At 66.8% G+C, this 229,201-nt stretch carries 193 protein-coding genes, 2 tRNA genes and 5 pseudogenes (2 of these 200 only partly in view); 93 read left to right on the top strand and 107 right to left on the bottom strand.

Translation table 11 applies throughout. The annotated features are described in order from the left end of the window. From V5B60_RS17530 to pglW, 7 genes are all read right to left on the bottom strand, one after another. Positions 1-3,104, bottom strand: partial view of a phage resistance protein gene (locus V5B60_RS17530; protein WP_332348677.1) — the 5' portion only. 577 nt of this gene lie to the left of the window's left edge; the window shows 3,104 of its 3,681 coding nt (coding positions 1-3,104); it begins with the start codon at positions 3,102-3,104; its stop codon lies beyond the left edge, outside the window. Then, positions 3,101-3,229 (bottom strand): hypothetical protein, encoded by a 129-nt coding sequence (locus V5B60_RS17525; RefSeq protein WP_332348675.1) that lies wholly within the window; start codon positions 3,227-3,229, stop codon positions 3,101-3,103. Before V5B60_RS17525 ends, V5B60_RS17530 begins: the two co-directional genes overlap by 4 nt. After that, the gene (locus V5B60_RS17520) at positions 3,226-3,465 is read right to left on the bottom strand and encodes a hypothetical protein (protein WP_332348673.1); all 240 of its coding nucleotides are present in this window, start codon (positions 3,463-3,465) and stop codon (positions 3,226-3,228) included. The genes V5B60_RS17525 and V5B60_RS17520 overlap by 4 nt, the downstream gene beginning before the upstream one ends. Before the next feature lie 205 nt (positions 3,466-3,670). Beyond that, the gene (locus V5B60_RS17515; protein WP_332348671.1) at positions 3,671-4,444 is read right to left on the bottom strand and encodes a retron system putative HNH endonuclease; all 774 of its coding nucleotides are present in this window, start codon (positions 4,442-4,444) and stop codon (positions 3,671-3,673) included. Beyond that, positions 4,441-5,910 (bottom strand): AAA family ATPase, encoded by a 1,470-nt coding sequence (locus tag V5B60_RS17510; protein ID WP_332348669.1) that lies wholly within the window; start codon positions 5,908-5,910, stop codon positions 4,441-4,443. Before V5B60_RS17510 ends, V5B60_RS17515 begins: the two co-directional genes overlap by 4 nt. 15 nt (positions 5,911-5,925) lie before the next feature. Beyond that, the gene (gene pglX, locus V5B60_RS17505) at positions 5,926-9,519 is read right to left on the bottom strand and encodes a BREX-2 system adenine-specific DNA-methyltransferase PglX (RefSeq protein ID WP_332348667.1); all 3,594 of its coding nucleotides are present in this window, start codon (positions 9,517-9,519) and stop codon (positions 5,926-5,928) included. An 89-nt stretch (positions 9,520-9,608) separates the two neighbouring features. After that, a complete protein-coding gene (gene pglW, locus V5B60_RS17500) occupies positions 9,609-13,850 on the bottom strand; it encodes a BREX system serine/threonine kinase PglW (protein WP_332348665.1) in 4,242 nt (1,413 codons plus the stop codon). A 735-nt stretch (positions 13,851-14,585) separates the two neighbouring features. Between pglW and nifH the strand changes: the two genes are divergently transcribed. From nifH to V5B60_RS17465, 7 genes are all read left to right on the top strand, one after another. After that, a complete protein-coding gene (nifH, locus tag V5B60_RS17495; protein ID WP_332348663.1) occupies positions 14,586-15,494 on the top strand; it encodes a nitrogenase iron protein in 909 nt (302 codons plus the stop codon). A gap of 82 nt (positions 15,495-15,576) precedes the next feature. Then, positions 15,577-17,079 (top strand): nitrogenase molybdenum-iron protein alpha chain, encoded by a 1,503-nt coding sequence (gene nifD, locus V5B60_RS17490; RefSeq protein ID WP_332348661.1) that lies wholly within the window; start codon positions 15,577-15,579, stop codon positions 17,077-17,079. 63 nt (positions 17,080-17,142) lie between these two features. Continuing rightward, positions 17,143-18,711, top strand: coding sequence for a nitrogenase molybdenum-iron protein subunit beta (nifK, locus tag V5B60_RS17485; protein WP_332348659.1), 1,569 nt, complete (start codon positions 17,143-17,145; stop codon positions 18,709-18,711). Positions 18,712-18,774: 63 nt separating this feature from the next. Then, positions 18,775-18,999: a putative nitrogen fixation protein NifT gene (gene nifT, locus V5B60_RS17480; protein WP_332348657.1), complete on the top strand. Its 225-nt coding sequence runs from the start codon at positions 18,775-18,777 to the stop codon at positions 18,997-18,999. Between the two features lie 23 nt (positions 19,000-19,022). Continuing rightward, positions 19,023-19,220 carry a 4Fe-4S dicluster domain-containing protein gene (locus tag V5B60_RS17475; protein WP_332348655.1) on the top strand — a complete coding sequence of 66 codons (198 nt, stop codon included), beginning with the start codon at positions 19,023-19,025 and terminating at the stop codon, positions 19,218-19,220. 17 nt (positions 19,221-19,237) lie between these two features. Then, positions 19,238-19,948: a dinitrogenase iron-molybdenum cofactor N-terminal domain-containing protein gene (locus V5B60_RS17470; RefSeq protein WP_332348653.1), complete on the top strand. Its 711-nt coding sequence runs from the start codon at positions 19,238-19,240 to the stop codon at positions 19,946-19,948. Positions 19,949-19,960: 12 nt separating this feature from the next. Next, positions 19,961-20,935, top strand: coding sequence for a hypothetical protein (locus V5B60_RS17465; protein ID WP_332348652.1), 975 nt, complete (start codon positions 19,961-19,963; stop codon positions 20,933-20,935). Between the two features lie 81 nt (positions 20,936-21,016). Here the strand turns inward: V5B60_RS17465 and V5B60_RS17460 are convergent, their stop codons facing one another. The 4 genes from V5B60_RS17460 to V5B60_RS17445 form a co-directional block, all read right to left on the bottom strand. Next, positions 21,017-21,445: an ExbD/TolR family protein gene (locus tag V5B60_RS17460; protein ID WP_332348650.1), complete on the bottom strand. Its 429-nt coding sequence runs from the start codon at positions 21,443-21,445 to the stop codon at positions 21,017-21,019. Next, complete coding sequence (locus tag V5B60_RS17455) at positions 21,442-22,161, bottom strand: MotA/TolQ/ExbB proton channel family protein (protein ID WP_332348648.1); 720 nt, start codon at positions 22,159-22,161, stop codon at positions 21,442-21,444. Before V5B60_RS17455 ends, V5B60_RS17460 begins: the two co-directional genes overlap by 4 nt. Positions 22,162-22,312: 151 nt before the next feature. Continuing rightward, positions 22,313-23,020 carry an energy transducer TonB gene (locus V5B60_RS17450; RefSeq protein ID WP_332348646.1) on the bottom strand — a complete coding sequence of 236 codons (708 nt, stop codon included), beginning with the start codon at positions 23,018-23,020 and terminating at the stop codon, positions 22,313-22,315. Positions 23,021-23,052: 32 nt separating this feature from the next. Further along, the gene (locus V5B60_RS17445; protein WP_332348645.1) at positions 23,053-25,401 is read right to left on the bottom strand and encodes a TonB-dependent receptor; all 2,349 of its coding nucleotides are present in this window, start codon (positions 25,399-25,401) and stop codon (positions 23,053-23,055) included. 395 nt (positions 25,402-25,796) lie between these two features. Here V5B60_RS17445 and adh point away from each other — a divergent pair, with 395 nt between their 5' ends. Together adh and V5B60_RS17435 are read left to right on the top strand one after the other, a co-directional pair. Then, positions 25,797-27,317, top strand: a complete 1,521-nt coding sequence (gene adh, locus V5B60_RS17440; RefSeq protein WP_332348643.1) for an aldehyde dehydrogenase — start codon at positions 25,797-25,799, stop codon at positions 27,315-27,317. Positions 27,318-27,380: 63 nt separating this feature from the next. After that, positions 27,381-27,746, top strand: a complete 366-nt coding sequence (locus V5B60_RS17435; protein WP_332348641.1) for a DUF779 domain-containing protein — start codon at positions 27,381-27,383, stop codon at positions 27,744-27,746. Between the two features lie 28 nt (positions 27,747-27,774). Here V5B60_RS17435 and V5B60_RS17430 read toward each other — a convergent pair whose 3' ends face one another. Continuing rightward, positions 27,775-28,695: a LysR family transcriptional regulator gene (locus tag V5B60_RS17430; protein ID WP_332348639.1), complete on the bottom strand. Its 921-nt coding sequence runs from the start codon at positions 28,693-28,695 to the stop codon at positions 27,775-27,777. Between the two features lie 162 nt (positions 28,696-28,857). On the opposite strand from V5B60_RS17430, the gene V5B60_RS17425 reads away from it, so the two are divergent. Next, positions 28,858-29,235 carry a cupin domain-containing protein gene (locus V5B60_RS17425; RefSeq protein WP_332348637.1) on the top strand — a complete coding sequence of 126 codons (378 nt, stop codon included), beginning with the start codon at positions 28,858-28,860 and terminating at the stop codon, positions 29,233-29,235. A 147-nt stretch (positions 29,236-29,382) separates the two neighbouring features. Then, positions 29,383-29,991, top strand: coding sequence for a YybH family protein (locus V5B60_RS17420; protein ID WP_332348635.1), 609 nt, complete (start codon positions 29,383-29,385; stop codon positions 29,989-29,991). 215 nt (positions 29,992-30,206) lie between these two features. Here the strand turns inward: V5B60_RS17420 and V5B60_RS17415 are convergent, their stop codons facing one another. The 5 genes and pseudogenes from V5B60_RS17415 to V5B60_RS17395 all read right to left on the bottom strand — a co-directional run bounded on the left by V5B60_RS17415 (position 30,207) and on the right by V5B60_RS17395 (position 36,036). After that, the gene (locus V5B60_RS17415) at positions 30,207-30,455 is read right to left on the bottom strand and encodes a hypothetical protein (RefSeq protein WP_332348633.1); all 249 of its coding nucleotides are present in this window, start codon (positions 30,453-30,455) and stop codon (positions 30,207-30,209) included. 23 nt (positions 30,456-30,478) lie between these two features. Next, positions 30,479-31,297 carry a PEP-CTERM sorting domain-containing protein gene (locus V5B60_RS17410; RefSeq protein WP_332348631.1) on the bottom strand — a complete coding sequence of 273 codons (819 nt, stop codon included), beginning with the start codon at positions 31,295-31,297 and terminating at the stop codon, positions 30,479-30,481. 836 nt (positions 31,298-32,133) lie between these two features. Further along, positions 32,134-33,705, bottom strand: a complete 1,572-nt coding sequence (locus V5B60_RS17405) for a cryptochrome/photolyase family protein (protein WP_332348629.1) — start codon at positions 33,703-33,705, stop codon at positions 32,134-32,136. Between the two features lie 159 nt (positions 33,706-33,864). After that, positions 33,865-34,542, bottom strand: a pseudogene (locus tag V5B60_RS17400) (TIGR03915 family putative DNA repair protein); the annotation flags it as partial. 207 nt (positions 34,543-34,749) lie between these two features. Beyond that, on the bottom strand, positions 34,750-36,036 hold the full coding sequence (locus V5B60_RS17395; protein ID WP_332348627.1) for a putative DNA modification/repair radical SAM protein: 1,287 nt from the start codon (positions 36,034-36,036) through the stop codon (positions 34,750-34,752). 625 nt (positions 36,037-36,661) lie between these two features. On the opposite strand from V5B60_RS17395, the gene V5B60_RS17390 reads away from it, so the two are divergent. Then, positions 36,662-39,238, top strand: a complete 2,577-nt coding sequence (locus V5B60_RS17390; protein WP_332348625.1) for a response regulator — start codon at positions 36,662-36,664, stop codon at positions 39,236-39,238. 135 nt (positions 39,239-39,373) lie between these two features. Here V5B60_RS17390 and V5B60_RS17385 read toward each other — a convergent pair whose 3' ends face one another. The 6 genes from V5B60_RS17385 to V5B60_RS17360 all read right to left on the bottom strand — a co-directional run bounded on the left by V5B60_RS17385 (position 39,374) and on the right by V5B60_RS17360 (position 47,382). Continuing rightward, complete coding sequence (locus V5B60_RS17385; RefSeq protein WP_332348623.1) at positions 39,374-40,339, bottom strand: phosphatidate cytidylyltransferase; 966 nt, start codon at positions 40,337-40,339, stop codon at positions 39,374-39,376. Between the two features lie 19 nt (positions 40,340-40,358). Further along, on the bottom strand, positions 40,359-41,732 hold the full coding sequence (locus tag V5B60_RS17380) for a serine/threonine protein phosphatase (protein ID WP_332348621.1): 1,374 nt from the start codon (positions 41,730-41,732) through the stop codon (positions 40,359-40,361). Further along, positions 41,729-43,477 carry a bifunctional alpha/beta hydrolase/class I SAM-dependent methyltransferase gene (locus V5B60_RS17375; RefSeq protein WP_332348619.1) on the bottom strand — a complete coding sequence of 583 codons (1,749 nt, stop codon included), beginning with the start codon at positions 43,475-43,477 and terminating at the stop codon, positions 41,729-41,731. Before V5B60_RS17375 ends, V5B60_RS17380 begins: the two co-directional genes overlap by 4 nt. A gap of 24 nt (positions 43,478-43,501) precedes the next feature. Beyond that, positions 43,502-44,122: a CDP-alcohol phosphatidyltransferase family protein gene (locus tag V5B60_RS17370; protein ID WP_332348617.1), complete on the bottom strand. Its 621-nt coding sequence runs from the start codon at positions 44,120-44,122 to the stop codon at positions 43,502-43,504. 103 nt (positions 44,123-44,225) lie between these two features. Next, positions 44,226-45,902, bottom strand: coding sequence for an AMP-binding protein (locus V5B60_RS17365; RefSeq protein WP_332348615.1), 1,677 nt, complete (start codon positions 45,900-45,902; stop codon positions 44,226-44,228). Between the two features lie 316 nt (positions 45,903-46,218). Next, positions 46,219-47,382, bottom strand: coding sequence for a patatin-like phospholipase family protein (locus V5B60_RS17360; RefSeq protein WP_332348613.1), 1,164 nt, complete (start codon positions 47,380-47,382; stop codon positions 46,219-46,221). Between the two features lie 341 nt (positions 47,383-47,723). On the opposite strand from V5B60_RS17360, the gene mtnA reads away from it, so the two are divergent. From mtnA to V5B60_RS17340, 4 genes are all read left to right on the top strand, one after another. Beyond that, entirely contained in the window at positions 47,724-48,803 is a 1,080-nt protein-coding gene (gene mtnA, locus V5B60_RS17355; protein WP_332348611.1) for an S-methyl-5-thioribose-1-phosphate isomerase, read from the top strand. After that, positions 48,796-49,440: a class II aldolase/adducin family protein gene (locus V5B60_RS17350; protein ID WP_332348609.1), complete on the top strand. Its 645-nt coding sequence runs from the start codon at positions 48,796-48,798 to the stop codon at positions 49,438-49,440. The genes mtnA and V5B60_RS17350 overlap by 8 nt, the downstream gene beginning before the upstream one ends. 38 nt (positions 49,441-49,478) lie before the next feature. Next, complete coding sequence (locus tag V5B60_RS17345; protein WP_332348607.1) at positions 49,479-51,095, top strand: NAD(P)/FAD-dependent oxidoreductase; 1,617 nt, start codon at positions 49,479-49,481, stop codon at positions 51,093-51,095. A gap of 280 nt (positions 51,096-51,375) precedes the next feature. Continuing rightward, positions 51,376-52,587 carry an MFS transporter gene (locus V5B60_RS17340; RefSeq protein ID WP_332348605.1) on the top strand — a complete coding sequence of 404 codons (1,212 nt, stop codon included), beginning with the start codon at positions 51,376-51,378 and terminating at the stop codon, positions 52,585-52,587. Between the two features lie 50 nt (positions 52,588-52,637). On the opposite strand, the gene V5B60_RS17335 is transcribed toward V5B60_RS17340, so the two are convergent. After that, positions 52,638-53,225 (bottom strand): DUF2062 domain-containing protein, encoded by a 588-nt coding sequence (locus V5B60_RS17335; protein WP_332348603.1) that lies wholly within the window; start codon positions 53,223-53,225, stop codon positions 52,638-52,640. A gap of 347 nt (positions 53,226-53,572) precedes the next feature. On the opposite strand from V5B60_RS17335, the gene V5B60_RS17330 reads away from it, so the two are divergent. The 3 genes from V5B60_RS17330 (at position 53,573) to V5B60_RS17320 (ending at position 59,859) form a co-directional block, all read left to right on the top strand. Further along, positions 53,573-53,824, top strand: a complete 252-nt coding sequence (locus V5B60_RS17330) for a hypothetical protein (RefSeq protein ID WP_332348601.1) — start codon at positions 53,573-53,575, stop codon at positions 53,822-53,824. Positions 53,825-54,038: 214 nt separating this feature from the next. Continuing rightward, positions 54,039-55,745 carry an autotransporter assembly complex protein TamA gene (locus tag V5B60_RS17325; protein WP_332348599.1) on the top strand — a complete coding sequence of 569 codons (1,707 nt, stop codon included), beginning with the start codon at positions 54,039-54,041 and terminating at the stop codon, positions 55,743-55,745. 25 nt (positions 55,746-55,770) lie between these two features. After that, positions 55,771-59,859 carry a translocation/assembly module TamB domain-containing protein gene (locus tag V5B60_RS17320; RefSeq protein WP_332348597.1) on the top strand — a complete coding sequence of 1,363 codons (4,089 nt, stop codon included), beginning with the start codon at positions 55,771-55,773 and terminating at the stop codon, positions 59,857-59,859. A gap of 104 nt (positions 59,860-59,963) precedes the next feature. On the opposite strand, the gene V5B60_RS17315 is transcribed toward V5B60_RS17320, so the two are convergent. Then, positions 59,964-60,170, bottom strand: coding sequence for a hypothetical protein (locus V5B60_RS17315; RefSeq protein ID WP_332348595.1), 207 nt, complete (start codon positions 60,168-60,170; stop codon positions 59,964-59,966). Between the two features lie 440 nt (positions 60,171-60,610). On the opposite strand from V5B60_RS17315, the gene V5B60_RS17310 reads away from it, so the two are divergent. Genes V5B60_RS17310 through V5B60_RS17300 form a run of 3 tightly spaced genes read left to right on the top strand, consistent with a single transcriptional unit; the run spans position 60,611 to position 61,469 of the window. Further along, on the top strand, positions 60,611-60,796 hold the full coding sequence (locus tag V5B60_RS17310; RefSeq protein WP_332348593.1) for a hypothetical protein: 186 nt from the start codon (positions 60,611-60,613) through the stop codon (positions 60,794-60,796). Then, positions 60,793-61,083: a nucleotidyltransferase family protein gene (locus V5B60_RS17305; protein WP_034940175.1), complete on the top strand. Its 291-nt coding sequence runs from the start codon at positions 60,793-60,795 to the stop codon at positions 61,081-61,083. Before V5B60_RS17310 ends, V5B60_RS17305 begins: the two co-directional genes overlap by 4 nt. After that, entirely contained in the window at positions 61,080-61,469 is a 390-nt protein-coding gene (locus V5B60_RS17300; protein WP_332348590.1) for a HepT-like ribonuclease domain-containing protein, read from the top strand. Before V5B60_RS17305 ends, V5B60_RS17300 begins: the two co-directional genes overlap by 4 nt. Positions 61,470-61,622: 153 nt before the next feature. Here V5B60_RS17300 and V5B60_RS17295 read toward each other — a convergent pair whose 3' ends face one another. Both V5B60_RS17295 and V5B60_RS17290 read right to left on the bottom strand, forming a co-directional pair. Beyond that, the gene (locus tag V5B60_RS17295) at positions 61,623-62,855 is read right to left on the bottom strand and encodes a CHAT domain-containing protein (protein WP_332348588.1); all 1,233 of its coding nucleotides are present in this window, start codon (positions 62,853-62,855) and stop codon (positions 61,623-61,625) included. Positions 62,856-62,896: 41 nt separating this feature from the next. Next, positions 62,897-63,670: a tetratricopeptide repeat protein gene (locus V5B60_RS17290; protein ID WP_332348586.1), complete on the bottom strand. Its 774-nt coding sequence runs from the start codon at positions 63,668-63,670 to the stop codon at positions 62,897-62,899. Positions 63,671-64,306: 636 nt separating this feature from the next. Here V5B60_RS17290 and V5B60_RS17285 point away from each other — a divergent pair. The 9 genes and pseudogenes from V5B60_RS17285 to V5B60_RS17245 form a co-directional block, all read left to right on the top strand. Beyond that, positions 64,307-65,053, top strand: coding sequence for a hypothetical protein (locus V5B60_RS17285; RefSeq protein WP_332348584.1), 747 nt, complete (start codon positions 64,307-64,309; stop codon positions 65,051-65,053). A 22-nt stretch (positions 65,054-65,075) separates the two neighbouring features. Then, positions 65,076-65,765: a paraquat-inducible protein A gene (locus V5B60_RS17280; RefSeq protein WP_332348582.1), complete on the top strand. Its 690-nt coding sequence runs from the start codon at positions 65,076-65,078 to the stop codon at positions 65,763-65,765. Continuing rightward, positions 65,762-66,403 (top strand): paraquat-inducible protein A, encoded by a 642-nt coding sequence (locus tag V5B60_RS17275; RefSeq protein WP_332348580.1) that lies wholly within the window; start codon positions 65,762-65,764, stop codon positions 66,401-66,403. Before V5B60_RS17280 ends, V5B60_RS17275 begins: the two co-directional genes overlap by 4 nt. Continuing rightward, entirely contained in the window at positions 66,396-68,081 is a 1,686-nt protein-coding gene (locus V5B60_RS17270) for an intermembrane transport protein PqiB (RefSeq protein WP_332348578.1), read from the top strand. The genes V5B60_RS17275 and V5B60_RS17270 overlap by 8 nt, the downstream gene beginning before the upstream one ends. Further along, positions 68,078-68,683: a PqiC family protein gene (locus V5B60_RS17265; RefSeq protein ID WP_332348576.1), complete on the top strand. Its 606-nt coding sequence runs from the start codon at positions 68,078-68,080 to the stop codon at positions 68,681-68,683. Before V5B60_RS17270 ends, V5B60_RS17265 begins: the two co-directional genes overlap by 4 nt. Positions 68,684-68,749: 66 nt before the next feature. Continuing rightward, positions 68,750-70,945 (top strand): YgiQ family radical SAM protein, encoded by a 2,196-nt coding sequence (locus tag V5B60_RS17260; RefSeq protein ID WP_332348574.1) that lies wholly within the window; start codon positions 68,750-68,752, stop codon positions 70,943-70,945. 24 nt (positions 70,946-70,969) lie between these two features. After that, positions 70,970-71,749, top strand: a complete 780-nt coding sequence (locus V5B60_RS17255; RefSeq protein WP_332348572.1) for a nucleoside 2-deoxyribosyltransferase domain-containing protein — start codon at positions 70,970-70,972, stop codon at positions 71,747-71,749. After that, a complete protein-coding gene (locus tag V5B60_RS17250; RefSeq protein ID WP_332348569.1) occupies positions 71,727-72,713 on the top strand; it encodes a 2-oxoglutarate and iron-dependent oxygenase domain-containing protein in 987 nt (328 codons plus the stop codon). Before V5B60_RS17255 ends, V5B60_RS17250 begins: the two co-directional genes overlap by 23 nt. Before the next feature lie 321 nt (positions 72,714-73,034). Beyond that, positions 73,035-73,298, top strand: a pseudogene (locus V5B60_RS17245) (integrase core domain-containing protein); the annotation flags it as partial. A 253-nt stretch (positions 73,299-73,551) separates the two neighbouring features. Here V5B60_RS17245 and V5B60_RS17240 read toward each other — a convergent pair. Both V5B60_RS17240 and V5B60_RS17235 read right to left on the bottom strand, forming a co-directional pair. After that, positions 73,552-73,851, bottom strand: a complete 300-nt coding sequence (locus tag V5B60_RS17240) for a BrnA antitoxin family protein (protein ID WP_332348567.1) — start codon at positions 73,849-73,851, stop codon at positions 73,552-73,554. Next, on the bottom strand, positions 73,835-74,104 hold the full coding sequence (locus V5B60_RS17235; protein ID WP_332348565.1) for a BrnT family toxin: 270 nt from the start codon (positions 74,102-74,104) through the stop codon (positions 73,835-73,837). Before V5B60_RS17235 ends, V5B60_RS17240 begins: the two co-directional genes overlap by 17 nt. A gap of 988 nt (positions 74,105-75,092) precedes the next feature. On the opposite strand from V5B60_RS17235, the gene V5B60_RS17230 reads away from it, so the two are divergent. Continuing rightward, positions 75,093-76,331, top strand: a complete 1,239-nt coding sequence (locus tag V5B60_RS17230) for a hypothetical protein (protein WP_332348563.1) — start codon at positions 75,093-75,095, stop codon at positions 76,329-76,331. A 507-nt stretch (positions 76,332-76,838) separates the two neighbouring features. Here V5B60_RS17230 and V5B60_RS17225 read toward each other — a convergent pair. From V5B60_RS17225 to V5B60_RS17195, 7 genes are all read right to left on the bottom strand, one after another. Next, positions 76,839-77,279, bottom strand: coding sequence for a hypothetical protein (locus tag V5B60_RS17225; protein WP_332348560.1), 441 nt, complete (start codon positions 77,277-77,279; stop codon positions 76,839-76,841). A 233-nt stretch (positions 77,280-77,512) separates the two neighbouring features. Next, positions 77,513-77,905, bottom strand: a complete 393-nt coding sequence (locus tag V5B60_RS17220) for an NAD-dependent epimerase/dehydratase family protein (RefSeq protein WP_332348558.1) — start codon at positions 77,903-77,905, stop codon at positions 77,513-77,515. A gap of 166 nt (positions 77,906-78,071) precedes the next feature. Then, the gene (locus V5B60_RS17215; RefSeq protein ID WP_332348556.1) at positions 78,072-78,371 is read right to left on the bottom strand and encodes a DUF2442 domain-containing protein; all 300 of its coding nucleotides are present in this window, start codon (positions 78,369-78,371) and stop codon (positions 78,072-78,074) included. Continuing rightward, a complete protein-coding gene (locus V5B60_RS17210) occupies positions 78,343-78,516 on the bottom strand; it encodes a DUF4160 domain-containing protein (protein WP_332348554.1) in 174 nt (57 codons plus the stop codon). The genes V5B60_RS17215 and V5B60_RS17210 overlap by 29 nt, the downstream gene beginning before the upstream one ends. Positions 78,517-78,677: 161 nt before the next feature. Beyond that, complete coding sequence (locus V5B60_RS17205) at positions 78,678-79,022, bottom strand: DUF805 domain-containing protein (RefSeq protein ID WP_332348552.1); 345 nt, start codon at positions 79,020-79,022, stop codon at positions 78,678-78,680. A 73-nt stretch (positions 79,023-79,095) separates the two neighbouring features. Continuing rightward, positions 79,096-79,539, bottom strand: coding sequence for a hypothetical protein (locus tag V5B60_RS17200; protein ID WP_332348550.1), 444 nt, complete (start codon positions 79,537-79,539; stop codon positions 79,096-79,098). Positions 79,540-79,617: 78 nt separating this feature from the next. Then, complete coding sequence (locus tag V5B60_RS17195) at positions 79,618-79,983, bottom strand: cupin domain-containing protein (RefSeq protein ID WP_332348548.1); 366 nt, start codon at positions 79,981-79,983, stop codon at positions 79,618-79,620. A 266-nt stretch (positions 79,984-80,249) separates the two neighbouring features. Between V5B60_RS17195 and V5B60_RS17190 the strand changes: the two are divergent. Further along, a pseudogene (locus tag V5B60_RS17190) lies at positions 80,250-80,453 on the top strand (phage integrase N-terminal SAM-like domain-containing protein); the annotation flags it as partial. Between the two features lie 200 nt (positions 80,454-80,653). Here V5B60_RS17190 and V5B60_RS17185 read toward each other — a convergent pair. From V5B60_RS17185 to ettA, 4 genes are all read right to left on the bottom strand, one after another. Continuing rightward, positions 80,654-81,313, bottom strand: a complete 660-nt coding sequence (locus V5B60_RS17185; RefSeq protein ID WP_332348546.1) for an NAD-dependent epimerase/dehydratase family protein — start codon at positions 81,311-81,313, stop codon at positions 80,654-80,656. A gap of 240 nt (positions 81,314-81,553) precedes the next feature. After that, the gene (locus V5B60_RS17180) at positions 81,554-82,792 is read right to left on the bottom strand and encodes an L-serine ammonia-lyase (RefSeq protein WP_332348544.1); all 1,239 of its coding nucleotides are present in this window, start codon (positions 82,790-82,792) and stop codon (positions 81,554-81,556) included. A 381-nt stretch (positions 82,793-83,173) separates the two neighbouring features. After that, positions 83,174-84,232, bottom strand: coding sequence for a sodium:calcium antiporter (locus V5B60_RS17175; protein WP_332348542.1), 1,059 nt, complete (start codon positions 84,230-84,232; stop codon positions 83,174-83,176). Positions 84,233-84,287: 55 nt separating this feature from the next. Further along, complete coding sequence (ettA, locus tag V5B60_RS17170; RefSeq protein WP_332348541.1) at positions 84,288-85,952, bottom strand: energy-dependent translational throttle protein EttA; 1,665 nt, start codon at positions 85,950-85,952, stop codon at positions 84,288-84,290. Between the two features lie 278 nt (positions 85,953-86,230). Here ettA and V5B60_RS17165 point away from each other — a divergent pair, with 278 nt between their 5' ends. The 9 genes from V5B60_RS17165 to V5B60_RS17125 all read left to right on the top strand — a co-directional run bounded on the left by V5B60_RS17165 (position 86,231) and on the right by V5B60_RS17125 (position 95,011). Next, entirely contained in the window at positions 86,231-87,073 is an 843-nt protein-coding gene (locus tag V5B60_RS17165) for a lytic transglycosylase domain-containing protein (protein ID WP_332348540.1), read from the top strand. Positions 87,074-87,263: 190 nt separating this feature from the next. Beyond that, positions 87,264-88,097 (top strand): DUF3313 domain-containing protein, encoded by an 834-nt coding sequence (locus tag V5B60_RS17160; RefSeq protein WP_332348538.1) that lies wholly within the window; start codon positions 87,264-87,266, stop codon positions 88,095-88,097. 31 nt (positions 88,098-88,128) lie between these two features. Further along, positions 88,129-89,316, top strand: coding sequence for a lipid-transfer protein (locus V5B60_RS17155; protein ID WP_332348536.1), 1,188 nt, complete (start codon positions 88,129-88,131; stop codon positions 89,314-89,316). 74 nt (positions 89,317-89,390) lie between these two features. Further along, the gene (locus V5B60_RS17150) at positions 89,391-90,215 is read left to right on the top strand and encodes an SDR family NAD(P)-dependent oxidoreductase (RefSeq protein ID WP_332348534.1); all 825 of its coding nucleotides are present in this window, start codon (positions 89,391-89,393) and stop codon (positions 90,213-90,215) included. Between the two features lie 16 nt (positions 90,216-90,231). Further along, the gene (locus V5B60_RS17145) at positions 90,232-91,389 is read left to right on the top strand and encodes an acyl-CoA dehydrogenase family protein (RefSeq protein ID WP_332348532.1); all 1,158 of its coding nucleotides are present in this window, start codon (positions 90,232-90,234) and stop codon (positions 91,387-91,389) included. Positions 91,390-91,597: 208 nt separating this feature from the next. After that, a complete protein-coding gene (locus tag V5B60_RS17140; protein WP_332348531.1) occupies positions 91,598-91,819 on the top strand; it encodes a DUF433 domain-containing protein in 222 nt (73 codons plus the stop codon). Next, positions 91,820-92,140 carry a hypothetical protein gene (locus V5B60_RS17135; protein WP_332348529.1) on the top strand — a complete coding sequence of 107 codons (321 nt, stop codon included), beginning with the start codon at positions 91,820-91,822 and terminating at the stop codon, positions 92,138-92,140. A gap of 109 nt (positions 92,141-92,249) precedes the next feature. Next, the gene (locus V5B60_RS17130; protein WP_332348527.1) at positions 92,250-93,404 is read left to right on the top strand and encodes an NACHT domain-containing protein; all 1,155 of its coding nucleotides are present in this window, start codon (positions 92,250-92,252) and stop codon (positions 93,402-93,404) included. Between the two features lie 143 nt (positions 93,405-93,547). Beyond that, complete coding sequence (locus V5B60_RS17125; protein ID WP_332348525.1) at positions 93,548-95,011, top strand: formylglycine-generating enzyme family protein; 1,464 nt, start codon at positions 93,548-93,550, stop codon at positions 95,009-95,011. 129 nt (positions 95,012-95,140) lie between these two features. Here V5B60_RS17125 and V5B60_RS17120 read toward each other — a convergent pair whose 3' ends face one another. From V5B60_RS17120 to V5B60_RS17085, 8 genes are all read right to left on the bottom strand, one after another. Next, complete coding sequence (locus tag V5B60_RS17120; RefSeq protein ID WP_332348523.1) at positions 95,141-95,395, bottom strand: Txe/YoeB family addiction module toxin; 255 nt, start codon at positions 95,393-95,395, stop codon at positions 95,141-95,143. After that, complete coding sequence (locus V5B60_RS17115) at positions 95,395-95,643, bottom strand: type II toxin-antitoxin system Phd/YefM family antitoxin (protein WP_332348521.1); 249 nt, start codon at positions 95,641-95,643, stop codon at positions 95,395-95,397. The genes V5B60_RS17120 and V5B60_RS17115 overlap by 1 nt, the downstream gene beginning before the upstream one ends. 134 nt (positions 95,644-95,777) lie before the next feature. Further along, a complete protein-coding gene (locus V5B60_RS17110; RefSeq protein WP_332350611.1) occupies positions 95,778-96,707 on the bottom strand; it encodes a formylglycine-generating enzyme family protein in 930 nt (309 codons plus the stop codon). A gap of 622 nt (positions 96,708-97,329) precedes the next feature. After that, entirely contained in the window at positions 97,330-98,772 is a 1,443-nt protein-coding gene (locus tag V5B60_RS17105; protein ID WP_332348519.1) for an NACHT domain-containing protein, read from the bottom strand. A gap of 44 nt (positions 98,773-98,816) precedes the next feature. Next, positions 98,817-99,584: a hypothetical protein gene (locus V5B60_RS17100; protein WP_332348515.1), complete on the bottom strand. Its 768-nt coding sequence runs from the start codon at positions 99,582-99,584 to the stop codon at positions 98,817-98,819. Positions 99,585-99,617: 33 nt separating this feature from the next. Next, entirely contained in the window at positions 99,618-99,812 is a 195-nt protein-coding gene (locus V5B60_RS17095; protein WP_332348513.1) for a hypothetical protein, read from the bottom strand. A gap of 111 nt (positions 99,813-99,923) precedes the next feature. Beyond that, positions 99,924-100,895, bottom strand: coding sequence for an amidohydrolase family protein (locus V5B60_RS17090; RefSeq protein WP_332348511.1), 972 nt, complete (start codon positions 100,893-100,895; stop codon positions 99,924-99,926). 367 nt (positions 100,896-101,262) lie between these two features. Continuing rightward, positions 101,263-101,844, bottom strand: coding sequence for a tetratricopeptide repeat protein (locus tag V5B60_RS17085; protein WP_332348509.1), 582 nt, complete (start codon positions 101,842-101,844; stop codon positions 101,263-101,265). Positions 101,845-102,154: 310 nt separating this feature from the next. Between V5B60_RS17085 and V5B60_RS17080 the strand changes: the two genes are divergently transcribed. Further along, positions 102,155-102,988, top strand: a complete 834-nt coding sequence (locus V5B60_RS17080) for a class I SAM-dependent methyltransferase (RefSeq protein WP_332348507.1) — start codon at positions 102,155-102,157, stop codon at positions 102,986-102,988. Between the two features lie 204 nt (positions 102,989-103,192). Here V5B60_RS17080 and V5B60_RS17075 read toward each other — a convergent pair whose 3' ends face one another. The 4 genes from V5B60_RS17075 to V5B60_RS17060 all read right to left on the bottom strand — a co-directional run bounded on the left by V5B60_RS17075 (position 103,193) and on the right by V5B60_RS17060 (position 107,630). Further along, entirely contained in the window at positions 103,193-103,744 is a 552-nt protein-coding gene (locus tag V5B60_RS17075) for a phosphoribosyltransferase family protein (RefSeq protein ID WP_332348505.1), read from the bottom strand. A 300-nt stretch (positions 103,745-104,044) separates the two neighbouring features. Then, complete coding sequence (fabI, locus tag V5B60_RS17070) at positions 104,045-104,845, bottom strand: enoyl-ACP reductase FabI (RefSeq protein WP_332348503.1); 801 nt, start codon at positions 104,843-104,845, stop codon at positions 104,045-104,047. 347 nt (positions 104,846-105,192) lie between these two features. Further along, positions 105,193-106,713 (bottom strand): transposase family protein, encoded by a 1,521-nt coding sequence (locus V5B60_RS17065; RefSeq protein ID WP_332348501.1) that lies wholly within the window; start codon positions 106,711-106,713, stop codon positions 105,193-105,195. Next, on the bottom strand, positions 106,710-107,630 hold the full coding sequence (locus V5B60_RS17060; protein ID WP_332345729.1) for a DUF4338 domain-containing protein: 921 nt from the start codon (positions 107,628-107,630) through the stop codon (positions 106,710-106,712). The genes V5B60_RS17065 and V5B60_RS17060 overlap by 4 nt, the downstream gene beginning before the upstream one ends. Positions 107,631-107,922: 292 nt before the next feature. On the opposite strand from V5B60_RS17060, the gene V5B60_RS17055 reads away from it, so the two are divergent. The 4 genes from V5B60_RS17055 to V5B60_RS17040 all read left to right on the top strand — a co-directional run bounded on the left by V5B60_RS17055 (position 107,923) and on the right by V5B60_RS17040 (position 114,627). Continuing rightward, a complete protein-coding gene (locus V5B60_RS17055) occupies positions 107,923-110,088 on the top strand; it encodes an ABC transporter substrate-binding protein (protein WP_332348500.1) in 2,166 nt (721 codons plus the stop codon). A gap of 74 nt (positions 110,089-110,162) precedes the next feature. Beyond that, positions 110,163-111,140: an ABC transporter permease gene (locus tag V5B60_RS17050; protein WP_332348498.1), complete on the top strand. Its 978-nt coding sequence runs from the start codon at positions 110,163-110,165 to the stop codon at positions 111,138-111,140. Then, positions 111,140-112,579 (top strand): ABC transporter permease, encoded by a 1,440-nt coding sequence (locus V5B60_RS17045; protein ID WP_332348496.1) that lies wholly within the window; start codon positions 111,140-111,142, stop codon positions 112,577-112,579. The genes V5B60_RS17050 and V5B60_RS17045 overlap by 1 nt, the downstream gene beginning before the upstream one ends. Next, the gene (locus tag V5B60_RS17040; protein ID WP_332348494.1) at positions 112,576-114,627 is read left to right on the top strand and encodes an ABC transporter ATP-binding protein; all 2,052 of its coding nucleotides are present in this window, start codon (positions 112,576-112,578) and stop codon (positions 114,625-114,627) included. The genes V5B60_RS17045 and V5B60_RS17040 overlap by 4 nt, the downstream gene beginning before the upstream one ends. A gap of 231 nt (positions 114,628-114,858) precedes the next feature. Here V5B60_RS17040 and V5B60_RS17035 read toward each other — a convergent pair whose 3' ends face one another. The 8 genes from V5B60_RS17035 to V5B60_RS17000 form a co-directional block, all read right to left on the bottom strand. After that, positions 114,859-116,886, bottom strand: coding sequence for a LysM peptidoglycan-binding domain-containing protein (locus V5B60_RS17035; RefSeq protein WP_332348492.1), 2,028 nt, complete (start codon positions 116,884-116,886; stop codon positions 114,859-114,861). A 280-nt stretch (positions 116,887-117,166) separates the two neighbouring features. Then, positions 117,167-117,243: transfer RNA gene (locus V5B60_RS17030), tRNA-Asp, on the bottom strand. Between the two features lie 129 nt (positions 117,244-117,372). Beyond that, positions 117,373-118,329, bottom strand: coding sequence for an adenylate/guanylate cyclase domain-containing protein (locus tag V5B60_RS17025; protein ID WP_332348490.1), 957 nt, complete (start codon positions 118,327-118,329; stop codon positions 117,373-117,375). Between the two features lie 34 nt (positions 118,330-118,363). Continuing rightward, complete coding sequence (gene dksA, locus V5B60_RS17020; protein ID WP_332348488.1) at positions 118,364-118,792, bottom strand: RNA polymerase-binding protein DksA; 429 nt, start codon at positions 118,790-118,792, stop codon at positions 118,364-118,366. Between the two features lie 288 nt (positions 118,793-119,080). Continuing rightward, positions 119,081-119,157 (bottom strand) — tRNA-Val (locus V5B60_RS17015). A gap of 81 nt (positions 119,158-119,238) precedes the next feature. Beyond that, positions 119,239-119,859 (bottom strand): outer membrane lipoprotein chaperone LolA, encoded by a 621-nt coding sequence (gene lolA / locus V5B60_RS17010; protein WP_332348486.1) that lies wholly within the window; start codon positions 119,857-119,859, stop codon positions 119,239-119,241. Continuing rightward, on the bottom strand, positions 119,856-122,390 hold the full coding sequence (locus V5B60_RS17005) for a DNA translocase FtsK 4TM domain-containing protein (RefSeq protein ID WP_332348485.1): 2,535 nt from the start codon (positions 122,388-122,390) through the stop codon (positions 119,856-119,858). The genes lolA and V5B60_RS17005 overlap by 4 nt, the downstream gene beginning before the upstream one ends. A 24-nt stretch (positions 122,391-122,414) precedes the next feature. Next, on the bottom strand, positions 122,415-123,122 hold the full coding sequence (locus V5B60_RS17000; protein WP_332348483.1) for a Crp/Fnr family transcriptional regulator: 708 nt from the start codon (positions 123,120-123,122) through the stop codon (positions 122,415-122,417). A 162-nt stretch (positions 123,123-123,284) separates the two neighbouring features. Here V5B60_RS17000 and trxB point away from each other — a divergent pair, with 162 nt between their 5' ends. Both trxB and V5B60_RS16990 read left to right on the top strand, forming a co-directional pair. Then, positions 123,285-124,250: a thioredoxin-disulfide reductase gene (gene trxB / locus V5B60_RS16995; RefSeq protein ID WP_332348481.1), complete on the top strand. Its 966-nt coding sequence runs from the start codon at positions 123,285-123,287 to the stop codon at positions 124,248-124,250. A 68-nt stretch (positions 124,251-124,318) separates the two neighbouring features. After that, positions 124,319-124,888: a Smr/MutS family protein gene (locus V5B60_RS16990; RefSeq protein WP_332348479.1), complete on the top strand. Its 570-nt coding sequence runs from the start codon at positions 124,319-124,321 to the stop codon at positions 124,886-124,888. A gap of 202 nt (positions 124,889-125,090) precedes the next feature. On the opposite strand, the gene V5B60_RS16985 is transcribed toward V5B60_RS16990, so the two are convergent. From V5B60_RS16985 to V5B60_RS16960, 6 genes are all read right to left on the bottom strand, one after another. Next, positions 125,091-125,429, bottom strand: a complete 339-nt coding sequence (locus V5B60_RS16985) for a P-II family nitrogen regulator (protein ID WP_034940402.1) — start codon at positions 125,427-125,429, stop codon at positions 125,091-125,093. A gap of 61 nt (positions 125,430-125,490) precedes the next feature. Beyond that, positions 125,491-127,101, bottom strand: a complete 1,611-nt coding sequence (locus tag V5B60_RS16980) for an NAD+ synthase (RefSeq protein ID WP_332348476.1) — start codon at positions 127,099-127,101, stop codon at positions 125,491-125,493. A 66-nt stretch (positions 127,102-127,167) separates the two neighbouring features. After that, entirely contained in the window at positions 127,168-127,716 is a 549-nt protein-coding gene (ppa, locus tag V5B60_RS16975; protein WP_332348474.1) for an inorganic diphosphatase, read from the bottom strand. A gap of 35 nt (positions 127,717-127,751) precedes the next feature. After that, on the bottom strand, positions 127,752-128,633 hold the full coding sequence (locus tag V5B60_RS16970; RefSeq protein ID WP_332348473.1) for an alpha/beta hydrolase: 882 nt from the start codon (positions 128,631-128,633) through the stop codon (positions 127,752-127,754). A 91-nt stretch (positions 128,634-128,724) separates the two neighbouring features. Continuing rightward, positions 128,725-129,345 carry a glutathione S-transferase family protein gene (locus tag V5B60_RS16965; protein ID WP_332348471.1) on the bottom strand — a complete coding sequence of 207 codons (621 nt, stop codon included), beginning with the start codon at positions 129,343-129,345 and terminating at the stop codon, positions 128,725-128,727. A gap of 70 nt (positions 129,346-129,415) precedes the next feature. Continuing rightward, positions 129,416-130,123, bottom strand: coding sequence for a glutathione S-transferase family protein (locus V5B60_RS16960; protein ID WP_332348469.1), 708 nt, complete (start codon positions 130,121-130,123; stop codon positions 129,416-129,418). Between the two features lie 266 nt (positions 130,124-130,389). Here V5B60_RS16960 and V5B60_RS16955 point away from each other — a divergent pair, with 266 nt between their 5' ends. Beyond that, entirely contained in the window at positions 130,390-132,981 is a 2,592-nt protein-coding gene (locus V5B60_RS16955; protein ID WP_332348467.1) for an extracellular catalytic domain type 1 short-chain-length polyhydroxyalkanoate depolymerase, read from the top strand. A gap of 104 nt (positions 132,982-133,085) precedes the next feature. Here the strand turns inward: V5B60_RS16955 and V5B60_RS16950 are convergent, their stop codons facing one another. Further along, entirely contained in the window at positions 133,086-133,862 is a 777-nt protein-coding gene (locus V5B60_RS16950) for an enoyl-CoA hydratase (protein ID WP_332348465.1), read from the bottom strand. 139 nt (positions 133,863-134,001) lie between these two features. Next, on the bottom strand, positions 134,002-135,468 hold the full coding sequence (locus V5B60_RS16945; RefSeq protein ID WP_332348463.1) for a metal transporter: 1,467 nt from the start codon (positions 135,466-135,468) through the stop codon (positions 134,002-134,004). A gap of 572 nt (positions 135,469-136,040) precedes the next feature. On the opposite strand from V5B60_RS16945, the gene V5B60_RS16940 reads away from it, so the two are divergent. Next, positions 136,041-137,579 (top strand): class I adenylate-forming enzyme family protein, encoded by a 1,539-nt coding sequence (locus tag V5B60_RS16940; protein WP_332348462.1) that lies wholly within the window; start codon positions 136,041-136,043, stop codon positions 137,577-137,579. A 7-nt stretch (positions 137,580-137,586) separates the two neighbouring features. Here V5B60_RS16940 and V5B60_RS16935 read toward each other — a convergent pair whose 3' ends face one another. Then, positions 137,587-138,279: a DUF2461 domain-containing protein gene (locus V5B60_RS16935; protein WP_332348460.1), complete on the bottom strand. Its 693-nt coding sequence runs from the start codon at positions 138,277-138,279 to the stop codon at positions 137,587-137,589. A 277-nt stretch (positions 138,280-138,556) separates the two neighbouring features. Between V5B60_RS16935 and V5B60_RS16930 the strand changes: the two genes are divergently transcribed. From V5B60_RS16930 to V5B60_RS16900, 7 genes are all read left to right on the top strand, one after another. Continuing rightward, on the top strand, positions 138,557-138,793 hold the full coding sequence (locus V5B60_RS16930; protein WP_332348458.1) for a hypothetical protein: 237 nt from the start codon (positions 138,557-138,559) through the stop codon (positions 138,791-138,793). Further along, a complete protein-coding gene (locus tag V5B60_RS16925) occupies positions 138,793-140,775 on the top strand; it encodes a type I restriction-modification system subunit M (protein ID WP_332348456.1) in 1,983 nt (660 codons plus the stop codon). Before V5B60_RS16930 ends, V5B60_RS16925 begins: the two co-directional genes overlap by 1 nt. Before the next feature lie 17 nt (positions 140,776-140,792). After that, positions 140,793-141,869 (top strand): PDDEXK nuclease domain-containing protein, encoded by a 1,077-nt coding sequence (locus V5B60_RS16920; protein ID WP_332348454.1) that lies wholly within the window; start codon positions 140,793-140,795, stop codon positions 141,867-141,869. Continuing rightward, positions 141,866-143,275 (top strand): restriction endonuclease subunit S, encoded by a 1,410-nt coding sequence (locus V5B60_RS16915; RefSeq protein ID WP_332348452.1) that lies wholly within the window; start codon positions 141,866-141,868, stop codon positions 143,273-143,275. Before V5B60_RS16920 ends, V5B60_RS16915 begins: the two co-directional genes overlap by 4 nt. Beyond that, complete coding sequence (gene darT, locus V5B60_RS16910) at positions 143,272-143,913, top strand: type II toxin-antitoxin system toxin DNA ADP-ribosyl transferase DarT (protein ID WP_332348450.1); 642 nt, start codon at positions 143,272-143,274, stop codon at positions 143,911-143,913. Before V5B60_RS16915 ends, darT begins: the two co-directional genes overlap by 4 nt. 20 nt (positions 143,914-143,933) lie before the next feature. Then, complete coding sequence (gene darG / locus V5B60_RS16905; RefSeq protein WP_332348448.1) at positions 143,934-144,998, top strand: type II toxin-antitoxin system antitoxin DNA ADP-ribosyl glycohydrolase DarG; 1,065 nt, start codon at positions 143,934-143,936, stop codon at positions 144,996-144,998. Positions 144,999-145,090: 92 nt separating this feature from the next. After that, positions 145,091-148,009, top strand: coding sequence for a type I restriction endonuclease subunit R (locus tag V5B60_RS16900; protein WP_434735383.1), 2,919 nt, complete (start codon positions 145,091-145,093; stop codon positions 148,007-148,009). A gap of 35 nt (positions 148,010-148,044) precedes the next feature. Here V5B60_RS16900 and egtB read toward each other — a convergent pair whose 3' ends face one another. Together egtB and egtD are read right to left on the bottom strand one after the other, a co-directional pair. Beyond that, positions 148,045-149,304 (bottom strand): ergothioneine biosynthesis protein EgtB, encoded by a 1,260-nt coding sequence (egtB, locus tag V5B60_RS16895; protein WP_332348443.1) that lies wholly within the window; start codon positions 149,302-149,304, stop codon positions 148,045-148,047. Between the two features lie 22 nt (positions 149,305-149,326). Then, entirely contained in the window at positions 149,327-150,262 is a 936-nt protein-coding gene (egtD, locus tag V5B60_RS16890; protein ID WP_332348441.1) for an L-histidine N(alpha)-methyltransferase, read from the bottom strand. A gap of 318 nt (positions 150,263-150,580) precedes the next feature. Here egtD and V5B60_RS16885 point away from each other — a divergent pair, with 318 nt between their 5' ends. Further along, the gene (locus V5B60_RS16885; RefSeq protein ID WP_332348439.1) at positions 150,581-152,785 is read left to right on the top strand and encodes a thioredoxin domain-containing protein; all 2,205 of its coding nucleotides are present in this window, start codon (positions 150,581-150,583) and stop codon (positions 152,783-152,785) included. Positions 152,786-153,039: 254 nt separating this feature from the next. Here V5B60_RS16885 and V5B60_RS16880 read toward each other — a convergent pair whose 3' ends face one another. Then, positions 153,040-154,770 carry a SulP family inorganic anion transporter gene (locus tag V5B60_RS16880; RefSeq protein WP_332348437.1) on the bottom strand — a complete coding sequence of 577 codons (1,731 nt, stop codon included), beginning with the start codon at positions 154,768-154,770 and terminating at the stop codon, positions 153,040-153,042. Continuing rightward, positions 154,767-156,185 carry a DUF2252 domain-containing protein gene (locus tag V5B60_RS16875; protein ID WP_332348435.1) on the bottom strand — a complete coding sequence of 473 codons (1,419 nt, stop codon included), beginning with the start codon at positions 156,183-156,185 and terminating at the stop codon, positions 154,767-154,769. Before V5B60_RS16875 ends, V5B60_RS16880 begins: the two co-directional genes overlap by 4 nt. Positions 156,186-156,433: 248 nt before the next feature. Here V5B60_RS16875 and V5B60_RS16870 point away from each other — a divergent pair, with 248 nt between their 5' ends. Beyond that, entirely contained in the window at positions 156,434-156,715 is a 282-nt protein-coding gene (locus V5B60_RS16870; RefSeq protein WP_332348433.1) for a hypothetical protein, read from the top strand. A 360-nt stretch (positions 156,716-157,075) separates the two neighbouring features. Here V5B60_RS16870 and V5B60_RS16865 read toward each other — a convergent pair whose 3' ends face one another. The 6 genes from V5B60_RS16865 to V5B60_RS16840 all read right to left on the bottom strand — a co-directional run bounded on the left by V5B60_RS16865 (position 157,076) and on the right by V5B60_RS16840 (position 164,615). Further along, positions 157,076-157,360 carry a YMGG-like glycine zipper-containing protein gene (locus V5B60_RS16865; RefSeq protein ID WP_332348431.1) on the bottom strand — a complete coding sequence of 95 codons (285 nt, stop codon included), beginning with the start codon at positions 157,358-157,360 and terminating at the stop codon, positions 157,076-157,078. A 46-nt stretch (positions 157,361-157,406) separates the two neighbouring features. After that, positions 157,407-157,772 (bottom strand): Rap1a/Tai family immunity protein, encoded by a 366-nt coding sequence (locus tag V5B60_RS16860; RefSeq protein WP_332348429.1) that lies wholly within the window; start codon positions 157,770-157,772, stop codon positions 157,407-157,409. A gap of 57 nt (positions 157,773-157,829) precedes the next feature. After that, positions 157,830-158,720, bottom strand: coding sequence for a polyphosphate kinase 2 (gene ppk2, locus V5B60_RS16855; RefSeq protein WP_434735342.1), 891 nt, complete (start codon positions 158,718-158,720; stop codon positions 157,830-157,832). A 65-nt stretch (positions 158,721-158,785) separates the two neighbouring features. Then, positions 158,786-160,222 (bottom strand): efflux transporter outer membrane subunit, encoded by a 1,437-nt coding sequence (locus tag V5B60_RS16850; RefSeq protein ID WP_332348427.1) that lies wholly within the window; start codon positions 160,220-160,222, stop codon positions 158,786-158,788. Next, complete coding sequence (locus V5B60_RS16845; RefSeq protein WP_332348424.1) at positions 160,215-163,403, bottom strand: efflux RND transporter permease subunit; 3,189 nt, start codon at positions 163,401-163,403, stop codon at positions 160,215-160,217. The genes V5B60_RS16850 and V5B60_RS16845 overlap by 8 nt, the downstream gene beginning before the upstream one ends. A 6-nt stretch (positions 163,404-163,409) precedes the next feature. Continuing rightward, positions 163,410-164,615, bottom strand: coding sequence for an efflux RND transporter periplasmic adaptor subunit (locus tag V5B60_RS16840; protein ID WP_332348422.1), 1,206 nt, complete (start codon positions 164,613-164,615; stop codon positions 163,410-163,412). 229 nt (positions 164,616-164,844) lie between these two features. On the opposite strand from V5B60_RS16840, the gene rpoE reads away from it, so the two are divergent. The 6 genes from rpoE to V5B60_RS16810 all read left to right on the top strand — a co-directional run bounded on the left by rpoE (position 164,845) and on the right by V5B60_RS16810 (position 170,359). Further along, positions 164,845-165,444 (top strand): RNA polymerase sigma factor RpoE, encoded by a 600-nt coding sequence (rpoE, locus tag V5B60_RS16835; protein WP_034940474.1) that lies wholly within the window; start codon positions 164,845-164,847, stop codon positions 165,442-165,444. A gap of 81 nt (positions 165,445-165,525) precedes the next feature. Continuing rightward, complete coding sequence (locus V5B60_RS16830; RefSeq protein WP_332348417.1) at positions 165,526-165,942, top strand: SoxR reducing system RseC family protein; 417 nt, start codon at positions 165,526-165,528, stop codon at positions 165,940-165,942. Between the two features lie 83 nt (positions 165,943-166,025). Further along, positions 166,026-167,471 carry a DegQ family serine endoprotease gene (locus V5B60_RS16825; protein WP_332348415.1) on the top strand — a complete coding sequence of 482 codons (1,446 nt, stop codon included), beginning with the start codon at positions 166,026-166,028 and terminating at the stop codon, positions 167,469-167,471. After that, positions 167,471-167,767 carry a glutaredoxin family protein gene (locus V5B60_RS16820; protein WP_332348413.1) on the top strand — a complete coding sequence of 99 codons (297 nt, stop codon included), beginning with the start codon at positions 167,471-167,473 and terminating at the stop codon, positions 167,765-167,767. The genes V5B60_RS16825 and V5B60_RS16820 overlap by 1 nt, the downstream gene beginning before the upstream one ends. Then, entirely contained in the window at positions 167,764-169,176 is a 1,413-nt protein-coding gene (locus tag V5B60_RS16815; protein WP_332348410.1) for a bifunctional enoyl-CoA hydratase/phosphate acetyltransferase, read from the top strand. Before V5B60_RS16820 ends, V5B60_RS16815 begins: the two co-directional genes overlap by 4 nt. Position 169,177: 1 nt before the next feature. After that, positions 169,178-170,359: an acetate/propionate family kinase gene (locus V5B60_RS16810; RefSeq protein WP_332348407.1), complete on the top strand. Its 1,182-nt coding sequence runs from the start codon at positions 169,178-169,180 to the stop codon at positions 170,357-170,359. A 205-nt stretch (positions 170,360-170,564) separates the two neighbouring features. Here V5B60_RS16810 and V5B60_RS16805 read toward each other — a convergent pair whose 3' ends face one another. Together V5B60_RS16805 and V5B60_RS16800 are read right to left on the bottom strand one after the other, a co-directional pair. Then, positions 170,565-171,620, bottom strand: coding sequence for a Calx-beta domain-containing protein (locus V5B60_RS16805; RefSeq protein WP_332348405.1), 1,056 nt, complete (start codon positions 171,618-171,620; stop codon positions 170,565-170,567). 333 nt (positions 171,621-171,953) lie between these two features. Beyond that, positions 171,954-175,196: a BTAD domain-containing putative transcriptional regulator gene (locus V5B60_RS16800; protein ID WP_332348403.1), complete on the bottom strand. Its 3,243-nt coding sequence runs from the start codon at positions 175,194-175,196 to the stop codon at positions 171,954-171,956. A 783-nt stretch (positions 175,197-175,979) separates the two neighbouring features. Between V5B60_RS16800 and V5B60_RS16795 the strand changes: the two genes are divergently transcribed. Further along, positions 175,980-176,771: a PEP-CTERM sorting domain-containing protein gene (locus V5B60_RS16795; protein WP_332348401.1), complete on the top strand. Its 792-nt coding sequence runs from the start codon at positions 175,980-175,982 to the stop codon at positions 176,769-176,771. An 81-nt stretch (positions 176,772-176,852) separates the two neighbouring features. Here V5B60_RS16795 and V5B60_RS16790 read toward each other — a convergent pair whose 3' ends face one another. The 4 genes from V5B60_RS16790 to V5B60_RS16775 are packed head-to-tail and all read right to left on the bottom strand — an operon-like array spanning position 176,853 to position 179,768. Further along, positions 176,853-178,091, bottom strand: coding sequence for an MFS transporter (locus V5B60_RS16790; RefSeq protein WP_332348399.1), 1,239 nt, complete (start codon positions 178,089-178,091; stop codon positions 176,853-176,855). Positions 178,092-178,136: 45 nt separating this feature from the next. After that, the gene (locus V5B60_RS16785; protein WP_332348397.1) at positions 178,137-178,592 is read right to left on the bottom strand and encodes a copper chaperone PCu(A)C; all 456 of its coding nucleotides are present in this window, start codon (positions 178,590-178,592) and stop codon (positions 178,137-178,139) included. A 56-nt stretch (positions 178,593-178,648) separates the two neighbouring features. Beyond that, positions 178,649-179,284 (bottom strand): SCO family protein, encoded by a 636-nt coding sequence (locus tag V5B60_RS16780; RefSeq protein WP_332348395.1) that lies wholly within the window; start codon positions 179,282-179,284, stop codon positions 178,649-178,651. 16 nt (positions 179,285-179,300) lie between these two features. Then, entirely contained in the window at positions 179,301-179,768 is a 468-nt protein-coding gene (locus V5B60_RS16775; RefSeq protein WP_332348393.1) for a hypothetical protein, read from the bottom strand. A 320-nt stretch (positions 179,769-180,088) separates the two neighbouring features. Here V5B60_RS16775 and V5B60_RS16770 point away from each other — a divergent pair, with 320 nt between their 5' ends. The 6 genes from V5B60_RS16770 (at position 180,089) to nosD (ending at position 187,704) form a co-directional block, all read left to right on the top strand. Beyond that, a complete protein-coding gene (locus tag V5B60_RS16770; protein ID WP_434735341.1) occupies positions 180,089-181,381 on the top strand; it encodes an ISNCY family transposase in 1,293 nt (430 codons plus the stop codon). A gap of 228 nt (positions 181,382-181,609) precedes the next feature. Then, entirely contained in the window at positions 181,610-183,907 is a 2,298-nt protein-coding gene (nosZ, locus tag V5B60_RS16765) for a Sec-dependent nitrous-oxide reductase (RefSeq protein ID WP_434735340.1), read from the top strand. Between the two features lie 84 nt (positions 183,908-183,991). Continuing rightward, entirely contained in the window at positions 183,992-184,297 is a 306-nt protein-coding gene (locus V5B60_RS16760; protein ID WP_332348390.1) for a c-type cytochrome, read from the top strand. A gap of 96 nt (positions 184,298-184,393) precedes the next feature. Next, on the top strand, positions 184,394-185,134 hold the full coding sequence (locus V5B60_RS16755) for a c-type cytochrome (RefSeq protein ID WP_324601205.1): 741 nt from the start codon (positions 184,394-184,396) through the stop codon (positions 185,132-185,134). 160 nt (positions 185,135-185,294) lie between these two features. Further along, a complete protein-coding gene (locus V5B60_RS16750) occupies positions 185,295-186,284 on the top strand; it encodes a hypothetical protein (protein WP_332348387.1) in 990 nt (329 codons plus the stop codon). Between the two features lie 4 nt (positions 186,285-186,288). Beyond that, positions 186,289-187,704 carry a nitrous oxide reductase family maturation protein NosD gene (nosD, locus tag V5B60_RS16745; protein ID WP_332348385.1) on the top strand — a complete coding sequence of 472 codons (1,416 nt, stop codon included), beginning with the start codon at positions 186,289-186,291 and terminating at the stop codon, positions 187,702-187,704. Positions 187,705-187,708: 4 nt separating this feature from the next. Here nosD and V5B60_RS16740 read toward each other — a convergent pair. The 4 genes and pseudogenes from V5B60_RS16740 to V5B60_RS16725 all read right to left on the bottom strand — a co-directional run. Continuing rightward, positions 187,709-187,942: pseudogene (locus V5B60_RS16740) on the bottom strand (CRISPR-associated ring nuclease); the annotation flags it as partial. 85 nt (positions 187,943-188,027) lie between these two features. Then, positions 188,028-188,399 (bottom strand): DUF5615 family PIN-like protein, encoded by a 372-nt coding sequence (locus tag V5B60_RS16735; RefSeq protein WP_332348383.1) that lies wholly within the window; start codon positions 188,397-188,399, stop codon positions 188,028-188,030. Then, positions 188,396-188,626 carry a DUF433 domain-containing protein gene (locus V5B60_RS16730; RefSeq protein ID WP_332348381.1) on the bottom strand — a complete coding sequence of 77 codons (231 nt, stop codon included), beginning with the start codon at positions 188,624-188,626 and terminating at the stop codon, positions 188,396-188,398. Before V5B60_RS16730 ends, V5B60_RS16735 begins: the two co-directional genes overlap by 4 nt. A gap of 451 nt (positions 188,627-189,077) precedes the next feature. After that, complete coding sequence (locus V5B60_RS16725; protein ID WP_332348379.1) at positions 189,078-189,305, bottom strand: addiction module protein; 228 nt, start codon at positions 189,303-189,305, stop codon at positions 189,078-189,080. A gap of 718 nt (positions 189,306-190,023) precedes the next feature. Between V5B60_RS16725 and V5B60_RS16720 the strand changes: the two genes are divergently transcribed. From V5B60_RS16720 to V5B60_RS22290, 3 genes and pseudogenes are all read left to right on the top strand, one after another. Then, a complete protein-coding gene (locus V5B60_RS16720; RefSeq protein WP_332348377.1) occupies positions 190,024-190,746 on the top strand; it encodes a hypothetical protein in 723 nt (240 codons plus the stop codon). After that, on the top strand, positions 190,743-191,306 hold the full coding sequence (locus V5B60_RS16715; protein WP_034934098.1) for a FlgO family outer membrane protein: 564 nt from the start codon (positions 190,743-190,745) through the stop codon (positions 191,304-191,306). The genes V5B60_RS16720 and V5B60_RS16715 overlap by 4 nt, the downstream gene beginning before the upstream one ends. Before the next feature lie 69 nt (positions 191,307-191,375). Further along, positions 191,376-191,861: pseudogene (locus V5B60_RS22290) on the top strand (STAS-like domain-containing protein); the annotation flags it as partial. A 153-nt stretch (positions 191,862-192,014) separates the two neighbouring features. On the opposite strand, the gene V5B60_RS16705 reads toward V5B60_RS22290, so the two are convergent. From V5B60_RS16705 to V5B60_RS16680, 6 genes are all read right to left on the bottom strand, one after another. Then, positions 192,015-194,198 carry a patatin-like phospholipase family protein gene (locus V5B60_RS16705; RefSeq protein ID WP_332348368.1) on the bottom strand — a complete coding sequence of 728 codons (2,184 nt, stop codon included), beginning with the start codon at positions 194,196-194,198 and terminating at the stop codon, positions 192,015-192,017. Between the two features lie 86 nt (positions 194,199-194,284). Beyond that, positions 194,285-194,530: a TIGR02647 family protein gene (locus V5B60_RS16700; protein ID WP_332348366.1), complete on the bottom strand. Its 246-nt coding sequence runs from the start codon at positions 194,528-194,530 to the stop codon at positions 194,285-194,287. A 78-nt stretch (positions 194,531-194,608) separates the two neighbouring features. Next, positions 194,609-196,162 (bottom strand): protein adenylyltransferase SelO, encoded by a 1,554-nt coding sequence (locus V5B60_RS16695; RefSeq protein WP_332348364.1) that lies wholly within the window; start codon positions 196,160-196,162, stop codon positions 194,609-194,611. 56 nt (positions 196,163-196,218) lie between these two features. Continuing rightward, positions 196,219-197,217: a TerB family tellurite resistance protein gene (locus V5B60_RS16690; protein ID WP_332348362.1), complete on the bottom strand. Its 999-nt coding sequence runs from the start codon at positions 197,215-197,217 to the stop codon at positions 196,219-196,221. A gap of 141 nt (positions 197,218-197,358) precedes the next feature. Continuing rightward, a complete protein-coding gene (locus V5B60_RS16685) occupies positions 197,359-198,669 on the bottom strand; it encodes a HAMP domain-containing sensor histidine kinase (protein WP_332348360.1) in 1,311 nt (436 codons plus the stop codon). Beyond that, the gene (locus tag V5B60_RS16680) at positions 198,666-199,382 is read right to left on the bottom strand and encodes a response regulator (RefSeq protein WP_332348358.1); all 717 of its coding nucleotides are present in this window, start codon (positions 199,380-199,382) and stop codon (positions 198,666-198,668) included. The genes V5B60_RS16685 and V5B60_RS16680 overlap by 4 nt, the downstream gene beginning before the upstream one ends. 211 nt (positions 199,383-199,593) lie before the next feature. Between V5B60_RS16680 and V5B60_RS16675 the strand changes: the two genes are divergently transcribed. Both V5B60_RS16675 and V5B60_RS16670 read left to right on the top strand, forming a co-directional pair. Further along, the gene (locus tag V5B60_RS16675; protein WP_332348356.1) at positions 199,594-200,145 is read left to right on the top strand and encodes a periplasmic heavy metal sensor; all 552 of its coding nucleotides are present in this window, start codon (positions 199,594-199,596) and stop codon (positions 200,143-200,145) included. Positions 200,146-200,327: 182 nt separating this feature from the next. Continuing rightward, positions 200,328-202,985 carry a bifunctional acetate--CoA ligase family protein/GNAT family N-acetyltransferase gene (locus V5B60_RS16670; protein WP_332348354.1) on the top strand — a complete coding sequence of 886 codons (2,658 nt, stop codon included), beginning with the start codon at positions 200,328-200,330 and terminating at the stop codon, positions 202,983-202,985. 38 nt (positions 202,986-203,023) lie between these two features. On the opposite strand, the gene dinB is transcribed toward V5B60_RS16670, so the two are convergent. Next, complete coding sequence (dinB, locus tag V5B60_RS16665; RefSeq protein WP_332348352.1) at positions 203,024-204,196, bottom strand: DNA polymerase IV; 1,173 nt, start codon at positions 204,194-204,196, stop codon at positions 203,024-203,026. A 354-nt stretch (positions 204,197-204,550) separates the two neighbouring features. Between dinB and V5B60_RS16660 the strand changes: the two genes are divergently transcribed. Continuing rightward, positions 204,551-204,697: a PEP-CTERM sorting domain-containing protein gene (locus V5B60_RS16660; protein WP_332348350.1), complete on the top strand. Its 147-nt coding sequence runs from the start codon at positions 204,551-204,553 to the stop codon at positions 204,695-204,697. Positions 204,698-204,829: 132 nt separating this feature from the next. Here V5B60_RS16660 and glpK read toward each other — a convergent pair whose 3' ends face one another. Both glpK and V5B60_RS16650 read right to left on the bottom strand, forming a co-directional pair. Next, on the bottom strand, positions 204,830-206,344 hold the full coding sequence (gene glpK, locus V5B60_RS16655) for a glycerol kinase GlpK (protein WP_332348348.1): 1,515 nt from the start codon (positions 206,342-206,344) through the stop codon (positions 204,830-204,832). A gap of 39 nt (positions 206,345-206,383) precedes the next feature. Further along, a complete protein-coding gene (locus V5B60_RS16650; RefSeq protein WP_434735339.1) occupies positions 206,384-206,992 on the bottom strand; it encodes a TetR/AcrR family transcriptional regulator in 609 nt (202 codons plus the stop codon). 215 nt (positions 206,993-207,207) lie between these two features. On the opposite strand from V5B60_RS16650, the gene V5B60_RS16645 reads away from it, so the two are divergent. From V5B60_RS16645 to V5B60_RS16605, 9 genes are all read left to right on the top strand, one after another. Beyond that, on the top strand, positions 207,208-207,957 hold the full coding sequence (locus V5B60_RS16645) for an electron transfer flavoprotein subunit beta/FixA family protein (RefSeq protein WP_332348346.1): 750 nt from the start codon (positions 207,208-207,210) through the stop codon (positions 207,955-207,957). 2 nt (positions 207,958-207,959) lie between these two features. Next, positions 207,960-208,892, top strand: a complete 933-nt coding sequence (locus tag V5B60_RS16640; protein WP_332348344.1) for an electron transfer flavoprotein subunit alpha/FixB family protein — start codon at positions 207,960-207,962, stop codon at positions 208,890-208,892. A gap of 24 nt (positions 208,893-208,916) precedes the next feature. Further along, the gene (locus V5B60_RS16635) at positions 208,917-209,582 is read left to right on the top strand and encodes an energy-coupling factor ABC transporter permease (protein WP_332348342.1); all 666 of its coding nucleotides are present in this window, start codon (positions 208,917-208,919) and stop codon (positions 209,580-209,582) included. Next, positions 209,557-211,401: a type IV pilus assembly protein FimV gene (locus V5B60_RS16630; RefSeq protein WP_332348341.1), complete on the top strand. Its 1,845-nt coding sequence runs from the start codon at positions 209,557-209,559 to the stop codon at positions 211,399-211,401. Before V5B60_RS16635 ends, V5B60_RS16630 begins: the two co-directional genes overlap by 26 nt. Positions 211,402-211,456: 55 nt before the next feature. Beyond that, positions 211,457-213,250 (top strand): acyl-CoA dehydrogenase, encoded by a 1,794-nt coding sequence (locus V5B60_RS16625; protein ID WP_332348339.1) that lies wholly within the window; start codon positions 211,457-211,459, stop codon positions 213,248-213,250. A 112-nt stretch (positions 213,251-213,362) separates the two neighbouring features. Beyond that, positions 213,363-213,770 (top strand): acyl-CoA thioesterase, encoded by a 408-nt coding sequence (locus tag V5B60_RS16620; RefSeq protein WP_332350602.1) that lies wholly within the window; start codon positions 213,363-213,365, stop codon positions 213,768-213,770. Between the two features lie 12 nt (positions 213,771-213,782). Then, on the top strand, positions 213,783-215,762 hold the full coding sequence (locus V5B60_RS16615) for an acetoacetate--CoA ligase (protein WP_332348337.1): 1,980 nt from the start codon (positions 213,783-213,785) through the stop codon (positions 215,760-215,762). A gap of 390 nt (positions 215,763-216,152) precedes the next feature. Continuing rightward, positions 216,153-217,037 carry an alpha/beta fold hydrolase gene (locus tag V5B60_RS16610; protein ID WP_332348335.1) on the top strand — a complete coding sequence of 295 codons (885 nt, stop codon included), beginning with the start codon at positions 216,153-216,155 and terminating at the stop codon, positions 217,035-217,037. A gap of 12 nt (positions 217,038-217,049) precedes the next feature. Further along, a complete protein-coding gene (locus tag V5B60_RS16605) occupies positions 217,050-218,507 on the top strand; it encodes a 3'-5' exonuclease family protein (RefSeq protein WP_332348333.1) in 1,458 nt (485 codons plus the stop codon). Here V5B60_RS16605 and V5B60_RS16600 read toward each other — a convergent pair. The 6 genes from V5B60_RS16600 to mltG form a co-directional block, all read right to left on the bottom strand. Further along, entirely contained in the window at positions 218,499-219,155 is a 657-nt protein-coding gene (locus V5B60_RS16600) for an ankyrin repeat domain-containing protein (protein WP_332348331.1), read from the bottom strand. The two genes, V5B60_RS16605 and V5B60_RS16600, sit on opposite strands and share 9 nt — an antisense overlap. Then, entirely contained in the window at positions 219,152-219,934 is a 783-nt protein-coding gene (locus tag V5B60_RS16595; protein ID WP_332348329.1) for a TatD family hydrolase, read from the bottom strand. Before V5B60_RS16595 ends, V5B60_RS16600 begins: the two co-directional genes overlap by 4 nt. Positions 219,935-219,944: 10 nt before the next feature. Further along, positions 219,945-220,325: a PilZ domain-containing protein gene (locus V5B60_RS16590; RefSeq protein ID WP_332348327.1), complete on the bottom strand. Its 381-nt coding sequence runs from the start codon at positions 220,323-220,325 to the stop codon at positions 219,945-219,947. A gap of 97 nt (positions 220,326-220,422) precedes the next feature. Continuing rightward, entirely contained in the window at positions 220,423-221,430 is a 1,008-nt protein-coding gene (holB, locus tag V5B60_RS16585) for a DNA polymerase III subunit delta' (protein ID WP_332350599.1), read from the bottom strand. A 38-nt stretch (positions 221,431-221,468) separates the two neighbouring features. After that, on the bottom strand, positions 221,469-222,104 hold the full coding sequence (gene tmk, locus V5B60_RS16580) for a dTMP kinase (protein ID WP_332348325.1): 636 nt from the start codon (positions 222,102-222,104) through the stop codon (positions 221,469-221,471). Continuing rightward, on the bottom strand, positions 222,101-223,102 hold the full coding sequence (mltG, locus tag V5B60_RS16575; RefSeq protein ID WP_332348322.1) for an endolytic transglycosylase MltG: 1,002 nt from the start codon (positions 223,100-223,102) through the stop codon (positions 222,101-222,103). Before mltG ends, tmk begins: the two co-directional genes overlap by 4 nt. Positions 223,103-223,293: 191 nt before the next feature. Here mltG and V5B60_RS16570 point away from each other — a divergent pair, with 191 nt between their 5' ends. Both V5B60_RS16570 and V5B60_RS16565 read left to right on the top strand, forming a co-directional pair. Beyond that, complete coding sequence (locus V5B60_RS16570) at positions 223,294-224,352, top strand: YgfZ/GcvT domain-containing protein (RefSeq protein WP_332348320.1); 1,059 nt, start codon at positions 223,294-223,296, stop codon at positions 224,350-224,352. Next, positions 224,343-225,125, top strand: coding sequence for an NRDE family protein (locus tag V5B60_RS16565; protein WP_332348318.1), 783 nt, complete (start codon positions 224,343-224,345; stop codon positions 225,123-225,125). Before V5B60_RS16570 ends, V5B60_RS16565 begins: the two co-directional genes overlap by 10 nt. Here V5B60_RS16565 and V5B60_RS16560 read toward each other — a convergent pair. Beyond that, positions 225,095-225,577, bottom strand: coding sequence for a L,D-transpeptidase (locus tag V5B60_RS16560; RefSeq protein WP_332348316.1), 483 nt, complete (start codon positions 225,575-225,577; stop codon positions 225,095-225,097). The genes V5B60_RS16565 and V5B60_RS16560 overlap by 31 nt on opposite strands. Continuing rightward, positions 225,552-226,052 carry a tRNA adenosine(34) deaminase TadA gene (gene tadA / locus V5B60_RS16555; RefSeq protein ID WP_332348314.1) on the bottom strand — a complete coding sequence of 167 codons (501 nt, stop codon included), beginning with the start codon at positions 226,050-226,052 and terminating at the stop codon, positions 225,552-225,554. Before tadA ends, V5B60_RS16560 begins: the two co-directional genes overlap by 26 nt. A gap of 200 nt (positions 226,053-226,252) precedes the next feature. Between tadA and V5B60_RS16550 the strand changes: the two genes are divergently transcribed. Together V5B60_RS16550 and V5B60_RS16545 are read left to right on the top strand one after the other, a co-directional pair. Further along, complete coding sequence (locus tag V5B60_RS16550) at positions 226,253-227,506, top strand: glycosyltransferase family 4 protein (protein ID WP_332348312.1); 1,254 nt, start codon at positions 226,253-226,255, stop codon at positions 227,504-227,506. Between the two features lie 159 nt (positions 227,507-227,665). Beyond that, complete coding sequence (locus V5B60_RS16545) at positions 227,666-228,136, top strand: cyclic nucleotide-binding domain-containing protein (RefSeq protein ID WP_332348310.1); 471 nt, start codon at positions 227,666-227,668, stop codon at positions 228,134-228,136. Between the two features lie 108 nt (positions 228,137-228,244). Here V5B60_RS16545 and V5B60_RS16540 read toward each other — a convergent pair whose 3' ends face one another. Continuing rightward, positions 228,245-228,628 (bottom strand): CZB domain-containing protein, encoded by a 384-nt coding sequence (locus V5B60_RS16540; RefSeq protein ID WP_332348308.1) that lies wholly within the window; start codon positions 228,626-228,628, stop codon positions 228,245-228,247. Between the two features lie 207 nt (positions 228,629-228,835). On the opposite strand from V5B60_RS16540, the gene V5B60_RS16535 reads away from it, so the two are divergent. After that, positions 228,836-229,201, top strand: the 5' portion of a protein-coding gene (locus V5B60_RS16535) for a hypothetical protein (protein ID WP_332345299.1). 69 nt of this gene lie beyond the right edge of the window; the window shows 366 of its 435 coding nt (coding positions 1-366); its start codon is at positions 228,836-228,838; its stop codon lies off the right edge, out of view.

Here is a 229,201-nt window from a genome sequence, read left to right as displayed (position 1 = left end):
CGCCATTTGAAGGCCAGTGCCTTGGCGTAATCCTGAAGGGGAGCAAGCCTGGAGCTCGCCTCAGTAGCCAGCTGATCCTTCAATCGAGCCACATTGCCGGCGTTCAATGATTCCGCCACCGTCAGTCCGAAAAACAAGCCGGCACGCCGGATCGCCACTTTCCAGTCCTCTTCGCCGGGCAGTGCCTGCTCGCGCAACTCAAGCTCGTTCGGCGTGTTTTCGAGGGTCGGCGGATAGGGCCCGTTGTTCAGGAAGAAAGAACGATTGGTCATCGTCGCAAACGCGTGGATGATCAAATTCTGGACTTCCGGCAACAAGCCCATCGGGCTCGGATCGTCGATCCATTGGCGCATTCGGGCGACCGTGATCGGCGCGCCGGGCTCACCATCCGCAGCCTGCCTTTGCAGGAAATGGGTCCGCCAGTGATTCTCCAGCACCAGGTGGGTCGCACCCATGTTGCCCAGGCGCAGGGGATTGACCACCGCACGCGTCAATTGCCGCAGCGCACGATCGGCCACATGCACGCGCCGGTCCTTGTCCTCGAGCGCCCGAACCAGCTCCGCCTCGACCTTCTTGAGCACGGCGATCCTGATCTCGGTCTCGAACTGCGGGTGTGCCGGATACCTGTGGGTGAACAACTGGTCCAGCAGGTTGCTGAATCCCTCGCGCAGATTGGCGCCCACCGGCGCCTGTGGCTGGAATGTCCGGTCGAGGGTGCGGAACTGGTCGGCCACGCCGAGCTTCTGGTCGACGGCTTCGCGCGGATCCTGGGCGATTCCATAGGCGACCTCGAGGTATTGCTTGAGGCGCTGCTGCAGTTGATCGCGTTGGTTCTTCGCCAGGGAACGTGCCTGTGCCCGGTCCACTTGCGCCAGATGCGCGGCGTAGTCGTTGAAACGCTCGCCCGTCAGAATGTAGTCGAGCACCACCAGGCGCCCCAGATCCTTCAAGGCCTTTTCCGAGAGGAAGGCCGGCAGCCAGACCAGCGTTTGCGAGCCTTCGCCGCTGTAGCGGTCCAGGCGGGCAAGATCATCGGCCGGGGTGCGGTTCGGTTCGTCAAACGGGAAGTCGAGAATGACCGTCCATGCCCCGTCACGCCCGCGTAGCCGATCATCCGCCAGTTCGCGCACGTTCTCGTAAAGCACTTCGACCTCGCGCAGGGTGCCGCGCCACCAGAACGAGAAACAGGTAAACAGCTCGTTGCGATCCGGAATGCCGAGTTCGCCGAAGAGCATCTCGCGAATCTTGCGCCGGCGGTTGCCGGTGTTGTCGTGCCCCTCGGCGCCCTTGACGATCGGCTCGATATCGACCCCGGTGACCTGGATCGAGATCACCGGATTCTGCTCGTCGGTGATCTTGAGTTCGCCGACTTCGCCTGCCCAGTCACGGCACTTCTTCAATACGTCCTGTGCCTCGCGGCCAGGAATCGGCGACTTCACCGAGCCATGATTCAAGGCGGCAAGTCGCTGCGCCGTCAGGGCCTTCAACGACTCGACCTCGGGGACCAGGGCCGCCAACAGCAGCGTTTTCAGGATGCGGGCGTCGTTGCGGAAATTCCGTGCACGCACGGGGTCGACCGCAGCATCGGCCTGCGGCTTGCGCAGATCCTCCCAGACGACCCCATGCGCTCGCTCGAGCAGCGGCACCAGCTTCTGGCGGAAGAGGCGCTTGGCATTGTCGAAGTGCAGGCGCATGGCATCGGAGAAGGGCTCATCCCCATCGACGATCACATCCCACAGGTCACCGACCGGGATGATCTGGCCCAGTTCCAGGTCGTCGCGGCGGTCAACCAGCAGTTGCAGCATCAGCTTCAGGGCTGTGCGCTCACGCTGCAGCACACTCGACACGGCCACCAGGGTCTGCACCAGTGCAGGGCTGAACGGGTAGACCAGCCGGAACATCTCGCGGTCGGCGTTCGATGTCAGCAGCGTGTCGGTCACCGTCCTCGACCTGTTGGCGAAATCCTCGAAAGCCGCGTCCAGCACCTGTCGGGCTGCTTCCGTCGCCGGCTTGAGAACGCGGGCCTGGGCAATGACCGGCAAGTTGCGGTCCTCGAGGATGATCTTGTGAAAGCGCGCCTCCCAGTACTTGAGCACGTCGGCAAACTGCATCTGCATCGCGCCGGCCATGTTGTCGCCGACCAGTTCGCGCAGGTCCCGCTGACGCGCCACAAAGCTGATCAAGGGCACCGGTCGATCGGCATTGGCTGCCTCGACCAGTTTCGAGAGCTTCGACCCTTCGCTGCTGACGAACGCGACGTCGGCTGCCCGACTCGCCAGCCAGAGAATCAGCTCGTCGAGGAAGAGGATCACGCCGTCGTAGCCGAGCTCGCTCGCGTGGCGGGAAAGGATCGAGAGCCCATCATCGAGGCTGACAAAGGCCTCGCCTTGGCCACCGCTGCTGCTGCGGGCGACCGAGGCGTAGGCGCTGAAGAAACACGAAATCAGGTCACCGACCAGACGGGTACGCTCGTCACCCCGAGGTGATTCAAGCATCGCCGCTTCGAAGCTGCCGGCATCCCAACCGCCGGAAAGCTCGCCCCAGCCGTCGGTGCTGCCGGCGTGCTCGTTCAGTTTGCCAAAGAAGGCGTCATCGCCCATGCGCGCCCGCAGTTGCTGGGCATCGCGAAACAGCCCCTCGGCCAGGTAGAAGCCGGGCACTGGCGCATCGGGGTGGATGCTGCGCACATGGTCGGCGTAGCCGCCGAGAATGGCCGACTCCATGTTGCGGGCGCCGATCATGTGGTAGGGCACCAGCAGGAACTTCTTGTCCTCGGTCCAGGCGTTGCTCCTGGTCACGACGCTGGCCAGTTCCTTGATCGAACGCGCCCGCGTATTGCCGGCCAGCAGCAGGTTCAGCACCGCCATGAAATGGCTCTTGCCCGAACCGAAACTGCCATGCAGGTAGGCTGCCTTGCTTTGCCGCGTCGCCAGTGCCGACTGGATGAAGGCCAGGGCATTGTCGAAAGCCTGTGCCAATTGCGGCGTGACCACGTAGTTGCCCAGTGTTTCGTCCGCGGCGCGGACGCCATCGGACAGTTTGAGGACGAAATCCCCTTGATGGACCCGCTCGGGGATCGGTATCAGCTCACGAATCAGCGTCATGACAAATCCAGTCCAGCGGCCAAGGCAAATTCACGCGCGCTGACGATCTTGACCTGCGAAATCAGACGGCGCGCTTCGCTAAAGTCGCTATCGCCGGCAGTCAGGTAATCGACAAGCACCTTCATCGTGCGACCCGGGCCGCATCGATTTCCGCCGCAATATCGGCATCACCGATCGTCGCGGCCTGCGGCAGGCTTTGAACCGTCTGCATCAACCGGCCCCATTCCTGCTCGCGCTCTGCGGAATTCCGCTCCGACCCGACAACCAGCACCTCGACCAGCGAACCGGGAGCAAAGGGCACGTGGCTGAGGGCAAGCTCCCCGCCTGGCTGTACCCGTGCATAGGTTCTATAAGCTTGCATGTGCTACTCCCTTTCTTGTCAAACAGAGGCGCTGCTCAATCCAGTCTCTGGGCATTTCTCCAACAATCTGTTGGCGAATTGGCGCATGCCGATAAATCACAATGAACTGACGCAGCGAACACAGATTCTGCGGCGAAAACCCGGTCATCCCGGGAAATGCCGAGCGCAGGTCCGCCCGATTTCCTTGACGAAGAAACTTTCATTGTCATACAAGTCCTGGTGCGCATTGCCGCAAGGTTTTCTCGGCTACAGGGCCGAAGAACTGGCGCGTCAGACTAAAAAAAGAGTTGAGTGCCGGAAGATAATGGGGAGCTGTATGGCAACCATGAGGAGTCATTTCTCCCTGACACAAGTGCTCAACACTCCACCCCTGATCCAAATGTTGCGCCAAAAGCGCATCCAGCTCGTCCCAAAGATTTCGGCGCAAGGTGACGAGATAGGGGCTATTCAAATTCAACAGCCGAATCGTGTATTCGGCCCTGGCTTGATCTGCCAGGCTGCGATTCAGATTCGGGCCCATTTCGCCATTGGACAGATAAGCGAAATAGGAAGCGCACTGCGGGTCACGGATCGAAACGAACTGCACCGTATCAACTTGATTCTGTTTTTCTCGAGCATGGCCACCAAAATTCACTTCAACCTTGCCTGGGATGGCAGCGCGGTACGAAGCCAGCTTGGGCAAGCCCTCGTCACTGCTCAAGGCACTTGCAGCAAGGTTGGACCAATCAAAGGTTCGTTGCGGATTTTGGCTCTTGTTTTCAATATGTTCGATGTGATAACCCAACCCGTGCAAATCCGCACGCAACTCGCTGTAACAACAGAGCATGTACTGATCTTGCAGTAGGCGATCGATGACCGCTTGCTTGCACGGTGCAAACCCATGCCAGCGACGCGTTGCTTCATCTGATGATGCTGGGGGCGTTTGATGTGCCTGTAAAAGTGCTACGGGCCCGGCGCCCGTCGGTGCAACATGCCTCATCCCTCACCGTCCCTTTGCACCAGGAAAGTCTGGCGGCTGACGCTCCGCTGTAAGCGCAGCAATTGAGGATGTCCGGGCCCAAAGGCTTGCCCAAGGCGGCGAAACAAGTCTTTGGCTTCGTCTGACTCGTAATGCCCCTGATCGACAAGATTCGTCAGGCGATCAAGGTCACTTTTTTCATCAACGGGGGGCTGGGGGTTGACCAGCATCACACTCTGCAGAACATCGCCGCTGGGCTGGCCGTAGGGGTTTGCCAGTGGTTCGGTCGCGACGGTCCTGCCGTCCGTGTCTGTACTGAATGCGCGGATATTTTCTCGCCTGACCGTGCTGATAACCTGCGGGCTGTGGGTCGTCACAATGAATTGCGTCGACGGAAAAGCACGCATCAAATCGTCTAGCACGCGCTGCTGCCACGAGGGATGAAGATGGAGGTCGATTTCATCCACCAGCATGATGGCCGGTGCGATCAGCGGTGCGGAAACGGGGAGACTTTCAGCTACTTTATCGGGTCTGCGCAAGGTATGAAGTTCTTCGAGAGCGATGGCAATCGAATTCTGGTCGCCATAATTCATGTGACCGTTGGCCAAAACCAGCCTGCGCGCGAAATCAACGCCAAGTGCCAACATGCTTTGATAGCCTTGACTCAGTTGAGTCACCAGCAAAGGGGCGCCGCCGTCAGACGGTTCCACGACAAATTTGTGATCCCGATTGAAATAGGGATTCTGGTAAGTCCCATCGAGTAATGTCTTGATGGTTTCTCTAACGGCATCAAGCGCCGGAGAAGGAACGTAATCATCGCTTGCAACACCTTTATTGGCGCGCAACTCGGCGGCTTCTTCTCGGTCGAACCATTTCAGCAGTTCCTTGAAATCACTCATGGAATCGAGCGCGCCGATCAGAGCGGAGGTTGGATACGCATAATTTTCCTTGCTTTCGCGCAAGCGTTCCGGCACCTCAATATAGCCTCGCCGCGCGCCAAAATAGGAAAACACGGGCGTCAGTGCAGGCGCGGAAGATTTGTAGCTTTCCGAGATGGTCAGCAGGCGATTCTTGAGTTCGGTCAGGCCATGTTTGGTTTTCGGTTCCTGTCCTTTGGTACCAGAAGGCCGCCAATAGTCCCATTTCAGACCGTCAACGGTTTCCGCGACAACCTGCGCGAAGTCAGCCAATTTCCAGCGCTCCTTGCCCGCGCGGACTGTCGCCGGTTCAACGCGGAAATCCGCATCCCCAATACCCCGACCGGTAAGCCGCTGGTTTGCCGACGAAAGATAATTCAGTACAGGCGTCAACGCGGTGGCAATGCCATCAAGGACGGCGGTCTTGCCGGCCCCGTTTTCGCCGACGAACACGGTCAGTCTTGGGTGGAGCGTCACTTCGAAGGACTCGAAGCAGCGGAAATTATTCAAGGTGATTTTCTTAAGGCGCATGGCACAAGACTCCTTTGCCGCTGTCTTTTGCAGGATCATTCATCGCCATCCGCCTCAAATCGCCGGCCGTCGACCGCGACGAACGGTAGTCGCCGGCGGCTGCCAGCCCACTACGGCCTCGCGGGTCAAGCCGAGGTCGCGGGCTTCTTCATCGACGAACCCATCCAGATAGTCGCCCATGCGGGTGCCGTGCTCGGCGTCGGGGTTGTTATGCCACTGCTTGATCCAGGGTGCCAGTTCGGCGATGGCGGCCAGCAGGGGCTTCAGGCGCTCGGCATGCCAGCCTTCGTTGTCCTTCATGTCGAGATAGCAGGTGGCGATGGCGGTGCCGAGTTGCAGCGGGTTGAGGCCGGCCCAGGCGATGACCAGGCTGCCATCGGCGTCGCGGCTGCAATGCGGGAAGCTGACGAAACGCTCCTTGGGCACATCGAGTCCGCCGCGCAGACGCCAGTAGTCGGTCTTCTGGAAATCGCTCGACTTGTATTTGGGCGGCACCGGAATGTCGCCGATCTCGGCCGTCTTGCGCCGCCGACGTTCGGATTCGTCGCTTGTCTCGGCGTCGACCGCATCTTCCCGGCGCTGCAAGTCCCAGGTGCGCTCCCATTCGGCGCGCTTGCGCAGGCCGGCTTCGCTGTAGCGCAGGACGGGCAGCACGGGCACCGCTTCGCCGGCCACGAGGTTCGCCACCAGTAGTGCGACGTCAAAATCGGAGCGGCCGGCATACAGTTCGGCAACCTGCATGAAATCGGCGTCGGACCGCAAGCGATCGGCCAGCCTGTTGCTGCTGGTCAGGCTCGGGGTGTCGGCCGCAGCGGCTTTCAGAGACGATTCCAGACAGTCGAGCAGCCAGTCCTTGAGGGCGGTCTGTTCCTGTTCATTCCATGCGGTCGACGCCCAGCGGCGCTTGTATTCGGGGCGTTCGATCAGGCCGATGAATTTGTCGGATTCGATCAGCGCGATGCGGGCTTCGACGATGCAGCGGTAATCGGCCGGCCAGTGCGCCGGCAGTTCGGTGATCGGCGTTGAGCCATGGCGGGCAAACCAGGTGGTTTCGGCCTGGCCGGCGGCGATGCGGCGGGCGAGGCCGATTTCGAAGGCGCGCTCGCCGAGGGCGATTTCCGGCGGCTGTGGGTGGGTCAGTTCGGTCTGCGTCAGGCCGTAAAGTTGATAGCAGCGCCAGTCGAGCTCTTCTTGGTCGGCGATCATTTGTTGGCGCAGGCTGTGGTTGCGGGCGTGGGCAGCATCCAGGCCAGCGCGGGTGGGCACGGCGCTTTCAATCAGTGCGGCCGGGCTCTGAGCAGTGAATTCCTGGGCGAGGCGGTCGAGGGTTTGGGTGAGGCTGTCCGGTTTGTTTTCATTTACGGGGAACTCACCAACGTTTGTTGCGTTAAAGGCAAAGCGTTCATCCCACATTTGGGACTGCCCATCTTTGGGAAAGCAAACCTGCTTCAGCCAAAAACACGCCACCGACGAATTGAGCAGGCCGAGCAGACCCAGATGCTCGTCTTCACTGGCCCCCACCGGCAGCTTGATGACCGGCGCGGTCCGGTTGAACAGCTTGCCGCCCCGGTCGAGGACGAAATGGTTGTGGGTGGCGACTTCGCCGAAGGTGATGGTGAGGGGGGTAGCGTACTTGCTGGGAATCCAGCGATACCACGTCCACCACAAGTCACCGCACTCTTTACGCGTTCTTCCGGCGAAAGAGATTACGCCCTCAAGCGTTGACCGGTAGGACCACATCGCCTTTCCCCATGGAGCATTCGAGTCCAGGGGCATCGGCGTCAAGTCGCTCGCGTAAGGCGCAAACGCGGCGTCATGACGATGCGTTGCCCAATCGCGTACCGCATCGCCAACGACGAACTCACGCACGAAACAAATTGGAAACAGCCTGCGTGCGAATACCGATCTTGGCGCGGCAAACACTTCGTCGGCACCCGTAAAGCTAGCGAATCCAATTGAGGCAGTGATTGACTGCAGCCGATCCCGCCCTTCCTCAATCATCTCCTTCAAATCCGCTGCGCCACCCCCGCCGATACTCCACGGATGCTTGGCAAAGGTCGAACGCGGGGTATCGGCGACCGACACAAACACCGATTCGCTGCCGGCGAAATCGACCTGCTCGACGATCGCCCGCCAGACCAGCCCCTGTGCGGGGTCGGGCGGGGTCGAGGGTTCGCCCTTGATGCCCATCACCGTGCGCACGACGGACGTCAGCGGCGCCCGGTCGCGACCGGAGAGGATGACCGTTGGCGTGCCGTGGCCGGGGATGTAGGCGCCCGAGGTGTCGATGACGTGGCTGAGGTCGATGCGCGGCAGGAAATCCTCGATCAGCTTCTTGCCGAATTCGCGCTTCATGAAGCTGTTCGCGGTGATCAGGCCGACGTAGCCGGCCGGATCGCGCTCGCTACCGGGAATCGCCAACTCGAAGAAGCGTTCGGTGAAGGGCACGCCAAGCGAATACTTCATGTGGCAGGTGACGTAGCGCACCCGGTAAGCCGCGTTCAGCGCCGCGTCCTTGACGGTGATGTAGGGCGGGTTGCCGACCACCGCGTGGTAACGCTGGCCGAGGATGCGGTTGAGGTCGGCCAGGTCTTCGCTGGCGAAGGCGTGGGCGAGCGCGCCACGGCCGAGGTTTTCGGCCTCGCCGCCGAGTGCGAGTTGGCCGTGGCCCAAGCGCGGGCCATGCAGCAGACTGTCGCCGGCGGCGAGGTGGAATTTGAAGTTCGGCGCTTCGACGAGCCTGGTTTCGCCGCAGGCCTTGAGCGCGGCAATCAACAGACGGAAGCGGGAGATGGCGACGGCAAAGGGGTTGAGGTCGACACCGTAAATGCCGTTCAGCGCCTGCTGCACGGCATCGCGCGCGTTGCGGCCGGGTTCGTTCTTCAGCCAGCATTCGAGCAGGCGGGCGAAGCCGCCGAGCAGGAAGTGCCCGGAACCGCAGGTCGGGTCGATGAGCCGCACTTCGCGGTAACCGAACTCGGCGATCGCCGGGTTCAGCGTGCGGTCGAGGATGAATTCCTCGACGAATTCCGGCGTTTGCAGCAGTGCAAACTTCTTCTGCGCCGCTTCGGAAAGTTCCTGGTAGAGGTCGCCGAGAAAGCGCGTGCGCCACTCGGGGTCGCTGAAGTCATGCCGCAGCGTGCCGGTGTCCGGGTCGATCTTCTGCCAGAAGCCGACGATGGCCATCGCGCCGTCGCCGGAGACGGCCAGGCGGAACAGCGGATTGTGGCGTTCGTCGAACAGCGGCCCCAGGCCGGGCAGCCGGCCGACGTCGCGGTAGGCGGCGAGCAGGTATTCGCGGTCGCTGTCGCCCGGGTGGGCGCGGAAGTAGCTTTCGTGCCGGTCCTGGGCCAGCGCCCGGCGGGCCGGGTTGGCGGCGCTCAACCAGGGGCGATCGATCAGGCCGTTGTCTTCGAGGAAACGGATGAACAGGCCCATCAGCAACCAATGCACGGCGGCCTGGGTGATGGCTTCTTCCCTGAAGTCGTGCAGCGTCGCAGCCATTCGCCCGGCGTTGCGGGCGGCCTGCCATTCGTGGTCCAGCGAGGCAGCGAGGTCCGGCGTCGCGGCGAGCTGCTCGCGGAGGTCGGATTCGATCGTCGTGGCCAGGCGCTTGAGGTCGCGCAGGAGGGCGGCGGCGTTGATCACGAGGGGATTCCTTCATGTTTCGGCGATTGCCGCAATTCCCGGTCTTGCCCGGCAGCAGGAAGCTCGATGATGGGTCGTTGATTCGTCATTCAGGCAGTGGCACGAGAAGAGTGGCCTGGCCATCGGTCTGGAATCCTTGCCCACTGCGCCTGCGTGATCACCGGGATCGCTACGCCATCCAGCGTTGGCATGCCCTGGCCAGCCATTGGCGCCAGCAGCCAGACCGACGAAATCCCGTCGGCCCTGCCGGCCATGCTCTGCAGGTCGCTGATCAGGTCCAGCAGGTCCAGCCTTGCCAGCAGGCCGGGATCGAGCAGCAGCAGCGATTTGCCCTGCGCGGTGAGTTTTTCTTTCATGCGCGCCCTGGCGAACGAGGCAAGGCGGATGAGGTTGCTCCAGTCGCGCGATCCCGGTCCGCCGATGTCGGCTTCGAGGACCTTGCTCCAGTCGACCTTGCGCTGCCGTGCTTCTTCCTTGAGTGATTCGAGCACGATGCGGTCGAGGCTGATCGGCAGGAAGTCGGCGCCGGCGATGGTGCGCCGCAGTGCCGCCTCGGCGTGGCGCGCCAGCCGCGGTGCGGCGCTCAACACCAGGAAGCCCCCCGATTTGATGGCGTGCCTGAGCCGGTCGTCGAACTGGCGTGCGGCGAGGACTTCTTCGCTTTGCTCGTCGTCGGCCACCGTGTCGGCACGGTGCAGGAAGGTGGTCGTTCCCGCCGAAGGGCCGAAGCCTCGGTGCGCGGAGTAGTAGCCGGGACCGTCCTCGCCGTCGGTGCGCCAGACGAGATCGGAACCTGCCGCGCCGAGCAGGCTGTCCAGCGACGGTCGGCCGGGCAGGGGCTCCGCATCCGGGTAGCGCCCCATGATGCGTTCGCGTACCTGGCTCTCGGTCAGGACACGCGGACCGATCAGCGAGCCCATGGCAATCCGGATGGCGCGCTGGGCCGGCATCGCCAGGGGATAGAGTTCCAGACGACTGGAAACTGCCGCGCGCTGGCTGCAACCTGCCGCAAGCTTCACCATCCGCTGCGTGGACAGGGTGGCAACGGTGTGCGGGCGATCCACCGCTTCGAGCCTTTCAATCACCTGCCGCGGTGTCGGCAGGCTTTCACCAGCCGATGTTTCTTCATCGGCGACGATGACGCTGTCGGCGGCGGCGCCGAGTCGAAGCGCGTAGTCGGCATGGTCGACACTCGCCGCGAGCAGCGGTACGGCGCCCTTGGCGGCGCCGGGGAATACCTGGTAGCGCGGTTGTGCCAGGTCGGCCTCGGTTTCGCTGGCGGCGCGCAGCACGGCGGCAGCGAGCCGCAGGCGATTGGTGTCGTCCTGCTCGATCGAGCCATGGCTGGCCAGCAGCGAGCTGGCTGCTTCGGTGACGGCCATGACGCCGCCACTGGCGCTGAGCGTGATGGCCAGTTCCTCGCGCACTTCGCTGATGGCAGTTGACTTGATCCAGCGCCCACGCGCGGCGACGATCGCATGGGTCAAGGCCGGCCGGGCAATTCCGGCTGCCTGCGCTGCGTCCCCCAGGGTGGGCCAGAGCGTCGCGTTTCGTTCATTCTCGGCGCCCGTTTCGGCCGTCTCCAGGCCCAGGTAGATCGCGAGTGCATCGTCATCCGGGCGCTCGTCGGCTGCGGCGCGCTTCGGGAAGAGGTGGTTGGCGAGTTCGTCGAGGCTGCGAATGCCACCCGTGCCGGCATCGGTGTCGAGAACGGTCGGCGCGCCGGCGACGAGATCGGGACGAAGCTGGGCGAGGCGCTTGGCGGTGCCGCGAATCTCCTTGCGCACCTTGTCGCCAACGCTCTTGAGGTAACGAAAACGGACGCGGTCGACGGCGAGCAGTTCGCGAACGCTGTGGATCCCCATGCGGTCGAGAACGTTCTGCGCTTCGACACCGTAGCCGAGCTCGCCAATGGCCGTTTCCCGCGTCGCACGACGGGCGATGAGCGCGAAGGGGTCGGCTGCGGTTTGCGTGTCGGCCTGGTCGAAAATCTTTCGCCAGTCACGCAGCATGTCTTCCGCGTTGTCGAAACGCTCGCGGAAGTCGCGACGCAGGGCCTTGCCGAAGAAGGCGGCCGAGGCTTCCCGCAGGTTGGGGTCGAAGAGGGTGACATCGAGCGTGACTTCGGGCTCGATCACGGCCGGGTCGGAGACGCCGTCGCCCCATATCGGCAGTGTGCCGGTGAGCATCTCGTAGAGCGTCATGGCTGCGGCAAAGCGCTCGGCGTAAATGTCCCAGCGTGGCGGCTTGCGCAGGCTGAGGAAGGGATCGAGGTAGGGGCGCGTGCCGGCCTGGATGTTGTCGACGGAAGCTTTCGACAGCGAGAAGTCGAACAGCATCAGTTGCAGGCGACCGCTGTGCGACGTCGGGCAAAGGCCGATGTTGTCGGGCTTGATGTCGCGGTGATAGACGCCTTCGTTTTCCAGGAAGACGACCGTCTGCAGCAGCTCGTCGCCAAAACGCCGGACGAGATCCAGCGACGGGCGGTTGCTGCGCAGGAGATGCGCCAGCGTTTCTTTGCCCGCACTGCTCATCAGCAGCGCCGTGCGGCCGGCAACGGTCAGCGTTTCGCGCCACTCGACGATATGGGCATGGCGCAGCTTGCGCAGGGCCTCCCCTTCGGCAAGCAGGCGCCTGTTGTGGCTGGCGTCCAGGGCAACCTTGAGGACCAGCTCTTCGCCGTTGCGGCTGCGAGTGACCAGCAGCACATCGGATGACGAGCCCTTGCCGAGGCGACGGACGACGGTGAAACCGCCATCGATCCGGTCGCCTGCCCTGGCCGAAGCAGGGTCCACCGTGGCCAACTCGGCAGGTGCCGTCAGTTCGTCCTCGACAAGCTCGAGGTATTCAAGAAAATCCGTCATCGAGCCGAGGCGGGCAGAGACGTCCGGGCAGGTGGCGAACTGGATCAGGTCCTGCAGCGCCCGGCCGGCGCCATCCAGCACGTCGGAGATACGCAATCCGTTGCCGGCCCGCAGTTTCTGTTGCAGCTCGGAGGCGCCGGTTGCCGGCGCCGCGCCGGTGAACACCTGCCAGGCGATGGCGCCGAGCGAGAAGACGTCCAGGTGGGGCCCAGTTGGCGCCCCATCCCAGAGGGCTTCCGGTGCGAGAAATACCTTGGCCGGATCTTCCAGGTAATCTTCAACGTGCCGGGTTCCGACGGTACGTGCCAATGTTCCCGCCGATGCGCCAGGAGCCGTCAGGTTCGACTGCTCCGCCCCTTGCCCACCGCGCGCGGCGAGCTGCCAGTTCATGATCGCGAGCTGGAGTGGGGCGCCAGCCTGGTTCTGGACGAGGATGCTCTGTGGTGATAGCGCCCGGTGTATCAGCTTCTTCTGGTGGGTGTACTTGAGCGTTTCCGCCAGTTGCCGAAGGATGGACAGGCGCTGGTCGGCGTTGAGCTGATTGCCTTGTTCGCGCAGCAGGAAATCGAGTCGCCGGCCCTGCGGGTTGTAGTCGAAAAGCAGCGCCGGGCCGAGTTCGCTTTCCTTGAAATCGCGCACCCTGAGGATGCCGGGATGATCGACGCCTTCGAGAATCTGGAACTCGCGCGTCGCCTGGCGCACCAGCGATTGCCGGGCGTCCACGGTCGCCGCCAGGCCGTAGCCATAAATCCGGACGCGACGGCGGACACCGGCCGAAACGTGCTCGCCCACCCAGTCCTGATAATTCTCGCCCTCCTGAATGAGGGCGCCCAACTGATAGTCAGCGATGCGCCGGTGTTTGTTGGATGGGCGCACGCCGGCTTCGACCACGGCGCGGCAAAGCACACGCCCCAGTTCGTGACCGAGCAGTGGTCCGCTGGGTGGGTAATTCCCGGTGCCCTCGAGGCGGGCAATGATCCCGTCGTCGTTGCGGGTGTCGGGGCGACCCTTGAGAAAGGCTCCAGAGCGCCCGTTGCCTGACAGCCTGAAGGTGTCGGCGTTGATCGCCGAGAGAAAGATCAGGGGCTCGATGAACGGCACCCGGGACCTGGCCTTGATCACCGACGATTGCCGACGCAACAGCGTCGCCAGTCGTTTGGCCTTGCGGTTCGCAAGAATCAAGGGGTTGTCGTAGGCGTAGTCACGCCCGTCGGTGCGCCACGTCCAGGTATGCGCATCACCGGTCAGAACGCCGGGGCGACTCTTGACCTCGACCAGGAAGATGCCCACGGGCGAGAGCACCAGGGCATCCACCTCGTTGACCTTGCCGTCGTCGTCGATGAATTCAAAGTTCGACCAGGCGTGCCAGGGATCGCGATCCGGGAGCCGATCACGCAGCCAGTCGAGCGCCGCCTTTTCCCAGGCAAAGTTTGATTGCGAGATCGCTGTCCAGCGCGGGTCTTTCATGAGCTTCTAGGGTGAGCGTCTTGCCGGGTCATGGCGGGATCGCTGATCCAGTGAATCACTGGTCGTCGTTGTGGAGTCTTCCTTCGCTGTCGACTTCATCATCCATCCAAGAGAATCGGGTGGGTACTCACCGAAAGCCGACGCCGAAGGCGAATCCCTGCCAGTGCGATGCGTGCTGATTCCCGCGACACTCATGGATTATCGCCGAATAACGTCCCCTGTTGGCGCTGAGCGCGAATGGTGTCATCGAGGACAGCTCGTTCCCGCCTCTAGCTTGCCGGCGACCGGCTCGACCGACCGCCAGGGGACGATGCTGCCGCCGGGGAGGCCGGATCGCCAGGAGGCGAGGAGGGCGCTGGAGGGGGTTGTCGGCATGGCGTGTTCTCCGCGTGAATGCGGCCTTGCCATGCGAGAAACGCGCCGGAGCTGCCAGCAAGCTGGACCCTGCGGGCAGCGGTTGTGACTGCCGGAATCCTCCGGATCACTCGGGTGATGACCGTCACCCTCGCCAGAAGACGTCGCCATCCTTGTCGGGAGCGCGACAAAGGCTCACGGGAATGTCCGACATCAACGCTTTCCCGGTCTTCTCCGGAATCGCTGCAAGCCTTGCCACGTCAGGGTTTCAGCGGCCACGGCGGGAACTGGCACGCTCTGTGCACAAGAGTGCTCAGGAGCGCGGGATTCTTCCCTGCTTCAGATGATTTCAACGCAGGACTTCAACAAGGAGATTGCATCATGGGAAAACTTCGTCAGGCCGCCATCTATGGCAAGGGCGGTATCGGCAAGTCCACCACGACCCAGAACCTCGTCGCCGCGCTGGCGGAGATCGGCAAGAAGGTGATGATCGTCGGTTGCGACCCGAAGGCCGATTCGACGCGACTGATCCTGCACAGCAAGTCGCAGAACTCGGTCATGGGCCTTGCTGCCGAGGCCGGTTCGGTCGAGGACCTCGAACTCGAGGATGTGATGTCGGTCGGTTACGGCGGCATCAAGTGCGTCGAGTCCGGTGGTCCGGAACCGGGCGTCGGCTGTGCCGGTCGCGGCGTGATCACGGCGATCAATTTCCTCGAGGAGGAGGGCGCCTACGACGAGGACCTCGAATTCGTCTTCTACGACGTGCTCGGTGACGTCGTCTGCGGTGGCTTCGCGATGCCGATCCGCGAGAACAAGGCGCAGGAAATCTACATCGTCTGCTCGGGCGAGATGATGGCCATGTACGCCGCCAACAACATCGCCAAGGGCATCGTGAAATACGCCAACTCCGGCGGCGTGCGCCTCGCCGGCCTGATCTGCAACAGTCGCAACACCGACCGCGAGGACGAGCTGATCATGGCGCTGGCGGCCAAGCTGGGTACCCAGATGATCCACTTCATCCCCCGTCACAACATCGTCCAGCACGCCGAGATCCGCCGCATGACGGTGATCGAGTACGACCCGACGGCGGCGCAGGCCGACGAGTACCGGACGCTGGCGAAGAAGATCGTCGCCAACAAGAACTTCGTCATTCCGACACCGGTGACCATGGACGAACTCGAGGAGCTGCTGATGGAGTTCGGCATCCTGCAGGAGGACGACGAGTCGATCATCGGCAAGACCGCAGCCCAGCTCGCGGCCGAGCAGGCCGGAGCGCTCGCCGCTGCCTGATCCGTCCACACGGCGCACGACCGTCGCAACCCGTGGCTGCCGCACACCGATGAGTGGCGGCAGCCAAAAAAGGAGAAACAGGATGTCTGAATTGACACGTCAAGAAACCGAGGCCCTGATTCAGGAGGTGCTCGAGGTCTATCCCGACAAGGCCAGGAAGGACCGCGCCAAGCACCTCGCGGTCAACGACCAGTCGATCGAACAAGCGAAGAAATGCATCACTTCCAACCGCAAGTCGCTGCCCGGTGTGATGACCGTTCGCGGCTGCGCCTACGCCGGTTCCAAGGGCGTGGTCTGGGGTCCGATCAAGGACATGATCCACGTCTCGCACGGCCCCATCGGCTGCGGCCAGTATTCGCGTGCCGGCCGCCGCAACTACTACGTCGGTACCACCGGTGTCGACACCTTCGGCACCATGAACTTCACCTCCGACTTCCAGGAGAAGGACATCGTCTTCGGCGGCGACAAGAAGCTGGCCAAGCTGATCGGCGAGATCGAAACGCTGTTTCCGCTGCACAAGGGCATTTCGGTGCAGTCCGAGTGCCCGATCGGGCTGATCGGCGACGACATCGAGGCGGTGTCGAAGAAAGCCGCCAAGGAAATGGACAAGCCGGTCGTTCCGGTGCGCTGTGAAGGCTTTCGCGGCGTCTCGCAGTCGCTCGGGCACCACATCGCCAACGACTCGATCCGCGACTGGGTCCTCGACAAGCGCGACGGCCAGCCCTTCGCAGCAACCCCCTACGATGTTTCCATCATTGGCGACTACAACATCGGCGGCGATGCCTGGGCGTCGCGCATCCTGATCGAGGAGATGGGTCTGCGGGTGGTCTCGCAGTGGGCTGGCGACGGTACGTTGGCCGAGATCGAGAAGACGCCCAAGGTCAAGCTCAACCTCCTGCACTGCTACCGCTCGATGAATTACATCAGCCGCCACATGGAGGAGAAGTACGGCATTCCCTGGCTGGAATACAACTTCTTCGGGCCGACCAAGATCGCCGAGTCGCTGCGCGCCATTGCCGCCCACTTCGATGAGCACATCAAGGAAGGCGCCGAGCGCGTCATCGCCAGGTACCAGCCGATGATGGAGGCGGTGATCGCCAAGTACAGGCCGCGCCTGCAGGGCAAGACGGTGATGCTCTATGTCGGCGGCCTGCGACCGCGGCACGTCATCGGCGCCTACGAGGATCTCGGCATGCAGGTCATCGGCACCGGCTACGAGTTCGCGCACAACGACGACTACGACCGCACGATCAAGGAAATGGGCAACGCCACGCTGCTCTACGACGACGCCACGGGCTTCGAGCTGGAAGAGTTCATCAAGCGGATGAAGCCCGACCTCGTCGGTTCCGGCATCAAGGAGAAATACGTCTTCCAGAAGATGGGCATCCCGCTGCGCCAGATGCACTCCTGGGACTACTCGGGTCCGTACCACGGCTACGACGGCTTTGCCATCTTCGCCCGCGACATGGACATGGCGATTTCCAACCCGTGCTGGAGCAAGCAGACGCCGCCATGGAAGAAGCAGCCGGAGTCGGGCGATTCGACCGCACCGGATGCAGAAGGCGAGTTGAAGAAGGTCGCCTGAGAGAAGTTTCCCGCAACTTGTGTCCGCGTCCACACATGGGTGGCGCGGCCAAAGGAGATGAAGATGCAAGCTGTAGACGATATCAAGCCCTGCTACCCGCTTTTCGGCGAAGCCGACTACCAGGTGTCGTTGAAGAACAAACGGGATGTCTTCGAAGAGCGCCATCCGCCGGAGAAGGTGCACGAGATCTTCCTCTGGACCACCACCGCGGAATACCAGGAGCTCAACTTCAAACGCGAGGCGCTGACCGTCGATCCGGACAAGGCCTGCCAGCCGCTCGGCGCCGTGCTCTGTGCGCTGGGTTTCGAGAAGACGCTGCCCTACGTCCATGGCTCGCAGGGTTGCGTCTCGTACTTTCGTACCTATTTCAATCGCCACTTCAAGGAGCCGATTTGCTGCGTCTCGGATTCGATGACCGAAGATGCTGCGGTGTTTGGCGGCCAGAAGAACATGTTCGATGGCCTCGAGAATGCCCGCGCCATCTACAAGCCGGAAATGATCGCGGTATCCACCACCTGCATGGCCGAAGTGATCGGCGATGACCTCAACGCGTTCATCAACAACGCCAAGAAGGATGGCCATGTGCCGGACGACTTTCCGGTTCCCTTTGCGCACACGCCTTCTTTCGTCGGCTCGCACGTCACCGGCTGGGACAACATGTTCGAAGGCATCATGCGCTCGTTCACGCTGAACCACATGGCCGACAAGGCACCAGGCGAGAACGGCAAGCTCAACTTCGTTCCCGGTTTCGAGACCTATCTCGGCAACTTCCGGGTCATCAAGCGGATGATGGCCGAGATGGGCGTCGAGGCAACGCTGCTCTCGGACCCGAGCGAGGTGCTCGACACGCCGGCGGACGGTGAGTTCCGGATGTACGCCGGCGGCACGACGCAGGACGAGATCAAGGACGCGCCGAACGCCATCAGCACCATCCTGCTGCAGCCATTCCAGCTCGACAAGACGAAGAAGTTGGTCGAGAACACGTGGAACCATGAGGTGCCCAAGCTCAACATCCCGATGGGTGTGGATTGGACCGACGACTTTCTGATGCAGGTTTCCGAACTCACCGGCAAGCCGATCCCGGAATCGCTGGCGAAGGAACGCGGCCGCCTGGTCGACCTGATGTCCGATTCGCACGCCTGGTTGCACGGCAAGAAATTTGCCCTCTACGGAGACCCCGACTTCGTCATGGGGATGGTCAAGATCCTCTTCGAATGCGGTGCCGAACCGACGCACGTGCTCAGCCACAACGGCAGCAAGCGCTGGCTGAAGACGATGGAGAAAATGCTCTCGGAGAGCCCGTTCGGGGTCAACGCCAAGGCCTGGACCGGCCTCGACCTGTGGCACCTGCGCTCGCTCTGCTTCACCGACAAGCCGGATTTCCTGATCGGCAACAGCTACGGCAAGTTCATCCAGCGCGACACGCTGCACAAGGGCAAGGAGTTCGAGGTGCCGTTGATTCGCATCGGCTTCCCGCTGTTCGATCGTCATCATCTGCATCGCCAGACGACGATCGGCTACGAGGGAGCGATGCAGGTGGTCACCACGCTGGTCAATGCGGTGCTCGAGCGACTCGACCAGGAAACCATGGGCATGGGTACCACCGACTACAACTTCGATCTGGTGCGCTGAGGCGCTGAACGAGCCCGACGGGGGCGTCCGCCGCTCCCGTCGCCCACTGCAAAGGGAAGTTCCATGGCCAACATCATGGTCCGCAAGACGGCTGTCGGTACCTACTCGTTCTACCTGCCGAAGCGCGATCTCGAGGACGCCATCGTCTCGATGGAATACGACAGCGCCGACAAGTGGGGCGGCGAGATCCGGCTCAACAATGGCGGTGCCTATTACATTGAACCGCAGGTCCTGCCTGCACGCTTCCCGATCTCGCTGCGCGCCAGGCGACTGGATGCGGCGGAGTAAGCCCTTCAACGGAGACTGACCTCATGGCAATGAAAATCATCCAGGCCGAATGCACGTCGTGTGGCGACTGCAAGCCGGTCTGCCCGACCAGCTCGATCACCAGCAAGGCCGGCATGTACAAGATCAATGTCGACACCTGCACCGAGTGCGACGGCGAGTTCGATTCACCGCGCTGCCTCGATGCCTGTCCGGCAGGCGAAGCCTGCATCGTCTTCATCTAGGCTCGGGGGAGGCTCTGATGGCGCAGTCGATCACTCGCGATGCGGCGCTCCGCGTCGCTCTTGCTGCCCGCGAACTGGGCGGTCTGCCGGTCAAGGCGCTGCTTGCGGCTCTGGTCGAGCGACTGGGGCTGCCGCTGACCGCGGCCAGACTCGCCACCGTCACGGTGGCTGACCTGCAGCTCCTGCTGCAGACGAACGACGGTGCCGACAGGCAGGTTCCGCGGCAGCAGATCAGACAGGCCGTCAGCCTGCTGTGGGGTGAAGGCCCTGCCGATGGCGACCGCCTGCCGGTTGCGCCCTACGTTGAAGGCGACATGCCGGGTTCGATTCGCGTGGCCTGCGCCTCGAACCGCGAGCAACTGCTCGACGGCCACTTCGGATCCTGCGCACGCTTCCTGGTTTACCAAGTGTCACCTGGCGAAACGAGGCTGATTGCCGTGCGCCTGACGTGCGAGGCCGACCAAGCCGAGGACCGCAACGCGGCACGCGCGGCGCTGATCAGCGATTGCCAGATCGTGTACCTGCAATCGATCGGCGGTCCGGCGACGGCCAAGGTCGTGCGCGCGGGCATCCATCCGCTCAGGCTTGCGCGTGAGGACTCAGGCTGCGAGGCGAAGCAACTGCTCGTCCGCCTGCAGCAGGCGCTGCAACATCCGGCGCCCTGGCTGGCCCGCGTCATGGGCGTCGAGGCCGGGTCGCTGGCCCGCTTCGTCGCCGACGAGGCATGACTGCCAACGGCAATGGACAACAGCTCAACGTGGCAGGAACTGTCGCGCCAGGTCGCCGGACTGTGCTCGCGAATTCCTGCCACCGCAGGTCCGGCAGTGCTCGCCCGGGAACTCGCGGTACTGGCGCCCGAGCTGAGGTTTCGCGAAGTTCTGTCGCGCGGCGGCTGGTATCGCCTGGGTGGCGTCGTCGATGCCGACAACGTGCATCTTTCCGATCATATCGAGACGTGGGCCGAGCGCGAGTTGGCCGCTCACGACGAGGACATGGTGGCGCTTTGCGACCACTACGCCGGACGAGGATTGCGGGCGACGCGCCTCACCGGCCGCACGCGCTACCTGGTTGCCACCACCGGAGCTGGTGCCGCCGACTTCGTTCAGATCGAAATCGAGGAACTGCAGGAGATCGTTTCGCATCAGTTGTTCGCAGCGGCGGGTACGCCGTCGGGAATCGAGGAGCTGATTGACCCGCGTCACCTGGACGCCGCCGGCGGTGCTGCTGCGGAGCCGATCGGCGCGCCGCTCCTGGTCCTGCGCCGGCTGACGCCGGTCGCCGCATTTCTTGCCCGCATGCGCCTGCAGAAGCCTGAGGCACAACCGATCCATCGCTTCGTCGAAGCCTGGGAAGCCAGCAGTGCGGGCGCGGCGACGCAGTTCTCCAACCACTGGGTCGTCGCCGTGCGCGAGCATCTCGATCGCTACCGGCAGAGCGTGCTGCACGCGGCACCGGTGGCCGCGCTGAATGGTGCGGCGCCGAAGTTCGTTGCGAGCTTCGGCATGCAGGGGCTGGCATTGCATCAGGCGATGGCCCACTACGACAAGGCTGCGGGCTTCCCGATGGCCTGGTTCTTCCACATGCTGACCGTCCGCAGCGCGCCATATGCCCTGGCCAACGCCGTGATCAGCGATGTCCTGGAAGGCTTCCAGTACCTTCCCGCCCGGGACATCGAGGTCGTCAGGCAGTGGCTTTACCAGCCCTACGCCTTCTGACCCTGTGCGGCCAGCCGAAGCGCGCCTTTCGGCAGCAGGTGCCAGCGGTGGCTGGACGACCGTGCGGCGGCGAGCGGAAGGCTACGGCGTGGCCCGCTCTTCCGGCAGGGAGACGAAAGCGATTCGCTGCAGGCCGGCGCGCACGGCGATTGCCAGCACGCGTGCGACGCGCTCGAAATGGACGTGGCGATCGGCATGCAGGTGCAGTTCGGGCTGCGGCGCCTGCCGGCCGGCGAGGTCGCAGCGTTCGGTGAGCTGCTCGAGCGTCAGCGCCTCGCCGTTCCAGTACATTGCGCCGTCTTCACGAACTGCCAGTTCGACGCGTTCGTCGCGTGTGACATTGACCTGGCTCGACGCTTGTGGCAAGTCGATCTTGACCGCGTGCGTCAGCAGCGGAGCGGTGACGATGAAGATCACCAGCAGCACCAGCATCACGTCGACCAGCGGCACGACATTCATGTCCGCGCGCGTCGCCGCGGGACGATGACGGCGGAAACGGCAGTCGCTCATCGCGCGCTCGCGGGCGCCTGCGCAGCAACGGGACTGGTCGCGACGCCCTTCACCGTCAACAGCACGTAGAGCTCGTGCGCAAAGCCCTCGAGGCGCGCCAGCCACAGTCGATTGCGGCGGTTGAAGGCGTTGTGGGCGAGCACCGCCGGAATCGCCACTGCCAGTCCGAGCGCGGTCATGATCAGGGCCTCGCCGACCGGTCCGGCGACCTTGTCGAGCGTTCCCTGCCCCGACAGGCCGATCTGCACGAGCGCATGGTAAATCCCCCAGACGGTGCCGAAAAGCCCGATGTACGGCGCCGCCGAGGCGGCGGACGCGAGCACCGTCAGGCCGTACTCGGCGGCCGCGGCCTCGTCATCGATGACGTGGTTCAGCCGGCGGCTGAGATACTCGGCGAAGCCGCCTGCCGCCGCCAGACTGACACCGCCGCTGTCGGCGAGCGCGTCGAGCCCTTCGGCCGCCAGCCGCGCGAACGCGTGATTGCAGTCCTCACCCTGCAGGCGGCGCCGCAGGTCGTCGCTGCCGCTGTGCCAGAAGCGCCCGAGAAATGCCTTCGCCCGCCGCTGCGCGACCAGCCCGGCGAGCGACCTGGTGACGATCAGGTACCAGGTCGCCAGCGAGAGGAGCAGCAGGACGAGCAGGACCAGGCGGCCGACGAGGTCGGTCTGCGAGAGGAAATGGGCAACACCGAAGTGATCGACGAGCGTTGACTGCACGATTCAGCATCCAGGAAGAGTGGTTTGCTTGCGGCCTCTGGAAACCCAGCACCGGAGAAGGGCGGGCAGCATTCTACCCGCAGACGCGTGCGTCGAGGCCGCCAGGCAGGTCGCGCCGATCTTGGCCAGCGGCGGGCAGCAGCGTGCAAGCTCACTGCAGGACGAAGCGGAACGGCTGCAAGGCGACCGCGCGCACGCTGCGGCCGAAGGCCGGCGGAACACTGCAGCGCCAGGCGCGGACCGCTGTCAGCGCGGCGTCGTCGAGTCGTTGATGACCGCTGCTCCGTTCGATGCGCGCCGCGGCGACGCTGCCGTCTTCGTTCAGTTCGACCCGCAGCAGCACCTCGCCGGTTTCCTCCAGTCGTCGCGAAAGTGGCGGATAGGCAGGGGCTGGCCGGTGATGACAGACCACCGACAGTTCGGATCCCAATGCCGCTGGCGCCCGTTGCGCCGGAAGGGCGGGCGGGGGCGCCACTGCCGGGGCTTCGACCACGGGTTGCTGCTCGGCGACGGCCGCTGCGGCGGTCGCTCCGGTTGGCCGAGGCGGCGTCGCCAGCAGCGGCTGACGAGGGGCTGGCTTCTGCCGTGGCATCTCGCGCTTGTTCGCCGGCGGGGGGCGGCGCGGTTCAGCGTTGGGCGGCGGAGCGCGCGGCGGCGTCACCGCCGGCGCGACGATGTCGACCTGCAGCGTCCTCGTTTCGGCATGCGCTGCAACGAGACGGTGCGTCCACAGGGCGTAGGTTGCCGCAACATGGATGGCGGCGACGACGCCGGCCGCGAAGACCAGCTCGACTGGCCGCCGGCAGCTGCTGGCGGCCGGTGAAGCCGGTCGCCAACCAGATGCCGGCAGCACGATCACTGGCGCTGGTCGGGGCGGTGGATCTCCTCCACCTACAGCTTGAAGCTGAGCCCGGTATAGACCGAACGGCCCATGCCGGGAACCGCGATGCCCCAGGGTATCGCGTTGATCATCATCGTCGTTCCCTGGCCGGTGTAGGCGCCGCCGAGTGGCAGGTAGTAGAGCTTGTCAAAGACGTTGTCGATGCCGAAATCGAGACGAGCCTGCTTCCACGAGTAGCTGGCGCGCAGGTTGAGCAGCCCGTATCCCGGCGTGCCGATTTCGTTGCGGACGTCGGACAGGTGATCCTTCGACGTCGCGCCGACGAACTCGAGTGCGTTGTCCCAGCCGCCGAGGCGGTGGGTCAGCGCCAATCGGGCGTTGAACGGCATGATGTTGTAGAGGCCGTCGCCGGTATCGCGGTTCTTGCCGTAGGTGTAGGAAACGACTCCGTTCACTCCGAAGTCGCCGTAGCCCGTGCGCGCCAGGGGCAATTCGCCGGAGAAGTCGATGCCGTAGAGCTCGGCCGACTGGTTCGCGTACTGCAGGACGACGAACTGGTTCGTCGTCGTCGCGTTCGGCGGCGGACAGCTCGTCGTGTTGTTGCAGCGGATCGCGTCGATGTAGTCCTTGACCCGCGTGTAGTAAGGCGTCGCCCGGAGTTTCCAGCTGCGGTCGCTCGCATGCCAGTCGACCGATGCCGAGACCGTGTACGCCACCTCCGGGTCGAGGTCGATGTCGCCGTAGTAGCCGTTGCCGTCACCGACGAAGTTGTTCATCACCGCAGCCATCGACCAGGTCGACCAGGTGTAACGCTCGTACAGGTTCGGCGAGCGCGTCTTGCGTGCGACGCCGACTTCGAGGTCGGTCTGGGCGTCGAGTGTGTAGCGGGCGAGGGCGGTGAGATCCCAGTTGTTGTCGGTCCGCTTGCGATCCTGTGCGTTGAAGGCTGCGGCATCGGCCTGCTGGTTGTTGTACGAGCGCATCGGCATCCCGCCCATCATCATCGTCGTGAAGTTGATGTTCGGGTTGTAGCCCTGCACGGGACCGGCATCGGTCGTGACGCGCTCGTAGCGGACGCCGAGCAGGGTCGTCCACTGCGCATCGAGTCGCGACTCCCACTCGCCGAAGACGCCGAGTCGGTCGCGCGTACCATCGTTGATGTTATCGAAGGTCAGCGGCCACATGCCGCCCCCCGACGCCGGCCAGTAGTCGTCGAGCCGGTAGTGCTGGTACAGGCCGCCGACGCGCAGCAGGTCGTTGACACCGAGATTGACGTCGGCACGCAGGGTGACACCGCTGGTGTTGCTGTCGGTCTTCATCGGCATGCCGGCAGCGCAGTTCGCGCTGATCGGCGAGCAGGGCATGCCGATCACGGCGTTGTGGCCACCCGACGCCATGCCGTAGTAGAAGCGCTTGTCGGGACCGAAATCCATCAGATGGTCGACCGTCTCGTAGTAAGCGCGTGCATCGAGTTGGCCCCAGTCGAACTGCCCCCGATAATGCAGGTTGAAGCGGTTCTCGGTGTTGCCGAGCATGTCCATCCGCTGGTTCGGGAACAGCTGCTCCGGAATGTCCTGATAAGCGTACTTGAACTCGAGAAGGTGGTCGCCTTGACGGTAGGCGAGCCCGAACTGGTAGTTGTGCGTTTCGTAGGCGGTCGATCCGACCTCGTCACGCGCCAGCGTCCGTCCCGGATTGCCGGTCGCGGTGAAGTTCTTGAAGTTGCCGCCGGCGGTGTAGTTCTCCGCCTTGGCGGTCGTCGCACTGAAGTTGGCGCTGAGGTTCTCGTTGGCGACGACGGCCGAAAGGTTGCCGCCCCAGGCGTTGCCGTTGCTGCGGTAGAACGCGCCGGCTTCGCCGCTCAACAGCAAGTCCTGGCCCGTTGCGGCGAAGCGCGGCGCCAGCGATTCGGCGATGATCGTGCCGCCGATGCTGTCGCCACCGAGGCTCACTGGCGTCACGCCGGGAATGACGCGCAGCTTGCTGACGCCATTCGGGTCGAGATAAGAGAGCGGCGGGTTCATGTGGTTCGGGCACGAGGCGATCAGGTCCATTCCATCGACGATGATCCGGTTGCGGTCGTCGGCAAGGCCGCGGATCACCGGCAGGCTGGACACCCCGCCGGCGCCCTGCAATTGGACACCAGGGACGTCGCGCAGCATGCTCGCGGTGTCGCTGGTCGCCGGGCGCAGGGCACGCATCGTTTCTTCGTCGACACGGTTCGCGGCCGGCAGTGGCTGCAGGCGGCTCTCCTCGACGACCACCGGCGCGAGCTGTGCCGGCCGCTCGGCACCCGCGGCAGCGGCCGCGGTCGCGCCGTCGGCGGCTACTGCCGGCACCATGCCGCTTGCTCCGAAAGCCGCGATCAGCGCGGCCGTGCGATTGATCCGGAACTTCATTTTTTTTCTCCTCCCGATGGATGTCCGTCGGCGGCGGATTCTCGCAGAGGCGCTTCGGGCGCGGAATGCGACACAACGTCGCACGTCGTGGCGGCCGGTTGCAGCTGCCACGTTGCGGGACGAACACCCGGGATGTTGCGGCAGTCATGACCGTTCGCCGGCCCGATGGCCGGCACGCCGGCAAAGAGCATGGTCCCGTTTCGAGGAGAGGTTGACAGCGGCCTTTCACTGTGGGACGTTGCACGGCATCCGGCCAGTCGCGGCGAGACGCTGAGTCAGCCCGGCGATGGATTGACGGGTTGCCTTCGCTGAGCTGGCCTGGTATGGCTCTCCAGGAGCCAGGGTGTGCCCGCAAGGGCAGGGTGTCCATAACTTGCCAACGATGAGGAGACAATATGCTCTACGCAGCCCCCGGCACCGAAGGTGCCAAGATCGCCTACCAGGCGCGCTACGACAATTTCATCGCTGGCCGCTGGCTTCCCCCGGTCAAGGGTCAGTACTTCGACGTCATCACGCCGATCAGCGGCAGACCCTATACCCAGGTGGCTCGCTCGACTGCCGAAGACATCGAACTGGCGCTCGACGCAGCGCATGCCGCCGCCGACAAGTGGGGGCGCACCGCCGCCGCCGATCGGGCCAACGTGCTTCTCAGGATCGCCGACCGCCTGGAAGCCAACCTCGAAGTCCTCGCCTACGCCGAGACGGTGGACAACGGCAAACCGATGCGCGAAACGCTGAACGCCGACATCCCGCTCACCATCGACCACTTCCGCTATTTCGCCGGCTGCCTGCGCGCCCAGGAGGGCGGAATCAGCGAGATCGACGAGCACACGGTCGCTTATCACTTCCACGAACCACTCGGCGTCGTCGGCCAGATCATCCCCTGGAACTTCCCGATCCTGATGGCCGCCTGGAAGCTCGCCCCGGCCATCGGTGCCGGCAACTGCGTGGTGCTCAAACCGGCCGAGTCAACGCCGATCAGCATCCTGATCATGGCCGGGCTGATCGCCGACCTGCTGCCACCCGGCGTGCTCAACATCGTCAATGGCTACGGCCGTGAAGCCGGCCTGCCGCTCGCCACCAGCCGCCGCATCGCCAAGATCGCCTTTACCGGCTCGACCACCACCGGCCGCCTCATCGCCCAGGCCGCCGCCAACAACCTCATTCCGGCCACCCTGGAGCTCGGCGGCAAGTCGCCCAACATCTTCTTCGCGGACGTCGCCAGGGCCGACGACAGCTTTCTTGACAAAGCCATCGAAGGCCTGGTGCTGTTCGCCTTCAACCAGGGCGAAGTGTGCACCTGCCCCTCGCGGGCACTGATCCATGAGTCGATCTACGACCAGTTCATGGAACGTGTCCTGCAGCGCGTGGCGGCCATCAAGCAGGGCAACCCGCTCGACACCGACACCATGTTGGGTGCCCAGGCCTCACAGGAGCAGATCACCAAGATCATGTCCTACCTTGATCTCGGCAGGCAGGAAGGCGCCGAACTGCTGATCGGCGGTGAGCGTGCCCGCCTCGGCGGTGAGCTCGAGGACGGCTACTACATCCAACCGACCCTGTTCAAGGGCCACAACAGGATGCGCATCTTCCAGGAGGAGATTTTCGGGCCCGTGCTCGCGGTGACCACTTTCAAGGACGAAGCGGAGGCGCTGGAAATCGCCAACGACACGCTGTACGGTCTCGGTGCGGGCGTCTGGAGCCGTGATGGCAACGTCGCCTATCGGATCGGCCGTGCCATCAAGGCAGGCCGCGTGTGGACCAACTGCTACCATGCCTACCCGGCGCACGCCGCCTTCGGAGGCTACAAGGAATCCGGCATCGGCCGCGAGACGCACAAGGTGATGCTCGACCACTACCAGCAGACGAAGAACCTGCTGGTCAGCTACAGCGAGCAGAAGCTCGGCTTCTTCTGATTTCAGGCTCGCCTTGCGGCGAATGACTCCCCTGGGCGGACGCCCACGGGCACGGAGGTCGGGATGGTTGCAAAGGTCATTGCCACCGAAGCGGCGCTCACACTGATCGAGTTCCTCAGGCAGAAGCACGGTCCGCTGATGTTTCACCAGTCCGGCGGCTGCTGCGACAACAGTGCCGCCAACTGTTACCTGCCGGGTGAGATCACCATCGGCCCGGGCGACGTCTACCTCGGGGAGATTGGTGGCTGCCCCTTCTACATCGGCAAGTCGCAATACGAGTACTGGAAGCACACCCAGCTGATCATCGACGTGATTGATGGTCACGGCGGTACATTCTCACTCGAAGGACCGGAGGGCAAGGCATTTCACACGCGCTCGCGGGTGTTCAGCGATGCGGAGATCGCAGAGCTGGACGGCGAGGCCTCCTAACGCCGTCGCCGCGAGTTGCTCGCCTGGGTCAGTTGCCGGGTTGCGCGGATGCGCCCGCGGCAGCGTTTCCGAGCGACTGCAGCGCGTCGATGGCTGCCCGCACGCGCGGCGGGACGAGCCGGCCGGACGGGTAGACGGCGCTGATCGGCTCCGCCGGTGCCCGGCAGGAGGACAGCACCTCGACGAGACGGCCACTGGCAATCTCGTCGGCGACCATGTAGTCGGGCACCTGCACGAGGCCCAAGCCCAGGCAAGCGCCCTGGACGACGCCATCACCGTCGTTCACCTGCACCCGTGACCGCGGGTCGAGCTCGCGGCGCCTGCCATCGCTGGCGAAAACCCAGCTGCGCAGTCGACCGCTCGTCGGCAGCCGATGCACTACCGCGTGGTGCCGCGCGAGATCGTCGATCGTCCGCGGAACGCCGTGCTCGCGCAGGTAGGCCGGGCTGGCGCAAAGGAGCAGTGACTGTTCGGAGAAACGGCGCGCGACCAGCCGCGAGTCGCTGAGCGTGCCGACCCGTACCGCGAGGTCGATCCCCTCCCTGATCAGATCCGTGTAGGCGTCGTGCAAGCGCAGGTCGAGCTGGAGCGCCGGGTGGCGTTCGACCAGCCGGGCCAGCACGGGCAGCACCACGCGGCGCCCATAAACGACCGGCAGGTCGACGCGCAGCAGTCCCGCGGGTGCCCCGCGCGTGCCAGCGGCTTCCGACTGCAGGGCCTCGACCTCTTCGAGAACGCGCCGGCAGCGCTCGAACAGGCGCTCGCCGTCGGCAGTCGGGCGTACCTGCCGGGTCGTCCGATGAAAGAGCTTGACGCCGAGCGAATGCTCGAGTCGGCCAACGGCCTTGGCCAGGGTTGACGGAGCGGTCCCCAGCTTGCGCGCGGCAGCGGCGAAGCTGCCGTGCTTGGCCGTTTCGGCGAAGGCGACGAGTTGCTGCAGCCCCTGCATGGCGAGAACCGATCAATTGATGAACCAATGTCGCCAATATTACGACATTGCAGAGCATTCCATACCGGATCGTTTGACGGCATGCTTCGTCACACGCTTGCTCCGCGAGCCGGAAGGCCCCGAATCAAGCAACGTTCTCGTTCATCGATCAGGAGAAAGCCCATGTATGTTCATCCGCAGACCCCACCCAGCGCCACCCCGCTTCCCGGCATCGCCCACAGCACCTGGGCAGGCCGGGCTCAGGGGCTGACCCAGCTCAGTCTCTGGCGGCAGAGCATTGCGCCCGGGTGCAGTACGCCGCCGCACCGGCATGACTGTGACGAGATTGTCCTGTGCCTTTCGGGCAGTGGCGAACTGCACATTGCCGGAGCGGTGCACCGCTTCGCCGCCGGGCAGACGATCACCGTGCCGCGAGATGTCCTGCATCGGATACAGGTCATCGGCGAAGAGCCGCTGGAGATCATTGCCGTCCTCGCGGCGTCGCCGGTCGCCGTCTTCCTGCCCGACGAGCAACTCCTCGATCTGCCGTGGCCAAACTGAGCGGCGTCCGCGGTCGCTGACCACACGAGGCAGGCGGGGCAGCAGCCGCCAGGCGACGCGGCCCCGCCGTCTCCTGCTGGTGATGAGGCCAGCTGCGGGCTTATCATTGCTTTCTCGCCAGATCCCCAACCACCGACAGGACGTGCCATGCAGCCATTGCTCCGGATTCTGTTCAGCCTTTTCCTCGTCGTCGCACCGGTCGCCGTAGCGGCGGCCGAAAGCGACCCGCATGCCGCCGATCGCCAGGCGCTGATCAAGCTGTTCCGCGAGATGGAGGCAGCGATCAACGCGCAGGACGTCGACCGGATGATTGCCCAGATGCACCCGCAGGTGACAGTAACCTGGCTCAACGGTGAGGTATCGCGCGGCCACGACGAGGTGCGCGCGTATTACGACAAGATGGTCCGGGGCGAGAAGCGGATCCTCGAGCGCTACCTGACCACCGCCAAGCTCGGCAAGCCGGCGCGCTTCTTTGGCAATGGCGAGGTGGCGGTGGCCGATGGAACGATGAAGGACGAGTTCTTTCCCGTTGCCCGTGGACCGTTCTCGCTCGACTCCAACTGGACTTCGACCTCGGCGAAGGTCGGGGATCGCTGGCAGGTGGTTTCGATGCACCTGTCGTCGAACGTGTTCACCAACTCGCTGCTCGCCGAAGCCGAGCGGGCGATCTGGTACGTTGGCGCCGGCGCCGGCATCGGCGGCATGCTGCTCGGTGGGCTCCTCGGCTGGCGGCTCGGTTGGCGGCGGCGGAGCTAGCAGCCTGTCGGACTCGATGGGTCGAAGCGACAAGAGTGGAGTGGAAGACGAGCGCAGTTTTCCACGGATTTCAAGCGAATGGTCGTTCTATTGGTGCAGAGCCAAGCCGTGCGACGTGGACGCTTGCCGACGTGTTCCAAGCCAGCTTCTCGACCGATGCGGCCGGCAGGATCAATCCGACCGAGTTCCGGATCGACGTGGTGCACGGCCTTCCGTCAGACCGTTAAATGCCGACGATTTTCAGCCGTGTGTTTAAAAAAGTCACTTGCCGTGCCGAGGATGCCTGTGGCTCCTGCCGCTTCGCCCTGAGCGTTCAGGGGGCCGACCGCGGCTTGATGCGGCCGGCCCCCTGGAGCATGGGGTCGCACGATGAATCGGAAACTGGCCAGCCGGATGCCCAGCGCGGAACGCTTTTCCCGGATGGCGAAATGGGGCTGGTCGGTCTCCTCTTCATACTTCAGCACATGCTAGGCTGAAACGGGCTCCTTCATGTCCCGACCGAGACGGCATCCGTCGCAACCGGGCGGCGACGAGCAGAGGCGGCGACCGCAGCAAGCAGCAGCAGACCCAGCGTCCCCGGCTCTGGGACATTCACGGTGTCGGTCACGTCCACCGGGGGTGGCGTCCAGCCCGGGGCCAAATCGGGAATGGAGCCGCCAAACTTCAGGGTGTGCGGGCCGGGAGTCAGACCCTCCACGGCAACCCAGTAACCGTCGACAATGGCGTCAAGGATGCCAGCATACTGGGGAGGAAAGCCCAACGCTGCGCTGAGACTGGCTGACAAGTCCACCGTGAAGAACGCGGTGCTCGTCTGCCGGTAGCTGGGGAAGGTGAGCAGATCCTGACCGTCAAGCGTTGCATAAAGACCGGTCGCGTTGCCAACGCCAGGAATGTAGCCGAACGCGCACTGCAAATCGCAGTTGTCCGCCGGCACCTCAATGTCGTAGGCGGTAACGATTGGGAAGAAGATCGGCTTGCCTGCTGGCGCCGTGAAGGTGCGCGTGCTGCTTCCCCCTGTGTTGCCCGCGACGAAGAAAACCGGCCCCAGATTGTTGACGTGCGCGTAGGCCCCGGTGGTGTCCAGCATCGGGTTGGACGCCGCATCGATGCTCAGCGCCCACTGTAACCATTGCTCCGCCAACTGCAGTTGGGTGCTCCCCGCCACCGGCTGGGTAGGATCGACGACACCGGCCTGGGTCATGCCAACTGCCCCAAAAAGGGCGATGGCCCCCGCGAGGTTGCGAGCGAAAGTGCGAGTCGATTTGCCCGCTTGAAGAACGCGGGAGGGCTCGTTCGTTGGTTTCATTTTCAGATACCTCGGTATGGGCTACTGTTTGTTCAGGAAGGAAGCCAAGAACAGCGAGATCGATGCCAGAAGTGGCTTGCGCAACATGATTTTTCCCCCGAAAAAGTGATTGGCGCGCTGGAATGTGTTGTGACGCGCGCCCGATCTATACGCAAGATCCGCACCACATTTTTTAACCACTTGTGTGATATGGTTTAATTCAGGGACGGCGGTCGGCGGGTTCGGGCAAGTGTAAAATTTTCCGACACTGGAGAGGTGTTTTTCAGTGCAGGGTATCGTGGTCCCAGCTGCGCGAGCGGTTCAGCCCGCAACAGCGTGCCCGGTTGTTCGGCGCTGATGGGGCCACTTGGCCGGCTGGCGACGTGACCCAGGACCGCGCTCCAGCCGTTCGGCCGTACGGCATGGTCATGCGCGCACTCGGGGTAACCGAGGTGACGCCAGAACGCATCCTTCCGCGCCTGACCCAGTCCTTCCTCGAAGCGCGGTCGGACGACAGTCTGCGTTGCGCAGCAGCGGGGCATTTTCCGGGGTAGTGACGGCAGCGAGAGCAGCGGAGGTGATCGACGAGGAGCGCCGAACTTGGCGCGCCGTCGGGTATTCACCGGCGAGAACGTTGCGCCTGTTCGTCGGTCGAGGCCGGCGACGCGAGGGCTGCCACCCTGTGCGCTCTGCTCGGCCTCGCTGCGCGCTGTCGCGGCTGATCGGGCGAAACGCTCGGACGCTGAGCCGGGCGCCGGCAGGCTGTGCCCGGAGGCTCTCGGCAAGGAGCGGCGGAAAGGGCAGAACCCGAAGGGGAAGAAGGCTCAGCGCCGTTCCTGCCGCTTCACCGCCGCCGCTCATCGCGCGTCGGCGCTCGCCGCACGGATCCCCTCTGCCTGCTGGCGAATCGCCGTGCGCGCGCCATCGTCGAGGCGCGCGAGGTTGCGCACCTGCATCGCCATGCGCTGGTTCTGCCGCAGCAGCGCTTCGTGCCGGAGCAGGAAGTCCCAGTAGAGCGTGGTGAACGGGCACGCCCGCGGGCCGCTTGCCGCGGCGGGATCGAAGCGGCAGCCGGCGCAGTGGTTCGACATGCGCTGGATGTACTTGCCGCTGGCGATGTACGGCTTGCTCGCCATGAGGCCGCCGTCGCCGAACTGCGACATGCCGAGCGTGTTCGGCAGTTCCACCCACTCGACGGCATCGACGTAAACGGCGAGATACCACTCGTGCAGCGCGCGCGGTCGCACGCCCAGCAGGAGCGCATACAGGCCGGTGACCATGAGCCGCTGAATGTGATGTGCGTAGCCGAGCCGCAAGCTCTGTCCGATGGCGTCGCGCAGACAGGCCATCGCGGTGTCGCCCGTCCAGTAGAAGCGCGGCAGCGGCTGGTCCGCGCCCAGCGCGTTCAGGTCGGCGTAGCCGGGCATGAAGCGCCAGTAGATCCCGCGCACGTATTCGCGCCAGCCGAGGATCTGGCGGATGAATCCCTCGACGCTCGCCAGCGGCGCGCCGCCGCCGCGATACGCTCGCTCCGCGGTGGTGATGACCTCGCGCGGGTCGAGCAGCTTGAGGTTCATCGCCGCGCTCAGGCGGCTGTGGAAGAGCCACGGCTCGGCGGTCCACATCGCGTCCTGCCAGTCGCCGAATGACGCCAGTCGGTGCGCGACGAAGTCCTGCAGCGCCAGCGCCGCATCGGCTGCCGCCACCGGCCAGTCGAATGCCGCAAGCTCGCCGGGATGCCCGGCAAAGCGCGCATTGACCATGGCGATGACGCCACGCGTGAGCTCATCCGGTGGAAAGGGGCGCGGCGCCTGGTGCGTCGGCGGCCCGTTCTTGCCGAAGCGCTTGCGATTCTCACCGTCGAAATTCCAGTCGCCGCCCGTCGGTTGGCCGTCCTCATCGAGGAGCACCGCGTGGCGCCGGCGCATCTCGCGGTAGAAGAACTCCATGCGCAGTTGCTTGCGGCCCTGCGCGTGCGCCGCGAACTCCGCGTGGCTGCACAGGAAGTGCCGGTCTTCGCGCATCTCCAGCGGCAGTGAAATCGCCGCCCGGACTTCCTCCCGCACATGCCATTCTCCCGGCTCGACCAGTACCACCCGCTCGGGCCGGAGACTGGCCAGCGACTCGCGCAGCGCTTCGGCAAGGGTCTCGCCCGGCGCCGGCTCCGCGCGGCCATCGGCAGCGCGCCACACGGCGGCAGCAGGGGTGAGTTCGCGGTAGAACACCGTCCATCCGCGCTCGCGCAGTGCGTCGCGAAAGTGTCGCATCGCGGCGAGAAAGATCGCGATGCGTGGCTTCGTGCTCCACACCTTCGTGCTCTCGTGCGCCACCTCGGCCATCCATACCGCGTCCTGCCGGGCATCGAAGCCAGCGAAGGCTGCCGAGTGCGCATCGAGTTGGTCGCCGAGAATGAGAACGAGCTTACGCATCGGTCGATCGGCATGACGTTGCGCCGTTCCAGCGCCGACGGTTGCCGCAGAGCATCGGCTGCCGCCGGACAGGCGCCCACTTTCTCCGCCAGGAGACGGGACGCGCGCGCGTGACGCACTCGTTCTCCGGCCACCGCCACTGCCGCTGGCGCAGGCCCGTCATTCCGCGGGATCCTCGCTGTCGTTCATGCGGCGCAGCCTGTCGAGATACGGGTTCCCTGCCGCGGGCTTCGCCGGGCGCGCCTCACTCACCAGCATGCGCGCCACGCGCTGTTCGCTGCCGGCGATGAGTTCAGGAATGAGCTCGGCCTCGGGCAGATTCTTCCAGTATTTCTTCGGCATCGCGGCGTGCATCGCTTTCACTTTCAGCCGCGCCGGATTGAAGATGCTGCGGAAGTACGTGCGCCACAGCTCATCGAGGGCGTCTTCGTCGGGTGCCGCGCTGCGCGGCACGCCGGGTGTGAAGTGCAGCGTGGCGCCATCCCAGTGCACGCATTCATGCGGCGTCAGGATGGACCAGTCCATTCCCGCGAACCGCTGCCGAAAGAAGGGCGCAACCAGTCGCACGAGGGGATAATCGGGTTCGAACCAGGCGACGAACTGCTCGCGGCCCGTGGCATCGTCCGTGCCGACGAGGCGGAAGCGAACGAAGGCGCGCATCTTGTGGACCCCGCGGCGGACGGCCTTGCACCATTCCTGCACGGTGCGCACGTCGCGATCGGTGGCGACGGAAAGGAGATGCCGTTCGCCGCCGTGGGTGAGCCGCCAGAGCAGGCGATACAGAGTGGCCCAGCGCTGCGGCGCCGTGTGCGCGGCGGCAATGCGGGCGATGGCGAGGAATGCGGGCGATGGCGAGGAATGCGGCGGACACTTTCGCTACCGGCACGGTATCCGGAGCGACGGCCTCGCTCGCCGGAAAAAGCCCGGCCTGTTCGCCCTGCTCGGACCAGAGCACCTCGTCCGGGGGCACGGCCGCGGCGAGCAGGGCGCGCGCCTGTTGGCGCCATCCTTCGAAGGTCGGTTCGATGAACACGCTGCGCATGGCTAGAACTCGCCGCTGCGGACGGACACGAGGTCTGCCGGGGTGGCTTGCGGTGCGTCGAAATCCAGCGCCATCTGCACTGGCGGCGGCAGGAAGCGGGCACGAAAATCGTCTGTATCGAGGCCGGACCGAGTCGGTACATGATCGGCGGCGATGATGAATGGCAGCACCTTGTTCATCGCGATGCGCAGCCGCAGCAGGTCCGCCAGCCGCAAGCGCGTGTGGCGGCGCGCGGCGATGATGCGGTCGACATTGCGCACGCCGAGGCCCGGCACGCGCAGCAGGATCTCGCGCGGTGCGCGGTTCACGTCGGCGGGAAAGCGCGCGCGATTGCGCAGGGCCCAGGCGAGCTTCGGGTCCAGCGCGAGGTCCAGATTCGGCTCGTCGGCGGTGGTCAGCTCGCCGACCTTGAACTCGTAAAAGCGCAGCAGCCAGTCCGCCTGGTACAGCCGGTGCTCGCGCACGAGGGGCGGCGCGTTGATCGGCAACAGCTTCGACGGCTGCGGGATGGGGCTGAAGCCCGAATAGTAGACGCGCCGCAGGCGGTAGCTTCGGTAGAGCAAATCGGCGCGCTGCAGGATGGTCGCGTCAGTCGACGCATCGGCGCCAACGAGCATTTGCGTGCTCTGTCCGGTGGCAAAGGGCGGCGGCTGCGGCGCATCGGGCTTCCGCTTCTCGGCAAGGCGCTCGTCGATCCGGTCACGAATGTGAGCCATTGCCCGCTGCGTGCGCGCGAGACTTTTCTCCGGCGCCAGCGAGTCGAGCCCCGCCTGCGTCGGCAGTTCGATGTTCAGGCTGATGCGATCGGCAAGGCTTCCCGCCAGCCCGATGAGCGCCGGCGAAGCCTCCGGGATGCTCTTCAGGTGAATGTAGCCGCGAAAGTGATGCTCCTCGCGCAGCTTGCGGGCGACGGAGACGAGCAACTCCATCGTGTCGTCGGCACTCTGGATGATGCCGCTGCTGAGGAACAATCCCTCGATGCAGTTTCTCTTGTAGAAGTCGAGCGTGAGCTTCACGACCTCGTCCGGCGTGAAGCGGGCGCGCTGGACATTGCTCGAGCGGCGATTGATGCAGTAGTGGCAGTCGTAAAGGCAGGAATTCGTCAGCAGCAGTTTCAACAACGAAATGCAGCGGCCATCCGGCGCATACGAATGGCAGATCCCCGCGCCACCGGTGGACCCCACGCCCTTGCCGCCGCGCGAGTCCTTGCGCGCCGCGCCGCTGCTCGCGCAGGAGGCATCATACTTCGCGGCATCGGCGAGTATTTCCAGTTTGCGCTGAAGTTCCATGGGCGGTCCGAAGGTGCGGGCAGCGAGGCTGCAGGTTGCCGTGAATGTCGCCTTGGCGACTCACGAATCTCTCAGGGATCGCTTGTCGGCGAGCCGGGGATGCGGGAAACGGTCCGCTCGTCGGCACAGGTGAAACGGCGATCCGGGGCGATCGGCAGGGCCATGGCGCGGACTGGTGTGGTGCAGGCGATTCATTTTGCCTTGGGACATGCCCGTCGATCAATCCCTGGCTCCCTGCCTGGCCCCGTGCGGGTCACCTTGCCGTCAATTGCCAGCGCACGTTCGTTCCCGATCCGCGGCGCCAACGGCGTGCAACGCCCGACGGATGAGTGAGGGCGCCGTGCACCTGGCAGATGACCAAAGGCACCGGGCTGGCGAAACCCGGAGGCCTGTGCAGGGCTTCCGGGCCCGGCTTCGAGATCATTGACGCTGCTTGATCAAGGCTCCTATACTCCCACGGGTGCCGTTGGACTGCCTGTCCTTCGCACCCTCGCCTGCCGCCCGGCGGCCACGCCCGACCCTGTCGGGCGCGGACGGCCGCGCAGCTTCGTCCCCTTTCGAGCCGCAGTACCGAGATCCGATGAAATTCCAATCCAGGCAGGTGGCGAAACGGGTTTCGGAACACTTGGGCGTCGAGGACCGGTCAGCGCTCGCCGGCGTCTTCGCCGGTGCCGATCCGCTGAAGGTGGCGGCGCTGGAGGCGCTGCTGGGCGCGCTCGACGCCACCTTCCAGGATTTGGCAACGAAACTGCAGCGGCGCACCGAGCTGGGTGGCGACACCTGGTGCGACTGGGACCTCGGCAAGCGCTCGGTAACCGGCGGCGGCCCCCTGCTCGACCGGCTCGGTCTGGCGAAGGAGGCGCCGTGCGCGACGGTCGACGACTGGCTGGCGCTGGTGCATCCGGAGGACCGCCCTGCGGTCGACGCCTGGCTCGCAGACCTTGCCGCGCAGAAGGCGCTGCGCCTGGCCGTCAATTGCCGCCTGAAGGCGCAGGGCGGGCGCTGGCACTGGATGCAGGTGCGCGCCGCGGTGGCGAGCCGCGAGGCGTCGGGCCGCGTGCGGCGGATGGTCGTCATGCAGCGGAGCATCGACCAGGAGCGCGCCACCGCTGGCCGGCTGGTCGCCGCGCGCGAGGCCGCCGAGGCGGCGATGCGCGCGCGCGGCGACTTCCTTGCCAACATGAGCCACGAGATCCGGACGCCGATGAACGCCATCATCGGACTCACCGGCGTCGTGCTCGACACGGCGCTCGACGAGGAACAGCGCAGCTGCCTGGAGACCGTGCGCAGCTCGGCCGACTCGCTGCTCTCGCTGCTCAACGACATCGTGGACTTCTCGAAGATCGACGCCGGCAAGCTGCATTTCGAGACCATCCCCTTCTCGCCGGCCGACCTGGCGGTCGAAACCGCGCGCGTGATGGCGATCCCGGCGCACAAGAAGGGGCTCGAGGTCGTCGTCGGGATCGCTCCGGACCTGCCGTCGCGCCTGATCGGCGATCCGACCCGCCTGCGCCAGGTGATCAACAACCTGCTCAGCAACGCGACGAAATTCACCGAGCGCGGCCTCGTGCGGCTGGACATCTCGGTCGAGGAGCGCGAGGCGGCCAGTCCCGGAACCGAGCCGGGCGTGGTCGCCGGGCCGCAGGAGTACGTGCGCCTGCGCATCGCCGTCAGCGACACCGGCATCGGCCTCAGCCCCGAGCAGCAGGCGCGCATCTTCGGGGCCTTCGAGCAGGCCGATGCGTCGACCACGCGCCGCTTCGGCGGCACCGGACTTGGGCTCAGCGTCAGCTCGCGGCTGGCCGAGATGATGGGCGGCCGCATCGAGGTCGAAAGCCGGCCGGGCGAAGGCGCCCGCTTCGTCTTCACGGCGCGGTTGGCCGTGGCGCCCGCCGTCGGCCGAAGCCAACCCGACCTTTCAGGTCGCCGCGCCTTGGTGATCGACGCGCAGGACGCGTCGTCGGCCCAGCTGCGCAAGCTGCTGCAGCAACTGGGCATCGCCGCGGCGCCGGCGCAAGACCTCGCCGCCGCACTGCCGATGCTGCGCGCGGCGCGCGCCCGCAGCCCCTTCGACTTCGTGATCTTCGCGCTGAGCGCCGAGGACGTGGCGGGACGCCAGATCGCGTCGCATTGGCGCGCGTCGCACCCGGAACGCCTGGTCCCGCTGGTCACCACCGACCTGGCGCGGGAGCACCTCGCCGAGATCCGGTCCTGGGGCGTCGGGCGCCACCTCACCAAACCGGTCGGCCTTGCCGATTTGGCCGAAGTGCTGTGTGGCCCGGTGGCAGAAGCGCCGGCCCAGCGATCGGCAGCCACTCCGGCAGCGCCGGCTGCGCCCGCCCCGGCGCCGGGCCCCTCGGTCGGCTTCGAGTTCGAGAGCTTCGACCTCGAGCCGGTACGGCGCGAGGAAAGGCCGGGGCTCGAGGTGCTGCTGGTCGAGGACAACACGGTGAACCAGGACCTGGGCATCCGCCTGCTGAAGAAACGCGGGCATCGCGTGACCGTCGCGCGGAACGGTGCCGAGGCGCTGGACATCAGCGACGGCCGGCACTTCGATGCCATCCTGATGGACTTGCAGATGCCGGTGATGGGCGGCCTCGAGGCCACCGAAGAGATTCGCTCGCGCGAGCAGCGGCGCAGCTGGACCATGTCCGACGCCTACCGCCCCGCCTACATCATCGCGATGACGGCCAACGCGATGTCCGGCGACCGCCAGCGCTGCCTGGACGCGGGGATGAACGATTACGTCGCCAAGCCGGTGGACGCGCAGCTACTCGACGCGGCATTGCAGCGCGCGCGCGCCGCGGCCGATCCGGTGTCGTTCACCGGCGCGTTGGCCGCCGACGCCGCGGGCGACGAGCCGGCCATCGACTTCGCGAAGACCGAAGCGAGCCTGGGCGACCCGGTCATCGTCCGCGAGATGGCCGTCGCCCTGCTCGAGCACTGGAACGAGAATGTCGGCAACCTGGAAGCGGCGATCGCCGCGCAGGACGCGCGACAACTGCAACTGCACGCGCACACGATGAAGGGGCTGCTGGCGATCTTCCACGCCGAGCCCGCGAAGCGCCTGGCGCTGGCGCTCGAGCAGGTCTCTCAGCAGGGCGGCGGGCCGGACTGGGCAGCCTGCGCAACCCTGTGGCAGTCGCTCAGCCTCGAATTGCTGGGCGTGAAGACCGAGCTGGCGTTCTTCGTGTCGCGCTGAGGGCTCGCTTGACCGCGCCGTGTGCCATACGCCCGCCTGGAAGCGGATGGCAGGCTTCCGATGCACACCGCACGGCAGCGGCGCCGGGTGCGAAGGACGTCGGTCCGGCATTCACCGTGTTCCCGTACCCGCCCTTCAGCGCAGCAGGTAATAGAACACCGGCGCCGACAGGCAGAGCGAGTCGAGGCGGTCGAGCATGCCGCCGTGACCGGGAAGCAGAGTGCCCCAGTCCTTGATTCCGCGCTGTCGTTTCAGCGCCGAGAGCAGCAGGCCGCCGACAAAGCCGAGCACGCCGAGCAGCAGCGAGATCATCGCCGCCGCGGCGGTGGTGAAGGGGGTCAGTGGCGCCAGCCAGGCGCCGAGGGCGCAGGCGCTGAGAATCCCGCCGACCGTACCTTCGACGGTCTTCGCTGGCGACAGGCGGGGAGCGATCTGATGCCGCCCGGCGAGTTTCCCCCAGAGGTACTGCAGGACGTCGCCGACCTGCACGACGAGCAGCAGGAAGACCAGTAGCCAGCCATTGCGCTGCGTGTCACCCGCGTCGACAGGCAGCGTCAGCAGGGCGGGAACGTGCGAGATGGCATAGACGCAGAGCAGCAGCCCGAGCTGCAGCGGGCGCAGGCGTCGCGGTGGCCCGTCGTGCGCGGCGTGCAGCCATTCCCAGCCCGGCAGGACGAGCAGGACGCAGAGCGGAATCAGGCTGGCGAACAGCGGGCCGGGCGCGGCGAAGAGCAGCAGGTACTGCAGCGGCAGGATGATGGCGAAGCCGCTCCAGCGCAGGGCGCGTGGAATCGCCGCAGCGACGTCGCCGGCAAGGAACTCGCGCAGCGCCGCCAGCGAGGCCAGCGCGAAGAGAACGATCACCCCGGGCCGCCCGGCGAGGAGCGCCAGGCCGACGGCGATGGCGATTAGCCACCAGGTGTCGATGCGCTGATTGAGATTGTCGAGCAGCGCATGCGGTTGCCGGCGCGCCAGCCGCAGCCGCAGCCGCAGCAGGCGGGCGACCAGCGTCGCCAGCAGCAGCACGATGGCGATGCCGGCGGCCATTCGCCAGGCCGCGTCCGGCGGTTGCGGCAGCAGGTCGGCGGCGTGCCAGTCCATGCCGGGCGGCAGCCTCGCCTCAATGGCCGCCGCCCGGCGCTGCCTGCCGCCGGCGGTGCCAGTCGCTGAGCAGCGCGATCTCCGCCGTGCCGATGACGACCGCGGGTCGGGCGCGCCGCACCCGCGCGACGGCGTCGGCTGCCGTCGCCGCCTGGCCGCTGCGCAGCAGCCAGGCGGCGACGACCAGTGCGCTGCGCGCCAGTCCGAGCGCGCAGCAGACGAGAACCGGTGGCGTCGCCAGAGCCTGCTGCAGCGCGGCCAGCGCGCGCTCGATCTGCTCCGCGTCGGGGGGCAGCAGGTCGAGCATCGGCACGCTGGCATGGGCCAGGCCAGGGGTGGGGCAGGGCAGTTCGGCGCAGACATCGACGACCGCCGCCACGGGCAGCCGTTGCAGGTCGGCCGCCGATGGCAGCCGCCCGAGCAGGAGCGTGGGTACGACGACGTCGGCAGACGGGAGACGGCGTGTCCACCAGCGCTGGTTGAGCCAGGCGCCGATCTGGTAGGGACCGAACAGGCAGCGCAGGGCAGCGGGGATCGATCCATCCCGACGCTTGCCGAAGGCCTCACCATCGAGCAGCAGGTAGATCAGCGCCACCATCGCCAGCGAAGCCGCCGGCCAGAGCAGCCAGAGCCAGCCTCCGCCGTTCAGCGCCGCGAGGCCGCCGAGGATGAGCGCCCCGGCCGCGTAGGCCAGTGACAGCCGGCGCCGTTGGCGATCGCGGCTGAGTCGCGCCCGGCGGAGCGGCGAACCGCCCTCGTCCGGAAACAGCCAGATCGCCAGGCAGCCGAGCCAGAGGCCGGTCGGAATGTCGAAGAAGTGGTGTTGCCAGGTGGTCAGCACCGAGACGCCGATGAGCAGCGCGACGCCGTGGACGACGAAGTGCCAGGCACGCGGGACGACGCGCAGGTACAGTTCGAGGAGGACGACGAGCAGCGCGATGTGCAGCGATGGCGCCTGATTGTACGGCTGGTCGAAACTCGTCAGCAGCTCGAACAGCCAGCCGAAGGCGCCATCGACGGCACCCCGCTCGAAGGTGCAACGCAGCGGGAAGAGGAGAAAGCAGCCGATGGCGATCAACTGCGTCGCCAGCAGGCGGCAGGCGTGCGTGTCGACTTCGCGGCGCGTCCGGCAGAGCAGAAGCGAGAGGCCGTAGAGCAGGTCGATCAGCCAGTAGGGAACGATCGTCCACGGCAGCAGCGGGATGTGCCGCTCCCAGTCGAAACGGATGAAGCCGACGTCGCTGCGCTGGCTGCTGACCCAGGTGGCGAAGCCGTAGCTGGCGAAGAAGAAGGGTCCGAGCAGCAGCAGCCAGGCGAGAGCCCGTCGCCACGGTCGGCGTTCGCCAGCGCCGCCAGCGCCGGTACGTGCGGGCGCCGCTGCGGCGGGACTCAATCGCGCCGCGCCAGCGAGACGCTGAACATGCCCCAGTCGTCGATCCACTGCGCCAGCTTGCTGAAGCCGGCGACGCGCACCAGTTCGTCGATCTCCGCCTGCGTCCGCCGCCGCATGATCCACGGCTGGTGGCCGCGGTGGCTGGTCAGCGTGCGGGCGATCAGCTCGATCTGCGGATGCCAGGGCTGTCCGGTGTAGATCAGGTAGCCGCCGCGCTCGATCGCCTGCGCCAGTCCGCGCAGCGAAGCCGCGACCAGCTGGTTGTCGGAGAACAGCTCGTAGAGGCCGGAAACGGTCACCAGGTTGGGGCGCGGGCGGAGCGCCGCGAGTTCGGCCTCGGCGAAGGCGTCGCCGGTCTCGCAGCGGGCGACGTCGGCAAGCCCGGCGCCATCGAGCAGCGCCCGCGCCTGCGCCACGTTGGCCGCGTCGAGGTCGCGCAGGAGGAGCGATTGCGGCCGCTCGGGCAAGGCCTGCACGGCTTCGACGAGATAGCGCCCGTGGCCGGCGGCGGGGTCGAAGACGCGAATCGGCTGGTCGGCGGCGCGCAGTCGCGCGGCGGCGCTGGCGATCGCCGCCAGCAGGTGGCTGCGGCGGATGCGGATGCCGCGCCAGCCGATCGAGTCGAGATAGCCCCGGTCGATCAGGCGGCCGAGCAGCAGCCGGCCGCGTGCCTGGTTGCGGTAGACATGATCGAGGCTGCTGCCGGAATCGAAGCCGGTTGCCAGACCGATGGCGATGCCTTCGCCGAGCCGGCCGAGCGTGCGCATCGCCAGGCGAGTGGCGGCAAAGTTCAGGCGGCGCGGCGAGAATGGGGGCAGCGGTTGGCCGAGGCGCAGCTCCTCGTCGCGGGTGTGGCCGCTGCGATCCGCGTGCAGCAGCGAATCGGCAGCCGGTGGCGCAGCAAACATCCGCTCGACGAAGGCGCGGATCGCGTTCAGTGGCAGCCGGCGCTCGCGCTCGCCGAGGGTGTCGTGCAGGAATCCGGGCAGCAGGTGACACTCGCGGACGGGCGAGCCGAGGCGCTCGAAGAAGCGCTCCTGCGGCTGGCGATGGACCACCCAGTCGTTGCCCGAGATCAGCAACTGCAACGGCACGCGGATCGCCTGCGCATCGGCGACCACCCGGTCGGCGGCGTCGGCAAGTTCGAGAAGGACGCGCGCCGAGATGTTGCGGGTGATCAGCGGATCCTCGTCGTAGGAAGCGATCCGCTGCGGATCATGGGTGAGGAAACGCGCCTTGACGTACGAAGTGATGAAGAAGTTGCCGAACAGGCGCCGCAGCAGCGCCAGCCCCGGCCGTGCCAGCGGCACGTAGAGGCGGACCTGGAAGGCCGGCGCGGTCAGCACCAGGCAGCGCAGGCGCGGTGCGTAATCGTGCACCCAGGTGGCGGCGATGACCGCGCCGACACTCTGGCCGATCAGCGCGACGTCCCCGACGGCGATTCCGTGCGTCTCGCCGATGTGCGCGACGAAGGCGTCGAGGTCGCGGACCAGGGCGGCAAAACCCGGGCTGTCGCCACGCGCACCGGGCGATCGTCCGTGGCCGCGCGCATCCCAGGCGAAGACGGCGAATTCATCGAGGCCGAGTCCATCGACGACATGCTGCAGGCGTCCCGAATGCTCGTGGCCGCGATGCAGCAGGATCAGCGCGCGCGCGTCGCGGCCTGCCAGCGTTGGCGGCCAGTGGCGATAGAACAGGCTGCCGCCGTCGTGCGTGGTGAATTGTCTTTCCAGCGCCGGGCGCATCTCATGGCTCTCCTGGGAACGTCGTCACTGCTGCGGGCTGCGCGGGTCGGCGGCGATGCCGTGGCGGACCCGGTTGCCGACCGTCAGCACGAGCAGGACGGCGACGATCGCCAGCACCCAGGCGAGCCATGGACCCGGCGTCACACCACAGCCGAGCAGCAGGCCGAGTACACCGAAGACCAGCGCGCGATCGCTCTTGCCCATCGGCCCGTCGTTGCGCCGCCCGTTGCCGGTGGCCAGAACGGCCGCCATCTCCGCCACGTTCGCCAGCACGACGACCAGCACCGCCAGCGCGCCGGGTATCCCCGGCAAGAGGGCGAACGGCAGGTACAGTGCGGCGTCGGCCAGCAGGTCGGCGAGCTCGTTCAGACAGGCACCGAGCCGCGAAGCCTGGCCGAACTCGCGCGCCAGCAGGCCGTCGATCGCGTTCAACGCCATGCGCAGCAGCAGCCAGCCGGGCAACAGCAGGAACCAGCCCAGCGCGCCGCCAGCCGCGGCCAGCGCCAGTCCCGCGCCGAGCAGCAGCGACGCGGCAGCGGTAGCGACCGTCACCTGGTTGGCGGTGACGCCGCCGGCGTGCAGGTGCCGTACCGCCGGGCGCAGCAGCGCCTGGAAGCGCGGTTTCAGCGAGTAGAGGGTGGTCATCGGTGGCTGCGGGAAGGAGCAGGCCGCCCAGCAAACAGCATGCCGCCCGCAGGCGGCATCGGCGAATGCCGGAGCCCCGCTGCCGGGGCTCCTGGTGGCTGCGTCAGAACTCGAAGTCCTCCTCATAGAACTCCAGCGGACCACGTGCAGCGGCACCCCGGTCCTGTTCGCCCTTGCGCAGCTCGACGCGGCGAATCTTGCCCGAGATCGTCTTCGGCAGCTCGCCGAACTCGATCCGCCGCACGCGCTTGTACGGCGAAAGCCGGCTGCGCAGGAAGACGAAGATGTCGCGCGCCAGTTCGCGGCTCGGCTCGTGGCCGGCGCGCAGCGTCAGGAAGGCTTTCGGCACCGCCAGCCGCAGCGGATCCGGGCTCGGCACGACCGCCGCCTCGGCGACCGCGTCGTGCTCGATGAGGACGCTCTCGAGCTCGAACGGGCTGATGCGGTAGTCCGACGCCTTGAACACGTCGTCGGCGCGGCCAACGTAGGTGATGTAGCCGTCGGCATCGACCGATGCCGTGTCACCGGTGTGGTAAAACCCGTCCCGCATCACTTCGGCGGTCTTTTCCGGATCATCGTCGTAGGCGATCATCAGCCCGACCGGGCGCTGCGAAAGATCGAGGCAGATCTCGCCCTCTTCGGCGACGTGCCCGTCGACATCGACCAGGCGCACCTGGTAGCCGGGCATCGGGCGGCCCATCGAGCCGAGCTTGACGACCTGGCCGGGTGAATTGCCGACCTGCGCCGTCGTTTCGGTCTGGCCAAAGCCGTCGCGCAGCGTGATGCCCCAGGCTTCCTTGACCTGATCGATGACTTCCGAGTTGAGCGGCTCGCCGGCACCGATCAGTTCGCGCACCTTCACCGGGTACTTCTTCAGGTCTTCCTGGATCAGCATCCGCCAGACGGTCGGCGGCGCGCAGAGCGTCGTGACCGAGCAGCGGACCAGCGTCTCGAGGATCGCCGCGGCGGCAAAGCGGGCATAGTTGTAGATGAAGATCGTCGCGCCGGCGTTCCACGGTGCAAAGAAGCAGCTCCAGGCGTGCTTCGCCCAGCCGGCCGAGCTGATGTTCCAGTGCACGTCGCCCGGCTGCAGGCCGAGCCAGTACATCGTCGACAGGTGTCCGACCGGGTAGCTCTGCTGGCTGTGCAGGACGAGCTTCGGTTTCGACGTCGTGCCGGAGGTGAAGTAGAGCAATTGCGGGTCGGTCGCTTTCGTCGGGCCGTCGGGCAGGAAGTCGGTCGACTCTCTGTAGGCCAGTTCGAGCTGCTGCCAGCCAGCGACGGCGCCACCGACGGTGACGCGGGTGTACTGGCCCGGCAGGTCGCTGAACTTGTCGGCGTGCGTGTGGCCGATGATCACGTGCCGGATTTGGCCGCGGTCGATGCGGTCGCGCAGATCATCCGGGGCGAGCAGGGTGGTCGCCGGCGACAGGACGGCGCCGAGCTTGATCGACGCCAGCATCGTGTCCCACAGCGGCACCTCGTTGCCGAGCATCATCAGGATGCGGTCGCCGCGGCGGACGCCCTGCTGGTACAGCCAGTTGGCGACCTGGTTCGAGCGCCGCGACATGTCGGCGAACGACATCTTCTGCTCCGAACCATCCTCGTTCACCACCCACAGCGCTGGCCTGTCGTTGCCGGCAGCCATCACGTCGAAGTAGTCGAGCGCCCAGTTGAAGTCGTTGAGGACCGGCCACTTGAAATTCCGATACGCCGTCTCGTAATCGGTGCGGTGGGCCTGAAGGAAATCGCGGGCCTGCACGAAGGCCGAATAAGACATCTCTGCTCCTTTCTTGTTGATGAAACCGCTCTGGCGCCGATCTCCGCCGGAGCCCTTGCGGGCGTCCGCGCTTGCCGGCGTCTCTCCCCGACAGGTTGGCTTCGGCAGCACTGCCGGGTGGCGCGCGGTCCGCCGCCATCAGGCCGCTGGCGATTCCCTGCCATGCCTTGCAGACTGGTATTGTAAGTGAGTTGCCACTCTCGCTGTCATCGTTCCGGGCAGCATGCGCCGGGCACGGCGTTGCCGCGCGCAGGGGCTCGGCGGCGCGGCGGCAGCCGGCGTTCTGGTTCGCTCCCCGGCAGCGTCGCCACGCCGGCTAACGGAGGTCGAAGACCGGTGGAAAATGTCCTTCCTCGACCTTGCGGGCGACCGCCTGGCCGATCTCGACCAGCTGCGGCATGTTCTTCGGCTGGTCCATCTCGCGCAACGTCTGCGCGTCGGCATCGCTGTAATCCTGCCGGACGTTGGCACGCAGCCAGTCACCATCGAGATGGGCGTTGTAGCGCAGGTAGGTGAGCAATGGCAGTCCGCCGCCCGGATGGTCGGTGGCCAGGTCGCCGACCTCGCGATCGATCACCCGCGCCGTCGGGCTGACCGACATCCACTGCAGCAGCTGCTCGTTGAGCGCCAGCGCATCGTCCATCAGCGACGCCAGTCCGATCACCGCCTCGGCCGCTGCGGGTGCCTTCTGGCCGGGGTCGAGGGCCGTCTCGTTGATGCCCGTACCACAGGAGACGAGCAGCAGCCTGTCGGCCCCTGCCGGCCACTGCAGCGCATAACCGCGCAGCCAGGCGAGCATCAGCAACTGCAGCGATGGGTTGTTGTGCGGGCTGACGCCGCCATCGACGAAGACTCCCGCCTGATCCTTGCCGGCGGCATCGCGGCCGACGACCAGCTTCTCGGGATCGAAGTAATGCGGTGCCGCGGTGCTCGCGCGAACGATCTGCCAGAGCAGGAACTCGCTGTTGGCGAGCGCCTTGCCACCCGGCCGCGGGCTGAAGTAGCGGCCGCGCGGGTTGTTGTGCACGACCCACGGGCTGCCGGTATCGAAGCGCTTGAGCATGATCGCCAGACCGGTGCGGATGCGCGTCGGGTCGCCGAGCCTGATGTCGCCGAACTGCCGCTTGAGCGCCTTCTCGAGCGGCGCTTTCGAGAACTTGGCGCGCAGCAGCCCCCAGCGCAGCAGGTCGGGTTCGAAGATCGCGTCGCCCAGCTCCTGATAGAGGGTTTCGAGGTCCGCTGCCGACATGCCGGTCGCCAGGCCGGCAGCGAGAATGGCGCCCGTCGACGTGCCGCCGATGAGGTCGAAGTAGTCGCACAGGCGGAACGTTTCGTCACCGCCGGCGCGCGCACGCAACAGGCTTTCGATGCGCTTCAGGATCTGGACGGTGAGGACGCCACGGATGCCGCCGCCGTCGAGGGCCAGGATTCGCTTCGGTCCGGGGCTGAAAAGATGTTCGTCGCGATTGGGTCGGGTCATGGTTGCGGTCCTCACGGCTGTGACGCACGGGTTGCAGAAGGCTGCGGCGAAGGGTGGGCGGCCGGCGCCGCGGAGCGCCAGCGCGCATTGGCGAATCCCGCTCGATCGACGGCCTGCCCATTGGCCGCCCCGGCAACCGCCGGTCGCCTGGCAGCCGCCGGGTCGAACGGGCCGCTTCGGACCCTGCCCGCAGACGGCCATTCTAAGCGCATTGCAGCGGCCCTGGTTGCCGATCGCTGGTCATCGCCGCGGTTTTCCTGCGCAGCGGCCGTGGCGCTCGCCGCGTGGCTGTTGGCATCGGCAGTCGGCAGCCGGGTCGGCGGCTGCTAGAATGCCGGCCCATGCAAGTCGATGGCGTCCCGTTGCGAACGATCTGGCCGGTCGCCGGCGCGCGCGCCGTCGACATCATCGACCAGACGGTGCTGCCGCACGCTTTCCGCCTCCGCCGGCTGGGCCGTCTCGAAGACGCTGCGGAGGCGATCCGCAGCATGCAGGTGCGCGGTGCGCCGCTGATCGGGGTGACCGCCGCCTACGGCCTGGCGCTGGCGCTCGATGGCTGCACCAACGACGAGACACTGCTGGCGGCGGTGCAGCTGCTGGCGGCGACGCGGCCGACGGCCGTCAACCTGCACTGGGCGCTGGCGCGCATGCAGTCCCGCCTGCTGCCGCTGCCGCCGGCTGCGCGGGCTGTCGCCGCCTGGAGCGAGGCGGCGAAGATCGCCGACGAGGACGTCGAACAGTGCCGGCGGATCGGCGCGCATGGCCTGCAACTCCTGCTCGCCGGCCGGCGCGGCGAGGCGCGGCTGGAAATCATGACCCACTGCAACGCCGGCTGGCTGGCGACGGTCGACCACGGCACGGCGCTGGCACCCGTGTACGCCGCCTTCGACGCCGGCATCGACATCCACGTCTGGGTCTCCGAGACGCGGCCGCGCAACCAGGGCCTGCTCACCGCCTGGGAACTGCGCCAGCACGGCGTGCCGCACACCGTCATCGCCGACAACGCCGCCGGGCTGCTGCTCATGCGCGGCGGCATCGACGCGGTGATCGTCGGCGCCGATCGCATCGCTGCCAACGGCGACGTCGCCAACAAGGTCGGCACCTGCCTGAAGGCGCTGGCGGCGCGCGCCGCCGGCGTACCCTTCCTCGTCGCCGCGCCGGGCTCGACGATCGACTTCGCCTCTGCCGACGGCGCTGCGATCCCGATCGAGGAGCGCGCCGCTGACGAGCTGCGGCTGCTGCGTGGCTGCGACGCCGCCGGGCTGCCCGGCGAACTGCGGCAACTGCCGGCGACTGCCGCGGTCGCCAACCCGGCTTTCGACATCACGCCGGCGCAGCTCGTCGACCGCATCATCAGCGAGCGCGGTTGCTGCGCCGCCGATCGCCTGCGCACGCTCCATCCGGAGGAAGCCGATGGCTGAACTGCGGCAGCAGCTGATCGATGGTGCGCGGCAGATGGCCGATCTCGGGCTCAACCGCGGCACCGCCGGCAACCTCAGCGTGCGCGCGCCGGCGGATGGCGAGGCGGGGTTCCTGATCACGCCGAGCGGCATGGCCTACGATGCGTTGCAGCCCGAGGACATCGTTCACGTCCGCATCGACGGCGTCGCCGTAGGCCGCCGCAAGCCCTCGTCCGAGTGGCGCTTCCACCGCGACCTCTACGCCAGCCGCGCCGACGCCGGCGCCATCCTGCACGCGCATTCGCCCTTCGCCACCAGCCTCGCCTGCCTGCGCCGCGACATCCCGGCCTTCCACTACATGATCGCCCGCTTCGGCGGTGACAGCCTGCGCTGCAGCGACTACGCCACCTTCGGCACGCAGGCGCTGTCGGCGGCGGTGCTGCGCGCGATCGACGGCCGCTGCGGCTGCCTGCTGGCGAATCACGGCATGCTCGTCATCGGCGGCGACCTGCCGCGGGCGCTGGCGCTCGCCGTCGAACTCGAGGCGCTCTGCGAGCAGTACTGGCGTGCCTGCCAGATCGCGCCGCCGGTGCTCCTCGACACCGCCGAGATGACGCGCGTGCTGGCGAAGTTCGCCGGCTACGGTCAGCAGTCCTGAGCGGCGGCTTTCCAGGCAACGGCGACCGGCGTCCCAGCATGTTGCGAGTCAGCGAAATCCGCCTGCCGATCGACCATGATGCCGCCGCGCTGCCGGCGGCGGTCGCCGCCCGCCTGGGCGTCGAGCCGGCCGACATCCGCTCTTTGAGCGTCTTCCGGCGCAGCCACGACGCCCGCAAGAACAGTGCGCTGGCTTTCATCTACAGCGTCGACGTCGCGCTCGCCGACGAAGCGATCGTCGTCGCCCGCCTGGCCGGCGATCGCCACCTGCAACCGACGCCCGACATGCGCTATCGCTTCGTCGGCCACGCGCCGGACGAGCCGGATGAGCGGCCGCTCGTCGTCGGCTTCGGTCCGGCGGGTATCTTCGCCGCGCTGATCCTGGCGCAGGCGGGCTTCCGTCCGATCGTCCTCGAACGCGGCAAGGCGGTGCGCGAGCGCACGCAGGACACCTGGGCGCTGTGGCGCCGCAAGCAGCTCGACCCCGAGTCGAACGTCCAGTTCGGCGAAGGCGGCGCCGGCACCTTCTCCGACGGCAAGCTCTACAGCCAGATCCGCGATCCCAGGCATTACGGGCGCAAGGTGCTCGAGGAGTTCGTCAAGGCCGGCGCGCCGGCCGAGATCCTGCATGTCAGCAAGCCGCACATCGGCACCTTCCGCCTCGTCGGCATGGTCGAACGGATGCGCCATGAGATCGGGCGCCTCGGCGGCGAGGTCCGCTTCCAGCAGCGGGTCAGCGGTCTGCTGATCGACGACGGCCAGCTCGTCGGCGTGACCATCGCCGATGGCGGCGAACTGCGCGCCCGGCATGTCATCCTGGCGCTCGGGCACAGTGCCCGCGACACCTTCGCCATGCTGCACGCCGCCGGCGTCCGCATGGAAGCGAAGCCGTTCTCGATCGGTTTTCGCATCGAGCACCCGCAATCGCTGATCGACCGCGCGCGTCTCGGGCCGCACGCCGGTCACCCGTCGCTCGGCGCCGCCGATTACAAGCTGGTCCATCATTGTCGGAATGGCCGCTCGGTCTACAGCTTCTGCATGTGTCCCGGCGGCACCGTCGTCGCCGCGACTTCCGAGGCCGGGCGGGTGGTCACCAACGGCATGAGCCAGTACTCGCGCAACGAGCGCAACGCCAACGCCGGCATCGTCGTCGGCATCACCCCGGCCGACTACCCCGGCGGACCGCTCGCCGGCATCGAACTGCAGCGCCAGCTCGAGGCGCGTGCCTTCGAGCTCGGCGGCGGCACCTACGAGGCGCCGGCGCAGCTCGTCGGCGATTTTCTCGCCGGTCGACCATCGACCCGGCTCGGCAGCGTGATCCCCTCGTATCAGCCCGGCGTCCGCCTGACCGACCTTGCCGGCGCGCTGCCCGACTACGCGATCGCCGCGATCCGTGAGGCACTACCGGCATTCGATCGCCAGATCCGGGGCTTCGCGATGCCCGACGCGGTGCTCACCGGCGTCGAGACGCGCACCTCGTCACCGCTGCGCATCACGCGTGGCGACGACTGCCAGAGCGTCGGTCTGCGCGGACTCTATCCGGCCGGCGAAGGCGCCGGCTACGCCGGCGGAATCCTCTCTGCGGCGATCGATGGCATCCGCGTCGCCGAGGCGGTGACGCGCGCTCTTCTCGCGGCAGGGGAGGGCGGCGGCTGAGCACGTCGCGGCATGTTTCATGAAGCCTGTCGGGCGGTGTTGCGCGAGTGATCAGGGCCGCAATCAGGACGTTGGCGGGCGCGACATCTGGCCAAGGTGGCGACGGCGGCCACGGCGAGCACGGAGGACAGACCGTTGCGGGCAGGATGAGTCGTCGGCGTGTGGCGGCCAGCCAGCAGTCCCTGATTGCGTCTACCGGCCGCGATGCCGCACACTCTCCGTGTTCCCGGCGTCCTGCATTGCCTCTGTTTCCTTGATCGCTCTGACCGGTGTTTTCGCGATGAATCCCTGGCTGCGTGTGTTCCTGCCCTTCGCGGCGGGCTACTACTTCTCCTACTTCGTGCGCAACGTCAATGCCGTGATCGCACCGGAACTGACGCGCGAACTCGGCGTGTCCGCCGCCGACCTCGGCCTGCTGACCTCGGCTTACCTGCTGACCTTCGGCGCCGTGCAGTTGCCGCTCGGCATTGCGCTCGACCGCTGGGGGCCGCGGCGCGTCGAGACCGGCCTGCTGCTGATCGCCGCCGCCGGCTGTGGCCTGTTCGCGCTGGGCGAGACGCTGCCGCAACTCGCGGTCGCGCGCGGCCTGATCGGCCTCGGCGTCTCGGCGTGCCTGATGGCGTCGTTCAAGGCCTTCGGCCAGTGGTTCGGCGTCGAGCGCCAGGCCTCGCTCAACGCGGCGATCATGGCCGCCGGCGGGTTCGGCGCGCTGACCGCTTCGACGCCGCTGAGTTGGGCGATACCGGCTCTCGGGTGGCGTGCCGTGTTCGTCGCCCTCGGCGCCGCCGGCCTCGTCATCGCGCTGCTGATCTCGCGCACCCCGGACAAGCCTGCGGCCGGCGCGGCCGGCGAGTCGCTGCTGCGGCAGCTCACGGCGCTGCGCGATATCCTGCGCAGCCGCGTCTTCTGGCGCTACACGCCCCAGTCGGCACTGATCGTCGGCGGCTTCATGGCGCTGCAGGGTCTGTGGGCGGTACCGTGGCTGATGAATTTTTCCGGTCTGCCGCGTGCGGCGGCGGCGCATCACTTGCTGCTGATGAGCCTCGGCATGCTGCTCGGCTTCCTCGGTATCGCCTTCGGCATCGGCCCGCTCACCGCGCGCGGAGTCTCCGCCGAACGCGTGCTGCAGACCGGCATGGGCCTGGGCATGCTGGCGACGCTGCTGATCGTCACCGGCACCGGCCCCAGCGAGCCGCTGTGGTTTGCGCTCGGCTTCGTCTTCTCGGTCGGCAACCTGGCCTATGCGCTGCTGCAGAAGCACTATGCCGGCAGCCTGGCCGGGCGCGTGAATACCGCGCTCAACCTGATGGTGTTCGTCGGCGCGTTCTCGATTCAGTGGAGTTTCGGCGCCGCCGTCGATGCGCTGCAGGCCGGCGGCTTGAGCCCGCGCGATGCCTACCAGGCAACCTTCGGCGTCCTGCTGGCGCTGCAGGTCGGCGCTTGGCTCTGGTATCTCGGCGGTAGCCTGCGCGCCGCGCGCCCGGGAACCTGAAGGAAAGGCGCACGGCAGCGGCCGGGACGCGTTGCCGGCGATCGGCCGCTTCAGGCCTGCCGTGTCCGGTTTTCGCTCGTCGTCAGCGCCTCGGCGGTGCCAGCGCGCGGCCGCTGATGCTGCGCATCGCGTTGCTGCCGGCGGTGTTCGAGCCAGCGCCAGACGAGGTGGATCGTCAGGTGGCAGCACAGCGCGGCGACCGTGGCGCTGATCGTCAGCCCGACGAGCAGCGGCCAGCCGATGTCGCCGAGACTCTGCCAGAGACCCGTCTCTTCCTCGCTCGCGACGACGTTGGGCTGCTCGCCCGCGGCTGCCGGGTCGGCGGTGATCCACATCCCGAGGCGATAGGCGGCGTAGTACACCGGCGCGAAGGTGACCGGGTTGGTGACGAAGGTGCTGGTCACCGCCGCCGGGACGCAGGCGCGCAGCGCGATCGCCGTGATGACGGCGAGCGGGATCTGCGCCACCGGAATCAGCAGACCGAAGAAGACGCCGATGCTGACGCCACGTGCGACACCGCGGCGCGACCAGCGCCAGAGTTGCGGATCGAGCAGCAGCGGGCCCAGCCAGCGCAGGCAGCGCTTGCTGGCGAGCTGTTCGCGCGTCGGTACCAGGTGGGTCAGGCGATCAAGGAGCATCGGTCTTTCCCCGTCGCGCCGCCGCAGGATGGTCGGCAGGGGTCGGGCGGGCGCTTCTGCAACAAGAATAGACCGTCAGGAGAAAGAATTCCAGCCTGTCGCCAGGGTGTTGATTTGCGGGGACAGTATATTCAACTCCCGAGGCTGCCTGTTGCCCGCTGTCGGCGCCAGCACCTTGACACGATGAGCTTGGTGCAGCAGTTGAGTTTAGTATTCTGTCCCTTTGATCGCGTGCCCTTTGATTGCCGATGGCCTATCTGATCCGACTGCCAAAGTTTCCTGTCTTGGTCGACCTGGGTGACAGATTGGTTTACGCGAGAACACTGGCGCAACTCGAGACCAGATTGGTGAAGACGAAGCTTGTCGGCGAGGAGCGCAGGCGCATCATCGACGCCACAGCCGAAGGGTTCCTCTTCGACCCCGAGCATGAGCTCATCGTGCCGAGCATCAGTATCAGGCGCTGGACGAAGCAGCAGATCATCGACCTCTACAACCAGAAGCGGAAGCCTGGCGCGCCCGAGCTCAGCAATGCCTCACTGGGCAACCGGAGCCTGCAGCGGATCGTTCTTGAAGTGGTCGAGTTGCTGGCCCGACGCTGAATGCGGCATCGAGTGATCGGGACAGCATGCTTGATGCCCGCGAGCAAGGCGTCCCTTCCCTGGATCGTGTCCCATTGCTCCTCGACCCCTTGCGGAGGACTGTCCTTTGCAGTGATGATCCGGGTTTCGCTGCTTGTCAGCCAGCTCACATCCTTGGTCATCCCTTCCCGTTCCTGTTGACGCGAGTCGTTCGGCGGTCAACGACGCGCCCTCCATGCGCATCTTCCTTTTCCTCGCAGCGCTGCTGCCCTCCCTGCCTGTCCTGGCTGCGCTGCCCGTCCTGCGCGCACCGCAGGACGTGCGTGCCCTGCTCGCAGAACACCTCGAGATGGCTGACGTCGCCGATCAGGCGGCCGAAGTGGGGTTCGCGCGCCGGATGCAGCGCGAGGTCGAGAAGCTGCTGGCGACCGAGGGATACTTCTCGCCGCGTGTCAGCCTGCGTCGCGAGGGTGAGGAACTGCTCGTCGTCGTCGATCCCGGGGGACGCGCGCTGATCGCCAGCGTGCGCATCGACATCAGTGGTGAGATCGATGCCGCACGCCGGCAGGCGCTGGTCGACGGCTGGAAACTCAAGGTCGGCCAGCCTTTCCGCCAAGCCGACTGGGACGAGGCCAAGGAATCGCTGCTGGCCAGCCTGCTGGCCGTCGACCACGCCGGTGCGCGCCTGCAGCAGAGCAGCGCCGAGGTCGATCCGGAAGCGCTGCGCGTCGACCTGGTCGTCGTTGCCGATCCCGGTCCACGCTACCGCTTCGGCGAGCTGCAGATCAGCGGTCTGCAGCGCTATCATCCGGCGCTGGTGGCACGCTTCAACCGGACCGTCAAAGCCGGCGACGAGTACCGCGAGGATCGCCTGCTGGCGCTGCAGGCCGCGCTGCAGAGCACGCCCTACTTCTCGTCGGTGAACGTCGCCCTGCAGCGCAGCGATGGCGATGGCGAAGCTGCCGACGAAGCAGGTTGGGTGACGGCTCCGGTGCTCGTACAGTTGCGCGAGCGCGCACCCTTCGAGATCACGCTCGGCGCCGGTTACAGCACCAACACCGGCGCGCGTGTCGAGGCTGCCTACCGCAACAGCGACTTTCTCGGTCGCGCCTGGCTGCTGCAGACCGGCGTCCGCATCGAACAGCTGCGCCAGTCGGGCTTCATCGACGTCTTCCTGCCGCCCGACGAACAGCAGCGGCGTGATGGCGTCGGCACCGTCGTCGAACATTCGGACATCGAGAACCTGGAACTCCATCGCTTCGCCATCGGCGCGATGCGGGTGCAGAAGCTGGGCAGTGTCGAGCAGCTGTTGAGCCTCAACTGGCAGAGCGAACGGCAGGCGCCGCAGGGCGCACAGGCGGTCACCAACCAGGCCCTGACGCTGCAGGGTGGGTGGACGTGGCGGCATGCGGCCGATCCGCTCGATCCGGCCGAAGGGCTGTCATTGCAGTTCCAGATCGGTGGTGGCAGCAAGCATCTGCTGTCCGACCAGAGCTTCGTTCGCAGCTACCTGCGCTACAGTCAGGGGGTGCCGCTCGGTGCCCGTGACGCGCTGCTCTTTCGCGCTGAGCTGGGGGTGACCTTCGCCGAATCGTCAAAGGGGATTCCGCAGGATTTCCTCTTCCGTACCGGTGGCAGCAACTCGGTGCGCGGTTACCCCTACCTCAGTCTCGGCGTGCCAGAGGGGTCGGCAATCGTCGGCGGCCGTTACCTGCTGGTGCTGAGTGGCGAGTACACGCACTGGCTGACGCCGACCTGGGGAGCCGCTGCCTTCATCGACGCCGGCAACGCCGTCGATGACCTGCAGGCGATGAGCCTCGCGGTGGGTTACGGCGTCGGCGCGCGCTGGCGCAGTCCGGCCGGGCCGCTCGGCATCGATCTCGCCTACGGCCATCGGGACAGCTCGCTGCGTCTCGGCTTCTCGCTGGCCATCCCCTTCTGACAACCGACGGCGGCGACAGACGACGATGACTCGGGAAAGCGACAGGGCTCCATCCTCGGTATCGACATCGGCAGCGGGCGCGGCGCCGCCAGCGGACACCACGCTGCCAGCGGACGCCGCGCCGCCGGCAGCGCCGCGTCGACGTCGCGGCTGGCTGGTGCTGCTGTCGGTGCTGTCCTTCGTGCTGGCCGGCATTGCCGCGCTGCTCGGCAGCGAAGGCGGCCTGCGGTTGAGCTGCCAGCTCCTCGAAAGACTGGCTGGCGGGCAGCTCGTCGTCACGGCGCCCGCCGGCAGCCTCGCTTCATCGTTCACCCTGGCGTCGCTGCACTGGCGCAGCGAGACGCTCGATGTCCAGGTGCAGGAACTGCAGTTCGACTGGCGACCGGCCGAGCTGCTGCGCGCCCGCCTCACCATCAGCCGGCTCGCCGCCGGCAGCTTGCGGGTGTCGCTGGCGACGAGCAGCGATCCGGTCGTCGTCCCGGAAAGTCTCGAGCTGCCGCTGGCGGTCGCCATCGAGAAGATCGAGATCGCCGTCATCGAGCTCGGCGACCACGCCCATCCCGATGGCCAGGCGGCGACGATCGCCGAGTCGCTGCGGGCAGAGCTGGCGAGCGACGGCGGCGTGCACCGGCTGCTCGGCCTGCGCGCCCGGGCGGGCGGCTTGGCACTCGGCGGCGACGCCACACTGGCCGCGGCGCGACCCTTTGCACTGCAGGCCACGGCCGGCATCGAGGGCGAGGCCGCGGGTCGGGCGCTGCGCTTCGAGCTCGGCGCCGAGGGAACGCTCGAGGACTTCGTCGTGCGCGGTGCGGCGCGACCGCTGGCGGCGGTGGCAGCCGACGACTTCGCCGGCGAGCTCAGTGCGCGCATCGCGCCTTTCGCGCCGCAGCCGATCGGTGACGCGGCGCTGAAGCTGTCAGGCGTCGACCCGGCGGCGTGGATCGCCGGTGCGCCGCACGCCGATTTCGAGCTGCAGCTCGACCTGCTGCCAAGCGCGGACTCTTCGCCTGCCCTGCAGGGCAGGCTGCGGTCCGTGAACCGTCGCCCGGGGGCGATCGATCGCGAGTCGCTGCCGATCGAGTCGCTGGCCGCCAGCCTGACGCTGGCGGCGGACGGGTTGCGGCTGGGCGACATCGACCTGCGTCTGGCGGGCGGCGGGCGGTTGCGCGGCAGCGGCGCGCTGCACGACTCCGAGCTGTCGCTGACACTCGCCGCGAGCGCGGTCGACGCCGCCGCACTGCATGGCGGCCTGCAGAACACCCGCTTGACTGGCCCGTTGCGCGCCACGCTCGGATTGCATCGGCAGCTCGTCGAGGCCGACCTGCGCGACCCGCGCTTCGCCCTCGACACCAGGCTGGCGATCGATCCGGAGCAGCTCGCCGTCGAACGGCTGCGCCTTGCTGCCGGCGATGCGCGGCTCAGCGCCAGCGGCACGGTGGCTCTGGCGGGCAGCGGCAGCTTCGCGCTGCAGGGGCAGTTGCGCGAATTCGACCCGCGCCGCTTTTTCGCCAGGCTGCCGGCTGCGCGCATCAACGCCGAGTTCTCCGCGCGTGGCAGCAGCAGGCCGCAACTGGCCTTGCGCCTCGGCTTCCAGTTTCGCGACAGCCGCTTCGCCGGCGAGGTGCTGGCCGGTGGCGGCGAGATCGATCTGGCGCCGGGCCACCTGCGCCAGGCCGATGTCGAGCTGCGCGTTGGCACCAACCGCCTGCTGGCGAAGGGTGCCTTCGGGGCGCCCGGCGAGCGCCTGCGCTTGAGCATCGCGGCGCCGCGCCTCGATCCGCTCGGCCCGGGCGGCGACCTTGCCGGCGAAATCGTCGTCGGCGGCAGCATGCGGGCGCCGGAGGTGTCCGCCAGCCTGCAGTCGCAGCGACTGGCCTGGCCCGGCCTCGGCCAGCTGCGCGGACTCGATGTCGACGCTCGGCTCGCAGCCGGTGAGCACGGCGCGCTCGGCGGCACCCTGCGACTGGCCGGCGTCGATCTGGCCAGCGGTGAGGCGGTGGTGACTGCGCTGCAGCTCGAGGCCGACGGTGTGCGCAGCCGGCATCGCCTGCGCGGGCGCTGCGAGGTTGCCGGACGGCGCGCCGTCGAGCTGGCGCTCGAAGGCGGTCTCAAGCCGAACAGCCCGGCGCCGGTCTGGGTCGGCGCGCTGCAGGAGTTCAGCCTGTCGGCTGCCGGCGGGCGAACGCCACACTTGCTTCGCCTGGCGGCAGCGATGCCGCTGCAGATCGCCGCGGGCAGCTTCAGTGCCGGTCCGGGCGATTTCGCCGGTGCCGACTGGTCGGCGCGCTTGCAGCGGGCGCGCTACGACGGCGGCGCCTGGCAGACCACCGGCAGCCTGCGCTCGCTGCCGGTGGCGGCACTGCTCGCCGAGTTCCCGCAAGCCTTCGCCGCTGCGGCGGCAGCGGCGGTGCCGGTCGAGGGCGAAGCGTTGCGCATCGACGGTGAGTGGGACCTCGGCAACGGCGGCCGGGCGGCCGGCCCGGTGGCTGCGCGGCGGGTGCCGGGCGGCAGCCTGCGGCTCTGGCGTGCGCGCGGCGATCTCGCGGTCGGCGCGCTGCCGCTCGGCTTGGAGGAGGGGGTCCTGAGCCTGCAGGCGGGCAACGGCAAGATCGACCTGCGGCTGCAAGTGCGCGGCAAGCGACTCGGCGAGGTGAGCGGCGAGCTCAGCGCGACGAGTTCCGCCGCCAGCCTGATCGACCGTTCGGCGCCGTGGCGCGGCCGTCTGCGGTTGAGCATGCCGGACCTGGCGTGGGTCGGGCCGCTGCTTGGCGCCGGCTGGCAGCTCGGCGGGCAAGTCGCCGGCGAGGCACGGCTCGACGGCAGCCCGGCGCAGCCGCGCGTCAGCGGCGAGTGGCGGGGCGAACGGCTGGCCGTGCGGGCGCTCGATCAGGGCATGCGCCTGGAACGGGGCACGCTGTCGCTCGAACTGGCCGTCGGGGCCGACGGCGAGCAGCGCCTGCACGTCAGGGAAATGAGCTTCGACAGCGAGCAACAGCCGATGCCGCGTGCGCTGGCGCTCGCGCCGGGAACCGACGCCGCCGCCCTCAGCGGCCGGCCGGGTCGGGTCGAGGCGAGCGGCGAGCTGCGCCTCGGCAGCAACGACGGCGTCCTCAACGTTCGTGCCGAGCGCCTCGGCGTGACGCAGCGTGCCGACCAGTGGACGCTGCTTTCCGGCGCCGCCGAGCTGAAACTCGCGGCCGGCAGGCTCGACGTCGCCGGCAAGCTTCGCTTCGACGCGGGCTTCTGGCAACTGGCGAAGGCGGGCGCGCCGCAGCTGTCGGACGACGTCGTCGTCAGGCGCGCCGGCGGCGCGGCGAAGAAGGACGCAGCGCCGCTCCGGCTGCTGGCGGTCGACCTCGAGGTGGACCTTGGGCGGAACTTCCATTTTCGTGGCGCCGGAGTCGAGAGCAGGCTCGTCGGCTCGGTGCGCCTCCAGTCGGACGGCAGCGGCATACCGCGGGCGACCGGGACGATCCGCACGCGCGACGGTCTCTTCGACGCGTACGGGCAGAAGCTCGAGATCGAACGCGGCATCCTCAATTTCCACGGCCTGATCGACAACCCCGGACTCAACATTCGCGCGGTGCGGGCCAACCTGCCGGTCGAGGCGGGCGTCGAGGTGACCGGTACCGCCAGGCGGCCGATCGTCCGCCTGGTTTCCGACCCGGAGGTTCCGGACGCCGAGAAACTCTCCTGGCTGGTGCTCGGACAGGGCCTGGACCAGCAGGGCGGAAAGGATTCGTCGGTGCTGCTGGCGGCAGCGCAGACGATCCTCGGCGGCCAGGACGGGGGACCGTTGAAGGCGGTACAGCGGCAACTGGGAATCGACCAGTTCGGCATCAGTTCGGGGACGCTGAGTGGTTCCGGACGACCGTTGAGCAGCCGCATTGCCAGCAGCAGCGGCTTCGGCAGCAGCGACACGACCACCGACCAGATCGTCAGCATCGGCAAGCGTCTGTCGTCGACGATGCTGATCAGCTACGACCAGTCGCTGAGCAACGCCGGCAGCGTCGTCAAGCTGACCGTCAACCTGGGCCGGAACCTGTCGCTGGTCGGTCGCGCCGGTACCGATACCGGTTTCGACCTGCTGTGGAACCATCGTTTCGGGCGTTAGCCGCGATCGTTCCCGCCACTGCGTGCCGGCGGCACGGCGCTGCGCCGTCGCAACCGGTTCCCACAGGCGGCGGGGCGACACGCGCGATGTTGGGCGCCTCGCCATCACGAGTCGGAGGACGCGCCAGTGGCGGTCTCCTCGCCGGTCGGCAGGCCTGCCAGCGCGCCGGCCGCTTCTGAGCTCGCCGCTGCGGCGAAGCTCCACAGACAGACGGTGATCAGCAGCAGGCAGGCGAATCGGAGGGCGAGAAAACACAGCCGGCTGACGTCCGCGCGGCCGATCGGGTGTGCCATGCCGCCGATACGGCTCACTTCGGGCGCGGCTTGCCGGCAGCCAGCCCGGCGTCGCGGATCGGCTTCTAGCAGCCTGTCGGCACGGTGCGGAAACCCCAGCGCAGAGCCCGTTACCGAAGAACGAGGGACGTCCCGGTGCCACCTTCCGGAGCGGTTCAGCGGAGCGATCCGAAGGCGTCGGGGCTCGTCGTCTCACCCACCAAGACCAAGCCTTTCGTGCGCAACGTCTCTGGTACGATACGCATCAGCACCGCGGCACTCATGACTCTGCCATCTTCCCCCGGGATCCATTTTGCACGATGCGTTCTGACAGGTTCGACTTCTGTATCGCCGCGATCCGGCTCGCCGTCTTGCATCTGACCGGTTGCCCGGTTACCCCGGCAAGCGCCCAGGACAAGCGACCCTGCGTTTCTGTGCCCGCAAGTCGGGTTGTTTGACATGGACGTTTCGGCAATGCGATGAGCGAGACGAAGATCCCTTGCCAGCCGCTGGATGTCGATCGCCAAGCCGTGCGCTGCGAGAAGTTCGCCATTCGCCAGGGCATCCGCGAATTCCGACCAGAAATGCTGCTGTCGCTCATCAACTGCGCCGTCTTCCTCAACGAAGCCAATCCGTTCCTCGTCAACCCACCGGTGCCACCATGAAACCTTCCCTGGCTCTCGCCTCCCACCGTGAGGCCATACGCCGCGTCGTTGCATCCCACCGCGCCTGCAATGCCAGGGTTTTTGGCTCGGTCGTCCATGGCAACGATACCGAGGCTAGCGACCTGGACATCCTGGTTGATCCGACGTCGGAAACCACGCTGTTCGACATTGGCGCGATCCGCCATGAACTGCTGCAACTGCTCGGCGTTCCGGTCGACGTGCTGACGCCGAAAGCGTTGCCCGAGAAGCTGCGGGCAACCGTTCTGGCTGAGGCCTTGCCCGTATGAACGACCACCAACGACGGCTGGCGGACTACCTCGGACACATCCTGCAGGCCATCGAGCGTATCGGCCGCTATACCGGGGACATCGGAGAAGCGGCGTTCCTGGAAAACCAGATGGCCCAGGACGCTGTGCTCCGCAATCTGGAGATCATCGGCGAGGCCAGCCACAAGATCGAGGTCCACTGTCGCGAGTTCGCGGCAGCTCACCCCGAACTGCCGCTGGCCTTCGCCTACCAGATGCGAAATGCCGTGGCGCACGGCTACTTCAAGGTGGATCTGGAAATCGTCTGGAGGACGATCCACACGGACCTTCCGAGCCTATACCAGCAGGTGCGGGCGCTGGCGCAGGATTTGCCGCGTGATGGGCACGACGTTGGTCTCGATCCGTGAATGACCGGGAAACCGCTTGAGCGTGTGGGTCTCCCGATCGACCCGGGCGAGACACCCGAGCGACCGTGGGGGCGCCATCGCCAGCGGCCGGACCGCGCGGCGTGACACAGCGGCTGCCGGCCTGCTGCGCCTCTCGTTCTGGCCGCGCGGTGCTCACAACCAGTTGCCCATCAGCACGAACGGTGCCCAGAAGTAAGGGTGGGCGTACGGCCGGGCGGGGTCTACCGGAGCCTTCTGCTGGTCTGCGGCGGCACTCAGGCGGATGGCCTGGCGCTCGCTCTCCCCGCCGGCCGTGCCGCCACCGCTCTGGCCCTCGATCAGCGCACGTTGCGCCTGCTGCAGGGCGGCGGCCTTGGTCGTCCCGGGCTGGCCCTGCCGGCTGCGGTAGAACTGCTGCATGAACTGTGCGGTGCTGGCGTCGGCGACCGGCCAGAGCGTCGCGAGGACGGCGCCGGCGCCACGTTTCTGGGCCAGCGCGCCGAAGCCCTCGATCTCGCGGCCGTTCTCGTTCTGGCCGCCACCCATCGCCGTCTCGCAGGCGGAGAGGGCGAGCAGGTCGAGCTGGCGGAAGCTGTAGGCCTTGAGGTCGGCGAGCGAGAGCCGGCTGCCGTCACCGAGCAGCAGGAAGCTGTCGACCTCGGTGCCCGGGCGGAAGACGAAGTGGCTGGCGACGTGCAGGACCGGCGGGCGGCCGTTTACCGCCCCCTTGAAGGAATCGGCGGTGAACTCCCCGTCGAGCCGGATGCGCCCCGGCAGGCCGGACGGACCGACGATGGCCGCGAGTTCGGCGCCGACGCCCGGCAGCGCCGGGAAGCCTTCGACCTTGCGGGTGAGCCCGAAGGCCTGCAACTGCCACTGGGCGATCGGCGCCTTGCCGATGTTCTGGCGGGCGGCCTCGGTATAGAGCGCCAGCGCGTAGCGCTCGGCGAGCCAGGACTGTCCGTCGTGCAGCGCGGCGAAGGGGAGGTAGCGCAGGGCGTCGGTCAGCGCGACCATCAGCGTCCGCGCGCCGCTGGCCTGCAGGTCGGCGGCGAGCGGCGCGATCAGCCAGTCGTGGAGTTGCCGGGCGGGCTGGGCGACGTCGCGGCGGCCTTCGATGCCCTTGCGCAGTTGCTCGATCGCCTGGTTGAGTGGCTTTCGTCCGACGTTCACCGTGTAGCCGCGCTGCAGCCGGGGGGTGGTGAGGATGATCTTCAGCGCGTCGTCGAGGACCACATAGTGCACCAGGACGGCGCCGTGGCCGAGTTCGTCGAGCGAGCCCTGGAGGGCTTCAGCCTCGGCGACGTTGAGCCGTTCGATGTCCTTGCGCCGCTCGCTGTCGAGCCTGGAGAAGGCGGCCTCGAGTTCGCTGAGATAGCGTTCGAAGGCCTTCCGGCCGGCGGCCAACTGGGTTTCGTACTTGCTCCTGCGCGTCTGCTCGGCAGCGGTCAGCGGTCAGCGGTCAGCGGTTCGTGGCGGGCCTTGCGCTCGAGTTCCTCGAGGCGGCGGCCGGCGCTGGCGAGCTGGCTGGCGAGGGTGTCGAACTGCCGGGCGAAACCGGGCTCGAAGCCGGTCAGGCTGGCCTGCGAGGTGCGCGGGTCGGACGCCGCGTCGCGGCGGACGAGTTCGAACAGTTCCTGTTCCTTGAGCATCGTGGTGACCTGCTGCGCTTCGGCGAGGCGTCCGGCGTCGATCAGCCAGCCGGCGAGGCGGCTGTAGTACGCCTCGTGTTTCTTCAGGAATCCTTCCTGGAGATCCTTGTCGAGGCGGGTGAGGTTGGCGCGCAGCGTCTGGAAACCGTTGACCGACTGCTTGCCGTAGAAGATCGCGACGGGTGGCTGGTCGAGGCGGGCGTACAACTCGGCGAGGTTGCCCTGAGACATCGCGAGTTCGACGGGGCTCTGGCCGTGGCGGGCGAGGATCGCCAGCGCGCGCTGTTCGAGCGGCAGCGCCTGGTCGTGGCGGCCCATGGCTTGGTACAGCCCCGCCAGGTTGTTGAGCGGGAAGGCGGTGCCCGGATGCTCGGGGCCGAGGGCCTTTTCGCTGATCGCCAGCGTGCGCTGGTAGAGCGGCAGCGCCTCGTCGGTGCGGCCCATGGACTGGTACAGCGCCGCGAGGTTGTTGAGCGAGGTCGCGGTGTCCGGATGCTCGGGGCCAAGAGCCTTGAGAGGTGGCGCCGTGGATGAGTCGCGGACTACGCTCGACCTGCGGCACCTGTGCACCGGGGCGACCGAGAGCCTGCGTCAGCCGACAGCGATCGGGCCGCCGCCCGGAAGGATCGGGCGAGTTCGCCCGTCTCCCGCGCGAATGTCGGAGAGGAGCCGGCGAGCGGAAGCGGTCATGACTTTCATCACCAGGGGTGTCTCGACAGTGATGACCGTTCGTCTCGACTGACCGGCTTCGCTGGTGGCCCCCGGATCTGACCGGCCCGGTCGGGTTTCCCCACCACTAACGGAGACCGAGTGAAACACTGGCTACTGCAGTATCTCGCGATTCGGTGTGCGCTCTCGGATGGCGTGTCTTTGGGTTGAAGCTGGGTGGCGAGTCGTGGCGGCACCTTGCCTGCTCCTGTGACGCGACGGCAGCCAGCGGGGCGCGGCAAGGGTGTAGAATCCGCCTGCCGCAAGCGTCGCGTCAGCGACTCAGGAATCTCCCTTCTCCTCGGCGCGGGAGAAGGGCCGGGGATGGGGGCAACGGTCACGACTTGCATGATCAGGGTGGCGCGACAGTCGTGACCGTACGGTCGCTGCCCGCGCCGCGGCAGGCGGAGGCGACTTGCCAGTGCTCAGAATGCCAGGAGGAGCCAGCGTGTCCATCGACAAGCAGACGATGACCGTGCCGACGTGCGCAGGGCCCGAATGATCAGCCCGCTCGTCGTCGCTTCGCTCGTCGCCCTGGCGGTGCTCGCGGGCGGGCTCGCCGGCACGTTCCTGCGTGACCGGTTGCCGGGCCGCCATCTCGACGAGGACACGAAGTGGATGGTGCGCATCGGCATCGGCTTCCTGTCGACGCTGGCGGCGCTGCTGATGAGCCTGATCATCTCCGCCAAGATGCAGTCCTTCGATGCCGTTTCGCGCTCGGTCGCGACGACCGCCGCGCAGATCGTCGGCATCGACGCCAGCCTGCGCGAACTCGGTCCGGCGGGCGATGCGGCACGCGCCCAGTTGCGCGCGCTGGTCTCGGCCGAGGTCGACCGCCTGTGGCAGCATGCACCGTCGCCGGCGAGCGATGCGCGCGGCTATCACCCGCTCGAGCGGACGCTGCGGGCGCTCGCCCCGGCGGGCGCGGCCGAGCAGGCGGCGCGCGCCAGGGCGCTGCAGCTGACGAGCGAGCTGGCGCATGCCGGCGGCCTGGCGAGCAGCGAGAGTGGCAGCACGACGACCGTTCCGTTGCTCATCGTGCTGCTCCTCTGGCTGGTGATCATCAGCTTCGGCATCAACCTCTTCGCGCCGGCGAGCGTGACCATCGTCGTCGTCAATCTGCTGGTGTCGCTGTCGATCGCGGCGGCCATCTTCCTGATCCTCGAGCTGGACCAGCCCTACCACGGCTTCATCGGCGTTTCCGACGCGCCGCTGCGCGCCGCCCTGCAGCAGCTGGCGTCATGATGGCGCGCGTGGAGGCCGCGTGATGGCCGGCGAGGGCGTGCCGGCGGCAGCGACAGCGGCGACCGCCAGCGCCGCTGGGGGGACCCTGCTCGCCTGCCCCGATTGCGACCTGCTGCAACGCTTGCCGCCCCTGCCGCTGCACCATGCCGCGTGCTGTGCGCGCTGCCGGGCACCGCTCTGCCGGCACAAGCCGGACTCGCTCGAACGGACGCTGGCGCTGGCGCTGGCTGCCGCGATCCTGCTGCTGATCGCCAACCTCGTGCCGATGCTCGGTCTCTCGGTTGCCGGCCGCGAAGCGTTCACCACCGTGCTGGGTGGCGTCATCGCGATGTGGCGCGAAGGCAGCCAGGTGGTGGCGATGCTCGTCCTCTTCGCCGCCGTCATCGCGCCGGCGCTGGAGATCGGCTGCCTGCTGCTGGTGGTTCTCGCCGTGCGCCGGCCGCCGGCGCCGCACTGGGTGGCGACGCTGCTGCACGGCTACGAGTTCGTGCGCGAATGGAGCATGATCGAGATCATGCTCCTCGGCGTTCTCGTGGCGCTGATCAAGATCGCCGAACTGGCAACGGTGATTCCCGGGCTGGCGCTGTTCGTCCTCGGTTCGCTGGTCTTCCTGCTGGCGGCGATGGCGGCGGCCTTCGATCCGCGTGTCGCCTGGCAGCGCATCGAGTGGGCCGCCGGTGGCGCGGCTGGCGGCGCCGAGGCGATGCGATGAACTCCGCCGGGGCGAGTGCGCTGTCGCAGGGCTGCGCCGGCTGCGAAGTCTGCGGCCTCGTCGTGCGCTTGCCCGTGCCTGCCGGCGCGGCCTCCTGCCCGCGGTGCGGCGAGCGGCTGCACGGCCGCCGGCCGGCGAGCATCGAGCGGACCTGGGCGTTGACCATTGCCGCGCTGCTGCTTTACATTCCGGCCAACCTGCTGCCGGTGATGACGACCAACACGCCGCTTGGCGCGGTCAGCGATACGATCATGCAGGGCGTCGTCGAACTGTGGTCGCCGACCTCGTGGCCGCTGGCGATCGTCGTCTTCGTCGCCAGCGTCACCATCCCGCTCGGCAAGCTGATCGCGCTCGCCTACCTGCTGCTGACGGTGCAGCGCGGATCGGTGCGCTCGAACGAGCAGCGCGTTCGCCTCTATCGGCTGCTGAAGTTCATCGGTCGCTGGTCGATGCTCGACGTTTTCGTCGACACCTTCGTCGTCGCGCTGATCCAGTTGCAGCCGCTGATGTGGGTCGAACCGGGCGCCGGCGTGATCTATTTCGCCGCCGTCGTGGTGGTGACGATGGTGGCAGTCAACAGTTTCGACCCGCGGCTGATCTGGGATCTGCCGCAACAGGAGAAGCAGGCGCATGGCTGAGCAGCACGACGCGCAGCAGCATTCCGAAGTGCCGCTGGCGCAGGTGACGGCAAGAAAACGCGGCCGCCTGTCGGCGGTGTGGATCATCCCGATCATCGCCGCGCTGCTCGGCGGCTGGATCGCCGTGCAGAAACTGCTCGCCGAGGGGCCGACGGTGGAGATCAGCTTCAGCTCGGCGGAAGGACTCGAGGCCGGCAAGACGACGGTAAAGTACAACGGGGTGGACGTCGGCCGCATCGAATCGCTGAAAGTGTCGCCCGACCGGCAGCGCATCCTCGCCAGTGTGCAGATGGCGCCCGAGGCGCGCGACTGGCTGGTCGATGGCACGGCCTTCTGGGTCGTCCGCGCGCGCATCGCCGGCGGCAGCGTCAGTGGTCTCGGCACGCTGCTGTCCGGTTCGTACATCGGCATGCAGATCGGTAGCGGCAGCGAGCGGCTGCGCTCCTTTACCGCGCTCGAGGTACCGCCGGTCGTCGCCAGCACCGCGCAGGGGCGCTATTTCCGGCTGCAGGCGAGCAACCTGGGGTCGCTCGACTTCGGCACACCGATCTACTTCCGGCGGCTTCAGGTCGGCCAGGTGGCATCGTACGCACTCGACGAAGACGGTCGTGGGCTGACGATCCGGGTCTTCGTCAATGCGCCCTACGACCGCTACGTCAAGGCCGAGACCCGCTTCTGGCAGGCGAGCGGACTCGACTTCTCGCTCGACGCCGACGGTCTCGACGTGCGCACGCAGTCGCTGACCTCGATCCTCATCGGCGGCCTCGCCTTTGACACGCCGCCCGAGAACGCCGACGCCGATCCGGCAGCGGTGGACACGGTGTTCAAGCTGTTTGATGACCAGCTCACGGCGATGAAGGCGCCCGAACGCGGTTCGCTGCAGTACGTCCTCTATTTCGACGAATCGGTGCGCGGGCTGGCGGTGGGCGCGCCGATGACCTTCCTCGGCATGCCGATTGGCGAGGTCGTCTCGGTACGGCTGGATGCGAAGCGGCAGAAGAAGGACGTCGCGATCCGCGCGCGCGTGCTGGTGGCGGCGTATCCGCAGCGCTTCCTTGACATGATGGCGGACCCGCAGGTGCTGACCGGCGGCAGAACGGCAATCACCCCCGAGATGCGGCACGAGCTGATGAACCGGCTGGTGGCGCGTGGTCTGCGCGCGCAGCTGCAGACCGGCAGCCTGCTCACCGGTCAGCTCTACGTCGCGCTCACCTACATTCCGACGGCGTCGCCGGCGAGCATCGACTGGCGCAGCGACCCGCCGGTGTTCCCGGCGGTCAAGGGCAGTTTCACCGACATCGAGGCCCGCCTGACGAGCATCCTGACGAAGATCGAGGGCATGCCCTTGGCGGCGATCGGCAAGGATCTGCAACAGTCGCTGGCGGCGCTGGCGAAGACGCTGCAGGATGTCGATGCCCTCGTCAGGCGCTGGGACGGCGAACTCAGCCCCGAACTGGCGAAGACCCTGGCCGACGGGCGGCGCACGCTGGCGGCAGCCGAGCGTACCTTCGACGGCGCCGGCAAGGCGCTCGCTCCGGACTCGCAGACGATGAGCGAGTTGCAGGCCACGATTGTCGAGGTACGGCGCGCGGCGCAGTCGATCCGCGTGCTGGCCGATTATCTCGAGCGTCATCCGGAGGCGCTGCTGCGCGGCAAGAGCGAGGAGACCCAGGAATGAGCAAGGTGCACGCGGCAGCAGGCATCGCCGCACTCGCCGTGGCCGTGGCGCTGGCTGGCTGCGCGTCGCCGGCGTCACGCTTCTATGTGCTGGCGGCGACGGCCGTCCCCGACGCGGCAAGCAGCGTGCCGAGCGAGGTGGTGGCGATCGACAGCGTCGCCATTCCGGCGGCAGTGGACCGACCGCAGTTCGTCGTTCACCTGGCAAGCAACCGGGTGCTGATCGACGAGTTCCATCGCTGGGCGGCGCCGCTGTCAGCGAGCATCGCGCGCACGCTGGCGGAGGATCTCGCCGTCCTGCTCGGCACATCGCGGGTTGTCAGCGGGCCGCTGGCGGCGAGCTTCGATCCGGCGTACCGGGTGGGCGTGGACATCCAGCGCTTCGAGTCGATCCGCGGCCAGGGGGTCGTTCTCGATGCCGTCTGGGTCGTTCGTCGGACGGCGGCCGGCAGTGCCGCGACGAGCGGCCGCAGTACGCTGCGCGAGACGGTGGCGGCGGGCGAGGGCGGCGACTACGAGGCGCTGGCGGCGGCGCACAGTCGGGCGCTGGCCGGACTGAGTCAAGACATCGCGGCGGCGATTCGCGCCGCGGCTGGCCGCTGACCCGCGACGCGGGGCGACGCGGCGCCTGGCGGCGAGCGCTGGAGCTTGCTGTAGAATCGGCGCCCCATGAACGCCCCGCACGCAACAGACCCTGCCGCCGCCCCGCGCGGCCTCTTCTCCTGGCGCAAGCATTGGGCCAGCCGTTTCGGTATCGCGCCCTTCCTGCCGATGTCGCGCAGCGAGATCGACGCACTCGCTTGGGACTCGTGCGACATCATCCTCGTCACCGGCGACGCCTACGTCGATCACCCGAGCTTCGGCATGGCGCTGATCGGCCGCCTGCTCGAGGCACAGGGTTTTCGCGTCGGCATCATCAGCCAGCCGGACTGGCGGTCGGCGGCAGCCTTTCGCGCCCTCGGCCGGCCGAACCTGTTCTTCGGCGTCACCGCCGGCAACATGGACTCGATGGTCAATCGCTACACCGCCGACCGCAAACCGCGCTCCGACGATGCCTACACGCCGCATGGCGAGGCCAACCGGCGGCCGGACCGGGCACTGGTCGTCTATGCACAACGCTGTCGCGAGGCCTTTCCCGGCAGCAACGTGGTGATCGGCTCGATCGAGGCCAGCCTGCGGCGAATCGCCCATTACGACTACTGGTCGGACAAGGTCCGACGCTCGGTGCTGCCCGATTCGAAGGCCGACCTGCTGCTCTATGGCAACGCCGAACGGGCGGTGGTCGAACTGGCACACCGCCTGGCAGCCGGCGAGAGGGTCGGCGACATCCGCGACCTGCGCGGCAGCGCCTTCATGGTGCCGCGTGGCTGGCTGCCGGGCGAGGGCTGGCGCGAGATCGATTCGACGACGGTCGACACGCCCGGGGTGCTGATCCGACACGCCGATCCCTATGCCATGACCGTCGCCGGTGCTGCGGGCTCGCCCTGCGGCGGGAGTGCTGGCGAGGTGAGCGACCAGGTGGGCGAAGAGGCGGCCGGCGGCGCCCGTGTCGTCCAGTGGCACCGGCAATCGCATGCACGGATGCCGAAGCTCGACCGCGCGCGGACGGCGATCCGCCTGCCGTCCTACGAGCAGGTGGCGGCCGACCCGGTGCTCTATGCCCATGCCTCGCGCGTCCTGCACCTCGAGTCGAACCCGGGCAACGCGCGGGCGCTGGTGCAGGCGCACGGCGAGCGCGACGTCTGGCTCAACCCGCCGCCGCTGCCGCTGAGCACGGCCGAGATCGACGGCGTCTTCGCCGCACCGTTCCAGCGGCGGCCGCATCCGGCCTACGGCGAGGCAAGGATTCCGGCCTTCGAGATGATCCGTTTCTCGGTCAACATCATGCGCGGCTGCTTCGGTGGCTGCACCTTCTGTTCGATCACCGAGCACGAGGGCCGGATCATCCAGAGCCGCTCCGAGCAGTCGATCCTGCACGAGATCGAGGAGATCCGCGAGCGCACGCCCGGCTTCACCGGCATCATCTCCGATCTCGGCGGACCGACGGCCAACATGTACCGCCTGGCGTGCAAGGACCGGCAGATCGAGGCGGCCTGCCGCCGGCTCTCCTGCGTCTTCCCCGGCATCTGCGAGAACCTCGATACCGACCACACGCCGTTGCTGCAGCTCTACCGCAAGGCGCGCGCGCTGCCGGGTGTGAAGAAGGTCCTGATCAGCTCCGGCCTGCGCTACGACCTCGCCGTGCGCGATCCGGCCTACGTCCGCGAACTGGTCCGGCACCATGTCGGCGGCTATCTCAAGATCGCCCCCGAACATACCGAGGAGGGACCGCTGGCGCACATGATGAAGCCCGGAATGGGCTCCTACGAGCAGTTCCGGCAGATGTTCGAGAAGTTCTCGCAGGAAGCCGGCAAGGAGCAGTACCTGATTCCCTACTTCATCGCCGCGCATCCCGGGACCAGCGACGATGACATGCTCCGTCTCGCCCTCTGGCTGAAGCGCAACAACTTCCGTCTCGATCAGGTGCAGACCTTCCTGCCGACGCCGATGGCGCTCGCCACTGCCATGTATCACAGCGGGCGCAACCCGCTGCACCGGGTGGGGCACGCTTCCGGCAGCGTCGAAACCGCTCGCGGTGCCCGCCAGCGCCGCCTGCACAAGGCCTTTCTGCGCTACCACGATCCCGACAACTGGCCGCTGCTGCGCGAAGCGCTGCGGCGGATGGGGCGTGCCGACCTGATCGGCAACGGTCGCCAGCACCTGGTGCCCTACATGCAGCCGCACGGCAGCGGGGCGCCGCGCACCGTGCCGCTGAAGTCGAGGCCGGCCAGGCCGAGGTCGGCCGGCGCGCTGCCGGTGAAATGAGCTCCGGTCACTGAAAGGTCCACCATGTCTGTACAGGTTTTTCTCGGCGGTGCCTGCGGAACGACCACCTGGCGGGCGGATGTCGCCATCCCGCTGTTGCGTGCCGCCGGCATCACTTTCCACGACCCGCAACTGGCGGAGGGCGAGTGGACCCCGGCCCATCAGTACGCCGAAATGGAAGCCCGATCCGCCGCCGACGTCTGGTTGTTCGTCGTCAACGAGTCCACCTGTGGCGTCGCCAGTGTCGCGGAGTGCGCTTACCGCATCGGCCAGCGGGGCAGACTGGCGCTCGCCCTCACCGATCTCCCCGATGACGCGGTACTGCATGGCAGGAGGCTGGCACGCCGGGAGATCGACGACATCAACCGCGGCCGCGTCTTCCTGCGCGCCATGGCAGAGAAGCACGGCGTCGCGGTCTTTGCCAGCGTCGCCGATGCCACGGCGCACGCCATCGAGCTGGCGCGGCAGGCGGCAGGGGAACTCAACCTCGACCGGCTGGGGGCCGTCCTGCGGCGGGTCTCGCTGCCGGGCTATGCGTTCGTCCCGGAGGCCATTGCCGGACATCTCAGCGTGCGCATCAGCAAGGCGGAGCGCAATTCCCGCAGCGGTGCCACCGAGACGATGCTCGGGCGCCGCTGGCTGATCGAGCGCGCAGCGACGCCGGACGAAGTCGTGCGGACGCTGCTCAAAGCTGCGCTCACCTGGGAGGAGCACGAGTTGCGCGAGTGTTTCCGACTCGACGGCCGGCTGGTTTTCGACCCGCATTTCCAGCTGCCGGCCGATGCCGCATCCGGTCACCCTTGACGCTGCGGGGATTGCCGCGGGCGCGCCCGCGCGCGCGGCCTTCGTGCGCGGGCTCGGCACTGCGTGCCGCGACGAGGGCTTCCTGCTGCTGCAGAATCACGGCATCCCGGCTGAGCTGTGGCGTGCGGTGCTGGCCGATGCAGCCGCTTTCTTCGCTCGCCCGGCGGCCGACAAGGAGCGCCTGCACATCCGTCGTTCGACGAATCATCGCGGCTTCTCCCGGATGCAGAACAGCCGCGACTGGCGCGAGCAGCTTCATTTCGCTGCGGAATGGCCGGAAGGCGAATGGTCGCCGGGCAAGCCGGACCATTACCGCCTGGCAGGTGGCAATCCCTGGCCCGATGCAGCGTTTGCCAGCACGCTGTTGCGCTACATGGCAGCGGTTCAGGGGCTCGGTTTTCTCTTGCTGGACGCCCTGGGCGAATGCCTGGGCCTGCCTCCACGGCATTTCGAACGACTCTCCGACGAGCCGCCGTACCTGCTGCTGAAGCTGATTTCCTACCATGTCCAGCCGGCTCGAAGCCAGCGCAACGGTGTCGCCGCGCATTGCGACTGGAGCTGGATCACCATCCTCCTGCAGGATTCGACCGGTGGACTCGAAGTGCAGGACCGCAACGGCGAATGGTGGCCGGTTCCTCCGCAGCCCGGGATCCTCGCGGTCAACGTCGGCGAACTGCTCGAAATCCAGAGCCGGGGTCATTTCCGGGCGGCGCCGCACCGTGTCATCAGCCCGGCGACGCGCCAGCGCGTTTCCGTCCCGGCCTTCATCAATCCGCCGCTCGACGCCCGCATCGAGCCGCTGGTGACGCCGCCCGCGCCGATAGCGCCGCACGCCCCGGAAAAGGAACACATCCACCGGGTCGTGCCGCAGGGGGCAGCCTGCGAAGCCTTCGTCTTCGGGGAAAGCGAGTGGCGGCGGAAGGGACTGGGCGGCTGGTGCCACGACCCCCGGTGTTTGTCTTGATTCAGGGACAGTATACTGATTTTCTTCGGCGTTTCCGCCGGTCGCTGACCGTAGATCAACGGATGCGACAGTCGCCAGCGCAGCAGCGTCGACCCGCGGCCGACGCTGTCATTGGCGATCGGATGCTCGGCCGCCGGCGGTGCCGCCGAGGTGGACTGGCTGGAGTGCGGGAGTGGGATCAGCCGGGTCCTCAACTACCCATGCTGCGGAAGGGCCCGCTCGGCTGCCGAAGCCGCCGACGCACCAGACGGTCGGCGTGACCCGGAGTTGATAATACTGTCACCGAAATGCGCGGAGCAACTCTGATCTAGGGATGCGCGAGGGATCACCGTCTCGATGAGTCGCAAAGGCAACTGCTGGGATAACGCACCGATGGAATCAGTCAATGGCGCGGTCAAGGTCGAGTGCGTCCGCAGCGAGCACTTCCGGACTCGCGCCGAGGCCCAGCAGGCTCTGGTCGAATACATCGGCTTCTACAACACGGAACGCCGTCACTCGTCGTTGGGTAAACTGTCGCCAGCGGCTTTCGAGCAGCGCTGGTCCGGCACCCCCTCGCCGACCAGCGCGGGAGCAAAATCGCAGTGAGCAGCCCCGCGTTACGCACCGCCGGCCGGTTTGCGGTTCGTCGCAAGCGACCGAACCGGCCGTCCGTGGATAACGCTCCCCGCTTCTTGGCGTCCATCGAGAGGGTACCGGTTCAGCATTACCTCACCGCCGCCCTTCAGTCCGGCCGCCAAGGACTACCGATGCCGCCTTTGCCCGCGATTTCAGTGGGGGGGTGATTGGTTAGAGCGCAGCTTGCCAGCAGTCCCCTCGAGCGTAGGGTTCGGCCACATGGTTACGCGCTACGAGAATGACGCGCGACGTACCTGCGGAGAACGCTGTCCATCAAGGACTGCCAACCCTCACCGGTAGACTTGAAATAGGCAATGACCTCCGGGCTGTAACGCACTGACACCAGCAACTTTTTGTTCGCGGACTTGGGGCGGCCACGAACGGAAGCCAGGGGAACCATGGCCTTGAGTTGCCTGGGGGTAAGCGGTTGAGCATCGGGATCGCTCAGAGCCGCCGCAGTTATGGCCTTGTCTTCCTCTGCCGTCGGCATACGAACGGCGGGACGCTTAGAAATTTTGGACATAGTATTTGACCTCGCGACGATTGGCGCGGCGGAGGCTGATGATTCTTCGCACGTTGCCACGATCTACAAACGCCACGTAATAGAGGGTCTCGGTTTTCGGAGCGAGCGCGATCATTCGCGTCTCTCCATACTCGAACCGTTCATCGATCCACACCAACGCAGCTTCCCAGTCGAGTTCGGCAGTCACGGCTAGGGAGACGCCGTGCTTGGATTGGTTTGAGACGTCCTTGGCCGAGTCGAACTCGATGCGCATGCATTAATGTAGCTACACAAAAGGCGGCTGTCAAGGCGCGTGATGGCTCCCGCCTATGGGGCCGAACGTCGAAGTGAGGGGCAGCCTGAGCGAGGCGCAGGGAACCCCAGCGCAGCTTGTGGCTGTCCCTCTCGACTGCAACGTTATGTTTCACATCAGCTTCTCTAACTTCGAGGCAATGACATTCAAAGCTACCGCCAACAGACATCCTCCTAGGAGATTTCGTTCATGGGGACTCCTCGTGAAAAAAGGAAGTCGCCATCACAGCGCAATCGCCGCGTCCATGCCAGCTGCAAAGTGTGTGGGGGCCCCGCCCGGGCGGGGCCCCCACTGTCTGCCGCCGCTCCGGGATGACTCGATCATGGGACGCTGATCTTGCTCACCGCATCCGGCAGGAGGGGCGCCGATCCGGGGCGACAGGAATTGCTCTTGCACCGACCAGGGGAACCAACGCCGTGGGGCGATGCACTCGGGTAGGCGCGAACAGGTGCAACGGCAACCGACGCAGCGGTAACGGCAGATCGGCACTGGGTCGAGCCGAGGCCGCTGCGCGCGCCGATCGGCTTGCCGGTAGTAGTACCCGTGCTGACGCAACTGCTTGATCCCGCAGTGCGGGCACGACAGCGGTCGATAGGCCTCCGGCTTCTGCCGGATCATCTCCAGATGTTCCTCAAGCGAGGTGATGCCGGCTACAATTCGGCGCATGGGCTGGGCTCCTTTCTATCCGGGCGCTCGTCAAGCTTCCCACGATAGCAGAGGTTCTCCAGCCCTCCCTGCTCCCGAAGTGTCCCAGCCTTCTTCAGGACTGGCCGCGTCTCAAGTCCTCTCCGTGCGCGGGATGACCGAGCGCCTCAGCCCTCGGGGAGAGGAAAACGTAACAGTCGGGTGCCGGAAAAGCCTGACTTAATGTGTCGGCGTCCCCGCTATCGGGGTCTACAATGCGTAGAAAATTGAGCATCGCGCAGACAAGAGGAGCTAGGTCAGGCGTATGGATATTGATTTCTTTGCTGAGAATCCTCGGAAGAGCGCTCGGAATACTATGGAATCGGTCATGAATAGGGGAAGTGACCAGCTTGCCATAGCGATTGCTTTCTGTTCCGCCGCAGGCGTGGCTCTGCTAACAAGACAAGTGCCTCGGTTGAAGAAGCGGGACTCTTTCGTCGTAGTCTCGTCTGCACCGCCGACTGATTACGCCGAGCTTTCAAAGCTTTATGAGGCGATCCCAGAAAATCTCTTTGTGCATTGGGGAGCCACGGCCCCATACGAGAACAAGGCTGGAACACCCTTGATGCATTCGAAGGTGGTCTATGCTCGGTCAGGGCAAGAATGCTGGCTTTGGGTAGGTAGCCACAATCTAACGGGCAATGCAACGCAGGGTGGCAACTGTGAGGCCGCGGTGTTGCTTCACGGTACCAGTTGCGACAAGCCTTTTGTAGACGCGTTGGGGCATCTTAGCGCATGCCGGGGTGAAGCAACGCCATACGATCCTGACGTCTCGTCCCACAACGATGCTCAACGCGAAGACATCCTAGTCATCCACGCAGAGGGCGAGCTGACCCCCGATCGCAACCTTCCATGCCGCATTCACCTGTGTCTAGACTCTGCGGATTTCGACGGACTACTTTCCGCTCCAGCACCAGTTCGGTTGTTTCTCTATCCGCGCCAGGCCCTGCGGCACGGCTGGCAAGACGCGAATCCTACGGCCGCATTTTCTGGGACGCTGACAGGTGTGAATTTCACTGCGGCCAACCCAAATGCCAAAGGTTCAGGAACAACCGCAGCATGGAGCGCGGCAGACTTTAACATCGCTGAGCAGGAGGGCGTTTTGGCGCTGCTTCCATCAGGCCAACCTACTCGCAATGTGACCACTCAAGCTGTTCTCTACATTAGCGCTCCTTCCAGCACGAGTGAAGCCTTATTTGCGGAACGTCCTAGGGTCGAGATCCAACCGATCAGTGGGCCAGAGAGACTGAGTCCTATCGACCTGGATATGCGAAGGTTCTTCCGAGCAAGACATATTCAACATGACCAGTTGTTACACATTCCCGTTAGCGGACGCCGTCAAGTCATCAGGGTGACGGAAAGCGACGTGAGGCCGCGGGACACGGAAAGGATTCGTGCGCGGGTGGCAGCGGGTCGAGCACTCGATTTCGAAGACGTTCCTGAAAGGAGGCTTCGAGTGCGGCATCCATTTATTGTACGAGCGAAGTACCGTCTGCCTGACTGAGTCCCCCTCGATCCCTCCCGGCCCCGTGGTGCAGACCAGATTGTTCACGGCCTCAGCGACCTGACCACAGATCTCTTCGGGCGGGTTGTGTTCTTGGCGCAAGCGGTCCACGACTAAAAAGGGGTGGCGTCGCCTCGCATGATGCAGGTCCTTGATGTCAGTGGACACCACATGGGGATCACCTAGATGGTATCGCACAGGCAACCGGCTCCCAAAGGCGAGCACAACATTGCCTTCGGATTTGGATGTTCTCCCAAGTGGCTGATGACGCCTCCACGAACGCATCGGGAATGGGCTGTCGGGGTCATCAGCACAGTGGCCAATTCCAATTTAGGGACAGTACACGAAATCTTCTTCCGGCGTTTCCGCCGGTCGCTGACCGCAGCTCAAGGAATGCGACAGTCGTCAGCGCAGCAGCGTCGACCCGCCCCACGCGGTCTTTGGCGATCGAATGCTCGTCCGCCGGTGGCGCCGCCGAGGTGGACTGGCTGGAGGGCGGAAGCGGGATCAGCCGGGGCCGCGGATTCCCGGCACCTCGACGATGGCCAGTGCGGATGCTGGCGGTTTTTCGACTGCCCGGACGAGTGCCCGGGTCATCTGCTCCAGACTGACCAGACCGAGGCGCTGGGCCGCCGGGCGCCAGTGCGGAACACGCGCAGCCAGCGCGTAGAGTGGCGTCAGGATGAGCGGCCAGCGATGCCCGGGGCCAACGACGTACCAGGGACGCAGGATCGTCGCGCGCACACCGCTGCCGGCGATCGTCGCCTCACCGGCGGCCCGGGCGGCGACGTAGGCGCGCATCACGGGTGCCGGTTGCGCAACGCTGACGTACACGAGGTGGGCGATCGCGACCCGCGACGCCGCGTCCACCGCGGCGCGGATCGACGCGAGATCGACCGCCTCGAACTCCGCCGCCTTCGCTGGACTGGGGTGCGCTGTCGCGGCCATTCTGAAAGCGGTTCAAACGTGACGATGCGAAACTGGATCTTCTTCGTCCATGCAAATTGGAAATCTTGTATCTTGCTTCGCTGTGTGGCCCTTCTTCGGTGTACTTCAGGATGTCGTGGAACATCCTGAAGCGCGTCCGAGCGAGGCCCCACAGTGCCACGTGTCAAGGCGCAGTAAAGCACTGAAAGCGCGTGCTTTTCCTTCTCGCTAGGTGCCAGAGCCGGAGTCCACTTTCAACCCGTCCACTTGCGACCAATTTCACGCCGGCGCCGACAGTGCGCCGTACCGACCAGGTGAACCAGGGTGTCGCCGGCCTTTAGGGCGGTGGCGATCGACACGCTGTCGAGCGCGTTGCCGACGATGATCTCTGCGCCGGACGCGCGGCGCGCCCCGCTGCGGCGCGGCGCACCAGGAGCCGGACGGCGGTGTCCGCGGGCGAGCAGTCGCTCCGCCAGGGATGTGCCGAGATAACCGGTGCCGCCGGTCAGCACCACGCCGCCAGAGGTCGTTGCCATGGTGGTAGTGACTGTCGATGCAGGTCGAGTCAGCGTCATCAGCCAGTCCGTCGTGGGTGAGAGGGGCCAGAGGCCCAAGTCGTCGGATGCGAAGCTTTTCCTGTCATCCATACGCAGCAGAGGGGCGTCCGGATGCAAGCACCGGCGTCGGCGCTGCTTGAGCCGGTACGGCCCAAGCGCCCGCCCGGCTGCCGAAGGCGCCGACGGGCCAGAGGGTCGGCGTGACCAAGAGTTGACAATACTGTCACCGAAATGCGAAAAGCGAAATGCGCGAAGCTCAGCGGCGCGCTCCTTGAGGGGCGTCCGGCTGGAGCGCAGGGCCAGCCGATACTGCCGAGACGAGGGGGAAATCTTCCGGGTGTCGGATGGAGGCAACGGACAAATCCACATCCAGCAGCGGCCAATACAGGTGGTCTGGGCTTGGCCATTCGATGGTGGTCAGTTGTTCGATGGTGGCCTGCCGGAGCCAGGGAAATTCGGAGAACGGCAAGAGAAGCTCTTCATCGCCAAGAACCAGCCAGAAACCGTGCATGGAGACGTGGGTCACTTCAGCCGCCGGAACGTTCGTGCCAGGCATCCATGATCTCCTCAAGGTGACGAGCGACGACGCGCTCAGCGTAGGCCAGTTCCTGCTTGGACTGGTCGGTATGGTTGGCCAGCGTCAGACTCGGTTGCAGCCAGAACTTGGTCTCCCCATGTGAGTGGGCCACATGGATGTGCATTCGAGGCTCTTCGCGTGAAAGAAAGAAGAGCCTAAAGAACCGTCGCGGACAACGGTCGGGGCCATGGTGTCTTCTCGCGGCCAACGTCGCAAACCGCCGGCGGCAAGAAAACAGAGCGAGGAACGAGCGGTGCTTCTTGCTGGCCGAGTGCATTTGCCTTGTTAGGTTGTTTGTTTCAATGGGTTATCACCAAAGCGGTTACTACCTTCTGTTCCCGTGAGAAACCCGGTCTCAACAAGGGCCCATATAGGCCCGAGGATTGGAATGAAATTAATCAGCACCCACCATCCAGATTTATCTCTATCGTGCCATCTTTTTACTTGGATCGCTAACGAAGGCCATAGAACTATCAATATGAACAATAGAGACGCCGCACCTGTTTCCTGTTTCGTGGTTGCCATATCAATTACGGTAGTGAGGAATGAACCTGCAATAACTACCAGCATAAACATCCAAAATGGTTTGCGGCTTATTCTGCCTTCGAACGAAAAAAGCAAGCTTTGCATTGCGCTTCTCCTTATCTGTTTGCCTCACTACAATAGCTAAGGTTACCTGAAACCGAGGCCATGCTTCCGCAACCTAATGCAGAGATGAGGGGCTGCGCGGCTTCTTGCGCAGGTCCGCTTGACTGCCGGGTTGTGCCTTCCATTGCGTCAATAGCCAGAAGGCATACGCGGTGGATGCCCCGGCAAGGAATACGGGCAGAACGGAAATCTTCCAGCCCGTCTGCCAAAAGGGGAGAGTCAGCGCCGGAAGAGTACTTGCCGCTAGTAGATAGCTGACGCGGTAGCGCTTCACCTGCCGGAGAACAAGAGCCAGCGGCAGCCCGTAGAGCCAAGTGAAAACATAACCCACAACCGTGCTGTTGATCGAGACGCCGATCAGTGACTGCAGCGGTGGAAGGCCCCAAACATGAGGTTCAAACCACTCATGCAGCACAAAGTATACCCATCCGCTCGTGAACGGAATACCAAGTGGGGCGACAACGGCGGCAAGAAGACAGCTCAGAACGCGGGGTTTCATGAGGCACAACGTCTGAATTCACCGGCCTGCGCGGCTGTTCGCGCAGATCCGGTGGAAAGATGGGTTGGGCGACATTGGCTAACCAACACGATTGGGAAACGATATTTCCAGCACTACGCACCCGACATCGGTTTTGAATGGGCCATGAAGTTCCCCAGGAGGCCGACTGGCATAGTGTCCAGCCTCCAGCCACATTTCAAACGCCTTGTCATAGAGGCGACCGCTGACGATGAATACTTCTTCGGGGTAGAGATGGGTCTTGCCGCCGAAGGCGGTTGTATCTGCGCCAGGAAGAAAGCGGGTCAATTTCGTGTATTCGCCCGACTCTTCATCAATGCTCAGAGTCAGTTCCTCAGCTATGCCTTCCAGTCCTTTGACCGGAGCCCAGCGTTCCTGTGCTTGCGGACTCAACACGTTCCAGTAGGTGGCGGTGGACTTGGTCATGGATTACTCCGGAGAGCTTGGAGAACCGACGAATATGTTGCCCAACGTTCAGTCTACACCAGATTTGGCGTAGACCCGGATGCCCTGCGGGGCGCGAGCCGGTGTATATCGACCCATCACCCAGTGCATCATCCATCCATGTTCGCGCATTGTACTGTTTTTCAAGGATTCTCCGGGCATGAACAACCACATCGATTCGGGAAAACCACCACCCTCGGGCGGAAGATGAACCAGCCGAGCCCGGGGTTGACACCGCACAACCCAGGCTGCTGGATCAGGTTCGCGCGCAGATTCGCTCGCGCCACTACAGCATAAGGACCGAGAAGCAGTATGTCGAGTGGGTCCGGCGCTTCGTGCTCGTCCACCACAAGCGGCACCCGCGCGAGATGGGAGCCAGCGAGGTCGAGGCATTTCTCAGCCATTTCGCGGTCGAAGGGCACGTCGCCTCGGCGACGCAGAAACAGGCGCTACCCAATTCAGGGACACCCAATTCAGGGACAGTACACTAAATCTTCCTTCGGCGTTTGCGCCGGTCGCTGACCGCAGCTCAAGAAATGCGACAGTCGTCAGCGCAGCAGCGTCGACCCGCGCCAGACGCGGTCATTGGCGATCGGATGCTCGTCCGCCGGTGGCGCCGCGGAGGTGGACTGGCTGCAGTGCGGAAGCGGGATCAGCCGGGGGCGCGGATTTCCGGCACCTCGACGATGGACAGCGCGGATGCTGGCGGCTTTTCGACTGCCCGGACGAGTGCCCCGGTCATCTGCTCCAGACTGACCAGACCGAGGCGCTGGGCCGCTGGGCGCCAGTGCGGAACACGCGCGGCCAGGGCGTAGAGTGGCGTCAGGATGAGCGGCCCGCGATGCCCAGGGCCAACGACGTACCAGGGACGCAGGATCGTCGCGCGCACACCGCTGCCGGCGATCGCCGCTTCACCGGCGGCCCGGGCGGCGACGTAGGCGCGCATCACGGGTGCCGGTTGCGCAACGCTGACGTACACGAGGTGGGCGATCGCGACCCGCGACGCCGCGTCTACCGCGGCGCGGATCGACGCGAGATCGACCGCCTCGAAGTCCGCCGCCTTCGCTGGACTGGGGTGCGCCGTACCGACCAGGTGAACGAGGGTGTCGCCGGCCTGCAGGGCGCTGGCGATCGACACGCTGTCGAGCGCGTTGCCGACGACGATCTCTGCGCCGGACGCGGCGCGCCCCGCTGCGGCGCGGCGCACCAGGAGCCGGACGCGGTGTCCGCGGGCGAGCAGTCGCTCCGCCAGGGATGTGCCGAGATAACCGGTGCCGCCGGTCAGCACCACGGCGCCAGTGGTCGTTGCCATGGTGGTAGCGACTGTCGATGCAGGTCGAGTCAGCGTCATCAGCCAGTCCGTCGTGGGTGGGAGGGGCCAGGGGCCCAAGTCGTCGGATGCGAAGCTTTTCCTGTCATCCATACGCAGCAGAGGTGCGTCCGGATGCAAGCACCGGCGTCGGAGCTGCTTCAGCTCATCGCGGCGGCTGCGCGATGGTTGCCGGCAACCGGCGGCTGGCGGCGCTCGGCGGACCATCGCGCGACCGGGTGCTCAACTGCCCATGCCGCGGAAGGGCCCGGAGCCCTTGCTGCGCAGGGCGTGGATCCGGGCCAGGCCGCCGCGTGCGGTCTCCCGGTAACTCGCCTTGAGGTCGCGGCCGGTCTCCCACATCGTGCGAACCACCTCGTCGAAGGAGACGATGTGGTGACCGTCGGAGAGCAGGGCGTAGGCGGCGCAATCGACCGCGCGGACAGCAGCGATGGCATTGCGTTCGATGCAGGGGATCTGAACGTAACCGCCGATCGGGTCGCAGGTCAGGCCCAGATGATGTTCCAGCCCCATCTCGGCCGCATACTCGATCTGCCGCACCGAAGCGCCCAGGAGTTGCGCGGCGGCGCCCGCCGCCATGGCGCAGGCGGTGCCCACCTCACCTTGGCAGCCGACTTCGGCTCCCGAGATCGACGCGTTGCGCTTGACGATGTTGCCGATCATGCCGGCCGTCGCCAGCGCGCGATGGATCTTCTCGTCCGGCAACCGCGCATTCTGCTGCAGGAAGAAGAGGACGGCGGGCAGCACGCCGCAGGCACCGCAGGTTGGCGCCGTCACCACCTCGCCGCCGGCGGCGTTCTCTTCCGACACCGCCAGCGCATAGGCAAATTGCAGAGCTGTCTGGCCGAAGTAGCCGGCGAGGCTCTGCGCTCGGGCGTGATAGGCGGAAGCCTTGCGCGGCACCTTGAGCGTTCCCGGCAGACGCCCTTCCGCGTTCAGGCCGGTCGCAATCGTCCGCTGCATGCTCTTCCAGACGTTGGCCAAGTGGCACCAGATCGCTGGACCCTCGTGGCGCTCGACGATCTCCCAGATGCGCAGGCCCTCGCGTTCGGTCTCGTCGAGAACCGCGTCCATGCCGGCATGCGGATAGACCTCGCCGCCGCCGTCGGGCTGCCCGTCTTCGTCGAGCAGGGCTCCGCCGCCAACGGAGTAAACGACGCGCGCCGCCAGGACGCGGCCGCCGGCGTCGAGCGCCTCGAACTGCATTCCGTTCGGGTGTCGCGGCAGCGACTGTTCAGGCAGCCAGACGATATCGACCGGTGTCGGCGAGAACGGCGCGCTGACCGCCAGGTCAGTCAGGTGGCCCCGTCCGGTGGCCGCGAGCGTGCCGTAGAGCGTGACGCGCAGACGTGCCGCCGTCGGGTTGGCGGCGCTGAACGCCGTCGCGGCGAAGCGCGGCCCCATGGTGTGGCTGCTCGAGGGGCCGAGGCCGATGCGAAAGAGTTCCTGCAGGGACTTCATCGGCCTGCGCTGCCTCCCGATCGCGTCACCAAATCGTCCATCAGCTCACTCCCGGAAAGCGGTGCCGACGTGCGGTCGTACCTCTACCGCGGTCCGTGCCGCCGACGTGAGAACGGCATCCGCGACCAGCGGCCGCGCTCCTTGGCGGCTGCCCCGCTCATTGTGGTCTGCGTGGCGACCGGCGCAGCGCCGCCCAGCGATGCCTGAGCGTACCACGAGCCCTCTCCGCTGAGGCCGCGCGCGCCTCTGTTGGTTCGCGCTCGCCGAGAAAACAGGCGAACGCGGGGCGCAGTGGTGGAGCGGGTCGCCGATGGCAACGGCGCGCGTCGTCGTCAGCGCGAGGCCCTGTTTAGTATACTGTCACCGGAATGCAGGATGTCCTCAGCCGGAGACCAGGACGAATCCCCAAGTGCCGAGGACGTAGATCAGCAGGGCGGCCCACGAGTCGGCACCGATGCCCCAGTAGCGCCGCGGGTGGCGCAGCAGGATGCCGGCTACGTACACTGCCGTCATGACCAGGCCGATCATGCCGATCCAGGCGTTCGCCCGTCCTTCGTGCGTCAGCACGGGCTGCCCGGCGAGCAGGTCGGCGAGGACGAACAGAATGAGCTGGAAGGCGTTGCCGCCGAAGATGTCGCCGAAGACGAGCGTGTAGCTTCTCATCTGCACGCCGGTGACGGCGGTGCTGATCTCCGGCAGGGCCGAGGCGAACGCCAGGACCGTCGCGCCGAAGAGGACGCCGTTGATGCCCATCAGGTCGGCCAGGCGGTCGCCGCTTTGTTCGAGGACGACGCCGGCGACCAGCGTCACCAGCGAAGCGGCGACGAAGATCGCCACGTTCCTGGCCGTGCTGGCGTTCGCGAGGACATTGCCCCTGTCCGCTCGATCGGCTGCCGTCTTCGTCGCTTGCGCGGCAGGTTCGGCAGGGACGACGAGATCCATGTCCTGCCGGTCCCGGCAGCGGGCAAGGGCCAGCATGCCGACCAGCCAGACGACGAAGATCGCGATGCTCCCGACACCGAGCGGGCCGACGGCGGCGGTGGCGGGGAGGAGGCCGCTCATCACGGTGATGCCGACGACACAGATGACGAGAACGCCCTCCAGTGCCGGGAGCAACGATGCCGACAGGGTCGACAGGGGGCGTGGGCCGGTGACGAAGCGGTCAGCGATGACCAGCACCAGGGTCTGCATGGCGACGCCACCGATCAGGTTACCGGCGGCGATGTCCAGGTGGCCGCTGCTGACCGCGCTGATCGTGATCGCCAGTTCGGGCAGCGCGCCGGTGATCGATAGCAGAACTATGCCGCCGATCGTCTCGCCGAGGCCGAAGCGATCATCCAGGACGTCGGTCGCCTTCGCCAGCCAGACGCCGGCGATCCAGGTCGCGGCCGCGGCGGCGGCGAAGACAAACAGGAGGGCGGGGATTCCAAGGTGGTTCATCGGCAGTCTCCTCTGCGTGGTGGTGGTCGTTGGCGGGCAGGGCTGGCGCGCCGCTCTAGCGCGTGATCGGCCGGTAGCGGATCCGTTTCGGGCGGGCGGCCTCGTCGCCGAGGCGGCGTCGCTTGTCTTCCTCGTACTCGTGGTAGTTGCCGCTGAAGAAGGTCCATTGCGAATCTCCCTCGCAGGCGAGGATGTGCGAGCAGATGCGGTCGAGGAACCAGCGGTCGTGCGAGATGACGAGGACGCAGCCGGCGAACTCGAGCAGTGCGTCCTCGAGCGCGCGCAGCGTTTCGACGTCGAGGTCGTTCGACGGCTCGTCGAGCAGGAGGACATTGCCGCCGGCGATCAGTGTCTTCGCCATGTGCAGCCGTCCGCGCTCGCCGCCCGAGAGCTGGCCGACGTGCTTCTGCTGGTCGGCGCCCTTGAAGTTGAAGCGGCCGATGTAGGCGCGCGCCGGCGTTTCGTACTTGCCGACGGTGAGGATGTCGGCGCCGCCCGAGATCTCCTCGAAAACCGTCTTGCTGCCGTCGAGGCAGTCGCGGCTCTGGTCCACATAGGCGAGGCGGACGGTGTCGCCGATGTCGATCTCGCCCGAGTCGGGCTGCTCGCTGCCGGTGAGCATGCGGAAGAGCGTCGACTTGCCGGCGCCGTTCGGGCCGATGATGCCGACGATCGCCCCCGGCGGTACGCTGAAGCTCAGATCATCGATCAGCAGGCGGTCACCGAAGGACTTGCGAACGTTGCGGAACTCGATCACCTTGCCGCCGAGGCGCTCGCCGACCGGGATGAAGATTTCCTGCGTCTCGTTGCGCTTCTGGTACTCGACGTTGGACAGTTCGTCGAAGCGCGCCAGCCGCGCCTTGCTCTTCGCCTGTCGCGCCTTCGGGTTTTGCCGCACCCATTCGAGTTCCTGCTTCATCGCCTTGATGCGCCCGGCTTCCTGGCGCGCTTCGGTCTCCAGGCGGGCTTCCTTCTGTTCGAGCCAGCTCGAGTAGTTGCCCTTCCAGGGGATTCCCTGGCCGCGGTCGAGTTCGAGGATCCACTCGGCGGCATTGTCGAGGAAGTAGCGGTCGTGCGTCACCGCGACGACGGTGCCGGGGAAGCGGACGAGGAACTGCTCGAGCCAATCGACCGATTCGGCGTCGAGGTGGTTGGTCGGCTCGTCGAGGAGCAGCATGTCGGGTTTCGCGAGCAGCAGCTTGCACAGCGCGACGCGGCGCTTCTCGCCACCGGAGAGATTGCCGATCAGCGCCTCCCACGGCGGCAGGCGCAGTGCGTCGGCGGCCAGTTCGAGCTGGTTGTCGAGGTCGGCGCCGCTGCTGGCGATGATCGCCTCGAGCCGCGCCTGCTCCTCGGCGAGCTTGTCGAAGTCGGCGTCGGGTTCGGCGTAGGCGGCATAGACCGCATCCAGCATCGCCTGCGCGGCGAAGGCCTCGCCGAGTCCGGACTCGACTTCCTGGCGGACGGTCTTGACCGGGTCGAGCTGCGGCTCCTGCGGCAGGTAGCCGATGTTCAGCCCGGGCATCGGCGTTGCCTCGCCGATGATGTCGCGGTCGACGCCGGCCATGATGCGCAGCACGGTTGACTTGCCCGAGCCGTTGAGCCCGAGCAGACCGATCTTCGCGCCGGGGAAGAAAGAGAGCGAGATGTCCTTGATGATCTGGCGCTTGGGCGGGACGATCTTGCCCACCCGGTTCATCGTGAATACGTATTGAGCCATGGCTGTCGATCGGAAGTGGGAAAAACGGTTGCGGGACACCGGCAGCGGCACCGGCGCGGAAGGCGCGAGTTTACCCGACTCCGGCACTGCCGCACGCGATCGGGGGCGATGCGCCGGCGGCATCGCTCGCCGGCGACGCTCGCCGATTGACAGCGCTCGCCGCTGACGGGCATACTCGGTACGCTGCACTGACCGACGACGGCCGTCCATCTCGCCGCCGCAAACCGGCCGCTTCGTCCCGCAAGCGGGCGAGGCCGCAGCCCTGAAGGCAATCCGGCATGACACCCAGCACCCATCCACCAGCAGTTGCACGCGCGCGTCCGCTGCCGGCCGCCGGCAGCGGCTGCTGGCGGGCCATCGTCGGCGGCCTGCTGCTGATGCTGCTGCAGGGCGTGCTGCCGGCCGGCGCCGTCGCCAGCATCTGGGGCTACGTCGACGAGCAGGGAGTCGCGCACTTCGCGACCGAACAGCTCGATTCGCGTTACAAGCTCTTCCTGCAGGGCGACGCCGCGCGCACGTCGCTGTCGGCGCTGAGCGGGCCAAGCAAGCCGGAGCTGCTGCGCTACCTGTCGCAGCATCCGAACCTGAAGAAGTTCGAACCGCTGATCAAGCGCGCGAGCGACGAGTTTGCCGTCGATGCCGCGCTGCTGAAAGCGGTGATGGCTGCCGAGTCCGCCTTCAACCCCGACGCCGTATCACCCAAGGGCGCCATCGGGCTGATGCAGGTGATGCCGGCGACCGCCGGCCAGTACGGGCTGCAGGCCGACCGGCAGCAGAGCCTGGAGGAGAAGCTGGCCGATCCGAAGACCAATATCCGCATCGGCGCGCGTTACCTGCGCGACCTCGGCAAGCTGTTCCCGAACGATCCGCAACTGGTTCTGGCCGCCTACAACGCCGGTCAGGGCGCCGTGCAGCAGCACCGCAACCAGGTGCCGCCGTACCCGGAAACGATGAACTACGTCCAGCTCGTGACGCAGTTCCATCAGCTCTACCAAGGCAACACGCTCACCCGCAAGGCGGCGCCGTCGTCGGTCTTCACCCGTTCGGCTGCCGGTGGCCAGCGCATCTACATGAAGCTGCCCGGGCGGCGCGACGTCCCCGAGACGGCTCCGGCGCGCTGATGCCCAGCTGTCTTCGCCGCGCCGTCGTCAGCCATCGCGTCGCCGTGGCGGTGTGCGCCGCGCTGCCAGCAGTCGACTGGCCGAGCGCCCGCGCGGCAACGCCATTGCGCTTCCGGCGCCGGGGTCGTCGTCTGTCGGAACCGCGTGCTGCGGCGGTACAATGTTTGCCTTCCGTGTCCGGGAAACGATCATGCAAGCCGTGCCTCGAGTTGATTCCGCCGCCGCCCAAAGCGCTTCGTCATCCCGGTCGGCCGACCACCGCGTGCGCGGCGCCAGCGTCCGCTGCCTGGCGGCGACGCTGCTGCTCGCCGGCTGCGCCGGTCCGGCCACCAACGTCACGGTCAGCGACCCGGCGCGGATCACGCGCAGCGGCTTCCTCACCGACTACAAGGCGCTGGCACCGTCGCCTGGGGCCGAGGGCACCCTCTGCTGGCGGCAGCCGGGGCTCGACCTCAAGGCCTACGACAAGGTGCTGATCAACCGCATCGTCGTCACCCTCAAGGCCGACCAGCAACAGGGAATCGATCCGACCGAGCTGAAGGCGCTCGTGGACTACTTCCATGCCTCGCTGGTGAAGGCCCTCAAGCCGCAGATGCAGATCGTCGAGCAGCCGGGTCCGGGGGTCATCGTGCTGCGCATCGCACTGACCAACCTGGTGCCGACGCAGGTCAGCCGCAGCCTGATGGGGACGGCGATCCCCTACGCCTTCACCGCCGAACTCGCCTCCGGGCCAGCCAGTGGCAGGCCGGCCGGGTCGACGCCGTACCTCGGCGAGACGGGGATGGAGATCCAGTTCACCGACGGCGCGACGAACCGGGTGCTCGCCGAATGCGCCGACGCGCAGATCGGCCGCAAGTACGCGGCGGCGGTCGAGGAGGGTGCCGAGGGTGCGACCGACACCTGGGTCAAGGGTTACATGAACTCGTTCCAGGCCTGGGCGTACGCGCAGAACGCCTTCGACAAGTGGGCGAAGCTGATCGCCGATCGCTTTGCCGTGCTGCGCGGCGTCAAGCCGGAAAAATGAGCGAAGCAGAGGAAAGCGGAAGGAGAAAGTGATGCAGCGCAAGGCGGTGGTGGCCGGTGTCGGCGCGGTACCCTTCGGCAAGCCGGGGGCGACCGAGAGCTATGACCTGATGGCCGCGGCGGCGACACGGCGGGCGCTCGCCGATGCTGGCCTGGGCTACGAGGACGTGCAGCAGGCGATCGTCGGCTACGTCTATGGCGATTCGACCTCCGGCCAGCGCGCGCTCTACGGCGTCGGCATGAGCGGCATCCCGATCGTCAATGTGAACAACAACTGTTCGACCGGGTCGACGGCGCTCTTCCTCGCCCGGCAACTGGTCGAATCCGGCGCGCTCGACTGCGTGTTGGCGCTCGGCTTCGAGCAGATGCGCCCGGGCGCGATCGCCGAACACTGGAACGACCGGCCGTCGCCCTTCGCACGTTTCGACGAGCTGTGCGCCGAGATCGCTCCCTACCCCGTACCGCTGGCGCTGCGCTACTTCGGCGGCGCCGGCGTCGAATACATGCAGCGCCACGGCGCGACGGCGAAGCTCTTCGCGCGCGTGCGCGCCAAGGCGAGCCGGCACGCCGCGCACAACCCCGGCGCGCTGTTGCGCAAGGTGGTCAGCGAGGAAGAAGTCCTGGCGGCGCCGCTGATCTGCGCCGAGGCCGGCATGACGCGGCTGATGGCCTGCCCGCCGACCTGCGGCGCGGCGGCGGCGATCCTCGTCTCGCCGGACTTCGCCGCGCGCCGCAATCTCGACCGGCGCGTCTTCATCGCCGCGCAGGCGATGACCACCGACCGCCCGGGCACCTTCGACCAGCGCAGCATGCTGGCGCTGGTCGGCGCCGACATGAGCCGCGAGGCCGCCGACCTCGTCTACGAACAGGCGGGAATCGGTCCCGGCGACATCGACGTCGTCGAACTGCACGACTGCTTCGCGCAGAACGAGGTCATCAGCTACGAGGCGCTTCGTCTGTGCCCGGAGGGCGGCGCCGAGCAGTTCGTCGCCGACGGCGACAATACCTACGGCGGCCGGGTGGTGACCAACCCCTCGGGTGGCCTGCTGTGCAAGGGGCATCCGCTCGGTGCGACCGGGCTCGCGCAGTGCGCCGAACTGGTCGAGCAGCTGCGCGGCGCAGCCGGCGAGCGGCAGGTGGCAGGCGCCCGCATTGCGCTGCAGCACAACCTGGGACTTGGTGGCGCCTGTGTCGTGACGCTCTACCAGCGGGCGGCCTGAGCGGCAACACGGCAGCGGGCAATGAACGCCCTGCGCGCGGCGGCGCAGCGCAGGCATGCGACAGGGAGCATTTCATGGGAAAACTCGCAGGCAAGGTGGCGATCGTCAGCGGTTCCGGCCGCGGCATCGGGCGCGCGGTGGCGCTCAAGCTGGCGGAGGAGGGCGCGCATGTGGTGGTCAACGACGTCGACAGCGCACCGGCGGCAGAGACGGTCGGCGACATCGTTGCTGCCGGCGGCCAGGCGGTCGCCTGCGTCGGCAGCGTCACCGCCGGCGACTTCGCCGAGCGTTTCGTGCACACCGCACTCAGCCAGTTCGGCGGCCTCGACATCATCATCAACAACGCCGGCTACACCTGGGACAACGTCGTCCAGAAGATGAGCGACGAGCAATGGCAGGCGATGCTCGACGTCCATCTGACGGCGCCCTTCCGCGTCCTGCGCGCGGCCGCCGACTTCTTCCGCGCCGCCGCGAAGAGCGAGAGCGAGAGCGGCCAGGAGACCTACCGCAAGGTGGTCAATGTGTCGTCGATCGCCGGTGTCGGCGGCAATGCCGGGCAGGCCAACTACGCCGCCGCCAAGGCCGGCATCGTCGGCCTGACGCGCACGCTGGCGAAGGAGTGGGGGCGTTACCGCGTGAACGTCAACTGCGTCGCCTTCGGCCTGATCAACACGCGGCTGACCAGCGCCGCCGCCGGCGACGCGGTGCTCGACATCGAGGGCCGGCAGATCAAGGCCGGCGTCAATCCCCAGTTGCTGCAGCAGATGGCGGCGATGATCCCGCTCGGCCGCGGCGGTACGCCGGAGGAGGCGGCCGGCGCCATCGTCATGCTCTGCTACCCGGAAGCCAACTACGTCTCCGGCGAGCTGCTCGTCTGCGGCGGCGGCTTCCGCATCTAGGCGCGAGCGACCTCCGATGGCGATCGCCCGCACGCTCTTCGACGACGGCCACCGGCAATATGCGGCGGCGCTCGACCGCTTCATCGCGCTCGAAGTCGCGCCGCACTACGAGCGCTTTGAAGAGCAGGGCTTTTTCGACCGCGAGCTGTGGCTGCGCGCCGCCGCCGCCGGCTTCCTCTGCTCGTCGCTGCCCGAGGAGTACGGCGGTGCCGGCGCCGACAAGCTGTACAGCGTCGTCCTCTTCGAGCAACTGGCGCGCAACGCGGTGCAGAACCTGCTCGGCTGGTCGCTGCATTCGGAGATCGTCGCCCCCTACCTGCTGCACTACGGCAGCGAGGCGATCCGTCGGCGCTACCTGCCGCGCATGGCGAGCGGCGAGCTGATCGGCGCCATCGCGATGACCGAGCCGGGCGCCGGCTCCGACCTGCAGGGGCTGCGCACGACGGCGCTGCGCGACGGCGAGCACTACGTCCTCAACGGCGGCAAGACCTTCATCACCAACGGCTCGCTCTGCGACCTCGTCGTCGTCGTCGCTAAGACGGATCCGGCGGCCGCCGGCAAGGGCATCAGCCTGCTCGTCGTCGACATGCGCTGGCCCGGCTGCAGTCGCGGCCGGCGGTTGAAGAAGATCGGCATGCGTGCGCAGGACACCGGCGAACTCTTCTTCGACGACGTGCACGTGCCGGTCGACCACCTGCTCGGCGAGGAGAACCGCGGCTTCGCCTATCTGATGAACGAGCTGCCGTGGGAGCGGCTGCAGATCGCGATCAGTGCCGTCGCGCAGGCGGAAGCGGCGATCGACTGGACCAGCCGCTACTGCCGCGAACGCCAGGCCTTCGGGCAGCCGCTCCTGCACTTCCAGAACACCCGCTTCACCCTCGCCGAGGCGCTGACCGAGGTGCAGGTAGCGCGCGTCTTCGTCGACCGCTGCAGCGAACTCTTCGTCCGCGGCGAACTCGACGCGACGGCGGCGTCGATGGCCAAGTACTGGTGCACCGAACTGCAGTGCAAGGTACTCGACGCCTGCCTGCAACTGCACGGCGGCAACGGCTGCATGCTCGATTACCCGATCGCCCGCGCCTGGACCGACGCCCGCGCCGCACGCATCTACGGCGGCAGCAACGAGATCATGAAGGAGCTGATCGCCCGCCAAATCGCGGGGACAGTATACTAAATTGGCCGAGGGCGCGTTCGACGCGCTGCGGGTCGCGGGCCACGGCCGGTGCCGTGCCCCCAGCCGTTGCGTCCCCTGCGCCGTCAGCCGTTCGCGCGCCAAGCGTTTGGCGCCGCTGCGTTCACCGGTTCACGACGTCGCATGCCATCGCCCAAGCGGCGCCTGAGTTCGGGCCGATGCAGCACGGAGAGAGTGCTAGAATTTGCCGATGATCGATTGGTCAACCTGTCCAGCTGTAGAGTGCCATCCGGACGTGGTGAGCGGGGCCTGGGTCTTTCGCAGCAGCCGTGTGCCCGTCGCGGCCCTCTTTGAGAACCTTGAGGCGGGCGCCACGTTGGCCGAGTTTGTCCAGTGGTTTCCGGGCGTCAGCCTTGAACAGGCGAAGAGCGTTCTCGAGCACGCCGCCCGGAGCTCGCTTGCGGCAGCGTAGATGCGTATCGTGTTTGATCAGGGTACACCTGTGCCACTGCGCCATTGCCTTGTCGATCACTTCGTCGTCACCGCCTTCGAGCAGGGCTGGTCAACGCTGAGAAACGGCGAACTCCTCGCGGCGGTGGAGAGAGAAGGCTTTGATCTCCTGATCACTACGGATCGCCGGCTGAAGCATCAGCAGAACCTCGGCGCCAGAGCAATTGGAATCATCGTCCTGAGCACCACGAGTTGGCCGCGCATACGCGCCGTCGAGCACATGGTCGTGGCCGCCGTCCAGAACGTCGCACCAGCCCGGTTGATCGAGATCGACATACCGTGACGCGGGGCAGCGCGCATTGTGGGGACAGTTACGTGCTTGGCAGGCCGGTTCCGCTGTGCTTTGATGCGCCCACCCACCCACCCACCCACCCGGCACGGAAGGACGAGAAGTGAGCGAGAACGACCAGCCAGCGATCGATGGGCTGCGGCAGGCGCTGGCCGCCGGGTTCATCGACGCCGCAACCTTCGAGGCCGCCGTGGCGGCGATCGCAGCGCGCGCGAATGCGGCCGCCGCCGCCGCCCGCGACGGGCAAGCGCCGCCTTCCCTCGGCGCGCGGCAGGCCGAGCTCAGCGGCGACGGCGCCATCGCGCAGGGCACCGGCGATGCGCTCGGCGCCGGGGCGAGCAAGATCGGTCGCGACGCCATCGGCGTCATCAACCAGACGCAGATCGTCAGGAACTACTACGGCAACACCGGCTGCGATAAGGCCGCTACGCGCCTGCTCGCCAGCCAGGTGGGTGCCTATCTGGCCTGGCTGCAGGCACGCACGCAGAGCATCGAGCTGCGCGGGATCGAGCGCTCGGGTGCGTCGCCGGTCGTCAGCCTGCCGCTCGCCACTGCCTACGTGCCGCTGCGCGCTCGCTCGCTGCGTCCGCCGGACGAAGAAGGCGGCGAGGCCCACCTGCGCCGGTCCGGCCGGCACCGGGCGGTCGGGGTGGCTGACGACGGCGGTGGCGACCCGTCGACCGGAGACGGCAGCGACCTCGCGCTGAGCGAGGTGCTGGCCCTCGGCAATCGCCTGGCGATCATTGGCGGTCCGGGCTGCGGCAAGACGACCGTCCTGCTGCACATCGCCTGGGCACTCGCTTCGTCGCTGCTCGCCGGCGAAGCCGAGCCGGCGCGCTCGCGCCTCGGGCTGCGGCTGGCGCCGGCCGAGCTGCCGCTGCCGATCTTCGTCCCGCTCGCCGCGTTCGCGCGCCATCGGCGCCACCTGCCGGCCGGCGCGCTGGCGCGCGAGCGCACCCTGCAGCACTTCATCTCGCATCACCTGATCAGCAGTGAGGCGCCGTTCGAGCTGCCGGACGACTTCTTCGTCCGCCTGCTGCACGAAGGGAACAACGTCCTGCTGCTGCTCGACGGGCTCGACGAAGTGGCGAATGAGGGCGAGCGCGCCGAAGTCCGCCAGTCGGTCGAGAACCTCGTTGGCGGCCGGCGGGCGATGCGCGTCGTCGTCACCTGCCGGACGATCGCCTGGCGCAGCGGCGGCTCGGCGAGGGCGCACCGCGGCTCGTCGACAGCCCGCTACTGGTGCGCCTGCTGCTGATCGTCCACCTCAACAACCGCACGCTGCCCGACCAGCGTGCCGACCTCTTCGACAAGGCGATCAACGCGCTGCTGCAGGTCGATTAGGGCCACGACGAGACCGACAAGCGCGAGCTGTCGCTCGACTGGACGCTGTACCGCGACATGGCGCAGCACCTCGCCTTCCACATGCACCAGCAGGGCGCCGACCAGGGACGCGAGATCGAGGAGCCGGCGCTGCGCGCGATCCTGCGCGGCGAAGCCGAGTTCCTGCCGCGCATCGACGACTTACTCCGCCAGGCGCAGCAGCGCGGCAGCGTCCTCGAGGAGCGCGACGGCGCGTATCGCTTCCTGCATCTCGCGCTGCAGGAATTCCTCGTCGGCCGCTACCTCAGCGAGGTCACCGGCCGCGAGTCGCGCGAGCGGATGCTCGAGGTCCTCGCCGGTCGGCTCGCCGACCCGTGGTGGCGCGAGCCGATCCTGCTGCTCGGCGGTTACCAGGCGACGCACGCGGCGCGTTCGGCCCGCGAGTTGTTGCGCGCGCTGGCTGATGCCGCTGGCGACGCCGACGCGCGCTTCGCCGCCGCCGAGCTGGCGGCGACGGCGGCGACGGCGGCGCTCGAGTGGCGCGAGAGCGGCGAGCCGCTGCGCGCCGATTGCGCGCGACGCATCGTCACCCTGCTCGACGACGCCGACGCACTCGCCGGCGCGCGGGCGGTGCTGCGCGCGCGCGCCGGCGACCGGCTGGCGCAGCTCGGCGATCCGCGTTTCGATCCGCAGCGCTTTTTCCTGCCGGCCGACGACACGCTCGGTTTCGTGCGCATCGCTGCCGACCCGGATTTCGTCATTGGCACCCGCAGCGCGGATCGCGAGCGGGTCGCGCGCATCGGCGGATACGCGGTTTACGACCACGAGATCGACGAGCTGCCGACGCCGACGCGAGAGTTCCGCATCGCCCACTACCCGGTGACCGTCGCGCAGTTTCGCGCCTTCGTCGCGGCGACCGGTTTGGCGATCGGCGACGCCGATGCGCTCGCCGACCCCGACAGCCGGCCGGTGCGCCGGGTGAGCTGGCATGAGGCCTTGGCCTGGTGCGACTGGCTCAACGAGATGCTCTTGAGGTCGCCGGCGCTCGCCGGCAGCCGAGTCGCCGCGCTGGTGCGGCACGGCTGGCGGGTGGCGCTGCCGAGCGAACTCGAGTGGGAGAAAGCGGCGCGCGGCGGCTTGCGCGGCGCGGTGTTTCCGTGGGGTGACGATGCCGATGAGGGCGACGGCAGGCGCGCGAATCATGCAGGTTCGCGGATCGGCGACACGTCGGTCGTCGGCTGCTTCGCCGCCAACGGCCATGGCCTGCACGACATGGCGGGCAACGTCTGGGAGTGGACGGGCAGCCTCTGGGGTACCGACTTCGGGAAGCCGGACTTCGCTTATCCGTATCAGGTCGATGATCCTCGTCGGGAGGATCTCCGGGCGGGCGATGAGGTGCTGCGGGTCGTGCGCGGCGGCTCGTGGCGCTTTCGCCGGGACGATGCGCGCTGTGGCATCCGCTTCAGGTACCCCCCTGACGTCCGCTCTGACTACGTTGGTTTTCGCGTGGTGTTGCGTTCTTCCCCTGTTCTTCCGCTCTGATCTCTGCTCCCTCTGCACTCTGTCACTCCGGGAACTCCGACTCTGAAGGGGGTTCGGGGGAGACTTCCCCCGCCGCCCGCTGGCGGGCGTTCAGCCGCTGCGTCGCGGGATCGGATGGGCCAAAGAAGCTCAGTAGTGGTAGCGAAGCTGCGCAATCAGGAGATCTTCACCGTCGACACGGTACACCATGCGGTGCTCGTCGGTGATCCGGCGCGACCAGAAACCCGACAACGCGTGTCGCAGCGGCTCGGGCTTGCCGACGCCGGCAAAGGGTTCGCGCATCACTTCCTGGATCAGCCTGTTGATCCGCTCGGCCATCCTGCGGTCGTGCTTCTGCCAGTGGAGGTAGTCGTCCCAGGCCGTGTCGGCGAACACCAGTCGCATCAGACCAGTTCCCGCTCGCTGCCCCTTCCTTCAGCCAGTTGCGCTGCCGCGTCGAGCAGCCGCCTCGCGTTCGCTGGGCTGCGCAGCAAGTAGGCCGTTTCTTCGAGCGCCCGGTAGTCATCGAGCGAGAGCATGACGACCGATGGCTCACCGTTGCGGGTGATGATCAGCGGCTCGTGGTCGTCACAGACGCGGTCCATCGTCCGGGCGAGGTTGGCGCGGGCGGCGCTGTAGCTGATGGCGTCCATGACGGGATTCCAGTGTTCCTGTACGCTTTATTGTACGCAACCGGAGTGGAGTGCTCAATGCCGGCATGCCATGTCCGTGTTCCGCCGGCGATCGTGGAATCCGGCAAGCGGTCGCTACGCCCGGTTCGTCCGGGTCACCTCATCCATCCGACGGCGGCGCGGCGCGCGGCGGGAGAAGTCTCCCCCGCACCCCCTCCAGAGTCGGAGTTCCCGGAGTGACAGAGTTCAGAGGGAGCAGAGATCAGAGCCGAAGAACAGGGGAAGAACGCAACACCACGCGAAAACCGATGTCGCCATTGCGGAAGTCCGGGGGGATACCTGTCGCGGAAGCCACAGCGCGCATGGTCCCGGAGATCGAGCCACGAGCCGCCGCGCACGACCCGCCACACCTCGTCTGATGCGTCCGGGTCCTCGCGTAGCCGATCGCTGGCGTCATAAGGGTAGCGGAAGTCCGGCTTCCCCCAAGCGGTGCCCCAGAGGCTGCGCGTCCACTCCCAGACGTTGCCGGCGAGGTCCTCGCAGCCGTAGGGGCTCTGCCCATCAGCGAAAACGCCCGGGGTACTCGAGTCGCCGATGCTCATCTCCGCATTGGCGTATTTTTCCTCACAGTCGTCGCCCCATGGGTAGCTGCGCTCTAGCAGCGGGTTGTCCTGCAGCGGCGCGTCGCTGGCGGCGAATCCCTGGGCGATGCCGGCGAGCCGGATCGTGCGCGGGATCTGCAGACCGCCACGAGCCGCCTTTTCCCACTCGGCTTCCGACGGCAGCGCGACGATCGAGCCTGCCGGCAGCCGCCCGCGCCAGCGCTCGTTCAGCCAGTCGCAGAAGGCGCGCGCATCGTGCCAACTGACCTTCACGACCGGCCGGTTCGCCGGCGGACGCAGCGCAGCCGCGTCATGGTCCGCGTAGCCGCTGGCGCCGACGAACTCGGCGAACTGCGCGACGCTGACCGGCGCCTCGGCGATCCAGTAGTCGTAGTCGAGCGTCTCGTTGCAGTGCAGCGGCGCATCGCCGCCATCCTGTTCGCCCATCCAGAAAGCGCCAGCCGGAACCTGCGCGAAACGCATCGCGTCGACGTCGAGCAGGTGGCGGCGCGGATCGCCGAGCCGTGCGAGCACGTCGCCGGCGAGCGCGCGCTGCTGCGCGGCGACGCCGCCATCGGCGGGCACCACCGGCAGCGAGGCGGCGAGCCAGCCGGCAACGCGGGTCGCGATCGCGCGCGTGCGGTCACGCTGGCGGACGGCGTCGACGCCGATCTCGAGCAACTGCATTCCGGCGAGCAGCGCGCAGCTCCAGTCGGCAGCCGCCGGCGATCGCTCGCGGCGGAAGTCGTCGATGCTCGTACCGCCGATCAGCTCGTCGGCGGCGGTCGCGCCGCGCTCGGCCTTGGCGACTCGCGCCGCCAGCACCAGGACGATCTGCCACTGTCCCGGCGACTCGCGCGCCAGACACGCACAGTCGGCGGCGAATTCCGGCCGTGCCGCGAAATGGCAGGCGGCGAGAAACTCCTGGAAGCTGCGATGCGGGAAGGCGAACTGCCGCTCGCCGTGGCGTTCGCCCTGGCCGAGCAGCAAGCCGGCACGCTTCTCGATGTAGTCGACGACGATCGTGGCCTTGTCCAGACTGCCGCCGAGCAGTGGCCGGAAGGCCCGCAGCAGGCGGCCTTCGCCGATGTCGGCAGTGGTTTCGTCACCGCTGCTGCCGGCGGTTCCGCTGGCAAGACCGCGGTCGGCGACGACGCTCTCGGCATGCACGTTGAACGCCAGTTCCTCGAGCGTTCCGCGCAGGTCGGCGAGCTTCAGCGTCGGAATCGCCAGCGCGTCGAGCAGCGCCCGGTCGGCACCGATCTGCCGGTTCCAGCGCAGCAGCAGCAGGTCGACCGAGTCGTTGTAGAGATCGGCGCGGTCGTCGGGCAGGCGGCCGCGGCTGGCGTGCAGCGAGGCCATCAGCGTCAGCAGCAGCGGGCTGCGCCAGCGGTTTGAGGTCCGGGCGCTCGCGGGCGGTGAGCAGGTCGTCGCACTTGCATTCGGCGTCGCCGGGCGGCAGCCACTGGCGCCGGGCGAGGGTCGCGTACCAGCCGCGGATGAAGCGCTCGATCTGCTCGTCCTCGAAATCGGCGAGCGCGTAGACGCCCTGCGCCGGGTCGGCGCCGGCGGGCCAGGCGTAGGGGCGGGCGGTGAACAGGAAGCGGCAGCGCTCGCCAGCGCTCTGCATCAACTCCCTGACGGCGCCGACGACGCGCTGCCGGCTGGCGTCGTTGCCGCATTCGTCGAGGCCGTCGAGCAGGATCAGCGCGCCGTGGTCGCGGGCGACCCGCTGCACGAACTTCTTCGTCTCGGGCGACAGGCCGTAGCCGCTGGCGTCGAGATCGCGGCCGATGAAATCCCAGAGGTCGCCGCCGTGTGCCGCCGCCGCACCGGCGGGGAGCTGCTCGGCGAAGCGGCGCAGGACGACGCGGATCGGCAGCAGCGCGCCGTGGCGCCACTGGTCGCCGAGGCCGGCGAGTGCCTCGTCGTGGCCCTGCCAGGCCTGCGCCAGCGCCAGCAGGACGCTGGCGCCAAAGGTGCTCTTGCCGCTGCCGGCAGCACCGAGCAGCGTCAGCGCGCGGTGCTCCACCAGCGCTTCGAGCACCGGCACGGCGCGCGTCGTGTGTTTCTCCTCCATTTCTGCACGCGCGTTGAAGCCCGCGCTGCGGCTGCGCTGCAGCCACTGCGCCAGGGTCATCTCCTGCGGGATGTGCGGTTGCGTCGCCAGCGGCACATGGACGTCGGCGGGTTGCAGCGGCTCGCGCCGGCCGTCGCTGGCGCTGAGGTCGATCTCGCCGAGCCTGAGGCCGGCGAGGTCATTGGCGAGCGCGGCGAGGTAATGCGCGATGACCGCGTTGGCCTCGGCGGGGTCTTCACCGCGGTGGACGACCCCGTCGACGACCTGGATGAAGTCGCGGCCGATGAAATGCCCGCCGGCGGTGACACTGCCGCCGACGTGGGCGCCGCCGCCGGTGTCGATCGCCTGCGCGGCTTGTCCGGCGTCGCCCTGCTGCCGCGCGGAGAGTTGCGCCTGCAGGTCGGCGATCTGTCGCTGCAGCCGGACGATGTCGTCGGCGCTGCCCGGGATGATGGGTCGGCTGGTCATTGCGTGGCCTCCGGGTGCCTGCAGTTTGCCGAGGACGAACTTCGTCACCGGACCGACGGCGGCAGCGAGCAGCGGCGAGGCGAAGGTGCCGACGAGCGAAGCGACGGCGCCGGGCGCCAGCGCAGCGAGCCCATCGAGCAGCCGGCCGAGGCGGCTGTCGTCGGCCTGCTTGTGCCCTTCGCCACTTCGGCCTCAATCTCGGCGAGTCGTTGCTGCGCCTCGGCCTGGCTGCGCGGCGCCGCGTGTTCGCTGACCGCGCTGAACAGCGGGGCGAAGAGCGCCCCGATCTCGCTCGCCGGGACGCCCTGCGTGACGATGCGGTCACGGCCGACGAAGTCGCGGCCGACGCTGATGTTGCCGCCGACGTGGGCGCCGCCGCCGGTATCGACGCGCGTGCCGGTGTCGATCGGCCCGTGGTGGTTGCCGGCGCCCAGCGCCGGGCCGTCGCCCTGCGCGATGGCGCCGTTGCCGTGCAGGACGGCGTGGCGGCTGTGGTCGGCCACGCCGTCGCTTGCCTCGCGCTCGCGCTCGAATTTCACGAAACCGTTGGCCGCGAGCTTGTCGAGTTGCTCGCCGAAGTGGCGGCAGAGCTGGTCGGTGTTGCTGTAGACGGTCTGGAAGTGGCCGAGCGCCCGCAGCTTCTGCTGGAACGAGTGCAGGCTCTTAAGGTCTTCGGCGCTGGCGGTCGCCCGGTCGGCGGGCGAATCGCAGAAGTAGGTGTAGATGAACGGCTTGCTGGTCGCGTGGAACTGGCCGACTGCGGTCGCGAACTCCTCCTCGGTGCAGCGGCCGACCTTGCTGCGGTAGAGCATCACGAACACGTCGCACTGGCGGATTTCACGGTTCTACTCGTCCTGCAGCCGGGTCTTCGACGGCGCGTCGAGGAAGTCCTCCCAGATGGTCAGGCGGAGGTAGGCTGCCTGGTCGATCCAGAGGTCGTTCCGGCGCCTGATGGCGATCGCGAAATCGCGGCGATGGTCGGCGAGTTCGGCCGACGAGGCAAGGAAGATCCTGCGGGTGGTGATCGCGGCGGTCGACATGCGGCAGGCTCCGGCGAGTTGGCGTCGGCGAAACCCTACGCTGCAGAAGGGCGCAAGGCAAGCGGTCGCGCGTGCGCAGGTGGCGCGCCCGGTCCGCCGGCGAGCGTGCCGTCAGCGCAGCCCGAACCAGGCTTCGGCGTTGCGCTGCGCGACCTTCTCGGCCGTCGCCGGCGTCAGGTTGGCGAGCAGCCCGTTGCGGATCGCCTGCACGCTGGCCTCGTAGTCCGCCGCGTTACCGGCCAGGTCGACGCCGACGACGAAGCGGTCGGGGTGGTCCTCGATCAGTTGCTGCCAATCACGCTCGAGCGTGCGGTCGTCGTAGACGGTGTAGCGGTTCTTCTGCAGCGGCCAGCCGCGCGCCGAGAGATCGCAGGCGGTGTTCGGGTATTGCTCGAGGAAATGGCGCATGTCGGCGGCCGACGAGACGCTGCCACAGTGCGACACGATCAGCCGCGCCTGTGGGCTGGACGCGGCCAGCGCACCCACCTGGCGGACGGTGTCGGGGTGATTCCATTGGGCGTGGATGTTGAGCGGCCGGCCGTAGCGGGCGGCGAGGGCGAACAGCGCCTGCAGCGTGCCGCCGTCTGCCGCTACCTTGAAGCGGCTGCTCGGGTCGGCGGCAGTGGTCAGTGCATTGACGTGGATCTCGCCGATGACGCGCGCGCCGCGGTCGCGCAGTTCGCCTTCGATGGTGCGCAGCATCTGCTGCACCCCGGGAGTGTCCGGGCTGGCAAAGGCCGTCGCGTCGAGATTGCGGTGCGTGCTCTTCCACGGATGCTGGCCGGCGGGCCGGATGAAGCGCTGGCCCAGCGCCATCATTGCCGGCATGTTGTTGCCGCCGGCGCCGCCGGTCAGGCGGACGCCGTTGCGGTCCATCACCGCCAGCAGCTCGGCGCCATCGAAACCGTGGACGACGTGGTAGTGGGCGTCGATGATCGGCAGCTTGCCGGCACCCTCGACTCCGAGGACGGCCTCGGCGGCGGCGGGAGTCGTTGCCAGTGGCGCCGCGAAAGCGGCAAGAAGCCAGAGGGAGGTGGTCCAGCGGCGGCAACGCCGGAGGGGAAGGAATGGGGCGGTTTCCACTGTCGCTCCTCGTACATTGACAGGAGGGCGGTCGCGCCAAGTCGCGTCGTGCGACGACGGCCACGCCCTGCACATCGGGGGTGTCACAAGAAGGATAGGAAACGCCGTGGCGGTATGCAAATCCCGCGCAGTGGCCTGCACGCTGCCGCCGGTGAACGGCGGTCGGCAGGCCTTGCCGGTCAGCCGGCTGGCGTCCAGTGGTGAGGATGAAAGTGAGCGAGCGGCCAACTGCCGCCCGCAGCAAGCAGCCATCGGGCCGCAGCCCGTGCATTCCCGACCGCGCCGGAGACGCAACAACAGCGGCGTCCCGCGCCGGCCGGCGCGAGCATCGCAACGGCCATCGCCAGAGCGGCGACGGCAAAAGACGTCAGCGGCCGCTGTTGTCGGCAGCGAGCAAGTCGCTTCCTGACGATGCCGGTGCTTGCGCACGCTGTCTCAACTCCGCGATGACTTGCTGACCGTTCTGCCGCGCAGCGGCTGCCTGCTCGCGACGATCCCGATCGTCGATCAGGGCGAGGGCCTGTCGCCGCCAGGCCAGCATCTGTGGATCCTGCTCGTGGTGGAGGTGGTGGCGCCGGTGGATGGTGAACCAGCGATGGGCTTCCTCAGCGTCGGCGGCAACACCCTGACCTGTCTGGTACATGAGGCCGATCTGGAACTGCGAGACCTTGTCGCCCTGGGCCGCGGCGATTCGGTACCATTGCATCGCCGTGCCGTAATCGAGCGCCACGCCGTCGCCGTAGTGGTGGATTACGGCCAGATTGTACGCCGCATCGGCGTTCCCCCTGTCCGCCCACGCTTGCCACAGCCGGATGGCCTGCGTCGTCTCGCCGCCCTTGTGCAGCCGGGCAGCCAGGCGCAGATCGTCGTCGACGCTCCCTGCATGCGCTGCCAGGCAGCAGGCGGCAAGGGCGAAAGAAAGGCAGAGGCGAGATAACGGCGGGCTCATGGTCGATCTCCGGCAGAGGCCCCGATGCGTGATTGCGCTCGGGGGCGGTGGTTGGCGCTCGGGTTGACGGGCGCACGAAGAGTGGCAGCCTAAGCCCAAACCGCCTGGCCTGTAAGCAGGCAAATTGTCGCGCGACCGTTTGTCGCATGCCGTCGAACGTCCGCATGGCGTGGTTGCGGGCGCGATGCCCCGCAACCTGGAGCGATCCGCGCTGTCCGCGTGCGCCTCGCGGAACGGTGCGATAATCGGTGGCCTCCGGCTGCGGCCACCACGCTCGCTTTGCGCGGGCACCCGATCGAATGCGTCATCGATGAAGAACGAAGAATCGTCACGGCAGCGGCTGCTCGAGATCAATCGCCAGCAGGCCGAGTTCTACGAGCAGGATCTGTACGTGCAGCGCGACCGGCAGAGCCTGCCGGTCCGCATCTGGGGCGCGGTACGCGACAGCCTGCATCGCTTTCGCCAGGAAACCGGCATCGGCAGTGCGGCGGACGAACTGCATCAGCTGTGGCTCGGCGACCTGGCGGGCAGCAAGGTCCTGGACCTGGGCGTCGGCTGCGGCAACGCGCTGTCGATCGGTATCGCCCGGCGCTGCCGCGAGTACCACGCGATCGACCTCAGCGAGCGGCTGGCGGCGAGCTTCCAGCAGGCGCTGCTGGCGGAGGGCCTGCAGCATGCACGTTCGTATCGCGCCGATTTCCTCGCCGACGAGTTCGCCGAGCGGGACTTCGACATCATCTACGCGTTGGGAGTCGCGCATCATTTCGAGGACTTCGACCTCTTCCTGGCGACCGCGCAGCAGCGGCTGAAGCCCGGCGGCAGGATGATCACCTACGATCCTCTGAACACCTTCTGGGCGTCACGGCTGCTGCGGGCGATGTTCCGGCCGTTCCAGAACGACGCCGCCTGGGAGTGGCCGTTCGCGCGCCGGAACTTCGAGTTGATCGGCAGGCGGTTTCGCATCGAGGCGGTACAGGGGACGCTCGGCCGCTCGAAGTGGGCCTTCCCGCTCGTCGTGCTCAACCCGCAGTGGGCGATTCGCCGCGGCCGCGAGGCGCATCTGCGTGATCTGGCGGAGTGCAACCGTGTCGCGTCACCGTTGTTCCGCTGCCTGCACGTGACGATGTGCCTGGTCCGGAAATGACGACTTTGGCGATGGCCGGGCAGCCAGCGGTGTTCCGGCGCTAGCAGCCTGTCGGACTTGATGGGTCGAAGCGAAAGAAGTGGGAGACGAGCGCAGTTTTTCACGGATTTTAAGCGAATAGTGGTTCTATTCGTGCAGAAATACGGGGAAAAATGAGCCGTCTTCCCACTTCTTGCAGCCGACTTGGTCAAGTCCGACAGGCTGCTAGCCACCGGGGCGCAGCAGTTCGATCGAGAAATCGGATTCGTAGGGAGGAACGTGAACCTCGACGATCGAGCCCGCGGGCATGTCGAGTCGCAGGCCGGCGACGTCGGCGTGGATCGGCAGGACGCTGACACCGCGATCGACGAGGACCGCGCTGACGACCCTCGTGGCGCCGCAGGCGACCAGATACTGGACGACACGCAGCAGCGAATGCCCGCGATAGAGCACGTCGTCGACCACGAGCACGCATCGCCCGGCGAGATCGGCGACGGTCGGTGCCGTGTCTTCGCTGAGCCGGGTCTGCGGATGGAGCAGGCTGAGATCGTCAGCGTAGCGTTTGACGACCAGCTCGAGCCGTAGCGCCGGTCGCAGCCCGCGCCGGGCCAGGTGTTCGGCAAGCATCGCAGCCAGTGGCACGCCACGGCGCCGGATGCCGACGAGGACCAGGTCTTCGTCGCTGGCCAACAAGCCGGCGAGGCGGGCGGCCATGCTGTCGAGTACCGGTTCGAGCTGCCGTTCGTCGTAGATGGAGGAGCGGGTATGGGCGTTCATTGGCGGGAATCGTGCCGGGTGGGGGGGCTGTCGCTCAGGGTTGTTGAATCGTCGCACCGTCTGCGGCTTCGGCAAGTCGTTGCTGGGTGAGCGCGGCGCTCGGCGGACCGCGGCGCGGCTTCCTGGCGGCACAGCGCTTTGGGCAGGCGGGCGATGTCGTCGTCCAGCGGCACGCGCCGCTGCGATCCGGACCAGAAGAGCGAGCGGCAGTGGCGCCGCCGGCAAGAACTCGAGGCCAGTGCAGCAGAGCGCGCGGGGCAGAATCTCGCTGTCGCGGCGAGCGGCCGCGCCGGGCGTGCTTCAGAGGGGCAGTGGCTCCGGGTTGCCGAGGGCGGTGGTGTTGAGGCCACCGTCCACGTACATGATCTCGCCGGTGATGCCGCTGGCGAGGTCGGAGAGCATGAAGGCGGCTGCGTTGCCGACTTCGTCGATGGTGATGTTGCGGCGCAGCGGGGCATTGTGCGCGTTGTAGGCGAGCAGGCGGGAGAAGTTGCCGATGCCGGAGGCGGCGAGCGTCTTGATCGGTCCGGCCGAGATGGCGTTGGCGCGGATTCCCTGTGGGCCGAGGCAGAACGCGAGGTAGCGGGTGGCCGCTTCGAGGCTCGCCTTGGCGAGGCCCATGGTGTTGTAGTTGGGCAGCGTGCGCTCGGCGCCGAGGTAGGAGAGGGCGAGCAGTGCCGGGTTGTGGCCGCGCAGCAGCAGTGGCCTGGCGGCCTTGGCGAGTGCCGGGTAGCTGTAGGAGGAAACGTCGTGGGCGATACGGAACGCGTCGCGCGTGATGCCGTCGAGGAAGTCGCCTTCGATCGCTTCGCCTGGGGCGTAGGCGATCGAATGCACCAGGCCGTCGAGCCCGTCCCACTGTCGACCGAGGTCGGCGAAGAGTTGCTCGATCGCGGCGTCCTCGCTGACGTCGCAGGGGTAGATCAGGGCGCTGTCGAACTCGGCGGCGAACTTGGCCAGGCGATCCCTGAAACGTTCGCTCTGATAGGTGAAAGCGAGTTGTGCGCCTTCCCGTCTGCAGGCCTTGGCGATGCCGTAGGCGATCGAGTGCTTCGACAGCACGCCGGTGATCAGGATGCGCTTGTCTGCGAGGAATCCCATTTGTTCTCCGTAACGAAAGGTGGCTGACTGCGCAGCTCGTAGTTCGAATCTGGTTGACCGCGCGATTATAAAGGATTCCAGGCGACACCCGGAGCTCGTCGCTGCCGCCGCAGCCCTGAAGCATGACCCTGCTGAATCGGCCCCGCTTGCCGGAATCCCGCGCTTTCGGCGCTGAAGCGGTCAGATTGCTGGAGGCTGGTGGCAGGTGAGGGCTGGATGCGTGGGTGGTGTGGGGTCCGTGAAGAGGGTGTCGATCGGTGGCAGGAACTCCGTTGTGATCTCTGGGCGAGCCTCTCCCTGCACGGAGCGCACCGCGCGGGGTGGTTCCTGGGGCCGTCCTGGAGAGGTCACTCGAGTTGCAGCAGAAAGGGTTTGGCGAGAAGCACGCGCATCCGCGCGGAATCGAGCCAGGGCGCAGCGCAGGAATTTCGGATGAAGGCGATGGCCCCGCGCACGCCGAGTTGGTCGAACAGATCGCGCAGCTGTCGCGTGAAGCGCGCCAGGGTATTGAAGACATGCGCCAGCCGCATCAGGAGGTGGTAGCCGCGCATCGCATTCCAGTCGAGGGCAAAGGCATGCTCGTAGTGGTAGCCCTGGTGTTTCTCGACGAGGAAGCCCGCTTCGATGCCCCAGCGGTGGCGGGCGCCGAGATTGCAACGCGCATGGACGTTCTCGCAGCTGAGCGGCCGACTGGAGAGCCAGGCGTGGCGTGCCGTCTCGGTCACGATGGCGGCCTGTGGGTCGACCCGCTGCCAGCTTTCCTCACAGACGACCACGTGCAGCTTGAGCCGGCAACGACCGTTCGCGCCAAAGGCATACTCGATGTCATTGACCCAGCTGAAGTGCTGTTGGCGTTTGCCCCAGTCCAGCTGTCGGGTTTGCGACTGCCGGGGCTGCAGCGCGCGGAACTCCTCCCAGACCGAGGGCAGATCCTTGTCCCGGAGGACGATCATGAACTGCCAACCGGCGCGCAGGCAGCGTTGCATCACCGGCCCGTTGGCGTAGAGTCCGTCGAGCACGAGCAGGATCGGCAGGCGCGGGAACAGCCTCTTGAGCCGGTCGCTCAAGCGCGCAAAGCCGCGCAGCTCGCAATCCTGCTTCTGCGCTTCGCTGTCGCCCAGCGCGTGTTCGAGGAACTCGCTGAGCAACGGGATGACCAGACCGCCGTGGAAGACGAGGCTGGCTTCGAGCACGTAGACGAAGTACTGGGTGTGGCGGTTTTCGTCCTTGCCGACGCTGCGCTGCAGGAGTTCCTCCGCCCAGAGGGTGTCGCCGGCGAGCTTCTGCGAGCCATCGATGGCGATCGGATGGCAGTGGTTGATCAGATAACGCCGGAAGCTCTTGCCGCGGATCAGGCGGCGCACCAGGTCGACGTGCGCCTGTTCGAGTTGCGTCAGGTCGATGTCGCGCAGCAGCCGATAGAGGGTGTCGGCGTGCGGCAGGGCCTCGATCTGCGGGAACAGCAATTGCAGGTTGGCGAGGAACTGCGGACGGGTCATTTCGCGGTTGGTCTCGCGCCGGGAGGCGAACTGGAAGACGAACATCAGCAGCCCATAGAGCAGCAGCGCGGTCAGCTTGTGCCGGCGCTTCCTGGGGGCCCGCGGGTCGGGAATCCGTTCCAGCTGGTCGAGCAAGGCCGGCAGCTCCTGGCGCAGGAGGCGTGCCTGCTTGCTCACGGCGTCCTCGCGGGCTGCCCGTTCTTCGTCGATGGTCGTGAAGGCCGAGCATCGGTTGGGCAGCGGCGGGGGTGACTGGGGCCGTTGTCCCATCGCGCGCCGCTTCGCGTTCAGCGCCTGCTCCTGCCGTCTCTTGTCGCTGCGTTGCGCCCGAATGCCGGCACGCGTCGGACGACGGCAGGGTTTGCTCATCGCCGGGTGGGCTCGGTCACGGCGCACAGCCGGTCCCGACCGTCGCTGCCGAGCGGCTTGACCCATACTTGCCGAGGCGTGCTGTGATAGGTCCGGCCAGGGCGGGCCAGCCCGCGTCCGCTGGTCTCTCCGAGCAATTGCCAACCGGCAGCCCGGTAGCAGGTGCCGGTATGCTGTCGCGGGTCGACGAAGCTTTCCAGCAGCAGGGGCTCGAAGCCCCAATGTTCGAGCCAGTCGCTGCGCGCACGACGCGCGAGTTGGCCGAGCACCTGGCTGGCCAGATGCGGTACGCGAACGTGCGGGAAGATCAGGAAGCGACTGTTGTTGAGTACCCGTGGCAGGTTGTGGCGCCGGGTCTGAGCGGTCCAGCCGATCCAGTCGTCGCGCACGGCCACTGCCCGGGCGGCACCGGACAACAGGACACAACCGAGCCGCAGCTCGCCCGCCGTGATGAAGTAACGCAACCGGTAGCCGAAGGCACCCTGGAAACCGAGCGGGTGCCAGCGCGCCATCAGATCATCCCATTGCTTCGCCAAGGCGGTGTCGTGGATCACTTCCAGGCGGACCGGGGCCAGGGCCGACAGCGAAACCTCCACCGGAGTCGGCTCGACCATCGGCTCGGCAACGGCCCGGGGCTGCGCCGGGCAGCGTGGCGTCGAACGGGATACCCGCGCGGCCCGCTGTGCGGGCAGGACGAGCAGGCCGGCCGCCTGCAAGCGCTGCAGGAACTCCAGGCAGGCGCCCGTCTTCGCCGTCCCCGTCAGCGTCACCCAGCCCAGATGCTCGCACAGCGTCGCCGCCAGTTCATGGCGCGCCAACCCGGGCAGCCACGCCACCGTCGCGCAGATGTCGGCAACCTCTCGCGCACTGAACTCCCGGCCGCAGTGCACCCAACTGCTCGGCGTCATCGCATCCATCGCACAACCTTCACCAGAAACGCAGATCCGCTAACCTCAGCCTATTCTGCCAAAGGCCTCGAAAATTGTCTAGCCCTCCTTTGCGAAAGCCTTTTTTTGCGGTGGCCGTCAAGCCTTGCTACGACTGGGCTGCGCGGGTCATGCTTCAGGGCTGCTGCCGCCGCGGCGACGGGATGCTGGCGCTTGTCCCTGGGGCGGCAGGCAGCTGTTGGCCCGCTGCCGGCGCCGCGCGGCGTAGCCGCGGTGGGCAGCGGCGACCCATGCGCAGCCGGTTCGCGATAAACTGCCGCCCATGCCCCGTTTTCGTCGTGCCCTGCCGTTGATCGGCGCGCTGCTGCTGTGTGCCTGCGGCAGCGAGCAGAACGATCCTTACCCGCGTGCCGAACGCGGCCGGAACATTCTCTACGCGGCGTTCACCGAACGCCCGAAACACCTCGATCCGGTGCAGTCCTACACCGAAGACGAGATCACGTTCACCGCACAGATCTACGAGCCACCGTTGCAGTATCACTACTTGAAACGGCCTTATACGCTGATTCCGCTGACCAGCGAGGCGGTGCCGGTGCCGCGCTACTTCGACGCCGCCGGGCGTGAGCTGCCCGCCGATGCGCCGGCGGCGGCGATCGCGACCAGCGTCTACGAGATCCGGATCCGGCCGGGCATCCGCTACCAGCCGCATCCGGCCTTTGCCCGGGATGCCGCCGGCGAGCCGCTGTACCGCGCCAGCGATCGCGAGCAACTGCGCGGCATCGAGAAGCTGGCTGACTTTGCGCAGACGGGCAGCCGCGAGCTGGTCGCTGACGACTACATCTACCAGATCAAGCGGCTGGCGCACCCGCGGCTGCATTCGCCGATCTTCAGCATGATGGCCGAGCGCATCGTCGGCCTGCGCGAGTTGGGGGAGGCATTGCAGGAGGAGGGGAAGAAGCTGCCGGCCGGCGCCTGGATCAACCTCGACCGATTTCCGCTCGCCGGCGTCAGCCGCGTCGATCGGCATACCTACCGCATCAGCCTGCACGGCAAGTATCCGCAGTTCGCGTACTGGCTGGCGATGCCGTTCTTCGCGCCGGTGCCGCGCGAGGTCGACCGTTTCTACCACCAGCCGGGAATGGCGGAAAAGAACCTGACGCTCGACTGGTATCCGGTCGGCACCGGCCCGTTCATGCTGACGGAGAACAATCCGAACAGCCGCATGGTGCTCGCGCGCAACCCGAACTTCCACGGCGAGGCCTACCCCTGTGAGGGCGAGCCGGGTGACGAGGCGGCGGGCTTGCTCGCCGATTGCGGCAAGCCCCTGCCGTTCATCGAGCAAGCGGTGTATTCGCGCGAAAAGGAGAGCATTCCCTACTGGAACAAGTTCCTGCAGGGCTATTACGATGCCTCAGGGATTTCCTCCGACAGCTTCGACCAGGCGGTACGACTGGCAGTCGGCGGTGACGTGCAGCTGACCGACGAGATGCGCGACAAGGGGATCAGCCTGCTGACGAGTGTGCGCGCGTCGATCTTCTACATGGGCTTCAACATGCTCGATCCGGTTGTCGGCGGGCTCGGCGAGCAGGCGACGAAGCTGCGCCAGGCGCTGTCGATCGCCATCGACCAGGAAGAATTCATCTCGATCTTCATGAACGGTCGCGGCATCCCGGCGACGAGCCCACTGCCACCGGGCATCTTCGGTTACCTCGATGGCCGCGAGGGGATCAATCCGGTCGTCTACGACTGGGTCGACGGTCGCGCGCAGCGCAAGCCGCTGGCCGAAGCCAAGCGACTGCTGGCCGAGGCCGGCTGGCCGAACGGTCGCAACGCCGTCACCGGCGAGCCGCTGGTGCTGAACCTCGACACGACGACCGGCGGCATGGGCGAGAAGTCGCGGCTCGACTGGCTGACGCGACAGTTCGCCCGGCTCGACATCCAGCTCGTCGTTCGTTCGACCGACTTCAACCGCTTCCAGGAGAAGATCCGCAAGGGCGCGGTGCAGCTCTACTATCTTGGCTGGAACGCCGACTACCCGGATCCGGAGAACTTCCTCTTCCTGCTCGCGGGCAGCGAGGGCAAGGTGGCCAAGGCCGGCGAGAATGCGTCGAACTACGCCAATCCGGAGTACGACCGGCTGTTCGAACAGATGAAGGACCTCGAGAGCGAGGGACCGCGCGGCGCCGAGCGGCTGCCGATCATCCGGCAGGCGATCGCACTGCTGCAGCATGACGCGCCGTGGATCTACGGTTTTCATCCGAAGAGCTACACGCTGGGCCAGGTCTGGCTGCGCAATCGCAAGCCGACCGATGTCGGCAACAACATCCTCAAGTACCAGCGGATCGATGCCGCGGAAAGGGAGCGCCTGCGGCAGGAGTGGAACCGGCCGGTACTCTGGCCGCTGGCGCTGCTTGCCGCGCTCTTGCTGGCGGTGCTGCTGCCGGCAGCGATTGCCCATCGTCGGCGCGAACGCGGAACCGCTCGCTGATGCGCCCGACGCTGCCACCCTGCAAGCGTATCGCCGGCGGCCACCGGCGGTGGCGGGCGCCCTAGTCCCCGGGCATGCTCGCCTACGTCGTCCGCCGCCTGCTCTATGCGCTGCCGATCCTGATCGGGGTGAACCTGATCACCTTTGCCCTGTTCTTCGTCGTCAACACGCCCGACGACATGGCGCGCATGCAACTCGGCGTCAAGCGCGTGACGCCGGAGGCGATCGCCCGCTGGAAGGCGGAACGCGGCTACGACCGACCTCTGTTCTTCAACGACGAGGCGAGCGGCGCCGCGATGTTCACCGAGACGATCTTCTTCAGCAAGTCGGCACGCATGTTCGTCGGCGATTTCGGGCGCGCCGAGGACGGGCGCGACATCGCGCGCGAGATCGTCACGCGCATGGGTCCGTCGCTCGCCATCGCCCTGCCGACCTTCGTCCTCGGCCTGCTGGTGAGCGTCTCGTTTGCCCTGCTGCTGACCTTCTTCCGCGCCACCTACCTCGATTTCTGGGGCGTCGTCCTGTGCGTCGCTATGATGTCCATCTCCGGGCTGTTCTACATCATCGGTGGCCAGTACCTGATCAGCAAGCTGTGGAAGCTGGTGCCGATCTCCGGTTATGGTGGCGGTCTCGACGCTTGGAAGTTCGTCATCCTGCCCGTCGTGATCGGCGTCGTCTCGGGAATCGGTTCGTCGACGCGCTGGTACCGGACGATCTTCATCGAGGAGATCGCCCGCGACTATGTGCGCACGGCCCGCGCCAAGGGCCTCAGCGAGGCCGCCGTGCTGTTCCGGCACGTGCTGCGCAACGCGCTGATCCCGATCCTCACCGGCGTCGTCGTCGTCATCCCGCTGCTCTTCATGGGTTCGCTGCTGACCGAGTCGTTTTTCGGCATTCCGGGTCTCGGCAGCTACACGATCGACGCGATCAACGCGCAGGACTTTGCGGTCGTGCGGGCGATGGTGTTCATCGGTTCGCTGCTCTACATCGTCGGGCTGATCCTCACCGACCTGTCCTACACCTTCGTCGATCCGCGCATCCGCTTCGATTGATGCCTTTCCTGCCCGTCATCCTCTGGTCCGATGTGCTGATCTGGCTGCTGCTGCTGGCGGCCCTCCTGTTCGGCTGGCTGTCGGCACGCAATCCACTGTGGCGGAGCGCCTGGCAGCGCGTCGGCCGCAGCCGGGCTGGAATGGCTTCGGCGACGTTGCTGCTTGCCTTCGCCATCGTCGGCCTGCTCGACTCGCTGCATTATCGACCGCGCCTCGCGGCCGACGGTGGGCAGCCAGCGGCCGGTCAGCCGGCGGTGTACGCCGTCGAGGTGCTGTCGCTGCTCGATGCGCTGCTGACGCCGCTGCGTACGCGCAACGAGAAGACCTACTCCGAACCATTGGCAACGCGTGCCCACGCCAGGGAGACGATCGAGGTACGCGGCGGCGACGGTCGCCTGCAGCAGGTGCGCGACCACCCCCGGCTGCGCCACGGCGGTGCCCATCTCGGCGCCGATGAGGGGCGGCGTGACGCCGATGTCGCTGGCCGTGTGCTGCGGGCGCTCGGCCTGGCTCTACTGGCCTGGGCGACGACCGTTCTTGCCGTCTGCGGCGGCGTCGTGCGCGCGCGGCGCTGCGCTTGGCGAGTGGCCTGGCGGCGAGTCTGGCGGAGCGAAGGCGACTTTGCCTGGAACGCGATCCTCGCGACGCTCGCGGTGTTGTCGTTGCTGGCCATGCCGGTGGCGCTGCTGGCGGCCGAGTACCATGTCTTCGGCACCGACAAGGTCGGACAGGACGTGCTCTATCAGGTGCTGAAGAGCGTGCGCACGGCGCTCGTCATCGGACTCGTGACGACGCTCGTGATGCTGCCGCTGTCGGTGCTCCTCGGTGTCCTGGCCGGCTACTTCCGAGGCTGGGTCGATGACCTCATCCAGTATCTGTATACGACGCTGAGCTCGATTCCCGGCGTCCTGCTGATCGCTGCCGCGGTGTTGATGATGCAGGTGTTGATCGACACCCACCCGCAGTGGTTCGCGACGGCCGCCGAACGCGCCGACCTGCGCCTGCTGGCGCTCTGCTTCATTCTCGGTGTGACCAGCTGGACCGGGCTCTGCCGTCTGTTGCGCGGCGAGACGCTGAAACTGCGCGAGCTGGAGTACATCCAGGCGGCGCAAGCCTTTGGCGTCTCCAGCCTGCGCATCATCGGTCGCCACATCCTGCCGAACCTGATGCACATCGTCATCATTGCGCTGGTGATGGATTTTTCCAGCCTCGTGCTGGCTGAGGCGGTGCTCTCCTATGTCGGTATCGGAGTCGATCCGACGATGATCAGCTTCGGCACGATGATCAACAACGCCCGCCTCGAGCTGGCGCGCGAGCCGCTGGTCTGGTGGTCGCTGTCGGCTGCTTTCCTGTTCATGTTCTCGCTCGTGTTGGCAGCTAACCTCTTCGCCGATGCCGTGCGCGACGCCTTCGACCCGCGTCTGGCGGGCTCGCAATGAACGCGCGCGCGACGTCTTGCGGCGACGAGCTACTGGCGGTCAGGCAGCTGCGGGTGGCCTTCGCGCAGGGCCGAGCGCTGCTGCCGGCGGTCGACGGCATCGATCTGCGGCTGGCTGCCGGCGAGACGCTGGCGCTGCTCGGTGAGTCCGGCTGCGGCAAGTCGGCGACGGCGCTGGCGCTGCTCCGCCTGCTGCCGGCAGCGGGCAGGATCGTTGCCGGCGAGGTGCTGTTCGGCGGGCGCGACCTGCTGCGCCTGCCGGAGTCCGAGATGCGCGCGGTGCGTGGTGGCGGCATGGCGATGATCTTCCAGGAGCCGGCGACGAGCCTCAACCCGGTGCTCACGGTCGGTCGGCAGATGGCCGAGGTGCTCGCCAGGCATCGGTCGCTGGCTGGCGCGGCGGCGCAGGCGACGGCGCTCGAGCTGTTGCGTGCGGTCGGCATTGCCGATGCGCAGCGGCGGCTTGGCGAGTATCCGTTCCAGCTCTCTGGCGGCATGAAGCAGCGGGTGATGATCGCCATGGCGCTGGCGGGTGATCCACGCCTGCTGGTCGCCGACGAGCCGACGACGGCGCTCGACGTGACGATCCAGGCGCAGATCCTGGAGCTGCTGCGCCGCTTGCAGGTCGAAAGGGCGATGGGCATGCTGCTGATCACCCATGACCTCGGCGTCGTCGCGCAGATGGCGACCCGCATCGGTGTCATGTACGCCGGCGAGATCGTCGAGGAGGCGCCGCGCGCCAGCTTCTTCTCCGCCCCGCGACACCCCTATACGCAGAAGCTGTTTGCCGCGCTGCCCGACCTGGCGCGGCGCGGCGGCCAGCTGCAGACGATTCCCGGACAGGTGCCGTCGCTGTCGGCGATGCCGGCTGGCTGCCGCTTTGCCGCCCGCTGCGAGCATGCCTGGGACCGCTGCCGGCAGCAGTCGCCGCAGTGGCGGCAGGTGGCGATCGATCATCGGGTGCGCTGCCACCTCGAGGACGGCCCGCTGGTGTCCGGACGCAACGCGGGCGAGCTCGCTGCCGGTGGCGCACGGCTCGCGCCTGCCGCGGCAGCATCGGCGCTGCTGGCCGTGGACGATCTGCGGGTGCATTTCGCGATCCGGCGCGGTGTCCTGCAGCGAACCGTCGGCCACGTGCGGGCGGTCGACGGCGTCTCGCTGGTGCTGGCGCGTGGCCGCACGCTGGCTCTGGTCGGTGAATCGGGCTGTGGCAAGACGACGGTTGGCAAAGCGATCCTGCAACTGCTGCCGGCCAGTGGTGGCAGCGTGCACCTGCTCGGGGAGCCACTCGGTGGTGGTTCGCGCCGGGCGCAGCGGGCGTTGCGGCGGCACATGCAGATGATCTTCCAGGATCCCTTCGCCTCGCTCAACCCACGCCTGTCGGTTGGCGAAATCATTGCCGAGGGAATGCGCGCCCAAGGGGGCGGCGGCAGGGCCGGCAGGGGGGCGACGAACGAAGCGGCGATCGTCGCCGTATTGCAGCAGGTCGGACTGCCGGCGGAAGCCGCCGTCCGCTACCCGCACGAGTTCTCCGGCGGGCAGCGACAGCGCATCGCGATTGCCCGGGCGTTGGCCGTGCAGCCGGAGCTGGTGATCTGCGACGAGCCGACGTCGGCGCTCGACGTTTCGGTGCAGGCGCAGATCCTCAATCTGCTGGCGACGCTGCAGCGCGAACTCGGTCTGGCCTATCTTTTCATCACCCACAACCTCGCCGTCGTCGATCATCTGGCGCATGAAGTGGCGGTGATGTATCTCGGTCGCATCGTCGAATACGGCGGCGTCGACGAGGTCCTGCGCTCGCCGCAGCATCCGTACACGCGCGCCCTGCTGTCGGCGGTACCCAGCCCACGCCTGGCTGCGGCGCGCGAGCTCATTCGCTTGCCGGGCGAGATTCCGTCTCCGGCGGCGCCGCCGACTGGCTGCCATTTTCATCCGCGTTGCCGGCAGGCGAGTGAGTCGTGTCGACAGGCGTATCCGCCGCCGAGCAAGCTGTCGGCGACCCATGTAGTGCGTTGCCATCTTTATCCGCCGGCCGGCGACGCCGACTGAGAGCCTGTGAAGAAGTCGCCGCGAGCAGGCCGCGACGCAAGTCGCGAGCGAGTGAACGACGAGACCCGTGAGATGGATCGGCGAGAAGTGAGCGAGTGGGCAACGCCGCAGATCGGTCGCGCGGTAGAGCATTCACAACCGCTGCGGTCGCGCACGGCCCGGTGCGACAGGGTACAGAAGCGACAACGCCGCCTGACGGCGGCGCTGCGGGGGGCAAGCAGCGGACTGCGCTCAGTAGGTGTTCTGGACGAGCTGGATCGTCAGCCGTTGCCCGGGCTTGATGTCGTTGGTCTGGATGCGGTTCCAGCGCAGGAGATCATCCTTTTCGACACGGAACTGCCTGGCGATCGATCCCAGCGTGTCGCCGCGGCGGATCGTGTACTGGGCGAGCTTGAGCGGCTTGCGGCTCGAGTCGCCGGCCTTCTCGACCTGCCTGCCGCTGGTCTTCTCTTCCTTCGCCGCGCGCTCCGATCCCCTGGTGACTGCAGCCGCGCTGGCCACTTTGTTGACGGTCGCTTCCCGGCGGCTCTCGTCCTGCTCGTTGCGCGCCTTGCCGGCTGGCGACCGGCTTGCCGGTTCAGCCGCAGCGACCAGCAGGCGGGTACCGGCATTGACCTGGTTGGCGCGCAGCTTGTTGAGCTGTTTGAGCTCGGCGACCGACATGTCGTAGCGATTGGCTACCTCGCTCAGCGTCTCACCCTTGCGGACGAGATGGCTGCTGCTGGCAGTGCGCGCCACTGCGGCGGCAGCTGCCGTGGGTCTGGAGTCCGCCTCGCTTGCCGCGCTGCGCTGTGCCGCCGGCTTGGCTGCCGGCTCGGCCGCCGCGACCAGCAACTTGCTGCCGACATTGACCTGGTCGGCACGCAGCTTGTTGATCTGCTTCAGATCGGCCATCGTCATGCCATAGCGCTGCGCCAGCGCGTGCAGCGTCTCACCCTTGCGGACGACATGCGTCCGGCTCATCGCGGTCGCTGGTGCGGCCTCCGGCTGTGTCAGGCGCGGTGCAGGCGCGACGACGGGGGCAGCCGGCGCCCGCGGCTGTTCGCTCGCCACCGGCTCCGCCGCCTCGGTCGCCAGGCTCGCCAGTTGCTCGCCGGCGTTGTTGCCTTCGGCCAGCGGAACGAGCAGCGTCTGTCCGGCTGTCACCCTGATGCTGCCGTTGATGCCGTTCACCGCCTTCAGGTTGGCGACCGTGAGACCAAAGCGCGGGGCGACCTGTTCGAGCTTCTCGCCGGCGCGCAGGGTATAGGCCTGCCATGACGACAAGGGCTTCTCGCTCTCCTCGTGCGCCTCGAGGTTGCTGACGAAAGTGTCGAGCTTGTGCGCGGGGATGACCAGCGGCTTGTCGGACTTGATCACCGGACGGTTGTGCGCCGGGTTGAGGGCGACGAACTCGCGTACCGGCATCTCGGCCAGGCGGGCTGCCAGTTCGACGTCGATGTCGGCCGACTTGGTGACGGTGGCGAAGTAGGGGCGGTTGGGAACACCGCGGATATTGAGGCTGGCGAGCACGTTCGGGTTGCTGAAGATGTTCTTCAGGGCCTGCAGCTTCGGGACGTAGTGACGGGTTTCCTCGGGCATCGTCAGGCTGAGGTAATCGGTCGGCAGACCGTTGGCGCGGTTCCTGTTGATCGCCTTGCCGACGGCACCTTCGCCCCAGTTGTACGAGGCGAGTGCCAGATGCCAGTCGCCGTGGAGATCATAGATGTACTGCAGGTACTCGAGTGCGGCGGCCGTCGAGGCGACGATGTCACGGCGCTCGTCAAGCCACCAGTTCTGCTCGAGCTTGTACTGCCTGCCGGTCGCCGGGACGAACTGCCAGAGGCCGGAGGCATGACTGCGCGAATAGGCGGTCGGGTTGTAGGCGCTCTCGACCATCGGCAGCAGGGCGAGTTCCATCGGCATGCCGCGCTTCTCGATCTCTTCGACGATGTGATGCAGGTACCGGCTGCTGCGCTCGACCATGCGGCGCAGCGATTCGGGGCGGTTGCTGAACCACTGCTGGTGGTGCAGGACCAGCGAGTTGTTGATGTTCGGCATCGCAAAACCGCGGCGGATGCGCTGGAAGAGTTCGTCCGGTTCGGCGGTAAGATCAATGGTCTCGGGGGGTTGGCCCGGCGCGATCAGTTCGACTACCGGCAAGGTATCGGCTGCTGTCACCTGGCCACCCGTTGCCGGGCCCGGGTCGGTTGCATCGCCGGCCGCAGCGGTGCCGGATGAGATGGCAAGAGCAAGAGCAAATGCGATTCGTGGCGTCATCCGTACTTCCTGTTCTCTTTTCGGGTCGGCGCCAGTTCATCCCCGCTCAGTGGGATCACCTGGTCGAATGGTGAGGCTGCAAGCGCATGATTATAGAACAAAGCGCAAGGCCGCGTGGACAAGCGTCGAGGTAAAAAGTTCGCGCTCGGCACTAGGGCGAGGGGCCGCAATGCAGGGCGGTCGCCGTCCGAGCGGCGGCCTTCCGGAGGTCGCGAGCGCGCAATGGAGAAAGACCGGTTTGACTGGGCTCACGGGTACGGCGCTCGAGAGTGCGGGATCTTGGCGGAGTGGACGGGGCTCGAACCCGCGACCCCCGGCGTGACAGGCCGGTATTCTAACCAACTGAACTACCACTCCATGCTGCATTCGGTTGCGCGGGCCATTGCGGTCCGGGCCGGCGGAGCTGACTGCCAGCCGCCATCCGAGCTGCGCATTATAGCGAATCCGCGCCCGCAAGCAAGAGCCACGGAGCCCCTGCAAGCGGCATCAGTTGAGAAGGCACTGGAAGCGGATCAGGCCGGGGTCGCCATCGCGTACGGCTTCGCCGAGGGAGATCTCCCCCTGTTCATGCAGAACGAACTCCTCGCGCTGAACGAAGAAGCGGGCGCCGTTGTCGAGGCGCAGGTAGGTGCCGTTCGTGCTGCCGTCGACGAGGATGAACTTGCCCTGACGAAAATAGACGTCGGCGTGGTTGCGCGAGACCTGGTCCTCGTCCACGACGAGGATGTTCCGGTCCCCGCGGCCGATGGTGAAGGGAGGGGAGTCATCGCGCAGCTCAAAGCGGGTACCGCGGTGCGTGAGAATGAGCCGGGTGCTCAGCAGCTGGTGTCGCTCCTTCTGCTGCCCCGGGCCGATGAGCTGCGTGACGGTGTCGGGTTCCTGCCACATGATCTCGACGATCTCCTCCTCGCGCTGGCGGCCGCGGACGCGGGACAGACCGAGGCTGCGCGTCATCTGCTGCAATTCATCGGGCAGACAACGGATGGTGTCGAGGGTGGTGATGATCTGGTCAGCCCTGGCCAGCGAGACCATGCGTGCGGCGACGTTCACCGCGTCGCCGAAGAGGTCGTCCGGCTCGACGAGCAGCGGTCCGTGCTGCAGCCCGATCTTGACGGCGATATTGAAGTCGAGCAGCGAGAGATCGTCGCGCAGTGCGCGGTGCATCTCGCAGGCAGCGGTGACGGCACGTTCCGCGTCCGGGAAGCGGCACATGATCTCGTCGCCGATGGTCTTGATGACCGTCCCGTCGAACTCGCCGGTTTTCGCCATCAGGGTGTCGAGCACCTGAGTCTCGATCTGGCGTGCCTGCCAGTCGCCGTATTCCTCGAACAGCCGGCTGCTGCCGCAGATGTCGGCAAAGAGAACCGTCGCGGTCACCGGCTCCGGCACGGATGCCGAGCGGGGCTCGGGCGTCGCGGAAGTCTTCGGGCTGCGCGCTTTCATGGCCCGCTGGTCCCTTGCTCTGGGGGCAGGGCGCTCAGCCGAAGCGGCGCTTGTACTGCTCGCGACGTTCCTGCGCCTCGAGGCACAACGCCGCTGTTGGCCGGGCCAGCAGGCGGGCGATGCCGATCGGTTCGCCGGTCTCCTCGCACCAACCGTAGTTGCCCTCTTCGATACGCTTGAGTGCGTCGCGTATCTTGCGCAACAGTTTCCGCTCGCGGTCCCTGACCCGGAGTTCGAGCGTGTGCTCTTCCTCGGCGCTGGCGCGGTCGTTCCAGTCCGAACTGATCTCGGCTTCCTGCAGGTGACCGGCCGTCTCCTTGACCGCCGACAGCAGCGACTGCTCTTCGGCAAGCAGCCGGCGGCGGAAGAAGGCGATCTGCTCCGCCGACATGTACTGGTCGTCCGGCGCTGCCAGCAGCATTGCCTCGGTCAGTTCGCTCGCTTGCGCTGTCGACTCGTCCATGCTGTGACTCCTTTTCTTGCTGATGGACCGCCGATGACGGGCCAGGAGAGGCTACGTCGGCGATCGATGCGGCATGCCGCCGCCCGGCGACGCGCCTCGCGCACCCGAGCCTGGGGCGCCGTCGGGCGAAAGCACCCCAAGGCTGACGCCGACTGCTGATGGTAGCGCATTGTCGGCCCCGGGCACAGACAAAAAAACCGCCGGAAGGCGGTCTTGACCCCATCTCATCGCGACGAGCTGCGGTTGCTCGCGGTCTGTTGCTGCCAGAAGCGTGAAACCGGAAACGCCTGGTAGGCGCGATTGGACTCGAACCAACGACCCCCACCATGTCAAGGTGGTGCTCTAACCAGCTGAGCTACGCGCCTTCATCAACGCCCAAGCAGCACGTGATTTCAGGAAAGTGCGCATTATACGGTGCCGCAACCTCAAGTCAACCCCGCAACCGCTCAGTCGCCAATCACGTCCGTATTCGGCGGTGGCGTGAAGCGGAACAGCGACGGCGCCAGGCGGGGGTTGATCTCGACGCGTGAGAAGAGCAACGTCGTCGTCTGGCCGAGGTTGTCGAGCAGCTCCATGGCGCGCAGTTCGTTGCCGGCGAAGCCGACGCGGACCTTCTCGAAGCCGCTGTCGGCGACCTTGGGGGTGGCCTCCAGCCACTCGAGCCCGTCGCGTTCCCCCGCTTCGCGGAGACTGAAGTCGCGGTCGATCGTGCGCTCGCCCGCGAGCAGCGAGGCGGGTGTTCCGCCGAGCGCGGCGCCGGCCTTGCGGACGGTGACCTGACGCAGGTCCGGGTCATGGATCGAGATCTTCGTGCCATCGCCGACGACCAACTGGTTGTAGGGCTTGTCGATCTGCCAGCGGAACTTGTCCGGCCGCCAGAACATCATGACACCGCTCGATTTCTGCGGCAGCCGACCGTTGCGGGCGACGACGGTCTGCGCGAAATCGGCGCGCAGCGTTCGCGTCGTGTCGAGGAACTGTTGCAACTTGTCGATCGCTGCGGCATGCGCCGTGCCGGTTGCGGCCAGGGCGCAGAGCGCCAGGCAGAGCGGCTGGCGCCAGTTCATTCGTCGTCCTTGCGCGCGAGGACTTCGCGGCCACCGCGCGCATCCATGGCGGAAACCAGGCCGGCCTTTTCCATCGCCTCGATCAGGCGGGCGGAACGGTTGTAGCCGATCCGCAGGTGCCGCTGCACGAGCGAGATCGAGGCGCGCCGGTTTTTCAACACCACCTCGACGGCCTGATCATAGACGGGGTCAGCCTCGCCATCGGTCTCGCTGCCACCGGCGTCACCGGCACCGGCATCGCCGTCCTCGTCGTCGCCGCCACCGGTGAGCACTGCGTCGATGTAATTCGGCGCCCCGGTCTTCTTCAGGTGGTTGACGACCCGGTGGACCTCCTCGTCGGCAACGAACGCGCCATGCACACGCGTCGGGTAACCGGTGCCCGGAGAAAGATAGAGCATGTCGCCCTGGCCGAGCAGGGTCTCGGCGCCCATCTGGTCGAGGATCGTTCGCGAGTCGATTTTGGACGAGACCTGGAACGAGATGCGGGTCGGGATGTTGGCCTTGATCAGGCCGGTGATGACGTCCACGGATGGACGCTGCGTCGCGAGAATCAGGTGAACCCCGGCGGCACGGGCCTTCTGGGCGAGGCGGGCGATGAGCTGTTCGACGGTCTTGCCGGCGACCATCATCAGGTCCGCGAGTTCGTCGATGACGACGACGATGTAGGGCAGGGCGCTCAACGGCTCGGGCGCGTCCGGGGTCAGCGACACCGGATTGGTGATCCTCTCGCCATGCCGCGCGGCATCGCGAATGCGATGGTTGAGACCGGCGATGTTGCGCACCCCCATGGCCGACATCAGCTTGTAGCGCTTTTCCATCTCACCGACGCACCAGTTGAGCGCGTTGGCAGCCTGTTTCATGTCCACTACGACCGGTGCGAGCAGGTGCGGAATGCCCTCGTAGATCGACAGTTCGAGCATCTTCGGGTCGACCAGGATGAGCCGGACCTGGTCCGGCTCCGACTTGTAGAGCAGCGACAGGATCATCGCATTGATGCCGACGGACTTGCCCGAACCGGTCGTTCCGGCTACCAGCAGGTGCGGCATCTTCGCCAGGTCGACGACCAGCGGCTGGCCACCGATGTCCTTGCCGAGAGTCATCGTCAGTGGCGAGCCCATGTCGTTGTATTCCTTGCTGGAAATGATCTCCAGCAGGCGAACCGTCTGTCGCTTCGGGTTCGGTAGCTCGAGCGCCATCGACGACTTGCCGGGCACGGTCTCCACCACCCGCACCGAGACCAGCGACAGCGAGCGCGCCAGATCCTTGGCCAGGTTGAGGATCTGGGCGCCCTTGACGCCAACCGCCGGCTCGATCTCGTAGCGTGTGATGACCGGCCCCGGGTAGGCGGCGGTGACGGTGACCTGGACGCCGAAGTCGGCGAGCTTGCGTTCGATGAGCCGCGAGGTGTACTCGACGGTTTCCGGGCTGACGCGGCCACTCTGCAACGGCGCCGGTTCCAGCAGGTGCAGCGGTGGCAGCATGCCGCCTTCGACCGCCTCCGGAAACAGGGGTGGCTGCTTCTCGCGGTCGATCCGCTTCTCGACTTTCACCGGCAACACGCGCGTGGCGGGCATTGCGGCTTCGCGCGGAGTGACGGGTGCCTGTGCGTCCACGCTCGGCTGCGGCGCGCTCGCCGCGTCGCTCAGGAAGGGCTCGGTTGGCTGGATGTCGTCGATTGCATCGGTGTCCAGCTTGCCCAGAACGGGCTCGACCACCGGCTCGCGAGTGGCGCTTCGGGTCGTTCGTGATGCGGTTCGGGCGGGGGTCACGGGCGGTTTTTCGGCCGCTGCCCCCTCATGGACCTCGCCACGCTGCTTCTCGAGTTCGACCACGGCTTCGCGCTCGCGCGCCACTTCACGGCCGATGCGCCGATCCTGCCAGCGTCCGTAGAGGTTGCGGATCGCCAGCAGCAGGCGCTCGAAGAGCGTCCCGACCCGTTCCGCGGCGGTGATCCACGACATGCCGGAAAAGATGCTCCAGCCGAGCAGCAGCATCGCCACCAAGGCCAGGGTGGCGCCCGTGTAGCCGAGGTAGCGAACCACGAAGGCGCCCAGCTCGATGCCGATGATGCCACCAGGGCCGACCGGCAGGCTGGCCTTGATGGTGTAGAAGCGCAGTGTCTCGAGGCCGCTGCTGGCAACGATGAGGACGACGAACCCGGCGAGCGAGATCAGCAGCGGGCGTCGGTCGCCGGCGTGCTGCCCTTCCAGCCGGCGGTAGCCCCAGCCGACCGTGATCAGCAGGAGGAGGATCAACCACCATGCCGAGAGGCCGAAGAGGTACAGCAGCATGTCGGCGAGCCAGGCGCCGCTGCGCCCGGCCGGGTTGTGCAGCGTGCTGCTGTATACGGCGTGCGACCAGCCGGGATCAGCCGGGTCGTAACCCCAGAGCGAGAGGGCGATGAAGCTCGCGACCACGATCAGGACGAGCCAGCGCGATTCACGCAGCAGGACTGCGATCTTCTCCGGCAGCGGGCTGGCTGTTCTGGAGGGGTAGGGAATCCTGCTGCCGAGTTTGCTCAACAATGCCATTGCCGGGTTCTGCAACAAATTCTGTCAGGAGCGCTGGGCGCTGATCGAAGCGGGCGATCGCTTGTCGAGAATGACCGTGCGACCGTCCTCGACACGAAAGTAGCCCCGGTTCTCGAGGTCCTTCATGACGCGACTGACCATTTCGCGCGAGGCGCCGATCATCTTGGCGATGTCCTGCTTGGTCACCCGGCGCCGGATGACGCGCTGCCCACGCTCTTCCTCGGAGAAATCGAGCAACAGCTTGGCGACGCGGCCGTACACGTCGAGCAATGCCAGGCTCTCGATGTTGCGGTCGGCCTCGCGCAAGCGCTGCACCAGGCTCTTCATGATGTTCAGGCAGAGGTCGAAGTTCTCGGCCAGGCAGCGCTTGAAGTCGCCCTTGGTGATCACCAGCAGCTCGCAGGCTTCGGTGGCGACGACGTCAGCCGACCGTGGGCTGCCGTCGATCAGGCCCATTTCGCCAAAGAACTCACCGGGGCCAAGCAGGGTCAGAATCACCTCACGGCCCTCTTCGTCACTGTTGAGAACCTTGGCGCCGCCGCTGATCAGCACGTAGAGGGAGTCCGTGCTGTCGCCGGCACGAACGATCGTCGTCTGGCGCGCGACCCGGCGGTGAAAGGCAACCTTGGCGATCTGCTCGAGCTGGGAATCGGGGACTCCGGCAAAAATCGGGATGCTGTGCAGCAGGGTGAGACTGGGGCCTCTCCTGGTCTGCTCGACCTGAGTGTTCATGGGCGATTCTTCCGTCAAGTGAAGTGATTTCTATCAAGGGCTTGCAGGCCGATTATAAGGCACTTTGCAGGGTCCCGACGTTAACCGGTGGTCGCGGCGGGAGCAGACTGACGAGAGATGGCGGTTATAATTTTCGCTGACCTACCAGGAGAGTGACCGAACATGAACCAAGCAACCCGCCACTGCCGCCTGCTGATCCTCGGCTCTGGCCCCGCCGGCTACACTGCCGCGGTCTATGCCGCACGTGCCAACCTGCAGCCGGTGCTGGTCACCGGCATGGCGCAGGGCGGGCAGCTGATGACCACGACCGACGTCGACAATTGGCCGGCCGACGCGCAGGGCGTCCAAGGACCAGAATTGATGCAGCGCTTCGAAGAGCACGCCCGACGCTTTGAGACCGAGATCGTCTTCGACCACATCCACACGGCGCACGTCCGCGAACGGCCGTTCACGCTGGTCGGCGACCTGGCGACCTACACCTGCGATGCGTTGATCATTGCGACCGGCGCGTCGGCGCAGTACCTGGGGCTGCCGTCCGAAGAGGTTTTTGCTGGTCGCGGTGTGTCGGCCTGTGCGACCTGCGACGGTTTCTTCTACCGCGGGCAAGCGGTGGCGGTCATCGGTGGCGGCAACACTGCCGTCGAGGAAGCGCTGTATCTGGCCAACATCGCCAGTCACGTGACGCTGGTGCACCGGCGTGACCGGTTGCGCAGCGAGAAGATCCTGCAGGACAAGCTGTTCGCCCGGGAAAAGGCGGGCAAGGTGACGATTCGCTGGAACTGCACCCTCGACGAGATCCTCGGCGACCAGTCCGGGGTGACCGGTATCCGCATTCGCAGCACGCTGACGGACACGACCGAAGACCTGCCGCTGCTGGGCGTCTTCATCGCCATCGGCCACAAGCCGAACACCGAGCTCTTTGCCGGTCAGTTGGCGATGGAAGGCGGTTACCTGCTGACGCAGGGCGGCCACCAGGGTAACGCCACCGCGACTTCGGTCGCCGGTGTCTTCGCCGCGGGCGATGTGCAGGACCATATCTACCGCCAAGCGTGCACCTCCGCCGGCAGCGGCTGCATGGCGGCGCTCGACGCCGAGCGCTATCTCGACGGTCTCGGTCTGGCGGGCTGAGCGCTCGCCCGCGCCGTCGCCAGGCAGCCCGCGCAGCTTCGCCTGAGGCATGGGGAGCGAGGCCGGCGATGAGTCAGTTCAGCCGTCACAGTGCGGAGGACCTGGCAGCCTTCCTCGCCGCTGTGGACGGTGCGCAGCCGCTGCGCAAGCCCAACCGGGTCTGCCTCGATGGGCCGAAACCAAGTCCGCGGCCGCGACAGCGCGAGATCGACGAAGCGGCCGTACTCGGCGAGCTCCTGCATGGTGCTGTGGCCATCGATGACTGGCTCGATCTGGGTGGCGCCGACTCGTTCCTGCGCTGCGGCGTGCCGCGCAGCGTGTTGCGCGATCTGCGGCGGGGCCGCTGGAGCATTCAGGACCACATCGACCTGCACGGACTGAACCGGCAGCAGGCGCATGCCGAGGTGGCGCGCTTCGTTGCCGAGGCACGGAGTACGGGCAAGCGTTGCCTGCGCATCGTGCATGGGCGCGGCCACGGCTCGCCGGGGCGCGAAGCGATCCTGCGGCAACTGGTCAAGGCCTGGCTGGGTCGCCACCGGGATGTCCTGGCTTTCTGTCACGCGCCGCCGAGCGATGGTGGTGACGGTGCCCTGTGGGTGTTGCTGAAGGCCGGCGGCCAAGCGCAGCCGCTCCGCTGAAGGGCCGGCCCGGTGGCGATCGCTGCCGCTGCTCACTCGCTCCCGCCCACGGCCGGCTTTGCGCAGCCGGCCGCCTACGGCGGCGCGCTGCATGCGGCGCGAAACCCTGCCTTCGCCCTCACCGATCCGTCTGATCCGTCTCGTCGTTCGCTCGCGCCTTGCATCCTGGACTGCTCGCGACGACTTCGTCACGACTCGGAGCTCAGATCGCCGACTCGTCGACCTCGCCGGTCCGGATGCGCACGACCTGTTCGACGTTGCTGACGAAAATCTTGCCGTCGCCGATCTTGCCCGTGCGTGCGGCCTTGACGATCGCATCGATGGCACCCTCGGCAGCAGAATCCGTGACGACCACTTCGATTTTCACTTTTGGCAGGAAATCAACCACATACTCGGCTCCGCGATAGAGCTCGGTGTGGCCTTTCTGGCGGCCGAAGCCCTTGACCTCGGTGACGGTCAGGCCGGTGACGCCGATTTCGGACAAGGCTTCACGCACCTCGTCGAGCTTGAACGGTTTGATGATCGCTTCAATTTTCTTCATGCGTCGGCTCCTGGAAAGATGGGCAAGGAAATCCTATCAGAAATCGCGCAACCACAAGTGATCAGTAGGGGTCACGATAGCGGTTGGTGATCGGGTAACGCCAGTCCTTGCCGAAACCGCGCTGCGTGACGCGGATGCCGACCGGGGCTTGGCGACGCTTGTACTCGCTGATCTTCAGCAGATGAACGACCCGTCGCACATCGGCTTCGGCGAAGCCCTGGGCAATGATCTGGCGCGGGCTGAGGTCCTTCTCCATGTAGGCCTCGACGATGGCGTCGAGCACCGCGTAGGGCGGCAGGCTGTCCTGGTCGGTCTGGTCGGGCCTCAGCTCGGCCGATGGCGGGCGGCTGATGATCCGTTCGGGAATGACATGCGAACAGGTGTTGCGCCAGCGCGAAATGCGATAGACCAGGGTCTTGACGATGTCCTTGATGACCGCGAAGCCGCCGGCCATGTCGCCATAGAGGGTGCAGTAGCCGACGGCCATTTCCGATTTGTTGCCGGTCGTCAGCACCAGCGAGCCGGTCTTGTTCGACAGGGCCATGAGGATCATGCCGCGAATCCGCGCCTGCAGGTTCTCCTCTGTCGTGTCGGCCGGCAGGCCGGCGAACTGGGCCTCGAGCATGCCGGCGAGGGTGTGCATCGCCGGCTCGATGGCGATCTCGTCGTAGCGCACACCGAGCAGGCGCACCATCTCGCGTGCCTCGCTGAGGCTCAGTTCGGCCGTATAGGGGGATGGCATCATCACTGCCCGCACCTTGTCCGCGCCCAGGGCATCGACGGCAACGCAGAGGGTGAGCGCCGAATCGATGCCGCCGGAGAGGCCGATGAGGGCGCCGGGGAAGCCGTTCTTGCCGAGGTAGTCGCGTACGCCGAGGACCAGCGCCTGGTAGATTTCGGCCTCCTGGCAGGGCGGGGTGACGATGGTCGTCGGCTGCGGCTCGCCATCGACGAAGTCCACGATTCCCAGCGCCTCCTCGAACTGCGGCAATTGGCCGCACAGCGTTCCGCGTGAGTCGAGGACGAACGAGCCGCCGTCGAAGACGAGTTCATCCTGGCCACCGGTGAGATTGGCGTAGACGACCGGCAAGCCGGTGCTGCTGATCCGCTGCCGCAGGACCTCGGCGCGCCGCTCGCGCTTGCCGATGTGGTAGGGCGAGGCATTGAGGACGAGCAGCACGTCGGCGCCGGCCTCGCGGGCGAGGTCGGCCGCGCCGGCTTCCCAGACGTCGGCGCAGATGTTGACGCCACAGCGCAGGCCCTTGAGCGTCAGCACGCAGGGTGCGTCACCCGAATCGAAGTAGCGCTCCTCGTCGAAGACCTCGTAACTGGGCAGTCGCTGCTTGTAGTAGGTGGCGACCCGGCGACCGCCGCTGAGCAGTGTGGCTGCGTTGTAGCGCTGTCCGTCGCGCTGCTCGGGGTGGCCGACGAGAACGGCGATGTCGGGCAGTTCGCCGGCGAGCACCGTCAGTTCGCTGTCGCAGGCGCTGCAGAAGTCATCGCGCAGCAGAAGGTCTTCCGGCGGGTAGCCGCAGAGTGCGAGTTCCGGCGTCAGCAGCAGGTCGGCGTTCCGCTCTCGCGCACGGCGGGCGAACTCCACGATGCGTGCGCGGTTGCCGCTGAAGTCGCCGACGGTGGCGTTGATCTGGGCGATGGCGATTCTTGCTGACATGTGCACGGCTCCCGGAAAAAAGGGGCGCTCGCGCGCCCCTCCAGCGAACATGCGGTGTGGAACGGACTAGAAGGCCGGCTTGTCCTTCGCCTCGGCGTACGCCCGGACGCCCTCCACGATCTCCTTCTTGGCTTCGTCGGAGCCGAGCCAGCCGATGATCTTGACGAACTTGCCGCGCTCGAGATCCTTGTAATGGGCGAAGAAATGAGCGATCTGGTCGAGGACGATCTGGGGAAAGTCGCGCGGCGACTCGATGTCGCGATACATCGGCGTCAGGCTGTCGACGGGAACCGCGAGCAGCTTGCCGTCGGGGCCGGCCTCGTCCTCCATCGCCAGCAGACCAACCGGCCGGCAGCGCACGACGACTCCCGGCGGCAAGGCAAACTGGCTCACCACCAGCACGTCGACCGGGTCACCGTCGCCGGCGATGGTGTGCGGGATGTAGCCGTAGTTGCACGGATAGTGCATGGCGGTGGACATGAATCGGTCCACGAAGACCGCACCACTGTCCTTGTCCACCTCGTACTTCACCGGATCGGCATGCATCGGAATCTCGATGATGACGTTGAAATCATTGGGGAGCGACTTGCCGGAGGGCACGCGATCCAGGCCCATGTTCGTGATCTCTCTGCTGTTGGTCGGAGTCCCGATTATACGCCGCTAGCCGGCCCCGGCACCATGCAGCCTGACGCCGCGCCGTTCTTCCCGGCGGCTGCCGCCGCCGTCGGGGCCGCCGCAGCGAGACGCTGCAGCCAAGCGAGGATGCGCGCCGCACAGCTCTGCCAATGATGATCGAGGATCATCGCGTGGCCGGCGCCCGGGATGATCTCGAGTTCGGCCCGCCAGCGGCGGGCGACGCGGCGGACCTGGTGCGGCGGGAAGACCATGTCCCGTTCACCGCCAAGCACCAGTACGGGCCGTCGGCAAGGCCGCCGCGGCCAGCGCCACCCCAGCATGGCCATGTCGGCGATGGCGCGGGCGGACTCCGGCTGCACGATCGCCGTCAGTTGCAGCAGTTCCTCGGGTTCGGTTGCCGGCGTGAAGTAGATGTCGCGCAGCAGGCGCAGTCCTTCCTCGTCGCAGACACCGCTGCTCATGCGGGCCACGGCACCGATGAATCCCGGGTGGCGGAGGAACAGGCTGAGGGATGACTCGAGCGTCCCGCCTGGCGGTACCGGCGACATCAGGACCGCGGCCTCGGCGAGCGACTCCTCGAGCAAGCGCTCGGCGAGGAGGGCGCCCATCGAGTGGCCGATGACCACTGGCCGGCTGCCCAGTTCTTCGACCACTGACGTGAGCGCGGCGAGGTAGTCGTCGAGGCCGAGCCGGTCGAGACATTCGCGTCCCTCGCTGCGGCCGTGTCCGGGCAGGTCGACGGCATGGCAGTCGTAGCCGCGGCTGGCGAAGCAGGAGAGGAAGTGCGGCTGCCAGCATCTCGCGTCCACGTAGCCGCCATGCAGGAAGAGCAGCGGTGGGCAGCGGGCGGGTGTGGCTGCCGGATGGCGCAGGATGTGCAGGTCGTATCGAGGCATTGGTGTCGTTCGTTGGGTCGGCAGGGTCAGCATGGGTCTGGCGTCGGTCGTGGCGCGCGAGCAGCGGCAGAGGGGCGAATGCGGCTGCCGCTCACGCGCTGGCGCTGGGTCGTGCGGCGATACGGTCGCGCCACGCCTGCAGGTGGCGCATGCCCTCCTGTCCGGGCTGGAAGCGCATCAGGCCGCGCGCAAACTCGATGGCGCAGAAGGCGGTGATGTCGGCTATGGTGAAGCGGCTGCCGGCAACGAAGGGCTGCTGCTCGAGCTCGCCATCGAGCCAGCGCGCGATGTCCCGCAGCTTCTCGCCCTGCGAACGGCCAAAGTCGGGGAACTGCGGTTGTTCGAGCGGTGCCAGGCCGGGGTGGCAGTGGCGGATCCAGTTGGCGATGCAGCCGAAGAGGTAGAGCTCCACCCGCCGGTCGGCCATTTCGATGAAGGCGCGCTCGGCGAAATCACGACCCATCAGGTTGGGGTCAGGTGCCAGTCCCTCGAGGTAGGTGCAGATCGCCCGCGACTCGCCGAGCGTGCGGCCGTCGTCGAGTTCCAGGGCGGGCACCTTGGCCAGGGGACTGCGTGCCCGAAAGGCTGCCTGGCGATGCTCGCCCCGAGACAGGTCGACGACTTCCGTCTCGATTCCCTGCAGCTCCTTCTCGGCAATGAACATCAGGACGCGGCGCGGGTTGGGGGCACGCGGTGAGATGAAAAGTTTCATGTGTTCCTCGCAGGACGTTCGGAAACCGGTGGCAAAGGGCAACTGTTGGCCGTACGACGGTCGCCCGGAATCAGCTTTCAGGCCGCGGCGACCGGCCCATTTCGACCATCTGGCGTGCTCCCTCGACGAAGCGCCGGGACTCCTCGTCACTGGCGTCGCGGTTGATCGGCGAGGGTGGCGTGTTGATTCCCCGCTGCACTGCAGGTCGCGCGCGAATGCGCTCCAGCCAGCGCCGGAGGTGTGGCAGATCGTCGACTTCGACGCCGGACCAACGATGCGTTCGTACCCAGGCCCAGTTGGCGATGTCGGCGATCGAGTAGTCGCCGGCGAGGAACTCGTTGTCACGCAGATGGCTGTCGAGGACCTCGAAGAGTCGCCGGCATTCGCCCTGGTAGCGATCGATCGCCGGCTGGATCTTCTCCGGCAGGTAGCGGAAGAAGACGTTCGCCTGGCCCATCATCGGGCCGATGCCGCCCATCTGGAACATCAGCCACTGCAGGACGCGCGAGCGGCCGCAGGCATCCGCTGGCAGCAGGCGTCCAGTTTTCTCGGCGAGGTAGATGAGGATCGCGCCCGACTCGAAGACGACGAAATCGGCCGCCGCACGATCGATGATCGCCGGAATCCGGCCATTCGGGTTGATCGCCAGAAACCAGGGCTGCTTCTGCTCTCGTTGCGCCAGATCGAGCGTGTGCACCGAATACGGCAGCGCCAGCTCTTCGAGGGCGATGGAGATCTTGTGGCCGTTCGGCGTCGCAGCGGTATAGAGATCGATCATCGTCGGGGCTCGGATGGTTTGCCGGGAGGAGGCTGCGTGGCTGCGGTCGGGCACCGCGGCACGGCCATCCTAACAGAATCCGCGTGGCCGCAGGCGCCGGCGGACATCCGCGAGCTTCCGGCACATGGCTTGCAGCCTGCCGCGGCGACCGGTCACCGATGGTGTTTGTCACCCGGGCAAGCCGGCAAGGGGACAGCAAAACTGAAAACACGGCACTTACTAAAAAACTCCGTGCAATCGCTTGCCAGGCGTGCTATCGTTGCTGCATGACGAACGGACTTGCACGCTACGAATTCAGCGAACGACTGGCCGACATTCTCGGCGAGTCGCGGCGCGACCTGCGCTTCCGCGTGACCTTGATGGTCACCGGCGGGCTGGTGGCTCCTGGCCCAAGGGGCCGGGGCTCGCCGCCAGCGACGCCGCAGTACGCTGCGCAGTTGCTGCTCGGGGCGATGGCCGCGCCGCAGCAATCGCAGACCATCGAGGCCATTCGCTGCTACGCCGACCTGCGGCCGACGCCGGTCGCGCCGGGTGGCAGCACGCCACGGGTGCTTTTCGGGCCGGCGCTTCCGGCTGGCGGCAGCGAGCAGCAGCCAGTTTGCTGGCCGGCCCTCGAAGGCCTGTCATTCGCCGAGGCGCTGGCCGGTCTGCTCGAGCTCGCCAGCGCCGACGACACACGGGCACTCGTTGCCAGCGAGTTGTTCGGCGTCTGGGTCAATCGTGGCTGTCCGGTTGCCTCGCTGCAGTTCAGCAGCTGGTGGCAGGGTCGCCGTGCCGTCGTCAGTCATAACTACGGCCTCAGCGGCGAATCGCCGCCACCGGCCTGGCTTGATCCACAAAGGGGAGGAACCGCCGACCCGGGTCTCTTCCATGCCGTCTTCCTGCCGGTCCGCAAACTGCTCGAGATCGGCATGCTCACCACCGTAACCGACAACAGGAGTAATCCGATGCTGAACAAACTGGGCCACAAGGTGGCCTCGATCGCCAAGATGGCACAACTGGCGGCGAAGACGCCGCATGGCAGCCGCTGGGAGAAGCTCCTGACGGCGCTGGCCGCCGTACAGGCGTGGTCGGAACAGGTCGACCGGCAGGAGAGCCGGTTGCGTGAGGTCTCCGGCTTCGGCTCCAATCCCGGCGAGCTGCGGATGTACGAGTACCTTCCCGCTGCGCTGCCGCCGCAGGCGCCGCTGGTCGTCGTCCTGCACGGCTGCACGCAGAGCGCGGCCTCGTACAACAAGGGCAGCGGCTGGTCGACGCTCGCCGATCGTCACGGCTTCGCGCTCCTGCTGCCGCAGCAGCAATGGAGCAACAACCCGCTGCGCTGTTTCAACTGGTTCAAGCCCGAGGATCTCGAACGCAGCCAGGGCGAACCGGAGTCGATCCGGCAGATGGTCGAGCACATGCTGGCCGCCCACTCGCTCGACCGGCGTCGCATCTACGTCACCGGGACTTCTTCCGGCGGTGCGATGACGACCGTGATGCTGGCGACGCATCCGGATCTCTTCGCCGGTGGCGCGGTGATCGCCGGTGTTCCGTATCGGGCGGCGAAGGGGATGCAGGAAGGGCTGGAGACGATCTTCCAGGGCCGCAACCTGGCGCCGGCCGAGTGGGGCGAGCGCGTGCGCGCCGCCTCGCCGCACCGGGGGCCGTGGCCGAGGCTGTCGGTCTGGCATGGCGACGCGGATACGGCAGTGAAGCCGGTCAACGCCGAAGAGCTGATCAAGCAATGGAGCCACCTGCACGAGCTGCCGTTGCAGCCGACACTCGAGATGAGCGTCAACGGCTACCCGCGCCGGGTCTGGCTTTCGCCCGCCGGTGAGGAGGTCATCGAGTCCTACACCATCACCGGCATGGCGCACGGCGCCGCGCTCGATCCCGGCCCGGCGCCGCACCAGTGCGGTACCGCGGCACCGTTCTTCAACGCAGTCGGCATTTCGTCGACGCATCGCATCGCCGACTTCTGGGGGCTGCTTGCCGAACAGCCGGTACGGGCAGCGAACGAGGCGACAGTCCGGGCAGCGGCGACACCGGCAGGTGGCGACGCGCCAGCTGGCGCAGCGGCAGCCGGACCGGCGAGCGCGGCGCCGCTGGCCAGCCGCGGCGGAGAGCCGGAGCAGGAAGCTCGCGCGGCCCCGGAAGACGACCACGGCACGGCGGGGGCGGGGCAGGGCGCCGGTCGGCGCCGGTCCATGGGTCTCGACGTGCACGGCATCATCTCCGCTTCGCTCGAGGCCGCGGGTCTCCTCAAGAGCGGGACCACGGCCGGTCGTGCCAGCAGCGGCGCGCCGCTGGGCATCGACGTACCCGGGATCATCTCGACGGCGCTCGAGGCAGCGGGCGCATTGAAGTCGGTCAGCCAGCGTGCCGCCGCGGCGACGACGCCGGCAGCCCGGTTGCAGGCTGCCGGCTGGGAAGGCGACGGCTGGGAGCTGCTGCTCGATGACCCGCGCGCGTTTCGCGGTGGCTCGACGCTCCACGGCCAGGCTTCCTCAGGCGAGCGGGGGGCGCTCGGGCCGCACGCGCACGCGATCTCGCGGCGCATCGAACTGGGTCCGCGGCCCGAGTTGAGCTACCTGCGGCGACTCGATCTCAGCGCCGCGGTAAACGACTACACCAGTGCCAGCTTCCGCATACTCATCGACGGCATCGTCGTCGATGAGGTGACGGCGATCGGCATGCTGCACCAGGAGAGCGAGTGGTTGCGCCAGTCGGGGATCGACCTGGCGCGTTTTGCCAATCGGACGGTGACGCTGACCCTGGAAGTCGCTGCCTATTCGAATACGTACAGCACCGTGCATGCCAGCGCCTGGGTCGAGCAGGTCGTGATCGAGGACGCTGTCGATCTGGCGCCCTGCTGAGGGCCGGGCAAGCGGTCGCCGGCCGGGCGACGCCCTCTGTGGGCGTGCCCGCCGGCGAGGTTGGCGGGGGTGGGGCGACGGCCGGTGGCAGCGCCCGGCGGCGGTCAGCGGTTGCTGAAGACAGGTTTGCGCTTCTCGACGAAGGCGGCCATGCCCTCCTTCTGATCGTCGAGGGCAAACGCCGAGTGGAAGGTACGGCGCTCGAAGAGCAGGCCCTCGGCGAGCGAACTCTCGTACGACCGGTTGATGCACTCCTTGATCATCAGCACGACCGGCAGCGAGAAGCTGGCGATCTTGCTCGCCGTCGCCATCGCCTCGTCGAGCAGCTTGTCGGCGGGAACGATGCGCGAGACGAGGCCGGCGCGCTCGGCCTCGACGGCGTCGATGTTGCGTGAGGCCAGGCACATTTCCATCGCCTTGGCCTTCGAGATCGCCCGCGGCAGGCGCTGCGTGCCGCCAGCACCCGGCAGGATACCGAGGCGAACTTCCGGTTGCCCGAACTGCGCGGTATCGGCGGCGAGGATGATGTCACACATCATCGCCAGTTCGCAGCCACCGCCGAGCGCATAACCGGCGACGGCAGCGATCACGGGCTTGCGGCAGCTCTTCAGCGTGTCCCAGTTGCGGGTGATGAAGTCACCCTTGTAGGCCTCCATGTACGACAGCGACTGCATCACCGTGATGTCGGCGCCGGCAGCGAATGCCTTCTCGGAACCGGTGATGACGATGGCGCCGATGTTCTCGTCAGCCTCGTAGCCGCGGAGGGCGTCGCCCAGTTCGTTCATCAGGTCATCGTTCAGGGCATTGAGTGCCTTCGGGCGGTTGAGCGTGATCAGGCCGACTTTGCCGCGCGTCTCGGTGATGATATTGACGTAGGTCATGAGCAGAAAACTCCTGTGGTGGAATTTGCGAAAGGGGCGTGCGGCTCCCGTTCTCCGGCAGCGGGGACGGGAGCCCTGTTGGCGTGTGGCCCCCGCTGTGTTCCGCGGCGGGGGCCGACAGGGGCTGGCAGGAGCAGGATCAGGAGATGTCCATCTGGAACTTGACCGGGCCGCGCACATCCTTCCCGTTGGCGTCCTTGAAGGCGCCGTTGACCGGCGACTTCTTGCCGTACGGGCTGGTCAGGATGGCGACGTGGCCGCCGAAGAACGCGACCGACTCGAGACCGTCCCAGCCCTCGAGGAACTTGTTGCCGGCGGTGGCGCAGGGCGGCGTGACGAGGTCGTCCTTGATCGCGTAGTTCTGGTACCACGGCACCTTGAGGTCGATCAGACCCTTGATGTTGAGCGGCTTGTCGAACAGCTTGACCGGCAGCGTGCCGTCGTCGGCGATCGGATCCTGGAAGGTGTGCGAACTCATGTTGGCGATCGCCAGCGGCAGGTGTACGCGCTCCTTGAGCAGCCAGCGGAAGAGGGCGGCCGGCGTCTTGCCCGGGTTGAGGTCGGTGGCGCGTTGCAGCGACGCCTGGTCGAGGACCTTGACCAGCGGCGATTCGCGGTCGATGGCGACGAAGCGCATGCCGAGGCTCAGCAGATAGCCGTTGGCCACCTTGTTGCCGCTCGGCAGCGTCGTCGTGATGAAGTCATGGTGCATCGTCGGCATGCCGCTGATGGCGTCACTGTAGGTGCCATCGACCGGCGTCACGTTGGTGATCAACGCGTCGCAGACATCCTGCAGCTTGCCCGAGAGCACGTTCATCAGGCAGATGTAGCCACCCTGGCAGGTGCCGTTGAGCGTCACCTTCTTGCCGCCGTTGAGTTCCATGACCTTGGCGCAGAGTTCGCGCGTCTGCTCGCAGTCCTGTTCCGGGGTCATCGTCTGGACCTTCTCATTGGTCATGATGTCCTTGACGACGCGGACGTAGGTCGGGATGCCCTCGTTGGCGAAGGAATGGCTGTAGCTCTTGTTCTCGTACGGCAGGAAGGAAAGGATGTGGACGCCGAGCATGTACGGCGGCACGAGGATCACCGGCTTGAGATCCTTCCGCACCTCGACGCCTTTCTTCAGCGGCAGGACCTGATAGAGCTCAAAGCCATCGGTTTCATGGACCAGCTTGTAGTTCGCAGTGTTGAAGTGGAAGCCGAACTCGTCGGCGATCGCCTCGATCTGCTCGTTGAAGTTCGATACGGCCTCCATCACTTCGGCTTCACGCCGCATGTAGCCGCCGAGTTTCTCCCCTTCGGCGTTCATCACCGTGTTGAGGAAGGCGCGGGTGGCCTCTTCCATCTGGTCGAAGGCGTAGTCGGCCATCTTGTCCTGCATGCCGGCGAGCCCCTTGCGCGCCATGCCGACGTTGTGCTCGAGGATTTCGAAGGTCTCCATCATGCTCAGCGGATTGTCGCGGGCGGCGGTCATGGCGATGTGCGCGGCAATGAACAGATTGTCGTTGAACTCGCTGATCTCGCGGTTCGAGGCGCGCATCATGGCCAGCGTATACCGCCACCAGCTCGTCGTGAAATCGGGCATTTCCCTAAGCAGTGCATTCATTTCTTGAAACCTCCAGCAGTTAGACGTGATACCTGAGTCAAAAAAGGGTCAGCCCACGGCGGGCCACCCACGCTTACCCTGGTTCCACCGCGAGGGCAGACACCGACGATTTTCCGAGGTGATTCCGGCCGACACACGGACGCCGCCTTGCGGCTGCCGCACGCGCCCCCTCTCTCCGATGGCGGTAGGCGCCATCGTCAGCGTGTCTGCAGCTCGTTTGAGTACCAGCCATGTGCCGGCGGGATCCGTTGGGCCGCGCTCGATTGCGCAGCGCACAATACATTCTACTCCTCTGCGCGCGATTTGTTCACGCCGTTTCGCACTTGCCCGTCCGGGCCTCGCTCAGGACTGCCGCAGCAACCCCACAGGCTTGTTGAATGTGCTCTGCAGCTTGCCGCAGGGGTCCGCGGGGCAGGGGCTGCAGGCGTCTGCGGGAGTTTCGCGTGGTAGCGCTGTCGGCGGTCGCGCAGGCGATGTATAGTACGCCTCTGTTGCGCTGCGACAGGGCTGCACCGCTGACCTCCGGGGTCGGCAGACGGAGGCCCGCCGCGGCTCGGCCGGAGGAGAGTACGATGCTGCAACTTGCTACGCTGATCAACCACCACGCGGCGTTTCGGCCCAATGAACTGGCCCTCGTCTTTGAGGATGAGCGGCTCAGCTGGTGCGACTTCGCCGCCCGCGTCGATCGCTGCGCCTGTCTGCTGCAGTGGCTCGGCGTGCGCCGCGGCGACCGCGTCGCCACCGTTCTCGCCAACTGCCGCGAGTTGCTCGAGATTTACTGGGCGGTGCCGGCGATCGGCGCCGTCCTCGTACCGCTGAGCCCGCTGCTGCTGGCCTCCGGGCTGGCCAGCCTGCTGCGCGACGCGGGCGCCGTCTGCGTGATCACGCAGCGTTCGCTGGCGCCGATGCTCGAAGAGGTGCGTGGCGAACTGCCGCAACTGCGCGCCGACCGCATCCTGCTGGTGGACGGCGCCAGCGGCGATTTCCCCGACTACCGGGCGCTGCTCGGCAGTTGTCCCGAAGGCGCCCACAGCCCGGTTCCGGTTGCCCAGGACGAACTGTTCAACATCATGTACACCAGTGGCACCACGGGTCTGCCGAAAGGCATCATGCACAGCCATTTCGTGCGCGCGATGTACTGCACGCTGTTTGCCGCTGCCTGGCGGATGCGGCCGGAATCGGTCGTCCTGCACACCGGCGCGATCGTCTTCAACGGTGCCTTCGTCACCCTGATGCCCTGTTTCTATCTCGGCGCGCGCTACGTCCTGCTGCGCCAGTTCGACGCGGTCGAGGCGATCGAGGTCATCGCCCGCGAACGCGTCACGCACACCATGATGGTCCCGGCGCAGATCATCGCCATACTCAACGCGCCGAACTTCGCACCGGAAAAGCTCGCCTCGCTGGAGATGATCCTCTCGCTCGGCGCGCCGCTGTACCAGGAGCACAAGGACCAGCTCAACCGTCTGTTGCCGAACCGCTTCTACGAACTCTACGGCCTGACCGAGGGCTTCTGGACGATTCTCGACCGCACGCAGTCGCTGCGCAAGTCGGGCTCGGTCGGGTCGCCGCCCTGTTTCTTCGAGATGCGCATCGTGCGCGAGGACGGCAGTGATGCCGAAGCCGGCGAAGTCGGCGAGATCGTCGGTCGCGGCCCGTCGCTGATGCTCGGCTACTACGGCCGGTCCGACCTCACCGACCAGGCGATCCGCGACGGCTGGCTGTACACCGGCGACCTCGGCTACGCCGATGGCGAGGGCTACCTCTACCTCGTCGACCGCAAGAAGGACATGATCGACAGTGGCGGCGTCAAAGTCTATCCGAAAGACATCGAGGAGGTCGCCGCTCGCCACCCGGCAATTCGCGAAGTCGCCGTTTTCGGGGTGGCACACGAGAAGTGGGGCGAGACACCGGTCGCCGCCGTCCTCCTGCGTACGGGCGCCAGCGCGACCGCGACCGAGCTGCGCGACTGGATCAACGATCGTGTCGGCGCCCGTTATCAGCGCGTCCACGCCGTGCAGATCATGGATGATTTCCCGCGCAATGCCGCCGGCAAGACGCTCAAGCGGGAGATGCGCGACGGCTACAAAAAGAGACACGACGCCGGCCGGTGACCGCTCATCATGCGTGCGGATTGCCGTTGCCCGAGTCGTCAGCTTGCTGGCAGAGGAAGTCGAGCAGCGGCAGCGCCGCAGCGAGGCGTTGCGCGGCAAGCTCGACCAGGCAATCGGCGGTCGCTTCGGCGAACGACAGGGGTGCCAGCGCGATGAAATCCTTGCGCCGGATGTCGTCGATCGCCGGATGATCCGGGGCGTAACCGCGTGGTGGCCGGCTCAGGCTGTCGCCGGCGAGCGCCCAGTGCGCGGTGAACCGCGGATCGTCGCGCACGGCAAACCAGCGCTGCGGTTGATCGGCGATGCGCCCGCGGATGTCGGCGAGTAAGGCCGGGTCGGGGTGCCAGCAACCGGCACCGAAGAAGCAGCCATCACTGGCGAGGTGGACATAGAAAGCCGCGGCATGCACATCCTTGCCGAGCTCGTGGCGAAACTGGATGCCGATGTTGGTCTTGTAGGGACGCTTGTCGCGGCTGAAGCGCGTGTCGCGATGGATGCGCATCAGTGACCCGCCGGTCGGCCGCGGATCGGCCCGAAAATGCGGGGCGAAGCGCCGCAACCCGGGCGCCATCGCGGTGATGAAAGCCAGAGCTGGCGTGCGGACCAGCGTTTCGTAGCGCTCCCGGTTGGCGGCGAACCATGAACGCTCGTTGTGGGCCGCAAGTTCGTCGAGGAAGTCGAAGGTGGCCTGGCTGAACATGGCGGATTCTCCTTGACGTCGGTCTGGTTGCGCAAGCGGGCGCCTGCAGCACGCATTGTTGCGCTTGCCGGGCAGCCAGTAAAGACGACTCCTGATGTCGCCACCGGGTTCGCTCGTTGGCCGCTGTGCCGATGTCCCGGTGTCGGGCGATTGGCCGAAGATGGCGGGCCGCGTCGGTCGCCGGATGGGCCACGGATGGCGGTACACCGCCCCGGAATCTGATCGACGAGATTGACACGGACGGGACCGACGGGATACTTTCAAGAAAAAGCTGGCATTGAAAATCCTGGTCTTTCCTGGTCGTCGTCAAGAGCCCGGTCCCGGCTCGATCGGGGAACCCAGGCTCGCCGCGCCCATCATCGGCATGCTGCGCGAGGGGTCGGGACGCGGCGACGAGTTTGCGCAGCAGATCACCCATCGCAGCATGGCCAGCAGGAAGCCCAACGAGCTGACCAAGGCATTCAGCACCCGCTACGATCCGCGCATCGCGGTCACCAACACTCGGCCACACTGATGGAACCGCAACAACTCAACTGGATCGCCAACTTCATCTGGGGCATTGCCGACGACGTTCTGCGGGACCTCTACGTCCGCGGCAAGTACCGCGACGTCATCCTGCCGATGACGGTGCTTCGCCGGCTCGACGCCGTCCTCGAGCCCACCAAGCAGGCCGTGCTCGACATGAAGGCCGCGCTCGACAGGGCGGCGATCACCAATCAGGACCAGGCGCTGCGCCAAGCGGCCGGCCAGGCGTTCTACAACACCTCCCGGTTCACGCTGCGCGACCTCAAGGCCCGCGCCAGCCAGCAGCAGCTCAAGGCCGACTTCGAGGCCTACCTCGACGGCTTCTCGCCGAACGTGCAGGACATCCTCGAGAACTTCGAGTTCCGTAACCAGATCCCGCGGCTCGCCAAGGCCGACGCGCTCGGCACGTTGATCGAAAGGCTGCTTTCGCCGGACATCAACCTCAGCCCCAACCCGGTGCTGGGCGGCGACGGATCGGTCAGGCACCCCGGCCTCGACAACCACGGCATGGGGACGGTGTTCGAGGAGCTGGTCCGACGCTTCAACGAAGAGAACAACGAAGAAGCCGGCGAACACTGGACGCCGCGCGATGCCGTGAAGCTCATGGCGAAGCTGCTCTTCCTGCCGATCGCCGACGAGATCGAATCCGGCACCTACCTCCTGTACGACGCCGCCTGTGGTACGGGTGGCATGCTCACGGTCGCCGAGGAGACGCTTCAGGAGCTTGCCAGCCAGCACGGCAAGCAGGTCACCACGCATCTCTACGGGCAGGAGATCAACGCCGAGACCTACGCCATCTGCAAGGCCGACCTGCTGCTCAAGGGGGAGGGCGACGCGGCGGACAACATCGTCGGCGGCCCGGAGCATTCCACGCTGGCCAACGACGCTTTCCCCTCGCGCGAGTTCGACTTCATGCTCAGCAACCCGCCCTACGGCAAGAGCTGGAAGAGCGACCTCGAGCGCATGGGCGGCAGGCAAGGCATCAAGGACCAGCGCTTCGTCATCGAACACGCGGGCGACCCCGAGTACTCGCTGATCACCCGTTCGAGCGACGGACAGATGCTGTTCCTGGCCAACATGCTCAGCAAGATGAAGCGGGGAACCAGGCTCGGCAGCCGCATCGCCGAAGTGCACAACGGGTCATCGCTGTTCACCGGCGACGCCGGCCAGGGCGAGAGCAACATCCGCCGCTGGATCATCGAGAGCGACTGGCTCGAAGCCATCGTCGCGCTGCCGCTGAACATGTTCTACAACACCGGCATCGCCACCTACGTCTGGGTGCTCACCAACCGCAAGCCGGCGCACCGCCGGGGCACGGTGCAGCTCATCGACGCCACGCAGTGGTCCAGGCCGCTGCGCAAGAACCTGGGCAAGAAGAACTGCGAGCTGTCGGACGACGACATCGGGCGCATCTGCGATGCGTTCCTGAGGTTCGAGGAGACCGAGCAATCGAAGCTCTTTCCGAACGCCGCCTTCGGCTACTGGAAGCTGACCGTGGAGCGCCCGCTGCGCCTGAAGGGCATTGACCCCGAGCGGGCGTATTCGCCGAAGGAGATCAAGGCGCTCAAGGAGAACGCCGAGCGCGCCGACGACGCGCCGCCGGTCGTCCGCAAGATCCACAGGAAGGGCACCGCGGCCGACCTGCTACGAGGATTGTTCGAGACGACGATCGCCGGCAAGCCGGCCGTCGTCGAGTACGAGCCCGACCCCGACCTGCGCGACACCGAGCAGGTGCCGCTGCTGGAGGAAGGCGGCATCGAGGCCTTCATCCGGCGGGAGGTGCTGCCGCACGCGCCCGACGCGTGGTACGTGCCGGACAGCGTCAAGACCGGCTACGAGATCAGCTTCACCCGCTACTTCTACAAGCCGCAGCCGCTGCGCACCTTGGAAGAGATCCGCGCGGACATCCTCGCGCTCGAGAAGGAGACCGAGGGCTTGCTCGGCGAAATTGTTGGCGTGCAGGCGCTGTGAGGAAGAAACGCACGCCGGTGAGCGCGGCGACCGCGGCAACCGCAGCGAGCGTACCGGTCGAAGCCGCCTTCGCCGCGGTCGTGGGCCTGATCGAGGCGGCGCGCGGGCGCGCCTGGCAGGCCGTCAACACCGAACTGATCGAGCTTTATTGGCGCATCGGCGACTATCTGCACCACAGGATCGAAGCCGACGGCTGGGCGCAGGGCACGGTGGTGCAACTGGCTGCCTACATTGCGCAGCGCGTTCCCGGCCTGCGCGGCTTCTCGCCGCAGAACCTGTGGCGCATGCGCCAGTTCTTCGAGGCGTATCGCGATGATCCAGGACTCTCACCACTGGTGAGAGTCTTGCCCTGGACGCACAACCTCATCATCCTGGGGCAGGCCAAGCGGCCCGAAGAGCGCGAGTTCTATCTGCGCATGGCCGTCGAACAACGCTGGGGCAAGCGCGAACTCGAGCGCCAGCTTCGCCTGGGCGCTTTCGAGCAGGCGGTGCTCGCGCCGCCAAAACTCTCACCGGCGGTGAGACAAACGCATGGCGACCACGTCGCCGGCGCATTCAAGGACGTCTACGCGGTCGAATTCCTGAACCTGCCCGACCCGCACACCGAAGCCGACCTGCACCGCGGCCTGCTGGCCCAGTTGCGCGCCTTCCTCATCGAGCTGGGGCGCGACTTCTGCTTCGTCGGATCCGGATTCCCGCTACAGGTGGGTGGTCGCGACTTCGCGCTCGACCTGCTGTTCTTCCATCGCGGCCTGAATTGCCTGATCGCCATCGAGCTGAAAGTCGACCGCTTCGAGCCCGAACATCTGGGCAAGCTCAACTTCTACCTCGAGGCGCTGGACCGCGACGTGCGCAAGCCGCACGAGAACCCGGCCATCGGTCTGCTGCTGTGCGCGTCGAAGGACAGCGAGGTCGTCGAGTACGCGTTGAGCCGCACGCTCTCGCCGGCATTGGTGGCCGAGTACCGGACGCAGCTGCCCGACAAGCAGATGCTGGCGGCCAAGCTGCACGAGTTCTATGCGCTGAGTGCGCCGGCGGCGGCCACCGACGAGGCTGCGCCGACGCCGCGGGGCGGCAGGAGGGCGAGGACATGATCGCTGGGCTCGGGCCGTATCCGGCGATGAAGGACTCCGGCGTGCCGTGGCTGGGGGCGGTGCCGAGCGATTGGAATGTGCAGCGCATCAAGAGGCTCTTCCGTGAGAAGGACGAGCGAAGTGGAGATGGCAACGGACTGCTTCTATCGCTGACCCGAGCGCGGGGTCTCCTGCCTCAAGCCGAAGCCTCTAACAGGCTTGCGAGCGCCCCCGACCTGTCGAAGTATAAGGTCTGTCGCCCAGGCGAACTCGTGATGAATCGGATGCAGGCGTGGTCCGGGATGTTTGCTGTGTCGGAGTATGAAGGCCTAGTCAGTCCCGACTACAGCGTTTTCGCTGCAACCGAACGCTTCGAGCTTCGCTTCTTCGAGCAGTTGTTCAAGACCCCCCTCGTCGTCGACCAGTTTGCGCAAGCGTCGAAGGGCGTTGGTAGTGGGTTTAACCGCCTCTACACACCTGAATTCGGTGCTATCCCGGTCGCCTTCCCACCTCTCCCCGAACAAGCCGCCATCGTTCGCTTCCTGGACCACGCGGACCGGCGGATTCGGCGGTACATCGGCGCCAAGCAGAAGCTGATCAAGCTGCTGCAGGAGCAGAAGCAGGCCATCATCCACCGCGCCGTCACCCGCGGCCTCGACCCCAACGTCCGCCTCAAGCCCTCCGGCGTGGAGTGGCTGGGCGATGTGCCGGAGCATTGGGAGGAGAGGCCGGCAAAGTGGTTCTTCCGCGAGGTGGATGAGCGTTCGGCCTCTGGCGACGAGGAGTTGCTCTCCGTTTCCCATCTCACCGGGGTTACGCCACGGAGTCAGAAGAGCGTCACGATGTTCATGGCCGAGTCGTACGTCGGCCACAAAGTGTGCAGATCAGGTGACTTGGTCATAAACACCATGTGGGCGTGGATGGCCGCACTTGGAGTGGCGCGACAGGTTGGACTCGTCAGTCCCGGGTATGGCGTCTATCGGCCTCGGCGGGGTTCGCCTCTGATTGGTGATTACGCAGACCTGCTGCTCCGCACGAGGCCATACGTGAGCGAGTACGTTTGCCGATCCACGGGTATTCAGTCGTCTCGCCTTCGCTTGTACCCGGAGCAGTTTCTGCGGATTCCCGTGGTCTGTCCTCCGGAAGCGGAACAACGAGCGATCTTGGAGAGCGTAGGATCGGGCACGGCCGAGATGGCCAAGGCAATTGCGGCTGCGCTGCGGGAAATCCAGTTGCTTCAGGAATACCGCACCCGCCTCATCGCCGACGTAGTGACGGGCAAGCTGGACGTTCGCGAGGCAGCGGCGCGACTACCGGAGGACGGCGAGGAGCCCGAGTCGCTGGACGTTACCGAAACACTCGGCGAGGCGGAAGAAGAATCCTCACCCAACGACCTTGACGCGGAACCCGAAGAGGCCGAGGCATGACGGTGCCGGTGCAGCCCAAGCTCTACCACATCGCGCACGTGGACCGGCTGCCGTCGATCGTGGCCGACCAGTGCCTCTGGTGCGATCGGGAAGTCGTGCGGCGGGCGCCAACGGGCACCACGATCGGCATGAATAGCATCAAGCAGCGTCGACTGAACGAGCTGCTCTTGACCAGCCATCCGGCACTGTTCGTGGGTGATTGCGTCCCCTTCTACTTCTGCCCGCGGCCGGTCATGCTGTACCTGATCGATCAGCGCAATCACCCGGAGCTCGCCTACCGGGGCGGGCAGGGACCGCTCGTCCACTTCGAGGCCGACCTGCACACCGTGGTCGCCTGGGCCGATGCACAGCCTCGCCGTTGGGCCTTCGCGCTGTCAAACGCGGGTGCGCGCTACTTCGAGGACCGCCGCGACCTCGGTCAGTTGGGCGAGATCGACTGGAACGCCGTGGATGCCCGAGACTGGCGGCAATGCAACGACGGCAAGCAGGCCGAGTTCCTGCTGGAACAGAGCTTCCCCTGGCATCTGGTGGAGCGCATCGGCGTGCAGTCGCGGGCGACCTACACCTCGGCGCTCAACGCCCTGCCGGCGCACGGACACAGGCCACCGGTCGAGGTTCGCCCGGAGTGGTATTACTGACGACTTACGAGGGGCCCGCCATGATCGAATACCGCAGCGGCGACATCCTGAAGAGCGAGGCGGAAGCGCTCGTCAACACGGTCAATTGTGTGGGGGTGATGGGGCGAGGCATCGCGCTGCAGTTCAAGAACGCCTTTCCGGAGAACTTCAAGGCCTACGCGGCTGCGTGCAAGCGCGCGCAGGCGCAGCCGGGCCGCATGTTCGTCTTCGAGACCGGGCAGCTCACGCCGCCGCGCTACATCATCAACTTCCCCACCAAGCGTCACTGGCGCGGCAAGAGCCGCATCGAGGACATCGACGCCGGCCTTGCGGCGCTGGTCGCCGAGATCCGTGCCCGGCGCATCCGCTCGATTGCGCTGCCGCCGCTCGGCAGCGGTCTGGGCGGCCTCGATTGGACGGCCGAGGTACGTCCGCGGGTCGAGGCGGCACTGCGCCCGCTCGACGACGTGCAGATCCTCGTCTACGAACCCAATGGGGCGCCGGCGTCCGACACCATGCACCACCGCCGCGAGGTCCCGCAGATGACCGCGGGGCGGGCGGCGCTGGTGGAGCTGATGCACCGATATCTCGGCGGTTTGCTCGATCCCTTCGTCACGCTGCTCGAAGTGCACAAGCTGATGTACTTCCTCCAGGAGGCGGGCGAACCGCTGCGCTTGCGCTACAAGGCCGCGCCGTACGGCCCCTATGCCGAGAACCTGCGTCACGTGCTGCACGCGATCGAAGGGCACCTGCTCGCCGGTTACGACGACGGCGGCGATGCGCCCAACAAGGCGTTGGCGCTGGTGCCGGGCGCGGTGGAGGAAGCCGCGGCATTTCTTGCCGAGCACGGACCGACGCGCGAGCGCTTCGAGCGGGTCGCGTCCCTGGTGGAAGGCTTCGAATCGCCGTTTGGCCTGGAACTGCTGTCCACCGTGCATTGGGTCATGCGCCACGAATCGGTGCACACGCTGCCCGACGTGGTCGCGCGAACCTACGCCTGGAACGACCGCAAGCGACAGTTCACGCCGCGGCAGATCGGCATTGCGGCCGAGGTGCTGACGGCCAAGGGTTGGGTGGCGCCACTGACGGAGCAAGTTTCGGCGTGACGGCATCCGACACCTCCGAGCGCGGCCTGGAGCGCCTGATCTGCACCGCGCTGACCGGCGACGCCTGTGACCCCGGTTCGGTGCCGCGCAACGTGGCGCAGCAGCGCCCTGCAGTCCACAGCGCCGGCTGGGTCGGCGGCGAGCCCGGCGACTACGACCGCGAGTACTGCGTCGACCTGCGCCAGCTCGGCATCTTCCTGCGCGCGACGCAGCGCGAGGTGGCCGAGGCGCTGGATCTGGACGGCGATAACCCGACGCGGCGCAAGTTCCTGGCGCGGCTTCAGGGTGAGGTGAGCAAGCGCGGCACCATCGACGTGTTGCGCCAGGGGATCAAGCACGGGCCGCATCACATCGACCTGTTCTACGGCACGCCCTCACCGGGCAACGCGAAGGCCGCCGTGCGTCATGCCGCCAACCGCTTCAGCGTGACGCGCCAGTTGCGCTACAGCCGCGACGAGACGCAGCGCGCGCTCGACCTGGCGCTGTTCATCAACGGCCTGCCGGTGGCCACCTTCGAGCTGAAGAACAGCCTGACCAAGCAGACAGTGGGAGACGCCGTGCAGCAGTACCAGCGCGACCGCGACCCGCGCGAGAAGCTCTTCGAGTTCGGGCGCTGCGTGGTGCACTTCGCCGTGGACGACCACGAAGTGCGCTTCTGTACCCACCTGCAGGGCAAGGGCTCGTGGTTCCTGCCGTTCAACCTGGGCTGGAACGACGGCGCCGGCAACCCGCCCAATCCGAACGGGCTGAAGACCGACTACCTGTGGAAGCGCGTCCTCACGCGGGCGGGCCTGACGGATATCCTGGAGAACTACGCGCAGGTCATCGAGAGCAGGGAGCACAAGACCGGCAGGAAGAAGGTGCTGCAGGTCTGGCCGCGCTTTCACCAGCTCGACGTGGTGCGCCGGCTGCTCGCCGACGCGCGGGCCAACGGCGCGGGCCGGCGGTATCTGATCCAGCACTCGGCGGGCAGCGGCAAGTCGAACTCGATTGCCTGGCTCGCGCACCAGCTGATCGGGCTCAAGAAGGACGATGCGACGGTGTTCGACTCGATCATCGTCGTCACCGATCGGCGCATCCTCGACCAGCAGATCCGCGACACCATCAAGCAGTTCGCGCAGGTGGGCGCGACGGTCGGGCACGCCGAGTATTCGGGCGACCTGCGCAAGTTCATCGCCGAGGGCAAGAAGATCATCATCTCCACGGTGCAGAAGTTCCCGTTCATCCTCGACGCGATCGGCGCCGAGCACCGCGGGCGCAGGTTCGCGATCGTCATCGACGAGGCGCATTCGAGCCAGGGCGGGCGCACGTCGGCGGCGGTGTCGATGGCGCTCTCGGCGGCCGGTGCGGAGGACGACGACGAGACCCTGGAGGACCGGATCAACCGGCTGATGGAGGCCAGGAAGCTGCTGCCCAACGCCAGCTACTTCGCCTTCACGGCGACGCCCAAGAACAAGACGCTGGAGATCTTCGGTGAGCCCGACCCACAGGCCGAAGGCACGGTGAAGCACCGGCCGTTCCACAGCTACACCATGAAACAGGCGATCCAGGAGGGCTTCATCCTGGACGTGCTCAAGTACTACACGCCGGTCGACAGCTACTACAAGCTCATCAAGAAGGTCGCGAGCGACCCGGAGTTCGACACCAAGCGGGCGAAGAAGAAGCTGCGCCGCTACGTCGAGAGCCACGACCACGCGATTCGGCTCAAGGCCGAGATCATGGTGGACCACTTCCACGAGCAGGTGCTGGCGCTGAACAGGATCGGCGGCCAAGCGCGCGCGATGGTGGTGACGAGCGGCATCGAGCGCGCGATCCAGTACTTCCACGCCATCCGTGACTATCTGGCCGAGCGCAGGAGCCGCTGCCGGGCGATCGTCGCCTTCTCCGGCGAGTACGAGTACGGCGGCGCGAAGCTGACCGAGGCGTCGCTCAACGGCTTTCCGTCGAGCCAGATCGCCGACAGGATCCAGCAGGACCCGTACCGGTTTCTGATCTGTGCCGACAAGTTCCAGACCGGCTACGACGAGCCGCTGCTGCACACGATGTACGTGGACAAGCAGCTCTCCGGCATCAAGGCGGTGCAGACGCTGTCGCGCCTGAACCGCGCGCATCCGAAGAAGCACGACGTGTTCGTGCTCGACTTCATGAACGATGCCGACACGATCCGGCAGGCGTTCGCCGACTACTACCGCACGACGATCCTCGCCGAGGAAACCGACCCCAACAAGCTGCACGACCTGAAGGCGGCGCTCGACGGCTACCAGGTCCATGCCGCCGCGCAGGTGGACGAATTCGTCGCGCTTTACCTCGGCGGTGCGGACCGTGACAAGCTCGACCCGGTGCTCGATGCCTGCGTCGCCGATTACCGCGAGCGGCTGGACGAGGATGGGCAGGTGGACTTCAAGGGCAAGGCGAAGGCCTTCCTGCGCACCTATGGGTTTCTCTCGTCGATCTTGCCGTACACGAACGCCGAGTGGGAGAAGCTCTCGATCTTCCTGAGCTTTCTCGTCCCCAAGCTGCCGGCGCCCGTCGAGGAAGACTTGGCGAAGGGCATCCTCGAAGCGATCGACATGGACAGCTACCGCGTCGAGAAGCAGGCGGCGGCCCAGATCCAGCTACCCGATGCCGATGCCGAGATCCGGCCCGTGCCCACCACGGGCGGCGGCCGCAAGCCCGAACCGGAGCTGGACCGGCTCTCGAACATCCTCAAGGCGTTCAACGACCAGTTCGGCAACATCCCCTGGTCCGATGCCGACCGGGTGCACAAGCTGATCACCGAGGACATCCCGAAGCGAGTGGCAGCCGACAAGGCATACCGGAACGCGCGCCAGAACTCCGACAGGCAGAACGCCCGCATCGAGCACGACAAGGCGCTCGCACGAGTCATGACTGCCGTGCTGAAGGACGACACGGAGCTGTTCAAGCAGTTCATGGACAACGAGTCGTTCAGGCGTTGGCTGACGGATACGGTGTTCGGGTTGACGTATGAGCAGTCCGCTGCAGACGGCTGAACCACGCATCGGCACTGCCGGCCCACGGGCGCGGTTCAGCCGCCGTGGTCCGCCTGCTCGGCGTCGCGGGCGAGGCGGATGCCGGAGAATTGCCAGCACGCCGATGCCGGGAAGAAGTTGCGGTAGCTGGCGCGCACGTGCGCGTCGGGGGTGACGCACGAACCGCCGCGGAGGACGTACTGATTGACCATGAACTTGCCGTTGTACTCGCCCACGGCGCCAGCTCCGGCGCGGAAACCGGGATACGGTTCGTAGCTCGAACGTGTCCATTCCCAGGCGTCGCCGAACAACTGCGCCAAACCGTCAGCGACGGCGGCAGCGGGGTGAAACTCGCGCCGACCGGCAAAGTGGCCGGCAACCGGCAGCGTGGCGGCGGCGTTCTCCCATTCCGCCTCGGTCGGCAGCCGCGCCCCGGCCCAGCGTGCGTAGGCATCGGCCTCGTAATACGAGACATGCACGACCGGCCGCTGCCGATCGAGGGGAACGAGGCCGCCCAGGGTGAATTCCTGCCAATCCCCCGGCCGCTGCCAGTAAAGCGGCTGGCGGCGGCTCTCCTCCAGCCGCCAGTCCCAGCCCTCGGCGAGCCAATGCACGGGATCGGCGTAGCCTCCAGCCTCGACGAACTGCAGGAACTCGCCGTTGGTGACCAGGCGCGAGGCCAGCCGATAGGGCTCGAGGAAGACGCGATGGCGCGGCGTTTCATTGTCGTAGCAGAAGTCGGTGCCGGCATGACCGATCGCGACGATGCCGCCGGGAAAGTCGTGCCAGCTCATCGCCGGTGCGGCTGCGGCCGCCGGCGGCCTGGCCGCGTAGCCGGGGGCCAGGGGGTTGTGGGAAAAGAGGTGTTTGAGGTCGGTCAGGATCAGTTCCTGATGCTGCTGTTCATGGTGTAGCCCGAGGGTGAGCAATGCCGCCAGATCCGGATCGGGATCTGCCTCGCTCGCGGCCAGCAGGATGCGCACGCGGCGATCGACGTCGGCGCGATAGGCGAGAACCGTGCTCAGATTCGGGCGCGTCAACAGCCCGCGCTGCGGCCGCGGGTGCCTGTCGCCGACGGCGTTGTAGTACGAGTTGTAGAGCACCCGGAAAGCGGCGTGAAATGGCTTGAAGTCGCGCTCCCAGCGTTCGAGGACGAAGGTCTCGAAGAACCAGGTGGTATGCGCAAGATGCCATTTCACCGGGCTCGCATCGGGCATCGACTGCACACAGCAGTCCTCTGCCGACAGGGGGGCGAGCAGCGCCAGACTGGCATCACGCAGCAACTGGTAGCGGGCGGCGAGGTGGTTCGCATTCATCGAGCCATACTCCATGAGGTCGTCAGGGTCGGGCAAGCAGCACGGCAAAGCCGCGCCCGGGATCGGTCCAGCACGAGCGCCTGGCGAAGCCGGCGTGCTCGAGCAGGCCGACGAAATCGGCGATGCGGTACTTGTAGCTGTTCTCGGTGTGGATGCGTTCGCCGCGGCGAAAGTGCCGGCTACCGCCCGGCCACGTCACCAGCGTGTCGGCATGGGCCTCCAGATGCATCTCGATACGCGACTTCTCGCCGTTGAAGAGGGCACGGTGTCGCCATTGGGCGAGGTCGAAATCGGCGCCGAGCAGCCGGTTGAGGTGCTTCAGGACGTTCAGGTTGAAGGCGGCGGTCACCCCGTCAGCATCATCGTAGGCCGCTTCGAGCACAGCCACGTCCTTGACCAGATCGACACCGATCAGCAAGGCGCCATCCGCGGCCAGCAGACAGCGCACGCGACGCAGCAGGGCAAGCGCCGCCGGTGGGTCGAAGTTGCCGATCGACGAGCCGGGATAGAAGACCAGCCGCCGACCCGTCGGAATGTCGTCGGGCAGGGCAAGCTCGTCCAGGAGGTCGGCGACCACGGGGCGAACGTCGAGCGCCGGAAAGGCGGCACGCAGGCCAGCAACGGCCCGGTGCAGAAAGTCGGCCGAGATGTCGACGGCGACGAAGCACCTCGGCTCGATCAGCGCGCAGAGGTGGCGCGCCTTTTCGCAGTTGCCGGCGCCGAGTTCGATCACCGTCGCGCCGCGGCCGATCTGCCGACCGATTTCCTCGCCGTGGGCCTGCATGATCGCGCGCTCGGTACGCGTGAGGTAGTACTCCGGCAAGCGCGTAATCCGCTCGAAGAGCACCGAGCCCTCGGCATCGTAGAAATACTTCGGGGAAATGGCGGCCCGCGCCGCGCCAAGCCCGGCGGCGATTTCCGTGATTTCTGCGGCAAGGGCAGGGGAATCTGGGGGCAATTCCGCGTTCTCCAGTCGTGTCCAGTGGTGGTTTCGGATGTCTCGAACTTCCGGCTTCCGTCGATCCCGGAGCGGTCAGGCCGCCGGCTGCGTCAGGCGCGCATGCCGCCACTCCCGGTCGGGTCGCCGGGCAGCGGCAAACCTTACAACACTTCCGGCCGGGCTGGCGAGAAAAGGCAAGCCGCATGCGCGCGGTGTGGCACCCCTGGTCGACAGCGTGGCTCATCTGGGCTGATGACCGCCAGGCGACCGCGCTTGACCTATACTCACCGCTCCCCTTGAGCCGCCTGACCACCCCGCCGCCGCGAGGAGCACGCAATGCCTGATGTTACGCCCCCCGGAGCCGACCCGTTTGCCGCCGAGTTGCAGGCGCGGCTTGCCGGCGCGATTGCCCTGCGCGGGCCGGCCCATGTGCCGCGCACGCATCACCTCGACGCCGACGGCCGCCCGCTGTTCATCAACCGACTGGCGCTGGAGACCAGCCCCTACCTGCTGCAGCACGCGCACAACCCGGTGAACTGGTTCCCCTGGGGTGACGAAGCGTTCGCCGAAGCGCGGCGGCTCGGCCGGCCCGTATTTCTGTCGATCGGGTATTCGACCTGCCACTGGTGCCACGTGATGGAGGCCGAGTCCTTCGAGGACGAGGCGATCGCCCGTTTCATCAACCGTCACTACGTCGCCGTCAAGGTTGATCGCGAGGAGCGCCCCGACATCGACGCCGTCTACATGAGCGCCGTGCAGCAACTGACCGGCGCCGGCGGCTGGCCGATGAGCGTCTGGCTGACAGCGGCGCGCGAACCCTTTTTCGCCGGCACCTACTTCCCGCCGCGCGACGGCGGCCGCGGCGGCCAGCGCGGCTTCCTGTCGCTGCTCGGCGCCTTGTCCGAAACCTTCCAGCGCGATCCGGAGCGTGTCGGGCAGGCGTGCGCGGCGCTGGTCGAGGCGATTCGCCACGACATGCAGGGCGCGTACGGAGCAGGCAGCGCCGAGGCGACCATCGGCTTGCCCGGCGGTGACGTCATCGACGCCACCGTCGACCATTACCGGAAGGCCTTCGATGCCCGACATGGCGGCCTGAGCCGGGCGCCGAAGTTCCCTTCGCACATCCCGGTGCGCCTGCTGCTGCGCCATCACCAGCGCACCGGCGATACCGACGCACTGCGCATGGCGACCCTGACGCTGGAAAAGATGGCCGCCGGAGGCCTCTACGATCAGCTTGGCGGCGGCTTTCACCGCTACTCCACCGACGTCCGCTGGTTGGTCCCGCATTTCGAAAAGATGCTCTACGACAACGCGCTGCTGGTCGTGGCCTACGCCGAGGCGTTTCAGGTCACCGGCCGCGCGGACTTCGCACGCGTCGCGCGCGAGACCTGCGACTACATCCTGCGCGAGATGACGGACGCCGGCGGCGGCTTCTACTCGGCAACCGATGCGGATTCGGAAGGCGAGGAAGGACGCTTCTTCGTCTGGCGCGAGGACGAGATCCGGCGCGAACTGGACGCTCTCGGCGACGGCGAGACGACCGAAGCTTTCCTTGCCCACTATGACGTGCATCCGGGCGGCAACTGGGAAGGCCACACCATCCTCAACGTGCCGCATCCCGACGAAGCCGCCTGGGAGGCGCTGGCCGCTGCGCGCGCCAGGCTCTACGCGGTACGCGCCAGGCGCACGCCGCCCTTGCGCGACGAGAAGATTCTCGCCGCCTGGAACGGGCTGATGATCTCGGCCCTCGCCGTTGCCGGACGCACTCTCGACGCACCGCACTATGTCGCTGCGGCGGTGCGCGCGGCGGATTTCGTTCTCACTCGCCTGCGCGGCGCCGACGGCGGACTCCGCCGCAGCTTCAAGGACGGTCAGGCCCGGCAAGCGGCCTTCCTGGACGACCATGCCTTCCTCGCGGCGGGCCTCATCGACCTCTACGAAGCGACCTTCGACGTACGCCACCTGCGCGACGCCCTGGCGCTGGCCGAGACCACCGAGCGCCTGTTCGCCGATCCGGCGGGCGCCTGGTTCATGAGCAGCGAGGCGCACGAGAGCTTGATCGCGCGCGAAAAACCCGCCTACGACGGCGCCGAACCTTCCGGCACCTCGGTCGCCCTGCTGAACGCGCTCCGCCTCGGCGTGCTCACCGACGACGAGCGCTGGCGCCGGATCGCCGAACGCGGCCTGCGTGCCCATGCCCGGGTACTCGGCGAGCGGCCAACCGCCATGACCGAAGCCCTCCTGGCCGTCGATTTCGTGGCCACGGCGCCGCGCCAGATCGCCGTCGTCTGGCCGGACGGCGCGGCGACGGCGGCCGCAGCCCTGCTGGCCGTTGTCGGTCGACACTTCGTGCCTGCACGCGCAGTCGCCGCGGCGTCGGAGTCAGCCATCGCAGCACTGGCGCAATCGATCCCCTTTGTCGGCGACAAGGTCGCGCTGGGCGGCCGCCCAACCGCGTATGTCTGCCGCCACGGACGCTGCAAGCTGCCGGTGAGCGATGCGGCAGGGCTGGAGGCTCAGCTGCGCGACGCGGGCTCCTGAACTCCTCAGGCTCGCGGATGGGCGGCTTGCCCGTAGCGCGCCGGTCAGCGCGGCGGCGGATGGTCGACGTACCGCACCGAATCGAGGATGCGCTGAACTTCCTTTTCGCCCTCGGCAGCCTGGAACACCAAGAAAAAGGTGAAGCAGGAGCCCCGATGGTAGGGGAACCAGTTCAGCGCTGATTGCCGGCACCACGCTGTTCCTTTTCTCCTCATCGCCAGTGCCGGGAGATTCGCGAATCGTTGACGCGACCTTCACATCGACTCGTCGACGACGTCGGCAACCGTGGTTCGGCGATCCAGAGCGCCAACGCTTTCCTCGAGCCCCTCGGCGCGCAGGATGTCGCGCGCCGCAGCGTGTGCGGCCACCAGCCGCAGGCGTATCCCCGCTGCCTGCAGTTCCTGATGCAGCCTCGCCAGCATGCGTGCGCCGGCGAGATCGACCGTCGGCGAAGTCGACAGGTCGAAGACGGCCAGCGACACCGGTTCGGGCGCGGCTTGGATCCGCTGCCAGATCGCTGCCCGCACATGCTCGACGTTGAAGTAGAGCAGCGACGACTCGACGCGCAGCAGCAGCGCTCCGGGGACGCCCACGTTGTCCGGATTGCGCCCGATGTCGGAGTAAACCCGCGTCCCCGGAATGCGACCGAGGAAGGCGACGTGCGGGTGTGCGGCGCGTCGGATGAGCAGCAGGAGCGACACCAGGACGGCGACGATCACTCCCTTGAGAATGCCGAGTACCAGAACACCGGTGAAGGCGACCATCGAGACGCCGAACTCGAAACGGCTGACTCGCCACAGATGTCGCAGTTCGCCGATGTTGATGAGGCCCTTGACGGCAACCAGCACGATCGCTGCCAGAACCACGTTCGGCAGGTTGTACAGCAGTTCCGTCAGGTACATCAGGCAAAGGCCGATCGTCACCGAGGCGAAAACCAGAGCGAGCGGTGTCCGGGCGCCGGCCTTGTCGTTGACCGACGACTGCGACAGGCCGCCGGCAACCGGATAGGCCTGGAAGAGTCCCGCAGCCAGGTTCGCCGCGCCGATTCCGAGAAGTTCCTGGCGCGCATCGATCTCGTAACCGCGGGCCTGCGCCAGCGCGCGCGCGGCCGAAACACTTTCGACGTAGGCGAGCAACAGGCAGGCGAAGGCGAGGGGGATCACCCCGTCAACATCGCGTACCCGCAAGTCCGGTAGCCGAAAGTCGGGCAGACCCTGCGGCAATGCGCCGACGATCCTGAAGCCGTGCTCGCCGAGTGGGGTCAGCGACAGCAAGACAATCGAAACTACCACTACCAGGAGCGCGACCGGGCGCCCCGGCAGGAACTTCTCCCCGAGCAGCAACACCGCGAGCGCGGCCAGACCGAAAGCGAGCACGGCAAAATTGGTATCCGGGAGCTGGCCGGCCAGGGTGACGACGGATTCGAAGAAGCCGTGCCCACCACCCTGGACGCCGAACAGCTTGGGCAGTTGGGTCACCGCAATGGTCAGTGCCGCGCCCGCCTTGAAACCCAGGAGGATGGTTTCGCTGATGAAGTTGACCAGCGAACTCAGGCGGAACAGCCACGCCAGCACGCACATGAGCGCGATGACCAGCGCAGTCAGTGCGGCAATCGACGCCCAGCGTCCCGGATCGCCCTGCGCCATGCCGGCGACGGTGACGCCGACCAGCATCGAGATCGCCGAGGTGGGACCGATCGCCAGCTGGCGTGACGACCCGAACAGCGCATAGAACAGGCCGCCAACGAGATAGCAGTAGATGCCGTATTGCGGCGGCAGGCCGGCGAGCGAGGCGTAGGCGAGCGACACCGGGATGCCGTAGGCGGCCAGTGTAACGCCCGCGACCGCGTCGTGTGCCAGCCAGGTTGTCCGATACGAGGCGAGCCACTGTGCCGGGGGAAAGACCGCGCGCCAGCCGGTAACCGCGGCTTCGCGTGCCTGGGCGTTTGCGGCTTGCGATGCCTCGGCATCCGGCGCAGGACTCACGGACCGTCCTCGACCTGGGCCTCGAGTCGTCCTTCGCGGACTGCCTTGACGAAAGCTCGGTAGTCACGCTGATTCTGGTCGCTGTACTCGACGGCGAACTCGCAGATCGCATCGTCGAAGGCGGTGTTCGAACCCATGTAGCCGGCGATCAGTGCCGCGTCGCCGGAACGTGCATGCGCCCGCGCCAGTGCCCAGGCACAGAGTCTGCCGTAGGCCAGCAGGAGGTCGACGTCCCAGCCCTCGATGATCGCGCTGATCTTGACGTCGCGCAGTTGGCGGATGTAGTAATCCGTGCCATCCAGTCCTCTGGTCCAGCCGAGGAAGATGTCGGAAGCGACCTGCATCAGGCGCTGCCCGGCAATCACGCGCTGGCCATGGTTCGCATGGAGGCTCTGCCCAGCATACGGCTCGAGCACCGACGCCCTCGCCTCCTTGACCTGCAGGAAGAGTGGGTCATTGTCGGCGGCCATGAACAGCGCGATCGAACACCTGGTGCCGACGCTGCCAACCCCGACGACCTTGGCTGCCAGATCGAAAAAACGGAAACGGTCGAACAGCACGCGCACGTGCTCGGCCAGCGACTCGCGATAGCTGGCCAGGGCGTCTCTGTACTGCGTCGCAAATCCCGGGGTCTGCTCCTCGCTGTGGTGAAAGATCAGCGGTGGATCATCCTTGATCCGGGGCAGCGCGCCGTGGTGTTCGGCAAGCTTCGGGAAGATGAATTCGGCAGCGCTCTGCTGGCGGGCCTTCTGCAGCCGTCGGGCGATTCGCTTCCTGACCTCCTCGCTGCCGGCTTCAGCCATCACGCGCTCGACGGTAATCGTGTCGTACCAGACTTCGAGCGCGCGCATCGAGGAATAGTCGGCCATCCGTTCCCGATACGCGCGCACGGTCGCCGTCGCCGCTTTTGCCGCTTCGCTCTCATTGAGCCGAAGATGATGTGCGGCAATCACGACACTCGCCGTCAGGCGCTTGAGATCCCATTCCCAGGGCGCGGGCAGCGTCTCATCGAGGTCGTTGATGTCGAACACCACCTGCCGTTCGGGCGTGGCAAAGCCGCCGAAATTCAGCAGGTGCGCGTCGCCGCAGGCCTGCACCCGGATGCCGGAGGTTGGCGTCGTTGCCAGATCGGCGGCCATGATCGCAGCCGAGCCGCGGTAGAAGGCAAACGGCGACTGCAGCATGCGGCCGAAGCGGATCGGCACGAGTTCAGGCAAACGACCGACATTCGATTCGACCAACAGCTCGAGCGGATCGCGTCGCTTCTTCGGCGCCTTCCAGCCGCCCTGCGCCTCGCGCGGCGCTGCTTCGCGCAGGGCCTTGCCCTGCGCACGACGCTCATCGGGTGAAAGGACCGCTGCCTGCAGATCGTTGCTGGCAACTGCCCCGATGTCATCCGTCTTGCCCCTTTTCATCCAAGAACTCCTTCCGTAGAGAATGCCTGCCAATGAATTATAGGCAATCGGCTGCGGCATCGCTGCCGTGGCGAGACTCGCCGGGGCGGCCTGCACATTGAACCTTGGGCTTCGATATGAGCCAGTCCTGGGGTGCAGCCCCGGGCACCGGGTTCCTTGCTGCCAGTCCGCCGTTTCGTTGACGCAGGCCTGACGAGTGTCGACCGTATCCACTACTCTGCTTTTCCGACGGATACCCGTCAACGCCAATGCCTGCGCTGCACCGCTTCCATCCTCCTGCCCTGATGGTTCTCTCTGCCGACCTCGCGAGCCACGCCCGTGGGCAGGCCACGGTCTTCGTCGGCACCGCCGGGAGCGTACTGGAGCGCAGCAACGCCGATGGGTTTCGCTTTTGCGCCCACCAGTTCTACGACGGCGACGGAAAGAAGCGCGAACGGTACGTGGCTGGCCCCATCGGAGCGCCCGAACCGGATGCGACGGCCCGGGCTCTCCGGCTTGCCGTCGTCGAAACCAAGGCAGCCACCACCTGAGTTATCTGCTGGCGAGTCTGTTGCTGGCCAGGGAAGGGTGCTGCATGGTTCGGGTGCCGTTGCCCGAGCGTTTCGCCCTGCACAAGCTCATGGCGTCCCAGTTGCAGGTTGATCGGTGGGGGGCAAGTCCGAGAAGGACCTGTTGCAGGCCGCGGTGCCTGCTGCGGCCGCTGCTGGAGAACGATCACCCGCGTGCCTGGGACGAACTCAACCCGGAATAGTCCGCGCCCGCTTGCCCGCCTTTTCCGTCGGACACGGTTCCACAAGGGGCCGACCGACGCACGGGCGTCGGTACTGGACCGTGCATTCCGACACGAGCTACGGCAGGCACCTGCGGGGCGGTGCTCCCGCCCCTCATCACTACTTGGCCGGTGTCGCCTTCGCCTTGCCTGCCTGGACGCCCTGCTGGTAGGCGCGTTGCTCCCTTTGCTGCTGCTGGTCGTAGAGGAAGCCCCCGGCAGCGCCGATCGCCGCGCCACCCGCTGCCCACGCCCACTCGCCGGTGACCGCGCCCACCACGACGCCGGCGCCGGTGCCGATGGCGGCGCCGCTCAAGGTGCGCTGCTCGGTCGAGCTCATGTTGGCGCAGCCGCCGATGGCGAGCATGCCCGCCAGCAACGGAACGCCGATCAATCCATGTTTCATCGTTCTACTCCTCATGTACGTGGTCTTTCCAGGCGGCCGCGCGCCACTACTTGCGGCAAGGGTACTTCTCGCCGGCAAAGCGGAAGAGGGTGTCGATCGCACCCGCGTTCATCAGTTGCGGGCGGGCGTTGGCCCAGGCGACGAAGTCACTCGCCACCTGCGAGCGCTTGGGGCTGGGGTCGGGAACGCAGACGAAGCGGTCGGCGGGTTGTGTCGATGCGTCGTAATAGCCGTAGGCTCCGGCCAGGACGCCATGGCAGAAGGCGAGGGCGGTGGCGTGGTCGGGATCCGACTCCGGTACGCTGCACACCTTCACCAGTTCGCCGGCATTGCGGATGCGGTACTGGTCGGGTGGAACCGCGTGGGCGGTGGCGGTGAGCGTAGCGGCGGCGGCAAGAAGGGCAATGCGCATGTCAGGTACCTCCGGTGGGGCGGGCGACGGTGCCGTCGCCCGCAGTGGCAAGGTTGTTCAGTAGACCTCGGGAACGTACTTCAGCGGCAGACCGGGGTCCACGTAGTCACCCGGTTTCTGTCGCCGTGGCAGGCTGATCTTCGGTGCCTTGGCGACCTCGTAGGGAATGCTGCTCAACAGATGCTTGATGATGTTGAGGCGCACCCGCTTCTTGTCGTCCGAGCGCGCGACGAACCACGGCGCCCAGTCGGTATCGGTGGCCCGGAACATGTCGTCGCGGGCACGTGAGTAGTCGTACCAGCGGCTGTACGACTTGAGATCCATCGGCGACAGCTTCCATTGCTTGCGCGGATCGGTGATGCGCGCTTCGAGCCGGCGGGTCTGCTCGTCCATGTCGACCTCGAGCCAGTACTTGCGCAGGATGATCTGGTTGCCATCGACCATCAGTTTCTCGAACAGCGGCGCCAGCCGCAGGAATCCCTGCACCTGCTCGTCGCTGGCGAATCCCATCACCCGTTCGACGCCGGCGCGGTTGTACCAGCTGCGGTCGAAGATCACCACTTCGCCGGCTGCCGGCAGGTGGGGCAGATAACGCTGCACGTACATCTGCGTCTTCTCGCGCTCGGTCGGCGCCGGCAAGGCGACGACGCGGAAGAACCGCGGGCTGACGCGGCCGGTGATCGCCTTGATCGTGCCACCCTTGCCGGCGCCGTCACGTCCCTCGAAGACGATCACCACCTTCAGTCCCTTTTCGATCACCCAGCTCTGCAGGTGGGCGAGTTCGCCCTCGAGCTGCTCGAGTTCCCGGTAATACTCTTTCGACGACATTTTCCGCGCTGGCTGCTCGGCTGCCTCGGTTGTCGCCACGCCAGTCGCGGCTTCGGGCGGACCGAGTTCTTTCAATTTGGTTTTCCTTGCCGCTTTGCCCTTCTTGCCCTTCTTGCCCATGTTTCTCTCCTTTGCGGTTGCATCCTGGCGCTGCTGGACCGGGCAGCGCCCGCCGGCTGGCACGCTCACGGTTGCCTGGCTGCAGCGACGTCGTCCGCCTTGCCGGCGAGCCGATCCGCTTCGTTGACCCAGCCGCCACCCATGGCCAGGTACAGACTGATCATCGCCTGGAACTCCGTCCCCTGGGTCTGCGTGTACTGCAGTTGCACGCTGAACAGGCTGCGTTCGGCGTCGAGGACCTCGATGAAGCTGGTGTAGCCATTGTCGTAGCGCAGGCGGGCGGTGGCGGCGTACTGCTGCAGGGCTTCGACCTGACGCCGCTGTGCGTGCAACTGCTCGCGCGTCCGGTCCTGGTTGATCAGCGCATCGTTGACCTCGCGGAAAGCCTCCTGAATCGCCTTCTGGTAGCTGAACAGCGCCTGCTGCTGTGTCGCCTCGGCGGATTGCAACTGTCCCGCCAGCGCGCCGGCGGTGAAGATCGGCATGCTGATCGGCAGGCCGTAGTTCCACACCTTGTTCTCGCCCTGGAAGAGGTTGCTGAGGCTGGTACTCGAGTATCCGAAGAGTCCGGTGAGCGAGATCGTCGGGAAGTACGCCGCCTTGGCGGCGCCGATCAGGGCATTGGCGGCGATCAGCTCCTGTTCGGCACGGCGCAGGTCGGGCCGCCGCTCGAGGAGTTCCGACGGCAGGCCGGCAGGGATCGCCGGCAGTGTCAGTTGGTCGATGCTCTTGCCTCGGGCGATGGGCCCGGGGTTGCGTCCGAGCAGCACGCTGAGGCCGTTTTCCTGCTGTGCGATCGCCTTCTCGATGGGCGGGATCGTCGCCAGGGCCTCCTCGTATTGCGAGCGGTTCTGGCTCAGTTCGAGCAAGGATATCAGGCCACCTTCGAAGCGCAGCTTGAACAGCTCGTACGACTCGCCGCGCGTCTTGGCCGTCGCCTGCGCGATCTCCAGCTGCCGGTCGAGATCGCGCAGGTTGATGTAGGCGCCGGCGACGCTGCCGACGAGCGACAGGATGACACCGCGCCGGCCTTCCTCGCTGGCCAGCAGGCGCGCACGCGCCGCTTCTGTCTGGCGCCGGATGCGCCCCCAGATGTCGATCTCCCAGCTGGCGTTGAGCAGGACATTGTAGGTGCTGAACGTATTGCTCTGCCCGGCGCCGAGGACCACTGCGCCGACGTCGCGCTGCCGGCGGGCGTCGGCGCTGGCGCCGACCTGCGGGAAGAGGCCGGAGCGAACGAAGCCGTACTGGCCGGCGAACTCCTCGACGCGGGCGCTGGCGATCATCAGATCCTTGTTCTCGCGCAGAGCCGTCGTCACCAGATCGTTGAGCACCGGGTCGGCGAACTGCTCCCACCAGGCGGTGTTGGCGAGATCGCGCGCATCCTTCTCGTCCAGGCGCCAGGCCGCCGGTGCGTCGAGGGGCGGGCGGACGTAGTCGGGGCCGACCATGCAGCCGCTGGCGAGCAGGGTGATCAACATCGCAGCAATGGGACTACGCATGGCCATCCCCTTCCTTGGCGGCAGCCGGTTGCTCGTTCGCGCCGCTGCTTTCGGCCGGTAGCGGATCGGTCTTGCCGCGGTGGCTGAGCCGCTCGATGACGTAGAAGCTGACCGGGATCATGAAGATCGCGATGCCGGTGGCGGCCAGCATGCCGCCGATGACCGCGCCGCCCATCACCTGCCGCGAGATGGCGCCGGCGCCGCTGGCCAGCGCGAGCGGAACACAGCCGAGGATGAAGGCGAACGAGGTCATCAGGATCGGCCGCAGGCGCAGCTGCGCGCCCTTCAGGGTGGCCTCCGCGAGGGACAGCTCGCCCTTCTCGTATTCCATCTTGGCGAATTCGACGATCAGGATGGCGTTCTTGGCCGCGAGGCCGATCAGCATGACGAGGCCGATCTGCGCGTAGACGTTGAGCTCCTGCCCGCGCAGCAGCAGCGCCGCGAAAGCGCCGGCGACGGCGATCGGTGTCCCGAGCAGCACCGAGAACGGCAGCGACCAGCTCTCGTACTGGGCAGCGAGGATCAGGAAGACGCAGAGCAGCGAGAAGGCGAAGATGGCGACCGGCGAGACGCCCTGCGCGGCTTTCTGCTCCTGGAACGACATGCCGGAGTAGTCGAAGCCCATTTCGCTCGGCATGGTCTCGTGGAACACCTCTTCCAGCGCGCGCATGACCTGCGCCGAACTGAAGCCCGGCGCGGCCGATGCGTTGATCTGCGCGCTGCGGTAGAGGTTGAAGCGCATCGTGAACTCGGGGCCGGCGATGTTGCGTACCGAGGTCAGCGCCGACAGCGGGACCGGCTGGCCATCCTTGTTGCGCACGTAGAACTGGCCGACATTCTGGATGTCGGTGCGGAAGTCGCCCTCGGCCTGGATGTAGACCTGCCACTGGCGGCCGAAGCGGTTGAAATAGTTGATGAAGCCGCTGCCGAGGAAGGACTGCAGCGTCTGGTAGACGTCCTTGATGTTGACCCCCTGCTTGAGCACCTTGTCGCGGTCCACGTCGATGAACAGCTGCGGCACGACCGGGCGGAAGGTGGTCGACAGGCCGGCCAGTTCAGGTCGCTTGCGCGCCGCTTCGAGGAACTTGCTGGTCTGCTCGGCGAGGAAGGCGATGTCCTTGCCGGCGCGGTCCTGCAGGATGAAGGTGGCGCCGCCCGAGACGCCGACGCCCTGGATTGCCGGCGGCGGAAAGGCGAAGCCGATGGCACCGCTGATGCCGGAAAGCCGCCGGGTGAGCTCATCCTTGATCGCCCCGTACTGCTCCTCCGGCTTCGTGCGCTTCGACCATTCCTCGAAAGTGATGAAGAAGAAAGCGCTGTAGGTGTTCTGCACCTGGCTCAACAGGTTGTAGCCGACCACGGTGGTGGCGTACTTGACGCCGGGAACGTCCTTGATCAGGTCTTCGGCTTGCCGGGCGACTTCCGAGGTGCGCTGCAGCGAACCCGCGTCGGGAAGCTGCACGCCGGCGAAGACGTAACCCTGGTCCTCGTCGGGCAGGAAGCCCGTCGGCAGCGTCTTGCCGAACAGGCCGGCGAGGGCGGCGAGGCCGGCGATGAAGATCAGGCTGATGAAGCTCTTGCGGATCGCCAGGCGGCAGACGCCGACATAGCCGCCGGTCACCCGGCCGAACACCTCGTTGAACCAGTCGTAGAACTTCTGCAGCGGCCCGCTTCCCTTGACCTTGGGACGCAGCAGCAGGGCGCACAGGGCCGGGCTCAGGGTCAGCGCGTTGAAGGCCGAGATGACGACCGAAATCGCGATGGTCACCGCGAACTGCTGGTAGAGCTGGCCGGTGATGCCGGGGATGAAGGCGGTCGGCACGAAGACTGCGGCGAGGATGACGGCGATGGCGATGACCGGGCCGGTCACCTCGCTCATCGCCTTGAGGGTCGCGTCCTTCGGCGACAGGCCATGCTCAATGTGGTGTTCGACCGCCTCGACGACGACGATGGCGTCGTCGACGACCAGACCGATCGCCAGGACCAGACCGAACAGCGACAGGGTGTTGATCGAGAAGCCGAACAACGGGAAGAGCATGAAGGTGCCGACCAGCGACACCGGCACGGCGAGCAGCGGGATCAGCGTCGCGCGCCAGCCCTGCAGGAAGACGAAGACGACGATGATCACCAGCACCAGCGCCTCGAACAGCGTGTGCTCGATCTCCTTGATGCCTTCGGTGACGGCCAGTGTCGTGTCGAGGGCGATGACGTAGTCGAGGTCGGGCGGGAAACCCTGCTTGATCTTTTCCATCAGCGCCTTGGCGCCGTTCGCGGCATCGAGGGCGTTGGCTCCGGGGACCTGGTAGAGAGCGACGAGGGCCGCCGGCTTGCCGTTCAACCGCCCTTCCATGTTGTAGGTCTGGGCGCCGAGTTCGATCCGGGCGACATCTGAAACGCGGACGATCGAGCCGTCCGGGTTGGCACGCAGGACGACCTTGCCGAAATCCTCCTCGGTCACCAGCCGACCCTGGGCGCGGACTGCGTAGGTAAATTCCTGTCCGGGTGGCGCCGGCTGGGCACCGACCTGGCCCGCCGGGTTGACGGCGTTCTGGGTCTGGATGGCGCTGATGATCTCGGGAATCGTGATGTTCAGCTTGGCCAGCACGTCGGGGCGGACCCACAGGCGCATCGCGTACTGGCCGGCGCCGAAGACGGTGACGCTGGCGATGCCCTTGATCCGCGTCATCTGGTCGTTGATGTTGATGTACGAGTAGTTGGCGAGGAAGATGTTGTCGTAGGTGCCGTTCGGCGAATAGAGGGCGAACATGATCAGCGGCGACGAGGTCGATTTCTGCACCGTCACGCCGTAGTTGCGCACGTCCGATGGCAGTTGCGACTCCGCCTGCCCCTGGCGCATCTGGGCCAGAAGCTGGTCGGTGTTGGCGTCGGTGCCCAGCGCGAAGTTGACGTACAGCGTCGATTGGCCATTGTTGGCGTTGATCGAGTACATGTAGTCCATGTTGTCGACGCCGGACATCTGCTGCTCGATCGGCGTGGCGACCGCCTGTTCGAGGGTCAGCGCATCGGCGCCGGTGTAGGTCGCGTTGACCTGGATCTGCGGCGGCACGATGTTCGGGAACTGCGCGATCGGCAGACTGGACATCGCGACGAGGCCGACGATGGTCATCAGGATCGAGATGACCATCGCCACGATCGGGCGGTTGATGAAGAACCGGGACATGGCGGCTTATTCCTTGGCGGTGGCTGCGGCGGGCCCGGGGGCGGCCTTGCCGGGGGCGCCTGGCGCCGGTGCAGCAGGAACGAAGGGCTTGGTCTCGACCGTCATCCCCGGCCTGACCTTCTGCGTGCCCTCGGCGACGACCCTTTCGCCGGGCTTGAGGCCCTCGCTGATCAGCCAGTCGCTGCCGATGCGGTCGCCGACGACGACCGGGCGGATGTCGACCTTGTTGTCGGCGCCGACGACGGCGAGCAGGAACTTGCCCTGCATCTCGGTCACCGCCCGCTGCGGCACCAGCAGCGCGCCCTTGACGACCTGCATCGTTGCCCGGATGCGGCCGAACTGGCCCGGGCGCAGCAGGTTGTTGGCGTTGGGGAAGAGCGAGGCGACCTTGAAGGTGCCGGTCGTGACATCGACCTGGCGGTTGAGCACAGAGACCTTGCCCTGGTGCGGATAGATCGAGCCGTCAACCAGGATCAGTTCGAGCGGCACATCTTCGGTCGACCTGCCCGCTGCGCTGGCGGCCGTTGCCACCTTGAGGTACTCCTGTTCGCTGATGTTGAAATAGACCTTGATCGGGTCGACCGACGACACCGTCGTCAGTTCGGCGCCACTCGGGCTCAGCAGGTCACCGATCTGCGCCCTGGCGATGCCCGCGATGCCGCTGATCGGCGAGGTGATCCGCGTGAAGCCGAGGTTGAGCTTCGCCGTCTTCAGGTTGGCGTCGGCGGCCTCCAGTTCAGCCTTGGCCGACTGGAAGGCGCCGGTCGCGTCGTCGAGGTCCTTCTGGCTGACGGCGTTCTTCTCCGCCAGCGGCTTGATGCGGGCGAGGTTGGCCGAGGCCGTGTCGAAACGGGCGACCTTCTGGGCGCGTACGCCCTTCGCCTCGTCAACCGCCGCCTCGAAGGTGCGCGGATCGATTTCGAAGAGCGGCTGACCCTTCTTCACGAGGTCGCCCTCGCGGTAGTTCTGCCTGATCAGATAGCCGGTCACCTGCGGCCGGATCACCGCATTGATGTTGCCGTCCATCGTTCCCACCCATTCCATGTAGATCGGCACATTCTTCTGCACCACCTGTACGACCTCGACGACCGGCGCCACCGGTGCTGCAGCCTTTTTCTCGCTGCAGCCGGTGGCGGCGACGAGCAGCAGGCCGAGCACGGCGGCGGCAATGCCCAGCGGGCGGTAGGGGAGAGGCAAGGAAGGGAGATTCATGGCGGCTCCTGCGGATGCTGAATTGGGGCGCTGATGCGGAGAAAGGCATTATGGGCCATCGCTGCTGGCAAGACCAGCGCTTCAATCTGTCCGGCATGCCGCTGCCGGCGGCGCAGCGGGCGAGGCAGCCGGTCATGCGCTGTTACGAACCCACCGGAGGGCATGCGCTATACTCGCCCCTCATTCGGTATCGATTCGGCATTGACATGGCACAGGAAGGCCGCAGGGCATGAGCGAACGCGAGACGGACCAGCTCCTGGTGGAACGTGCGCAGGCGGGGGAGAAGCGCGCTTTCGATGTGCTGGTTGCCAAGTACCAGCGCAAGGTCGCGCGCCTGTTGTCGCGCTTCGTGCGCGATCCGGCGGAAGTCGAGGATGTGGCGCAGGAAGCCTTCATCAAGGCCTACCGCGCGCTGCCCTCGTTTCGTGGCGACAGCGCCTTCTACACCTGGCTGTACCGCATCTCGATCAACACCGCCAAGAACTACCTCGTCGCCCAGGGCCGCCGCGCGCCGACCTCGACCGAGTTCGACGCCGAGGAGGCCGAGGTCTTCGAGGACGCCAGCCAGTTGCGCGACATCAACACACCGGAGAGTCTGCTGCTCACGCGGCAGATCGGCGAGACGGTCAATGCTGCGATGGACGCGCTGCCGGCCGAGCTGCGCCATGCGATCGTCCTGCGCGAGATCGATGGCCTGAGCTATGAAGAGATCGCCAGTGTCATGAGCTGCCCGATCGGTACCGTCCGTTCGCGCATTTTCCGCGCACGCGAGGCGGTTGCCGAGAAGCTTCGCCCACTCCTTGACGTAGCGGCGGACCGTCGCTGGTAGTGATGAGCAGGCAGCCCTTACCATCATCGCGGCCAGCCGACTCTGCCCCGGGCCACGACGGTCGGCCGGCGGGAGCTGGCGATGAATGAAGCCTGGGGCACGGTGGTGGCGCTCGTTGGCGAGCAGGCGACGATCCGCATCGACGAGACGGGTTGCGGCCGCTGCCGGCAGCCGGGGGGCTGCGGTGGCAGTCAGGCCGCGACGCTTTTCTGCCACACACCGCGGACCTTCAGCGTGCCGAACCCGGACGGTCGACAGGTTGGCGAGCGGGTGCAGGTCGTCCTCGCCGGCGGGTCGCTGGGCCGCAGCGCGCTGCATGCCTACGTGCAGCCGCTGCTCGCGCTGCTCGGCGGGGCACTCACCGGTTCGGCGATCGCCGGCGAAGCGGGGGCGATCGGTGGGGCGGTTGCCGGCCTGTTGCTCGGCTGGTTGCTCCTGCGCCGGGCGCAGATGCGCTGGCGTCAGGAGCACGGTCTGCAGCCATCGATCCGCTCTTGATTTTCTCGCCAGGATCCCCACTGAAGCCGAATGGGAGCGCCAGTCCACTCATCCCAGACCTCAACCAGGAGACCGCGGGGGCCATGAGACAACTTCTTCTTGCCTTCTTCTTCGTCCTCTTCTCGCTGCCGGCGCAAGCGCAAAACCGGGGCTTGCCCGATTTCACCGAACTGGTCGAGAAACAGGGGCCGGCCGTGGTGAATATCAGCACCACGCAGACGCAACGCGGCGGCGGCAGGGGCGCGCAACCCTTCCCGTTCGACGAGAACGACCCGATGTACGAGTTTTTCCGCCGCTTCATCCCGCGCCAGCCCGGCATGCCGGGTATTCCGGGGATGCCGCGCGAGTTCGAGAGCCGCTCGCTCGGTTCGGGCTTCGTCATCAGCGCCGATGGCTACATCCTGACCAATGCGCACGTCGTCGAGTCGGCCGACGAGATCCTCGTCCGCCTGACCGACAAGCGCGAGTTCAAGGCGCGCGTCATCGGTACCGACAAGCGCACCGATGTGGCGTTGATCAAGATCGAGGCGAGCGGTCTGCCGACCGTTCGCCTGGGTGATCCGGGGGTGCTCAAGGTCGGCGAGTGGGTCGTGGCGATCGGCTCGCCATTCGGCTTCGACAACAGTGTCACCGCCGGCATCGTCAGCGCCAAGGGGCGCTCGCTGCCGCAGGAGAACTTCGTTCCCTTCATCCAGACCGATGTCGCGGTCAATCCGGGCAATTCGGGCGGGCCGCTGTTCAACATGAGGGGCGAGGTGGTCGGCATCAACTCGCAGATCTACAGCCGATCGGGCGGCTTCATGGGGATTTCCTTCGCCATCCCGATCGACGTCGCGATGGAGGTACAAGGGCAGTTGCGCGCCACTGGCAAGGTCAGCCGGGGCCGCATCGGCGTCGTCATCCAGGAGGTGACGAAGGAGCTGGCGGAGTCCTTCGGCCTGGCGAAGGCGCAGGGTGCCGTGGTGAACGCGGTCGAGAAGGGTGGCCCGGCGGACAAGGCCGGAGTCGAGCCGGGCGACGTGATTCTCCGCTTCGACGGCAAGCCGATCGCCGGTTCGGGCGACTTGCCGCGCATCGTCGGTGGCACCAGGCCGGGCAGCAGAGCGACGATCCAGGTCTGGCGCAAGGGCGCGACGCGCGATCTGGTGCTCGTCGTCGCCGAGATTCCGGCCGAAGAGAAGACCGCCAGCCGCAGCAGCCGCAGCGCCAAGCCAGCCGAGCGGGCAGCCAACCGCCTCGGACTGGTGGTGGCGGAACCGACGCCGGAGCAGAAGCGTGAACTCAAGCTCGATGCGGGCCTGCTCGTGGAGGACGTGCGCAACATGGCGGCGCGCGCCGATCTGCGGCCGGGCGACATTCTGCTGGCACTGATCGCGCGCGGCGAGAGCATCGAACTGAAGAGCGTCGAGCAGTTCAACCGCCTGCTCGCACAGCTCGACAAGTCGGCCAGCGTCACCCTGCTGGTCCGGCGCGGCGAGCTGCAGACCTTCGTCACCATCAAGGCGGCGCCCGAGAAGCGCGGCGAGTGATGCCGTCGATGAAGCTGACGCTGCTCTCGCGCTCCTGCTGCCATCTCTGTTCCGACATGGAGGCGGCGCTGGCGCCGCTGGTCAACGAGTTCGGCGTCGAGCTCGAAGTGCTCGACGTCGACGACGATGCGGCGCTGCTCGAAGTCTACGACGAGCTGGTGCCCGTCCTTCTGCATGACGGCGTCGAGCTGTGCCACTACTTCCTGGATGTCGGCAGGGTGCGCGATCACCTGCGTGCGATGTCGTCGCCCATCGCCCGGCAGCCATCACCATCACCCTCAGCGAACGGATCATGACCCCGGATACCCTCGAGAACCGCTGTTTCGACGAGATCAACATCGGCGACAGCGCCAGCATCACGCACACCCTGAGCGTCAACGACGTGCAGCTTTTCGCCGCCGTTTCCGGCGACCTCAATCCGACCCGGCTCGACAGCGAACTCGACCGGCAGCTCGGGCCGAACGACCTCGCGGCGCACAGCATGTGGCTCGGGGCGCAGGTTTCCGGCATCCTCGGCAAGCAGCTTCCCGGCCCGGGAACGGTACATGCCGGACAGGATCTCGAGTTCCTGGCACCGCTGGCGGTCGGTGAGCAGGTGACGATCTCGATCACCGCCACGGCCAAGGATGCGGCCAGCCGGCGGGTCAGCTTCGCCTGCCGTGGCGTCAACGGCCGCGGCGAGACGATCATGACCGGCACCGCGCGGGTGATCGCGCCGCAGGCCAAGGTGCGCATGGAGCGGCCGGACGCGGCCAGCATCTCGATCCAGAGCCACGACAACTTCGGGCGCTTCGTCGAACGCTGCCAGCAACTGCCGCCGGTGTCGGTCGCCGTGGCGCATCCGTGCGACGAGTCGTCGCTCGCCGCAGCGCTGCAGGCGAAACGCGAGGGACTGATCGAGCCGATCCTCGTCGGACCTGTCGCGCGCCTGCGTGCGGTGGCGGAGCAGGCCGGTCTCGACCTCGCCGGCGTGCGCATCGACGACGTGCCGCACAGCCATGCCGCCGCCTTCCGCGCCGTCGAACTGGTACGCCTCGGTGAGGCGGCGGCATTGATGAAGGGCAGCCTGCACACCGACGAACTGATGGCCGAGGTGGTCAGCAAGACCACCGGTCTGCGCACCGAGCGGCGCATCACGCACGCCTTCCTGATGGATGTGCCGACATACCACAAGGGGCTGATCGTCACCGATGCGGCGATCAACATCGCTCCCGATCTCGACACCAAGCGTGACATCTGCCAGAACGCGATCGATCTGGCGCATGTGCTCGGCATCGAAAGGCCGAAGGTGGCGATCATCTGCGCCGTCGAGTCGATCAATTCGCGCATGGTGTGCACCACCGATGCCGCGTCGTTGTGCAAGATGGCGGACCGCGGCCAGATCAGTGGTGCGATCCTCGATGGTCCACTCGCTCTCGACAACGCGATCAGCAAGGAAGCGGCACGCATCAAGAAGATCGACTCGCCGGTTGCCGGCGACCCGGACATCGTCGTCGTACCGGATCTGGCCGCGGGCAACATCCTCGCCAAGCAGCTCACCTTCATGGGCAACGCCGACGGCGCCGGCGTCGTCCTCGGCGCGCGCGTGCCGATCATCCTCACCAGCCGCGCCGACAACCGGCGCACCAAGCTTGCGTCGTGCGCGGTTGCCGTCCTGATGGCCAGCGCGGCGGCTGGCCAGGCGCCGACCCGGGCAGGAGTCTGAGATGGAAAGTCTGATCCTCGTTCTCAACGCCGGCTCGTCGAGCCTCAAGTTCTCGCTGTTCACCGTCCGCACGGCCGGCGAGATGGACGCCGTTGCGGTCGGCCAGATCGAGGGCCTGGGGACCGCGCCGCGGCTCAAGGTCAAGGATGGCGCCGGCGAGCGGATTGCCGACGAGCAGTGGGACAAGGGCGAGGTGAGCGGTCATGCGCAGGCGCTGCAGCGGATCGCCGGACTGCTTCGCTCGCGTTTCCAGGGCAGCGTGCTGGCCGGCGTCGGCCACCGCGTCGTGCATGGCGGCCCCGACTACGCGGCTCCCCTGTTGGTGACGCCGGAAGCGATGCGCCGCCTCGAGGACTTCATCCCGCTGGCGCCGTTGCATCAGCCGCACAACCTGGCGGCGATCCGTGCCGTGCAGGAGGTGCAGCCGGATCTGCCGCAGGTCGCCTGTTTCGACACCGCCTTCCACCAGACTCAGGAGCGCGTCGCGCAGTTCTACGGGCTGCCCTACGAGTACTTCGAGCGCGGCGTGCGCCGCTACGGCTTCCACGGGCTGTCCTACGAGTACATTGCCGGCGCCCTGCCGGCGGTTGCCCCGGCGATCGCCGGCGGGCGGGTGGTCGTCGCCCACCTCGGCAGTGGTGCCAGCATGTGCGCCATGCGTGCCGGCCGGAGCGTCGGCAGTTCGATGGGGTTCACCGCCCTCGACGGCCTGCTGATGGGTACGCGGCCGGGCAACATGGATCCCGGCATCGTGCTCTACCTGCTGCAGCAGGAGGGGATGAGCGCAAAGCAGATCGAGGATCTGCTCTACAAGCGCTCGGGTCTGCTCGGCCTGTCGGGCATCGGCAACGACATGCGGGTGCTGCTGGCAAGCGAGGAAGCGCGCGCCAGGCTGGCGATCGAGCACTTCGTCTACCGCATCGGTCGTGAACTCGGCGCGCTCGCCGCCGTTCTCGGCGGCCTCGACGCGCTGGTGTTCACTGCCGGCATCGGCGAGAACAGTGCGCGCATTCGCGAACTCGTCTGCGAGCAGGCTGCATGGCTGGGCATCGAGATCGATCGCGCAGCCAACGAGGCTGGCGGCCCGTGCATCAGCCGCGGCGGCAAGGCTTCGGCGTGGGTGCTGCCGACCAACGAGGAACTGATGATCGCACGGCACACACGGCAACTGCTGGCGCTCTGAGCGGCACGCAGCGGATGGGTGCCGGCTGCGATCGACGACGCGACCGCCGCTGCCACGGCCGACGGGGTTGCCGATCGTGACGCTTTCGCGTCGGGGCGGCTGGCGATGCCGCCGGATCGCTGAAACACCTTGCCGCCGGTCGCGCGTTCGCTACCCGGTTGTCCCGGAACGAGCGCGCGGCCGGTCGAAGCGGACGCCTGCCTGCCTACTGCAGGGTCGGCGCGGACCAGAGGCGCCCCGCCCGCCGCAGCTTGGGCGATGATCGTCGCCGTTGCCTGCTGGCGCGCACTCGTCGCTGTCCCGCCGGCGCCGCAGGCGGACAATCGCGCGCAGCGCGCCGCGGGCTCGGTTCCTCTGCCGCGTCGCCGGACAGGGTCAGCCACATCGTGCGCAGCATTTCGTCCGGGCCAGGAGCCAGGAAGCCTGCGTGGTCGAGGAAGTCGCCACCCCTGTCCTCGCCGGCGGTGCCGTAGTCCGTGCGGCAACTGCCGTCGTGCCGAGCGTCGGCAGGCACGAGCGCGTGGCCGGTGGCGTGGCTCGAGCGGACGACGATATCGCCCGCGCACCGGCCAGGCGGAAGCAGCAGCCGGCGAGCATGGCCGACGATGATCGCCGTCCCCACCGGGTCGAGCGTCGTCGCGCCGGCCAACTGCGACAGGACGAGGTTGAAGGCATCGAAGGGATCGGCCGCCATCGCGTCGAGCAGGGTGACCTTGACCGTCTTCGCGGTTTCGCCAGGCGCAAAATTGAGCCGGCCACTGGTCGCGACGTAGTGGCGTCCAGCCACCGCGCCGGCGTCCTGCGTCGCGTAGCTCATCGCCACGAGACTCGTCGATGGCCGGTCGAGCGTTACGACGAAGCTCGCTTCCCGCATCGAGCTGTCCACCACGCAGTCGTCGACCGTCACCAGCGGCCGTCCCAGCGCCGCGGTGCAGTCGATGATCGTCGCGATCGCCACCGTGTTGCCGATGACGGCATTTGCGCTCGCCGAGCAGATGATCAGCGCGAGTGTTTCCGTCCTTGCGGCTACACGCCTGCTCGCAATGGAGACGCTGATGACCCGCTCGACGACTCCCGGGTCGAAAACAAGCATCCCGAACTCATCGTCGCGCTCGTCGCCGCTTGCCGAAGTCAGACCGATGAGTGTCCACCTGACCGTCACCGCAGCCCGTGGGTCCGCTTCGGACAGGCGCACGGTGAACACTGCATGGGCAGCGGACTTGCTGATGACGATGTCGTCGACCGAGATGATGCGAGACATGTTCTCTCCTGGAAAAGCGGTGGCATGGTCCGTGTATGACCCAGGCGGAGCGCTCGCGAACCGGCGCCATCGCGGAAAGATGGCTGGCGGGCTGCGCCTTTCAGCGGATGAATCTAGCAGACGGCAGAGGGCTGTGGCCGAAGGTTTTCTTCTTACCTGCAGCATACATGGCGGCCATCGGAACGGCCTCCGGCAGGTCGGGACGGGGCGCCGCACATCCGCGAAGAGCGTGCCGGCATGCCTCTGCCGAGGGCACGAAGGCGACCGGCGAGGGGCCGTGGGATAAGTTCCTGCAGTCCGCTGCAGTCGTGGGGCGACCGAACCGGCAGCCGCTCAGTCGCGCTTGCCGGCGTCTCCGGACGCCTCCTGCAGCGCGTGACGGACTGCCTCGGTCGCTGCAGACGGTCGGCTGCCGAGACGATCGGCGAGGATCTCGCGACAGCGCTGGTAGACGCGCAGTCCCTCGGCGACTTCGCCCTGCTGCTGCAGGCAGATCATCCATTCGCGGTAAAGCCGCTCGCGGCAGGGGTCGATCGCCGTCGCCCGCTCAAACAGCCTGGCCGCCTCATCGTGCGGGCCGGCGCGACAGAGGGCGGCGGCGAGATCGGCGAGCGTCGTCACCACCTGCTGCCGCAGCTCGTCGCGCCGGCGGGTGATGCAGGGTAGCGGCGCTTCACGGGCGAGGAAGTCGCCCTGGTAATGGCGCAGGAGCTCGCGCGCCGGCGCCAGCAGTTCAGCCGCCGGCGGCGGAGCCGGCGCATCGAGCAGCGCGCGTGCCGCTCCCAGCAGGCGCTGGCAACACCAGAGGTCGACCCAGCAGCGGTCAGGATTGAGCCGCAGCAGGCCGTCCTCGACCAGCACCAGATCATCGGGCCCACCGTCCGCGGCGAGGATCCGTCGCAGCCGCGAGAGGGCGCTGTCGAAGGCGTTGCGCTCGCGCTTGCCGATCGGCGCCGCCGCGGCCGCCGGCCAGATCTCGCCGATCACCTCACTGATCCGAACTTCCCGTCCGCCGAGGGCGATCAGGACGCGCAGCAGCTCGAGGGGCTTCTGCTGTTGCTGGCCGTCCGCCGCGCGGATCGGTTGCCCGGAGACGACCAGGCTGAAGCGGCCGAGGGTGTGGATGCGCACCGGCCACGGCCAGAGTGGCAGATCGATGCGTGGCGGCTTCAGCCGCCGGATGTCGATCAGCCGGCGGGCGAAGTCGGCAACGATGTCGTGCTCGAGCGCGAAGGCGCAGAGGCGGGCCATCTCGACCGGGAAGAAATGCTGGTGGTTGAGGTAGTCCTGGCGCGCGCCGACGCTGAACGCCCGCTGCAGCGCGCTGGCGCAGCGCTGCGCGTCGCCGGCTGCGAGCGCGAAGCTCGCCTCGCACAGGTCTGCCTGATACGGGAGCACTTCTCCCTGCATCAGCGCGCCGAAGCGGCGGGCGCTGTCGAGCGCCAGCCAGGCTTCATCGGTGCGCCCGCAGGCATGCAGCGCCTGGGCCAGAGCCAGGGCGTCGAGCGCGCGCTGGTGCGGTCCGCCGCAGTGGTCGGAGATCGCATCGGCTGCCTCGGCGCTACTGACTGCGCCGCTGCCATCGCCGGCGACGACTCTCTGCAGCGCCGTCAGGTAGTGCAAATGCGCCAGATCGATCTGGCGCCGCGGTTCGATCATTCGCTCGAAGCGGTGCAGCGCCAGCCGTGCGCGATCGGCAACTCCATCATTGACCCAGCCATAGATCTCGAGTGCCGCGAGCAGGAAGTCCCACATCCGCAAGCCGTGTTCATGTGCCAGGCGAACCCCCCGCGACGCCGTGCTGACGGTTTGCGCACAGCGGCCCCAGCGCCAGTGATCCATCGCCTGCAACGCTTCCCAGAGGACGGCGAAGACCGGCGGCAGGGCGATGCCCTTGGGCGGCGGCAGCACGTTCATCAGCCGTTCGTACTCGGCGCGACGGCCGACGCAGACGGTGTAGTAGACGTGCAGGTTGCAGCCGAGCAGCAGGCGCCGGCCCGGATCGCTGCACTGCTCGACGAAAGCCAGCAGGCGCTCTGCGATGGCGTGGATGTCGGGATCCTGCGGCCGGCGGAACATCAGCCCGCTGAACATGCTGGCCGTGAAGCGCTCCTGCAGCGCGGCCGGAGGCTCACCGAAAGCCGCGCGCAGCGACGCGACCTCATCCAGCCAGTAGTCGAGCTGGCTGAAGTCGGCCCACTCGAGGCAAATCAGGTCGACACTCGCCGACCAGGCGAGAAAGGCGCCGTCGCCGTCCTGCTGCTCACGGAACAGCCGGTAGGCCTGCGCGAAGCGCTCCTGCGCCAGCGGCGGAGCGAAGTGCAGTTCGGCTTCGCCTTGCCAGTAGCACAACCACGGGTCGTCGTCGCGCAGTTCGGCGGGCAGCGCCTGCAGCCAGCCGGCGAGGGTGCGGTGCGCCCCCTGGCGCAGCAGTGATTCCGCCGCGTTGCGAACCAGCGTGCGCAGCTCGTCCCAGTGCGCGCCGTCGATCAGGAGCTGGGCGGCGGAATCGAGGTCGCCAGCGGCGACGAGCAGAGCCGCGGCGCGACGGCGCAGGCGCGCCTGCTCGTCAGCGGCGAGTTGCGTCCGCGCGCGGCAGCGCAGGAAGTCGCGCAGCAGCGGGTGGAATTCGTACGGCCCGTCCTGCGTCGGGCCGTGCAGGGTGGTGAGGATGCTGTCGCCATGCATCGTCACGAGGACATCGGCCGCCTCGGCGCGGCCGCACAACTCCTCGGCCATGCGGGCGCTCATGCGTGGCAAGTGCGCCAGTTCGAGCAGCAGGTGTTGCACGGTTGCGGTCTGCTGCTCGAAGATCTCGCCCGCGAGGTAGGCGAACAGTGCTTCCTGATTGGCAGTGGCGGCGGTGCCGAGTTGCCTGGCTTGCAGCGGCGACAACTGCAGCAGCAACTTCAGTCCCGCCGGCCAGCCGCGACTGAGCTGGTGCAGGCGACCCATCTCGCTCAGCGAACGGGTGCCGGCCTGCGATCGCGCGAGGCGCTGCACGGCGAGCGATTCCTCCTCGCTGAACGGCAGTTCGTCCGGGTCGAGCACGACCAGCTCGCCGTTGCCGAGCAGGCGCGCGAAGTCGGTCGGCGGTCGTACCCGGCTGGCGATCAGCAGGTGGACGTGGGGCGGTGCTTCGTGGATGGCGGCCACGAGCAAGGCGCGGAAGGTCGGCGAGGAAAGGCCCTCTTGCGCGTTGTCGAAGACGAGTGTCGCGGGAGCGGGCAATCCACGGTAGAGGTCAGCGAAGTAATGCCGGAAGAAGGCTCGCAGATCGGCGCTGGCGAGGGCATCGAGCGGCAGCATGCCGCCGCCGGCAGCGGCAGTCTGGCGCGCGATCGCCTGCCGCAGGAAGTGGCAGCAGCTGGCGGCATCGCGGTCGCCGCGATCGACCTGGTACCAGAACGCGTTCAGGCGGCGGCTGTCGAGGTGGCTGCCGATGAGGGTGGTCTTGCCCGCACCGGCGCAACCGGCGATCCACACCGCCGATGCCTGCAGGCCATCGTCGATGAGACGGAACAGGCGCTCGCGCACCAGCACCCGCGGCAGCCGCGGAGAAGAGAACTTTCCCAAGCGTCGTGGCCTCCTCCTTGATTGCTGCAGACGGCTGGCGACTGCCCCGCGGTCCAGGACACCGTTTTCCGCCGTCGAGCGGTCGACCCCGCAACGGCCTGCCGACGAGCGCGCGATTCAGCGTCCGGGAGCAGGCTGCCACGGTGTTGTGGCGCGCACGCCCGGCAGTGTTCCGCAGCACGGAGGCGGTCGTCTGGACTGCGACCCCCAAGGTTCCGCCAGGACCCGGCACGGCGCTGCCGCGGTGACGCGTCATGCGAAGCAGTCGTCTTGGTCGTTCTGCTTGGCTTCGCATCGGAACGGCAGCAAAGCTACCGGTTTTTCTGCGTGACGACAAGATGGCCGAGCGCATCCCGCGCGGCATCGCCGGGAGGGATGCCGGAAGCACTGCGCACCACGGGCACGGCGGCCTGGCGGCAGCCGGTGCGCGTCGCTGCCGCCGGCGAGCGGCGGCAGCGACTGGGACTTCAGGTGACGAGGAAGTCGAGGTTGCTCAGCGCGAGGCCGCTGGCGAGGGTGGTGAGGAGCCGCCCGTTTTCGACGTTCGCGCCGTTGATCAACTCCAGAACGTCTGCGGCAGGAACTCGCCGCCGCCAGCATCATCAGCGCGAGACGCCGCGAGCCACTTCGGATCCCGCACGCACTGGTCGCCCGCGCGTGATGTCGACGAATCTTACACCTCGCTTGGCTGGGTCCACACAAAGCCATGAATCGCAATGGAAAAAAGTGCTGGCATGAAATGTGCTTAGTACCAAGCACAACAACAATCCTTTGGAGCTTGTCATGAAACTGAATCGCACTTTGCTTGCCGCCATGCTGGTTTTCAGCGCGACCGCCTCCCAGGCCAGCGTCCTGTTGTACTCGCAGAACTTCGAGAACCCGAACCTGCCCGCTTTCAATGCCAATACCGGCTTTGGCGGCAAGGATGCCAGCTATTCCAGCGTCAACGACATTTACCCCAATCAACCAGCCGGTTTCACTTTCGCGCAACAGTGGACGGTGGAGACCCTGCGTGTTGGCGGCAGCCAGGCCTGGGGCGGCGCGGGCTTTCAGGATCCACAGGGCCGCGCGGGCAACTACGTCGTTGGCATGCTGTCGAGCGCCAATGATGATCGTCTCGGCCTGTCCTTCAACATCGGCGCCTACAAGTTCTTCAACTTCCAGCTCGATGTCTCGTCGATAGACCTGGACTTCTGGGGTGGTCCTTTCGTGCCGACGGGCGGACTGGCTCCTTCCTTCCGCTTGTCGCTGTATGACAATCCGACTGGCGTGGCCAATGTGGGCACGGCGACCCTGCTGGATTCCGTCGACATCACGGGTGCGCTGTCCTCGGCGCCGAACGTGTTCAACTGGACGAACCACATTGTCGGGCTCGACGCGACCGGCAATACCAACGGCAACGTCACCGTCGTCATCGACGAACTGGTTGGCGGTTACGCCGCTCTGGACAACTTCCGGATCGTGGCCTCCGACACACAAGGCGATGTCGGGCAAGTACCGGAACCGGCTGCACTCGCTCTGCTGGGCATGGGAATGGCCGCTCTCGGGCTTTCCCGCCGCCGCCGCAACGCCTGATCCGCGCCGCGGTCCTGAGACGACGGCGATCGTGGTGGCCGTCGTCGTTTCGGAGCCTGCTGTCCAGGAGGTCCATCGCCTTCACGCGACACCCGCAGCGGCAGGCCCTTGTGGGCGATGGAGCAGCAACCCGGCCGCCGCGATGGCGGCGAACGCTGCTCCGGCACTGAAGGTCGCCGCCGCGCCGAAGGTGCTCCATAGCCATCCGGCGACGACGCTCGCCAGCAGGAGTGCGCCGCCCGTCACCAGGTTGAAGATGCCGAACGCCGTCGCGCGCAGCGCTTCGGGTGCGGCATCGGCGACGAGCTTGGCGAGCAGTCCCTGCGTCAGTGCCAAGTGCAGGCCCCAGAGCGCCGCGCCGGCGAGGGCGATGGCGGGCGAATCGGCGATCGCCAGAACGACGTCGGCGATGACCAGCACGCCGAGTCCAGGCAGCAGCAACGAGCGCGCCGCAAGCCGGTCGGCGATGGCGCCGGCGGGGTAGGCGAGCGCGGCGTAGACGGCGTTCAGCACGATCAGGATCGCCGGTACGTGGGCAGCGGCGAGACCGACATCCTGGGCGCGGAGGATCAGGAAGGCTTCGCTGAAACGCGCCAGGGTGAAGACGGCGCCCAGTGCGACGACCAGCCAGAAGTGCCGCGGCAGCCTCATGCCGAGCCGCAGGCGCAGGCGTTCGCGAGGGGCGCTCGCGGCCGGGGGCGGTCGTGGCTCGCGCAGCGCGAGCGTCAGCAGCAGCGCGACGAACGCCGGCGCGACCGCCACCCACAGCACGAGACGGATGTCGCTCGCCAGCCAGAGCATGAAGACGATCGCGAGCAGCGGACCGAGAAAGGCGCCGGCGGAGTCGAGGGCCTGGCGCAGGCCGTAGGCGGCGCCCCGTTGCCCGGGCGGCACGAGATCGGCGACGAGCGCGTCGCGTGGCGCCCCCCGGATTCCCTTGCCGACACGATCGACGAAGCGCGCAGCGACCACCAGGTCGATCGTCGACGCGAGCGGAAACGCCGGCTTGCTGAGTGCACCGAGGCCATAGCCGAGCACGACGAGCATCTTGCGCCGGCGGAAACGGTCACTGATCGCGCCCGAGAAGACCTTGGCGATGGCCGCCGTCGCTTCGGCGATGCCTTCGACGATGCCGATCGCCAGCATCGACGCGCCGAGGACGCCGGCCATGAAGATCGGCAGCAGGCAATGCACCAGCTCGGACGAGATGTCCATGAACATCGAGACCATTCCGAGCAGCCAGATGCTCTTCGGCAATGAACGATAGCTGCCGGTGGCGGCTGTCAGCTGTCCGGATTTGCTGGCACCCGGTGCGGTCATGTGTCTGCTCCCCCTGGTCTGCCGCGCTTGCCGGCAGCGCGACGGTCAGTGCTTCCCGTGCGCCGCCGGCGCCCTCCGCACCGGCACGGCGAGTTGCAGGCTGCTGCCGTCGTCGAAGCGCAGGGTCAGCGGGACCAACTGTCCATCCTGCAGTGGCTGCCGCAGGCCGATCAGCATGACGTGGTGGCCGCCGGAGTGGAGTTCGGCTTGGCCGCCGGCTCGAATCTCGATCGCCGTGACCCGCCGCATGCGCATGACGCCGTGGTCGTCGACGTGGGTGTGCAGTTCCACCGAGCGTGCCACCGGGCTTTCGGCCTGCAGCAGGTGGCGGTCGCTGTTGCTGTGGTTGCTGATGCTCATGAAGGCGGCCGTGTTCGGCGACCCCGGCGGCATCAGCCGGACGTAGGGGTCGCTGACGACGAGGCCGCTGTCGGCGGCAATCGCGCCGGTGGCCAGCGCCAGCAGGGCGGCGAGGGCAAGGGCTGCAAGCCGAGAGGGCAATGGCGCGAACTCCTGTTGGTCCGGCGGGCGGTATGGCCGGTGGTGGCGCGGCGGTTTCAGCGGGCCTCGCCTGCCGCCAGTTGCTGGCGGACGAAGGCGACGATCTGCGCCGGCGACGAGGCGTGCGGCAGGCTGCCGGCGAGCCGCCCCTGCGGGTCGACGACGTAAGTCGCCGACGAGTGGTCGACGGCGTAGTTGCCCTCGGCGTTGGGCGGCTGCTTCTGGTAGCTCGAACCGTAGGCGCTGGCGACGGCGGCGATCTGCTCGCGCGAGCCGCTGAGGCCGATCAGCGCCGGGTGGAAGAAGGGCGCGTATTCCTTGAGCCGCGCCGGCGTGTCGCGTTCGGGGTCCACCGAGATGAAGATCGGCTGCACGCGCTCGCGCTCGGCCGCTTCGAGATCGGCGATTGCCTGCGCCAGCAGCGACAGCGAGGTCGGGCAGACGTCCGGGCACCAGGTGTAGCCGAAATAGATCAGCACCACCTTGCCACGGTAGTCGGCGAGCGCGACCGGACCCTGCGGTCCCTGCAGGACGAAGTCGCCACCGCGTGGTGCAGTTCCGGGCGGCAGCCGGCCGTGCGCGACGATCCTCTCGATCGGGCGCTGCGGCAGCGGATTCCAGAACACGGCGAGGTAGAGCAGGGCGGCGGCGAGCAGCGCAATGCTGGCGATGAGGAATCCTCTGGTGCGCATGTTCGCCGCGACTCCTTCAGTTGCCGCTGACGAAGCGGAAGGGCACGGCGACCAGCGTCCTGCCGTCATCGACGAGAACCGTCGCCTCCCATTCCATGCTGCCGGTGATGCACACCGGCAGGCTGGCCTGGCCGCTGAAGCGCTTGCCGTCACCGTCCTGGGCTGCGAGCAGCGGCCGGTTGTGGCCCATCTTCATTTCGATGCCGGCGAGGTCGACCTCGACCCGGCGCACGTCGCTGCCGCGGAATCTCGCCTGCAGTTGCAGCGGCCGCAGCGCCGGGATTGGCCGCGGTTCGATCGAGAACTCCATCTGGCCGCCGTCGGGCAGGGTCGCGATGCACGCCTGCTGGTTCAGGTTGCAACTCGACACGGGTAGCAGGACGTCGGTCTTCGGCTGCAGGAGTGGCGCCAGCTTGTAGGCGACGACGCCAAAGACCGCGAGCGCGAGCAGGATGGCGGTGTCGAGCAGCAGGTTCCTGGTCATCGGCGGCGGACGGTCGGCGGTGGTGTCGGGATCGGGGTCTGCATTATCGCTCGATCGCGTGCCGCCGGATGCGCGATGCGCGATCGCTCAGCAGTTCTCATTTCAAACCCACGCAAGGCGGCGGTTGGCGTAGGCTGGCGCACGAGGATTGCCGGGCCTGGGCGGTGAAGATTGAGGGGAACTCCGGTTTTCTGAAAATAATGCTGGTAAACAGTACGTTATGGTGTTAACCTCGAACTTGATCGAAGTTTTGATGATTTTCAGGCGCCCACCCCATTTCGACCGTTGCCCCCATCCCCTTGCCAAGCCCCGCCGTCGCCTTGATCGAGAAGGTTCGGGATGCATTCCGGGCTTTGCCCGACGGGCGCAAGCCGAGCAACGCCCGGCGCTATGAGATGGAGGATGCGGCCCTGTCGGCGTTCGCCGTGTTTTTTTCGCAAAGTCCGTCCTTCCTCGATAGCCAGGTCAGGATGCAGAAGCAGTTGGGGCGGAACAATGCTTCTTCGCTGTTCGGGGTGCATGAGATTCCCTGCGATAACCAGATTCGCAATCTGCTGGACCCGGTGCCGCCGGAAAGGCTGTACCCGGTTCTGGCCGAGATGGGCGATGCGCTGTACCAGCAAGGCTATCTGGCGGGATTTCGCTCGATCAACGACACCTTGCTGATTGCCCTGGACGGCACTGATTTCTTCTCCTCGGAAAAGATTTCCTGTCCCCATTGCAGCGAGACGCGCCTGAAGAACGGCGGGGTTCTCCATCGCCACACTGCCGTGACGCCAGTGCTGGTGGCGCCGGGCCAGGCGAACGCCATCCCGTTGCCGCCAGAGTTCGTGCAGCGCCAGGACGGCCACGACAAGCAGGACTGCGAACTGGCCGCTTCGGCCCGCTGGCTGGCGCGCTGGGGCGAGCACTACCGCCCGTGGCGCATCACCTATCTGGGTGACGACCTCTACTGCCATCAGCCACATTGCCTGCGGGTGCGGGCGCAACAGGCCGACTTCCTGTTCACCTGCAAGCCCGAATCCCATGCCACGCTCTACGAGTGGGTTGGCGATTTCGAGCGCAACGAGCAGCTCGGTCGCGTCGTACAGGCGCGACGCGTCGGCAAGAAGCACTTGACCGACACCTATCGCTACGCCCATCAAGTGCCCTTGCGCGACACGGACGATGCCGTGATCGCCAACTGGCTGGAACTCGTCACCACCGATGCCAGCGGTGCCATCGTCTTCAAGAACGCCTGGGCCACCTCGCATGCCATCACCAGCCACAACGTCGCCGCTCTGGCTTCCGCCGGGCGGGCGCGTTGGAAAATCGAGAACGAGAACAACAACACCCTCAAGACCAAGGGCTACCATTTCGACCACAACTTCGGACACGGCAAACAGTTCTTGGCCAACCTGTTCGCCACCCTGATCTTGTTGGCCTTCTTGGTCCATACCGCCCTCGACTGGATGGACACCCGTTACGCCAAGGTGCGCGCCCTGCTGCCCTCCCGCCGAACCTTCTTCGAACACCTGCGCGCCTTGCTACAGTACCTGCCCTTCGATGACTGGGATCACCTCATGCGCTTCATGCAGCAGCGCCTTGTTCCCAACGCCCCAGACACCAGCTGACTTGCCCTGTCCAACTGTTCCGAACCTCACCAACCCCTGCCATGAATTTTGAAATGAGAACTGCTGGCGATCGCTGCCCTGCAGCATGATCCGCAAAATTTAATCCAGCTCAAATTATCCGTCTGTGCATCTGCCGAAAATGTGCGACATATTGCCGCAGCGGCGGCCGGACGCATGGCGGTCGGGGCAGGCAAGGGTGGCACCCATTTGATCAAAGGGAGAGTGACCATGAAGATGAGTACGGGACGGGCCGTGCCGATGCTGATCGCGGCAGGGCTCGGCTGTGCGGCGGTCGGCAGCCTGCAGGCGGCCGAATCGCTGCAGGATGTGATGAAGCGTCGCAGCCTGTCGCAGCAGGACATCCTGGCTGCGGCGAAGACCTACGTGCCGACCGGCAAGCGTGACGAATTCGTCGCCTTCTCGTCCGGCGGCCAGTCGGGGCAGGTGATCGTCTATGGTGTCCCGTCGATGCGCATCCTCAAGTACATCGGTGTGTTCACCCCCGAGCCGTGGCAGGGCTACGGTTTCGACGAGAGCTCGAAAGCCGTCCTGGCACAAGGCCGCATCGACGGCAAGGACATCACTTGGGGTGACACGCACCACCCGGCGATCTCGGAGACGCAGGGCAAGTACGACGGCCAGTTCCTGTTCATCAACGACAAGGCCAACCCGCGGCTGGCGGTGATCGACCTGCGCGACTTCGAGACCAAGCAGATCGTCGTCAACCCGATCTTCAAGTCCGAGCATGGCGGCGCCTTCGTCACGCCGAACACCGAGTACATCATCGAGGCGGCGCAGTACGCGGCGCCGCTGGAGAACAAGAAGTTCTTCCCGCTCGAGGAGTTCAACGAGAAGTACCGCGGCGGCGTCACCTATTGGAAATTCGACCGCAAGGAAGGCCGCATCGATCCCAGGCAGTCGTTCTCGATCGAGCTGCCGCCGTACAGCCAGGACCTCTCCGATGCCGGCAAGGGGCCGTCGGACGGCTGGTCGTTCACCAACTCGTTCTGCAGCGAGCGCTACGTCGGCGGCATCGAGAAGGGCCGTCCGCCCTATGAGGCGGGCTGCTCGGCGAAGGACACCGACTACCTGCACGTGATCAACTGGAAGAAGGCGGCCGAGCTGGTTGCCGCCGGCAAGGCGAAGAAGATCAACGGCCACGATGTGCTGATGATGGACACGGCGGTGAAGGAGGGCGTGCTCTTCCTGGTGCCCGAACCGAAGTCGCCGCACGGCGTCGATGTCACTCCCGACGGCAAGTTCATCACCGTCTCCGGCAAGCTCGACACGCACGTCTCGGTGTACTCCTTCGACAAGATCCAGGCGGCGATCAAGGCCGGCAAGTTCGAATCGAAGGATCCCTATGGCATCCCGGTGATCGGCATGAAGGACGCGCTGCACACGCAGGTGCAACTGGGCCTCGGGCCGCTGCACACGCAGTACGACGCGAAGCCGTGTGTCGCCTACACCTCGCTCTATGTCGACTCGCAGGTCGTCAAGTGGAACTTCTGCGAAGGCAAGGTGCTCGACAAGATCAGCGTGCACTACAACATCGGGCACCTGATGACGATGGAGGGTGACTCGGCCGATCCCAAGGGCCGTTACCTGGTGGCGTTGAACAAGCTGGCGATCGATCGCTTCGTCCCGGTCGGCCCGCTGCATCCGCAGAACCACCAGTTGATCGACATCAGTGAAGACAAGATGCAGCTCCTCTACGACATGCCGCTGCCGCTGGGCGAGCCGCACTACGTCGTCGCGATCGAGGCGAGCAAGCTGAAGCCGGGCGTTCGCTACAAGGTGGGAACCGACAGCCGCACTGACAAGCCGCACCCGGGCGCCGTCCGTGCCGGTGAGGAGAAGATCGTCAAGAAGGGCAACAAGGTGGAGGTCTTCGGCACCCTGATCCGCTCGCACATCACCCCGGAAACCATCGAGGTCGATGTCGGTGACGAGGTGATCATCAACCTCACCAACCTCGAACGGGCGCAGGACGAGACGCACGGCTTCACGGTTTCGACCTACAACGTGCATGCCTCGGTCGAGCCGGGCAAGACCGTGCAGGTGAAGTTCAAGGCCGACAAGGAAGGCGTCTATCCGTACTACTGCACCGAGTTCTGCTCGGCGCTGCACCTCGAGATGCAGGGTTACCTGCTGGTCAAGCCGAAGGGCTGGAAGCCGACGAAGACCTCGACCGGTGCCGGCGCCAACTACACCGAGGCGGACTACAAGACGCAGCTGAAGAAGGTTGCCGACACGCAGGCGGTGATCGACTCGGTGGTCGGTTACATCACCAGCGTCAATTACAAGGACTTCCCGGATGTCGTCGCGATGATGGATGACGCGGTCGACCAGCTGGGCAAGATCAAGGACGCCAAGGCCAAGGCCGACGAGGCGGCGGCGAAGAAGGACTGGAACAACGCCGCGCTGTGGACCGAGCAGATCTGGCAGTACCAGGTCAAGGCGGCCGACCTCGGGCTGCGCGCGAAGACCTATCTCGAGCAGAACGGCGCCAAGAAGATCAAGTAGTCCATGGTGTTGATCTGACTCAAGGCAACCCGACGGGGAGCAGGCTTACTCTGTTCCCCGTTTTCACATCAGGAAGGAAGAACCATGAACCATGCGATGGCTTTGCTGCTGGCGACGCTGGCAACGCCGGTGTGGGCGGCCGACGGCGCCAAGCTGTACACCGAGAAGACCTGCAATGCCTGCCACGGCCCCACCGGCAACAAGCCGCTGATGCCCGACTACCCGAAGATCGCCGGGCAGAACGCGAAGTACGCCGAGCGCCAGATGCTCGACATCAAGAGCGGTGCGCGCGCGAACGGCAACTCGGCGGCGATGAAGGGCGTCATGCACCTGGTCAACGACGAGGAGATCAAGGCTCTGGCCGACTACATCTCGAAGCTCAAGCCCTGAACCGCGACGCCGGTCCGACTTGACAATTATCAACGCCAGAGCGCGGGGCGATTGCTAGATTGACGGCATCGTTTCGCAACCAACAGGGAGTTCGCAATGAAGAAGCTGATCCTGGCCGTGTCGCTGGCGGTGGTCGCCACGGCCGCCGTGCATGCCGGTCCACCGGCGCCGAAGACGCAGGGTATCGAGAGCAAGGACTACAAGTGGAATGCCCAGGAAGGCGAAAAGAGCGAGGCGCTGAAGCTCAAGGGCGACGCCAAGCGCGGCGAGGAGGCCTATGAGGTCTGTGGTGCGTGCCACCTGCCATCGGGCGCTGGCCGTCCCGATGGTACCTTCCCGCAGCTCGCCGGCCAGCACACGACCGTCCTGATCAAGCAGATGGCCGACATCCGCGCCGGCTTGCGCGACAACCCGACGATGTATCCCTTCGCCGCAACGCTCACCGATCCGCAGGAACTGGCCGACGTCGCGGCCTACATCGAGAAGATGTGCATCCCGCCCGAACACGGCAAGTACGAAGGCAAGGATCTCGACAAGCAGCTGGCGACCGGCAAGGAACTCTACGAGAAGGAGTGCAAGGAGTGCCACGGCGCCAATGGCGAGGGCGTCAAGGACAAGTTCTACCCGGTGATCGCCGGCCAGCACTACAAGTACCTGTTGCGCCAGATGACCGAGATTCGTGACGGACACCGGCGCAACGCCAACCCCGACATGGTACGGATCATCAAGAAGTACAACAACGACCAGCTCGTCGCCATCTCGGCGTACCAGGCCAGCCTGGTGATGCCGGGCAACATGTGCAAGGCGAAGGCGGCCGCACCGGCGAAGAAGAAGTAGCCGAATCCGGCGCAGTACGCGCTGCAGGCCGGCCGGCAGGCACTCCTCCGGCGGGCCGGCCGGCAGCGGGCAGATCAGCCATCAAGGACAGGCTGCCGACCGCGGAGTGGTCTCCGCCGGCGGCAGCCGGGGACAGCGTCCCCGCACGAGGATGCACACAATGTCGGCAGGACCAGGCAGCAGGCAGAACGTGATCGTCGCGGCGCTGACGGCGCTGGCGATGGTGTTGATGATCGTCGCCTATTTCGCGCCGATCTGGTGGGTTTCGCTGACCGCACCGAACTATCCGCCGGATGCCTTTCCCGACGGCATCCGCATCCACTTCCATTTCAACGGCGTGTTCAACGGCTGCAAGGCGGCCGGCAAGGGAACGCGGATGGCGAACGAGATCATCCAGAAGGATCTCTCGCACGAGGACGAGCGCTACAACCCGATCACCGACAAGGGCAAGGACATCGACAAGGGCGCGCAGGGGCTCGACTGCGTGCATGAGATGAACACCATCAACCACTATGTCGGCATGTTCCCGATCGCCACCGGTGCGCCGGTCGAGAAGCCGCTGGCCAAGTTCTTCTTCGCCTTCTTCGCCGTCATGCTGCTCGCCTTCATGCTGCCGCGGCGCAAGCCACGGGTGCTCGTGCTGGCCGCCGGCTGCAGCCTCATCGCCGGCTGGATGCTGCTCGACCAGTACGCCTTCGGCGCCCTCTCGGCGCATGTCACGGACTACGTCAACGAGACCGGGACCTTCTTCAACGAGCCCGAGAAAATCCAGGTCTGGGGCGACAATGTCACGCGCATCACGCATGCGGTGATCGCCGGCACGCTCGTCGCGATGGTCGTCCTCGTCGTCGGCGTCGCCCGGCTGCGCGTCTTCTCGCTGCTGCTGGCGCTCGTGCCGGCGCTGCTGCCGATCTACTTCGTAATAACCTACGCCGGCTGGCTGTGGTTCTTCGGCCACAACCTGCACCCGTGGGGCGCCTTCACCGTCAAGCCCTTCATGCCGACGGTTTTCGGCGAGGGCAAGGTGGCGCAGTTCTCGACCTATTCCTACCCCTACTGGGGTTACGCGCTGCTCGTTGGCGTCATGCTCTGCCTGCTGCTGGCGCTGCTCATCCGCCGCAAGCAGATGCGTGAAGGAACGGCGGAGTAGGGGGGTGTTCGGCCGCCTGCTCGCCGCCGGCCTCGCCTGCGGCCTTGCCCTGGTCGTCGTCCCGATGCCCGGGGGAGCCGAGGACGCGCTGACCGCGTTGCGGCGCAGCGGCGCCGGGCGCGACGCGGAGGGTGATGCCGGCGACAGGCGCTTCGGCGACATGGCTGCGCCGGCTGCGGCCGGGTGGGGCAGCATCGACGAGAAGGTGACGATCCCGACCGCCGGCCGCGTCGCCGGCCTGCCCTTCCTGCAGGATCTCGTCAACGCGGCGCCGGCCGGTTCGGTCCTCAAGCCGCCGGCAGGCGTTTACTCGGGGCCACTGGTGATCGACAAGCCGCTGACCATCGATGGTGGCGGCGCGGTGACGATCGACGGCGGCGGCAAGGGGACGGTCGTCGTGCTCGCCGCCAGCGATTCCGTCCTGCGGGGCCTGCGGCTCGTCGGCTCGGGTGCGTCGCACGATTCCGACGACGCCTGCCTGAACGTCCGCGGCGACCGCAACCTCATCGAGCGTCTGCAGATCGATGACTGCCTGTTCGGCATCGATCTCAAGAAGGCCAACGACAACGTCGTTCGCGGCAACCACATCCGCTCCAAGCCCTTCGATCTCGGCACGCGCGGCGACAGCCTGCGCCTCTGGTACAGCCACCGCAACCTGATCGCCGACAACCTGATCGAGGATGCGCGCGACATGGTCGCCTGGTACTCGAACGACAACCGCTATGTCGACAACACGGCGCGGCGCAGCCGCTACTCGATCCACTTCATGTTCGCCAGCAACAACCTGGTCGAAGGCAACCGCTTCCACGACAACGCCGTCGGCGTCTACGTCATGTACTCCGGTGGTGGCGCCATCCGCAACAACCTGTTCTCGCGCGCCAATGGCCCGACCGGCATGGCGGTCGGCTTCAAGGAGGCCTCGGACGTGCTCGTCGAGGGCAACGAGATCATTTACTGCGCGATCGGCGTCGGTCTCGACATGTCGCCCTTCGAACCCGACAGCACGATCAGCATCCGCGGCAACCGCATCGCCTACAACGGTGTCGGCATCAGCTTCCTCGCCGACAAGGAAGGCACCCTGGTCGCCGGCAACCGCTTCGAGGGCAACCTGTCGCAGGTGGCGATGGGCGATGCCGGCAGCGCCCGCAACAACGTCTGGCGCGGCAACTACTGGGACGACTACCAGGGCTTCGACCGCGACCGCGACGGCCAGGGCGACCGGCCGCACGAGCTGTACGCCTACGCCGACCAGCTCTGGATGGCGATCCCCTATGCCCGCTTCTTCCGCAATGCGCCGGTGCTGGAGATGCTCGACTTCCTCGAGCGCCTGGCGCCGTTCTCCGCCCCGGTCCTGCTGCTGCGCGATCAGGATCCGGTTTTCGACAAGTCGCGGGTCAACGAAGCGAAGCCTGCTGCCTGAAGTGGCAGAGGCGGTGGAACCAGCCCGGCTCGTCGGAGAGCAGCGCCAGGCGCGCCTTCTCGGCGCCGCTGCGAGTGGTGATCAGGTGGATTTCGCTGGGGACGAAGGCGCTGGCGCCCGGCGCGGGGGCGACGGCGAGCGCGTACAGGGTCTCGGTGACGATCTGCGGCGAAAGGCCGGTGACGGCGAGAAGGATTCTGCGCGGGTAGGCGCCGGGGTGTTCGCGGGCGTAGGGCATGTTCGGCGGAGCGGCGACGGGACGAGCCGCATTGTCGCCCTTCTCGCTCGCCGGCAGGGTGTTTGGCAAGCTTGCGATTCGGGCTCTATTCGATGGACAACGGCAGCACCCGCAACCGCGTTCGCTTGGGATCAACCGTCAGCAGTGCGCCCTGATCCAGCTCGGTAGCCATCTGTTGCAACGCGTCGATCACTGGCTTGCCGATCGTATCCGGGTTGACATCGTCGGCACGAATTTGCACCACACTGGGCTTGTTGCCCTGGGTAGCGGCAAGGATGGCACTGAAGTCGAGGTCATAGGTCAGCACGACGTAGTCGTTACGACGGGCAAAGGCCATGATCTCGACATCCGGTGCGCTCGCGGCACCGAGAAGGGACCAGTGCTCCGCCTCGATGCCGGCAGCGGCGAGGGCACCGACCCAACGTGGCGACAGGTTCATGTCGACCAGTACCCTCATGCGCCGACCAGCCGGACTTCGCGCTCTTCGGCTCGCCACGCGGCGTAGCGCAGTGCCTGCAGGATATCCTCACGTTCGAGGTACGGGTAGTCGGCCAGGATGTCCTCGACGCTGCGACCGGCGCCGATGAGGTTGAGGACCATGCCGACGGTGACGCGCATGCCGCGGATGCACGCCCTGCCTCCCATCACTCCGGGCTCCTGCGTGATGCGGTCGAGATGTTCCATGCCTTTCTCTCCCTGGCGACGCCTTGCACGGCGGGGATCCGAGCATAGCACTGGCCGGCCTGCTGCAGGCGATCATCGAAGTGTCCAGGCGCGGTTCTGCCGTTCGCTTGGCACGCGGACAACTTGCTCGGTGTGATCAACGGGGCCAAGGTTGAGCATCAGGTTCTTGCTTGCCAACCACCCGGGTCTCTGCTGCCATGAAATACCGCCAGGACAACGATGCGCCGATCCTCCGCGCGCAAGTAGACGCTGTACGGGAAACGTCTGGCGACGACACGGCGAATGTCCTCGCGCACAACGGCAAACTGGAGTGGATGTTCGGCCGCCAAGCTCACTCAACGGTCGATTTCGGCCATGAACTCGAGAGCCAGACCAACCCGCCTGCTTTCACACCACGCACTGGCTTCGATGAACTCCGCACGGGCCGCGCGATGAAAAGCGACGGGCAGGCTCATGGCCTGATCTGGTCCAGGGCGGCAGCCTTGACTTCATTCCAGGGGACGAGCTCATCGGGGTTGGCAAGGTGGTCAGCGCGGCGGCGGTCCAGTTCCGTCGTCTGCGCTTCGGTCAACGCCGGCACCGCGCCACGGCTCACGATGCCGTCCCAGATGGCCGCGACCAGTTCAATCTGCTCATCGATGTCGAGCGCGCGCGCCTGCTGCAAGAGTTGTGTGTTCATGATCCGGACCCCATTCAAGACTGGTGCGGTGGTTCCAGCGCAGCGTGCCCCTGATGCGCGACCGCGAATTCGGCGGCGATGTCGGCAGTGTGGTCCTGAAGGTTGGCTGCTCGCTGGGCCTGTACGGACATGCTAACAAAATTCGGTAGTGGCGCGACGACCACAGCAACGCGCAGTCGCGAGTCGCTGAGGCGATTTTCATATAGAGTCGGCCGCCTGCAGGAACCGAGTCTGAGCGAGCGTGGTGACGACGGCTCGCTGTCCGTTGCCTGCGCGGCGGTCGCGATCGTGCGCTCGCTGGCCCAGGTGGCGTGAGACGCCAACACTTGACGCGGCGAAAGGGTGGGCACGCTGGCGGGTGGCTGGGAATGCAGAATCTTCGCGCTTGCAGCCATGCTGACACGCGCTCTCCGCCCCCAGATTTCCGCGACCTCTGACCGCCGACGACACACGCACGCACCGGATCTTAGATCAGGCCATGCAGCGCGGGGACGCCGGAAGCCCATCATGCTGACCGCCGCCTGCTGGCGCCCAAGATCGGGAAAGGAGGCGTTGGTTGATGGCGGCTCAAGCAACTCTTGTCGGTGCCTGTGGCTTGGCTATCGCTCGGCAGTTGCAAGGCGAGCTTTCCCCGTCGAGGTGCTTCGCGGAACTTGCGGCCGTCTTCTTTTTCCTCTACGCTGCGGCTGCCGAGACACCAACCCAGAGGGAGGAACACATGCAGCAAGTGCACGGGGCGCGGTGCGCCCTGACCATCATCGCCGGCGCTACGCTCGCCGCCTGCGCCACGCCCTACAGCGCCACGCCGCTCGCCACCAACTTTCCCACCACGCAGCAGCCCAAGCTCCAGGCCGCGGCACACTGGACCCTCATCGCTGACAAGAGCGCCGAAGCCCTCGTGCAGTCTCTCGCCGCGCGCCTGGATTGTCCCGACCAAGGAGCTGTCTGCCCGCGCGTCTACGTCCGCCCGGCCGCGCAGCAGACCGCATTCGCGCAGAACTTCCGCGCCGCCTTCCTCACAGCTCTCGTTCGTCACCGGGTCGCCGTCGCCCACGCCCCGGCTGCCGGCGCCATCGCCATCGACATCGACGTCCAGACCGTCCGATTCTCGCCCGACCGGCCAAACGCCCGATTCATGCCCGCCACCGTCGTTTACGCCGGTGCCTGGGCCGTCTACGGCCTTGCCGCCAACGCCACACCGGCTGCCGCCGGCTTGGCCGGCGCCGCCTTGGTTGGCGCCGGTGACGCTTGGCGCTGGGCCAGTTCCGAATCGGCCACCGGTCCGACGCCGCAGACCGAAGTCATCGTCACCATTTCCGCTGCCGACGCGACGCGCTACCTCGCCCGAGTGGCCGCCGTCTACTACGCCGCCGACAGCGACGCAGCCCTCTACACCGAAGCGCCTCCGCTCTACAGCATCCCCGTCGGAGGCGACCGATGAGAGCACCGACCGTCGCCCTCACCCTCGCCGCCTGCCTCGCCGCCGGCTGCGCCACCGACCAAGCCGCGCGCCAAGCTGCCCCCGAAGTCACCTACGCCCAGGCAGCCACCAGCGAGCTCGTCGCCACCAACTACCGTGCCGCCGACGCCCTCATGGCGCAGTTCGGGGGCAACCCCGGCGGCGGCCCGCTCATCGTTGCCACCGTCGTCAACATCGATGCCCTCGAACAGTCCTCGACCCTCGGCCGCCTAGTCTCGGAACAGCTCTCCGCTCGCTTCTCGCAGCGCGGCTGGCAGATGGTCGAACTCAAGCTGCGCGGCTCCATCTACATGCGCCGCGGCGAAGGCGAACTTATCCTCACCCGCGAGATCAGCGACATCGCGCGCATGAACAAGGCGCAAGCGATCATCCTCGGCAGCTACGCCGTCGGCGCCAGCGCCGTCTACCTCAATCTCAAGATCGTCCAACCCGTCAGCAACGCAGTCCTCGCCGCGCACGACTACGTCCTGCCGGCCAATCAGGAAGTCCGCAGCCTGCTCGGCCGTAACGCGGGACGCTGAGCGGCGGGGCACGGCCTCGCTGGGACGCTACCGTCGGCTCGCGAGTCGGCGGTTAGCCAGCCGCTGCGCATGATCGTGGCCGACGACGGGGTCGGAATCTTCGCCAGGATTGCCGGTGCACTGGGTCTGCCGGACATGAGACAGGCGCTCTTCGAGTTGGCGAAGGGGAAACTGACGACCGACCCGAGCAGGCACACGGGCGAGGGTGTCTTCTCCACCTCGCGCATGTTCGACACCTTCGAGATCAGTGCAAATGGTCTGCAGTTCAACCACGACCCAGGCTCGCGTCACGATTGGCTGCAGGAGGAGCCGGGCGTGTTCACCGATGGGACGGCTGTCTTCATGGAGATCGCACTCAACGCCGGCCGGAGCACCGCGGAAGTCTATTCCCGGTTCTCCGATGCCCCTGATGATTACGACTTCTCGAAGACCATCGTGCCGATGCGGCTGGCGAGATTCGGTGACAAGGAGCTGATCTCCCGTTCCCAGGCCAGGAGACTGATCGCCCGGTTCGACCGACTCCGGACAGTGATACTCGACTTCTCGGATGTGCAGGAAATCGGGCAGGCTTTCGCCGACGAGCTGTTCCGGGTCTATGCGAACAGTCATCCGGGAGTCGGGTTCCTGCCCAGGAACATGACGCGGCAAGTCGAGAAAATGTGGCTGCGTGCCGTGGCGCCGCGGAGCACGAGGCCGTGGACATCTTCCTCAAGGCGTCCCCAGGAAGAGATAGAGGTTGTGGTAGCCGCCGCCCGAGCTGGAGTAGCCGTAGCCGAGGAAGGCCGGCCCGAACGGCGTCTCGCCGCCGAGGTAGAGCGCCGTCGAGTTGATCCAGCCCTGGAGCTGGGTCTCGGTGTAGGGCGTGCCGATGCGCGCGGTTTCGAGCATCAGGCCGGCGCGCAGGTCGCCGCGCAGGCCGAGCGGCAGGCGGCCGATGATGCGCTCGGCGCGCAGGCTGCCGTAGCGGATGTCGTCGCCCTTGAGCTGGCCGACGCCGAAAGCGGTCATGTTGAACATGCCACCGAGCGAGCCGGCGTCGTAGACCGGCAGTTGCCCGACGGGTGATCCCTGGTAGGTGGCGCGGCCGCTGAGCACCCAGTCGCCGACGCTGTGATAGACGCCGGCACGGGCGTCGAGGCGGCTGTAGCTCTCGGCCGGCGCGTCGAAGTAGCGGCCTCCGCTGTACCAGCCGCTGGTCGGGAAGTAGAGGCGGTCGGTCTGGTCGAGGTCGATCTGGCCGAACCAGCCACCGTAGATCTTCGATTCTTCGGGCAGGAAGGGCGAGCCGATGTTGCGCTTCGGATCCCAGAGGTTGTGCTCCCAGCCGGCCCGTACCTGGCCGAGGGTGCCGAGGTTGATGCCGGCGGCAAGCTTGCCGCTGCCGCGCAGGACGCGGTACTGGGCGATCTTGTCGTTGTTCTGGTAGAGCGTGCTGAGCAGGCTGCCGTAGCGCAGGTTGGTCTCGAAGAAATAGCGCTGCGCCGGGTCGAGCGGCTGGTAGTAGTCGAAGTCGAGGAAGTTCGACGAGCCGATCTCGGCGCCGAAGACGAGTTCACCGCCGAGCGGGTTGATCAGCGTCTTGTGGTAGGCGGCGCGCAGCGTGTAGGTCGAGTCGCTCTGGAAGTTGGTGTCGAGGTTGATGCCGTAGCGCAGGTAGTTCGGGCCCCAGCCCTTCTCCTGCGGCGTCAGGCGCAGGATGTTGCGCTCGCGCAGCGTGGTGATCAGCGAGTAATCGACGTTCTCGTAGTAGCCGTCGCCATAGGCCTTGTTGAGCGAATCGTTGAGCTTCTCGGTGTCGAGGACCTCGCCCGGGCCGAGGCGCAGGTGCTTCTCGAACATGAGCGGATTGACCCGTCGCAGGCCGGCGACCTCGATCTCGTCGACGCGCGGCAGCGGTCCGGGCGCGACGCGTTTCTGCGCGACCCAGGCGGCGTAGGCGGATTCGCTGACCGACAGCCGGCCGAGCTGGGCGGCGACGGCTTCGGCGGCGGCGACGCCGCGGTCGGCGGTTTCCGAAGTGCGCTTGAAGTCGCCGGCGGTGATGCCTTCGAGCTCGGGCTTGATGTAGATGTCGGTTGGCTTCAGCGTGGCCAGCGAGCGGACGACGTTCTGTTCGGTGAGGATGTTGATCATCTGCGCCGCGACGCTGAGCAGGCTGCCGATTTCATCGGCCTTGAGCAGCGGCGAACCGACATTGACGGCGATGACGACGTCGGCCTGGCAGCGCTCGCGCGCTTCGCCGATCGGCACGTTGTCGACGAGGCCACCATCGACCAGCTTCTGCCCGTCGACTTCGACCGGCGACATCAGGCCGGGAACCGACATGCTGGCGCGCATCGCCGACGACAGCGATCCGTTGCGGAAGACGACGCGCTTGCCGTGGACGATGTCGGTGGCGATGATCGACAGCGGCAGCGCGAGGTCCTCGATGCGCCGCAGGCCGCGGTTGTCGCCGACGAGCTGGTTGAAGAAGAGCTTGATCTTCTGGCCGGTGACGATGCCGGTCTGGTAGCGCAGGCCGTCTTCGCCTACGCCGGTCTCCGACGCCGGCAGGTAGCGCTTGTCCTTCACCTTGTTGCGGAAGCTGCGGTCGGAAAACGGCGGTGCGTCCTGGAAGAGGTCGTCCCAATCGGCCTTCGCCAGCTCGCTGCGCATCTCCGCCGGTGCCATGCCGCTGGCGTAGACGCCGGCGACGAGCGCACCCATGCTGGTGCCGGCGACGCAGTCGACCGGTACGCGCAGCTTTTCGAGGACCTCGAGGACGCCGATGTGCGCCGCGCCACGGGCGCCGCCGCCGCCGAGGACGAGGCCGACGCGCGGTCGCGGCGGTGGCTCGCCGGCGGCAGCGAGTTGGACCAGGGCAAGAAGCACGACGAGGATCAGTCGTTGCATGGCTGCGCTCCTTCAGTCAGCAGGCGGGAGGGCTGCCGCGGCGGGCAGCTGGGTTCGGCAGCGGCAGGCGGCGCCGCTGCCGGCGTTCAGCGGCCGGGCTGCGAGCTGAGGATGGTCAGCGCGGCGCGCGCGTGTTCGACGGCGTCGCGACCGAGGCTGGTCAGGTAACCGCCGTCGACCTGCGTCACCAGTCCCTTGGCGTGCAGCCGGCGGGTGGCGGCGACGATCTCCGGATCGGCGGTACTGTGGATCTTGATTCCCTGCTGGGTGCTGTCGAGGTCGAAATGGACCAGGATGTTGAGTTCGGCGACGAGTTCGGGCGTGAAGGGCATGGCGGATCCTGAGGCGGCAAGAAGATGGGGGTGGCGTGTGGCCGCCATTCTAGCGCGCCCGCGTCGGCTCTTCCGGGTTCAGGAACTGCACGAGAGCATCGAGCAGCCGGCGCGGTGGCGCGCCCAGTCGGGGCGCAAGGCGCTGAACGCGGCGCAACCGGGTTGTTCGTCATAGGGCCGGCGGAGGACTTCGAGCAGTTCGCCGATCATCGTCGGGTCGCCGCCTTCGGCGCGGTCGATCGCCTGCTGCGCGAGGTAGTTGCGCAGGACGAAGCGCGGGTTGGCGGCGTTCATGCGTGCCGCACGCTCGGCGGCGGGCAGGGCATCACGCTGCAGACGGGCGGCGTAGCGCTGCAGCCAGCGGTCGAGACGGGCGGCGTGGCGTTGTCGCAGGTCGGCACGATAGAAGGCGTCGGCGAGCACTGCGGCCTGTGGCTGCGCCGCGTCGATGCCGGCCAGCGCGCGGAAGAAGGTGCTCATGTCGATCTCGGCGCGGTGCATCAGGTCGAACAGGTCCTCGAGCAGTTCGCTGTCGTCGTGCCGCCATTCGCGCAGGCCGAGCTTGCTGGCGTAGGCGCTGCAGAATTCACCGGCGTAGGTCTCGTCGTAGCGCTCGAGGCCGGCTGCCAGATCGTCGGCTCGCGGCAGCAGCGGTGCCAGCGCGTCGGCGAGGCGCTCGAGGTTCCAGCGCGCGATCGCCGGCTGGCGGGCGAAGCAGTAGCGCCGGCTGGAGGCGTCGGTGGTATTCGGCGTCCACCCGGGATCGAAGTTGTCGACCCAGCCGTAGGGGCCGTAGTCGATCGTCAGGCCGAGGATCGACATGTTGTCGGTGTTCATCACGCCGTGCACGAAGCCGACGCGCATCCAGTGCGCGAGCAGGCGTCCGCTGCGCGCGCAGACCTCTCTGAACCAGCGGACGATTGCCGCCGGCGTGTCACTGGCGAAGCCGGGGAAATCGCGGTCGATGGTGAAGGCGACGAGTTGCCGCAAGAGCGCCAGATCGTTGCGCGCAGCCGGCAGTTCGAAGTGGCCGAAACGGGTGAACGACGGCGCGACGCGACAGACGATGGCGCCCGGCTCGGCGACCGGGTGGCCGTCGTAGAACATGTCGCGGATGACGCTTTCGCCGGTGGCGACGAGGCTCAGTGCGCGCGTCGTCGGCACGCCGAGGTGGTGCATCGCCTCGCTGCAGAGGAATTCGCGGATCGACGAGCGCAGCACCGCGCGGCCGTCGGCGCGGCGCGCGTAAGGCGTCGGCCCGGCACCCTTGAGCTGCAGTTCGTAGCGCTCGCCGCGGCGATTGATCAGCTCGCCGATGAGGATCGCGCGGCCGTCGCCGAGCTGCCCGGCCCACTGGCCGAACTGATGCCCGCCGTAACAGCTCGCATAGGCGGCCATGCCGGGCAGCAGGCGGTTGCCGGCGAGGACGGCGAGCCACTCGGGCGAGGCCATCGCAGCGTCGTCGAGGTCGAGCGCCGCCGCTACCTCGCGCGAATGGGCGAGCAGCCGCGGCGCCGCCACCGGCGTCGGCTCGACCGGCGACCACAGGGCGCCGAGGACCTGCCGCGGCAGCGGGTCGCTCGCTGCTTCGCCGGGCAGCTCGCGCAGGAAGCGGTTGTCGAACTTCAGCATCGCGCGAGCAGCCGCGGCGGCACCGTCGGTGGCTGCCTGTCGGCGCCCAGGGCCGCTCAGCCGCGGCGAACGAGGTCGAGGACCTGCGCCGGGTCGAGGGTCTTCGCGCGCGCCTGGATCTCGGGCAGGTAGCGGGTCTGCAGGCCTTTTGCTTCAACGAGGACGCGGTCGAAGCTGTCGCGCAGCGTCTGTGTCGAGAAGCTGCGGCCGCCGGCGTAGTAGCGTTTGGCGACGTGCCCGAGGGCGTAGGTACTGGCAAAGCTCATTCCCGAACTGACCGCCTGCTTGCCGATCTTGCCGAGCATCTTGCCGCCGGCCTTGCCGAGCAGGCCACCGAGCAGCTTGCGCCCGGCCTGTTCGAGATATTGCGAGGTCAGGCCGACGCCGAGGGTGGCGAGGAAATCCTTGATGTGGCCGCGATCGAGTTCGAAGCCGTACGACTTGCCGATGCGATAGACGAGTTTCATCTGCAGCGGAATGATCGCCATCGTCGACAGCGATTCGGGCAGCAGTTCGAGCGCGCCGTTGAGGATCGCGGCATTGAGGATGGCCTTGTCCATCTCATCCTCACGCATCGTCGAGGCGTAGCCGGCAGCGGCTGCCGCCGGTGCCGCCGCCGCTGCCGCTGCCGCCGCCGCGCCGGCAGGGGACTCGCCGGCGCTGTGGCCCCACGCCACCGGCAAGGCGGCGATCTCTTCCGCCTGTTGCGCATACGCCGCCGACTGCTGCGCGTCGAGCGCCAGTGCCGCCTGCAGGTCGGCGAGGAACTGCTTTTCGGGCGGTGACTGGACGCCGTCGGCATCACAGACGCAGACCGCCATCTCGAAGGCGAGCTGGCGCGCTTCGCGGCTGCTCAACATGGCGACCGCCGCCGGCAGCGAGACGCGTTTGAGCAGTACGTCCTGGTAGAGCGCCGCGAGGTTGATCGATCCTTCGCCGCTGAGCGCATCGGCAATCCGTTTCAGCTCGGCGCGCTCGGATTCGTTCTTGTTGCCGTCGGCGAAGGCGGCCATCAGGCTGAGGATGAGGATGGCCTTCTGTTCCTGCTCGTTCATGCTGCGCATCTCCTGTCAAAAGCAGGCTCTTGGGCCCGCTCGCGGGTGGGAAGTTCCGGCTCGGCGGCAAGCTCGCTGCCGGTTGGCGGCGAGCATAGCGCAGCTCGCCGATCGGCGCGAGGGTCGCTGCAGCAAAGCGCGCTAGCTCGCCGGCAGCCTGACGACGACCAGCAGCCCGCCGCCGGGCGCATCTGCAAGCCGCAGCTCGCCGCCACAGCCGGCGGCGATGCGGCGGACGATCGCCAGTCCGAGGCCGCAACTGCCGTTGGTGGCGCGCGCCGGTTCGAGCTGCGCGAAGGCTTCGAGGGCGCGCTGCCGGTCGGCGTCGGCGATTCCCGGTCCGTGGTCGCGGACGCTGAGGAGCGCGGCGCCATCGGCGGCGACGCTGAGTCCCACCTCGACCGGCGGCGCGCCGTGTTGCAGCGCGTTGTCGATGAGGTTGTCGAAGATGCGCCGCAGGTTGCCGCTGCTGACCGCGACCCGACAGCGCTCGGCGGACTCGTCGATCGCCAGCGCCAGCGGCCGCCCGAGTTCGCGCTGGCGGCCGGTCTCCTCGCGCAGCAGCGCCGCCAGGCCGACGGCGCTGGTCACTTCCTCGCCGCCCTCGCTGCGCAGGAAGGCGAGGCACTGGCCGACGATGCGCTCCATGTCGTCGACGTCGCGCTCGAGTCCGGCGCGCTCGCCGTCGCTGGCGAGCAGTTCGAGGCGCAGGCGCAGGCGGGTGAGCGGCGCGCGCAGGTCGTGCGTCAGGCCGGCGATCATCTCGCGCCGTTCGGCGGCGGCGGCGGCAAGCTGGCCGAGCATGGCGTTGTGCCGTTCGGCGAGCTGCCGCACTTCGCGCGGTCCCTGTGGCGTCACGCTGCGCGCGCTGCCGTCGCCGGTGGCGGTGACCGCCTCGCCAAGCCGCGCCAGTGGGCCGACGATGCTGCGCACGAAGAGTCCGGCGATCAGCAGGACGGCGGCGAGGGTCGCCGCCAGGAACGGCCAGAGTTCGGTCGGCAGCGCCTGCGGTTCGAGGCGCGGCGGCGGCAGGAGCAGCCACCAGCGCTCGCCGGCGGCGGTGAAGCCGACCCACAGGCCGCTGCGTTGCCCGGGTCCGGCGTGGCGCAGCAGGACCGGTTCGGCAAGACGCTGTTCGAGCTCGTCGGCGAGGCGGCGGGCGAACGGGAAGCGCGGGCGATGCGGTGGGACGCCGGCGCCATCGGCGCGCAACTGCAGCTCGCCGGCGTCGGCGGCGCCGAGCGCGGCGCGGGCGCCGGCGTCGAGCCCCGGCAGGACGATCTGCAGCAGGCGCACCTGGCCGGCGAGCAGATGCACGGTCTGGTTGACGTGCGCGCCGCGGCGGAAGTGGGCGATCAGCGAGAAAGTGGCGAGCTCGGCGACGGCGATGACGGCGATCACCAGCAGGACGGTGCGGCCGGCGAGCGACGCCGGGAAGAGGCGCAGCTTCATGCCGCGCCGTCGCTCGCCGCGTCGGGGACGAAGACGTAGCCGACTCCCCAGACCGTCTGCAGGTAGCGCGGGCGCGCCGGATCGACTTCGAGCAGCCGGCGCAGGCGGTGGATCTGGACATCGATCGCGCGATCGAAGGCTTCGCTGCTCTCGCCGCGCGTCAGCTCGAGCAGGCGCTCGCGCTTCATCGGCCGGTTGGCGTTCGCCACCAGGGTGTTGAGCAGCGCGAACTCGCCGCTGGTCAGCGGCACGCTCTCCGATCCGCGGGACAACTGTCGCGCGCCGCGGTCGAAGAGCCAGTCGCCGAAGCGGACGATGCCGCCATCGGGATCGGGCGCCGCCGGCGGCCGCGCGGCTCGGCGCAGCACGGCCTCGATGCGCGCCACCAGTTCGCGCGGGTCGAAAGGCTTGCCGAGGTAGTCGTCGGCGCCCATTTCGAGCCCGATGACGCGGTCGACCGGCTCGTCACGCGCGGTCAGCATGATCACCGGCCGCGTTTCGCCGCGCGCGCGCAGGCGGCGGCAGGCGGCCAGTCCGTCCTCACCCGGCAGCATCAGGTCGAGGACCAGCAGTTGCGGCTGATAGCGCTCGATGAAGGCGTCTAGCTGGCGCGTGTCGGGCAGCAGCAGCGTGTCGAAACCATGGCGGCCGAGGTAGGTGGCGAGCAACTGGCGCAGTTCGGCGTCGTCGTCGATCAGCAGGATCTTCTTCATGGGCGTGCCCCGGCAGGTGATGGTTGCCATTCTATGCGACGCCTGCGGGCGACCTGTGGCGAGGCAACAATTTGCAATCGGCGGCCGCTGCCGGCGCAATTCTTTGCAACCGGCGGCGCGGCAGAATGGCTCCATCGCCAGCGGGACGGCAACGACGCCACCCGCGGACAGGCGATCGATGATCACCAGCCAACGAAAAAGGAGTCAGAAAATGAAATCGATGTTCAAACCCCGCGTTGTCCTCATGGCCCTGCTGTTGTCGCTCGGCGCTGCTGGCAGCGCTCTGGCGATGCGACCGGAGTCCTGTGGCGCCGGCGGCCCGCGCATGGAGCAGCGTATGGGCTGGCACCTGCAGGAGATGTCGCGGCTGCATGGCGAACTCAAGCTCGACGCGCGGCAGGAGGCCCTGTGGCAGGAGGCGGAGCAGTCCACGCGCAACGGCATGCGCGAGGTCGGCGAGCAGATGCGCCAACAGCGGGCCGAAGTGCTGGCACTGGTCAGCAAGCCGGGGGCCGATCTGCGCGCGGTGCTGACGCGCATGGACGAGGTCCGCGACGCGGCGCGCAAGCAGCGCGAGGTGGGGCGCGAGCGCTGGCTGGCGGTGTACGACAGCCTCGATGCGGCGCAGAAGGAAAAGGCACGGCAGTTCGTCCAGACGCGTCTCGAGCGGATGGGGCAGGGCGGTCGCTTCGGGCCGGGCGGACCAGGCGGACCAGGCGGGCCGCGCGGGCCGGGTGGCCCTGGCGCGCCGGCGGTGCGTTAGGCGTCCGCGGCGCGGGCGCGGGCGCCCTCGCGGCAAGCGCAGGGCGTCCGGCGTTCGGGTGGCCGCTGGCAGCGCTTCCTTCGGCCAGCGACCCGTCGTTCGCATAATCCGGCCGGACGTGGCACACTGGCAGCGGGCCCGGCACCACGGCCGGGGCCCAGACCGCTGCCGACGATACCGCGATGACCGTCCGTAACCTCGAGTTCCTCTTCCGTCCGGCGTCGGTGGCGATCGTCGCCGAACCCGACGAGGCGAGCCGCTACGCCGAGGTGGTGCGATCGAACCTCACCGGCGGCTGCTTCAGTGGTCCGGTGATGTCGGTCGTCGCCCGCCAGCGCAAGCTGTTCCTGCTGCCTGCCGGGGTGCGCCTCGATCCGCTGGCAGCGGTTCCCGACCTCGCCGTCATCTGTGCCTCGCTCGACAAGGTGCCGTCGATCATCGAACAGCTCGGCAATCTGGGGACGCGCGCCGTGGTGGTCGGGCCGTGGCTGTGGCGCCGCATGCGCAGCAACGAGATCGCCGCTGCACAGCGCGGCATCCTCGCTGCGGCGCGACCCTTCCTGATGCGCGTGCTCGGACCGGGAAGTGGCGGCCTCGTCGTTCCGGCGCAGCATCTCAACGCGAGTGCGGCGCCGGTGGCGATCGCGGCGGGCAAGATCGCGCTGGTGACGCATTCGACGGCCATGACGGCGGCCATACTCGATCGTGCGTGCAGCAAGGACATCGGTTTCTCGACCGTGCTCCATCTCGGCTCGGGGCTCGACGTCGATCTCGCGGACGTCCTCGACTGGCTCGCCGGCGACGGCGAGACGAAGGCGATCCTGGTGCAGTTCGACACCGTACCGGCCGGTCGCAAGTTCATGTCGGCAGCGCGGGCTGCCGCCCGCCACAAGCCGGTGGTCGCCATCCGTGGGCGAACGCTCGCGGGCGACGGCGATGCAGGCTTTCCGCCGGACGAGGTCTACGAAGCCGCGCTGCGGCGCGCCGGCTGGGTGAGCGTCGACACCCTCGGCGGCGTCTTCGAGGCGATCGAGGGCATGGCCCGGATGCGTCCGCTGCGCGGCGAACGCCTGACCATCCTGGCGAACGGGCATGGTCTCGGGCGCATCGCCGGCGAAACGCTGCTGCGTTCCGGTGGCAAGCTCGGCAAGCTGTCGCGCGAGACGAGCAAGCGTCTCGAGGGACTGCTGCAGACGCGGTCGGCACTGAGCAATCCAATCGCCCTGCCGGCCGACGTGACGGTGCGGCAGTGGGCGGCGGCGCTGGCCTGCGTGCTCGCCGACGGCGGTACGCAGAACGTGCTGACGGTGTGTTCGCCGTCGCCGTTCGCGCCGGGTCCGCAGGTCGCCGAGGCGATCTGCAAGGTTTCCCGGGAGAGTGAGCGCAACGTGTTTACCTGCTGGGTCGGCGGCAAGTCGATGCTTGCGGCGCAGCGGGTCGCAGCCGAACATGGCGTGATCAGCCACGAATCGCCGGAACGGGCGATCGCGGTCTTCCTCGGCGTTCTCAGCTACCTGCACAACCGCCGCCTGTTGCTGCAGTTGCCGGCGTCACGCGCCGAGGACTTCGCGCCCGATCTCGCCGCTGCGCGCAGCGCCGTCGGCGAGGCCGTCGCGGCGCGCGCCGGCAGCCTGTCGGTGGCGCAGGCACGCCGGTTGCTGGCTGCCTATGGCATCGTCCTCGCCGCGCACCCGGTCAGCAGCAGCATCGAGGCGGCGATCCTCGCTGCCGACGAGGTGGGCTACCCGGTCGATCTCGCGCTGGTTGGCGGCGGCAGCGCCGATTGCGCCGCAGCGGCAGTGGAGCTGCGGTCGCCGGCCGACATCCGGCTGGCGGCCCGTGGGCTGCGCGGCGCGCTGCGCACGCAGCAGGCGGCGGCACGCGTCGGCGGCTATCGCGTGCGACCGAGCGCCGCGCGCAGCGGCGCTCCGCCGCTGCGCTTCGGCGTCGCCGTCGACGCCGTCTTCGGGCCGCTGATCCTGTTCGGACCGGCAGCGCGCAGCGGCTCGAGCGCCGGTCGCGTCGTCGTCGCCCTGCCACCGCTCAACCTGACGCTGGCGCGGGATCTGGTGGCGCGCAGTGGCATCCTCGCGAAGCTGCCGGATGAATCCCGCAGCGAACTGCAGACCGCCGCCGGCCAGGCGCTGGTCCGGCTGTCGCAACTGCTGACCGACAACGACGAGGTGGTGAGCGTCGAACTCGATCCGCTGCATGTCGAGAGGAACGGGGTCTTCGCGATCGATGCCTGCATCGGCATCGCCTCGCACCCGCCGGCGCTTGCTGGCCATCGCTTCGCCATCCGCCCTTACCCCAAGGAGCTCGAGCAGCCACTCGAGTGGCAGGGCCGGCGGCTGTCGATCCGGCCGATTCGCCCGGAGGACGAAAGCTTGCTCGGCGAACTGCTGCATTCGCTCGCCCCCGAGGATTCCCGGATGCGCTTCTTCGACTCGATCCGCAGTCTGCCGCGCGCCCGCCTGGCACGCTTTGCGCAGATCGACTACGACCGTGAGATGGCGCTGGTGGCGATCGAGAACGCGGGCGTCGCCGGCGAGCGCGTCCTGGGTGAGGTGCGCGCCGTCAGCGAACCCGGCAAGGCGGTCGCCGATTTCGCGATCGTCGTCGCCTCGGAGATCAAGGGCATGGGCCTCGGCACGGCGTTGCTGCAGAGCCTCGTTCGCTACTGTCGCAGCGAAGGCATCGGCGAACTGCGTGGCGAGACCCTTGACGGCAACCTGCGCATGCAGGGGCTGGCGCGCAGACTCGGCTTCGCACAGCGCAGCGGTGCCGATCGCGGGACGGTCGATCTGCGCCTGACGCTGGGCGGCAGCGCTGCCGCGTGAGCCGCCCGCGAAGGGGGCTCGTTGGCGAGCCTGCGGATTCATCGCTGGTGATCGTGCTCGCGCAGTTCGAGTTCGCCCTGCTGCGGCAGGAGCGGGGTGTCGGCGCTGGCAGCGGCTGCGAGTGCCGACACCCGCACGCCGAGCAATCGCAGCCGGTGCTCGAGCGGGACACGGCGCAGGCACTCGCGGCTGGCGCGCAGGATGTCCGCGGCCGCGTCGGTCGCCACGGCCAGCGTCAGGTCGCGCGTGACGACGCGGAAATCGGCAAAGCGCAGCTTGACGCCGATCGTGCGGCCGCGGCATCGCTTGCGCTGCAGGTCGTCGGCCAGCTTGCCGCAGAGGCCGACGAGGACGGCGCTCAGGGTCTCGCGGTCGTCGCGCGGGTGCAGGTCGCGCTCGAAGGTCGTTTCGCGACTGACCGATTTCGGCTCTGCGGCCGTGATCAACGGTCGTTCGTCGATGCCGTTCGCGGCGGCCAGCAGCCAGGTGCCATAGCTGCGGCCGAAGTGCTGGCGCAGCACGCCGGCGTCGGCTGCAGCCAGCTGGCCGATGCGCTCGATCCCGAGCAGCGCCAGCCGCTCGCTTGCCTTCGGGCCGATGCCGTTGATCTTGCGTACCGGCAGCGGCCAGATGCGTTGCCGGAGATCGTCGCTGCCGAGGATCGTCAGCCCGTCGGGTTTGTCGAGATCGGAGGCGATCTTGGCCAGCAGCTTGTTGGGCGCGACGCCGATCGAGCACGACAGTCCGGTCGCCTGGCGCACCGCGTCCTTGATGCGTTGCGCGAGCGGGCGGGAATCGCCGGCCAGCCGGCTGAGATCGAGGTAGATTTCGTCGATGCCGCGATCTTCGCAGTCGGGCGCGATGCTGGCGACCGCCGTCTTGAAGAGGCGCGAGCAATGGCGATAGGCCGGGAAATCGACCGGCAGCAGGATCGCGTCGGGCGCGCGGCGGGCTGCCACCATGATGCCCATCGCCGAAGAGACGCCAAGTGCGCGTGCCTCGTAGGTGGCGGTGGTGACGACGCCACGGCCGACATAGTCGCGCAGGCGGGCAAAGCGGCGGCTGCCGTCGGCCAGCAGAACGGGCTGCTGCGCACCGCTGCCGCCGATCACCAGCGGCCGACCGCGCAGTTCCGGGTAGCGCAGCAGGTCGACCGAGGCATAAAAGGCGTCCATGTCGAGGTGCGCGATGCGGCGCCGCGGCGTGCTCAAGGGTCCCTCCGTGTCGCGGCTGGCCGGGCGGAATGCCTGCGGCCGCTGGTCCGTGCTGATCGGCGAGATTATGAACCATTCCGTGGGCCGGCTTGCCGTCGCAGCATGTTGCGGATCAGGCCACTGCAAGTCGCCTCCGGGCCAGGAACCCACGGCCAGCCCTGCCGACGTGCGAACCTCTGCGGGGTGTCGGAAAATCTTACACACGCGCGCGCAGAGCGCCCATGCACGATCTCAAACAGACATTAAATCGGCGGATTGGCAGATGCGGTGCGATTCTTGCTTGCGACGGGTCGAGCAATGCTCAGGTAGTGGGGGTGGTCGTTCATCGATTTTCGCGAGGAGGAGGTTGCCATGCGTGCTCTGCCGTTGCTTGCTTTTCTGTTGTCCGTTTCTGCACCCGCGTTGGCGGTCGCCAACCAGATTCCCGAGCCGGAGTCCTTGAGCCTGCTCGCGCTGGCGGCTGTCGCGATGTGGCTGGCGCGGGGCCGCAAGCCCTGATTCCGGCGCGGCTTGCGGGTGGGCAGGGCGCTGTGGTTTCGCGCCCCCCCAGCCCGCCAGCCCGCACAGCGGCGACGCACACGTGATGTACCCCGGGCAAGCTGCCAGGGGCCGTTCCTCCCCAGGGGTTGATCAGTCGGCAGTCGCCCAGTCGCGGCTGCGCCCCACCGCGCGCCGCCATCCCGCGAGCAGCGCTTCCCTCTGGTCGGCGGACATGGCGGGCTCGAAACGCCGCTCCGCGTGCCACAACGCAGCCAGTTCCGCCTCGTCGTGCCAAAAGCCGACCGCCAGTCCGGCGAGATAGGCGGCGCCGAGCGCGGTCGTTTCGGTGATGCGCGGACGCACGACGGGGACGCCGAGCAGGTCGGCCTGGAACTGCAGCAGCAGGTTGTTGGCGGCCGCCCCGCCGTCGACCCGCAGCTCACGCAGCGGCTGCCCGCAGTCGAGTTGCATCGCGCTGAGCACCTCGGCGCTCTGGAAGGCGATTGCTTCCAGTGCCGCGCGCGCGACGTGGGCGCGGCTGGTGCCGCGCGTCATGCCAAGCAATGCGCCGCGCGCGTACGGATCCCAGTACGGCGCGCCGAGCCCGGTGTGCGCCGGCACGAGGTAGACGCCCCCATTGTCGGGAACGGACGCGGCCAGCGTCTCGATCTCGCCGGAGCTGGAAATCATGCCGAGACCATCGCGCAGCCACTGGACGACGGCGCCACCCATGAAGACACTGCCTTCGAGGAGGTAGGTCGTTCGCTCGCGCAGCCGCCAGCCGATCGTCGCCAGCATGCGGTGCTGCGAGTCCATCGCTTCGTTGCCGGTATTCAGCAGCAGGAAACAGCCAGTGCCGTAGGTGTTCTTCGCCATGCCGTGCGCGAGGCAGGCCTGACCGAAGGTCGCCGCCTGCTGGTCGCCGGCGATACCGGCGAGCGGCACCTCGGCACCGAGGAGGTCGCTGGCAATCGTCGCGATGACGCCACTGCTGTCGACCACCTGCGGCAGGACTGCCGGCGGAATGTCGAGCAGCGCGAGCAGTTCCTCATCCCAACAGCAGCGGCGAATGTCGAAGAGCATCGTCCGTGCGGCGTTCGACGGATCGGTGACGTGCACGCGGCCGGCGGACAGCTGCCATGCCAGCCAGCAATCGATCGTGCCGAAGGCGAGCTCGCCGCGCTCGGCGCGGGCGCGGGCACCGGCAACGTTGTCGAGCAGCCATTTCAGCTTGGTGCCTGAAAAATAAGCATCGACGACCAGCCCGGTTCGCTGGCGAAAGAGTTCGGCATGGCCGGCGGCACGCAGCGCATCACACGTTCTGGCAGTCCGTCGGTCCTGCCAGACGATCGCACGGTGCAACGGCTCGCCGCTGGCGCGGTCCCAGAGGACACTCGTCTCGCGCTGGTTGGTGATGCCGACGGCGGCCAGCTGGCCGGCGGCGACACCGTGCTCGCGAAGGACCCTGCGGGCGACGGCCAGTTGCGTCCGCCAGATGTCGTTGGCGTCGTGTTCGACCCATCCCGGCTGCGGATAGTGCTGCGCGTACTCCTGCTGGGCGACGCCGCGAACCGTTCCGTCACGAGCGAAGAGAATCGCCCGCGAGCTGGTCGTACCCTGGTCGAGAGCGAGGATCAACTGCGGGCTGGCACTGGCTTGCGGCATCGGGCAAACTCCGGCAACGAGAAATGGACGATGGTGTTGTCAGGTGGCGGTGCCGGGCTGTTCCTGGTGCTGACGAACGATCAGTTCGGCGATCCAGCGCTTGAACTCGGCGATGCGCACATCGTAGTTCTCGCAAGCCATCAGGCTCTGCCCGAAGACATAGGCGTAGAGGAGGAGGCTGCGGCACTTCGCGACTTCTTCCGAGCAACCGAGGGCGACGAACAGCTTGCGCGTCGCTTCGAGACGCCAGGTGTCGACCTCGGCGACGATCGCCGCCGCCTGCGCGTCGCGCCGTGCCCATTCACGTACGGCCAGTTCGATGGAGATGCCCTTGCGGTTGCGGGTGGCCGAGTAGATGTCGATCAGATGCAGCAGTTGCTGCTCCTCGGCGCCCGGCGTGGCGACGGTCTGCTTTTCGATGTCCTGGATGCGGCCGTCTCGCCAGACTTGCAGGACCGCTTCGACGAGGTCGTTGCGATCCTTGAAATGCCAGTAGAAGCTGCCCTTGGTGACGCCAAAGGTCTTCGCCAGGACTTCGACCCGCATGCCGTTGACGCCCTGCTCGGCGAGGTTGTCGATCGCCGCCTGAATCCACTCGTTGCGGCCAAGCGCAGCACGCGGTCTGATGTTCCGGTGCTTCATCGTCATCTGGTCCTTTCCTGAAACGCGCGCGTCAGGCAATATTATCAGCCTGAACCCAAAGCTGCCGACCGCAGTCTTGACAGCCAGTCCCCCATACGGTACCGTACGCCCTCCATACGATACGGTACGGTCTATCGTCTGGCCAGAATTCGGGAGTGTCGGACGTCGCCTGCAGGACGACGCCTGGCATTGCTTTGCGTGTAGTGATCAAGGAGAAGAAAGTGAAGATCCTCGTTCCAGTCAAACGGGTGGTGGATTACAACGTCAAGGTTCGCGTCAAGCCGGATGGCAGCGATGTCGATCTGGCGAACGTCAAGATGTCAATGAATCCCTTCGACGAGATCGCCGTCGAGGAGGCAGTGCGGCTCAAGGAGGCTGGCATCGCGACCGAGGTGGTGGTGGTCTCGGCGGGCGTCGCCAACTGTCAGGAGACCCTGCGTACGGCGATGGCAATTGGCGCCGACCGCGGCATCCTGGTGCAGACCGATGTCGAACTGCAGCCGCTGGCCGTCGCCAAGCTGCTGCAGGCGGTGTGCGCCAGGGAGCAGCCGCAGATGGTCGTCTGCGGCAAGCAGGCGATCGACGACGACGCCAATCAGACCGGCCAGATGCTCGCGGGCCTGCTGGGTTGGCCACAGGCGACTTTTGCGTCGAAGGTCGTCGTCTCCGCTCAGACGGCCACTGTGACCCGTGAGATCGACGGCGGTCTGGAGAACATCGAGGTCGCCCTGCCGGTGGTCGTCACCAGCGATTTGCGCCTCAACGAGCCGCGTTACGCGACCCTGCCGAACATCATGAAAGCGAAGAAGAAGCCGCTGGAGACAACCAATCCGGCCGCACTGGGGGTTGATGTCACGCCGCGACTGAAGACCCTGAAAGCGGCCGAGCCGCCCAAGCGCTCAGCCGGCATCAAGGTGGCCGATGCCGCCGATCTGGTACTGAAACTCAAGACTGAAGCAAAGGTGATCTGACCATGGCCATTCTCGTTATTGCTGAACACGACAATACCTCGATCAAGGCAGCGACCCACCATGCCGTGACCGCGGCGACGAAGCTCGGTGGCGAGATCCATCTGCTGGTGGCTGGCAGCAACTGCGCCGATGCCGCGGCGGCGGCGGCGCGGATCAGCGGCGTCGACAAGGTGCTGCTGACCGACGCGCCGCATTATGCCGACCAGTCGCCGGAGAACATCGCGGCACTGCTGGTGAGCATTGCCGCTTCCTACTCGCATCTCCTGGCGGCAGCGACAACCAGCGGCAAGAACTGCATGCCGCGCCTCGCGGCGCTGCTCGATGTGGCGCAGATCTCGGAGATCTCGGGGATCGAGTCGGCTGACACCTTCGTCCGCCCGATCTACGCCGGCAACGTCGTCGCCACCGTCCAGTCGAGCGATCCGGTGAAGGTCATCACGGTGCGCGCCACGGCTTTCGAGGCGGCAGGCGAGGGCGGCAGTGCGGCCATCGAGACGCTGCCTGCAACTGCCGATCTCGGTCTGAGCCGCGTACTGGGGCGCGAACTGACCAAGTCCGAACGGCCAGAGCTGACGGCGGCCAAGGTGATCGTGTCGGGTGGCCGCGGCATGGGCAACGGGGAGAATTTCCATCGCCTGCTCGAGCCGCTGGCGGACAGGCTCGGGGCAGCGCTCGGCGCTTCGCGCGCAGCGGTCGACGCCGGCTTCGTGCCGAACGACTATCAGGTCGGGCAGACCGGCAAGATCGTCGCCCCGCAGCTCTACATCGCCGTCGGCATCTCGGGCGCCATCCAGCACCTCGCCGGAATGAAGGACAGCAAGATCATCGTCGCCATCAACAAGGATGCCGAAGCGCCGATCTTCCAGGTCGCCGATTATGGCCTGGTGGCCGATCTGTTCGAAGTCGTGCCGGCGCTGCAGGCGGAACTCGGCTGAGCGCAGACGGCCAGGGCAGGGAGCATGAACTTGCCCGACGGGTTGCTCGACACCGGCTGGGTGATGGTCGCGTGGACGCTCTTCGTCGGCGCGACGGTGATCGCAGCCAGGCGGGCACCATGGCGCGTGCTGCTGGACAGTTCGCGTCTGAATGCCTTCCTGGCGATGATCGTCGCATTGATCCTGCTCTGGCAGCTGCAGGCCGGGGTCAAGCCCGGCCTGTCCCTGCACCTGCTCGGGGCGACGGTCTTCACCCTCTGCTTCGGCTGGCAGCTTGCCTTTCTGGGCCTGAGCGTGGTTCTGCTCGGTGTCACGCTGAACGGCGCCGCAGGTTGGCAGGCATTCGCCCTCAATGCCGTGCTCATGGCGGGTGTCGGTGTCGGCGTCAGCCACACTGCTCATCGTCTGGTCGACCGTCTGCTGCCTGGCCACCTGTTCGTGTTCATCTTCTGCAAGGGATTCTTCACCGCTGCACTGGCGGTCCTCGCCGTCGGTCTGGTATCAAGCCTGGTGTTCGCGCTGGCGGGTGCCTACAGCGGCCAATACCTGGCGGACGACTACCTGCCGTACTTTTTCCTGCTCGGTTTCTCCGAGGCCTGGCTGTCGGGTATGCTGAGCACGCTGCTGGCTGTCTATCGACCGCAGTTGCTGGCAGACGGCAGCGATGCACCCTTTCCTGGAGGCAAATGAGTTCACCGAGAAGCGCCTGGCTGCGCCCGTGCGAGCCGACCTGATGCGTGCCGGCGTGTCGCTCCTCCTCCTGCTGCTCGCCGTGGGCGGTTCCCCGGGCCACGCCATCATGCTCGGGGAGCTGCGCAGCTCGGCGCGCGTTGGCCAGGTGCTGCAGGCCGAGATCGAGATCAGCGAGCATCCGGCCGAGCGCTTCGACCCCGCCTGCCTGAAGCTCTTCCGGCCGCAGTCGGCCAGCGATGATCTGCCGTGGATCACCGATGCGCGCCTCAGCTATCGGCGCGAGGGTGGGCAGGGCCGCTTGAGCATCGTCTCCCGGGCAGCGATCACCGACCCGGCCGTGCGTCTGGCGGTTCGTTCCGAATGTGCCTCGACGGCCAGCAGAGAGTACACGATCCTGCTCGCGGACCCGACTGCTGTGCTGGCGGCGGCGCCGGCGCGCAACACGGTTGCAGCAAAGGCATCGGCGCAGGTGGACAGCGCACCGGGCGCACTGCGCGATGCGCCGCGACCAGCGGTCGCTGTTCCGCCGCAGCGAGCGCCGGCTACGGCCGGCGAGGGCGGGCGCGCCGCTCGCGGGTCGCCCGCAAAGGGAGCGGGCGCGGCACTGGTGGCGAGCGACGAGTTGTCCGAGGCCGTGCCGGCGAGCGGACTGGGGCGCGAATTGCTGCGTCTCGAGCAACGGGCACTCGCGATGCTCAACGACCCCGCCGACGATCAGGAGACGATGAGCAACAAGCTGGCCTGGCTCGAGGCCAACGTCGCCGAGCTCAAGAGAGCGGCAGAGAAGCTGCAGGGTGGTGCGGCGGCCCTCCCGGGCGGCGTTGCGGCCGGCGAGTCGCGGCTTCCCGGCGCGGTCGGAGGGTCGGCGGGTTCGCCGCCCGGCGCAGCCGCGCACGGCGATCCGTCAGGCGCCGCAGCGAACACGCCACTGTCGTCTGTGCCAGCGAAGAACGAACCGCCGCGCGCTGTGCGGACACAGCCGGCGGCGCCTGCCGCCACGGAAGAGGAGCACTGGCTGTTCTACGGCGGGCTGGTGCTGGTTCTGCTGGTCGCGCTGTTTCTCTTCCGCCGCCGTCGCGGTGCTGCCGTCGAGTCGCTTGGGGCGGCTGGCGAAGAAGTGGCTGCAGGAACGACAAGCGGCGAATCGCGGTCATCGCTGCCGCCGGAGGCGGCAGCAGCTGTTCCCATCGAGGCGCCGCCGCGCCGCGCCGCCGTCACTCTTTCCGCACCGGCACCCGCAGCCGTGGCAGCGGCTGTTGCCCCGGCAGTGGCAGCAAGGCGCGACTCAGCGCCGCCGGCGGTAGCGGCACCGCTCCAGCTGGCCGATCAAGGCGTGGGGGGCGCCGCACCGGCGATCGAGCTGGCGGAGATCATGCTCTCCTTCGGGCGGGTCAACGGCGCGGCGAGAACGCTCGAGGAGTATATCGCGGCCCTGCCGCAGGAATCGGCCAGGCCATGGATCCGGCTGCTGCATCTCTACCAGCGCAACGGCATGCGCAAGGAGTTCGAGGCGCTGACGGTCAAGCTCAACCGCAACTTCAACGTCGAGATCCTGGCCTGGGACAACGAAACAAGCAGCGGTGAACTAGAGCTGGTTCCGCTTGCCGGCGCCGCCGCCAAAGCCCATACCCTTGAGGACATCCCACGCCTGCGTGATGAGATCGTCGCTCTGTGGGGAAAACCCGAGTGCCTCGGTTATCTCGAGAACCTTCTGCGCGACAACCGGCAAGGCAAGCGCAAGGGTTTTCCGTTGGCGGTCGCCGAGGAAATCCTCTTCCTGATCGATCTCGCAGCGGCGCATGAATCTGCCCGCTGAGCATCCCGAACTGCCCCGACAGAAATTCCGACAACAGCCATGAAAGGAGAAACAGATGAGTGAATACATTGCCCCGGTGCGCGACATGCAATTCGTTCTCAAGGAACTTGCCGGACTCGAGCAGGTGGCACAACTGCCCGGTTGCGAGGAAGCGACCCCGGACCTCGTCGACGCCGTTCTCGACGAAGCGGCGCGCTTTGCCGAGGAGGTCCTGTCGCCGCTCAATTGGCCTGGTGACCAGGAAGGCGCTCGCTGGCACGACAAGACGGTGACCATGCCTGCCGGCTTCAAGGAAGCTTACAGGCTGTTTGCCGAGAGTGGGTGGACGGCGCTCGGCAGCGAGCCCGAGTGGGGCGGGCAGGGACTGCCGAAGGTCGTCGCGGCTGCGGTCGGCGAGATGTGGAAGTCTGCCAACCATTCCTTTTCGCTGTGCCCGCTGCTGACCAGTGGGGCGATCGAGGCGCTGGTCCTCTCCGGCAGCGACGAGCTGAAGCGAACCTACGTCGAGAAGATGGTCAGTGGCGTATGGACCGGGACGATGAACCTGACAGAGCCGAATGCCGGGTCCGACCTCGCCGCCGTCCGCACCCGCGCCGAACCGCAGGCCGACGGCAGCTACCGGATCTTCGGACAGAAGATCTTCATCACCTACGGGGAACACGACCTGGCGGAGAACATCATCCATCTCGTCCTGGCGCGGACGCCGACCGCCCCGGAAGGGGTGAAGGGGATCTCGCTGTTCATTGTCCCGAAGTTCATGGTCAACGCGGACGGCAGCCTCGGCGCGCGCAACGATGCGTACTGCGTGTCGATCGAGCACAAGCTGGGAATTCATGCCAGCCCGACAGCGATCATGGCCTTTGGCGACCACGCGGGGGCCGTCGGCTATCTGGTCGGCGAGGAGAATCGTGGCCTCGAGTACATGTTCATCATGATGAATGCCGCCCGTTTCGGCGTCGGACTGGAGGGTGTCGCGGCTTGCGAGAGGGCCTACCAGCGTGCGCGCGACTACGCTCGCGATCGCGTCCAGTGCACCGACATCGGGGTTCGCGGCGGACCAAAGGTGCCGATCATCCGGCATCCGGATGTGCGCCGCATGTTGATGACCATGAAATCGCGGGCGGAAGCGACGCGGGCGCTGGCGTACGTGGTGGCGGCAGCGCACGATGCCGCCGTGCACCATCCGGACGAGGGTGAGCGCAAGCGCAGCCAGGCTTTCGTCGACCTGATGATCCCCGTCGTCAAGGGCTGGAGCACCGAATCCGGGGTCAGCATGGCTTCGATCGGCGTCCAGGTACACGGTGGCATGGGATACGTCGAGGAAACCGGTGCTGCGCAGCATCTACGGGACGCGCAGATTTCGACGATCTACGAGGGAACCACCGGCATTCAGGCCAACGACCTCATCGGCCGCAAGATGGCGCGCGAGGGGGGGGCGACGTTGCACGCGGTCATCGGCCTGATGCGCGGCGTTGCCGGCGAACTCGGCGCTCGTTCGGGCGACGACTTCGCCGCGCTGCAGCGACGTCTCTCGGCGGCGATCGATGCGCTCGCCGCGGCAGGCGAGTGGCTCGTCGCCAATTACGGCAAGGATGTCCGCGCCGCGTCCGCCGGTGCCGTGCCGTTCCTGATGCTGCTCGGTGTCGTTGCGGGTGGCTGGCAGATGGCGCGTGCCGCGCTGGTCGCGCAGACGAAGATCGATGCCGGCGATGCCGACCCCTTCTACCCGGCAAAGATCGGCACCGCCCGCTTCTATGCCGACCACGTGCTGTCGCAGGCCAGTGGTCTCGCGAGCAGCGTGATCGACGGTGCCGCCGGTGTGCTCGCGCTGCCGGAAGACATGTTCTGAGAGGTGGTGCGGCTTGAGCATTCCGTCGCCAGCCCTGCAGGGCTGGCTGGCGGTAGGAGTGCGCGGGCGACCAAGCGCGGGCAAGACCGCCGTATACATCGTGGGAAACACCATGCAGAACCAGAGAACACTCGTCCAGACCTGCCTGATCCCCATCCGTTGGGGCGACATGGATGCTTACGGGCACGTCAACAACACGGTTTATTTCCGCTACATGGAACAGGCACGCGTTGAGTTCCTCGAGCGGCTCGGCTTCCGGGTCATGCCGCACGGCTCGGCGCCCGTGATCATCAACGCCAGTTGCACCTTCCTGGTCCCGCTGAATTATCCCGGGGTGGTCGAGGTCCGGATGTACTGCGGGCATCCGGGTCGCAGCAGCGTTCCGACGCACTACGAGATCAGCCTCCAGGGATCACCGACGATCTACGCCACCGGCGACTCGAAGATCGTCTGGATGGATGTCGCAACCGGCAAGTCGGTGCCGATTCCCGAAACGCTGCGGGCCGAGTTGCCGGCCTGAGGAGGAGGGGAGATGGGGCAGGAAACGCCTCTCTGGCAGCCAAGCGCTGAACGGAAGGCAGCAGCAAGGCTCAGCTCTTTCACGGCTGCGGTGAAGCGGCGCTGGCAGGTGGACTGCGCCGACTACCCCGCCCTCTGGCGCTGGTCGCTCGAGCGACCCGAGGCGTTCTGGACTTCGGTCTGGGAAGAGTGTGGCGTGCTTGGTGACCCAGGCTCGACGGTCCTGGAAGATGGTACGCGCATGCCGGGCGCGCGCTGGTTCCCGCAGGCCCGGCTGAACTATGCCGAAAACCTGTTGCGACGCCGTGACGATGGGGACGCGCTCGTCTTCTGGGGCGAGAACCGGATCAGCCATCGGCTCTCGCACGGCGAACTGCATGCCGCAGTGTCGCGCTGCGCGCAGGCACTGCGGGTCGCCGGCGTCGGCCGCGGGGATCGCGTCGCCGGCTACCTGCCGAACATGCCGGAAGCGTTGGTCGCCATGCTCGCCACCGCTTCGCTTGGTGCCATCTGGTCGTCGGCGTCGCCAGACTTTGGCGTGCAGGGCGTACTCGACCGCTTCGGGCAGATCGAGCCCAAGGTCCTGTTCTGCGTCGATGGCTACTGGTACAACGGCAAGCCGGTGGATTGCATGGCGCGAAACATCGAGGTGGTCGGGCAGATGTCGGGGATCGAACGGACCGTGGTCGTTTCCTACCTCGACGAGTCGCCGCGAGTCGAGCTGATCCGCAACGGTATCCGCCATGCCGACTTCGTCGCTCCCTTCGTTGCCGGTGAGATCAGTTTTCAACGGCTGCCGTTCGCTCATCCGTTGTTCATCATGTTTTCCTCGGGCACCACTGGCGTCCCGAAGTGCATCGTTCATTGCCATGGCGGCGCCTTGCTGCAGCACCTCAAGGAACACCAGCTGCACGGCGACGTGCGACCTGGCGACCGCGTCTTCTACTTCACCACTTGCGGCTGGATGATGTGGGACTGGCTGGTCTCCGGTCTGGCATCGGGCGCGACGCTGCTGCTCTACGACGGCTCACCGTTCGCTCGTGGTGCTGACGGTACGGCTGGAGCAATTCTCTTCGACTACGCCGACGCCGAGCGCATGACCCATTTCGGCACATCGGCCAAGTTCATCGACGCGATTGCCAAGGCCGGCCTGCAACCCCGTCGGACGCATTCCTTGCGCGAGCTGCGGACCATGTTTTCGACGGGCAGTCCGTTGGCGCCGGAAAGTTTCGATTACGTCTACCGCGACATCAAGCCGGACTTGCTGCTCGCCTCGATCTCGGGCGGCACGGACATCCTTTCGTGCTTCGCCCTCGGCAATCCGCTGCTGCCCGTTCATCGCGGTGAGCTGCAATGTCGCGGTCTCGGAATGGCGGTCAGCGTTTTCGACGAGAGTGGCCGCCCCCTTGCTGCGGGAAGCGGCGAGCGCGGCGAACTGGTGTGTACCGCACCGTTTCCCGCCATGCCCGTCGGCTTCTGGAATGACCCGGACGGTGCCAAGTACCACGCGGCGTATTTCGACCGCTTTCCGAACGTCTGGTGTCACGGCGACTACGTGGAGCTGACGGCGCACGAGGGCCTGGTCATCTACGGCCGTTCCGATGCCGTGCTCAACCCCGGCGGCGTGCGCATCGGTACCGCCGAGATCTACCGTCAGGTGGAGAAACTGGCGGAAATCGTCGAAGCGCTCGTGATTGCCCAGGATTGGCTGGGCGACGTGCGAATCGTGCTCTTCGTCAGGCTGCGCGACGGTCTCGTTCTCGACGAGGCATTGATCGACCGCGTCAAACAGCAGATTCGCGACAACACCACAGCTCGCCACGTCCCGGCCAAGGTGCTGCAGGTGGCCGACATCCCACGTACCAAGAGCGGCAAGATCGTCGAGCTTGCCGTGCGCCACGTCGTCCACGGCCGGCCAGTGAACAATGTCGAGGCCCTGGCCAACCCGGAAGCGCTCGAGTGTTTTCGCGACCGACCGGAACTGCAGCCCTGAAGCAACGGATCCCGCTCGCTGCGCTCTGCCACATGACCCGCCGGGCTTGTGGGTCGAATGGAGCGGGGCAGCGGCCCGGCACGCGGAGGCACGCAAGGACCAGGGGCTTGCCTGCTGACAGGGCTGCAACCCGGAATCCAGAAATTTACATAATACAAATTATGCGCACTTTGGAGCGGGGGTCGGATGTGTCGGCGGCACCCGGTTGGTTGCGCCGGACTACAGCTCCTGACGACGCCTGACGACAATGGCGCAGCAGGCATCGCAATGCCGTGCCCGGTCCGGAATGGCGGCACTCGCGGCGGAGATCGGGTTCGCGGCCGGTGCAAACAGTGGTAGATTCGCGTGCTGTCGATATCCTTGCCAGCCCCATCTCCGGGACCGCTCGCCATGCCCACAGTGACCGCCAACAACCTGCAAATCGAGTACGAGTCCTTCGGTAGCGAGACGGCACCCGCAATTTTGCTGATCATGGGACTGGGTGCCCAACTGAGCCGCTGGAGTGTCGAACTCTGTCAAGCCCTGGTTGAGCGCGGCTATCGCGTGCTGCGTTTCGACAACCGCGACTGCGGCCTGTCGAGCAAGCTCGACGAGGCGGGAGTTCCGGACATCGGCCGTGCTCTACGACGCGGCGTGCCGCCGGACGCCCCATATTCGCTCGAGGACATGGCGGCAGACTGCGCGGGCCTGCTGGATGCACTGGGAATCGAGGCAGCGCACCTGGTTGGCGCATCGATGGGCGGCGCCATCGCTCAGATCGTTGCGGCCCGCTACCCGGAGCGCTGCCTGTCGTTGACCAGCATCATGTCGACCAGCAGCCATCCGGACCTGCCGCCTCCGAGTCCCGATGCTGCGCAGGCGCTGCTCGCGCCATTGCCTGCTGCACGCGACCGGGAGAGTCTGATCGAGGACGCGATCAGGCGCCAGCTGGCGGTTGCCAGCCCGGACTATCCGAGTTGCCCGGATCGCCTGCGCAGTCAGTTTGTCGAGGAGCACGAGCGCGGCTTCCATCCGCGCGGCGTCACCCGGCAACTGGCGGCCTTTCTTGCCAGTGGCGACCGACGCGCACTGTTGGCGACGATCAAGGCCCCGACGCTCGTGCTGCACGGTGCCGATGACCCGCTGATACCGCTCGCCTGCGGTGAGGACGTGGCAGCACACATTCCTGCTGCGGAATTGCGCGTCATCGAAGGGATGGCGCATGATTTTCCGCTCGCCTTGACCGGAGTGTTCGCCGACGCCATCGCCGCGGTTGCCAGCCGCAGCCAGCGCTGAACCGCTGCCGCCATGTCCATCGATGACTCGCGGCTTTTCGCACCGGAGCCGATGGTCTTCGTCGACCTCGAGACGAGCGGTGCCAACTTCGCCAATGACCGAATCATCGAGGTGGGCCTGGTCGAGGTCGACTCGACCGGTGTCCGCGAATGGAGTGTCCTGGTTAATCCCGAGGTGCCGCTGTCGCCGTTCATCACCAGTCTCACCGGCATCAGCGAGGCCATGTTGAGACCGGCACCGACCTTCCGCCAGATTGCCCATGAACTACTCGAGCGATTGCGCGGGAGACTGTTCGTCGCGCACAACGCACGCTTCGATTATGGTTTCCTGAAAGGAGAATTCGGCCGGCTCGGTGTGGCCTTTCGGCAGCCGAGCCTGTGTACCGTCAAGCTGTCACGCAAGCTCTACCCCGAGCATCACCGGCACAACCTCGACACCCTCGTTGAACGACATGGTCTGACTGCCGGCGGTGGGCGTCATCGGGCGCTTGCCGACGCCCGGCTGCTCTGGAGCCTTTGGCAATGCTGGCACCGTCAGCTGCCCGCAGCGACGATCAACGATGCCGTGGGAGCGATCGTCGGCCGTCCTCAACTGCCACCGCAACTCGATCCGACCGCGCTCGACGACCTGCCCGAGGCGCCAGGCGCCTACGTGTTCTATGGTGAGGACGGTCGCCTCCTGCTCGCGCGTCGCAGCGACAACCTGCGGCGCCAGGTGCTCGCTCACTTTGCTGCCGGCAGCCGCGACAAGTCGCTCTACCGCGAGACCTGGCGAATTGAATGGCGCGAGGCGGCCGGCGAGTTGGGCGCGCGTCTGCATGAGCTGCGCTACGCGCGCTCGGCGCCGCTGACCACGCCGGCGAAAGCAGCGGCGGGCAGCGGCGGCACCGCCCGGCACCTAGCGCCGGCCAATGAGCTCTGTTCGTGGCAGTTGCACTCGCCCGCATCGGGCGACTGCCGGCTGCGACTGGTATTTGCCGACGAACTGGATTTCGCTGTCGCCGACGATCTCTTCGGCATGTACACGAACCGCCGCGAAGCGCAGCGCTCGCTGCGCGTGCTGGCCGAGGCGCATCAACTGTGTCCGAAACAGGTCGGCATCGAGCAGGCGGTCGCTGCGTGCAGTGCCTATCGGCAAAAGAACTGCCGCGGCGCCTGCATCGGCAAGGAGTCGTTGCTGCAGCACGGCGCACGACTGATGAGCGCGCTGGCCCGCCTGAAGATCAGGAGCTGGCCCTACCGCGGCCCGGTCGCTTTGATCGAGCGCGACGATTTCGGCATGCGCGAGGACATCCACGTCGTGGACCGCTGGCGGCTGCTTGGCACGGTACAGGACGATGCGGGTCTGCAGACGCTGCTGGCGGCCGCACCCAGCCGACAGGACTTCGATCCGGAGGTCTACCGGATCGTCAGTCGCACCCTGAACACGGGCAAGGTGGTCGTCCGACCCGTGAACGCTCTTTCACCGTGAAGCCGGGCTCGCTGGCGGGGTGCCGGCGCGTCCGCCAGCCTTGCGCAGCAGGTCCGCGATGTCCGTGTTGTCAGACTTGAGCGCCCAGTCGATCGCGGTTGCCCCCCGGTCGTTGGCCATGTTCGGGTCCGCCTTGTTCTGCAGCAGCAACTCGACGATCTCGATGTGTCCGAAGCGGGCGGCGAACAGCAGCGCTGTCGACCCGTTTGGGGTCGTCGCATTGACTTCCGCTCCCTTGCTGAGAAGGTATTCGGCCACTGCCGTACGGCCGCTGAACGCAGCGTAGACCAGGGGCGACCAGCCATAGAGGTTGACGTCGGCGCCCGCTTCGACGAGGCGCTTGACGAAAGGCAGCAGGCCCTTGTAGGCGGCCAGGCTGAGGGCGGTCTCACCGTTGCGGTTGCGGGTGTTCAGCCGTGCACGCCGTTTCACGAGATAGTCGAGAAAGTCGAGGTTCTCGCGCTGCACGCACTGCATCAGCAGCGTGTTGCCGGCTGCGTCCACCGAATTGACGTCCATGCCGCGGTTGATCAGTTGGATGGCCCAAGCCGTATTGCCGGAGATCAGGGCCTCCTCCATGTCTTCATAGGCACCGGCTGCGGCCATGGTCGGAATCCACAATGCAACCAGGAGAGCAAGAATCTTCATTGGGCAACCTTTGTTCGGGCTTCAGGAAAGAGATTGAAGAAATTGGCCGTCGTGGCGTCGGCGACCTGTTGATAGCTGAGGCCACGCAGACGTGCGACCTCTTCAGCGACATGGCGGACGTAGGCAGGCTGGTTCGTCTTGCCACGGTAGGGCACCGGTGCCAGATAGGGTGAGTCGGTCTCGACCAGGAGACGATCCAGCGGCACGCGCAGAGCAACCTCTCTGACCGTGAGCGCTTTCTTGAAGGTGACGATGCCGGAGAGCGAGATGTGGAAGCCGAGGTCGAGTGCTGCTTCGGCAATCGGCCAGCTTTCAGTGAAACAGTGCATGATGCCGCCCACCTCGCCAGCCCCCTCCTCGGCCATGAGCCGCAGCGTGTCGGCTGCCGCTTCCCGGGTATGGATCACCAGCGGCTTGCGGGTCACGCGGGCGGCCCGGATGTGGGTACGGAAGCGCTCACGCTGCCAATCCGGAGCATCCTTGTGCCAGTAGTAGTCCAGTCCGGTTTCGCCGATCGCCACCACTCGCGGATGTGCCGCAAGGCCCACGAGGTCGTCGACCGTTGGTTCGCGGATTCCCGTTTCCTCCGGGTGTACACCAACCGTTGCCAGCAACATCGGCCAGGTATCGGCGAGCTGCAGAACCCTGGCGAAACGTTCCAGGGTGACGCCGATACACAGCGCGCAACCGATGTCATTGGCACGCATCTGCCCGATGATCTGCTCGATGCCATCGGCCAGCTGCGGAAAGTCGAGATGACAATGCGAGTCAACCAACATCGGCCGGCCATCATATGGTGTGCGTTGGGCGGCCCGACTGCATCACACCGCCCAGGAGACCCTCGATGCGCCGGCGTGCCTCGGCGCCGCTTTCGTCGTTCTTGAACTGCACACCGATTCCCTGTGCCTTGCTGTTCTGCGCGCCAGCCGGAGTGATCCAGACGACCGTGCCCGCAATCGGCAGCTTGGCGGGATCGTCCATCAGCGACAACAGCATGAAGACATCGTCACCGATCGAGTAATTGCGGGTGGTTGGAATGAAGATGCCGCCATTGCGCAACAGCGGCATGTAGGCCGCGTAAAGTGCCGACTTCGAGTTGATGTTCAGTGACAGAACGCTGGGGCGCGGCGGCGTCGCAGGCGCTGCCTTTCCGATGTCGGTCTCTGCCATCTTCACTTGGAAGCGATCGATCGCCCAAATGAGCGAAGTCCGTTGCTCACTCGCTGATGCCTCACTCGTTCATTACCCCTGGATCGCGACGATTGCTTCACAACCCTCGGGGGCTTCGGAAAACCCGCACGTAGCCGAGAAAGAAGTCCTCGAGAAACAGTCGATTGTTCACGGGCTGCTCACATTGGGGCTTGCATTGTAGCGCTTTTCGGCTGAATGCCAAGACCCGGCGGTTGTCGGTTCCGCGCGCCAGGTCCTGCAGGAGCGCCGCTTGGCGTACAAAATAGCGCGGCGGCAGCGCTTCGGTCGCGAGAAGCAGGTCGAACAACCACTTCTGTGCCCACTCGAGCAATCTGCGCAGCGACGCTTGGCGCTTCTCGTTCTTGATGGCCCGCTCGAGTAGGGCTGCCGATGCCAGCGGATCCACTCCAGCCCCGCCACTGACTTCGGCCAGAAGTGCATCGACCAGGCTCCGCTCGCCGCTGCTGCTCAGGGCGAGCGCCAACAGCGGCGCACCGGCAGCCAGGGCCAACCAGTCATCCGGCTCGGCCACGCCAGCGTCGTGCAGCCAGGCGGCTGCAGCTGCGCGCGGCGGCAACGGCACGCTGACGGTCTGGCAGCGACTGCGGATCGTCGGCAGCAAGCGATGTGGGTTGCTGGAAACCAATATGAACAATGTGCTTGCGATTGGTTCTTCAAGTGACTTGAGAAGAGCATTGGCTGTTGCGCGATTCATCGCCTCGGCCGGGTTGAGGAGCACCACGCGCGCGCCGTGACGGTGGGTGCCGACGTGCAGGAAGTCGTCGAGTGCCCGTACCTGATCGATCGTGATCTGCTGACTCAGCTTCTTCGCTCCGGAAGTGTCTTCTTCCTGGCCGGCATCGCCGGCGACCACGGCGAGCGACTGTGGCTGCAGCAGGCGAAGGTCCGGGTGGTTGCCTAGGGCCAGCCAGCCGCAGGCCCGGCACTGACCACACGCCTCGCCTGAATCTCGCCGCTCCTCGCAAAGTAGGGAGGTGGCCAAGGCAACGGCCAGGTCGAACTTGCCGAGCCCCTGCTGACCGCACAGCAGGAGCGCGTGCGGCAGCCGGTCACGCCGCAGCATGAGTTGCCGCCAGAGTGAATCGTGCAGATCGATAATCTTCATGAACATAAGCTTGCAAGTCTTTCTTCAATCTGTTTCGAGACTCTGTCCGGGGATTGGTCGGCGTCGATGATCGTGATTCTCTGCGGTGCCGACCGCGCCCGCTCGAGGTAGGCGAGGCGGACTCGCTCGTGGAACTCGAACTGCTCCAACTCGAAGCGATCGCGGTCGCGTGCCTGGTCAGCAATGCGCCGGGCCGCAATTGCCGCTGGCAGATCAAAGAGCAGGCTCAGGTCCGGTTGCAGCAGCGGGTGCACCCAGTTTTCGAGTTGTGCGAACTTCACCGGGTCGAGACCGCGCCCACCACTCTGATAGGCATAGGTCGCGTCGCTGAAACGGTCGCAGACCACCCAGTCGCCACACGCGAGAGCCGGTTCGATGACTCGCGCAATGTGCTCGCGGCGGGCTGCGAACATGAGCAGCGCCTCGGTCTCCAGGTGCATGGCTTCGTGCAGGAGCAGCGCGCGCAGTTTTTCGCCAAGCGCGGTACCCCCAGGCTCGCGCGTGCTGACGACGGTGACTCCGCGCCGGCGCAGGAACGCGACGATGCTTGCGATGTGGCTGCTCTTGCCAGCGCCGTCGATGCCTTCGCAGGTGATGAAACGGCCGCGCGAACGGGCCTGTGCGTGGTTCAAGGTCGGCCCCCTTTCTGGTAACGCCGCACCGCCTGATTGTGGTCTGCCAGCGTCCGCGAGAAGTGGCTGCTGCCGTCGCCGCGAGCGACGAAGTAGAGCGCGTCGCTCGCCGCCGGGTGCAGCGCGGCTTGCAGCGAAGCGAGTCCGGGCATGGCGATCGGTGTGGGGGGCAAGCCGCGGCGCGTATAGGTATTGTAGGGCGTATCCGCGAGCAGGTCGCGCTTGCGCAGGTCGCCGTCGAAGGCATCGCCGAGTCCGTAGATCACCGTCGGATCAGTCTGCAAGGGCATCCCCAGGCGCAAGCGGTTGATGAACACCGCTGCCACTTGCGCACGATCCTGATCACGGCCGGTCTCCTTCTCGATGATCGAGGCGAGGATCAGAGCCTGATGGGCATCGCGCAGTGGCAGGTGATCCGCCCTCGCCTGCCATTGCTGTTGCAGGTGTCGCTGCATGGCACGCGCGGCGCGCGCCAGCAGCTCGATATCGCTGCTTCGCTTGGCAAAGAGATAGGTATCGGGAAAGAACGCGCCCTCGGCAGACCGTTCGGGGACACCGAGCAGGCGCATGATTTCGCTCTCGCTCAGGGCGCGGGTCTCGTGGCGCAGATCCGGATGGGCATCGAGGCGCTGGCGCATCTGACGGAAAGTCCCGCCTTCGATGAAGGTCAGCTCGGCCTGCGTGAAGTCTCCTCGCGTCAGTTTGCGCAGCAGTTCGAGTGGCGTCGTGCCACGACTGATCTGGTAGCTTCCGGCCTTGATCGAGGCCTCGACGCCCATCAGTCTGGCGAGTGCGATCAGCACCCACGGTTCGACGGCGACCTCGCTGGCGGCGATCTCGCGAGCCGCCGTGCGCAGGCTGCCGCCGGGGGCAACTGTAAACTCCACCTGCTCACGCGGCAGGCTGATCGGAATCAGAGCCACGTAGACGACGACAGCGGCGCCCAGAAGCAGCGTCAGCAAGGAGAAAACGAGCAACAGGCGAACGGTCTTGCGCATCGGTCCGGAGCAGCGGTCGGGCTGGCGGGCTGGAGGAGGAATGGGTGGTGGGGCGGGCGTCGAGTCGCCCTATAATAGCCGAAACTCGCCCGAACCACCGGGGCCCCGAAGGCACGGCCAGCCGGCCGCCGCTGCCGACTGCGCCCCGCGGAGGAACATCCGCCGGCCCCGCCGGCCAACCAGATGAGAAGATGATGAACGCGAACTGGCAGGAGTTGCTGCGTGCTTCAGGTGCACGAATCGAGCACAATCAGGTCACGGACTTTGGTGACGCGGCGGCCGAGTTGTCTGCTGCTCGCGAGGCGACGGTCGTGGCGCCTCTGGACCACCTCGGACTGCTCGCGGTCAGTGGCCTGGATGCAGCGAGCTTCCTGCACGCTCAGCTGACGAGCGATGTCAAGCACCTCGCCGAGGGAAGTGCGCAGCATTCGGCATGGTGCTCGGCCAAGGGCAGGATGCTCGCCAGCTTCATCGTTCTTCATCCCGGACCCGACGACTACTTCCTGCAACTGTCGGCCGACCTGTTGCCGTTCATCCACAAGCGCCTGTCGATGTTCGTCCTGCGCAGCAAGCTGAGCATCGACGACCGCTCCGGCGAGCGCCAGTTGCTGGGCGTGTCGGGGCCGCAGGCCGAGCGCGCGCTGTTGGCCGCCGGCCTGGCCGTTCCTGCGACCCCTCTGGGCATCGGCGCCACCGCGGCTGCCCTGATCGTCCGCCTCGACAACCGTCGCTTCGAGCTGCTCGTCAAGTCCGAGGCAGCCCCGGAGTTGTGGCGGAAACTGCAGACGCAGGCGCGCCCGGTCGCAGCGGCGGTTTGGCAGTGGCTCGACATCGAGGCCGGTGTGCCGCTGATCAGCGAGCCGACCAGGGAGGAGTTCGTGCCGCAAATGGCGGGTTTCGAGCAGCTCGGAGCGGTCAGCTTTCGCAAGGGATGCTATCCCGGTCAGGAGATCGTCGCCCGGACACAGTACCTCGGAAAGGTGAAGCGCCACCTGTACCGCGCCCACTGTGGCAGCCCGATGACGGCCGGCCAGGCGATCTACTCGGCGAGCAGTCCGCAGCAGCCGTGCGGCATGATCGTCAACGCGGCGGCCGCACCGAGCGGGGGGCATGACGCGCTCGTCATCGTCCAGGAGGGCTGCGCTGCCGCTGGCGGGCTGCAACTCGGCAGTCCCGCTGGCGTGACGGTCGCCGTCGAGCCGGTCGTGACGCCGGATGCGATACTCGAGCCACGGGAACCATGTGCCTGATCCTGCTCGCCTGGCAGGCGCACCCGGACTACCCGCTCGTCGTCGCCGCGAACCGTGACGAGTTTTTCGCGCGCCCCACCGCGGCCGCCGGCTTCTGGCCGGACGCGCCGCAGGTGCTCGCCGGCCGCGATCTGGAAGCTGGTGGCACCTGGCTGGGGGTCAGTCGTGAACAGCGCTTTGCCGCCCTGACCAACTACCGGGATGGCACTGGGCAGATCCCGGGCGCGCGCTCGCGCGGCGCTCTGGTGGCCGACTTCCTCACCGGCCGGCAGTCCCCGCAAGCCTACCTCGATACTGTCGGTGACCGGGCCAGCGACTACAGTGGTTTCAATCTCTTCGTCGGCGATGCCGAGCATCTGGCCTACTGCAGCAATCGCGACGAAGGCCAGGTGCGCTGGCTGGCACCTGGCATCTACGGGCTGTCGAACCACCTGCTCGACACGCCGTGGCCAAAACTGGCAAGCGCCAGGGCCGCTTTTGCCGCGGCGCTGCAGACACTGCCGCTGGCGGCGCCCTTCTTCACCCTGCTCGCCGACCGGGAGATCGTTGCCGATTCCCACCTGCCGGAAACGGGTGTTCCACTGGCGTGGGAGCGCATCCTGTCAGCCGTCTTCGTCAGCTCGGAACACTACGGCACGCGCGCGTCGACTCTGCTGAGCAGACGGCGCGATGGCCTGATCACTCTGCAGGAACGCAGTTTCGGCGCCGGCGCGACGGCCATCGGCGAAACTTGTGCGCGCTTTCAGTCCTCGCTGATGTTGACCGGCGTGTAAGGGGGCACGAGCTCGAAAAGCTCGACGATGTCGGCATTGCGCATGCGAATGCAGCCGATCGAACCGGGCTGACCCATCTGCGCACTATCCGGGCTGCCGTGGATGTATACGTAACGGCGCATGGTATCGACATCACCGAGCCGGTTGCGGCCGGGCTCGCAGCCGGACAGCCAGAGGATCCGGGTCAGGATCCAGTCGCGCTTCGGGAAGCGCTCGGCGAGTTCAGGCGAGTAGACTTCACCGCTCGGCCGGCGGCCGATGAACACCGTATTCGCTGGTTGCTTCGCACCGATCTTGGCGCGGATCAGGTGGCGGCCGCGCGGCGTGCAGTAGCTGCCCTTCCGTTCGCCGACACCGCGGGTCGCCGTCGATACCAGATAGCTGCGGACGGTTTCACCGCAGTCGTCCACAAGGCTCAGAGCCTGCCTAGCGATCGAGATCTCGATGTGCACGTCCGCCCTCCCCTTTGCCTGCGCTGCCGCCACGCCGTTCGGCAAAGAAAGCCGAGAGCAGTTGCCCGCACTCGGCCGCCAGCACGCCTCCGACCACCTCCGTGTGGTGATTCAGCCGCTCGACAGCGAACAGGTCGACGACGCTGCCGTGGACCCCGGTCTTCGGGTCGCGCGCGCCGTAGACCAGGCGCGCCAGGCGTGCCTGCAGGACGGCCCCCGCACACATCGCACAGGGCTCGAGCGTGACGAACAGCTCGCACCCGGGCAACCGATAGTTGCGCAGCTTGCGTGCCGCGTCACGCAAGGCCGCGATCTCCGCATGCGCCGTCGGGTCGTGGTCGCCGATCGGCGAGTTGAAGCCACGGCCGACGATGACCCCCGCCTGCACGACGATCGCGCCGACCGGCACCTCGCCGAGACATTCTGCGGCAAGCGCCAGCGACATCGCCTCGCGCATGAAGAATTCGTCGTCCATCGGCCGCGATTGTACTGCAACCAGGTTGCCGGCTGCCGTTGCCAGCTGCACCCGGACAGCGTTCGTCGGTGCAGTTTCCCAGAGCGGCGTCCGGTTCCTCCGGGCAGGGCTCTGGTCTTGGCTGAACAGCTTCCCGCGTCCTCAATCGGCTAAGATTCTGGTCGCTCGCTCTCTGCTTCCACTCTTCCCGATGACCCGCCATGCGCATTCTCTTCGTACACCAGAACTTCCCCGGCCAGTACCGCCACTTGGCGCCTGCCCTCGCCGAATCACCGGCGAATGAGGTCGTCGCCATCGGCGAGGAGGCGAGCCTCAGGCGCCTGCAGGGCTTTCATCCGCGCGTGCGTCTGGTCGCTTACCCACAGCCCCAGGGTGCCTCGCAGCAGACACACCACTACCTACGCAGCAGCGAGGCTGCGGTCCGCCGCGGTCAATCGGTGGCGCGCCTGGCACTCGAACTGCGTCGTCACGGCTTCGTTCCGGACGTCATCTGTGCCCATCCGGCGTGGGGGGAAGCCCTGTTCCTGAAGGATGTCTTCCCCGCCGCACCGCTGCTGCTCTATCTCGAGTTCTTCTATCGCGGCAGCGGCTCCGACGTCGGCTTTGACCCCGAGTTTCCGAGTTCCTTCGACGACCGCTGTCGCGTTCGTGCCCGCAACACGACGCAACTGATCAGCCTCGACGCTGGCGATGCGGGCGTCAGCCCGACGCACTGGCAGCGGGAGCAATACCCGGACGTGTATCGGCAGCGCATCCAGGTGATTCACGACGGTATACGCAGCGATCTCGTCTCCCCGGGAGAGGTTGCCGGTTTCGTCCTTCCTGACGGCAGGGGTACCCTTCGCTCGGGGGACGAGGTGTTGACCTACGTCGCCCGCAATCTTGAGCCCTATCGAGGCTTTCACACTTTCATGCGGGCACTGCCTGAGGTTCTTGCTGCGCGGCCTCGCGTGCAGGTGCTGATCGTGGGTGGTGACGAGGTCAGTTACGGCCGCCCGTTACCCGGTGGCGGCACCTACCGGGAGCATTACCTGCGCGAACTGGGCAGCGCAATCGATCTCGGCCGCGTGCACTTCCTCGGCAAGATTCCATACCCGCGTTTCATCGACGTTCTGCGTTTGTCGACAGCGCACGTGTATCTCACCTACCCTTTCGTTCTCTCGTGGTCACTGCTCGAAGCGATGTCCTGCGGCTGCGCGCTGGTCGCCTCCGACACTGCCCCCGTCCGCGAAGTGCTGCGACCGGGGCACAATGGGCTGCTGGTCGATTTCTTCTCGCCGGCCGCGCTGGCGGCAACGATCATCTCCGTCCTCGCCGACCCGCTGGCGACGCAGCCTCTGCGCGCACAGGCGCGGCGCGACATCGTCGACCACTTCGACCTCGTTACCCGCAGCCTGCCTCGCCTGTTGACGCTGGTCAGCGGCCTCGCGGCAGAGGGGCGGGCCGGCCACTGACGTTCGGCGACCGACCTCGCCGAATACCGCTGCCGGAACGAGTCGAACCTGCAGAGGCCGATGGACCGCAACCCTACGCAATGAGCTGCGGCGCAGCCCTTCCGTTCCGCGAGTGGTCGCTGCAAAATACGTCTCCGAGCAGCGGAGATGGAGAGGGCAATGGAAACGGTCCGGTTTCTGCAAGAGCAACCGCTGTTCGGCGGCGTCGGCGATGCGGCAATGCGGGCAATCATGCAGCTGATGCGGCCGCAGGAGTTCACAGCCGGTGAAGTGATCGTGCACGAGGGCCAGGAGGGTGACTCGCTCTTCGTCATCTGCAACGGGGAGGTCGAGGTGCTCAAGTCGTGCCCGGCAGCGGTCGATCCGCTCGGCAAGCGCATTGCGCTCCTCCGCGTCGGCGACGTTTTCGGCGAAATGGAGTTGATCGACATGGAGTACCGCTCGGCCAGCATCCGCGCGCTCGAGCCCGTTCGGCTCCTGGCGCTTGACAACGGCAGCCTCTTCCAGATCCACGAGTCGGACTTGCCGACCTTCACCCTGATCGTCATGAACCTGGCCCGGGAACTGAGCCGTCGCCTGCGCCGGCTCGATGAACTCGCAGTCGCCGTGCCGGCCGCCGCTGCCGATTGACCAGCCCGCTCTCCGCAACGGGTCGGGGTTGGCTTTCGCGCTGCCGCCAGTGGTTTCCCTTCGCCTCCCGTCCACGCCCGGTCGTTGGGCGAGCAGCTGCACGGTGCGCTAGGCGTCCCCGGCAATCCCCTGCAACAGACGCGCTTGCCACGCCCGCATGGCAAGCGCAAGCCGCCCCGACAGAGTCACGTACTCGCCATAAAGCAGCGCATAAGCCTCGACAGTCTGTCCGTCCATGGCACGCTGGACGACCTCCGCCGCCAGCTGATGGAATTCCGCGTGCAGACGACGCACTTCCTCGAAGTCCTCGGCCGCACGGTCCTCGGCTGACAGACGCGGGCCGTACAGCCACTGTCCGAATTCACAGCGGTCATCGGCCCGGATCGCATCCACATCCACGCCAGCCGTGGCGTCGAGGACAGCCTGCCGGAGCTCCGACATCCAGCGCGCGTGGGCGCCTATTGCTTCTCCGATGTCCCGCACCCTGTCCATCCGGACTTCCCCCCTGTACCCACCCCGCCGACCAGAAACGCATTCTACCGCAACCGTCTGCCGCACGGCAGCTGCCGCCCACCTCGGGGTGCAATCGGAAGTGCGACTGACGCCGGGGCGAGGTGGTTGGCGGTGGCATTCGGCACTAGACAATTGGGCGGAGGTGGGGTAAATAGTGATGGGTTACTTCAGCTTGGAGCGAGACCCATGACAGAAAGGTGGTCGGAAATGGAGGGGCGACTCAAGCCGAGTCGGGGTTTGGAAGAGCGGTTTAGAGATCATCCCGAGCTCCAAGCCAAGATCGAGTCGTTGCTGGCGGTGGTCGAGAATGCGGCCGGCGATGTTGAGAAGGCGGCGGAGGCGGAGCGGCGGGTGACGGAGGAATTGCGGCAGTTGGGCAACGAAGCGTTGCACGGCTGGGCGCGACGGCAAGCGCAGCGGAAGGAAGAAGAGGTGGCGCAACAACCGGGCGTGCAGCGGAAGGAAAAAAAACGTCTATTGGCAGACCCGGTACGGACAGATCGAAGTAGCGGAGCAGGTCTTCCGGCAAGGGACGCGCGGGCCGGAGATCCG

This window comes from Accumulibacter sp., assembly GCF_036625195.1.
Lineage (GTDB): Bacteria > Pseudomonadota > Gammaproteobacteria > Burkholderiales > Rhodocyclaceae > Accumulibacter.
Note: the sequence above shows the minus strand (reverse complement) of the source record. Positions and strands in the feature narration are given on the sequence as shown.

Excerpts from the sequence above, each read along its gene's own strand:
- V5B60_RS16610 (WP_332348335.1), top strand. The coding sequence starts at position 216,153 with ATGCCCACAGTGACCGCCAACAACCTGCAAATCGAGTACGAGTCCTTC.
- V5B60_RS16870 (WP_332348433.1), top strand. The coding sequence starts at position 156,434 with ATGCCTGCGCTGCACCGCTTCCATCCTCCTGCCCTGATGGTTCTCTCT.
- fabI (WP_332348503.1), bottom strand. The coding sequence starts at position 104,845 with ATGGGATTCCTCGCAGACAAGCGCATCCTGATCACCGGCGTGCTGTCG.
- V5B60_RS16675 (WP_332348356.1), top strand. The coding sequence starts at position 199,594 with ATGAAATCGATGTTCAAACCCCGCGTTGTCCTCATGGCCCTGCTGTTG.
- V5B60_RS17165 (WP_332348540.1), top strand. The coding sequence starts at position 86,231 with ATGACACCCAGCACCCATCCACCAGCAGTTGCACGCGCGCGTCCGCTG.
- V5B60_RS16595 (WP_332348329.1), bottom strand. The coding sequence starts at position 219,934 with ATGTTGGTTGACTCGCATTGTCATCTCGACTTTCCGCAGCTGGCCGAT.
- V5B60_RS17120 (WP_332348523.1), bottom strand. The coding sequence starts at position 95,395 with ATGCGACTGGTGTTCGCCGACACGGCCTGGGACGACTACCTCCACTGG.
- holB (WP_332350599.1), bottom strand. The coding sequence starts at position 221,430 with ATGCTGCGGCGTGACCGGCTGCCGCACGCGCTCCTGCTGTGCGGTCAG.
- V5B60_RS16760 (WP_332348390.1), top strand. The coding sequence starts at position 183,992 with ATGAACCATGCGATGGCTTTGCTGCTGGCGACGCTGGCAACGCCGGTG.
- V5B60_RS17045 (WP_332348496.1), top strand. The coding sequence starts at position 111,140 with ATGCCTTTCCTGCCCGTCATCCTCTGGTCCGATGTGCTGATCTGGCTG.
- V5B60_RS16810 (WP_332348407.1), top strand. The coding sequence starts at position 169,178 with ATGGAAAGTCTGATCCTCGTTCTCAACGCCGGCTCGTCGAGCCTCAAG.
- V5B60_RS17255 (WP_332348572.1), top strand. The coding sequence starts at position 70,970 with ATGTCTGTACAGGTTTTTCTCGGCGGTGCCTGCGGAACGACCACCTGG.
- V5B60_RS17140 (WP_332348531.1), top strand. The coding sequence starts at position 91,598 with ATGATCGATTGGTCAACCTGTCCAGCTGTAGAGTGCCATCCGGACGTG.
- V5B60_RS17040 (WP_332348494.1), top strand. The coding sequence starts at position 112,576 with ATGAACGCGCGCGCGACGTCTTGCGGCGACGAGCTACTGGCGGTCAGG.
- V5B60_RS17215 (WP_332348556.1), bottom strand. The coding sequence starts at position 78,371 with ATGCCTGGCACGAACGTTCCGGCGGCTGAAGTGACCCACGTCTCCATG.
- V5B60_RS16790 (WP_332348399.1), bottom strand. The coding sequence starts at position 178,091 with ATGACCGCACCGGGTGCCAGCAAATCCGGACAGCTGACAGCCGCCACC.
- V5B60_RS16650 (WP_434735339.1), bottom strand. The coding sequence starts at position 206,992 with ATGACGATGAAGCACCGGAACATCAGACCGCGTGCTGCGCTTGGCCGC.
- V5B60_RS16965 (WP_332348471.1), bottom strand. The coding sequence starts at position 129,345 with ATGAAACTTTTCATCTCACCGCGTGCCCCCAACCCGCGCCGCGTCCTG.
- V5B60_RS17395 (WP_332348627.1), bottom strand. The coding sequence starts at position 36,036 with ATGGAACTTCAGCGCAAACTGGAAATACTCGCCGATGCCGCGAAGTAT.
- V5B60_RS17150 (WP_332348534.1), top strand. The coding sequence starts at position 89,391 with ATGGGAAAACTCGCAGGCAAGGTGGCGATCGTCAGCGGTTCCGGCCGC.
- V5B60_RS17085 (WP_332348509.1), bottom strand. The coding sequence starts at position 101,844 with ATGAGCCCGCCGTTATCTCGCCTCTGCCTTTCTTTCGCCCTTGCCGCC.
- V5B60_RS17280 (WP_332348582.1), top strand. The coding sequence starts at position 65,076 with ATGGCCGGCGAGGGCGTGCCGGCGGCAGCGACAGCGGCGACCGCCAGC.
- V5B60_RS16820 (WP_332348413.1), top strand. The coding sequence starts at position 167,471 with ATGCCGTCGATGAAGCTGACGCTGCTCTCGCGCTCCTGCTGCCATCTC.
- ettA (WP_332348541.1), bottom strand. The coding sequence starts at position 85,952 with ATGGCTCAATACGTATTCACGATGAACCGGGTGGGCAAGATCGTCCCG.
- nifK (WP_332348659.1), top strand. The coding sequence starts at position 17,143 with ATGCAAGCTGTAGACGATATCAAGCCCTGCTACCCGCTTTTCGGCGAA.
- V5B60_RS17300 (WP_332348590.1), top strand. The coding sequence starts at position 61,080 with ATGAACGACCACCAACGACGGCTGGCGGACTACCTCGGACACATCCTG.
- V5B60_RS16990 (WP_332348479.1), top strand. The coding sequence starts at position 124,319 with ATGAGTCAGTTCAGCCGTCACAGTGCGGAGGACCTGGCAGCCTTCCTC.
- V5B60_RS17510 (WP_332348669.1), bottom strand. The coding sequence starts at position 5,910 with ATGATCCTGCAAAAGACAGCGGCAAAGGAGTCTTGTGCCATGCGCCTT.
- V5B60_RS17310 (WP_332348593.1), top strand. The coding sequence starts at position 60,611 with ATGAGCGAGACGAAGATCCCTTGCCAGCCGCTGGATGTCGATCGCCAA.
- V5B60_RS16635 (WP_332348342.1), top strand. The coding sequence starts at position 208,917 with ATGAACTTGCCCGACGGGTTGCTCGACACCGGCTGGGTGATGGTCGCG.
- V5B60_RS17260 (WP_332348574.1), top strand. The coding sequence starts at position 68,750 with ATGAACGCCCCGCACGCAACAGACCCTGCCGCCGCCCCGCGCGGCCTC.
- V5B60_RS17060 (WP_332345729.1), bottom strand. The coding sequence starts at position 107,630 with ATGGATGCGATGACGCCGAGCAGTTGGGTGCACTGCGGCCGGGAGTTC.
- V5B60_RS16825 (WP_332348415.1), top strand. The coding sequence starts at position 166,026 with ATGAGACAACTTCTTCTTGCCTTCTTCTTCGTCCTCTTCTCGCTGCCG.
- V5B60_RS17470 (WP_332348653.1), top strand. The coding sequence starts at position 19,238 with ATGGCGCAGTCGATCACTCGCGATGCGGCGCTCCGCGTCGCTCTTGCT.
- V5B60_RS17525 (WP_332348675.1), bottom strand. The coding sequence starts at position 3,229 with ATGAAGGTGCTTGTCGATTACCTGACTGCCGGCGATAGCGACTTTAGC.
- V5B60_RS16795 (WP_332348401.1), top strand. The coding sequence starts at position 175,980 with ATGAAACTGAATCGCACTTTGCTTGCCGCCATGCTGGTTTTCAGCGCG.
- egtB (WP_332348443.1), bottom strand. The coding sequence starts at position 149,304 with ATGAATGCGAACCACCTCGCCGCCCGCTACCAGTTGCTGCGTGATGCC.
- V5B60_RS17200 (WP_332348550.1), bottom strand. The coding sequence starts at position 79,539 with ATGAAACCCCGCGTTCTGAGCTGTCTTCTTGCCGCCGTTGTCGCCCCA.
- V5B60_RS17095 (WP_332348513.1), bottom strand. The coding sequence starts at position 99,812 with ATGTCGACCGCCGCGATCACCACCCGCAGGATCTTCCTTGCCTCGTCG.
- V5B60_RS16735 (WP_332348383.1), bottom strand. The coding sequence starts at position 188,399 with ATGAGGGTACTGGTCGACATGAACCTGTCGCCACGTTGGGTCGGTGCC.
- V5B60_RS17410 (WP_332348631.1), bottom strand. The coding sequence starts at position 31,297 with ATGAAACCAACGAACGAGCCCTCCCGCGTTCTTCAAGCGGGCAAATCG.
- tadA (WP_332348314.1), bottom strand. The coding sequence starts at position 226,052 with ATGGACGACGAATTCTTCATGCGCGAGGCGATGTCGCTGGCGCTTGCC.
- V5B60_RS16565 (WP_332348318.1), top strand. The coding sequence starts at position 224,343 with ATGTGCCTGATCCTGCTCGCCTGGCAGGCGCACCCGGACTACCCGCTC.
- V5B60_RS16950 (WP_332348465.1), bottom strand. The coding sequence starts at position 133,862 with ATGACCTACGTCAATATCATCACCGAGACGCGCGGCAAAGTCGGCCTG.
- V5B60_RS16775 (WP_332348393.1), bottom strand. The coding sequence starts at position 179,768 with ATGACCAGGAACCTGCTGCTCGACACCGCCATCCTGCTCGCGCTCGCG.
- V5B60_RS17520 (WP_332348673.1), bottom strand. The coding sequence starts at position 3,465 with ATGCAAGCTTATAGAACCTATGCACGGGTACAGCCAGGCGGGGAGCTT.
- V5B60_RS16815 (WP_332348410.1), top strand. The coding sequence starts at position 167,764 with ATGACCCCGGATACCCTCGAGAACCGCTGTTTCGACGAGATCAACATC.
- V5B60_RS16940 (WP_332348462.1), top strand. The coding sequence starts at position 136,041 with ATGCTGCAACTTGCTACGCTGATCAACCACCACGCGGCGTTTCGGCCC.
- V5B60_RS16955 (WP_332348467.1), top strand. The coding sequence starts at position 130,390 with ATGACGAACGGACTTGCACGCTACGAATTCAGCGAACGACTGGCCGAC.
- V5B60_RS17420 (WP_332348635.1), top strand. The coding sequence starts at position 29,383 with ATGCAGCCATTGCTCCGGATTCTGTTCAGCCTTTTCCTCGTCGTCGCA.
- V5B60_RS17305 (WP_034940175.1), top strand. The coding sequence starts at position 60,793 with ATGAAACCTTCCCTGGCTCTCGCCTCCCACCGTGAGGCCATACGCCGC.
- V5B60_RS17050 (WP_332348498.1), top strand. The coding sequence starts at position 110,163 with ATGCTCGCCTACGTCGTCCGCCGCCTGCTCTATGCGCTGCCGATCCTG.
- V5B60_RS17135 (WP_332348529.1), top strand. The coding sequence starts at position 91,820 with ATGCGTATCGTGTTTGATCAGGGTACACCTGTGCCACTGCGCCATTGC.
- V5B60_RS17000 (WP_332348483.1), bottom strand. The coding sequence starts at position 123,122 with ATGAACACTCAGGTCGAGCAGACCAGGAGAGGCCCCAGTCTCACCCTG.
- V5B60_RS16860 (WP_332348429.1), bottom strand. The coding sequence starts at position 157,772 with ATGCGCATTGCCCTTCTTGCCGCCGCCGCTACGCTCACCGCCACCGCC.
- V5B60_RS17350 (WP_332348609.1), top strand. The coding sequence starts at position 48,796 with ATGGCTGAACTGCGGCAGCAGCTGATCGATGGTGCGCGGCAGATGGCC.
- V5B60_RS17335 (WP_332348603.1), bottom strand. The coding sequence starts at position 53,225 with ATGCTCCTTGATCGCCTGACCCACCTGGTACCGACGCGCGAACAGCTC.
- V5B60_RS16985 (WP_034940402.1), bottom strand. The coding sequence starts at position 125,429 with ATGAAGAAAATTGAAGCGATCATCAAACCGTTCAAGCTCGACGAGGTG.
- V5B60_RS16705 (WP_332348368.1), bottom strand. The coding sequence starts at position 194,198 with ATGCAACGACTGATCCTCGTCGTGCTTCTTGCCCTGGTCCAACTCGCT.
- V5B60_RS16925 (WP_332348456.1), top strand. The coding sequence starts at position 138,793 with ATGGAACCGCAACAACTCAACTGGATCGCCAACTTCATCTGGGGCATT.
- V5B60_RS16715 (WP_034934098.1), top strand. The coding sequence starts at position 190,743 with ATGAGAGCACCGACCGTCGCCCTCACCCTCGCCGCCTGCCTCGCCGCC.
- V5B60_RS16865 (WP_332348431.1), bottom strand. The coding sequence starts at position 157,360 with ATGAAACATGGATTGATCGGCGTTCCGTTGCTGGCGGGCATGCTCGCC.
- V5B60_RS16980 (WP_332348476.1), bottom strand. The coding sequence starts at position 127,101 with ATGTCAGCAAGAATCGCCATCGCCCAGATCAACGCCACCGTCGGCGAC.
- V5B60_RS17235 (WP_332348565.1), bottom strand. The coding sequence starts at position 74,104 with ATGCGCATCGAGTTCGACTCGGCCAAGGACGTCTCAAACCAATCCAAG.
- V5B60_RS16750 (WP_332348387.1), top strand. The coding sequence starts at position 185,295 with ATGTCGGCAGGACCAGGCAGCAGGCAGAACGTGATCGTCGCGGCGCTG.
- pglW (WP_332348665.1), bottom strand. The coding sequence starts at position 13,850 with ATGAAAGACCCGCGCTGGACAGCGATCTCGCAATCAAACTTTGCCTGG.
- V5B60_RS17110 (WP_332350611.1), bottom strand. The coding sequence starts at position 96,707 with ATGCGTTTCGCGCAGGTTCCGGCTGGCGCTTTCTGGATGGGCGAACAG.
- V5B60_RS17035 (WP_332348492.1), bottom strand. The coding sequence starts at position 116,886 with ATGACGCCACGAATCGCATTTGCTCTTGCTCTTGCCATCTCATCCGGC.
- V5B60_RS16805 (WP_332348405.1), bottom strand. The coding sequence starts at position 171,620 with ATGTCTCGCATCATCTCGGTCGACGACATCGTCATCAGCAAGTCCGCT.
- V5B60_RS17075 (WP_332348505.1), bottom strand. The coding sequence starts at position 103,744 with ATGAACGCCCATACCCGCTCCTCCATCTACGACGAACGGCAGCTCGAA.
- V5B60_RS17055 (WP_332348500.1), top strand. The coding sequence starts at position 107,923 with ATGCCCCGTTTTCGTCGTGCCCTGCCGTTGATCGGCGCGCTGCTGCTG.
- V5B60_RS16970 (WP_332348473.1), bottom strand. The coding sequence starts at position 128,633 with ATGCCTCGATACGACCTGCACATCCTGCGCCATCCGGCAGCCACACCC.
- V5B60_RS17125 (WP_332348525.1), top strand. The coding sequence starts at position 93,548 with ATGGCGCAGCACCTCGCCTTCCACATGCACCAGCAGGGCGCCGACCAG.
- V5B60_RS17340 (WP_332348605.1), top strand. The coding sequence starts at position 51,376 with ATGAATCCCTGGCTGCGTGTGTTCCTGCCCTTCGCGGCGGGCTACTAC.
- V5B60_RS17115 (WP_332348521.1), bottom strand. The coding sequence starts at position 95,643 with ATGGACGCCATCAGCTACAGCGCCGCCCGCGCCAACCTCGCCCGGACG.
- V5B60_RS17275 (WP_332348580.1), top strand. The coding sequence starts at position 65,762 with ATGAACTCCGCCGGGGCGAGTGCGCTGTCGCAGGGCTGCGCCGGCTGC.
- V5B60_RS16730 (WP_332348381.1), bottom strand. The coding sequence starts at position 188,626 with ATGGAACATCTCGACCGCATCACGCAGGAGCCCGGAGTGATGGGAGGC.
- nifD (WP_332348661.1), top strand. The coding sequence starts at position 15,577 with ATGTCTGAATTGACACGTCAAGAAACCGAGGCCCTGATTCAGGAGGTG.
- V5B60_RS17240 (WP_332348567.1), bottom strand. The coding sequence starts at position 73,851 with ATGTCCAAAATTTCTAAGCGTCCCGCCGTTCGTATGCCGACGGCAGAG.
- V5B60_RS16840 (WP_332348422.1), bottom strand. The coding sequence starts at position 164,615 with ATGAATCTCCCTTCCTTGCCTCTCCCCTACCGCCCGCTGGGCATTGCC.
- V5B60_RS16640 (WP_332348344.1), top strand. The coding sequence starts at position 207,960 with ATGGCCATTCTCGTTATTGCTGAACACGACAATACCTCGATCAAGGCA.
- V5B60_RS17430 (WP_332348639.1), bottom strand. The coding sequence starts at position 28,695 with ATGCAGGGGCTGCAGCAACTCGTCGCCTTCGCCGAAACGGCCAAGCAC.
- V5B60_RS16780 (WP_332348395.1), bottom strand. The coding sequence starts at position 179,284 with ATGCGCACCAGAGGATTCCTCATCGCCAGCATTGCGCTGCTCGCCGCC.
- V5B60_RS16915 (WP_332348452.1), top strand. The coding sequence starts at position 141,866 with ATGATCGCTGGGCTCGGGCCGTATCCGGCGATGAAGGACTCCGGCGTG.
- V5B60_RS17175 (WP_332348542.1), bottom strand. The coding sequence starts at position 84,232 with ATGAACCACCTTGGAATCCCCGCCCTCCTGTTTGTCTTCGCCGCCGCC.
- V5B60_RS16695 (WP_332348364.1), bottom strand. The coding sequence starts at position 196,162 with ATGCTGAAGTTCGACAACCGCTTCCTGCGCGAGCTGCCCGGCGAAGCA.
- V5B60_RS17425 (WP_332348637.1), top strand. The coding sequence starts at position 28,858 with ATGTATGTTCATCCGCAGACCCCACCCAGCGCCACCCCGCTTCCCGGC.
- V5B60_RS16600 (WP_332348331.1), bottom strand. The coding sequence starts at position 219,155 with ATGAAGATTCTTGCTCTCCTGGTTGCATTGTGGATTCCGACCATGGCC.
- V5B60_RS17195 (WP_332348548.1), bottom strand. The coding sequence starts at position 79,983 with ATGACCAAGTCCACCGCCACCTACTGGAACGTGTTGAGTCCGCAAGCA.
- V5B60_RS17100 (WP_332348515.1), bottom strand. The coding sequence starts at position 99,584 with ATGCTCTACCGCAGCAAGGTCGGCCGCTGCACCGAGGAGGAGTTCGCG.
- darT (WP_332348450.1), top strand. The coding sequence starts at position 143,272 with ATGACGGTGCCGGTGCAGCCCAAGCTCTACCACATCGCGCACGTGGAC.
- V5B60_RS16545 (WP_332348310.1), top strand. The coding sequence starts at position 227,666 with ATGGAAACGGTCCGGTTTCTGCAAGAGCAACCGCTGTTCGGCGGCGTC.
- V5B60_RS17445 (WP_332348645.1), bottom strand. The coding sequence starts at position 25,401 with ATGAAGTTCCGGATCAATCGCACGGCCGCGCTGATCGCGGCTTTCGGA.
- nosZ (WP_434735340.1), top strand. The coding sequence starts at position 181,610 with ATGAAGATGAGTACGGGACGGGCCGTGCCGATGCTGATCGCGGCAGGG.
- lolA (WP_332348486.1), bottom strand. The coding sequence starts at position 119,859 with ATGAACTGGCGCCAGCCGCTCTGCCTGGCGCTCTGCGCCCTGGCCGCA.
- V5B60_RS17385 (WP_332348623.1), bottom strand. The coding sequence starts at position 40,339 with ATGGACTGGCACGCCGCCGACCTGCTGCCGCAACCGCCGGACGCGGCC.
- V5B60_RS16570 (WP_332348320.1), top strand. The coding sequence starts at position 223,294 with ATGATGAACGCGAACTGGCAGGAGTTGCTGCGTGCTTCAGGTGCACGA.
- V5B60_RS17185 (WP_332348546.1), bottom strand. The coding sequence starts at position 81,313 with ATGGCAACGACCACTGGCGCCGTGGTGCTGACCGGCGGCACCGGTTAT.
- V5B60_RS17155 (WP_332348536.1), top strand. The coding sequence starts at position 88,129 with ATGCAGCGCAAGGCGGTGGTGGCCGGTGTCGGCGCGGTACCCTTCGGC.
- V5B60_RS16605 (WP_332348333.1), top strand. The coding sequence starts at position 217,050 with ATGTCCATCGATGACTCGCGGCTTTTCGCACCGGAGCCGATGGTCTTC.
- V5B60_RS16700 (WP_332348366.1), bottom strand. The coding sequence starts at position 194,530 with ATGCCCTTCACGCCCGAACTCGTCGCCGAACTCAACATCCTGGTCCAT.
- V5B60_RS17250 (WP_332348569.1), top strand. The coding sequence starts at position 71,727 with ATGCCGCATCCGGTCACCCTTGACGCTGCGGGGATTGCCGCGGGCGCG.
- V5B60_RS17160 (WP_332348538.1), top strand. The coding sequence starts at position 87,264 with ATGCAAGCCGTGCCTCGAGTTGATTCCGCCGCCGCCCAAAGCGCTTCG.
- V5B60_RS17360 (WP_332348613.1), bottom strand. The coding sequence starts at position 47,382 with ATGACCCGACCCAATCGCGACGAACATCTTTTCAGCCCCGGACCGAAG.
- mltG (WP_332348322.1), bottom strand. The coding sequence starts at position 223,102 with ATGCGCAAGACCGTTCGCCTGTTGCTCGTTTTCTCCTTGCTGACGCTG.
- V5B60_RS17105 (WP_332348519.1), bottom strand. The coding sequence starts at position 98,772 with ATGACCAGCCGACCCATCATCCCGGGCAGCGCCGACGACATCGTCCGG.
- V5B60_RS17375 (WP_332348619.1), bottom strand. The coding sequence starts at position 43,477 with ATGCGCCCGGCGCTGGAAAGACAATTCACCACGCACGACGGCGGCAGC.
- V5B60_RS17080 (WP_332348507.1), top strand. The coding sequence starts at position 102,155 with ATGAAGAACGAAGAATCGTCACGGCAGCGGCTGCTCGAGATCAATCGC.
- trxB (WP_332348481.1), top strand. The coding sequence starts at position 123,285 with ATGAACCAAGCAACCCGCCACTGCCGCCTGCTGATCCTCGGCTCTGGC.
- V5B60_RS16885 (WP_332348439.1), top strand. The coding sequence starts at position 150,581 with ATGCCTGATGTTACGCCCCCCGGAGCCGACCCGTTTGCCGCCGAGTTG.
- V5B60_RS16660 (WP_332348350.1), top strand. The coding sequence starts at position 204,551 with ATGCGTGCTCTGCCGTTGCTTGCTTTTCTGTTGTCCGTTTCTGCACCC.
- V5B60_RS16615 (WP_332348337.1), top strand. The coding sequence starts at position 213,783 with ATGGGGCAGGAAACGCCTCTCTGGCAGCCAAGCGCTGAACGGAAGGCA.
- V5B60_RS17230 (WP_332348563.1), top strand. The coding sequence starts at position 75,093 with ATGGATATTGATTTCTTTGCTGAGAATCCTCGGAAGAGCGCTCGGAAT.
- V5B60_RS17220 (WP_332348558.1), bottom strand. The coding sequence starts at position 77,905 with ATGGATGACAGGAAAAGCTTCGCATCCGACGACTTGGGCCTCTGGCCC.
- V5B60_RS17025 (WP_332348490.1), bottom strand. The coding sequence starts at position 118,329 with ATGAAAGCGCGCAGCCCGAAGACTTCCGCGACGCCCGAGCCCCGCTCG.
- V5B60_RS16875 (WP_332348435.1), bottom strand. The coding sequence starts at position 156,185 with ATGAAAAGGGGCAAGACGGATGACATCGGGGCAGTTGCCAGCAACGAT.
- V5B60_RS16720 (WP_332348377.1), top strand. The coding sequence starts at position 190,024 with ATGCAGCAAGTGCACGGGGCGCGGTGCGCCCTGACCATCATCGCCGGC.
- V5B60_RS17320 (WP_332348597.1), top strand. The coding sequence starts at position 55,771 with ATGACTCGGGAAAGCGACAGGGCTCCATCCTCGGTATCGACATCGGCA.
- V5B60_RS16540 (WP_332348308.1), bottom strand. The coding sequence starts at position 228,628 with ATGGACAGGGTGCGGGACATCGGAGAAGCAATAGGCGCCCACGCGCGC.
- V5B60_RS16960 (WP_332348469.1), bottom strand. The coding sequence starts at position 130,123 with ATGATCGATCTCTATACCGCTGCGACGCCGAACGGCCACAAGATCTCC.
- V5B60_RS17370 (WP_332348617.1), bottom strand. The coding sequence starts at position 44,122 with ATGACCACCCTCTACTCGCTGAAACCGCGCTTCCAGGCGCTGCTGCGC.
- V5B60_RS17515 (WP_332348671.1), bottom strand. The coding sequence starts at position 4,444 with ATGAGGCATGTTGCACCGACGGGCGCCGGGCCCGTAGCACTTTTACAG.
- V5B60_RS16680 (WP_332348358.1), bottom strand. The coding sequence starts at position 199,382 with ATGAAGAAGATCCTGCTGATCGACGACGACGCCGAACTGCGCCAGTTG.
- V5B60_RS16670 (WP_332348354.1), top strand. The coding sequence starts at position 200,328 with ATGACCGTCCGTAACCTCGAGTTCCTCTTCCGTCCGGCGTCGGTGGCG.
- V5B60_RS16850 (WP_332348427.1), bottom strand. The coding sequence starts at position 160,222 with ATGCGTAGTCCCATTGCTGCGATGTTGATCACCCTGCTCGCCAGCGGC.
- adh (WP_332348643.1), top strand. The coding sequence starts at position 25,797 with ATGCTCTACGCAGCCCCCGGCACCGAAGGTGCCAAGATCGCCTACCAG.
- nifT (WP_332348657.1), top strand. The coding sequence starts at position 18,775 with ATGGCCAACATCATGGTCCGCAAGACGGCTGTCGGTACCTACTCGTTC.
- V5B60_RS17180 (WP_332348544.1), bottom strand. The coding sequence starts at position 82,792 with ATGAAGTCCCTGCAGGAACTCTTTCGCATCGGCCTCGGCCCCTCGAGC.
- glpK (WP_332348348.1), bottom strand. The coding sequence starts at position 206,344 with ATGCCGCAAGCCAGTGCCAGCCCGCAGTTGATCCTCGCTCTCGACCAG.
- V5B60_RS17405 (WP_332348629.1), bottom strand. The coding sequence starts at position 33,705 with ATGCGTAAGCTCGTTCTCATTCTCGGCGACCAACTCGATGCGCACTCG.
- ppk2 (WP_434735342.1), bottom strand. The coding sequence starts at position 158,720 with ATGGGCAAGAAGGGCAAGAAGGGCAAAGCGGCAAGGAAAACCAAATTG.
- V5B60_RS16945 (WP_332348463.1), bottom strand. The coding sequence starts at position 135,468 with ATGAATGCACTGCTTAGGGAAATGCCCGATTTCACGACGAGCTGGTGG.
- V5B60_RS16690 (WP_332348362.1), bottom strand. The coding sequence starts at position 197,217 with ATGAACGAGCAGGAACAGAAGGCCATCCTCATCCTCAGCCTGATGGCC.
- V5B60_RS16935 (WP_332348460.1), bottom strand. The coding sequence starts at position 138,279 with ATGTTCAGCCAGGCCACCTTCGACTTCCTCGACGAACTTGCGGCCCAC.
- V5B60_RS17145 (WP_332348532.1), top strand. The coding sequence starts at position 90,232 with ATGGCGATCGCCCGCACGCTCTTCGACGACGGCCACCGGCAATATGCG.
- V5B60_RS16550 (WP_332348312.1), top strand. The coding sequence starts at position 226,253 with ATGCGCATTCTCTTCGTACACCAGAACTTCCCCGGCCAGTACCGCCAC.
- mtnA (WP_332348611.1), top strand. The coding sequence starts at position 47,724 with ATGCAAGTCGATGGCGTCCCGTTGCGAACGATCTGGCCGGTCGCCGGC.
- V5B60_RS16590 (WP_332348327.1), bottom strand. The coding sequence starts at position 220,325 with ATGGCAGAGACCGACATCGGAAAGGCAGCGCCTGCGACGCCGCCGCGC.
- darG (WP_332348448.1), top strand. The coding sequence starts at position 143,934 with ATGATCGAATACCGCAGCGGCGACATCCTGAAGAGCGAGGCGGAAGCG.
- V5B60_RS17325 (WP_332348599.1), top strand. The coding sequence starts at position 54,039 with ATGCGCATCTTCCTTTTCCTCGCAGCGCTGCTGCCCTCCCTGCCTGTC.
- V5B60_RS16830 (WP_332348417.1), top strand. The coding sequence starts at position 165,526 with ATGAATGAAGCCTGGGGCACGGTGGTGGCGCTCGTTGGCGAGCAGGCG.
- V5B60_RS17475 (WP_332348655.1), top strand. The coding sequence starts at position 19,023 with ATGGCAATGAAAATCATCCAGGCCGAATGCACGTCGTGTGGCGACTGC.
- V5B60_RS17065 (WP_332348501.1), bottom strand. The coding sequence starts at position 106,713 with ATGAGCAAACCCTGCCGTCGTCCGACGCGTGCCGGCATTCGGGCGCAA.
- V5B60_RS17265 (WP_332348576.1), top strand. The coding sequence starts at position 68,078 with ATGAGCAAGGTGCACGCGGCAGCAGGCATCGCCGCACTCGCCGTGGCC.
- V5B60_RS16755 (WP_324601205.1), top strand. The coding sequence starts at position 184,394 with ATGAAGAAGCTGATCCTGGCCGTGTCGCTGGCGGTGGTCGCCACGGCC.
- V5B60_RS17205 (WP_332348552.1), bottom strand. The coding sequence starts at position 79,022 with ATGCAAAGCTTGCTTTTTTCGTTCGAAGGCAGAATAAGCCGCAAACCA.
- V5B60_RS17005 (WP_332348485.1), bottom strand. The coding sequence starts at position 122,390 with ATGGCATTGTTGAGCAAACTCGGCAGCAGGATTCCCTACCCCTCCAGA.
- ppa (WP_332348474.1), bottom strand. The coding sequence starts at position 127,716 with ATGGGCCTGGATCGCGTGCCCTCCGGCAAGTCGCTCCCCAATGATTTC.
- V5B60_RS16845 (WP_332348424.1), bottom strand. The coding sequence starts at position 163,403 with ATGTCCCGGTTCTTCATCAACCGCCCGATCGTGGCGATGGTCATCTCG.
- V5B60_RS16620 (WP_332350602.1), top strand. The coding sequence starts at position 213,363 with ATGCAGAACCAGAGAACACTCGTCCAGACCTGCCTGATCCCCATCCGT.
- V5B60_RS17465 (WP_332348652.1), top strand. The coding sequence starts at position 19,961 with ATGGACAACAGCTCAACGTGGCAGGAACTGTCGCGCCAGGTCGCCGGA.
- V5B60_RS17460 (WP_332348650.1), bottom strand. The coding sequence starts at position 21,445 with ATGAGCGACTGCCGTTTCCGCCGTCATCGTCCCGCGGCGACGCGCGCG.
- V5B60_RS16625 (WP_332348339.1), top strand. The coding sequence starts at position 211,457 with ATGAGTGAATACATTGCCCCGGTGCGCGACATGCAATTCGTTCTCAAG.
- V5B60_RS17345 (WP_332348607.1), top strand. The coding sequence starts at position 49,479 with ATGTTGCGAGTCAGCGAAATCCGCCTGCCGATCGACCATGATGCCGCC.
- V5B60_RS16685 (WP_332348360.1), bottom strand. The coding sequence starts at position 198,669 with ATGAAGCTGCGCCTCTTCCCGGCGTCGCTCGCCGGCCGCACCGTCCTG.
- V5B60_RS17285 (WP_332348584.1), top strand. The coding sequence starts at position 64,307 with ATGATCAGCCCGCTCGTCGTCGCTTCGCTCGTCGCCCTGGCGGTGCTC.
- V5B60_RS16725 (WP_332348379.1), bottom strand. The coding sequence starts at position 189,305 with ATGAACACACAACTCTTGCAGCAGGCGCGCGCGCTCGACATCGATGAG.
- V5B60_RS17270 (WP_332348578.1), top strand. The coding sequence starts at position 66,396 with ATGGCTGAGCAGCACGACGCGCAGCAGCATTCCGAAGTGCCGCTGGCG.
- V5B60_RS17435 (WP_332348641.1), top strand. The coding sequence starts at position 27,381 with ATGGTTGCAAAGGTCATTGCCACCGAAGCGGCGCTCACACTGATCGAG.
- V5B60_RS17225 (WP_332348560.1), bottom strand. The coding sequence starts at position 77,279 with ATGGCCGCGACAGCGCACCCCAGTCCAGCGAAGGCGGCGGAGTTCGAG.
- rpoE (WP_034940474.1), top strand. The coding sequence starts at position 164,845 with ATGAGCGAACGCGAGACGGACCAGCTCCTGGTGGAACGTGCGCAGGCG.
- V5B60_RS17210 (WP_332348554.1), bottom strand. The coding sequence starts at position 78,516 with ATGCACATCCATGTGGCCCACTCACATGGGGAGACCAAGTTCTGGCTG.
- V5B60_RS17365 (WP_332348615.1), bottom strand. The coding sequence starts at position 45,902 with ATGTCTTATTCGGCCTTCGTGCAGGCCCGCGATTTCCTTCAGGCCCAC.
- dksA (WP_332348488.1), bottom strand. The coding sequence starts at position 118,792 with ATGGACGAGTCGACAGCGCAAGCGAGCGAACTGACCGAGGCAATGCTG.
- nifH (WP_332348663.1), top strand. The coding sequence starts at position 14,586 with ATGGGAAAACTTCGTCAGGCCGCCATCTATGGCAAGGGCGGTATCGGC.
- V5B60_RS16630 (WP_332348341.1), top strand. The coding sequence starts at position 209,557 with ATGCACCCTTTCCTGGAGGCAAATGAGTTCACCGAGAAGCGCCTGGCT.